At 56.6% G+C, this 229610-nt stretch carries 219 protein-coding genes, 2 tRNA genes, 1 pseudogene and 1 riboswitch (2 of these 223 running past the window's edge); of the genes and pseudogenes, 118 read left to right on the plus strand and 104 right to left on the minus strand.

The genetic code is table 11. The features are described 5' to 3' along the window. Together AACZ86_RS00820 and metW are read left to right on the plus strand one after the other, a co-directional pair. Positions 1 to 483, plus strand: partial view of a homoserine O-acetyltransferase gene (locus AACZ86_RS00820; RefSeq protein WP_339688702.1) — the end only. Its footprint begins 642 nt before the window's first position; 483 of the gene's 1125 nt are visible here — the last part of the coding sequence; its start codon lies off the left edge, out of view; the stop codon is at positions 481 to 483. A gap of 151 nt (positions 484 to 634) precedes the next feature. Further along, positions 635 to 1225: a methionine biosynthesis protein MetW gene (metW, locus tag AACZ86_RS00825; RefSeq protein ID WP_339688705.1), complete on the plus strand. Its 591-nt coding sequence runs from the start codon at positions 635 to 637 to the stop codon at positions 1223 to 1225. Here the strand turns inward: metW and AACZ86_RS00830 are convergent. From AACZ86_RS00830 to AACZ86_RS00885, 12 genes are all read right to left on the minus strand, one after another. Next, positions 1222 to 2022, minus strand: a complete 801-nt coding sequence (locus AACZ86_RS00830; RefSeq protein WP_339688707.1) for a hypothetical protein — start codon at positions 2020 to 2022, stop codon at positions 1222 to 1224. The genes metW and AACZ86_RS00830 overlap by 4 nt on opposite strands. After that, on the minus strand, positions 1988 to 3289 hold the full coding sequence (locus AACZ86_RS00835; protein WP_339688709.1) for an MFS transporter: 1302 nt from the start codon (positions 3287 to 3289) through the stop codon (positions 1988 to 1990). The genes AACZ86_RS00830 and AACZ86_RS00835 overlap by 35 nt, the downstream gene beginning before the upstream one ends. Positions 3290 to 3306: 17 nt before the next feature. Next, positions 3307 to 4869 carry a peptide chain release factor 3 gene (locus AACZ86_RS00840; protein WP_339688711.1) on the minus strand — a complete coding sequence of 521 codons (1563 nt, stop codon included), beginning with the start codon at positions 4867 to 4869 and terminating at the stop codon, positions 3307 to 3309. A 166-nt stretch (positions 4870 to 5035) separates the two neighbouring features. Continuing rightward, the gene (gene pheT, locus AACZ86_RS00845) at positions 5036 to 7402 is read right to left on the minus strand and encodes a phenylalanine--tRNA ligase subunit beta (RefSeq protein WP_339688713.1); all 2367 of its coding nucleotides are present in this window, start codon (positions 7400 to 7402) and stop codon (positions 5036 to 5038) included. Beyond that, positions 7399 to 8514 (minus strand): phenylalanine--tRNA ligase subunit alpha, encoded by a 1116-nt coding sequence (gene pheS / locus AACZ86_RS00850; protein ID WP_339688715.1) that lies wholly within the window; start codon positions 8512 to 8514, stop codon positions 7399 to 7401. Before pheS ends, pheT begins: the two co-directional genes overlap by 4 nt. A 111-nt stretch (positions 8515 to 8625) precedes the next feature. Next, positions 8626 to 8988, minus strand: a complete 363-nt coding sequence (gene rplT / locus AACZ86_RS00855) for a 50S ribosomal protein L20 (RefSeq protein ID WP_176280444.1) — start codon at positions 8986 to 8988, stop codon at positions 8626 to 8628. A 40-nt stretch (positions 8989 to 9028) separates the two neighbouring features. After that, positions 9029 to 9232, minus strand: coding sequence for a 50S ribosomal protein L35 (rpmI, locus tag AACZ86_RS00860; RefSeq protein WP_066741203.1), 204 nt, complete (start codon positions 9230 to 9232; stop codon positions 9029 to 9031). A gap of 129 nt (positions 9233 to 9361) precedes the next feature. Further along, the gene (gene hisN / locus AACZ86_RS00865) at positions 9362 to 10141 is read right to left on the minus strand and encodes a histidinol-phosphatase (RefSeq protein WP_339688716.1); all 780 of its coding nucleotides are present in this window, start codon (positions 10139 to 10141) and stop codon (positions 9362 to 9364) included. 16 nt (positions 10142 to 10157) lie between these two features. Continuing rightward, positions 10158 to 10631, minus strand: a complete 474-nt coding sequence (locus AACZ86_RS00870) for a DUF2269 domain-containing protein (RefSeq protein WP_339688718.1) — start codon at positions 10629 to 10631, stop codon at positions 10158 to 10160. Continuing rightward, complete coding sequence (locus AACZ86_RS00875) at positions 10628 to 11938, minus strand: SDR family oxidoreductase (protein ID WP_339688719.1); 1311 nt, start codon at positions 11936 to 11938, stop codon at positions 10628 to 10630. The genes AACZ86_RS00870 and AACZ86_RS00875 overlap by 4 nt, the downstream gene beginning before the upstream one ends. 75 nt (positions 11939 to 12013) lie before the next feature. Continuing rightward, the gene (locus AACZ86_RS00880; RefSeq protein WP_339688720.1) at positions 12014 to 12421 is read right to left on the minus strand and encodes a hypothetical protein; all 408 of its coding nucleotides are present in this window, start codon (positions 12419 to 12421) and stop codon (positions 12014 to 12016) included. Positions 12422 to 12455: 34 nt separating this feature from the next. Then, positions 12456 to 13391, minus strand: a complete 936-nt coding sequence (locus AACZ86_RS00885) for a ribose-phosphate pyrophosphokinase (RefSeq protein ID WP_339688721.1) — start codon at positions 13389 to 13391, stop codon at positions 12456 to 12458. A 153-nt stretch (positions 13392 to 13544) separates the two neighbouring features. Between AACZ86_RS00885 and AACZ86_RS00890 the strand changes: the two genes are divergently transcribed. The 6 genes from AACZ86_RS00890 (at position 13545) to AACZ86_RS00915 (ending at position 19480) form a co-directional block, all read left to right on the plus strand. After that, the gene (locus tag AACZ86_RS00890; protein ID WP_339688723.1) at positions 13545 to 15200 is read left to right on the plus strand and encodes an NAD+ synthase; all 1656 of its coding nucleotides are present in this window, start codon (positions 13545 to 13547) and stop codon (positions 15198 to 15200) included. Next, positions 15197 to 16534, plus strand: a complete 1338-nt coding sequence (gene gltX / locus AACZ86_RS00895; protein ID WP_339688724.1) for a glutamate--tRNA ligase — start codon at positions 15197 to 15199, stop codon at positions 16532 to 16534. The genes AACZ86_RS00890 and gltX overlap by 4 nt, the downstream gene beginning before the upstream one ends. 150 nt (positions 16535 to 16684) lie before the next feature. After that, positions 16685 to 17347, plus strand: a complete 663-nt coding sequence (locus tag AACZ86_RS00900) for a TonB family protein (RefSeq protein ID WP_339688725.1) — start codon at positions 16685 to 16687, stop codon at positions 17345 to 17347. 99 nt (positions 17348 to 17446) lie between these two features. Beyond that, the gene (locus tag AACZ86_RS00905; protein ID WP_339688726.1) at positions 17447 to 17851 is read left to right on the plus strand and encodes a hypothetical protein; all 405 of its coding nucleotides are present in this window, start codon (positions 17447 to 17449) and stop codon (positions 17849 to 17851) included. Positions 17852 to 17874: 23 nt separating this feature from the next. Then, the gene (ribD, locus tag AACZ86_RS00910) at positions 17875 to 18825 is read left to right on the plus strand and encodes a bifunctional diaminohydroxyphosphoribosylaminopyrimidine deaminase/5-amino-6-(5-phosphoribosylamino)uracil reductase RibD (RefSeq protein ID WP_339688728.1); all 951 of its coding nucleotides are present in this window, start codon (positions 17875 to 17877) and stop codon (positions 18823 to 18825) included. Between the two features lie 46 nt (positions 18826 to 18871). Beyond that, positions 18872 to 19480 carry a riboflavin synthase gene (locus AACZ86_RS00915; protein ID WP_339688729.1) on the plus strand — a complete coding sequence of 203 codons (609 nt, stop codon included), beginning with the start codon at positions 18872 to 18874 and terminating at the stop codon, positions 19478 to 19480. Between the two features lie 30 nt (positions 19481 to 19510). On the opposite strand, the gene AACZ86_RS00920 is transcribed toward AACZ86_RS00915, so the two are convergent. Beyond that, positions 19511 to 20278 carry a DUF1134 domain-containing protein gene (locus AACZ86_RS00920; protein ID WP_339689355.1) on the minus strand — a complete coding sequence of 256 codons (768 nt, stop codon included), beginning with the start codon at positions 20276 to 20278 and terminating at the stop codon, positions 19511 to 19513. Between the two features lie 235 nt (positions 20279 to 20513). Between AACZ86_RS00920 and AACZ86_RS00925 the strand changes: the two genes are divergently transcribed. Further along, positions 20514 to 20605: transfer RNA gene (locus tag AACZ86_RS00925), tRNA-Ser, on the plus strand. Positions 20606 to 21269: 664 nt separating this feature from the next. Here the strand turns inward: AACZ86_RS00925 and rfbA are convergent. From rfbA to AACZ86_RS00955, 6 genes are all read right to left on the minus strand, one after another. Next, positions 21270 to 22154, minus strand: a complete 885-nt coding sequence (gene rfbA / locus AACZ86_RS00930; protein ID WP_339688730.1) for a glucose-1-phosphate thymidylyltransferase RfbA — start codon at positions 22152 to 22154, stop codon at positions 21270 to 21272. Then, positions 22154 to 23107: a dTDP-4-dehydrorhamnose reductase gene (rfbD, locus tag AACZ86_RS00935; RefSeq protein ID WP_339688731.1), complete on the minus strand. Its 954-nt coding sequence runs from the start codon at positions 23105 to 23107 to the stop codon at positions 22154 to 22156. The genes rfbA and rfbD overlap by 1 nt, the downstream gene beginning before the upstream one ends. Next, a complete protein-coding gene (gene rfbB, locus AACZ86_RS00940; protein WP_339688732.1) occupies positions 23076 to 24128 on the minus strand; it encodes a dTDP-glucose 4,6-dehydratase in 1053 nt (350 codons plus the stop codon). The genes rfbD and rfbB overlap by 32 nt, the downstream gene beginning before the upstream one ends. Positions 24129 to 24144: 16 nt before the next feature. Then, the gene (gene rfbC / locus AACZ86_RS00945) at positions 24145 to 24711 is read right to left on the minus strand and encodes a dTDP-4-dehydrorhamnose 3,5-epimerase (RefSeq protein WP_339688733.1); all 567 of its coding nucleotides are present in this window, start codon (positions 24709 to 24711) and stop codon (positions 24145 to 24147) included. A 130-nt stretch (positions 24712 to 24841) separates the two neighbouring features. Then, the gene (locus tag AACZ86_RS00950) at positions 24842 to 25507 is read right to left on the minus strand and encodes a hypothetical protein (RefSeq protein ID WP_339688734.1); all 666 of its coding nucleotides are present in this window, start codon (positions 25505 to 25507) and stop codon (positions 24842 to 24844) included. Positions 25508 to 25518: 11 nt separating this feature from the next. Continuing rightward, on the minus strand, positions 25519 to 26121 hold the full coding sequence (locus AACZ86_RS00955; protein WP_339688735.1) for a class I SAM-dependent methyltransferase: 603 nt from the start codon (positions 26119 to 26121) through the stop codon (positions 25519 to 25521). A gap of 347 nt (positions 26122 to 26468) precedes the next feature. On the opposite strand from AACZ86_RS00955, the gene AACZ86_RS00960 reads away from it, so the two are divergent. The 9 genes from AACZ86_RS00960 (at position 26469) to AACZ86_RS01000 (ending at position 34929) form a co-directional block, all read left to right on the plus strand. After that, positions 26469 to 27380, plus strand: a complete 912-nt coding sequence (locus AACZ86_RS00960; RefSeq protein WP_339688737.1) for a glycosyltransferase — start codon at positions 26469 to 26471, stop codon at positions 27378 to 27380. A gap of 129 nt (positions 27381 to 27509) precedes the next feature. Further along, positions 27510 to 28385 (plus strand): glycosyltransferase, encoded by an 876-nt coding sequence (locus tag AACZ86_RS00965; RefSeq protein WP_339688739.1) that lies wholly within the window; start codon positions 27510 to 27512, stop codon positions 28383 to 28385. Positions 28386 to 28446: 61 nt separating this feature from the next. Further along, on the plus strand, positions 28447 to 29481 hold the full coding sequence (locus AACZ86_RS00970; RefSeq protein WP_339688740.1) for an EpsG family protein: 1035 nt from the start codon (positions 28447 to 28449) through the stop codon (positions 29479 to 29481). A 385-nt stretch (positions 29482 to 29866) separates the two neighbouring features. Then, on the plus strand, positions 29867 to 31048 hold the full coding sequence (locus tag AACZ86_RS00975) for a DegT/DnrJ/EryC1/StrS aminotransferase family protein (protein WP_339688741.1): 1182 nt from the start codon (positions 29867 to 29869) through the stop codon (positions 31046 to 31048). A gap of 135 nt (positions 31049 to 31183) precedes the next feature. Then, positions 31184 to 32179, plus strand: coding sequence for a ketoacyl-ACP synthase III (locus tag AACZ86_RS00980; protein WP_339688743.1), 996 nt, complete (start codon positions 31184 to 31186; stop codon positions 32177 to 32179). Positions 32180 to 32227: 48 nt separating this feature from the next. Then, positions 32228 to 32452, plus strand: a complete 225-nt coding sequence (locus tag AACZ86_RS00985; RefSeq protein WP_339688744.1) for an acyl carrier protein — start codon at positions 32228 to 32230, stop codon at positions 32450 to 32452. Positions 32453 to 32483: 31 nt separating this feature from the next. After that, positions 32484 to 33530 carry a ketoacyl-ACP synthase III gene (locus tag AACZ86_RS00990; protein WP_339688746.1) on the plus strand — a complete coding sequence of 349 codons (1047 nt, stop codon included), beginning with the start codon at positions 32484 to 32486 and terminating at the stop codon, positions 33528 to 33530. Next, complete coding sequence (locus AACZ86_RS00995) at positions 33527 to 34288, plus strand: SDR family oxidoreductase (RefSeq protein ID WP_339688747.1); 762 nt, start codon at positions 33527 to 33529, stop codon at positions 34286 to 34288. Before AACZ86_RS00990 ends, AACZ86_RS00995 begins: the two co-directional genes overlap by 4 nt. Further along, on the plus strand, positions 34285 to 34929 hold the full coding sequence (locus AACZ86_RS01000) for an acetyltransferase (protein WP_339688749.1): 645 nt from the start codon (positions 34285 to 34287) through the stop codon (positions 34927 to 34929). Before AACZ86_RS00995 ends, AACZ86_RS01000 begins: the two co-directional genes overlap by 4 nt. A gap of 200 nt (positions 34930 to 35129) precedes the next feature. Here AACZ86_RS01000 and AACZ86_RS01005 read toward each other — a convergent pair whose 3' ends face one another. The 5 genes from AACZ86_RS01005 to AACZ86_RS01025 all read right to left on the minus strand — a co-directional run bounded on the left by AACZ86_RS01005 (position 35130) and on the right by AACZ86_RS01025 (position 41409). Further along, entirely contained in the window at positions 35130 to 35720 is a 591-nt protein-coding gene (locus AACZ86_RS01005) for a sugar transferase (RefSeq protein ID WP_339688750.1), read from the minus strand. 13 nt (positions 35721 to 35733) lie between these two features. Next, on the minus strand, positions 35734 to 36906 hold the full coding sequence (locus tag AACZ86_RS01010; protein ID WP_339688751.1) for a hypothetical protein: 1173 nt from the start codon (positions 36904 to 36906) through the stop codon (positions 35734 to 35736). A 25-nt stretch (positions 36907 to 36931) separates the two neighbouring features. Beyond that, positions 36932 to 39124: a polysaccharide biosynthesis tyrosine autokinase gene (locus AACZ86_RS01015; RefSeq protein WP_339688752.1), complete on the minus strand. Its 2193-nt coding sequence runs from the start codon at positions 39122 to 39124 to the stop codon at positions 36932 to 36934. A gap of 23 nt (positions 39125 to 39147) precedes the next feature. Continuing rightward, the gene (locus AACZ86_RS01020) at positions 39148 to 39858 is read right to left on the minus strand and encodes a polysaccharide biosynthesis/export family protein (RefSeq protein WP_339688753.1); all 711 of its coding nucleotides are present in this window, start codon (positions 39856 to 39858) and stop codon (positions 39148 to 39150) included. A gap of 99 nt (positions 39859 to 39957) precedes the next feature. After that, positions 39958 to 41409 (minus strand): O-antigen ligase family protein, encoded by a 1452-nt coding sequence (locus tag AACZ86_RS01025; RefSeq protein ID WP_339688754.1) that lies wholly within the window; start codon positions 41407 to 41409, stop codon positions 39958 to 39960. 541 nt (positions 41410 to 41950) lie between these two features. Between AACZ86_RS01025 and AACZ86_RS01030 the strand changes: the two genes are divergently transcribed. The 6 genes from AACZ86_RS01030 to AACZ86_RS01055 are packed head-to-tail and all read left to right on the plus strand — an operon-like array spanning position 41951 to position 49074. Then, positions 41951 to 42562, plus strand: coding sequence for a TetR/AcrR family transcriptional regulator (locus AACZ86_RS01030; RefSeq protein WP_339688755.1), 612 nt, complete (start codon positions 41951 to 41953; stop codon positions 42560 to 42562). Positions 42563 to 42564: 2 nt separating this feature from the next. Then, positions 42565 to 43575: an HlyD family efflux transporter periplasmic adaptor subunit gene (locus AACZ86_RS01035; protein ID WP_339688757.1), complete on the plus strand. Its 1011-nt coding sequence runs from the start codon at positions 42565 to 42567 to the stop codon at positions 43573 to 43575. Continuing rightward, positions 43575 to 45356 carry an ATP-binding cassette domain-containing protein gene (locus AACZ86_RS01040; protein WP_339688759.1) on the plus strand — a complete coding sequence of 594 codons (1782 nt, stop codon included), beginning with the start codon at positions 43575 to 43577 and terminating at the stop codon, positions 45354 to 45356. The genes AACZ86_RS01035 and AACZ86_RS01040 overlap by 1 nt, the downstream gene beginning before the upstream one ends. A gap of 1 nt (position 45357) precedes the next feature. Then, entirely contained in the window at positions 45358 to 46488 is a 1131-nt protein-coding gene (locus AACZ86_RS01045) for an ABC transporter permease (protein ID WP_339688760.1), read from the plus strand. Next, positions 46488 to 47633 (plus strand): ABC transporter permease, encoded by a 1146-nt coding sequence (locus AACZ86_RS01050; protein ID WP_339688761.1) that lies wholly within the window; start codon positions 46488 to 46490, stop codon positions 47631 to 47633. The genes AACZ86_RS01045 and AACZ86_RS01050 overlap by 1 nt, the downstream gene beginning before the upstream one ends. 7 nt (positions 47634 to 47640) lie before the next feature. Beyond that, positions 47641 to 49074 (plus strand): TolC family protein, encoded by a 1434-nt coding sequence (locus tag AACZ86_RS01055; RefSeq protein WP_339688763.1) that lies wholly within the window; start codon positions 47641 to 47643, stop codon positions 49072 to 49074. 13 nt (positions 49075 to 49087) lie between these two features. Here the strand turns inward: AACZ86_RS01055 and AACZ86_RS01060 are convergent, their stop codons facing one another. Both AACZ86_RS01060 and AACZ86_RS01065 read right to left on the minus strand, forming a co-directional pair. After that, complete coding sequence (locus AACZ86_RS01060; RefSeq protein WP_339688764.1) at positions 49088 to 50212, minus strand: M14-type cytosolic carboxypeptidase; 1125 nt, start codon at positions 50210 to 50212, stop codon at positions 49088 to 49090. Further along, positions 50209 to 50838, minus strand: a complete 630-nt coding sequence (locus AACZ86_RS01065; protein WP_339688766.1) for a DUF4136 domain-containing protein — start codon at positions 50836 to 50838, stop codon at positions 50209 to 50211. Before AACZ86_RS01065 ends, AACZ86_RS01060 begins: the two co-directional genes overlap by 4 nt. 153 nt (positions 50839 to 50991) lie before the next feature. Between AACZ86_RS01065 and galE the strand changes: the two genes are divergently transcribed. The 3 genes from galE (at position 50992) to AACZ86_RS01080 (ending at position 52861) form a co-directional block, all read left to right on the plus strand. Next, positions 50992 to 51996, plus strand: coding sequence for a UDP-glucose 4-epimerase GalE (gene galE, locus AACZ86_RS01070; protein WP_339688767.1), 1005 nt, complete (start codon positions 50992 to 50994; stop codon positions 51994 to 51996). Between the two features lie 102 nt (positions 51997 to 52098). Continuing rightward, positions 52099 to 52224 carry a type B 50S ribosomal protein L36 gene (ykgO, locus tag AACZ86_RS01075; protein ID WP_011415100.1) on the plus strand — a complete coding sequence of 42 codons (126 nt, stop codon included), beginning with the start codon at positions 52099 to 52101 and terminating at the stop codon, positions 52222 to 52224. A gap of 10 nt (positions 52225 to 52234) precedes the next feature. Next, a complete protein-coding gene (locus AACZ86_RS01080; RefSeq protein ID WP_339688772.1) occupies positions 52235 to 52861 on the plus strand; it encodes an HAD family phosphatase in 627 nt (208 codons plus the stop codon). Here AACZ86_RS01080 and pyk read toward each other — a convergent pair. Continuing rightward, on the minus strand, positions 52858 to 54309 hold the full coding sequence (pyk, locus tag AACZ86_RS01085) for a pyruvate kinase (protein ID WP_339688773.1): 1452 nt from the start codon (positions 54307 to 54309) through the stop codon (positions 52858 to 52860). The genes AACZ86_RS01080 and pyk overlap by 4 nt on opposite strands. Positions 54310 to 54395: 86 nt before the next feature. Here pyk and AACZ86_RS01090 point away from each other — a divergent pair, with 86 nt between their 5' ends. The 7 genes from AACZ86_RS01090 to ruvA all read left to right on the plus strand — a co-directional run bounded on the left by AACZ86_RS01090 (position 54396) and on the right by ruvA (position 57793). Then, on the plus strand, positions 54396 to 54704 hold the full coding sequence (locus AACZ86_RS01090) for a DUF1244 domain-containing protein (RefSeq protein ID WP_339688774.1): 309 nt from the start codon (positions 54396 to 54398) through the stop codon (positions 54702 to 54704). A gap of 43 nt (positions 54705 to 54747) precedes the next feature. Beyond that, on the plus strand, positions 54748 to 54990 hold the full coding sequence (locus AACZ86_RS01095; protein ID WP_067197204.1) for a DUF2312 domain-containing protein: 243 nt from the start codon (positions 54748 to 54750) through the stop codon (positions 54988 to 54990). Positions 54991 to 55032: 42 nt separating this feature from the next. After that, a complete protein-coding gene (locus AACZ86_RS01100; protein WP_339688777.1) occupies positions 55033 to 55353 on the plus strand; it encodes a heavy metal-binding domain-containing protein in 321 nt (106 codons plus the stop codon). 22 nt (positions 55354 to 55375) lie between these two features. Next, positions 55376 to 56125, plus strand: coding sequence for a YebC/PmpR family DNA-binding transcriptional regulator (locus AACZ86_RS01105; protein ID WP_339688779.1), 750 nt, complete (start codon positions 55376 to 55378; stop codon positions 56123 to 56125). Next, entirely contained in the window at positions 56125 to 56475 is a 351-nt protein-coding gene (locus AACZ86_RS01110; RefSeq protein ID WP_339689356.1) for a DUF3147 family protein, read from the plus strand. The genes AACZ86_RS01105 and AACZ86_RS01110 overlap by 1 nt, the downstream gene beginning before the upstream one ends. A gap of 1 nt (position 56476) precedes the next feature. Continuing rightward, positions 56477 to 56947 carry a crossover junction endodeoxyribonuclease RuvC gene (gene ruvC / locus AACZ86_RS01115; RefSeq protein ID WP_339688781.1) on the plus strand — a complete coding sequence of 157 codons (471 nt, stop codon included), beginning with the start codon at positions 56477 to 56479 and terminating at the stop codon, positions 56945 to 56947. Between the two features lie 240 nt (positions 56948 to 57187). Further along, the gene (ruvA, locus tag AACZ86_RS01120; protein ID WP_339688782.1) at positions 57188 to 57793 is read left to right on the plus strand and encodes a Holliday junction branch migration protein RuvA; all 606 of its coding nucleotides are present in this window, start codon (positions 57188 to 57190) and stop codon (positions 57791 to 57793) included. Positions 57794 to 57936: 143 nt separating this feature from the next. On the opposite strand, the gene AACZ86_RS01125 is transcribed toward ruvA, so the two are convergent. Beyond that, positions 57937 to 58242, minus strand: coding sequence for a GIY-YIG nuclease family protein (locus tag AACZ86_RS01125; RefSeq protein ID WP_339688783.1), 306 nt, complete (start codon positions 58240 to 58242; stop codon positions 57937 to 57939). Positions 58243 to 58300: 58 nt separating this feature from the next. On the opposite strand from AACZ86_RS01125, the gene ruvB reads away from it, so the two are divergent. Next, positions 58301 to 59344, plus strand: a complete 1044-nt coding sequence (ruvB, locus tag AACZ86_RS01130; protein WP_339689358.1) for a Holliday junction branch migration DNA helicase RuvB — start codon at positions 58301 to 58303, stop codon at positions 59342 to 59344. Between the two features lie 90 nt (positions 59345 to 59434). Here ruvB and AACZ86_RS01135 read toward each other — a convergent pair whose 3' ends face one another. The 6 genes from AACZ86_RS01135 to AACZ86_RS01160 all read right to left on the minus strand — a co-directional run bounded on the left by AACZ86_RS01135 (position 59435) and on the right by AACZ86_RS01160 (position 65378). Further along, a complete protein-coding gene (locus AACZ86_RS01135; protein WP_339688784.1) occupies positions 59435 to 60892 on the minus strand; it encodes a carotenoid oxygenase family protein in 1458 nt (485 codons plus the stop codon). Next, the gene (gene dapD / locus AACZ86_RS01140) at positions 60892 to 61728 is read right to left on the minus strand and encodes a 2,3,4,5-tetrahydropyridine-2,6-dicarboxylate N-succinyltransferase (RefSeq protein ID WP_339688785.1); all 837 of its coding nucleotides are present in this window, start codon (positions 61726 to 61728) and stop codon (positions 60892 to 60894) included. Before dapD ends, AACZ86_RS01135 begins: the two co-directional genes overlap by 1 nt. Beyond that, positions 61725 to 62408, minus strand: coding sequence for a pyrimidine 5'-nucleotidase (locus AACZ86_RS01145; RefSeq protein ID WP_339688786.1), 684 nt, complete (start codon positions 62406 to 62408; stop codon positions 61725 to 61727). The genes dapD and AACZ86_RS01145 overlap by 4 nt, the downstream gene beginning before the upstream one ends. Positions 62409 to 62457: 49 nt before the next feature. After that, entirely contained in the window at positions 62458 to 64386 is a 1929-nt protein-coding gene (gene dxs, locus AACZ86_RS01150) for a 1-deoxy-D-xylulose-5-phosphate synthase (protein WP_339688788.1), read from the minus strand. A gap of 97 nt (positions 64387 to 64483) precedes the next feature. Then, positions 64484 to 64942 (minus strand): transcriptional repressor, encoded by a 459-nt coding sequence (locus tag AACZ86_RS01155; RefSeq protein ID WP_339688789.1) that lies wholly within the window; start codon positions 64940 to 64942, stop codon positions 64484 to 64486. 46 nt (positions 64943 to 64988) lie between these two features. Then, complete coding sequence (locus AACZ86_RS01160; protein ID WP_339688790.1) at positions 64989 to 65378, minus strand: MerC domain-containing protein; 390 nt, start codon at positions 65376 to 65378, stop codon at positions 64989 to 64991. 169 nt (positions 65379 to 65547) lie between these two features. On the opposite strand from AACZ86_RS01160, the gene AACZ86_RS01165 reads away from it, so the two are divergent. The 3 genes from AACZ86_RS01165 to rpsI all read left to right on the plus strand — a co-directional run bounded on the left by AACZ86_RS01165 (position 65548) and on the right by rpsI (position 67859). Continuing rightward, a complete protein-coding gene (locus tag AACZ86_RS01165) occupies positions 65548 to 66600 on the plus strand; it encodes a COX15/CtaA family protein (RefSeq protein ID WP_339688792.1) in 1053 nt (350 codons plus the stop codon). A gap of 240 nt (positions 66601 to 66840) precedes the next feature. Next, on the plus strand, positions 66841 to 67320 hold the full coding sequence (gene rplM, locus AACZ86_RS01170) for a 50S ribosomal protein L13 (RefSeq protein WP_339688794.1): 480 nt from the start codon (positions 66841 to 66843) through the stop codon (positions 67318 to 67320). Next, on the plus strand, positions 67320 to 67859 hold the full coding sequence (gene rpsI / locus AACZ86_RS01175; protein ID WP_339688795.1) for a 30S ribosomal protein S9: 540 nt from the start codon (positions 67320 to 67322) through the stop codon (positions 67857 to 67859). The genes rplM and rpsI overlap by 1 nt, the downstream gene beginning before the upstream one ends. Positions 67860 to 67907: 48 nt before the next feature. Here rpsI and AACZ86_RS01180 read toward each other — a convergent pair whose 3' ends face one another. Then, the gene (locus AACZ86_RS01180) at positions 67908 to 69269 is read right to left on the minus strand and encodes an oligosaccharide flippase family protein (RefSeq protein WP_339688797.1); all 1362 of its coding nucleotides are present in this window, start codon (positions 69267 to 69269) and stop codon (positions 67908 to 67910) included. Between the two features lie 116 nt (positions 69270 to 69385). Here AACZ86_RS01180 and AACZ86_RS01185 point away from each other — a divergent pair, with 116 nt between their 5' ends. The 5 genes from AACZ86_RS01185 (at position 69386) to zapE (ending at position 73681) form a co-directional block, all read left to right on the plus strand. Next, entirely contained in the window at positions 69386 to 70189 is an 804-nt protein-coding gene (locus AACZ86_RS01185) for an NTP transferase domain-containing protein (RefSeq protein ID WP_339688798.1), read from the plus strand. 92 nt (positions 70190 to 70281) lie between these two features. Further along, complete coding sequence (locus tag AACZ86_RS01190) at positions 70282 to 71166, plus strand: alpha/beta hydrolase (protein WP_339688799.1); 885 nt, start codon at positions 70282 to 70284, stop codon at positions 71164 to 71166. A gap of 104 nt (positions 71167 to 71270) precedes the next feature. Continuing rightward, a complete protein-coding gene (locus tag AACZ86_RS01195; protein ID WP_339688800.1) occupies positions 71271 to 72053 on the plus strand; it encodes a succinate dehydrogenase iron-sulfur subunit in 783 nt (260 codons plus the stop codon). A gap of 21 nt (positions 72054 to 72074) precedes the next feature. Beyond that, the gene (locus tag AACZ86_RS01200) at positions 72075 to 72569 is read left to right on the plus strand and encodes a PaaI family thioesterase (protein WP_339688801.1); all 495 of its coding nucleotides are present in this window, start codon (positions 72075 to 72077) and stop codon (positions 72567 to 72569) included. Beyond that, positions 72566 to 73681 (plus strand): cell division protein ZapE, encoded by a 1116-nt coding sequence (zapE, locus tag AACZ86_RS01205; RefSeq protein ID WP_339688802.1) that lies wholly within the window; start codon positions 72566 to 72568, stop codon positions 73679 to 73681. The genes AACZ86_RS01200 and zapE overlap by 4 nt, the downstream gene beginning before the upstream one ends. Here the strand turns inward: zapE and AACZ86_RS01210 are convergent. Then, positions 73678 to 74718, minus strand: coding sequence for a phosphotransferase (locus tag AACZ86_RS01210; protein WP_339688804.1), 1041 nt, complete (start codon positions 74716 to 74718; stop codon positions 73678 to 73680). The two genes, zapE and AACZ86_RS01210, sit on opposite strands and share 4 nt — an antisense overlap. Next, the gene (locus AACZ86_RS01215; protein WP_339688806.1) at positions 74715 to 75809 is read right to left on the minus strand and encodes a hypothetical protein; all 1095 of its coding nucleotides are present in this window, start codon (positions 75807 to 75809) and stop codon (positions 74715 to 74717) included. Before AACZ86_RS01215 ends, AACZ86_RS01210 begins: the two co-directional genes overlap by 4 nt. A gap of 340 nt (positions 75810 to 76149) precedes the next feature. Here AACZ86_RS01215 and mdh point away from each other — a divergent pair, with 340 nt between their 5' ends. From mdh to AACZ86_RS01255, 8 genes are all read left to right on the plus strand, one after another. Beyond that, positions 76150 to 77112: a malate dehydrogenase gene (gene mdh / locus AACZ86_RS01220; RefSeq protein ID WP_339688808.1), complete on the plus strand. Its 963-nt coding sequence runs from the start codon at positions 76150 to 76152 to the stop codon at positions 77110 to 77112. Positions 77113 to 77215: 103 nt separating this feature from the next. Further along, entirely contained in the window at positions 77216 to 78106 is an 891-nt protein-coding gene (sucD, locus tag AACZ86_RS01225; protein WP_339688809.1) for a succinate--CoA ligase subunit alpha, read from the plus strand. Between the two features lie 53 nt (positions 78107 to 78159). Next, a complete protein-coding gene (locus tag AACZ86_RS01230) occupies positions 78160 to 80943 on the plus strand; it encodes a 2-oxoglutarate dehydrogenase E1 component (protein ID WP_339688810.1) in 2784 nt (927 codons plus the stop codon). Between the two features lie 62 nt (positions 80944 to 81005). Next, positions 81006 to 82232 (plus strand): 2-oxoglutarate dehydrogenase complex dihydrolipoyllysine-residue succinyltransferase, encoded by a 1227-nt coding sequence (gene odhB, locus AACZ86_RS01235; RefSeq protein ID WP_339688811.1) that lies wholly within the window; start codon positions 81006 to 81008, stop codon positions 82230 to 82232. Between the two features lie 62 nt (positions 82233 to 82294). After that, complete coding sequence (gene lpdA / locus AACZ86_RS01240) at positions 82295 to 83701, plus strand: dihydrolipoyl dehydrogenase (RefSeq protein WP_339688813.1); 1407 nt, start codon at positions 82295 to 82297, stop codon at positions 83699 to 83701. A 4-nt stretch (positions 83702 to 83705) separates the two neighbouring features. Then, complete coding sequence (locus tag AACZ86_RS01245; protein WP_339688815.1) at positions 83706 to 84527, plus strand: hypothetical protein; 822 nt, start codon at positions 83706 to 83708, stop codon at positions 84525 to 84527. Then, positions 84524 to 85204: a PepSY domain-containing protein gene (locus tag AACZ86_RS01250; protein WP_339688816.1), complete on the plus strand. Its 681-nt coding sequence runs from the start codon at positions 84524 to 84526 to the stop codon at positions 85202 to 85204. The genes AACZ86_RS01245 and AACZ86_RS01250 overlap by 4 nt, the downstream gene beginning before the upstream one ends. Further along, positions 85201 to 85833 (plus strand): trimeric intracellular cation channel family protein, encoded by a 633-nt coding sequence (locus AACZ86_RS01255; protein ID WP_339688817.1) that lies wholly within the window; start codon positions 85201 to 85203, stop codon positions 85831 to 85833. Before AACZ86_RS01250 ends, AACZ86_RS01255 begins: the two co-directional genes overlap by 4 nt. Here the strand turns inward: AACZ86_RS01255 and sppA are convergent. Genes sppA through AACZ86_RS01290 form a run of 7 tightly spaced genes read right to left on the minus strand, consistent with a single transcriptional unit; the run spans position 85806 to position 91321 of the window. Then, a complete protein-coding gene (gene sppA / locus AACZ86_RS01260) occupies positions 85806 to 87695 on the minus strand; it encodes a signal peptide peptidase SppA (RefSeq protein WP_339688818.1) in 1890 nt (629 codons plus the stop codon). The two genes, AACZ86_RS01255 and sppA, sit on opposite strands and share 28 nt — an antisense overlap. Positions 87696 to 87752: 57 nt before the next feature. Continuing rightward, entirely contained in the window at positions 87753 to 88376 is a 624-nt protein-coding gene (locus tag AACZ86_RS01265; protein ID WP_339688819.1) for a DUF1109 domain-containing protein, read from the minus strand. Between the two features lie 31 nt (positions 88377 to 88407). Further along, positions 88408 to 88932: a sigma-70 family RNA polymerase sigma factor gene (locus tag AACZ86_RS01270; protein ID WP_339688821.1), complete on the minus strand. Its 525-nt coding sequence runs from the start codon at positions 88930 to 88932 to the stop codon at positions 88408 to 88410. 4 nt (positions 88933 to 88936) lie between these two features. Beyond that, complete coding sequence (locus AACZ86_RS01275) at positions 88937 to 89374, minus strand: DoxX family protein (RefSeq protein ID WP_339689360.1); 438 nt, start codon at positions 89372 to 89374, stop codon at positions 88937 to 88939. An 8-nt stretch (positions 89375 to 89382) separates the two neighbouring features. Then, on the minus strand, positions 89383 to 90111 hold the full coding sequence (locus AACZ86_RS01280; protein ID WP_339688822.1) for a putative DNA-binding domain-containing protein: 729 nt from the start codon (positions 90109 to 90111) through the stop codon (positions 89383 to 89385). Next, positions 90095 to 91009, minus strand: coding sequence for a DUF692 domain-containing protein (locus AACZ86_RS01285; RefSeq protein WP_339688823.1), 915 nt, complete (start codon positions 91007 to 91009; stop codon positions 90095 to 90097). Before AACZ86_RS01285 ends, AACZ86_RS01280 begins: the two co-directional genes overlap by 17 nt. 18 nt (positions 91010 to 91027) lie before the next feature. Next, the gene (locus AACZ86_RS01290) at positions 91028 to 91321 is read right to left on the minus strand and encodes a DUF2282 domain-containing protein (protein ID WP_339688825.1); all 294 of its coding nucleotides are present in this window, start codon (positions 91319 to 91321) and stop codon (positions 91028 to 91030) included. A 326-nt stretch (positions 91322 to 91647) separates the two neighbouring features. Here AACZ86_RS01290 and AACZ86_RS01295 point away from each other — a divergent pair, with 326 nt between their 5' ends. The 6 genes from AACZ86_RS01295 (at position 91648) to AACZ86_RS01320 (ending at position 99156) form a co-directional block, all read left to right on the plus strand. After that, a complete protein-coding gene (locus AACZ86_RS01295; protein ID WP_335653752.1) occupies positions 91648 to 91938 on the plus strand; it encodes a co-chaperone GroES in 291 nt (96 codons plus the stop codon). Positions 91939 to 91985: 47 nt separating this feature from the next. Continuing rightward, a complete protein-coding gene (gene groL / locus AACZ86_RS01300) occupies positions 91986 to 93638 on the plus strand; it encodes a chaperonin GroEL (protein WP_339688830.1) in 1653 nt (550 codons plus the stop codon). 149 nt (positions 93639 to 93787) lie between these two features. Next, positions 93788 to 95635 carry a DUF885 domain-containing protein gene (locus tag AACZ86_RS01305; protein WP_339688831.1) on the plus strand — a complete coding sequence of 616 codons (1848 nt, stop codon included), beginning with the start codon at positions 93788 to 93790 and terminating at the stop codon, positions 95633 to 95635. Positions 95636 to 95650: 15 nt separating this feature from the next. Continuing rightward, entirely contained in the window at positions 95651 to 97027 is a 1377-nt protein-coding gene (locus tag AACZ86_RS01310) for an L-serine ammonia-lyase (protein WP_339688832.1), read from the plus strand. Positions 97028 to 97048: 21 nt separating this feature from the next. Next, entirely contained in the window at positions 97049 to 98122 is a 1074-nt protein-coding gene (locus AACZ86_RS01315) for an MBL fold metallo-hydrolase (protein WP_339688833.1), read from the plus strand. A 29-nt stretch (positions 98123 to 98151) separates the two neighbouring features. Next, complete coding sequence (locus AACZ86_RS01320; RefSeq protein ID WP_339688835.1) at positions 98152 to 99156, plus strand: NADP-dependent oxidoreductase; 1005 nt, start codon at positions 98152 to 98154, stop codon at positions 99154 to 99156. On the opposite strand, the gene AACZ86_RS01325 is transcribed toward AACZ86_RS01320, so the two are convergent. Both AACZ86_RS01325 and AACZ86_RS01330 read right to left on the minus strand, forming a co-directional pair. Then, positions 99153 to 100367, minus strand: a complete 1215-nt coding sequence (locus AACZ86_RS01325; RefSeq protein WP_339688837.1) for an MFS transporter — start codon at positions 100365 to 100367, stop codon at positions 99153 to 99155. The genes AACZ86_RS01320 and AACZ86_RS01325 overlap by 4 nt on opposite strands. A gap of 52 nt (positions 100368 to 100419) precedes the next feature. Beyond that, the gene (locus tag AACZ86_RS01330; protein WP_339688838.1) at positions 100420 to 101103 is read right to left on the minus strand and encodes a DJ-1/PfpI family protein; all 684 of its coding nucleotides are present in this window, start codon (positions 101101 to 101103) and stop codon (positions 100420 to 100422) included. Positions 101104 to 101120: 17 nt separating this feature from the next. After that, positions 101121 to 101205: riboswitch (ZMP/ZTP riboswitch) on the minus strand. An 86-nt stretch (positions 101206 to 101291) separates the two neighbouring features. On the opposite strand from AACZ86_RS01330, the gene AACZ86_RS01335 reads away from it, so the two are divergent. Further along, positions 101292 to 102011: a TonB family protein gene (locus AACZ86_RS01335; RefSeq protein WP_339688839.1), complete on the plus strand. Its 720-nt coding sequence runs from the start codon at positions 101292 to 101294 to the stop codon at positions 102009 to 102011. 7 nt (positions 102012 to 102018) lie between these two features. Here AACZ86_RS01335 and AACZ86_RS01340 read toward each other — a convergent pair whose 3' ends face one another. After that, positions 102019 to 102534, minus strand: a complete 516-nt coding sequence (locus tag AACZ86_RS01340) for a DUF1993 domain-containing protein (protein WP_339688840.1) — start codon at positions 102532 to 102534, stop codon at positions 102019 to 102021. Positions 102535 to 102569: 35 nt separating this feature from the next. Further along, positions 102570 to 102986 (minus strand): MAPEG family protein, encoded by a 417-nt coding sequence (locus tag AACZ86_RS01345; RefSeq protein WP_339688841.1) that lies wholly within the window; start codon positions 102984 to 102986, stop codon positions 102570 to 102572. 286 nt (positions 102987 to 103272) lie between these two features. On the opposite strand from AACZ86_RS01345, the gene AACZ86_RS01350 reads away from it, so the two are divergent. Together AACZ86_RS01350 and polA are read left to right on the plus strand one after the other, a co-directional pair. After that, complete coding sequence (locus AACZ86_RS01350; RefSeq protein WP_339688842.1) at positions 103273 to 104133, plus strand: GGDEF domain-containing protein; 861 nt, start codon at positions 103273 to 103275, stop codon at positions 104131 to 104133. 38 nt (positions 104134 to 104171) lie between these two features. Continuing rightward, complete coding sequence (gene polA / locus AACZ86_RS01355; RefSeq protein ID WP_339688843.1) at positions 104172 to 106976, plus strand: DNA polymerase I; 2805 nt, start codon at positions 104172 to 104174, stop codon at positions 106974 to 106976. Positions 106977 to 107002: 26 nt separating this feature from the next. Here the strand turns inward: polA and AACZ86_RS01360 are convergent, their stop codons facing one another. The 8 genes and pseudogenes from AACZ86_RS01360 to AACZ86_RS01395 form a co-directional block, all read right to left on the minus strand. Continuing rightward, positions 107003 to 107152 carry a DUF2474 domain-containing protein gene (locus tag AACZ86_RS01360; RefSeq protein WP_339688844.1) on the minus strand — a complete coding sequence of 50 codons (150 nt, stop codon included), beginning with the start codon at positions 107150 to 107152 and terminating at the stop codon, positions 107003 to 107005. Continuing rightward, the gene (cydB, locus tag AACZ86_RS01365; protein WP_339688845.1) at positions 107152 to 108156 is read right to left on the minus strand and encodes a cytochrome d ubiquinol oxidase subunit II; all 1005 of its coding nucleotides are present in this window, start codon (positions 108154 to 108156) and stop codon (positions 107152 to 107154) included. Before cydB ends, AACZ86_RS01360 begins: the two co-directional genes overlap by 1 nt. Continuing rightward, positions 108153 to 109571: a cytochrome ubiquinol oxidase subunit I gene (locus tag AACZ86_RS01370; RefSeq protein WP_339689361.1), complete on the minus strand. Its 1419-nt coding sequence runs from the start codon at positions 109569 to 109571 to the stop codon at positions 108153 to 108155. Before AACZ86_RS01370 ends, cydB begins: the two co-directional genes overlap by 4 nt. Continuing rightward, positions 109571 to 111340 (minus strand): annotated as a pseudogene (gene sulP, locus AACZ86_RS01375) (sulfate permease); the annotation flags it as partial. The gene AACZ86_RS01370 and the pseudogene sulP, both read right to left, overlap by 1 nt. Before the next feature lie 9 nt (positions 111341 to 111349). After that, positions 111350 to 112945 (minus strand): TIGR01244 family sulfur transferase, encoded by a 1596-nt coding sequence (locus tag AACZ86_RS01380; RefSeq protein ID WP_339688846.1) that lies wholly within the window; start codon positions 112943 to 112945, stop codon positions 111350 to 111352. A 28-nt stretch (positions 112946 to 112973) separates the two neighbouring features. Further along, positions 112974 to 113381 (minus strand): DUF6691 family protein, encoded by a 408-nt coding sequence (locus AACZ86_RS01385; protein WP_339688848.1) that lies wholly within the window; start codon positions 113379 to 113381, stop codon positions 112974 to 112976. Next, the gene (locus AACZ86_RS01390; protein ID WP_339688850.1) at positions 113378 to 113818 is read right to left on the minus strand and encodes a YeeE/YedE thiosulfate transporter family protein; all 441 of its coding nucleotides are present in this window, start codon (positions 113816 to 113818) and stop codon (positions 113378 to 113380) included. Before AACZ86_RS01390 ends, AACZ86_RS01385 begins: the two co-directional genes overlap by 4 nt. Further along, positions 113818 to 114735 (minus strand): MBL fold metallo-hydrolase, encoded by a 918-nt coding sequence (locus AACZ86_RS01395; RefSeq protein ID WP_339688851.1) that lies wholly within the window; start codon positions 114733 to 114735, stop codon positions 113818 to 113820. Before AACZ86_RS01395 ends, AACZ86_RS01390 begins: the two co-directional genes overlap by 1 nt. A 100-nt stretch (positions 114736 to 114835) precedes the next feature. Here AACZ86_RS01395 and AACZ86_RS01400 point away from each other — a divergent pair, with 100 nt between their 5' ends. From AACZ86_RS01400 to AACZ86_RS01455, 12 genes are all read left to right on the plus strand, one after another. After that, entirely contained in the window at positions 114836 to 115468 is a 633-nt protein-coding gene (locus AACZ86_RS01400) for a peroxiredoxin (RefSeq protein ID WP_339688852.1), read from the plus strand. Then, positions 115465 to 115863: a metalloregulator ArsR/SmtB family transcription factor gene (locus AACZ86_RS01405; protein WP_339688853.1), complete on the plus strand. Its 399-nt coding sequence runs from the start codon at positions 115465 to 115467 to the stop codon at positions 115861 to 115863. Before AACZ86_RS01400 ends, AACZ86_RS01405 begins: the two co-directional genes overlap by 4 nt. 15 nt (positions 115864 to 115878) lie before the next feature. Continuing rightward, positions 115879 to 116754 carry a methyltransferase domain-containing protein gene (locus AACZ86_RS01410; RefSeq protein ID WP_339688854.1) on the plus strand — a complete coding sequence of 292 codons (876 nt, stop codon included), beginning with the start codon at positions 115879 to 115881 and terminating at the stop codon, positions 116752 to 116754. A 222-nt stretch (positions 116755 to 116976) separates the two neighbouring features. Further along, positions 116977 to 118155, plus strand: a complete 1179-nt coding sequence (locus AACZ86_RS01415; RefSeq protein ID WP_339688855.1) for a Yip1 family protein — start codon at positions 116977 to 116979, stop codon at positions 118153 to 118155. Continuing rightward, on the plus strand, positions 118152 to 118622 hold the full coding sequence (locus AACZ86_RS01420; protein WP_339688856.1) for a hypothetical protein: 471 nt from the start codon (positions 118152 to 118154) through the stop codon (positions 118620 to 118622). Before AACZ86_RS01415 ends, AACZ86_RS01420 begins: the two co-directional genes overlap by 4 nt. Positions 118623 to 118722: 100 nt before the next feature. Further along, positions 118723 to 119286 (plus strand): ECF-type sigma factor, encoded by a 564-nt coding sequence (locus AACZ86_RS01425; protein WP_339688857.1) that lies wholly within the window; start codon positions 118723 to 118725, stop codon positions 119284 to 119286. A 109-nt stretch (positions 119287 to 119395) separates the two neighbouring features. Then, positions 119396 to 121882: a serine/threonine-protein kinase gene (locus AACZ86_RS01430; RefSeq protein ID WP_339688858.1), complete on the plus strand. Its 2487-nt coding sequence runs from the start codon at positions 119396 to 119398 to the stop codon at positions 121880 to 121882. 116 nt (positions 121883 to 121998) lie between these two features. Beyond that, positions 121999 to 122607: an LCCL domain-containing protein gene (locus tag AACZ86_RS01435; RefSeq protein ID WP_339688859.1), complete on the plus strand. Its 609-nt coding sequence runs from the start codon at positions 121999 to 122001 to the stop codon at positions 122605 to 122607. Positions 122608 to 122945: 338 nt separating this feature from the next. Continuing rightward, on the plus strand, positions 122946 to 123404 hold the full coding sequence (locus AACZ86_RS01440; protein ID WP_339688860.1) for a hypothetical protein: 459 nt from the start codon (positions 122946 to 122948) through the stop codon (positions 123402 to 123404). Positions 123405 to 123485: 81 nt separating this feature from the next. Next, positions 123486 to 123917: a hypothetical protein gene (locus AACZ86_RS01445; protein WP_339688861.1), complete on the plus strand. Its 432-nt coding sequence runs from the start codon at positions 123486 to 123488 to the stop codon at positions 123915 to 123917. Positions 123918 to 124159: 242 nt separating this feature from the next. Further along, entirely contained in the window at positions 124160 to 125332 is a 1173-nt protein-coding gene (locus AACZ86_RS01450; RefSeq protein WP_339688863.1) for a thiolase family protein, read from the plus strand. A 49-nt stretch (positions 125333 to 125381) separates the two neighbouring features. After that, positions 125382 to 126311: an acyl-CoA thioesterase II gene (locus AACZ86_RS01455; RefSeq protein WP_339688864.1), complete on the plus strand. Its 930-nt coding sequence runs from the start codon at positions 125382 to 125384 to the stop codon at positions 126309 to 126311. Between the two features lie 3 nt (positions 126312 to 126314). Here AACZ86_RS01455 and AACZ86_RS01460 read toward each other — a convergent pair whose 3' ends face one another. From AACZ86_RS01460 to AACZ86_RS01490, 7 genes are all read right to left on the minus strand, one after another. Further along, positions 126315 to 128033, minus strand: a complete 1719-nt coding sequence (locus AACZ86_RS01460) for a class I adenylate-forming enzyme family protein (RefSeq protein WP_339689362.1) — start codon at positions 128031 to 128033, stop codon at positions 126315 to 126317. 54 nt (positions 128034 to 128087) lie between these two features. Next, entirely contained in the window at positions 128088 to 130124 is a 2037-nt protein-coding gene (locus AACZ86_RS01465; RefSeq protein WP_339688865.1) for a 3-hydroxyacyl-CoA dehydrogenase NAD-binding domain-containing protein, read from the minus strand. 257 nt (positions 130125 to 130381) lie between these two features. Next, positions 130382 to 131995 (minus strand): FMN-binding glutamate synthase family protein, encoded by a 1614-nt coding sequence (locus AACZ86_RS01470; RefSeq protein WP_339688866.1) that lies wholly within the window; start codon positions 131993 to 131995, stop codon positions 130382 to 130384. Positions 131996 to 132057: 62 nt separating this feature from the next. Beyond that, on the minus strand, positions 132058 to 132279 hold the full coding sequence (locus AACZ86_RS01475; RefSeq protein ID WP_339688867.1) for a hypothetical protein: 222 nt from the start codon (positions 132277 to 132279) through the stop codon (positions 132058 to 132060). A 4-nt stretch (positions 132280 to 132283) separates the two neighbouring features. After that, entirely contained in the window at positions 132284 to 132718 is a 435-nt protein-coding gene (rnk, locus tag AACZ86_RS01480) for a nucleoside diphosphate kinase regulator (protein ID WP_339688868.1), read from the minus strand. A 255-nt stretch (positions 132719 to 132973) separates the two neighbouring features. Beyond that, positions 132974 to 133888 (minus strand): rod shape-determining protein, encoded by a 915-nt coding sequence (locus AACZ86_RS01485; protein ID WP_339689363.1) that lies wholly within the window; start codon positions 133886 to 133888, stop codon positions 132974 to 132976. 215 nt (positions 133889 to 134103) lie between these two features. Next, positions 134104 to 135045, minus strand: coding sequence for a DMT family transporter (locus tag AACZ86_RS01490; protein ID WP_339688869.1), 942 nt, complete (start codon positions 135043 to 135045; stop codon positions 134104 to 134106). Positions 135046 to 135612: 567 nt separating this feature from the next. On the opposite strand from AACZ86_RS01490, the gene AACZ86_RS01495 reads away from it, so the two are divergent. Then, positions 135613 to 135939: a DUF423 domain-containing protein gene (locus AACZ86_RS01495; protein WP_339689365.1), complete on the plus strand. Its 327-nt coding sequence runs from the start codon at positions 135613 to 135615 to the stop codon at positions 135937 to 135939. A gap of 97 nt (positions 135940 to 136036) precedes the next feature. On the opposite strand, the gene AACZ86_RS01500 is transcribed toward AACZ86_RS01495, so the two are convergent. The 3 genes from AACZ86_RS01500 to AACZ86_RS01510 are packed head-to-tail and all read right to left on the minus strand — an operon-like array spanning position 136037 to position 139244. Then, on the minus strand, positions 136037 to 136465 hold the full coding sequence (locus tag AACZ86_RS01500; protein WP_339688870.1) for a helicase C-terminal domain-containing protein: 429 nt from the start codon (positions 136463 to 136465) through the stop codon (positions 136037 to 136039). Then, positions 136408 to 136863 (minus strand): (2Fe-2S)-binding protein, encoded by a 456-nt coding sequence (locus tag AACZ86_RS01505; protein ID WP_339688871.1) that lies wholly within the window; start codon positions 136861 to 136863, stop codon positions 136408 to 136410. Before AACZ86_RS01505 ends, AACZ86_RS01500 begins: the two co-directional genes overlap by 58 nt. A gap of 14 nt (positions 136864 to 136877) precedes the next feature. Further along, positions 136878 to 139244 carry a molybdopterin cofactor-binding domain-containing protein gene (locus AACZ86_RS01510; protein ID WP_339688872.1) on the minus strand — a complete coding sequence of 789 codons (2367 nt, stop codon included), beginning with the start codon at positions 139242 to 139244 and terminating at the stop codon, positions 136878 to 136880. Positions 139245 to 139522: 278 nt separating this feature from the next. Here AACZ86_RS01510 and AACZ86_RS01515 point away from each other — a divergent pair, with 278 nt between their 5' ends. Then, on the plus strand, positions 139523 to 141088 hold the full coding sequence (locus tag AACZ86_RS01515) for a sulfotransferase (RefSeq protein WP_339688873.1): 1566 nt from the start codon (positions 139523 to 139525) through the stop codon (positions 141086 to 141088). Between the two features lie 106 nt (positions 141089 to 141194). Here the strand turns inward: AACZ86_RS01515 and AACZ86_RS01520 are convergent, their stop codons facing one another. From AACZ86_RS01520 to AACZ86_RS01540, 5 genes are all read right to left on the minus strand, one after another. Then, positions 141195 to 143609, minus strand: coding sequence for a TonB-dependent receptor (locus AACZ86_RS01520; RefSeq protein ID WP_339688874.1), 2415 nt, complete (start codon positions 143607 to 143609; stop codon positions 141195 to 141197). Positions 143610 to 143800: 191 nt separating this feature from the next. Then, positions 143801 to 144790, minus strand: a complete 990-nt coding sequence (locus AACZ86_RS01525; protein WP_339688875.1) for a sterol desaturase family protein — start codon at positions 144788 to 144790, stop codon at positions 143801 to 143803. Between the two features lie 307 nt (positions 144791 to 145097). Continuing rightward, positions 145098 to 146054 (minus strand): YncE family protein, encoded by a 957-nt coding sequence (locus AACZ86_RS01530; protein ID WP_339688876.1) that lies wholly within the window; start codon positions 146052 to 146054, stop codon positions 145098 to 145100. 34 nt (positions 146055 to 146088) lie between these two features. After that, positions 146089 to 147099 carry an MBL fold metallo-hydrolase gene (locus AACZ86_RS01535; RefSeq protein WP_339688877.1) on the minus strand — a complete coding sequence of 337 codons (1011 nt, stop codon included), beginning with the start codon at positions 147097 to 147099 and terminating at the stop codon, positions 146089 to 146091. Between the two features lie 17 nt (positions 147100 to 147116). Next, positions 147117 to 148178 carry an MBL fold metallo-hydrolase gene (locus AACZ86_RS01540; RefSeq protein ID WP_339688878.1) on the minus strand — a complete coding sequence of 354 codons (1062 nt, stop codon included), beginning with the start codon at positions 148176 to 148178 and terminating at the stop codon, positions 147117 to 147119. A gap of 212 nt (positions 148179 to 148390) precedes the next feature. On the opposite strand from AACZ86_RS01540, the gene AACZ86_RS01545 reads away from it, so the two are divergent. The 10 genes from AACZ86_RS01545 (at position 148391) to AACZ86_RS01590 (ending at position 160482) form a co-directional block, all read left to right on the plus strand. Next, a complete protein-coding gene (locus tag AACZ86_RS01545) occupies positions 148391 to 149476 on the plus strand; it encodes a putative urea ABC transporter substrate-binding protein (protein WP_339688880.1) in 1086 nt (361 codons plus the stop codon). A gap of 42 nt (positions 149477 to 149518) precedes the next feature. Beyond that, entirely contained in the window at positions 149519 to 150334 is an 816-nt protein-coding gene (locus AACZ86_RS01550) for an ABC transporter permease subunit (protein ID WP_339688881.1), read from the plus strand. Next, positions 150331 to 151149 carry an ABC transporter ATP-binding protein gene (locus tag AACZ86_RS01555; RefSeq protein ID WP_339688883.1) on the plus strand — a complete coding sequence of 273 codons (819 nt, stop codon included), beginning with the start codon at positions 150331 to 150333 and terminating at the stop codon, positions 151147 to 151149. Before AACZ86_RS01550 ends, AACZ86_RS01555 begins: the two co-directional genes overlap by 4 nt. A 12-nt stretch (positions 151150 to 151161) precedes the next feature. Further along, on the plus strand, positions 151162 to 151650 hold the full coding sequence (locus AACZ86_RS01560) for a CopG family ribbon-helix-helix protein (protein ID WP_339688885.1): 489 nt from the start codon (positions 151162 to 151164) through the stop codon (positions 151648 to 151650). Beyond that, positions 151647 to 152471 carry an urea amidolyase associated protein UAAP1 gene (locus tag AACZ86_RS01565; protein WP_339688887.1) on the plus strand — a complete coding sequence of 275 codons (825 nt, stop codon included), beginning with the start codon at positions 151647 to 151649 and terminating at the stop codon, positions 152469 to 152471. Before AACZ86_RS01560 ends, AACZ86_RS01565 begins: the two co-directional genes overlap by 4 nt. A gap of 20 nt (positions 152472 to 152491) precedes the next feature. Continuing rightward, a complete protein-coding gene (locus AACZ86_RS01570; RefSeq protein ID WP_339688888.1) occupies positions 152492 to 153127 on the plus strand; it encodes an urea amidolyase associated protein UAAP2 in 636 nt (211 codons plus the stop codon). Then, entirely contained in the window at positions 153124 to 156726 is a 3603-nt protein-coding gene (uca, locus tag AACZ86_RS01575; protein ID WP_339688889.1) for an urea carboxylase, read from the plus strand. The genes AACZ86_RS01570 and uca overlap by 4 nt, the downstream gene beginning before the upstream one ends. Next, positions 156723 to 158489: an allophanate hydrolase gene (gene atzF, locus AACZ86_RS01580; protein WP_339688890.1), complete on the plus strand. Its 1767-nt coding sequence runs from the start codon at positions 156723 to 156725 to the stop codon at positions 158487 to 158489. The genes uca and atzF overlap by 4 nt, the downstream gene beginning before the upstream one ends. A gap of 209 nt (positions 158490 to 158698) precedes the next feature. After that, positions 158699 to 159691, plus strand: coding sequence for a sterol desaturase family protein (locus tag AACZ86_RS01585; RefSeq protein WP_339688892.1), 993 nt, complete (start codon positions 158699 to 158701; stop codon positions 159689 to 159691). A 116-nt stretch (positions 159692 to 159807) separates the two neighbouring features. Beyond that, on the plus strand, positions 159808 to 160482 hold the full coding sequence (locus tag AACZ86_RS01590) for a hypothetical protein (RefSeq protein ID WP_339688893.1): 675 nt from the start codon (positions 159808 to 159810) through the stop codon (positions 160480 to 160482). A 420-nt stretch (positions 160483 to 160902) separates the two neighbouring features. On the opposite strand, the gene AACZ86_RS01595 is transcribed toward AACZ86_RS01590, so the two are convergent. After that, positions 160903 to 160978, minus strand: a tRNA-Thr gene (locus tag AACZ86_RS01595). Positions 160979 to 161205: 227 nt separating this feature from the next. On the opposite strand from AACZ86_RS01595, the gene AACZ86_RS01600 reads away from it, so the two are divergent. After that, positions 161206 to 162543, plus strand: coding sequence for a hypothetical protein (locus AACZ86_RS01600; RefSeq protein WP_339688895.1), 1338 nt, complete (start codon positions 161206 to 161208; stop codon positions 162541 to 162543). Positions 162544 to 162739: 196 nt separating this feature from the next. Further along, a complete protein-coding gene (locus tag AACZ86_RS01605; RefSeq protein WP_339688897.1) occupies positions 162740 to 167416 on the plus strand; it encodes an NAD-glutamate dehydrogenase domain-containing protein in 4677 nt (1558 codons plus the stop codon). Here the strand turns inward: AACZ86_RS01605 and AACZ86_RS01610 are convergent. The 5 genes from AACZ86_RS01610 to AACZ86_RS01630 form a co-directional block, all read right to left on the minus strand. After that, a complete protein-coding gene (locus AACZ86_RS01610; protein ID WP_339688898.1) occupies positions 167413 to 168618 on the minus strand; it encodes a DUF445 domain-containing protein in 1206 nt (401 codons plus the stop codon). The two genes, AACZ86_RS01605 and AACZ86_RS01610, sit on opposite strands and share 4 nt — an antisense overlap. A 74-nt stretch (positions 168619 to 168692) precedes the next feature. Next, the gene (locus AACZ86_RS01615; protein WP_339688899.1) at positions 168693 to 172118 is read right to left on the minus strand and encodes an efflux RND transporter permease subunit; all 3426 of its coding nucleotides are present in this window, start codon (positions 172116 to 172118) and stop codon (positions 168693 to 168695) included. Between the two features lie 27 nt (positions 172119 to 172145). Beyond that, the gene (locus tag AACZ86_RS01620; RefSeq protein WP_339688900.1) at positions 172146 to 173324 is read right to left on the minus strand and encodes an efflux RND transporter periplasmic adaptor subunit; all 1179 of its coding nucleotides are present in this window, start codon (positions 173322 to 173324) and stop codon (positions 172146 to 172148) included. Positions 173325 to 173574: 250 nt separating this feature from the next. Then, positions 173575 to 173838 (minus strand): GlsB/YeaQ/YmgE family stress response membrane protein, encoded by a 264-nt coding sequence (locus tag AACZ86_RS01625; protein ID WP_339688901.1) that lies wholly within the window; start codon positions 173836 to 173838, stop codon positions 173575 to 173577. A gap of 148 nt (positions 173839 to 173986) precedes the next feature. Then, a complete protein-coding gene (locus AACZ86_RS01630; RefSeq protein ID WP_176280835.1) occupies positions 173987 to 174286 on the minus strand; it encodes a DUF1153 domain-containing protein in 300 nt (99 codons plus the stop codon). Between the two features lie 643 nt (positions 174287 to 174929). Here AACZ86_RS01630 and mnmA point away from each other — a divergent pair. Next, entirely contained in the window at positions 174930 to 176063 is a 1134-nt protein-coding gene (mnmA, locus tag AACZ86_RS01635; RefSeq protein ID WP_339688902.1) for a tRNA 2-thiouridine(34) synthase MnmA, read from the plus strand. 14 nt (positions 176064 to 176077) lie between these two features. Here the strand turns inward: mnmA and AACZ86_RS01640 are convergent, their stop codons facing one another. Beyond that, a complete protein-coding gene (locus AACZ86_RS01640; protein WP_339688903.1) occupies positions 176078 to 176404 on the minus strand; it encodes a hypothetical protein in 327 nt (108 codons plus the stop codon). 71 nt (positions 176405 to 176475) lie between these two features. Between AACZ86_RS01640 and AACZ86_RS01645 the strand changes: the two genes are divergently transcribed. Next, positions 176476 to 177618 (plus strand): serine hydrolase, encoded by a 1143-nt coding sequence (locus AACZ86_RS01645; RefSeq protein WP_339688904.1) that lies wholly within the window; start codon positions 176476 to 176478, stop codon positions 177616 to 177618. Positions 177619 to 177640: 22 nt separating this feature from the next. Here AACZ86_RS01645 and AACZ86_RS01650 read toward each other — a convergent pair whose 3' ends face one another. Next, the gene (locus tag AACZ86_RS01650) at positions 177641 to 178435 is read right to left on the minus strand and encodes a PhzF family phenazine biosynthesis protein (protein WP_339688905.1); all 795 of its coding nucleotides are present in this window, start codon (positions 178433 to 178435) and stop codon (positions 177641 to 177643) included. Then, entirely contained in the window at positions 178432 to 179007 is a 576-nt protein-coding gene (gene pdxH / locus AACZ86_RS01655) for a pyridoxamine 5'-phosphate oxidase (RefSeq protein WP_339688906.1), read from the minus strand. The genes AACZ86_RS01650 and pdxH overlap by 4 nt, the downstream gene beginning before the upstream one ends. 103 nt (positions 179008 to 179110) lie before the next feature. Here pdxH and AACZ86_RS01660 point away from each other — a divergent pair, with 103 nt between their 5' ends. The 8 genes from AACZ86_RS01660 (at position 179111) to AACZ86_RS01695 (ending at position 187215) form a co-directional block, all read left to right on the plus strand. Then, positions 179111 to 179569 carry an ABA4-like family protein gene (locus AACZ86_RS01660; RefSeq protein ID WP_339688907.1) on the plus strand — a complete coding sequence of 153 codons (459 nt, stop codon included), beginning with the start codon at positions 179111 to 179113 and terminating at the stop codon, positions 179567 to 179569. Between the two features lie 69 nt (positions 179570 to 179638). After that, entirely contained in the window at positions 179639 to 180553 is a 915-nt protein-coding gene (locus AACZ86_RS01665) for a DnaJ C-terminal domain-containing protein (RefSeq protein WP_339688908.1), read from the plus strand. 2 nt (positions 180554 to 180555) lie between these two features. After that, a complete protein-coding gene (locus AACZ86_RS01670) occupies positions 180556 to 181506 on the plus strand; it encodes a YihY/virulence factor BrkB family protein (RefSeq protein ID WP_339688909.1) in 951 nt (316 codons plus the stop codon). Between the two features lie 66 nt (positions 181507 to 181572). Further along, positions 181573 to 182376, plus strand: coding sequence for an enoyl-ACP reductase FabI (gene fabI / locus AACZ86_RS01675; RefSeq protein WP_339688910.1), 804 nt, complete (start codon positions 181573 to 181575; stop codon positions 182374 to 182376). A gap of 69 nt (positions 182377 to 182445) precedes the next feature. Further along, entirely contained in the window at positions 182446 to 183513 is a 1068-nt protein-coding gene (gene aroC, locus AACZ86_RS01680) for a chorismate synthase (RefSeq protein WP_339688911.1), read from the plus strand. Then, complete coding sequence (locus AACZ86_RS01685) at positions 183510 to 184103, plus strand: hypothetical protein (protein ID WP_339688912.1); 594 nt, start codon at positions 183510 to 183512, stop codon at positions 184101 to 184103. The genes aroC and AACZ86_RS01685 overlap by 4 nt, the downstream gene beginning before the upstream one ends. A 3-nt stretch (positions 184104 to 184106) precedes the next feature. Next, positions 184107 to 185906, plus strand: a complete 1800-nt coding sequence (locus AACZ86_RS01690) for an SLC13 family permease (protein ID WP_339688913.1) — start codon at positions 184107 to 184109, stop codon at positions 185904 to 185906. A gap of 70 nt (positions 185907 to 185976) precedes the next feature. Then, the gene (locus AACZ86_RS01695) at positions 185977 to 187215 is read left to right on the plus strand and encodes a dicarboxylate/amino acid:cation symporter (protein WP_339688914.1); all 1239 of its coding nucleotides are present in this window, start codon (positions 185977 to 185979) and stop codon (positions 187213 to 187215) included. A gap of 62 nt (positions 187216 to 187277) precedes the next feature. Here the strand turns inward: AACZ86_RS01695 and AACZ86_RS01700 are convergent, their stop codons facing one another. The 7 genes from AACZ86_RS01700 to AACZ86_RS01730 form a co-directional block, all read right to left on the minus strand. Next, positions 187278 to 188315 (minus strand): rod shape-determining protein, encoded by a 1038-nt coding sequence (locus AACZ86_RS01700; protein ID WP_339688915.1) that lies wholly within the window; start codon positions 188313 to 188315, stop codon positions 187278 to 187280. 208 nt (positions 188316 to 188523) lie between these two features. Beyond that, positions 188524 to 189813 (minus strand): adenylosuccinate synthase, encoded by a 1290-nt coding sequence (locus AACZ86_RS01705; protein ID WP_339688916.1) that lies wholly within the window; start codon positions 189811 to 189813, stop codon positions 188524 to 188526. Positions 189814 to 189825: 12 nt separating this feature from the next. Then, the gene (locus AACZ86_RS01710; protein ID WP_339688917.1) at positions 189826 to 190941 is read right to left on the minus strand and encodes an ATP phosphoribosyltransferase regulatory subunit; all 1116 of its coding nucleotides are present in this window, start codon (positions 190939 to 190941) and stop codon (positions 189826 to 189828) included. Between the two features lie 65 nt (positions 190942 to 191006). Beyond that, a complete protein-coding gene (serA, locus tag AACZ86_RS01715) occupies positions 191007 to 192590 on the minus strand; it encodes a phosphoglycerate dehydrogenase (RefSeq protein WP_339688918.1) in 1584 nt (527 codons plus the stop codon). A gap of 112 nt (positions 192591 to 192702) precedes the next feature. Then, entirely contained in the window at positions 192703 to 193875 is a 1173-nt protein-coding gene (locus AACZ86_RS01720) for a phosphoserine transaminase (protein ID WP_339688919.1), read from the minus strand. A 115-nt stretch (positions 193876 to 193990) separates the two neighbouring features. Continuing rightward, the gene (locus AACZ86_RS01725) at positions 193991 to 194302 is read right to left on the minus strand and encodes a PepSY domain-containing protein (protein WP_339688920.1); all 312 of its coding nucleotides are present in this window, start codon (positions 194300 to 194302) and stop codon (positions 193991 to 193993) included. Between the two features lies 1 nt (position 194303). Then, positions 194304 to 194936: a ferric reductase-like transmembrane domain-containing protein gene (locus AACZ86_RS01730; protein WP_339688921.1), complete on the minus strand. Its 633-nt coding sequence runs from the start codon at positions 194934 to 194936 to the stop codon at positions 194304 to 194306. A 198-nt stretch (positions 194937 to 195134) separates the two neighbouring features. Between AACZ86_RS01730 and AACZ86_RS01735 the strand changes: the two genes are divergently transcribed. Together AACZ86_RS01735 and AACZ86_RS01740 are read left to right on the plus strand one after the other, a co-directional pair. Next, positions 195135 to 195764: an extensin family protein gene (locus tag AACZ86_RS01735; RefSeq protein ID WP_339688922.1), complete on the plus strand. Its 630-nt coding sequence runs from the start codon at positions 195135 to 195137 to the stop codon at positions 195762 to 195764. A 49-nt stretch (positions 195765 to 195813) separates the two neighbouring features. Next, positions 195814 to 196683 carry an LOG family protein gene (locus AACZ86_RS01740; RefSeq protein WP_339688923.1) on the plus strand — a complete coding sequence of 290 codons (870 nt, stop codon included), beginning with the start codon at positions 195814 to 195816 and terminating at the stop codon, positions 196681 to 196683. A gap of 19 nt (positions 196684 to 196702) precedes the next feature. Here AACZ86_RS01740 and AACZ86_RS01745 read toward each other — a convergent pair whose 3' ends face one another. Continuing rightward, complete coding sequence (locus AACZ86_RS01745) at positions 196703 to 197335, minus strand: cytochrome c family protein (RefSeq protein ID WP_339688924.1); 633 nt, start codon at positions 197333 to 197335, stop codon at positions 196703 to 196705. Positions 197336 to 197546: 211 nt separating this feature from the next. Here AACZ86_RS01745 and AACZ86_RS01750 point away from each other — a divergent pair, with 211 nt between their 5' ends. Next, positions 197547 to 198437 carry a prephenate dehydratase gene (locus tag AACZ86_RS01750; RefSeq protein WP_339689366.1) on the plus strand — a complete coding sequence of 297 codons (891 nt, stop codon included), beginning with the start codon at positions 197547 to 197549 and terminating at the stop codon, positions 198435 to 198437. A gap of 15 nt (positions 198438 to 198452) precedes the next feature. Here the strand turns inward: AACZ86_RS01750 and AACZ86_RS01755 are convergent, their stop codons facing one another. Beyond that, positions 198453 to 199664, minus strand: a complete 1212-nt coding sequence (locus AACZ86_RS01755; protein ID WP_339688925.1) for a hypothetical protein — start codon at positions 199662 to 199664, stop codon at positions 198453 to 198455. 322 nt (positions 199665 to 199986) lie between these two features. Between AACZ86_RS01755 and AACZ86_RS01760 the strand changes: the two genes are divergently transcribed. After that, the gene (locus AACZ86_RS01760; protein WP_339688926.1) at positions 199987 to 200616 is read left to right on the plus strand and encodes a hypothetical protein; all 630 of its coding nucleotides are present in this window, start codon (positions 199987 to 199989) and stop codon (positions 200614 to 200616) included. Between the two features lie 212 nt (positions 200617 to 200828). On the opposite strand, the gene AACZ86_RS01765 is transcribed toward AACZ86_RS01760, so the two are convergent. After that, positions 200829 to 201578, minus strand: coding sequence for a LytTR family DNA-binding domain-containing protein (locus AACZ86_RS01765; protein WP_339688927.1), 750 nt, complete (start codon positions 201576 to 201578; stop codon positions 200829 to 200831). Next, a complete protein-coding gene (locus AACZ86_RS01770) occupies positions 201575 to 202708 on the minus strand; it encodes a histidine kinase (RefSeq protein ID WP_339688928.1) in 1134 nt (377 codons plus the stop codon). Before AACZ86_RS01770 ends, AACZ86_RS01765 begins: the two co-directional genes overlap by 4 nt. A gap of 235 nt (positions 202709 to 202943) precedes the next feature. Between AACZ86_RS01770 and AACZ86_RS01775 the strand changes: the two genes are divergently transcribed. Next, positions 202944 to 203495 carry a hypothetical protein gene (locus tag AACZ86_RS01775; RefSeq protein ID WP_339688929.1) on the plus strand — a complete coding sequence of 184 codons (552 nt, stop codon included), beginning with the start codon at positions 202944 to 202946 and terminating at the stop codon, positions 203493 to 203495. 23 nt (positions 203496 to 203518) lie between these two features. Here the strand turns inward: AACZ86_RS01775 and AACZ86_RS01780 are convergent, their stop codons facing one another. Then, positions 203519 to 204418, minus strand: a complete 900-nt coding sequence (locus tag AACZ86_RS01780; protein ID WP_339688930.1) for a metal-dependent hydrolase — start codon at positions 204416 to 204418, stop codon at positions 203519 to 203521. 66 nt (positions 204419 to 204484) lie between these two features. Between AACZ86_RS01780 and AACZ86_RS01785 the strand changes: the two genes are divergently transcribed. Then, positions 204485 to 205081 (plus strand): helix-turn-helix domain-containing protein, encoded by a 597-nt coding sequence (locus tag AACZ86_RS01785; protein WP_339688932.1) that lies wholly within the window; start codon positions 204485 to 204487, stop codon positions 205079 to 205081. Positions 205082 to 205094: 13 nt separating this feature from the next. Here the strand turns inward: AACZ86_RS01785 and AACZ86_RS01790 are convergent, their stop codons facing one another. Both AACZ86_RS01790 and AACZ86_RS01795 read right to left on the minus strand, forming a co-directional pair. Further along, complete coding sequence (locus AACZ86_RS01790; protein ID WP_339688933.1) at positions 205095 to 205535, minus strand: VOC family protein; 441 nt, start codon at positions 205533 to 205535, stop codon at positions 205095 to 205097. After that, a complete protein-coding gene (locus tag AACZ86_RS01795) occupies positions 205525 to 206214 on the minus strand; it encodes a hypothetical protein (RefSeq protein WP_339688934.1) in 690 nt (229 codons plus the stop codon). The genes AACZ86_RS01790 and AACZ86_RS01795 overlap by 11 nt, the downstream gene beginning before the upstream one ends. Before the next feature lie 96 nt (positions 206215 to 206310). Here AACZ86_RS01795 and lnt point away from each other — a divergent pair, with 96 nt between their 5' ends. From lnt to AACZ86_RS01815, 4 genes are all read left to right on the plus strand, one after another. Further along, positions 206311 to 207840: an apolipoprotein N-acyltransferase gene (gene lnt / locus AACZ86_RS01800; RefSeq protein WP_339689367.1), complete on the plus strand. Its 1530-nt coding sequence runs from the start codon at positions 206311 to 206313 to the stop codon at positions 207838 to 207840. 68 nt (positions 207841 to 207908) lie between these two features. Further along, positions 207909 to 209120 carry a methionine adenosyltransferase gene (gene metK / locus AACZ86_RS01805; RefSeq protein WP_339688936.1) on the plus strand — a complete coding sequence of 404 codons (1212 nt, stop codon included), beginning with the start codon at positions 207909 to 207911 and terminating at the stop codon, positions 209118 to 209120. Positions 209121 to 209151: 31 nt separating this feature from the next. Then, positions 209152 to 209847 (plus strand): tRNA (guanine(46)-N(7))-methyltransferase TrmB, encoded by a 696-nt coding sequence (locus tag AACZ86_RS01810; RefSeq protein WP_339688937.1) that lies wholly within the window; start codon positions 209152 to 209154, stop codon positions 209845 to 209847. A gap of 187 nt (positions 209848 to 210034) precedes the next feature. Next, complete coding sequence (locus AACZ86_RS01815; protein ID WP_339688938.1) at positions 210035 to 210997, plus strand: metal-dependent hydrolase; 963 nt, start codon at positions 210035 to 210037, stop codon at positions 210995 to 210997. An 8-nt stretch (positions 210998 to 211005) separates the two neighbouring features. Here the strand turns inward: AACZ86_RS01815 and AACZ86_RS01820 are convergent, their stop codons facing one another. From AACZ86_RS01820 to rplU, 3 genes are all read right to left on the minus strand, one after another. After that, positions 211006 to 211560, minus strand: coding sequence for a GNAT family N-acetyltransferase (locus tag AACZ86_RS01820; RefSeq protein ID WP_339688939.1), 555 nt, complete (start codon positions 211558 to 211560; stop codon positions 211006 to 211008). 197 nt (positions 211561 to 211757) lie between these two features. Next, the gene (rpmA, locus tag AACZ86_RS01825; protein ID WP_067197476.1) at positions 211758 to 212027 is read right to left on the minus strand and encodes a 50S ribosomal protein L27; all 270 of its coding nucleotides are present in this window, start codon (positions 212025 to 212027) and stop codon (positions 211758 to 211760) included. A 3-nt stretch (positions 212028 to 212030) separates the two neighbouring features. Further along, positions 212031 to 212546 carry a 50S ribosomal protein L21 gene (gene rplU / locus AACZ86_RS01830; RefSeq protein ID WP_339688940.1) on the minus strand — a complete coding sequence of 172 codons (516 nt, stop codon included), beginning with the start codon at positions 212544 to 212546 and terminating at the stop codon, positions 212031 to 212033. Between the two features lie 217 nt (positions 212547 to 212763). On the opposite strand from rplU, the gene AACZ86_RS01835 reads away from it, so the two are divergent. Then, entirely contained in the window at positions 212764 to 213279 is a 516-nt protein-coding gene (locus AACZ86_RS01835; RefSeq protein WP_339688941.1) for a hypothetical protein, read from the plus strand. Here AACZ86_RS01835 and AACZ86_RS01840 read toward each other — a convergent pair. The 4 genes from AACZ86_RS01840 to AACZ86_RS01855 form a co-directional block, all read right to left on the minus strand. Then, on the minus strand, positions 213276 to 213830 hold the full coding sequence (locus AACZ86_RS01840) for a gamma carbonic anhydrase family protein (protein WP_339688942.1): 555 nt from the start codon (positions 213828 to 213830) through the stop codon (positions 213276 to 213278). The two genes, AACZ86_RS01835 and AACZ86_RS01840, sit on opposite strands and share 4 nt — an antisense overlap. Next, complete coding sequence (locus AACZ86_RS01845; protein WP_339688943.1) at positions 213827 to 214396, minus strand: GNAT family N-acetyltransferase; 570 nt, start codon at positions 214394 to 214396, stop codon at positions 213827 to 213829. The genes AACZ86_RS01840 and AACZ86_RS01845 overlap by 4 nt, the downstream gene beginning before the upstream one ends. Further along, the gene (hemB, locus tag AACZ86_RS01850; RefSeq protein WP_339688945.1) at positions 214389 to 215390 is read right to left on the minus strand and encodes a porphobilinogen synthase; all 1002 of its coding nucleotides are present in this window, start codon (positions 215388 to 215390) and stop codon (positions 214389 to 214391) included. The genes AACZ86_RS01845 and hemB overlap by 8 nt, the downstream gene beginning before the upstream one ends. 71 nt (positions 215391 to 215461) lie before the next feature. Next, positions 215462 to 217030 carry a M23 family metallopeptidase gene (locus AACZ86_RS01855; protein WP_339688947.1) on the minus strand — a complete coding sequence of 523 codons (1569 nt, stop codon included), beginning with the start codon at positions 217028 to 217030 and terminating at the stop codon, positions 215462 to 215464. 205 nt (positions 217031 to 217235) lie between these two features. Between AACZ86_RS01855 and AACZ86_RS01860 the strand changes: the two genes are divergently transcribed. From AACZ86_RS01860 to AACZ86_RS01890, 7 genes are all read left to right on the plus strand, one after another. Then, positions 217236 to 220031 (plus strand): helicase-related protein, encoded by a 2796-nt coding sequence (locus AACZ86_RS01860; RefSeq protein WP_339688948.1) that lies wholly within the window; start codon positions 217236 to 217238, stop codon positions 220029 to 220031. Positions 220032 to 220040: 9 nt separating this feature from the next. Then, positions 220041 to 220343, plus strand: a complete 303-nt coding sequence (locus tag AACZ86_RS01865) for a S4 domain-containing protein (RefSeq protein WP_339688949.1) — start codon at positions 220041 to 220043, stop codon at positions 220341 to 220343. Positions 220344 to 220445: 102 nt separating this feature from the next. Next, the gene (fdxA, locus tag AACZ86_RS01870; protein WP_339689368.1) at positions 220446 to 220784 is read left to right on the plus strand and encodes a ferredoxin FdxA; all 339 of its coding nucleotides are present in this window, start codon (positions 220446 to 220448) and stop codon (positions 220782 to 220784) included. Positions 220785 to 221087: 303 nt separating this feature from the next. Then, a complete protein-coding gene (locus AACZ86_RS01875) occupies positions 221088 to 221618 on the plus strand; it encodes a CarD family transcriptional regulator (protein WP_335652704.1) in 531 nt (176 codons plus the stop codon). Positions 221619 to 221769: 151 nt separating this feature from the next. After that, positions 221770 to 222516, plus strand: coding sequence for a head GIN domain-containing protein (locus tag AACZ86_RS01880; RefSeq protein ID WP_339688951.1), 747 nt, complete (start codon positions 221770 to 221772; stop codon positions 222514 to 222516). Between the two features lie 63 nt (positions 222517 to 222579). Further along, positions 222580 to 223203 carry a class I SAM-dependent methyltransferase gene (locus AACZ86_RS01885; protein WP_339688952.1) on the plus strand — a complete coding sequence of 208 codons (624 nt, stop codon included), beginning with the start codon at positions 222580 to 222582 and terminating at the stop codon, positions 223201 to 223203. Then, a complete protein-coding gene (locus AACZ86_RS01890; protein ID WP_339688953.1) occupies positions 223200 to 223907 on the plus strand; it encodes a DUF2807 domain-containing protein in 708 nt (235 codons plus the stop codon). The genes AACZ86_RS01885 and AACZ86_RS01890 overlap by 4 nt, the downstream gene beginning before the upstream one ends. A 1-nt stretch (position 223908) precedes the next feature. Here AACZ86_RS01890 and AACZ86_RS01895 read toward each other — a convergent pair whose 3' ends face one another. Continuing rightward, a complete protein-coding gene (locus AACZ86_RS01895) occupies positions 223909 to 224118 on the minus strand; it encodes a hypothetical protein (protein WP_339688954.1) in 210 nt (69 codons plus the stop codon). Between the two features lie 163 nt (positions 224119 to 224281). On the opposite strand from AACZ86_RS01895, the gene AACZ86_RS01900 reads away from it, so the two are divergent. Both AACZ86_RS01900 and AACZ86_RS01905 read left to right on the plus strand, forming a co-directional pair. Next, entirely contained in the window at positions 224282 to 224491 is a 210-nt protein-coding gene (locus tag AACZ86_RS01900) for a hypothetical protein (protein ID WP_339688955.1), read from the plus strand. 45 nt (positions 224492 to 224536) lie between these two features. Then, positions 224537 to 225892: a sorbosone dehydrogenase family protein gene (locus tag AACZ86_RS01905; RefSeq protein WP_339688957.1), complete on the plus strand. Its 1356-nt coding sequence runs from the start codon at positions 224537 to 224539 to the stop codon at positions 225890 to 225892. Between the two features lies 1 nt (position 225893). Here the strand turns inward: AACZ86_RS01905 and AACZ86_RS01910 are convergent, their stop codons facing one another. Together AACZ86_RS01910 and AACZ86_RS01915 are read right to left on the minus strand one after the other, a co-directional pair. Then, positions 225894 to 226724 (minus strand): ATP-binding protein, encoded by an 831-nt coding sequence (locus AACZ86_RS01910; protein WP_339688958.1) that lies wholly within the window; start codon positions 226722 to 226724, stop codon positions 225894 to 225896. 2 nt (positions 226725 to 226726) lie between these two features. Continuing rightward, positions 226727 to 228478: an acyl-CoA dehydrogenase gene (locus AACZ86_RS01915; RefSeq protein WP_339688960.1), complete on the minus strand. Its 1752-nt coding sequence runs from the start codon at positions 228476 to 228478 to the stop codon at positions 226727 to 226729. A 52-nt stretch (positions 228479 to 228530) separates the two neighbouring features. Between AACZ86_RS01915 and AACZ86_RS01920 the strand changes: the two genes are divergently transcribed. Then, positions 228531 to 229490 (plus strand): L-threonylcarbamoyladenylate synthase, encoded by a 960-nt coding sequence (locus AACZ86_RS01920; RefSeq protein WP_339688962.1) that lies wholly within the window; start codon positions 228531 to 228533, stop codon positions 229488 to 229490. A gap of 116 nt (positions 229491 to 229606) precedes the next feature. Further along, positions 229607 to 229610, plus strand: partial view of an aquaporin Z gene (aqpZ, locus tag AACZ86_RS01925; RefSeq protein ID WP_339688963.1) — the beginning only. It continues 719 nt past the right edge of the window; only the first 4 of its 723 coding nucleotides appear in the window; its start codon is at positions 229607 to 229609; its stop codon lies beyond the right edge, outside the window.

Below are 229610 nucleotides of genomic sequence, written 5' to 3' on the forward strand. Positions count from 1 at the left end.
AGCGGTCTCGCGGTGGCGCGGATGGCGGCGCATATCACCTATTTGTCGGAAGAAGGCCTGACCGAGAAATTCGGCCGGCGGCTGCAGGACCGGGAGGCCAAGACCTTCGGCTTTGACGCAGATTTCCAGGTGGAATCCTATCTCCGGCATCAGGGGATCAGCTTTGTCGACCGCTTCGATGCCAACAGCTATCTCTACATAACCCGGGCGATGGACTATTTCGATCTCGCCGAGGCGCATGGCGGGGTGCTAGCCAATGCTTTTGCCGGTTCCAAAACCCGCTTTTGTTTGATCAGTTTCGATACCGACTGGCTCTATCCGACCAGCGAAAGCCGGACGATGGTCCACGCGCTCAACGCCGCGGGTGCCGAAGTCAGCTTCATGGAATTGTCGAGTCCGTTCGGACATGACAGTTTCTTGCTGGAGAACCCGGAGATGAACCGGATTGTTGACGGCTTCCTGAAGGCGGGAGAGGGGAAATGACCGCTGGTCCTATTTTCAAACTGTCGCTGCGCATTAGTGGACTCGCACAAAGCCACAAAGTCACAAAGAAGAAATCACCTGTTCTTCCCTTCGTGCCTTCGTGTCTTCGTGCGCAAAAAACTTCTGTCTTCCGTTTCAAAGAGCGCGCCGCATGACCAGACTCCGTCCCGATCTTCAGATCATTGCCGACAATATCGCGCCGGGCAGCCGGGTGCTTGATATCGGGTGCGGCGACGGCGCGCTGATGGCGGCGCTGCGCGATGAAAAAGGCTGCGATGCCCGCGGGCTGGAGATTGAGCCCACCAATGTCGCCAGCGCGGTCGCCAAGGGGCTGTCGGTGGTGCAGGGCGATGCCGATACCGATCTCGCCGCCTACCCCGATGGCAGTTTCGATTATGCGATACTCAGTCAGACGCTGCAAACCACCCACCGGCCTGATGTGATGCTCGAACAGCTGCTGCGCATCGGCCAGCAGGCTTTCGTCAGCTTCCCGAATTTTGCCCACTGGCGGGTGCGAAGCTCGCTGATGTTCGGCGGCCGGATGCCGGTCACCCGCCTGATTCCGCAAAGCTGGTATGACACGCCCAATATCCACCATGTCACCATCGACGATTTCCGCGCGCTGGTGCAGGATGGCAAATATGCGCAGGAAGGGCAGTGGTTCCTGAGCGGCGACAAGCAGACCGGGCGCGGCCTGGCGAATTTGCTAGCGGAACATGCGGTATTTTTGTTGCGAGGTTAGTGACCCTGCGCTGGTGGCGAGGCCGTCATCTCGGGCATATTCAGACAATAATCCCATTTTGGCGATTCCAGCAGGGAAAAAGCGACCGCGGAGCCAGGGTCACTTTTGCAAAAGTTGACCGTCATCGCTTGCTCTGAGCCTCTGGCATCGCCCTGCATCTGTACCCATAAAGTCGCCTTGGGTGCGCCTACCGTGACACTGGTGGTTTTGATCCCCAGGCTTTGAAGTTGGCCGTTGATTGACTCCGGCGCGTTTCGGGAATGATAATTGCCCGTCAATATGAAGGCATGTTTCGCAGAGCCGTCAAGAAGCATCGCAATACGCTTGGCTGCATCTGAATCAAAGCTACCCGGTCGTTTCTCGTCGTCCATGAAAAGCAATTTCAAATCACCGGTCGCCGCAAGCGGTTTCAGGGTACAGATTAATTCCGCCATCGCGAGGCTGGTTCTGCCATCCTGATAGTCATTCCGCCAATAAGGTGATAAATTGTCGGCGCCGACGAACGGGCAGTCTAGCATTCCCGCAGATGGCGGCAGTTCGACGGCCACTATCGGTTGTTTGCCCTCTGCAATATAGTCTTGAACCATTGCAAGGAACAGATCGGGCACTTCCCGGGACCCGTGAAGTTCTCCAAGCACTAGAGCACCACCAGATGGCGGTAAGGGCGGCTGCGGTGTTTCTGGAGCTGCAGCCATCACGGCAAAAGAAATGAATAGCGTCAACACCGTCTTTGAAATTACCTGCACAAGCCTCTCCCTTTTCTTATTTCCGTTGCACTTCTTCCAAACCCCAAGCAACCAATATAGCCAGCCCGCTCATCCCCGCCATGATCGACAGCACAATCTCCCCACCAAACCAGTTGGCGATTAAACTAAAGACCCCGCCGGCGAGCAGCAGCAAGCCGATGATCGTATTTGACAGCGCGGTATAGGCAGCGCGCGTGTATTTGCCCGCCATATCGACGAGATGGGTTGATCGTCCGAGGCGCACACCCTGATAGGCGATCATCAGACCGAATAGCAGCACAGGCAATATGACACCGCCGCCCAATGTCCCTGCGAACGCAAGCCAGCTTGTTATCGCCAAAATGACAGCGCCAACCATCGCCGAGAAAATCAGCACCTTGCGGCTGGAGCGGTCGGACAGGCGGCCCCAGACAAAGCTGCTGCACAGGCTGGCAAGAGCGGACGCGAGCACGAGAAAGCCGAGCTTGTCATAACCTTCTCCAGCCTCGCTCCCAACGGCGATCATGAACGGCGGGGCCAGCGCGGTCGCCGTCAACAGTCCCCGCGTCGCGATAAAGCGGCTGAGCTGGGGATCATCCCTTAGATAAGTGAAATTTTTCAGCGCTTCTTTGAACGCCGACTTTCCACCTTCGGTAGCGCCGGCCTCTTCGTTCAAGGTCGCGAACAACAGCGCGCTCAATATCCATGCTCCGCCAGCCAGAAACAGGCCGCCGGTGACCAGCATCATGCGGTCAACCAGATTGAAGGACAAGGAAAGCGCGAAGATAATGACGCCAACCGACGCAATTGAACCAGCCAATCCGGTCGCGGTGCCGCGCCGGGATTTGGCGATGGTTTTGCCGAGCACGTCCTTGTAGCACACCGAACAGACGCTTCGCGCCAGAGCCAATATTGCCAATGAGATGACAATGGCCCAACCTGCGGCGACACCGGTCATGGTCAGCGCGACAAACCCGATAGCCGCAGCCGCCAGACCCTGCACCAGCGACCCGCCGACCCAGGCCCATTTACGCCGGGGCAGTCTCCGCAAGAAGCCGGCGGTCAGAAGTTGTGGCAATAGAGCGCCAGCCTCCCTCACCGGGACGAGCAGGCCTACGAGGGCAATCGGTGCTCCGAGGGAGGTCATCAGCCAACTCAGCACCAGTTTCGGGTCAATCAGCCCGTCCGCAATCTTGGTGAGGGCTAGCGATCCGACATGAGTGAAAAAATTGCCCGGTTCCTGTTTGCAGGCGCTTTCCGGGATATCTGCGCAGGCGCGGCCTTCGTCATCGATGATGATCGACTGGAAGGCTTTTTCGGTCGTTGATCTGCTGGCCATGACCGGGCTTTACCGGATTAACGCTCCCGCGTCGTGCTGAACTTTAGGTCAGGATTGCGCTCTTCCTGATAGCCTACATCCCATGCGCTTCTTGCCAGAAATACGAGATTATTGTCGCGGTCCTTGGCGAGCGCGCTCTGGTTGATATTGGCAAAGGCATCGACCGTCGCCTCGTCGCCGCTGATCCAGCGGGCGGTTTCGAACGGGGCCTGTTCGAGATAGGCGTCGACCTTATATTCCGCTTCCAGCCGGGACACCAGAACCTCGAGCTGCAACTGCCCAACCACCCCGATGATCCAGTTGGCACCGATTTCAGGATAGAAAACCTGCACCACGCCTTCTTCGCTCAGATCGTCCAGCGCTTTGCGCAGCTGCTTGGTCTTGGTCGGATCGCGCAGGATGACGCGGCGGAGGATTTCAGGAGCGAAATTGGGCAGGCCCGTGATCCGCACCTGGTTCTTTTCCGACAAGGTGTCGCCGACCCGCAAGGTGCCGTGATTGGGGATCCCGATAATATCGCCCGGTTCCGCCGTATCCGCAATTTCGCGGTCCTGCGCAAAAAACAGGATCGGCGAGTGGATGGCAATAGGCTTGCCGAGACCCGAAGGTGTCAGCTTCATACCGCGTTTGAATTCGCCCGAGCAGAGTCGCATGAAGGCGATCCGGTCGCGGTGCTGCGGGTCCATATTGGCCTGAATCTTGAAAATGAAGCCGGTGACATCGCTGCTAGCCGGATCAATCGGAGCCGGATCAGCGGGTTGCGGGCGGGGCGATGGAGCATAGTCGGCAATCGCCTCGATCAGCTCTTCAACGCCGAACTGTTTGAGCGCAGAGCCGAAAAAGACCGGGGTCAGATCGCCGTTCTGATAAGCTTCGAGATCGAAGCCGCTATAGCCGCCCTGCGCCAGTTCGCCTTCGCTGGTTAGTCGCTCGAGCGCGCTTTCGCTGAGGACTTCGGCCAGCTTAGGGTCATCGAGACCGGAAAATTGCTGGGTCACGCCGTCATATTGTTTGCTGTCGCCGGTCGGCTGGTGGAGCTGGTTGTTGATCAGATCATAGACGCCTTCAAACTGTCCGCCCATGCCAGCGGGCCAGCTCATTGGGCAGACGTCGAGTGCCAATTTGTCGGCAACCTCGTCGAGCAGTTCGAACGGATCGCGGCCTTCGCGGTCGACCTTGTTGATGAAGGTGATGATCGGCACGTTGCGCATCCGGCAGACTTCGAAGAGCTTCAGCGTCTGCGCCTCGATCCCGCTCGCGGCGTCGATCACCATGATCGCGCTGTCGACGGCGGTCAGCGTGCGATAGGTATCCTCGGAAAAATCCTCATGGCCCGGCGTGTCGAGCAGGTTGAAGACGATACCGTTGCGCTCGAAGGTCATGACGCTGGAGGTGACCGAAATCCCGCGCTGCTGTTCGATCTTCATCCAGTCGGACCGAGCCCGCCGGTTGTCGCCCCGCGCTTTGACCTCGCCAGCCAAGTGGATAGCCCCGCCTTTCAGCAACAGCTTCTCGGTCAGCGTCGTTTTACCCGCATCGGGGTGAGAGATAATCGCGAATGTACGGCGTGGTTTGGTCATCAGTTTCTGTTTCTCGTTTCCGCGTCAGCGGAGCCATAATAAATTTATCACGCGAAGACGCGAAGGCGCCAAGATTTACCGGTTATCCCAACCTCTTCGTGTCTTCGCGACTTCGCGTGAAACCAAAAAGGTCGGGTGCAGCTATCGCTGCAGATGGTTGATAAAACTAGCCCCTCAATTCCGCGCCCAATTTCGCAGCGTTTGCCACCACTTTGTCCGACAATGCCTTCAGATCCTCTTCGGTCAAGGTTGCGTCAGTCGGTTGCAACGTCACTTCCACCGCCAGAGACTTCTTGCCCTCGCCCACGCTAGGTCCCTCAAACAGATCGAAAATCCGCGTATCGGTGATCAGTTTCTTGTCCGCGCCTTTGACTGCTCGTACAAGATCGTCCGCTGGCATGTCCGCATCGACGATGAAGGCGAAATCGCGAGTCACCGCCTGCAATGCCGGCGGGGCAAAGGCATCGCGCATATGGCCCGACTTCTTCTTCAGCGGAATCGCATCGAGGAATAGCTCGGCGGCAACGGCAGAGCCCTTGAAGCCCATCGCCTTGGTCGTCGAAGGGTGGAGTACGCCATAAGCCGCCAGTATCTTCTTCGGTCCCAGACGCAATGTGCCCGACTGGCCGGGATGATAATGATCGCCTGCTTCACCAAAATCCATCAGCTTGTCGGCCGGTGCGCCAGCGGCGTCCAATATCGCAAGCACTTCGGCTTTGGCGTCATAGGCATCGAATTTCGTCGCGGCGCCAGCCTGCCAGCTGCGGGCGCGGTTTTCACCGGCGAGCACCAGACCGATGGTCGGATGCTCGCTGCTTTCCAGATAGCGGCGGCCGACTTCGAACAGGCGGATAGAGGATGCGCCGCGCGCAGCATTGCGCTGGGCGGCCGCGATCAGGCCGGGCAGCAGCGATGGCCGCATGACCTTGAGATCTTCGCTGATCGGATTGGCCAGCGACCAGGTTCCGCCACCGAAAGGCGCAGCTTCCTTCTCGGAGATGAAGCTCCAGTTGACGACTTCGTTCAGCCCGCGTGCTGCCGCTGCCCGCCGTGCCTTGCGCTCGGCCAGCTGTTCCGGAGAGGCGGTGGGCTTGGCGACACCCGGCTTGCGGGGAAGCGGTGTCGATGGAACCTTGTCGAGCCCTTCCATCCGGATGACTTCCTCGACCAGATCCTGCCAGCCGGCGACGTCACGACGCCATGTTGGCACTGTGATCTGCCAATCGTCACCGATGACAAAGCCCAGCGCTTCCAAAATGCCGTGTTGTCGGTCTGGATCGACATCCAGCCCGCCGAGAGCGGCGCACTGGCGTGGGTGATAATCGATCACGCGCTGTTCCGTCGGCGCTTCGCCTGTGCGGGTTATCTCGCTGGCATTGCCGCCACAAAGGGCCTGCACCAGCGCCGTCGCGATCTGAACGCCTTCTTCCAGGAAAGCCGGATCAACGCCCCGCTCGAACCTTTGCCGCGCATCGCTGGTCAGCATCAGCTTCTGGCCGGTACGGGCGATATGGGCCGGGTCGAAATAGGCGCATTCGATCAGCACATCGGTGGTGTTCGCGTCCGTGCCATTAGCCGCGCCACCCATGATGCCTCCGATACCATGTGCGCCTGCTTGATCGGCGATCACAGTCATGGTCTCGTCGAGCGTATATTCCTTGTCGTTAAGCGCGACCAGTTTCTCGCCCTGGTGCGCCTTGCGCGCAACCAGTCCGCCGTTCAGCTTGGCCACGTCATAGACGTGCAGTGGGCGCCCCTGATCTAGGGTGACATAGTTGGTGATGTCGACCAGCGCCGAAATCGGCTTCTGGCCAGCGGATTTCAGCCGGGCCTGCATCCAGTCCGGTGACGCGCCATTGGTCACGCCGCTAACGGTGCAGCCGTAAAAAGCGGGACAGCCTTCTGGATCGTCAATCGCGATATCAGGACCTGCACCGTTGCGGGCGATGTTGGCGATGTCCATCGGCTTTAGCGTACCGAGACCGGCAGCGGCGAGATCGCGCGCTATCCCGCGGACGCCCATGCAATCCTGACGATTGGGGGTAATGGCGACGTCGATGACCGGATCATCAAGTTTTGCATAGTCAGCGTAGCTGGTGCCAACCGGCGCATCTGACGGCAATTCGATGATACCGTCATGATCCTCACCAAGTTCCAGCTCGCGCGCGCTGCACATCATGCCGAAACTCTCGACGTCCCGGATTTTTGCGGGTTTCAGCGTAAAATCGCTGCCCGGAATATAGGTACCCGGAGGGCCAAAGACGCCTACCATGTCTTTGCGCGCATTGGGTGCGCCGCAGACCACTTGCCATGGTTCAGCGGAGCCATCGTCAACCTTGAGCAGTTGCAGCTTGTCGGCATTGGGATGCGGCCCGGCTTCGATCACCTTGGCAACCCGGAATGGACGCAATGCGTCAGCAGGGTTTTCCAGCCCTTCCACTTCCAAACCAATATCGGTCAGCTTGTCGGTGATTTCGGTGAGGCTTGCGTTGGTATCGAGGTGGGCCTTGAGCCAGCTTAAAGAGAATTTCATGCGCCGACTCCTCCGCTCAATGTGGGGACGTCGAGGGCGTCAAAACCGTAATGATCGGCCCAGCGCAGATCGCCGTCGAAGAAAGCGCGCAGATCGTCCATGCCATATTTCAACATCGCCAGCCGGTCGATACCGCAGCCGAAGGCAAAGCCCTGCCAGACATCGGGGTCGAGCCCGCAATTGCGGATGACATTGGGATGGACCATGCCGGAACCGAGTATCTCCATCCAGCCGCCCTCGTTGCTTCGGGAATCGCCGCCGATGATCCGGCGGCCCTTTTCGACCGAGAAGCCGACATCGACTTCGGCGCTGGGTTCGGTGAACGGGAAATAGCTCGGGCGCAGGCGCAATTCGATATCGTCCCGCTCGAAGAAAGCGCGGACGAAGGTTTCGAGTGTCCATTTTAGATGGCCCATGTGGATGCCCTTGTCGATTACCAGACCTTCGACCTGATGGAACATCGGCGTGTGGGTGGCATCGCTGTCGCTGCGATAGGTGCGGCCCGGTGCAATGAGGTAGATTGGTTCGCCAGCGCCATCGGTCTGCTTGGCAACATCCATCATCGTGCGGATTTGCACCGGAGACGTATGGGTGCGCAGCAATTTGGCCATGCCGCTTTCATCGGTTTGCGGGAAATAGAATGTATCGTGCATCGCCCGCGCCGGGTGGGTTTCGGGAATATTGAGCGCGGTGAAATTATGCCAGTCGTCCTCGATTTCGGGACCGGTGGCGACCGAGAAGCCGAGATCGGCGAATATTTCGGCCAGTTCGTCCATCACTTGGCTGACCGGATGGATGCTGCCCTTTGGCGCACTAGGCGGCGGCAGGGTCATATCGAGTTTTTCGGTAGCGAGACGGGCGTTCAGTGCTTCGCTATCCATCGCGTCTTTCCGCGATGCGATCGCGTCGGCCACAGCTTGCCGCGCACCGTTGATTTTCGGTCCCTCGGCCTGCCGTTCTTCGGGAGTCATCTTGCCCAGAGTCTTGAGCAACAGCGAAATCTCGCCTTTCTTGCCGAGGGCGGCAACGCGAATGGCTTCGAGAGCATCGCCATCACCAGCCGCTGCTATCTGTCCGAGATATTTCTCTGCAATTTCTTCACTGGCACTCATGACTATACCCTATTTTCCCTGTCGACCGTCTAAAGCAGGCTGCGGCGAAAAACCCAATAAAAAAGCGCCGCGAGATTGCTCCCCGGCGCTTCTTTGAATTTCTGGAAATGCTTAAGCTTTCGCTAGAGCATCCTGCGCCTGTTTGATGATGCCGCTAAACATAGCAGGTTCATTCATCGCCAGATCGGCCATTACTTTACGGTCGAGTTCAATCCCGGCCAGCTTGGTGCCGTGGATGAACGTGCCATAGGTCATGCCTTCTGCGCGAACCGCAGCGTTGATACGCTGGATCCACAATGCGCGGAATGACCGTTTCTTGACCTTGCGGTCGCGATACGCATATTGGCCGGCTTTTTCGACAGCCTGCCGCGCGATGCGGATGGTATTCTTGCGACGGCCGTAATAGCCCTTCGCCTGTACCAATAATCTTTTATGTTTTGTACGAGTGGTCGTACCCCGTTTGACACGTGCCATAATCTATATCCTGTAAGTTTGAATGTCGCTGCGGCGGGAATTAACCCAGGCCGTATGGCGCCCATTTCTTGACTGTCCGAGCATCCGCATCACACAATTTCTTGGTGCCGCGGTTCTGGCGGATATATTTGCTGTTATGGCTCATCAAACGGTGGCGTTTGCCGGCTACGCCGTGCTTGACCTTACCGGTTGCGGTGATTTTGAAGCGTTTCTTCACACCACTTTTGGTCTTCAACTTGGGCATTTTGGTCTCCTCTAGAAGTTACCGTTACGGATACTTGTGGCAGCCCAACACTGGCCAGAGCATCACATAGGAAGGGGGTCTTTAGCGGGATTCGGCAGGAAAGCAAGTTTTATTGCGAGGTAAAGACCATCAATGATGGCAGGCGATAGCCTCGAGTATATCGTCCACCCGGGCGTGATCCCCGATCGCCAGCACGTGGCCGTCTGATTCCGCGTGAAGCGGTTCGCCGTTCCAGTCGCACATCATCCCGCCGGCGCCGTCGACGATCGGGGCAAGGGCGGCGAAATCGTGAAGTTTCAGGCCCGCCTCGCAGACCACATCGACATGGCCGCTGGCGACCAGGCCGTAATTATAGCAATCGCCACCATAGATGATCTTGCGCGGCGCGACCTTGCTGGCCAGTCCCATGAAATGTTCGGCATCATGTTCGTCAAACTGATGCGGTGTGGTGGTGGCGAGGACGGCGTCCTTGAGCTCCCGGCAGCGCGAGGATTTTGCCGGCTGGCCGTTGAAAATGGTCGGGCGACCGATAACCCCGACCCAGCGTTCTTTTGAAATCGGCTGGTCGATGATCCCGATCAACGGGAAGCCTTCCTGCATCAAGGCGATCAACGTGCCGAATATCGGCCGGCCGGCGATAAAGCTGGTGGTACCGTCGATCGGATCGAGTACCCATTGCCGCGACGCGCCTTCGTTGCGGGTGCCATATTCCTCGCCGATAATCCCGTCATCGGGCCGCTCGCGCTCGATGATCGTCCGCATGGCAGCTTCCGCCGCGCGATCCGCTTCGGTTACCGGCGATGAATCATCCTTGGTTTCCTGATCAAATTTGGCGCGGAAGAACGGACGAATAGCTTCGCCGGCGGCTTCAGCCAGTTTTTGCGCGAGATCGATGTCTTTAGGTGTCATTGGTCGTCCTATAATATCAGAAAAGGCTTTTAGCGAGCATCAACCAGACAATGACCAATATCGCTGAAAATGCTGGAATGCCAAGTGCAAACCATATTATGTAAAGCCGGTAATATTGCGCCGTCAAGGCGACCTGATTCCGGGCGGCATCCCTCGCCAGATTGCGTAAGCGGATTTGAATATATACTACCGGGAGCCAGCAGAGCCCAATGAAAACATAAAGAGCCAGGGACCAGAGAATCCACGGGGTCATAATCGGCCAGCCGAGCAGATGAGCGAGCCAGAAGCCGGTCACTGGCTGCACGATTACCGCCAGTGCCGTAAACAGAAAATCGGCGATCACTACCGTGTCGGCGACATGCGCAATCAGCTTTGCATCTCCGGTACGGTGGGCCATCAGCATGAAAAACGCTATGCCCGCCCCAGTTCCGATCAGAACCGTTGCTCCGATGATGTGGAGCCATTGGGCGAAGAGAATCGTGGCGCTCATCTCTTGTCCAATGCAATCAGGCAGGTGATGGACAGGCCCATGGCGGCGATAGCCTTGATCAACGGAGCCAACGGATCAAGCCAAAGACCGGGCGTCAGTACTGCTCCACCGAATAAATAGGCGAGTGTGACTATTATAGTTCCCGTCAGTGCCCAGCGCACGGTTTTACGGAACAGCAAGCCCAGGCCGAGAATGATGTCAGTCCAAGCGCCGCTGATTACCAGCAATTTTGCGGTGGCGGGGGAAAGTTGTTGTCCCAGCAGGGCGGCGGCCTCTTCAACCTTGAACAGTCCCAATATTCCGGAGCCCAGCCATAATATTACAAGTGCGCCGAGAAACAGGGGCATTGCCAGCATCAGCCGGGCGTGAATCCGATCTTGTTTGCCGGCAGGATATTCATTGAGAATCTCATTCAGGGCCTTGGCCGGGTGACCCAATATCGCATTGGTTTGACGAAAATCTCCTTGCACGCCTTCTATAAGCGAACGAACCGCGTTGGTCCGTAACGGGGAGCGCCATCCCAACCAACCCAGCCCGTCCGAAATGTTCGCAGCCAACTTCATCAAGAATGGACTAATCGGGATATGCCAACGTGCCGGAGCGAAATTCAGCCATTCGCGATGGCGTGCAATGATGTGGTTTAGCGACTGGGGCTCTTCCTCGACCAGGTCGTGAGAACCGGCAAATTCTGCTGGTGTTGTGACTGCGCGCGCCACCGCATCCGCGACTTCAGATAGGGATATTGTTTGCACTTGGCCCATCTTCGAGAGATGTGGTGTAAAATAAGGCATGGCGCCGATCATCCGGATAAGCTCGGTGCCGCCGTAGCTGTTGCGACCGATGACCAATCCAGGGCGGAATATGATTGCGTTCAATGATGATGCGAGCAAATATCGGTCAGCGCGCGCTTTGCTTTGCATAAAATCAACCGGAGCTTGATCGGACGCTCCGCACGCAGAAATCTGGATGAAGCAGGAAATGCCCGATGCTTCGCAGGCCGAACCCAGTGCGATAATCGCGTCGGCTTGCGTTACAGTCACGTCATTCCCGGGGCTCGACTGCAAAACGCCACTCGCATTGATAACGACATCGATATTTCGGAGTATGGGCGACCAACTTTGCGGGCAGCAATATTGGCTGAGATCACCCTGCCGCCACTCTATTTGAGGAAGAATGGACCGCCCGTAGGAGATGTCGCGCCCAAAGCCGGTGACTCGATGCCCAGCGGCTGAAAGCGCATTGGCAATGGCGCTGCCAATGAAACCATATGCGCCCAGTATCAGAATCGACTTTGGCGGTTCATCCATTCGATGTTCAATCCGGCAGTCTGCTTAACGAGCATCCGTCGGTGTGCCGCCTTGCAGAAGCAATACCTTCAGGAGTCATTGATCGTCGGTCTCCGCCAGGCTTGTTCGCCAGGCCCATAGATAAAGGATCAGCCCGGTGATAATGAACATGGCGCAGCCGGAGAGAACCCAGGCATTGGCCCACCAATAGTCGCCCCATGTAAACTCGCCGGACATGATCTTTTTCCAGCCATTGAAATGCTGCATCCCTGCAACGATCAGGCCCAATGCGGCTAGCGTTGATGCTATCCATCGGTTCAACCAGTGCTGGGGATTGGCAAGCAGGAGCAGGCCCAGCAGTCCGATGACGGTTCTTTGGGCCCGACAATAAGGGCAGACATAGACCCAGTCCGCCCATTCGGTAAACCAGGCGAACAGCGAGATGAAAATCGCCAATATCGCGATGTGAACGCGATATTTCAGCAGCAGTTCGAAACTAGGCATTGGCGTCTCCATATATTGGATATTCCGGGCGGGATTAATCCCACAAGCTGCTGACCGAGCTTTCATCCGCGATCCGCTTGATCGCCTCGCCGAGTAGCGGTGCGATCGGAAGGACTCGAATCTTATTGGAATCGAGCGCCGATTGCGGCGCACGGATGGTGTCGGTGATGATCAGCTTGCGGAGCTGGGAGGCGTTCACCCGTTCGACCGCCTTGCCGGACAATACGCCGTGGGTGATATAGGAAACGACGTCGGTTGCACCGGCTTCAATCAATGCATCCGCCGCATTACACAAGGTTCCGGCGCTGTCGGCAATATCGTCGATCATGATGCAGAACCGGCCTTTGACATCGCCGATGATGTTCATGACTTCGGAAACTCCGGCCTGCTCGCGACGTTTGTCGACGATGGCCAGAGGCGCGTTGTCTAGCCGCTTTGCCAATGCCCGGGCGCGAACCACGCCGCCGACATCAGGGGATACGACCATGATGTCCTTGTCGCTATGACGCTTGATGATATCTTCACTGATAACCGGCGCGCCGTAGAGGTTATCGGTGGGGATATCGAAAAAGCCCTGAATCTGACCGGCGTGAAGATCAACTGTCAGTACTCGGTCGGCACCCGCTTCGGTAATTAGGTTTGCTACTAGCTTGGCCGAAATCGGGGTGCGCGGTCCCGGCTTCCGATCCTGCCGTGCATAACCGAAATAGGGAATGACCGCCGTGATCCGCTTGGCCGAAGCGCGACGCAGGGCATCGATACTGATCAGCAGTTCCATCAGATTGTCATTGGCCGGATGACTGGTCGACTGGACGACAAAGACGTCTTCGCCGCGAACATTTTCGTGGATCTCGATGAAAATCTCGTCATCGGCAAAGCGCTTGACGCTCGCATCGGTGAGCGGAATATCCAGATATGCGGCAATTTCGGTAGCGAGTGGCAGATTACTATTGCCCGACATGAGTTTCATAGTTGCGTTCCCCGATCCAGCGGCCCGCAAGAATCTCCAACGGAACCTCATGTTAATTTTGCCACCCTGTTAGACAGGTGGCCATGAAATCAAAAGTCCGTATTTGCGTTTATTTCGATTGCCCAGCACTGTGGCCCTTTCTATCAGGGCGCGATGACCGAAAAGCTTATCATCACCATGGCGCAATTGACGCAGAGCGTAGGCGATTTGCGCGGCAATGCCGACGCAATGATCGCGGCGCACGGCGCGCGGCCGGATAGCGACTTGGTCGTGTTTCCCGAGCTGCAGCTGATCGGCTATCCGCCCGAAGATCTGGTGCTAAAGCCGGCTTTATGGGAGCGCGCTGAAGCGGAACTCAACCGGCTGGCCGCCGCGACCGCAGGGCCGGGGCCGGCAATGCTGGTAGGATCGGTGTTTCGCGAAGAGGATAAGCTCTATAATGGCATAGCGCTGCTGGCGGATGGCCATATCCAGGATATCCGCTACAAGGTCGAGCTGCCAAACTACGGTACATTTGACGAAAAGCGGCTCTTTGATTCCGGTTCGATGCCGGAACCGATTATATTCAAGGGCTGCAAGATCGGCTTGCCGATCTGCGAGGATGTCTGGTTTTCGACCGTTTGTAATCACTTGAAATCTCGGGGCACGCAATTGTTCGTGTCGGTTCACGGCAGCCCCTATGAGATCGAGAAGGACGATAAGCGCCTCGGCCAGGTGGCGACGCAGCGGGTAAGGGAAACCGGTATTCCCCTGTTGTTCCTGAACCGGGTTGGCGGACAGGATGAAATTGTCTTCGATGGCGCCAGTTTCGTGCTCAACGGTGACACCAGGGTGATGCATCAGCTGCCCGACTGGGACGAGGCAATCGTCGACACCCATTGGTCGCTGGAAGGCGGTAAGTGGACTTGCGCGCCGGGCGAGATTCATCAGCTCGATGATCATCCTGCCGATATTTACAATGCGATGATCGTTGGATTGCGCGATTATGTGAACCGCAACCGTTTTCCCGGAGTCCTGCTGGGACTTTCCGGCGGAATCGACAGCGCCTTGTCTGCGGCGGTCGCGGTCGACGCATTGGGTGCGGACCGGGTGTGGAACGTGATGATGCCATCGCGCTTCACGTCGCAGGAAAGTCTCGACGACGCCGAAGGCTGCGCGAAAATGCTGGGTACAAGGCTGGACACTATCCCGATCAGTCCGGCGATCGAAGGCTTTGATGCGATGCTCGAGGACAGTTTTGCCGACAGCAATGTCGATATCACTGAGGAAAACATCCAGTCACGGATTCGCGGAGTCACGCTGATGGCGCTCTCCAATAAATTCGGTCATATGCTGCTGACCACCGGCAACAAGAGCGAGATGAGCGTCGGCTATGCCACTATCTACGGCGATATGGCGGGCGGCTATTCGGTACTCAAAGACGCCTATAAGCTGACCGTTTTCAAACTTTCGGCATGGCGTAACCGCAACAAGCCAAGTCTGGGATTGGGCCCCGATGGTCCGGTGATGCCGGAGACGGTGATCACAAAGCCGCCGAGCGCAGAGCTCCGGGAGGATCAGAAAGACAGCGACAGCCTGCCGGATTACGAGATTCTCGATCCGCTGCTGCACGGCCTGATCGAGGAAGAATTATCGGTCAATGATCTGGTCGCGCGCGGCTTCGACCGCGAAACGGTGGTACGGATCGAGCGGCTGCTCTATATCGCCGAATATAAACGCCGACAGGCCCCGCCGGGCGTCAAGCTCGGCACCAGAAATTTCGGCCGCGACCGGCGCTATCCGATAACCAACGCATTTAGGACCGTATGACCTTAAAAACCCGCTTTGCTCCGTCTCCCACGGGCCACCTTCATGTCGGCAATATCCGCACCGCGCTCCACAACTGGATGTTCGCGAAGAAAGAGGGCGGTACATTTCTGCTGCGTCTCGATGATACCGATGCCGAGCGGTCGAAGGATGAATATGTCGACGCGATCCGGGCCGATCTGGCATGGCTCGGTCTGGCGGCCGACGAAGAACAACGGCAGTCGTCGCGCTTTGACCGCTATGAAGAACATCTGGCGAAGCTGAAGGCGGATGGACGGGTTTATCCCGCCTATGAAACCGCGCAGGAACTCGACCTCAAGCGCAAGATCCAGCTCGGTCGTGGAAAACCGCCGATTTATGATCGCGCGGCACTCGACCTGACCGCAGAGCAGGTTGCTGCCTATGAAGCCGAAGGGCGCAAGCCCCACTGGCGCTTCAAGCTGGATCACGGAACGCTGATCACCTGGACAGACCTGATCAGGGGCGACCAGAATTTCGATCCGGCGCTGCTGTCCGATCCCGTCATTCTCCGCGAAGACGGCAGCTGGCTCTATATGCTGCCCTCGGCAATCGACGATATCGAGATGGGGATTACTCATGTCGTGCGCGGCGAGGACCATGTTGCAAATACTGCGGTGCAGATCCAGATGTTCCATGCGCTTGGCGCAAAACCGCCGGAATTTGCCCATGAAGCATTGCTGGTCGGTACCGAGGGCAAGCTTTCCAAACGACTCGGCTCGCTTGGTGTCAGCAGTTTTCGCGAGAAGAATATCGAACCGCAGGCGATCGTTGCCTTGCTCGCCCGCATCGGAACCAGCGATCCGGTCGAGCCGATTGCCGATGTCGAGCAACTGATTGCCAGTTTCGACTTTGCCCGTTTCGGCCGCGCACCGGCACGCTTTGACGATGAAGAGCTGGCGCAGCTCAACCAGAAGATCGTGCATCTGCTGGATTATGACGATGTCAAAGGTCGCCTGCCCGAAGCGATGACTGCTGATGCCTGGGCTGTCATCCGTCCCAATCTGCACGATATGGGCGATGTCGGCCAATGGTGGCAGGTGGTAACGGGTCCTATATCCTTGCCCGAATTCTCGCCGGAAGACCGGGAGTTTTTGTCGATCGCCCATGATAAAATGGAAGATTTGGAAGCATCTTTTGACATCTGGAAAGACCTTACCGGAGCGCTCAAGGAAGAGACGGGGCGCAAGGGAAAGCCACTGTTCATGCCGCTGCGCCAGGCGCTGACCGGACTCGACCATGGTCCGGATATGAACGCCTTGCTCCCCTTGATCGGTCATGAGGGTGCACTCGCCAGACTGGCCAAAGCTACTACCTAACCAACTCTAAAATAATGATTTCTATCACTGGAGCAACTTGTTTGCAATAACTGATGTAATGGTATATCATTACAGTTGGCGATGGGGTCAGATAGTCAAACAGGCGCCGGCCGCTTCGCCATTTCTGAGGATGGTTGAGAGGATAGGATCATGAGCTATGTTTCCGTTTACGAGAACAAGACGCCCCGCTCCAAAGGCGTGGCGATGGCGGTTGGCGTTCACGCGCTGATCATTGCCGGCGCGATGGCGATGCCCGAAATAGTGGCGCCGGAGAAATTCAAGGGGACCATCATTGCCTTTCCGGTGAAGGTGCAGACGCCACCCGAACCGGTCATCGAAGACAAGAAGCCCGAAATCAAAATAGCCAGTCCAACAAGGCAAACGCTGCCTGAACGGTCGATCAATATCGATGTTCCTGATCCGTTTGTTCCGGTCAACAATTACGGCAATGTCGAAATCAAGGCCGGGTCTGGTGGCTTTGGCGACGCGATTCGCATCGATCCGATAAAAATTGCGCCGGATCCCGTGATCGTCGGCGCGAGCCTGAACAGGCGTTATGCCGGCGATTTCCAGCCTGCTTATCCGGTCGGGCAATTGCGCCGGGAAATCGAGGGCACAGTCAGTGTCCGGGTGCTGGTCGGCACCGACGGCCGGGTGAAGGACATCCAGTTGATCGAATCACCGCACGAGGATTTCTGGACCGCAACGCGCAAACAGGCGCTGGGAAAATGGCGTTTCACCGCTGCGACCAAGGACGGAAAGCCGGTGGAGAGCTGGATGACGCTGAAAGTCCGCTTTGAAATCAACGGTTGATAGCCACGCCGGGTGGCTGGTCCGAATCTTCCCGGAGCAAATTTGCGGGAAGGGCTGGTCATCCGGGTGCGTCCGCACTATTTGGAGCAAATGGGCCTGTTGAAAGATGTATCAGTGACCGGCGGCTTTGGCGACTTGGTCGCCGTTTTCCGCCAGAGTGAACCGGGGGAGCGCCTGCTTCCGGCGGTATTGGCGATTGCCTGCACGTCGATCATATTGTTCCTTTTCTGGCTCGATCCCAAGGTGAATACATATACTTATGTACCGCAGGAGGTCATTTATGTCGAAAACTGGACGACCGACCGGACCGATGAGGAAATCCTGAAAGACCGCTGGGAAATCCAGTGCCTGAAGGACAAGTTGGAAACAAAGCGGCGCGAAGCGGTGAAATCGCTGGGACGGATGTCCGGCATGGATGTCGACGAAATCGAACGCGAAGCGATCGCGGAACGTCTGGCGCGCGGCGAGGTAGAGGTGGAACGTCCCGCCGGCCTGCAATGCTAGACCCTGTTGGCGATGCACAATATATGGCAGTCGCGCTGGCTCTGTCGGAGCGCGGCCGTGGCCGCACCGGTGCCAATCCCAATGTCGGTTGCGTCATCGTCAAGCAAGGTGTGATCATCGGCCGTGGCTGGACCCAGCCGGGCGGACGACCGCATGCCGAGGAAATGGCGCTGGCTCAGGCGGGTGCTTCTGCCAAAGGCGCGGATATATATGTCACCATGGAGCCCTGTGCCCATGAAAGCAGCCGGGGCCCGACCTGCAGCAATTCGATCATCGATGCCAAACCCAAAAGAGTGATTGTCGCGACGCTTGATGCGGATGAACGGACCCGGCGCAGAGGCATTGACCGGCTGGGCGACGCAGGTATTCCTGTTTCGGTCGGCATCCGCGAACCGAAGGCGCGGCGCGCAATGGCCGGTTTCCTGTGTCGACTTGAAAATGCCCGACCCTTTGTCACCCTCAAACTGGCGATGTCGCTGGATGGCTGCATCGCCATGGCCGACGGGTCGAGCCAGTGGATCACCGGCGACCGGGCGCGGGCCCATGCCCATCTCGAGCGTGCGCGCAGCGATGCCATTTTGGTCGGAGCCGGAACGGCAAGAATCGACAAGCCGGGACTGGATGTCCGGCTTGACGGCTTGACTGACCGCTCGCCGCAGCCCGTCCTGCTGGGCAATGATCCGGATATGCCGGCGCATTGGCTGCAAATTTCCGAACCGGCGGCGATAGCGGATCTGGCCGATATCAACTGGCTGCTCGTCGAAGGTGGCGCCAAAACCGCGACATCGTTCCTGCAAGCGGGTCTGGTAGACCGGCTGTTGCTCTATCGCGCGCCAATCGTCATCGGCGGCGGCCTGCCCGGCATTGGTGATATCGGGCTGGAAAAGCTCGGCGACGCCCACGGTCAGTGGCGGCGTAGCGAACAGCACCAGCTGGGGCAGGATATGCTTGAGATATATGACCGTGCAGCCTAGGTTCCGCTCGGTTTACGGCAAATAGGCTCAGAAAATAGGATCGCCCATGTTCACAGGCATTGTTTCAGATATCGGCATGATTTCGTCGCTCGACCAGCGCGGCGACCTGCGCGTGCAGATCCAGTGCGGCTATGACATGGCCAGCGTCGATATGGGCGCGTCGATTGCCTGCTCGGGCGTTTGCCTGACGGTGGTCGACAAAGGGCCCGACTGGTTCGCGGTCGACGTTTCGGGCGAGACGCTTTCCTGCACGGCCCAGGGACTTTTTGCCGCCGGAGGGCGGCTCAATCTGGAACGGGCGCTGAAGGTCGGCGATGAACTGGGCGGTCATATCGTCACCGGTCATGTCGATGGCGTCGGCGAAGTGGTTTCCAGCAAGATTGCCGGTGATTCGAGAGAGATCATCATCCGGGTGTCAAAAGACCTGGCGCCTTTCATTGCCGCCAAGGGGTCGATCACGGTCGATGGAGTCTCGCTGACCGTGAACGCGATCACCGACGACGAAGAGGGCGCGCTGTTCACCCTAAACATCATTCCCCATACCGCGCAGGTCACCACATTGGGCGATCTGGACAGCGGTCGTGCGGTCAATCTCGAGATTGATATATTGGCGCGTTATCTGGCGCGGATGGAAAAGGTCCGTTCGCTGGCCTGACCCGAAAGCAGGAGGCGACCCATCAGTCCCTCAGAACGGCAGCCATTTCTGTTTCTTGCTGAACTTCATATAGCCGACATTCGCGCCGAGCCTGAGACCGGCGCCGAGCCGTACCGGGATCAGCACCTTGTCGCCGCTGCGCAAATAGCTGACGTGGAAGCCGCCGATGAAATAGGCCGCGCCTTCGCCAGCCGGGAAGCGCTGGTATAATTCTTCGCTATCATAGAGATTGTAGACCAGCACGAAGGTATTCGCCGCGTTGCCGCCGAAATCAAAGCCGATCGAAGGTCCGGTCCAGTAGACCGGGCGCTCGCCTTCTACCTTGTGGTAGAGCTTGCCCGAACCGTAGCGCAGTCCGACAACAAAAGCCCCGCTGGCTTCGCGTCCGGCGATATAGGCATTGGGGCGGCCCTGCTTTTTCAGAATATCTTCGATGACTTCGGCCAGGCCTTTCGCGCCCTTGCCGAATACGCCTTCCGCCGCTCCGATCAGATCATCGTCCTGATAGGTATTGCTGTCATCGGCGGGGGTGGTCATGGTGCTGCCGGTCTGGCCCGTGCTTGTCGCCGGGTCGTATGGAGCTACAATATCCGCGTTGATATCGCTGTCGATCGCAGCATCGTCGACCATGCTGGGTCCCGCGCTATCGGCCGAAAAATTTCCGTCATAGTCCGGCGTCGCCAGATCGGCATCGATCGCATCATTCGGATCGATATTCTGCACCTGGGCAAATGCCGGGGACAGACCAGGTGCAGTGGCGAGGGCCAAAACAGCAAATAGCCCCAAAAATTTCTTCATGCACAACGGTAACATGGGTAAACTCCTTCCCAATACCAGCCAGTCACGGCCCTCGGCTGTTGCGCATGACCGCGCAATGAACGGACGACGAAATGAGTCGATTCTGCGGCGGTTCGAGTCCTTTGGTCAAAATCGCACGGATAACCGCCTTTTCTGATCCGTTTTCACAAGGGTAACTTTACCCGTTGCAGCGAAGGCTGTGCATGGTTATAGCGCGTCCTCTAGCCAACTGCGCGGACACGTGGGTGAGCGGCTGAAACCACCTCCCTGCTAAGGAGGCAAGGGCCTCACGGTCCTTCGAGGGTTCGAATCCCTCCGTGTCCTCCACTGGCTTTTCCAGCCAAATCCTCTACCGTCCAGAAACGCTTGAAAATCTAAGTTTTTTCAGCGATTTCTTATAGATTCCGTCCAGCCCAATCCAAGCTCATCCAAAGCAAAGTGGGGGTATATTGGGGGGTACGGGTCTACCAGAAAGGGGGTAAAAAATGCTGACGGACAAAGCGGTAAGAGCTGCGGCTGCAAAGGAAAAACCGTATAAAATAAGCGATGGAAACAGCTTTTCCCTTCATGTTTCAAAAAAAGGGCGCAAGACGTGGCGATTCAAGTTCCGATTCGGGAACAAGGAGTAACTGCTGATCCTAGGAACCCACCCCGATATATCCTTGGCCGACGCCTGAGAAAGGCGCAAAGAAAAGAAGCGCGTAAATTGCTGAGCGCATGTCGTGATCCGCGACATGCGTTTATCCGTTCGCAACTGCTCGGCGATACGACCGGCTCCAAAAGCTTCGAGGTGCTGGCTCGTGAATCGTATGATCTCAGGCAGCCGCGATGGAAGCCTATCCACGCCAAAGATGTAATAACAAGACCCCTAGAGCGATCTGTGAATGAGGGTCGGGAATACAGTTGAGGGCTATTTGCCTTGTCGATGACGATTATAAAAAAAAATTTGGCCAGGCGCTTTCAGGCTCATGACTCCGTCACTTCCTTCCACTCAAGCTGACTTTCTGGCCACTGCGCGCAACACTGCCTTTCCATAAGCCGTTTTCGCAAACATTTCTCCGCGCAATTTCGCCTGCTCGGCAGAAATAAACCCTTTTTCAAACGCGATTTCTTCGAGGCAGGCAATTTGAATACCTTGGCGATGTTGTAAGGTGCGCACGAATTCACTCGCTTCCAAGAGACTATCATGAGTGCCTGTATCTAGCCAAGCATAGCCGCGCCCCATCTGCTCGACGTATAGGTCGCCAGCTTCCATATACAGGCGATTGAGATCAGTGATCTCAAGCTCACCACGGGCTGACGGCTTCAATTTACGAGCATATTCCACTACTTGACCATCGTAGAAATAAAGACCTGTCACTGCGTTGTTTGATTTTGGTTTATCTGGCTTTTCCTCTAGGCTTAAGGCACGCCCGCCTTCGCCCAGTTCGACTACGCCATATCGCTCGGGATCTTCAACCTGATAACTGAAAACTGTCGCACCGTCCGTGCGCGCAACCGCGCTTGCAAGGAGTTCAGTAAGATGTGCACCGAAAAAGATGTTGTCGCCTAACACTAGTGCGACGTGATCTTGATCCGTCAGAAAGCCCGCATCCGCACCGATAGTAAAAGCTTGCGCCAAGCCTTCAGGTCGAGGTTGTTCCGCGTAGGAAATAGTTAGGCCGATAGCGGAGCCATCCCCGAACAACTCCCTGTAATTGGAAAGATATTCCGGGCTAGAGATAATAAGTACATCACGTATCCCGGCAAGCATGAGAACGCTGAGAGGATAATATATCATTGGTTTGTCATAAACTGGAAGCAGCTGCTTATTGACCGCCAACGTAGCGGGATGCAAACGGGACCCAGTGCCGCCGGCGAGGATGATGCCTTTCATTAGAAAATCTCCTTGTTATTCGGCATTCCAATTAGTTCATCGAGAATGTCGCTTATTGCTTCTGCCCATGAACGCGGAATAATGCCATATTCTGCCTCAATAGCATCGTGGTTAAGTAAAGAATTGGTCGGCCGCACTGCAGCGGTAGGGTAGTCAGCTGATGTGATTGTTTCGACTTCAGCAGCGGGGCCACCGCGCAATCGCGACTGCCGGAAAATTTCCTCAGCAAACGCTGCCCAATTAGTAGCTCCCTTGTTACTAAAATGAAAAGTCCCCGAATGAATGGCATCATCTTCCGCCATGGCGACCGCGATTGTCTGCACAGCAGCAGCGAGGTCTGCAGCAGATGTGGGGCTACCTATTTGATCGCCGACGACGCGTATTCTGCTATGCTCCGTCGCAAGACGCAGCATAGTCTTCACAAAATTTGAACCATGGGCAGAGACAATCCATGCAGTACGGATAATTGCATAGCGGGAACCACTTGATCGTACGGCCAGCTCCCCACCCAACTTAGATGCGCCATACACATTCAAGGGATCAACTGGATCGTTCACGTTCCACGCATTAGCGGATGTACCTGAAAAAACGTAATCGGTCGAAAGCTGGATCATCGGCACGCCAGCATCCGCACAAACCTGGGCGAAAGCTGCAGGCGCCAGTGCATTTATCTTCCAAGCATCGACCTGTTCGCTTTCGGCTCGATCAACCGCAGTGTACGCTGCCCCATTCACAACGGCACCCCACGGATTGCCATCATGCCCATTAGTCACCGCGTTTGCTATTGCGTTGGTATCTTCCAAGTCTAACATGGAACGGTTCATTGCCACCGGCTCAAATGCACTAGTCCATTTCAACCGTTGGAGCTCAGTTCCGAGCTGCCCGCCAGCCCCTGTGATTAATATCGCTCGTGTCATGAGATTAATTCGTAATCCCGCGCCGTCTTGCTGCATTCGCCTTGACTAAGGGGCGCCACCAAGCTTCGTTTTCCAGATACCACTCAACCGTTTTTCGAATGCCACTTTCGAATGTTTCCTGAGGTGTCCAGTCTAACTCGGCTGCGATGCGCGACGCATCAATTGCATAGCGAAGATCATGCCCAGGACGATCTGCAACATGGGTAATCTGGGAATCATAGGAATTTCCATCGGATCGCGGGCGAAGAACATCAAGGATTGCGCAAAGCGTCCGGACTACCTCGATATTCTGTTTTTCGTTATGGCCCCCTATATTGTAGGTCCGTCCCGGCTCGCCATTTTCAAGAACAGCTTGCAAAGCACGTGCGTGATCTTCGACATAAAGCCAATCCCGCACCTGATCACCTTTACCATAAATAGGTAAATCTTCTCCATCCAAGGCTTTTGCAATAATCAACGGTATTAGTTTTTCGGGAAAGTGATAGGGGCCGTAATTGTTCGAACAATTTGTGATTAGCACCGGCAGTTGGAACGTGTGACCCCAAGCCGAGACTAGGTGGTCTGAGCCTGCTTTGCTAGCAGAATAGGGTGATCGTGGGTCGTAGGACGTGTCTTCTGTAAACAGCCCGTCCTTCCCTAAGGACCCGTATACCTCGTCGGTCGAAATGTGATGGAAACGGAAGGAGGCCTTCGCAACGTCTTTTAACTCTTGCCAGTATGCAAGAGTTTCGGCCAGCATGATGTATGTGCCAACCAAATTAGTCTGAATAAATGCGCCTGGCCCGTCGATTGAACGGTCGACATGGCTCTCTGCCGCAAGATGTGCGATAATATCTGGACGAAACTCGCCGATCGCGGATCTCACCGCGTCGCTGTCGCAAATATCTCCTTGCACGAATGTATATCGGGCGTTGTTCGCAACTGTGTCAACCGTAGTAAGCGAGCCGGCATAAGTGAGCTTATCGAAATTTAGTACGGAATGTTCTGTGTGCGCAATCAGATGTCGTATCAAGGCTGAGCCAATGAAGCCAGCGCCGCCGGTGACCATAATGCGCATTTGTAGAATCCCAATATTAAAAAAGCGGCTCTAAAGCTTGGCCATCAAAATTGAAAGGGCTTTCAAATTCAGCAAGTGATTGCAACTGTCGGTCTTTTGCCGACAATTCTGGCATGGTATTGAGCGGCAGAGGCCACTCGATACCAACGTCCGCGTCGTTCCAAATAATGCCACCATCATGTTGCGGAGCATAAAATCCCGAGCATTTATAGACAACCTCGCAACGCGGTTCGAGTGTCAAAAATCCATGGGCAAAACCGATGGGGACAAATAGCTGATGTCCATTATCTGCACTTAGTTCCGCTCCGACCCATTTACCATAAGTTGGAGAGCCAGCGCGGACGTCAACCGCAACATCAAAAATTCTTCCGCGGATGCACCGAACAAGTTTGTCTTGGCCGTGCGGAGGGATTTGAAAATGGAGTCCTCGAAGGGTGAACGCGGGAATCGAAAGCGAATGATTGTCTTGCAAGAATGAGCAGGCAATCCCGAGCTTTGAAAATGCTGTTTTATTATACGTCTCGGTGAACCAACCCCGTTCATCGTTGAAGCGCTTAGGTTGTATAAGTGTAACAGTGCTCATAATCTCGCCATACATTTATAAAAGGATCCAAAAAAATTTCATACCAAATTACGCGATATGCTCGAATGAAACAACGCTCAAGATTACTATATCTTAAAAGTTGGGGCTTCAAGAGTACCCCCAAACCAATTCAATTATGCTGCACTGCAATGAATATTAGAAAACATATAGCAGATGCTAAGCCGAGAGCTACGGCCCTCCCTAAACTATAACTTGGTAAATCATGTTGCAGCGTTCCCTCATCAAGAGATTTAAACAGGCGCTGATCGACCATAAAAAGCAATAATATAGTTCCAACAGCGTTTACGATTTGTCCCGCATAAGTTAAGGACATGCGATATTGCGGTATCATTACTGCCAAAAGAAGTGGTAATGTTATACCGATACTGAAACAGAAAGAAGCCGTGGCCGTGTGAACGACAATTTTCCGATCAAATTTTCGATGTGCGGAGGGTTGTAGATCGCCGCTAGGCAATCGAAGGGTTCGGCTAAGCAATCTAACCGTTATCTCTGTGGGTTTGCCACCAAGCAAAAGCAAGATGTGAGTGGAAAAAGCTGCCAAGAATCCGAGAGCAAGTATAAGTGAAACAAAATTCGCCTGAGATCCTTTTTCGATACTCAGCGCTATGAGGGCGCTATAGGCGAGAGTAAAAAACCTTCCGAAATAGAGATATATATTCGAACGGCTTACATAAAGACCAATCTTCCCTGTCGGGCAAGCTGCTTTGATCCACCATGATGAGGACTCTACTAAAAAAGACGCCATCATGGCGCCAACCGAAAAAAATGCAGTCAATTGGAAAAGGGTCATTTTCTGAATATGAATAGGTTTTGCAAAGCCAAGAATTCTGCAAAAATGGAATGTTTTAAAATGTTGGGAACTAAGCGACCTGATCCTTGCCAGTAATCTAAAGTGAAACCAGCCTGCTCCGCGACCAAAACTACATCGCTTTTGCAAAACCAGCGTAAATGGGTGCGATCAAACAGGCCGGCCTCGTCTCGAGGAAACGTGCCTCTTGCAAAAATGTGATATGCTGCACGTACTTGGCGAACATTAGGAACGGATAGCACCAACATCCCGCCTGTACCCAACATTCGGAAAAGAACTTCAAAAAATGCCTCAGTATTCTCTATATGTTCGATCACGTCATTTGCCACAATGAGGTCAAATTCGCCGGGCAACTTAGCAACTACATCAGGATCGGTGATTGACCCCAAAACGAAGTTGTCCAGCACTACGTCAGGCCGACGAATATCGACGCCCCATACGCTGGCTCCATGTGAGCTTTCTAAGACGCGCAATGTAGGGAAATTCCCACCACCGACCTCGAGTATGGATTCAAATCGCCCCGCAGGAATGATGCTGAGCACATCATATCTCGGATTATCATGATAGGAAGGCTGGGCCATTGATGCAATCCTAGTAGCTTTGTATGTCGGCATGGCTACATATAGCCAAACTAGGGCGCTGCTTAACTACGAAAAATACAGAAAGATAGGTATTTTTTGAAGTTCTGGTGGTCTTGGAGATTGTTTGTGACGTTTTACTGATTCGCGCTAATTTGAGCTGCTGAGGAACAAATTAATTACGCAGTATCGCTACCGAGATAGGCGATCGTGGGATACAAGATAGCAGCCTGAAGTCCTGTTAAATTGCTTGCGGAGCATCAAAATCCTTGTAATATGCCGTTTTTGGAGAGCTGCAATTTCTCGGCTCCAATAGCAACTGATCACTAATTTTACAAAAGGGCCGCATTATGCAGCTACCTGTTGTTGCGGTACTGCTCGCGACCTACAATGGATCGGCGCATTGCAGGGCACAGTTGGCGTCTATTTTGTGGCAACAAGGCGTTGATGTACATGTCTATGTTCGAGATGATGGCTCGCATGATGCTACCTTAGACATAATTGAGGAAGCAGTGAACCGTTACCCCGGGAAAATTACCATCATCGACAATGGGGGGGTATCAACAGGATCAGCCAACGGGAATTTTTTTGCGTTGCTGGAGGCCGTTGATTGCTCTGCGCATCCGTATATAGCGCTGGCCGACCAGGACGATGTCTGGACGCCGGATAAGCTGTTACGTGCCATAGGGCGCTTATCTGAGGCAGGGGCGGATGGGTATTCCTCCGATCTGATTGCTTTTGACGAAAACTCCAATAACGCATGGATGCTGCACAAAGCCGGCAGACAGGCTGAACTAGACTACCTTTTTCAAGGTGCTTCCGCGGGATGTACTTATGTCTTAACGCGCCACGCCGCCAGCGTGATCGCTAGGGTCATTAAAGCGGCGCCTCCATTTTGCGAAGCTGCTTCCCATGATTGGATAATTTATGCGATTTGCAGATCGCGTGGTATGGACTGGGTCCGAGATCCGGTTGCAGAAATTTTGTACCGTCAGCATGCAAATAATCAATATGGCGCGAAGCGGGGCTGGTACGATATTTCAGCAAAATTGAGTTCTGTGCGGTCTAAATGGTATCGAAATCATGTGTTGTGGCTGAAAAATATCGTCGTAGGCAGCCCGGTAGAGCTGCGAGTATTTCAAGCGGTGTCTCATAGGACAGCTGTCGATCGTTTGTGGTTGATAGGGAAGGCGGCTCGGTTTCGTCGAGCGTCTGCTGATGTTGTCAAATTACGTCTTGCAATTGCGCTGGGCATATTATGAGCCAGTCAATTTCATCACATTTTTCAAAGCGCATCAAGACTTGACCCTCAGTGTTGGTGGACAATTGGTTGCTTTCGTTTCATTGCATATCAAACTCATCGCCGCCAAACAGGCTTCGGAATAGAGCATATGGATTATTTAGAATCGAACCCCCAAATTTCCTTATGTGGCGCAGCGATTGTAGTCGTACTCTATCGTCCTTCAAACGGTGATCTAGCGCACCTCGCGGAGCTCGCGACGTGGGGCGTGAGTGTTCATGTCGTGGTGAACGATGCTGCTATTGAAGAACTTTTGCCCTTAATGGAAGGCCTGCGCTGGATCAAAAACTCGGAAAACGTGGGATTGGCCCGTGCGCTTAATCAAGGGATTGCCGCTGCAGTTGAGGCAGGCAGTCAGTATATTCTATTGCTAGACCAAGATAGTAGGCCCATCAAAAATATGCTTGCTGAACTCATCGCTGCAGCAAAGAAAATCGAGTCTGAGGGCCGCCTCCTAGCTTGCGTCGCACCCTCATTGTATGAGAGAAAGACCGCTGGCAATACGACAGCAGGTCATGAATTTGCGATAGGCGCTACTTTTGCAACGTCGGGCACTTTGCTTACAAAACAGGGCTGGCGTCAGATTGGGCCGATGTGGGAAGCGCTATTTATTGACGGGATAGATCATGAATGGTGTTTCCGGGCTCGTGCAAAAGGGTATGAAACCGTACTTGTTCAGAATGTTGAGATGGAACACGATATGGGAGAATCTTCAATAAAGATTCTAGGGCGAGTTCGTCCCATTCATCGTTCGCCCGTCCGCCATTATTTCATAGTGCGCAACACATTGTGGTTACAGAGAAAGTCCTATATCCCCATCTCATGGCGGCTAGCTGAGCTTTTTAAGCTGGTATACCGTATTCCCGCTTACATATTTAGCACGGACGATCGTAAAGGCACGCTGATCAACATTATGGCGGCGATAGTGGATGGTCTTACCGGCCGGGAAAAGCGGCAACCTGTATGACACGGCAATTAAACGAAACGCAGCCAGACGTTATAAAGGGCGATAACGGCGTGGAAATCGAATGAGCCAAGTATCGGTCAATCCGGATTTATTCCGCCAGAAAACACAAAATTTACCTTATTGGGTTGCCTATGCTTTTATTGCATCCGCGATATTGATAATAAATCTTTTAACTGATCCTTTGTATTATGCTGATATAGACACTTATATTCAATATACAAATGCTTTAGTTTACTTCCCACCTGACAGCTGGATGTATTTCGAGGTGTTCTCGAATATCTATTTGTTGACTACATACTGGCTGACGCAGTCGGATGTTTCTGGTACAATCTTAGCGCATTATCTTCTGTCCTTAGGCTTTCTCGTTGGGTTAAGATTAGTATTTCCGCCAGACAAATCTTCTTGGGCAGCACTTTTATTCACTTGCGCAATGATAGGTCCGCTTTTGGCCTTTGTTACCATTCGTGCCACTCCTGCGTACTTCCTTATTGCTATCGCTACGCATTTAGCCATAAATCGGCGACGCTCTACTTGGGTGTTTTTGGTTGTAGCAACAATGTTCCACATCTCTGCTCTGCTCGCGGCCGTGCCGTTGGCGCTATTATATTTTGATCAAAACTTGCCCAAATTATTTCGCGCTGGTCGATCACGGAAACTGTATTTCTTTATTATTCTGGTCGCCGCGATATTCGGAGCGGCCTTGCCGCAATTGTCCCTAAGCGTCGCGGACCTAGTTCGGACTATTCCCATTATTGCAAAGTACGTCGTTTATATCGTAGCAGCAACGGAAGAAACCAACATTGAGCACTATGTATTTTTTGCTTTCGTCGCCAGTATGGCAATCATATTTATGCTGGCTCAAACCGCTCAGTCGGCAAAACTAACTTCGTATGTTATGATCTCGTTCATCCTATATGCGATAATCTTCTTCACTGCTTCACCAATAGCTGCATTTCGGCAGACACCTTTCTGGATGATACCGATGATTTCTGTTCTGCCATGGGAAAAGATTGGGATGAATCGTGCAACCGCGCCTCTGTTTATTTTGCTTTGTGTGGGATTGTTCGCGTTCCAGTTTCAGCAAGTTTACGCATAGATCCTTGAGAGAGTCATTCGTGCATTCGAGTTGCGCAAAGCGTCGGTGAGATTTGGGTCGAAAATATGTTCGGAAATATATCGCAAAATGACGTGCAGTGCTTTTAGGAGCCATATAATCTGTAGCGCGCCGATCCATTTTGCTTAAGGCTGAAGAGCGAGATTCAGTGGCAATCGCTTCGGCGATTTGAAATTACAACCAGATCCTGCCCTGCTATATGATAGAATATTAAGGCGTTGATCGTAATAGTGTGGGGCGATTGAGTAAATTAGATATGTAGAATATAGTGCGCCTGTTTTTTGTATCTGAAGATAAGAAAATATGTAAGTTTTAGAAATTTAATTAGTAACCTTAGATATTATAAGTCCGTCGTTGGAAAATAGATATGTCCTCAACAAATATGCTGGAAATCTGGCCAAATTTTACTGAAGAAGAGGCGCGCGTAGTTCATGATATTATCCTTTCGAACAAGGTAAATTACTGGACGGGGCAAGTCGGGCGGCAATTCGAAAGCGAATTTGCGGACTGGATAGGTACTGGTTTTTCCATCGCTCTAGCTAACGGCACTTTAGCGCTCGACCTTGCGTTAAAAGGTTTGTGCATTAACCCTGGCGATGAGGTTATCGTAACTCCCCGCACTTTCATTGCATCTGTATCTTCCGTTGTGTCGGCCGGTGCAACGCCGATCTTTGCTGATATTGATCGGAATAGCGGAAACATTAGCCCAGAAACTATCAATGCGGTTCTGTCAGACAAAACCAGAGCCATTATCCCTGTCCATCTCGGAGGTTGGCCGTGTGATATGGAGGGAATTATGGCGCTGGCCCAACAACGTGATTTGTCTGTTATAGAAGACTGCGCACAGGCGCATGGCGCGAAAATTGGTGATGCCATGGCCGGTTCCATTGGTCATGTAGGCGCATGGTCTTTTTGTCAGGATAAAATCATGACCACTGGCGGCGAGGGCGGCATGGTAACGACCAACGATGAAGAATTATGGGGCCGGATGTGGTCCTACAAAGATCACGGAAAAAACTGGGATGCGGTATACAATCGTCAACATCCACCCGGTTTTCGCTGGGTGCACGAAAGTTTTGGAACGAACTGGCGTATGCTGGAGATGCAGGCGGCAATTGGACGAATCCAGCTCACACGAATGGAGGAGTGGACTGCTTTGCGCACACGAAACGCACATGCGTTGCAAGTTGTTTTACAGGCTTTCCCAGAGGCCATTCGGGTGCCTGACCCCGGTCCCGGTTTCACTCACGCCTATTATCGGCAATATGGGTATATTAAACCGAACGGACTAAAAGCAGGATGGACGAGAGATCGAATAATCGAGGATATAGTTGCCCACGGCTATCCTGCATTTCAAGGTAGTTGCAGTGAAGCTTATCTTGAAAAGGCTTTTGATGGGACTGGCTGGCGGCCGGAACCACGGCTACCTGTCGCGAAAGAGCTTGGTGAAACCAGTATGATGTTTTTGACCCACCCTTCTATCACTGAGGCGCAACTCGAAGGATATTGCAATGTGGTTCGGCAATCGTTTGAGAAAGCTGCGAGATGATGGCTAGTCACCTTGATGGTTGCGAAAATTGACCCCATTCCGCAAAAAGGGAAAGGCTTCCAATTTAGTCAAAATCGGTGAAAGGAGGATGCTTTTCTCTCGCTTACTCCCGCCAAATATTGTTAAGAGCTAATTATGAAGACAACGCGTATTTCCGCAACAAGCCTCGCTTTCCCGGAAGGGACGCTGAGCAATGAAGAGTTAGCCGACATTTTTGAGGGCTGGGATGCTTCGAAGATAGAGAAAAAGCTCGGTATCAAGTCTCGACATGTGCTTGCAGAGGATGAAATGCCATCCGATATAGCGGTGAAGGCCGCAGAAAACCTTTTTAACGAGCAAAAAATTGACCGTCAGCAGATAGATTATCTGATTTTCTGCACACAGGCTCCAGATTATTTACTTCCAACCACCGCTTGTATTATTCATGAACGAATCGGATTGCCGAAAAACTGCGGCGCTGTAGATATAAACCAAGGGTGTTCGGGTTATATCCACGGTCTTGTTTTGGCCAAAGGTTTGATTGAGTCGGGTTCTGCAAAGCAGGTTCTTTTGCTGACGGCCGATGCTTATTCAAAATATGTCGGCAAGGATGATGCCAGCGTTCGAACCCTGTTCGGGGACGGCGCATCAGCAACTTTGCTATCAGTCTTGGATTCTGAAGTGCCTGATACTCAACTAGATTCAGCGCTCGATAATTTTGTGTTTGGCACAGACGGTTCCGGTGCGGGCAATCTCATCCTTGCCAACAGCGCACTAAGGCAAGACGGTTCCGGCAAAGGAAGATCGCCTCTTTACATGAATGGTCCTGAAGTGCTCAATTTCACGTTGCGGGAAATACCGCCCCTGCAGGAAACTATACTCCAGCAAGCGCGACTCACGATGGAGGATCTGGATTTCGTTATCCTCCATCAAGCGAACAGCTTCATGCTTGCTCAGCTAGCGCGGAAACTCAAAATACCGGCAAACAAACTTCTTGTTGATATGGCTGATGTCGGTAACACCGTTTCCAGTACGATTCCTATCGTAATGCATCGCGCCGTCGTGGATGGACGAGTTAAGCGAGGTGATGTCGGTCTTTTGGCAGGCTTTGGAGTGGGACTATCTTGGGGCGGTTGTATTTTAAGATATTAGACTTATCACAGGTCCTGCAATTTTAATTTTAAACCAAATTAGGAATCCATGATGAATGACAAATTCAACGAAGAACTCGCCGACACAATGGAGATTGAGGTTAGCCAGTTAACCAAGGACTATGAACTCGAAGAATCAGAAAATTGGGATTCGATGACAATCGTTACGACAATCGCGCTTATCGACGAGCATTTTGGAAAATCGATTGACGGTGAGAAGTTAGCTGATTGTAAGACGCTCGGAGACATTTACGGTCTGATCGAAGCCAGTTGAGAAGTTACCCCGTTGAATGGAAGCTATGATCGTGAGCACACCATATAAATTTTCGCAGTTTTCAGGCGTGAAAATTGATGGCATTGCGAGTTGCGTGCCTGGGAAAATGATTTCCAATAGCGACCTCGAAAATATCTTTGGCGAAAAGGACATGCGGCGTTTCGGTAAGTCTACCGGGATTCTGGAACGGCGCGTGGTCACGGAGGAGACGGCACTGGATCTATGCATTACTGCAGCGCGCGAATTGGAAAAAAACGGTAGCGATTTCGAAACCATTGAAGCAGTAATTTTTGTGTCTCAGACACCCGATTACGTACTGCCAGCCTCTGCAATTATTGCCCAAGATAGGTTGGGTATTCCGCGCGGTGTACCAGCTTTTGATGTCGGTCTTGGTTGCTCCGGATATGTTTATGGTATGTGGTTGGCTGCCAGCCTGATCTCGTCCGGAGCAGTGCGTTCGGTCTTGCTCTTGGCGGGTGATACTATTTCCAAGAAAACGGATAGCGAAGATCGTTCGACACGTCCAATTTTTGGCGATGCGGGAACGGCGACGATCATTTCGGCATCAGAATCTAGTGAGTTCTGGTCCTTTGCGATGGGGTCAGATGGAGCAGGATTTGATAGCATCATCATACCTAATAGTGCGGCCCGCCAGCGAGAGTTAACCGAATATGGCCTCGATAAAAACCTGATCGACAACAAGCTTTACATGGATGGCCAAGCTGTTTTTAATTTCACGTCCGCGGTAATTCCGGAATTGATTAAAGAGTTGATGGAAAGAGTTGGCTGGGCTCCGGATGATTTAGGTGGATTATATTTGCATCAGGCAAACAAGTTAATTTTGAATACGATCGGAAGGAAGGCGGGAATCGCTGCAGAGAAAATTGCCAGTAATTTAGATCGTTTCGGAAATACCAGCTGCGCGTCTATCCCGTTGGCTCTCGTCACGTCTCCAGTAGAGAATGAGCCACACAAAGCAGTATTATGCGGTTTTGGCGTTGGCTTGTCTTGGGGAGCTTTGGCGTTGGAAATTGGTGAATTTCCCAAACTGATGACAGAGAGTAGTGCGGTAATATGATTTTCGACAACACGCTTTTGAGAGATCGAACTATTCTGGTTACGGGCGCTTCATCCGGCATAGGTAGGGAATATTGCATTCAAGCGGCCCAGCTTGGTGCGCGCATTTTATTGATTGGGCGGGACAAAGATCGTTTGGACGCTACGCTGGGATCATTAGAAGGCAAAGATCACCAAGCCTTCCAACTAGAATTGAATCTGATCGACGATTTCAAGAAGTCCTTACTAGATATTACAGAAATGAGTGGACCGCTGCATGGGGTTTTCCATGCGGCAGGCATCGAAACCGTGGATACATTGAAGCGAGCGAATGACGAAGTATTTGAGAGGTCTTTTGCAGCGAGCGTTCGGGGTAGCATTGCGATCCTAGCCGCTTGCTCGCGCAAAAAGGTTATGGTCGATAGTGGCGCAATAGTTCTAATGAGTTCGGTTGCTGGACATCGGGGTCAAATGGGAATGGCATTATATAGTGCAAGCAAGACTGCTATTGATAGTTTGACCAAAAGCGGTGCTATAGAATTAGCTGGCCGGAATATTAGAGTGAACTCGGTCGTGGCTGGTGCAGTGGACACCGCAATGCACCGTGTCATTTTGGAGAGAATGACGGCGGAGTCGACTGCGGCTTATGAGAACAAGCATTTACTCGGATTTGGTCTGCCATCTGACGTTGTCAACGCGGGTCTATTTTTAACGTCGGATGCAAGCCGATGGATTACGGGAACGAACATGATCGTGGACGGCGGATTCTTAGCAAAATGACTATATTATATATTATCGGCGCGGGCGGCTTCGGGTTTGAAGCCGCTCTAATTTGCGATGCGATGTTGGCTTCCAAGTCGGCTCCGTTCAACAGCTATGCATTTCTCGACGATGATCCGGAATATTTGAACAAGCGAGGCCAACAACAATTATTCGCCGGGAAGCTAAATAGTCACGAAGTTGATCCAAGTGCGCTTTACATCTGCGCGATCGGTGATCCAAATAGTCGAAAATCGAGCGTTCGAACATTGCAAGCAAAGCACGCCCAGTTCACCAATATAATTCACCCGACTGCGATCGTCGCTGATAGCGCTCAGATTGGTGAAGGCGTGATTATCTGTGCTTTTGCATTTATCTCAACCTTTACAAAAATCGGAAATCACGTTCACGTTAACGTGTCATCGTCGGTCGGACACGACAGTGTGCTTTCTGACTTTTGCAGTCTGAGTTCGCACGTGGACATAACCGGAAACGTATCTGTTGAGGAACGCGTCTTCTTTGGGACAGGCGCCGCCGTTTTACCGGGCTTCAAGATAGCCGCAGACTGCCGCATTGGTGCCAACGTCCATGTTATGCGTAATCTGAAGCCGGAAAGTATTATGTATAATGAGCCGGCAAAGTTCTTAAATAAAAAAAGCTAGGCGCTGATACGCATGTACGTAGTGAACAGTATGAGGGAATTGCGTTCCTACGTCTTCGCGGACGGATTCCTTCCAGCAGTATTTTGACGTATTTGCCGGAAACCGTATTTTCGATTGAAAGCCGCAAAAATCGACCAACTTAGAGATTGGATCAAGCTACGGGCGAACAAAATAGCGGTATAAAGGGTTGTTCTTACCTTCTATGACACTCCAGTGAACTTCGACATTGTAGCTTCACCGTCAGCGCTAACGCCGTCTTTTTTTAACACTTTGACAATTGTCGTGATCAGGATTTTGAAATCCAGTGTCATCGACTGGTTATTGACATACCAAAGGTCAGCAGCGAATTTTTCTTCCCAGCTTATTGCGTTGCGACCGTTTATTTGTGCCCAGCCAGTAATCCCCGGGCGAACATCATGGCGGCGAGCCTGTTCGGTCGTGTAAAGTGGGAGGTACTCCATTAACAGGGGGCGGGGCCCGACCAGCGACATCTCTCCTTTCACGACGTTCCAAAGGCCAGGTAACTCATCAAGACTCGTGCTACGGAGAAATTGTCCATAACGGGGCAATCGATCTACATCAGGCAAAGGTATGCCGTTCGCATCAAATGCATTTTTCATAGTTCGAAATTTGATCAGATAGAAGGGGCGTCCGTGTAGGCCGGGGCGCTCCTGAATAAAAAAAATTGGTTTGCCGAGATAGATGCGGGTGAGAAGGCTTATAAAAAGGATAACCGGCAATAACACCAACAGCGCGGATAGTGCGGCAATTAAGTCAATCGAGCGTTTCATAGTCGGCATAACCTTAGCGTAGCGAGATCGAATTAATGCCAATATCGAAGCCGTCTCCATTTTCCGAAGAGCGACCACTGATATCAAGCCAATAAAAGCTACACCCCGAATTTGTGTTGTCTATTTTGAGGTTTTCTATTTTTCTTTTCAACGGAATTCTGATTATCCGCGGTGGTTCTTTTATTGCTTGAGCACATGCTAATGTGACGAATATCTGGGCATCGTCACTAATAGGTGCATCAGGTTTCACTGCCATTACCAAGGTGCGCGGAGGCAGTTTGATTAACTGCCTGACAAAGATACCGCCCGCGTTCCGAATGGCGCTCAGTTCTAACTTGCCGTCATTAATGGCCGCGCCGAATTCTCCGGTAGAAATCAGCTCCCAGTCGATGGGTGAATAGGCAGGTTGAACTTCAAAAGTTCCATTTCCCACCAGTAAGCCCGTATTTTTTTGAACACTTAACAGACGGTATAAGCTGAAAGCTTGCTCAAATTGCTGATTGGTGATGAGTGCGCGGATAAGAGCTGCGTCCCTATACGTGCTGTCGCTCTCCCCTCGGTTGTGGAGTGCTTCCCGCAAAATGGCGGAATTCTCCAGCGAATCGGGTATGCTCACCACAGCACCCCAAAACTGAGCAGCCCAAGGAGGCTGTAACAGGAGCGTATTTTTAAATGGTTCGATAAAATCGCCATTAGCTAGCGCTCGGGCCAAAGTTGGAATAACTACGGGAGCCGCAGATGAACTCGTGCGCAGTAAAGTGTCGTAGTGGTCTAATACGGCAGGGATATTATTCCGTTCGCCACTATCAACAATCAACCATCCTGTGATGAGAGGCTGACGCCGCGAAAGTAAGTGCGCGAGGCTCATCAATTCGCGCTGGCGGTTCTCGCGTTCCCCGAGTGCGAGAACCGCAACAGCCTCAGGCGTGATAGGCTCTTCAACAAATGCTTTCCGCGCCATTCTTTTGGTAATAGATTCGATGCGGTCAGGAAACTCATTCCCGTTTTTGACGACAGAACCTCTTACAGATGCTGCAGCAAGACTTTCAGCAGCAAATCCGTTCATGGGGCTCAAAGTCACAGCAAGTGCCGGTGCTTTGTCTTTGGCTATTGCTCCCATGGCGGTCACTGCCGCAGTTACAGCAATGGCAAGGGCTAAGGTCCATAAGATGATATTCTTCAGCATCACTCAAAAATCAATTGTCCAGAGATTAGGCTGGTTCAGGTTTTTTGTTACCATAGCTATATTCATATGCGTACCCATAACCATAACCACTATGTTGGGTTTGCACCTTCGTGACAATACCCCCGAAAATATGAGCGCGGGAACTTCGGACACGCTGAATGGCCGCTTGAATGCCGCGTATTTTCACTCCGCCTGCTTCAATCGTATATATCACACCTTCTACAGAATCTGCCAATAACGGAATGTCTGCTAATCCCAACACGGGTGGGGCATCAACGATGACCGTGTCATATGCTTCGGTTAGCTTTGACAAAAGTTCGCTCATTCGTGTGCTACTGAGTAACTCTGCTGCGTTGGGCGGTATGGGGCCAGCAGACATCGCATCAAATCCATATATGCTATCACGGTGTATTAGCTGGTCTAAGTTGTCCTCTCCCGCCAGATAATTACTGAGGCCATTTATATTTTGACTGTCCAGCAGTTTATGCAAAGAAGGATTCCGCATATCGGCGTCAATTAGCAATATCCGCTTTTTAGTACTAGCAAGGACCGCCGCGAGTGCGAGTGCAGACGTGCTCTTTCCCTCATTTGGCCGCGTACTGGTCAGCAGAAATGATCGCGGAACTCCGTGATCCGTTAGAAACGCCAAACTTGTACGGATCGATAGATATGCCTCCCAAGCAACAGATTTTTTGTCATCAAGAGAGTGAAGAATGTCTTCTTTGCCTAGATCTGGTATTGAACCAAGTGGGGCGATCCCAAGCTTGAACTTGAGATCTGAGGGATCTTTCACGGTCTGATCAATTTGTTCCATGATGAATACATAGGCAGCGGCTAATCCGAGGCCCGCCATTAACGATAGGATAATATTTAGCAGGAGTTTCGGACTTGAAGGGTTCTCAGGCGGTTGTGCACGGTCAACTACTGATATATTGTTTGTGCCCACACCTGCCACCCCAATTTCTTTATAACGTTGGAGTAGCCCATCATAAAGTTCGCGGTTTGTGTCCACCTCGCGCTGGAATATATTATACTGAATTGAATCGCGCCGTTCACCGCTAAATTGATCTTTCAAGTTATTAACTTGAGCACGCAGTTGCTGTTCACGGTCCAAGGCCTCTTGATAGCGGGCGGTTGTGCCTGTGCGAGACCTGACTTCTTCTCCCGAAATGCTCCGGTCTAGGGCTCTGATTTGTGTCGCTAGTGCTTTAGCGGCTGGGTATTCAGGCTCAAACTGTACCATCAGCTTGGCATACTCTGCTTGAACTTTAGCGCGTTCCTCGCGAAGGTTATTCAGCGCGCCATTTATCAGGGCATTCTTGTTGCCTGGCCGCCCACTCGCCTCGCTTTCGGCGGCGATACGGTCGGCTATCGCCTCCGCTAAAGCAGCATTTAAAGCTTCCAAATTGGCTGAGGCAAGTGTTTTCTGTGACAGCGTTTTACCTGTCGATGTTTGTTCTGACGATAATGTGATTATCTGTTTATTATCTGCGTAGGCAGAGAGATTGCGCTCCGAGTCTTCCAGTTTCTGCCTGAGATCAGCCAATTGTTGTTCGAGGAACTTTCGGGCATCAGCGGTCGAGCTGAAACGCCTGTCAAGATTAGAAGCGATAAACTGTTCGACCCATGAGTTGGCAATCTGCGCGGAAAGAACCGGGTTCGGGCTTTCGAAATTAATCCCGACCAAGCTGGAATTGCGTATCGGCGCTATGCTAACATGTTCTTGCAGGATATCGGCGGCAAGTTTGAATCTGGCGTTGCGTTGAGCGGCAGATTGCGTTCTAGACTTTTCTGTTAGCATGCCACTGTTGTCTGGATCGACACTGAAATTTTCAAAAAAACTATCGTTAGTCGTGAGGTTTTGGGCACGGACTACGCGTTCCGCCAGAGAACGTGATTCCAGTAAAGAATATTGAGTTTGATAAAACTCGGTACTCTGCACGGCATTATCTGACGCTGTCACGCCCTCGACGTTTGTAACCTTGTCCTGCTCGCGGTTAATTTCGACAGTTGCGGTAGAAGTATAATATGGCGTCATTAATAGTGTCGTGATAATACCGAGAGCGATACAAGAAGCAATAATCAGGGCAATGCCGATCTTATGACGTAGTAAGGCTTGCCAATATTGAACCAGTACTGGTGTTTTATGGTCTAGATCGGCGTAAGGATCGGTATCAGAAAAGATGGTCTGGCTATCACTAGGTGAATAATTATTCATAGGTGAGCTTTGTTTTCTATTTATCATTGTCTGAACAAAATGATCAACGGCGTGGTGATCAGCGGGGATGCCTGAATTAAGTCGCGGAACAGACGGCGAGCCTGTGAATCTCCAACTACGATCACATCATTTGCAAAGACCTCGGGGTCGGAATACGCTCCTCTGCGTATGGCCTTGAGGTTATACAGTCCTGCCAGTTGATCGCCATTAACACTGCGGAAAATTACAACATCATTCAATTTCGCAAATTCTGCAGCACCGCCTGCGGTCGCTACGGCGCGCATCAAGGTCATGCGACCGATCACAGGGTAAAGTCCGGGCTTTGTGACTTGGCCATCAACCGTGATCACCTGACTGACGGTTTCTTCAAGATTTACTGTAACCTGAGGATCGCGTACGTAACGGCCTCGCAAACGTTTTTCCAGCTCATCGGCGAGTTCGCCTGGGGTCAAGCCAGAGGCTTCGACTACGCCAATCAGCGGAAACGAAAGGCGGCCACTGGCGTCAATCTGCATTTCTTTGCTAAGGTCCTCAACGCCAAAAACATCGATTTTAAGTTTATCAAATGGCCCGATAAGATACGGACGATTCGAGCTCAACTGGTCAAGCCGTGTCGGTTCCGGCAATCCGTCCGCAGAAACAACGGTAACGTCGGGACTACCGCCAAGGAGAGTCGGTCCACCACAGGCTGTCAACGCGAGGGCCAAAAATAAAATGAATAGGCGTTGCATCATCTTTAATATTTTCCATTGAATTCAAAATTCCGTTAAACGAAACTGTTTGGCGCGTAAACTGGTCATATACGAGGTGAGCCCAATAACAACATGAAGTGCTTATGGCGCAACTTTAACTGCATTGCGCTGAACATCATTCACATTGTCACTTAATGTACACGAAATTATCGCAAACAAGGCGATGAGCGAAGGGACGCGTAACGGATAATCGCCGATACTGCCCGCCAGAAAGATCAGAATGACCATTGCAGCCATTATCACAGCATATTTTGTATATCGGGAGTTTCGCCAAGCTTTGACCAAGCCTGAAAACTTAGAAAAGCTCCAAATTCCTGCGCCAGCAGCAATCGCTATCGCGGGGAGTCCACCCTCAATAGGAAACTGCAGCCAGTCATTATGTGCCTGATTCAAATAGGACGGATTCAAAAGTTCCTGAGGTTCGTATATCCGATATACATGCTCGAAACTTCCAAACCCGCTTCCCCAAGGCGAATAGTCGTTGATCATTTTTATGAGTATTGGAACAAGCTGTCTACGTAATTCTTCAACATCGCTGCTCTCAAAAAGTCGATCAAACGCGAGCGAGCGGGAAAAATACACGGATAGGCCAGCGATTATCAAGACTAACGCAATACTTGAGAATAATATAGCCTGCCGTGATGTAAATCTTTTCTTACCAGCCCTATTTCCATGTGTGAGCCGCTGACTTTCGATCGTGTAACGACCAAAATAAATCAATACCATTGTGGTGACTAGCGCGGGAGCCATAAGAATCAAGCCAGCCCGCGATCCTGTAATAAAGATCAGCGGAACCAGTACGAAAATTGCTGCAATGCTGCCATAAAATTTTAACGTCGCCATTTTCGTGTTTATGGGATGGGAGGCTGCATACCATCCCAACATTATTATCGTCGCTGCCAACAGAACCGCTTGGTGATTGCGATTGGCAAATAGACCAACAGCTGCGCCACTATTCGTAACATTGTAAAGATAGAGCGGCCCCCGCGGCGATCCGGTAAGCTGAAACGCAGCCCACAAGGCGCTTATCCCAGCTAGAGTGATAATAACCGCAACGGCTTGTTTCCGGCGTCGCTCATAGAGATTGAGATAGAGCATCATCGCGGAAATCGGGATGGCGAGCGAAAAAAGGCTGTTCAACGTGCGAGAAGGTGAGAGCGTTAACGGCCGCCAAGGCTGCTCAATGCCAGCTAAGTCAGCAATATCTGCGAAAATCTGTCGCTCGGGTAGCGCCGTCCAGATATGTGGCGGAAGAGGGATCAATTGGAATATCATCAACCCGGCGAGGGCCAACGCAATATAGAGAGGAAAGGTCCTGCCTTTCCATGCTTTTCGGTCCATGCATGTCAAGGCATAGGCGCCAAACAGAACGGCCAATGGACGAAGGAACACCAACGACTGGACATCATCACGCGAGCTACCGCCCATGAAAAATACGAGCGTCAGAAACGTCGAAAAGGCATAAAAGCGGGCATTATCTCCGCTTAATTGATTTCGAAGCTTACCGAATTTTCTTGTTACATTTCTGGCCATCTAATTTTCTTCTATAGCAAAAGACAATGTCAATCAGCCCATTCTGAAACATACATTCCCTGCCTCGGTAGACATCATGTAAATGATTGGCAACGATGTTTGATTGATAGCACATGTTTACAAAAGGCCTACGCAATGCTCAAAGCGTATTTATAACGTGTTCCAACGAACCGGTATCCGATACCGTTGAGCAATTCCGTATTATGGGCGCAAAGCGGGCGAATGCGCAGCCAATTGGAAGTGGGGGTATGTGTCGGGGTGGATTTTCCCTTTGTCGAATATATTATGTCATAATTTCAATGTCTAGTCATTTTAATTCCCATCCCTCCGTGTCCTCCATTTGCTTTCCCTCTCCATTCGCTGTTGATCGGATGAACATCAGCATCCGCGTCAAGGAAAAATAAAATGCGACAAGTAAAATGCGACAAGATGGTCGACGCAGACCTGCCCGTTGCGTTCTGGATTTTGATCGCCCAGTTCGTTTGACACCTCCCTCTATTTATATAATGACAGTCATTCTATTAATTAGCGGTTGAGTCGATTGTCCAAAACCACCAAGCCATTGCGCGGCAGGCCGCCGGGAGATGCTCGAGAGCGGATATTGCAGGCTGCCCGGCAATTGATCGGGAATGCGGGATATGACGCAACTTCGGTGCCGCAAATTGTTGAGGAAGCCGGAGTAGCCCAGGGTACTTTCTACCGATATTTCAAATCCAAAGCGGACCTGTCAAAGGCACTGGCGGAAATTTTCAACGAACAGATGAAATGCAAATTCGACGAGGCGTTCGAATCCCAATTGCCGATGTTCGAGATGATGCCGGCCATTATCGGAAAGCTGCTCGAATTTTTTCAGAGCTATCATGACATCATGCCGTTTCTGGAAGAGCATACAATGCCCTTCGGTACATCCGCCCATGCAGCGGAGCTGCGGGAAGAACATTATGCACGGATGGCGCTTGTCATCGCGCGGGACCAGAAGAAGGGACTCATCCGGGATGATATCGTGCCGGAATTGCTCGCGCGTATCGCCGGCGGTGTCTTAATGAATCTCGCGCGCATGGTCGCGCTGGAAGAGAGCGAACTCGAACCCAGTGAAATTTTCGTGAGCGGTAAAGCCTTTGTCATGGCCGCGCTCGCGCCGCAGGAGAATTAGACATGCCAAAACGCGTAATCATCATTGCGGCGGTCGCAATTGCAATCGCTCTGGCTGCGATTTTCACATCGGGCTTCGGACTGTGGTCCACGGAAGATGCACCTGCCGAATATTATGGCAATGTAGATATCAGGGAGGTGAACCTAGCCTTTGAACAATCGGGTCGCATCACCCGGATGAATTTTGAAGAAGGCCAGCGCGTTGAAAAAGGCGCTATCATGGCGGTCATCGACCAGCAGTCACTCAGTGACGATCTGAAGGCGGCTGAGGCGCGTCTGGCGAGTGCAAGGGCGCAGCTGGTCAGAAGCCGGAACGGCAACCGGCCGCAAGAAATCGGTGCGGCCGCGGCACAGCTCGACCAGGCACGCGCGCAGCTCAGGCAGGCCAAGTCGGAATATGAGCGGCGGTCCGGACTGGTCGCTAGCGGCGCTGTCTCCCGCGCTCAATTTGAACAATCGCGGGCCGCCTTCGAGGTCGCGCAAGCCGCCGTTAATACGGCCTCGCAGCAGTTGTCTCTCATTCGTGCGGGAAGCCGGCAAGAAGATATCGCGGCCAATGCCGCCGCCGTTGAACAGGCGCAGGCCGATGTCGCGCAGGCGCGGACGCGGCTTGGCGAAGGGCAGCTTGTCGCTCCCTCCGGCGGCATCATTCTTTCGCGTGTTCAGGAACCCGGCGCAATCGTGTCGCCTGGCGCGACCATATTCACGCTGACGATCGACAAGCCTGTCTATATCCGCGCTTATGCTCCGGAGTCTCAGCTCGGGTCGCTGGTGCCCGGAGCCAGAGTGCACGTGACTACCGACAGTAGCGAAAAAGTCTATATAGGCACAATCGGCTATGTATCGCCGAGCGCCGAGTTCACGCCGAAAACAGTACAGACCGAGGACTTGCGTGCAGATCTGGTTTATCGCTTTCGCATAGTCGTGGAAAATCCCGACAGCGGCCTTCGCCAGGGGCAACCGGTAACCGTCATATTGGCCCGGACCACAGCCCAGGAACAGGCACCGGATTGATGACCAGCGTCGTCGCCACTGCCAGCAATATCGTCAAGAGATTCTATGCTGAATCGGGCAAAAGCGAGGATGTGATAACCGCTCTGAATGGCGTTGACTTTGATGTTCGCGCCGGTGAGATAACCGGTCTGGTTGGCCCCGATGGTGCCGGGAAAACCACGCTGATCAGACTTCTGGCCGGATTGATGAAACCGGACGACGGCGACATTCTCGTCGACGGGATCGATGTCGTCGCAGACCCTGAATCCGTATATCAGCGGATCGGCTATATGCCGCAACGCTTTGGGCTTTACGAAGACCTGTCGGTTCAGGAAAATCTCGACCTCTACGCAGACCTGCGTGATCTGAAGAAGGAGGAACGGCAGGACACCTTCGCCCGTCTGCTCGATTTTACCGATCTTGATCGTTTCAAGGCCCGTCTCGCGGGCAATCTTTCGGGTGGCATGAAACAGAAGCTCGGCCTTGCCTGCGCGCTCATCAATACGCCCACGCTGCTTCTGCTCGACGAGCCCGGTGTCGGCGTCGATCCGGTCTCCCGCCGCGAGTTGTGGAAGATGGTGAAGGATCTGACAGGCGAGGGTATCGGCATCGTCTGGTCGACCGCTTATCTCGACGAGGCGGAAGCTTGCGATCATGTGCATCTGCTCAATCACGGACAGAAATTATTTGGCGGGAAGCCGCAAGACCTGACCGGATCGGTCAGGAATCGCGTGTTCAGGCTGGAAAATTTTTCGGGCAATAAGCGAGAGGTGCTGGCCAGCGCGCTCAACCGCTCGGGTGTGCGGGACGGCACGATCCAGGGAAGTGCTATCCGCCTGCTATTTGCCGAAAATGCGGTGCCAAATATCGAAGGACTCAGCGGCGCGGAAAAGGCTACGCTTGTCGCGGTCGAACCCCGTTTCGAAGATGCTTTCATCGACATACTCGGCGGCGGGCCTGATGGGCACAGCGCCTTGGCGAGCGACTATCGCGAGATCGAAGAGACCGACAGTCCACAGATTGTCGCGGACAGGATGACCAAGAGATTTGGCGATTTTACCGCTGCGCATGACATGCATTTTTCCGTCAAGCGCGGCGAAATCTTCGGGTTGCTTGGTCCGAACGGCGCAGGAAAATCGACGACCTTCAAGATGCTGTGCGGATTGCTCAGCCCGACCGAGGGCAACGGCAGCGTCGCCGGATATGATTTGCGGCATTCGCGCGCCGACGCCCGTGGGGCTCTGGGCTATATGGCGCAGAAATTCTCGCTCTATGGTGAATTGAGCGTGCGGCAGAATCTCGAATTTTTTGCCGGGATTTATGGCCTGTCCGGAAAAACCGCTGCGCATCGTATCGAGGCGATGATCGATACATTCGAGCTGCGCCCTTTTCTGAACAGCGATGCTGGCGGCATCCCTCTGGGCTTCAAGCAGCGCCTGGCGTTATGCTGTGCTGTGATGCACCAGCCGCCGGTGCTGTTTCTCGATGAGCCCACCTCCGGCGTGGACCCGACGACGAGGCGAGAATTCTGGCAGCATATCAACGGACTGGTCGAGAAAGGCGTCACGGTTCTGGTCACCACCCATTTCATGGAGGAAGCGGAATATTGTGACCGGATTGCTCTGATCTATCGCGCCGAGACGATTGCCTTCGGCACACCGGATGATCTTAAAAAGGATGCGGCGCAAATGGCCGGGGCAGCGGCCGATGAAAATTTTACCATGGAAGATGCCTTTATCGCGATGATCGAAAATGCCGATCTTGTCCGTGAAAATTCTGATCAGGCGAAGGCAGCAGCCTGATATGGCGGCCCGCTTCTCTTCCCGGCGGCTTCGCGCATTATTTATCAAGGAAGTGCTGCAAGTGCTGCGCGATCCGTCGACGATTCTCATCGCCGTGTTTCTCCCGATCATGCTGGTTTTCCTGTTTGGTTACGGTGTCTCGCTGGATACCTCGGCTGTCAAACTGGGACTGGTCCAGCAAAGCGGAGGCCCGGCAAGCCTCAGCCTGACGTCCGCTTATGTGAATTCGCCCTATTTTGACGTGAAGCAATCCAATGACAAGGATGCGCTGTTCGATGACCTGACCGCTGGCCGGATCCGGGGTATCGTGACGATACCGTCAGATTTTGACCGGCTCTATGCGGCAACCGGAAAGCCCGCACAGGTCCAGATCATCACCGATGGCAGCAATCCCAACACAGCCAATTTTGTCAGCGCCTATGCGCAAGGTGTTCATGCACAGTGGTTGCTATCCGAAAGCGCGCAGGATGACAGCGCGCGCAGTGGCGGAATCCAGATTCTACCACAATTCTGGTATAATACGGCGCTGACCAGCCGGAATTTTCTGGTGCCGGGTTCCTTTGCCGTGATCCTGACGATGATCGGAAGCCTGCTGACGGCTCTGGTTGTTGCCCGGGAATGGGAGCGCGGAACAATGGAGGCGCTGATCGCAACGCCGGTTACCATTCCGGAATTCATCATCACAAAAATGACCCCCTATTTCATTCTTGGCCTGATTGCGGCGACGATCTGTACATTAATGGCTGTCTATATATTCGACGTTCCCTTCCGAGGGTCGATATTGGCATTATACGCTCTATACGCGGCTTTTCTGATGCCGGCGCTTGGTCAGGGACTTCTGATATCCGCAGCCCTTAAAAACCAGTTTGTTGCCTCGCAGGTCGCACTGCTTACGGCTTTTCTGCCAGCCTTTCTGCTCTCCGGATTTATCTTCGAGATCAGTTCGATGCCCACGTGGATTCAGGCGATCACCTACGTCGTGCCGGCCCGCTACCTGATCCCGCCGCTGCAGAGCCTGTTTCTGACCGGCAATGTCTGGGCGCTGTTGCTTCCCAATATCGCGATATTGCTGGGATTTGGCGCGCTGTTCTTCATCCTGATATTCCGCGTTACGAAAAAGAAGCTCGACTGATGGCCGAACCAGCATTTGCAACATGGCCGGCCTGGGCACGGATGAAGGCGCTGGTGATCAAGGAATTGCTCGCAATGCTGCGCGACAAGAAGGGACGGATCATCCTTGTCGCGCCACCGGTTTTGCAGCTCGTCCTGTTCAGCTTTGCCTCGACGCTTGCGGTCGAAAATGTCGATATCGTATATGTCGACCGCGATGGCGGGACGGCTGCGGCCGAAATCATTCAGCGCATCCAGGGAAGCCCGAATTTCAGATCAGCGAGCCGCGTGGCTTCTGAAAAAGCGGTAGAAAAAGCCATTGACGAGCAACACGCGATCGCCGGAATTTATTTTCCGCAAGGGTTTAGTGCCGATTTGAAGACAGGGCATCCTGCCCCGCTCCAGATAGTCTATGATGGCCGCCGGTCCAATGCTTCGCAGATTGTGAACAGTTATCTTGGCCAAATTGCGGCCAGTCTCAACCTGTCCCTCGCGGCTGCCCGGCAGGGCAACGGCTTAAGGGCGCCGAGCGAGATCGTCCCGTCCAATGCATTCAACCCCAATCTGGAATATATGTGGTTCGTTCTTCCCAGTTTGATCGCGATGATCAGCGCCATTACAACTCTGGCCGTAACCGCCCAGTCTGTTGCGCGCGAGCGGGAACTGGGAACCTTTGATCAGCTGATGGTGACACCCCTGAGGGTTCATGAAATCCTGATCGGCAAATCGATTCCGCCTTTTCTGGTCGGGCTATTGAACTCGACAATCTTCATTGTCGCAGCGGTATTCATCTTCGACGTGCCGCTTCGGGGATCGCTCATTCTTCTTTTCGGTGCGATTATTTTTTATCTGCTTTCCGTCATCGGTGTCGGGCTTTTCATCTCCTCGCTTTCCAAAACGCAGCAACAGGCCTTTCTCGGTACCTTTATCTTCATCACGCCCGCGGTACTGTTGTCCGGCTATGCTTCGCCGATCGACAATATACCGTTCTGGCTGGAGCGGATTTCGCTCGCCAACCCGGTCCGGCATTTTATCGTGATCGTTCAGGGCGTATTTCTCAAAGCCATGCCGCTTATGGAAGTGCTGGCCAACACCGTTCCGCTCATCATCATATCCATCTTTACACTGTCCGCGGCAGCCTGGCTGTTCCGGCGCAGAATGGAGTAACCGCAATATGTCCCAATCACCCGGAATATTGGTCGCAAGCTTAGCGATATTTCTATCATCCTGTACCGCTGCTGGTTCTGAATATCCGCGCCCGGGTATTGCGCCGCCAGCACAATTTTCTTCGACAAGCGATCGCTCCGCCGTGGAAGAAAACTGGTGGCGGCAATTTCATGATCCGCTTTTGACCGCGCTTGTGCAGGAAACGGCCGCGCGCAATCTTGACGTCGCCGAAGCCGCGGCCCGGGTTCGCGAAGCGCGCGCGCTACTGGAGGCGGCGAGAGGCGGTCGTCTTCCGGAAGGCGCGCTGACCGGATCGGTCACCAGCAACCGGCTGAGCGAGGAAGGGCAGATACCTGTCGGTAATATTCCAGGCTTTGAACGCGACTTTACATTATTCGACGCCGGTTTCGATGCATCGTGGGAAATCGATCTGTGGGGCCGCGACAGCAACAATATCAAGGCACGCGCAAATGATCTTGCGGAAAAGCAGGAGCTGCAACGGTCCGTCCTGCTCAGCGCCATCGCCGAAACCGCCGCAGCCTATGTCGATTTGCGCAGCGCCGAGGCTTCGGCACACGCGATAGCTGGACAGGCCAAAGCCTTGCAGGAGAAATTGCGATTGTCCCGGCTCCGCAGCAGCAGCGGGGAAGCGCCGAAATCCGAAACTGTACAAATAGCGGTCCAGGCGGAGGACGCTGCGGCGCAGTTGCCGACAATATTGGCCAGCGCAAGGGTCGCGGCCTATCGTCTGGCGCTGTTGACCGGGCGTAATCCGGCAGACCTGCTGGAACGTGTCAATGACGCGGGAAGCCTGCCGGACCTGCCCACGACCGTATCGGCAGGCACACCGTCTGACGTCCTGCGCCGCCGTCCAGATATTCGTGCGGCGGAATATCGCCTCGCCGCTGCAACAAACCGGGTTGGCGCTGCAACCGCCGATCTTTTTCCCAGATTTTCATTGCTCGGCAGCGTTGGTCAGCAATCCCGCGATGGCGAGGGACTGTTTTCAGCCGGTTCGACACGCTTTGCCTTTGGACCTTCCCTGTCATGGCCGATCTTCCAGATGGGAACGATCCGGGCCCAGATACGGGCGGCAGATGCGCGCAGCGAGGCTGCGGCAATCCATTACGAGCGAACGGTCCTGACTGCGCTGAACGAGAGCGAAACGGCGCTCACTCGCTATGCCCGTGCGGTCGAGAGGGTACAAAGAACGGGCGCGGCGTTGGCCAACGCCGTGGAGAATGAAGCTTTGGCGCAAAAGCGCTACACGGCAGGCGAAGATAACAAGCTCGCGCTCATGGACGCTGTCGCGGCGACCGCCCGTTCGCGTTCGTCGCTTGTCGGTGCCAAGGCCGATGCGCTCCGGCAGGCCATTGCCGCTTACAAGTCACTGGGCGGCGGCTGGCAAGATTTCGAGCGAAGCGGTACCGAGCCGCAATAGCCGGTTGCGTCTGCTAGATTTCGTCGATCATCTCGGCCAGGGTGGCGAGGCATTCGCGGGCGAGTAAAATGCAGCGTTCGGGGGACCAGCCCTGTTCGTCATCGGGCAGTTCGTGATTATCCTTGAACGGCATTTCCAGAGTCATGGTGACCGCCCCGAACCGTTCGGCCAGCTGGTTGGTCGACATCGACAGATTGGCTTTGCCCTTGGCAGCGGTCGGATAGCCGAGCGTGGTCTGGAAATCCGGCGTCCGCTGCGCGAGACGGTTACGATAAGTGTGATATTTCTCCAGTTGCGCGTCGGTGATCGACGGAATGCCTTCAAAACCGGCGATAAAAACTGCGGGAATCGCTTCGTCTCCATGGACGTCCATGGCAAAATCAACGCCGCTTTCATCCATCGCGTTGCGGACGCAGAGGACTTCGGGCGATTTCTCGGCGCTCGGCTCATGCCATTCGCGATTGAGGTTTGTACCTGCGAAATTGGTTCGTAAATGGCCCATACGCGAACCATCCGGGTTCATATTGGGGATGATATGAAACCGGCATTGCTGCAACAACAGCCGTGCGTGGGGATCGGCGGGATCGGTGAGCATTTCCAGCGCGCCTTCCATCCACCATTCGGCCATGCTTTCACCCGGATGCTGGCGGGCATAAAGCCAGACCTGCTTGTCGCCGCTGCCCAGTTCGAGACAGTCAATCGGCTGGCCTTCGAGACTATGGCCCAGCGTTCGCACCGATATGCCCTCGAATCCCGCCGTTTCGGCGATCAGATCGTGATGGCGTTCCATGCTGTAGGGCGCGAAATAGGCGAACCAGATGATATTGCTGCTCGCGGTATAGCGTATCGACAGGGTACCGCTTGCTTCGTCGTAACTGCTAGCTGCGCGGCCCCAATATTCACGGTCTTCACTGACGCAGGCGTTATAATCGGGCCAGCCCTGCGGATAGGCCGATTCCTTCAGGCCGCCGATGTTGAGTTCCAGTTCGTCACCAATTTCGCAGGCCACCCGGAAATGGAACCATTGAAAAAACTCGCTGTCCTTGTCCTTGCGGATGGAGAGCTCTGCGGCGGTGCCTTTGATGGCATGAACTTCGATATTGCCGCTATCGAACGCGCTGGTGATTTTTATGGTCATGGTACCCTGATAGTGGTTCCGGACTCTCCGGGGAAGTCCTTGAATAAGGCTTCGGCCAATTTGGCGGCGGCCAGACCGGGCTGTGCTGCCGGCGAGCCGTCCTTTGCTTCGACCGACGCGCGGCCTTCCCAGACAATGTTGCCGCTTTCCTGTTTGGTCAGGCGCACGGAAAGCTCGGTGACGATCTTGTCTTTCGGCGGACCGCTGAGATCGATGCCAATGCCCAGGCCGACGCCGGAGCCACGACTGCCGGTGCTGCCGCCGACGCCGACCGAAATCGGGGATCGCGATCCGCTTGCGCCTATTTGTGCTCTTTCAATGGTATAGCGTGCGATATAGTCGGCATCTCCCAATCCATCTTCGCTTTTTCCCGAGCCGACTCTCGCCTCCGAAAAGCCGACCCGCTGCAATTCGCGAAGCAAGGCTGCGCTATAAGTCGCATATTCGATGCTGCGACTTTGCCCTTCATCCTCGACATAGGCATCGATCACCACGCTGCCCGGCACGATCGGCGCTGCTTGCACATTGTGAAAACGGGTGACATCCACCGGCGGGGTCATCGCCGTACAACCGGACAGAAGCGCTACCGCCAATGCCGTTGTTGCAAATGATTGGAAACCGGCCATGATACTCACTCCTTAAACTGCCTAGTTCTATATTAGCGCATAATCGCCGAGACTGCGGTAAAAAAATATATATGCAGGCGACCGTGGTTAACCGATTGGAGACGCCAGCGCGTTATACAGCCGATATAGGAAATATATAGGAACCTAAGATTAATGGCGAAACCGTTTACGATATTGGTCACCGGCGGAGCAGGCTATATTGGTAGCCACGCGGTGCTGGCGCTGCTGGATGCCGGATGGCCGGTCGCGGTGATTGACAATCTGACCACCGGTTTTCGCTGGGCCGTGCCGGAAGGCGTCGCCTTCTATGAAGGCGATATCGAGGATGACGCCCTGGTTGCGCGAATCATCAAGGAAGAGAATATCGGCGCAAACATGCATTTCGCCGGCTCGATCATTGTGCCGGAATCGGTGGAGAATCCGCTCAAATATTATCACAATAACAGCGCGAAGAGCCGTAGTCTGATCGAATCGGCAGTGACCGGCGGCGTCCATCATTTCATCTTCTCGTCGACCGCCGCAACCTACGGTATCCCGGAGGAAAGCCCGGTCAGCGAAAGCACGCCGCAACTGCCAATCAATCCTTACGGCATGTCCAAGTTGATGACCGAACATATGCTGCACGATGTGGCGGCGGCGCATGATCTGAATTTCTGCGCGTTGCGCTATTTCAACGTCGCCGGTGCCGACCCGCAAGGGCGTACCGGGCAATCGACAGCCGGTGCCACCCATTTGATCAAGGTCGCGGTAGAAGCGGCACTGGGCAAGCGCGACAGCGTCGCTGTCTTTGGCACCGACTATGATACGCCGGACGGCACTGGAGTCCGCGATTATATCCACGTTTCGGACCTTGCCGATGCCCATGTGCTGGCGCTCGAAGCTCTGATCGCGGAGCCGAATCGCAATCACCTGCTCAATTGTGGCTATGGTCGCGGCTTTTCGGTGCTCGAGGTGCTCGATGCCGTCGACCGGGTCACCAACCAGAAAATTGTCCGGGAACTCCAAGGTCGTCGCGCCGGCGATCCCGATTCGCTGATTTCAGACAATAATGCGATCATGCAGCGCTTCCCGTGGCAGCCAAAGCATGCCGATCTCGATGAAATTGTGGCTCATGTGCTGGCGTGGGAACGCAAACTGATCGGAATTCGCGGAGAATAGCGCTGGTCGCTTGACTTTAGCGGTTGTCGACCGTAATTGCCCTGCTTCAACGCAGCATGCGCTGCTTTCAAGAAATTCAGAAAATCAAGGCGTGGTACCAAAATGAAAGTCCGCAACTCACTGAAGTCGCTTAAAAACCGTCACCGGGATTGCCGCGTAATCCGTCGCCGTGGTCGCACCTATGTGATCAACAAGACGAATCGCCGGTTCAAAGCACGCCAGGGCTAATTGCCTGTTTATGGCAGAAGCATCTGCCATTTCCAAAATTGACACCGTCATCTTCGATATAGGCAATGTCCTGTATCGCTGGGATTTGCGTTGCCTATTTGCAAAATTGATTGATGATCCCGAAGAGCTGGACTGGTTCTTGGCCCATGTCGTGACGCCGGAATGGCATTTCCAGCATGATGCCGGACGGCCCTTTGCCGACATGGTCGCGGAGCGAAGCCGCGAATTCCCCGAATATAGTGATCATATCATCGCCTATTCCCGGCGATTCCCTGAAACCATTCCCGGGCCAGTCGATGCCATGCCCGACATCGTGCGCGCATTGGCGAATCGCGGCGTCCCTTTATTTGCGATCAGCAATTTCGGCGCCGAATCCTGGGCGCAATTTCGGCCATCGGCACCGATATTCGATCTATTTTCCGATATTGTCATTTCCGGGGAAGAAAAACTGATCAAGCCGGATGCAGCGATTTACGAACTGGCGCTGAAACGTTTTTCCCGCCGCGCTGACCAATGTCTGTTCATTGACGACCGGCTGGACAATATCGAGGCCGGTCAGGCGCTCGGGATCGCCGGCCATCATTTTCAGGATGCGACGACCCTCGAGCAGCAGCTGAAGGCCTTGCGCCTGCTCTAGTCGCGCTTGAGCTCGTCTCCGGAGAGACGCACGATATGCAGCAGGTTGGTCGAGCCTGGTGTGCCAAAGGGTACGCCGGCACAGACAATCAGTCGTGAACCCGCTTCGCCGAGCTTGTGGCGCAGCGCCATCCGCTTGGCCTTGGCGATCATTTCCTCAAAATCGGAAACGTCGCGGGTGACCACGGCATATGCCCCCCATAATAATCCGACGCGCCGGGCGGTGTGACGGTTTGGCGTCAGCACCATGAGCGGCACCGAAGGGCGTTCGCGTGCCATCCTGCGGGCGGTCGAGCCGGAAGCGGTATAGCAGACGATTGCCGAGGTCTCGATCGTGCGGGCGATATTGTAACTTGCGGCGGCCAACGCGTCCGCAGTCGTCTCGTCGGGCACGGTTTCGGTGAAATGGACCCGGTCTTCGTACGACGGATCATTTTCCACCTGGGCGGCGATCCGGTCCATCATTGTCGCCGCCTCGATCGGCCAGTCACCGACCGCCGATTCGGCCGACAGCATGATCGCGTCGGCGCCGTCATAAATCGCGGTTGCGACATCCGAGACCTCGGCGCGGGTTGGAGTGGGTGATTTGATCATCGATTCGAGCATCTGGGTGGCAACCACCACCGGCCGTCCGAGCGCGCGCGCCGCAGCGACGATTTTCTTCTGCAGCGGCGGTACCTGTTCGGGCAATAGTTCCACGCCGAGATCGCCGCGCGCGACCATCACGGCGTCCGACAGTTCGAGTATCTCGTCGAGCCGGTCGATCGCGGCGGGCTTCTCGATCTTTGCGAGCAAGGCTGCTTTTCCACCGATCAGCCGCCGTGCTTCGGCAACGTCCTCGGGGCGCTGGACAAAGCTGAGCGCGATCCAGTCGACATCCTGTGCCAGCGCAAAGGTCAGGTCTTTGCGATCCTTGTCGGTCAGCGAACTGACCGGCAGTACGACTTCGGGAACATTGACGCCCTTGCGGTCCGAAATTTCGCCGCCGACGATCACTTTGGTCACGACGCTCTTTCCGTCCGCCTCGGTCACTTCCAGCCGGATTTTCCCGTCATCCAGCAACAATGTATGGCCCGGCTGCAAGGTACCCAATATTTCCTTGTGCGGCAGGGTGACGCGCGTCGCGTCGCCCTTTTGCTTGAGCATGTCGAGGGTGAAGCGTGCGCCCTCTTTCAGCATCACCGGCGGCTTGGCAAAGGTGCCGATGCGCAGCTTTGGTCCCTGAAGATCGGCGAGAATGGTAATCGGGCGACCGATTTTCTTCTCCAGCGCCCGGATCGATTTGACATTGGCGGCATGGGCGGCATGCTCACCGTGGCTCATGTTCATCCGGAAGGCGTCGACCCCGGCCCGGTACATTTTCTCGATCATTTCCGGACTGCCACTCGATGGGCCGAGCGTAGCCAGCACTTTTACCTTGCGGTTGCGGGAGAAGATCGGCGTTGCCATGCGTAAATTCCTTAGTGGCGCTTTACCTGCGGATTGCTTATTCCCAATTCATGACAGGATAAAAACAAAAAACAACGGAAACGAACATGACCGATCAAATATCTGATGCCGCCGCCGCCGCTGCCTTTCGCCGGCTGGTCAACCATCTGCAGCACCGCCATGATGCGGAAAATATCGATTTGATGGGGCTGGCGGGTTTCTGCCGCAACTGTCTCGCCGACTGGGTGATGGAGGCGACGGTCGACGCCGGCGGTTCGATGACCAAGGACGAGGCCCGCGAAGCAATCCACGGCATGCCGGCGAATGAGTGGAAGAAAAAATACCAGACCGAAGCAACACCGGAACGGCTCAAAAAGATGAAGGAAAGCGTGGCCAAAAACGCCGACGCGTCTTAAAGGCAGGCTTCGAATCCGAATATAGTTTTAAAGGAATGAAAGAATGAGCGAAGGCAATGTTGCCGCAGACCAGCTGCGTCTGTTTATTGAACGTATCGAGCGGCTGGAAGAAGAGAAAAAGGGCATGGCGGACGATATTCGTGACGTTTATTCCGAAGCGAAATCGCAGGGCTATGATGCGAAAATCATGCGCCAGATCGTTCGCCTGCGGAAAATGGAAGCCCATGACCGTCAGGAAATGGAAGCCATTCTCGACACCTATAAAGCGGCGCTTGGCCTGGCCTGACCAATAGGCTAATAGCCAGTCTTTAACGGTGGGAAAGCAAAGATGATCGTCACCACGACACCCAGTATCGAGGGCCATGCGATTCGCGATTATCGCGGAATCGTGATTGGCGAGGTCATTGTCGGCGCGAACCTTTTCCGCGATCTCTTCGCCAGCATCACCGACATTGTTGGCGGCCGTTCTGGCAAATATGAAAATGTCCTGAAACGCGCGCGCGATGAAGCGCTGGCGGAGATGGAAGCCGAAGCAGTGAAGGTCGGCGCCAATGCGGTTGTCGGCGTCGATCTTGACTATGAGGTCGTTGGCGACAAAGGATCGATGTTGATGGTATCCGCATCGGGAACCGCGGTAATCGTGGAATAGCAAATCGGGAATTTGAGGTAAAATGGCAGGCCATAGTAAATTTAATAATATCAAGCATCGCAAGGGCGCTCAGGACAAAAAGCGTGCGGCGCAATTTTCGAAGCTCTCGCGCGAGATAACCGTGGCGGCCAAGTCCGGCATGCCGGATCCGGATTTCAATCCGCGCCTGCGCCTGGCGGTCAACAGCGCCAAAGCGGTGTCGATGCCGAAAGACAATATCACGCGCGCTATTGAAAAAGCGACGGCCAACGAAGGCGATGATTATAGCGAGATCCGCTATGAAGGCTTTGGCCCCGGTGGCGTGTCGCTGATCATCGAGACGCTGACCGACAATAATAACCGCACTTTTACCAATGTTCGCACGATCATGTCGCGAAATGGTGGCAATCTGGGCGAAAGCGGTTCGGTTTCGCACGGTTTTGACCGGGTCGGCTATATCCAGTATCCGGCCAGCGCCGGCGACGAGGAGACCGTTCTCGAAGCCGCGATGGAAGCCGGCGCCGAAGATATTTCTTCCGATGACGACGGTCATGAAATCTGGACCGCGATGGAAGATCTGCACGAAGTATCCACTGCCCTGGAAAAAGCCCTTGGTGAAGCGGCAAGCGTCAAGCTCGCCTGGCGGCCTTCGGTTCAGGTCGAAGTCGATCAGGAGCAGGCCGAGACCTTGCTCAACCTGATCGACATGCTGGAAGAAGATGACGACGTCCAGACCGTCTGGGGCAATTATGACGTGTCCGACGAGATCATGGAAAAACTGAACGCCGAGTGATGTGGGAATTTGCCGCCAAAGCTGCGCTCGCGGGAGTGATCGTGGCAATGGTGGCAACCATCGCGCAACGCCAGCCGAGCTTCGGGGCGCTGGTCGCCTCGCTGCCCCTGATATCGATCCTGGGCATGATCTTTCTCTGGCACGCCCGCCCTGACGCGGAGAATATGGCGCTGCATGCCGAAGCGACCTTCTGGTATGTGCTTCCATCTCTTCCAATGTTTCTGCTGATCCCGATGATGCTGCGCAATGGTATCAGCTTCTGGCTGGCGCTGGCGGCGGGATGCCTGCTGACGATCAGCCTCTATCTGGTCATGGCCTTTGTCGGCCGCCGTATCGGGCTCCCCATTTAAGATGATCATTCTCGGTCTCGACCCGGGTCTCGGTACCACCGGCTGGGGCGTGATCGTCGCGGACGGCAACCGCCTGTCCCATATCGCCAACGGCCAGATCAAGACCGATACCAAAATGTCCCTGGCCAGCCGCTTGCTCAAGCTTGATCTCGAACTGACCGACCTGCTGCTGGAATATAAGCCTGATGGCGCGGCGGTCGAGGAAGTCTATGTCAACAGCAACCCGCAAAGCACGTTGAAGCTCGGACAGGCGCGCGGCGTGGTGCTGCTTGGTGCTTCGCGGACGGGAATTGAAGTCGGTGAATATTCGGCGCGGACGGTGAAGAAATCCGTGGTCGGCGTCGGCAATGCCGACAAGGACCAAGTGCAGGCGATGCTGAAGATTCTGCTGCCCGGCGTGAAGCTGGCCGGCGCGGACGCCGCCGATGCGCTGGCGGTGGCGATCACCCACGCGCATCATCGGAAACGGTAGAGAGTTAAAGCACCGTTCGTCCTGAGCCTGTCGAAGGACCATGGAGCGCGCAAATTCGTACTTCGACAAGCTCAGCACGAACGGAGTTCTCGCACGAAGCCACAAAGGCACCAAGACAAGCCATTGGAACCATTCGCTTCGTGCCTTCGTGCGAGGCCATTTCGTCATGCCCGCTGGCGCAGCGAGAGAAAGAACAAAACAAAAACTCGACAGATTCGCCTGCGGCGCTAAAACACGTTCATGATCGCAAAACTCACCGGCACCATCGACGAAATCGGCACCGACAATATCGTGCTCGACGTAAATGGCGTCGGCTATCTGGTTTTCTGCTCGTCGCGCACCATCGGTGCAATTGGCGGCAAGGGCGATGGCGCGACCATCTATACCGAAATGCAGGTCAGCGAGACCGATATGCGGCTGATGGGCTTTGCCAGCGGTTCGGAGCGCGACTGGTTCCGGCTGCTGATCTCGGTACAGGGCGTTGGCGGCAAGGTTGCGCTGGCGATATTGTCGGCGCTGGAACCCGGAGAAATTTCGCGGGCCGTGGCAATGGGCGACAAGGCGATGGTCAGCCGCGCCAATGGCGTCGGGCCGAAACTGGCGCTGCGGATTGTCAACGAGCTGAAAGACAAGGTCGGCGGCATCGCGACCGATCCGATTATTGGAGCAGGCGGCGCGGTCCACGCACCCTCGAACAACAGCGCCGACGCGGTCAGCGCGCTGCAGAATCTCGGCTTCAAACCAGCGGATGCTAGTGCGGCAGTGGCTGCGGCGGATGCCGAAGCGGGGGATGGCGCGACACTGGATGCGCTGGTGCGGCTGGCGTTGAAGAAGGCGGCACGGTGATCAGTAAGGGTGCTCTGTTTTATTCTAGCAGGAAGATACGTCACCCTGAACTTGTTTCAGGGTCTATTTCTCCACGCTTACAGGCTGTGATTGAGGCGTGGTGGATGTTGAAACAAGTTCAGCATGACGGTGGTGGCGTGAAGTCAGTCGCTTATCGGTTCCAATCCCAGATTGACCGCCAGATCAACCCATTGCGGGTTTTCCGATTCAATCAGATTGATCTTCCATTGGCGCCGCCAGTTTTTCAGTTGCTTCTCTCGCGTGATCGCGCTGGTCATATCGTCAAACATTTCAAACCGGACAAGGCGATATACGGCATATTTCGACGTGTATCCGGGCGTCAGGCGGTTGCGATGCTGGTAAAGGCGCTGGATCAAGTTCGAGGTTACGCCGATGCACAGCGTGCCGTACGGCTGGCTGACGAGTATGTAGACGCAGGGTTGTTTCACTTCTCGCACGGGCGGTATATTGACGCACAATGGACCCTGAAACAAGTTCAGGGTGACGATCTCGGGGGTATTGGCCGTTACTGACAATCCGCATCTTACGCCGCAGCGGCAGCCTGAAGATATCGACGCGGCCCTGCGTCCGAAAACGCTCGACGAATTTATCGGACAGGAAGCGGCGCGCGGCAATTTGCGCGTGTTTATCGAGGCGGCCAAGGGGCGCAGCGAGGCGCTTGATCATGTACTGTTCTTTGGTCCTCCCGGTCTCGGCAAGACCACGCTGGCGCAGATCATTGCGCGGGAATTGGGGGTCGGCTTTCGCGCCACTTCCGGGCCGGTCATTGCCAAATCCGGCGATCTCGCGGCGCTGCTGACCAATCTGGAAGAAGGCGATGTCCTGTTTATCGACGAGATTCACCGGCTCAATCCGGTGGTCGAGGAAGTGCTTTATCCGGCGATGGAAGACCGCGCGCTCGATCTGATCATTGGCGAAGGGCCGTCGGCGCGCTCGGTCCGGATTGACTTGCCCGCCTTCACCTTGATCGGCGCTACTACACGCCAGGGCTTGCTCACCACGCCGCTGCGTGACCGTTTCGGCATACCGGTGCGGCTAAACTTCTATTCCACCGCAGAGCTCGAAAAAGTCGTCCACCGTGCCGCGCGGCTGCTCGATCTCGAAATAGCTCCCGATGGCGCCACCGAAGTAGCGCGCCGTGCCAGGGGCACGCCGCGGATCGCCGGTCGCCTGCTCCGTCGGGTCCGCGATTTCGCCAATGTCGCGGGCACGAGACTGGTCGACCGGAAGATTGCCGACGAATCTCTAACCCGGCTGGAGGTTGACAGCATTGGTCTCGACGCGATGGACCGGCGTTATCTCTTCATGATTGCGGACGTCTACAAAGGCGGTCCGGTTGGCGTGGAAACGCTCGCCGCAGGCCTGTCCGAACCGCGTGACACGGTGGAAGAAGTGATCGAACCCTATCTCATACAACTCGGCCTGATCGCGCGGACAGCGCGAGGCCGGACGCTCAATGATCGCGGGTGGCAGCATCTTGGATTGTCGCCGCCTGCCGGGAAGGAAGTGGATGGAGAGTTGTTTGACTGATCTGTCGCCCCGGCGAAGGCCGGGGTCTAAACCAAGCTTGGTTTGAACCGCGATATTGGGTTGGGTGCCAGCCTTCGCTGGCATGACGTGTTACCTTAATTGATCCGCCGACGCCCAGGTTGCATGGGTGCCGCTACTAATCCGGTGCGGCAAGATGATCGTGCAGACCGGCCCTGCCGCAATATTCTGCGCGTCAAAAATGATACATTCCGACCGGTCCAGAGCCATGTCGGTGATAAAGCTGATCAGATAACCGTCATCCTCGGACCGCGTATTTGCGCGCGGAATGAAGGGGGCTTCGGACCCGAAGCGCTGCTCGCCGAAAGCATAATGTTCCGCTTCGCCGGTTTCGAGATCATGTTTGGTCAGGCCGTTGAACAGGAACCAGCCGGGCTCGCCGGTGACGCTATAGACATAGCGATAGGGCTGTCCGGCGATCTGCTGGTTGATCATCCCGAATTCGACCGGATAGTCGTTGAACAAGGTCTCTTCGCTGGTTTCTCCGGTTTTCAGATTGAAACGCCAGCGGTGCAGTTCGGGTTTGAAGCTGTGCAGGTCGATGCTCGCGCCCATGCTTTCATAGCCCGCCGGGAAATCGGTCAGCGGCGGCGGCACCGGCTCATTCTGGAAATAGCCGTCGAGGATGATTTCATCGCCATCCTCATAAGCGTTGGACCAGTGGAGTACGTAGGTCGGCTTTGCGTTGAACCATTTTATGTCCTCCGGCTGCCCCATGCGCGGGATGATGCCGAAACGGGTCGGCTCGTCGGGATGATAGGCAGGAATATAGAGATTCCGTTCGATCAGTTCCGGCTTCCAGTAGAGCGGGCAGTCGTTGAAAATCGCGAAATTCTCGGTGAACGCCATATCATGCGGCAGGCGCGCGCCGGGCAGTTCGATGGGCACAAAATGCTTGAGCGCATTGTCCGGTCCGACGACGCCATAATGGAGATAGGGCGCCCTGGTCGAATAGTTGAAGAACAGCAATTCGCCGGTGGTCTCGTCTACCTTGGGGTGGGCGGAAATGCCGTCTTCCGGAACCCAGTCCGCTGTGCCCAGCGTTTCCAGTGTCTCAGGGTCGAGCCGATAGCCTTCACCGCATTGATAGAAGGTCGAGAGAATCGCGCCGGCATGGACCACCACATCGGTCGAGCTGCTGTCCTTGACGCTGCCATGCGCGCCCCAGCCGAGTCTTTTGCTATCGGACGGCTTGCCCATGATCCCGACCCACAAGGGGCCGCCTTCATTCTGCTCTGCCTCAAAACCCTCGGTGCGGACAAAGCGGTTGCGGTAGCTCGCCCTGCCATTTTGCAGGCGGATCGTGTGGATCATCCCGTCGCCGTCGAAGGGATGATAGCGGCCAAGGCTGTCGTGCACCGGATTCTCGGTGTTGCGGACGTAGAGCCCGTCAATGTCGGCTGGAATGGTCCCGATTATTTCGAGATCATCTATATCCAGTTCTTCGAATATCGGGGTCCAGGCACCGTTGCGATAGGGATGGTCATTCGGCTCCAGCGTAACCTTCACCTGATCCACCCCGGTCGCCATCAGTCGCGCAGCAATTCGTTGATACCGGTCTTGGACCGGGTTTGCGCATCGACCGTCTTGACGATCACGGCGCAATAGAGGCTTGGTCCGGGGACGCCGTCAACATTGACCTTCGGCGGCAGGGTACCCGGTACCACTACCGAATAAGGCGGCACTTCACCGATCCAGACCTTGCCGGTGACCCGGTCGACGATCTTGGTCGATGCGCCGAGATAGACACCCATGGAGAGCACGGCACCTTCGCCGACGCGGACGCCTTCGGCGACTTCGGCGCGGGCACCGATGAAAGCACCATCCTCGATGATCACCGGACCGGCCTGCAATGGTTCGAGCACGCCGCCAATGCCGGCACCGCCTGAAATATGGACATTCTTGCCGATTTGCGCGCAGCTTCCGACTGTCGCCCAGCCGTCGACCATCGTGCCTTCATCGACGAAGGCACCGATGTTGACAAAGCTAGGCATCAGCACGACGCCTTTGCCGATGAATGCGCCCTGCCGGACGATCGAGCCGGGAACCGAGCGGAAACCCGCCTCGCGAAACCGGTTCTCGCCCCATCCGGCAAATTTGCTTGGCACCTTGTCCCAGTGATTGGCGCCACCGGGGCCCTCGATCAGCATATTGTCATTGAGCCGGAAGGAAAGCAGCACCGCTTTCTTGAGCCACTGGTTGACCACCCACTGGCCATCTTTTTTCTCGGCGACCCGCGCGGTGCCGTTGTCGAGCATGGAGAGGGCCAGATTGACAGCATCGCGCTCCGGTCCCTGCGACGTGAGGCTCAAAGATTCGCGTTTGTCCCAGGCGGCGTCGATTACGGTCTGCAATGCTGCGGTCATGTTGATTGTTCTTCCTTTGCGCTATGGAGGCCGGTGACCCAGCTTTCCAGATCGGTGATTTCGTGATCAATATAGGCGGGATCATGTTCACGGCCAGCCCATTCTGCACCGGTGTTGATCCATATTGTTGTCATGCCCAATGTTTTCGCGGGACGCAAATTGCGCGCCATATCTTCGACAAACAGGGCACGTGTCGGGTCGATACCGGTGGTGGCGATCAGGCTCTCGTAAGCAGCTGTCTGCGGCTTGGGGACGAGGCCTGTATCCAAAATATCGTGCATTTGATGGAACAGCCCGCCGAATCCGCGCTTTTCCAGAACCCGTTCGGCATAAGGCCGGTCGGCATTGGTAAAGACGAGCTTCTCGCCCGGCAGCGCTTCAATGGCGGCGCGCACCAGCGGCGCGGGGGACAGGCGATCCATATCAATATCATGGACGAAGTCGAGAAAATCGGCGGGATCGGTGCCATGATGATGCATCAGGCCAGCCAGCGTGGTGCCATGATCGTGGAAAAATCCTTTCTGGATCTTCCGCGCCTCGACCAGATCGCAATCCAGCGCCCGGGCAATATATTCGCCCATCTTGATATCGATCAGCGCGAAGAGATCGCACTCCACAGGGTAGAGCACGTTATCGAGATCAAATATCCAGTGATCGATATGGGAAAATTCCGGTGGCATGGGCAATCGCCTAAAGGCCGTTTCCGCCAATCACAAGCGGCAATATAGGCTAGGCCCGTGTTCCGGTATTTTCGACGCTCGCGCTATTGTGCCGCAGTGCTTTCAGGACGGTTTCGACAATACCATCGGCGTCCAGCCCTGCTTCGGCATATTGCACGTCCGGCTTGTCCTGATCCTGGAATATATCGGGCAGGCGCATCGTCCGGATTTTCAGGCCGGCGTCGGTGAGGCCGTTGTCAGACGCATAGGTCAGGACGTGCGCGCCGAGGCCGCCGACCGAGGCTTCCTCGACCGTTACCGCGACTTCGTGAGTCGTCAGCAATTTGCGGATCAATTCTTCGTCGAGCGGTTTGGCAAAGCGGAGGTCGGCAACGGTTGTGCTGAGGCCCTTGGCTTCGAGCCGCTCTGCTGCCTTCTTGGCCTCTTCGAGCCGCGCGCCGAGCGACAGGATCGCCACCTTGGTGCCCTGTTTGACGATCCGGCCCTTGCCGATTTCCAGCTGTTCGAGCTTCTCCGGAATCGGCACGCCGGTGCCATTTCCGCGCGGGTAGCGAAAGGCGATCGGACCGCTGTCGTGCAAGGATGCGGTATAGGTCATATGCGCCAGCTCGGCTTCGTCGGCTGCGGCCATCACCACCATATTGGGCAATGTCGCCAGATAGGTGACATCGAAGCTGCCGGCGTGGGTGCTGCCGTCTGCACCGACCAGTCCGGCCCGGTCGATTGCAAAGCGCACCGGCAGATTCTGGATCGCCACGTCATGGACGACCTGATCATAGGCGCGTTGCAGGAATGTCGAATAGATCGCGCAAAAGGGCCGCATGCCTTGCGCGGCGAGGCCGGCGGCAAAGGTCACGCCATGCTGTTCGGCGATGCCGACATCAAAGGCTTTGTCCGGATGGGCCTTGGCAAATTTGTCAACGCCGGTGCCCGAAGGCATGGCCGCAGTGATCGCGCAGATTTTTGGATCGCTGTCGGCCAGCTTGGCGAGGGTTTCGCCAAAAACATTCTGATAAGCGGGTGGTCCGCCGCCGGGACCCTTGTTCTGCTTGCCGGACACCACGTCGAACTGGGCGACGCCGTGATATTTGTCATCGGCTTCCTCGGCGAATTTATAGCCTTTGCCCTTTTCGGTAACGACATGGATCAGGCAGGGACCTTCCGCCGCATCGCGCACATTTTCGAGCACGGGAATTAGATGTTCCAGATTATGGCCGTCGATCGGGCCGACATAATAGAAGCCCAGTTCCTCGAACAGGGTCCCGCCCATGGTCATGCCGCGGGCATATTCATCGGTCTTGCGCGCCGCGTCGTACAGGCCCTTGGGCAGTTTGCGGGCTATGCGCCGCGCCAGCTGGCGGACACCGAGAAATTCACGGGAGGATACGATTCGGGCGAGATAGGCCGAAAGCCCGCCCACCGGCGGCGCAATCGACATGTCATTGTCGTTGAGGATGACGACCAACCGGTTGCCGGCGGCCTCGGCATTGTTCATCGCTTCATAGGCCATGCCGGCGCTCATCGCGCCGTCACCGATAACGGCAATGCCGCGACCGGGCTTGTCGTTCAGCTTGTTGGCGATCGCAAAGCCGAGGGCAGCGCTGATCGAGGTCGAGCTATGGGCAGCGCCGAAGGGATCATATTCGCTTTCCGACCTTTTGGTGAAGCCGGATAGTCCGCCGCCCTGACGCAGGGTACGGATCCGGTCACGGCGGCCGGTGATGATCTTGTGCGGATAGCATTGGTGGCCGACATCCCAGATCAACCGGTCTTCGGGCGTGTTGAAGACATAATGTATCGCTGTCGTCAGCTCGACAACACCCAGACCGGCACCCAGATGGCCTCCGGTAGTGGAAACCGTGTCGATCACCTCCGCACGCAGTTCGTCGGCAAATTGGCGAAGCTGGGCTGGTTTCAATTTCCGCAAATCTGCTGGAAAGGAGACGTCATCCAGCAATGGTGTATTCGAAACTGGCATATTTACTCCCTGATTGGTCCCAGCTTTAACGGCATCGCGATGCTCTGTCGAACTTTCAGCAGCCCGTCGGTGAACCTTTGCTGACGCACCGAATCAATTAGCTGCATTTCTGGCAAATGCCGCGCACCTCGATCACCGGGCGAATGGAGCTAAAACCCTGGCTTTTTGCAACCGTGCGTACTTGCTGGGACAGGGGATCATCATCAATATGTGTTGCCTCTCCGCAGGTGTCGCAGACCAGAAAGATGCAATCATGCGCGCAGCCGGGGTGGCTATTGGCGAGATAGGCATTGGCGCTTTCGACCCGCATCGCGAGGTTATTCGCTACGAACAGGTCGAGAATCCGGTACACACTATTCGGTGCGACACGCTTGCCCCTTGCCGAAGATACCAGTTCGGCGATGTCATAGGCCGAAGCCGGACGAGAGAAGCCCGCCAGAGCTTCAAATATCGCCGCCCTTGTGTCGGTCCATTTCTCACCGGACTTTTCCAGATTGGCGCGTGCCGCGTCGGCTAAGGACTCGCCTTGATGCTCATGATGATTATGTTTTCCCATAGGGATAATTTAGGGATGTTTCGCCTCGAGGGCAATGGGGCGCAGTTTAATGGGTGGCGCGGTAGTTCAGATCATGGGCCAGCGCGAGAACGCCTACACCGAGCATGGTATAGATGACCTCAGCTCCGCTATGGCCGCTTTCGTGACCAAGGGAGATCGCTCCAATCATCATGCCCAGGCCCAAGCCGCCTATCGCCGCCGGCATCATATAGCCGTGGTCCAATACGCCCCGGCCCAGGGTAAACAGGCCTAGCGCGATTGCGATACCAAGGCCGATTTCATGAACCAGCGGATCGAGCAGCATGCCGCCCGCCGAAGAAAGGATAGCAACAATAGCGATGGTCGAGACGCAGTGGACAAGGCAGAGGCCGGACACGAGCACGGCCAGACGATCCCACAGGCCGTCCTTGATCAAAAGACCATTTTTGTTCCACAATTTTGCTGCCGTGAACACGACTCACTGTCTCACTTGTTGCTTACGTGGGGTGGATATAAGGAAAGGTGTGTTAAGATACAACATATCATTTCTGAAATTTCGGGCTTTTTGCGGGCGATGTCCGCGTTTCCAGTTGTCAGGCGCTGCTTTTGATCGCAAATAGCGGCCCATGACCGACACAAGCATATTGAGGCAGCAGGAAAACAACGCCAGCAATCGTCCGATCGCCATCGCCAACTGGCTGATTGGCGTTGCGATTCTGGTGTTCATAATGGTCGTCGTCGGCGGCATAACCCGGTTGACCGAATCGGGTCTGTCGATAACCGAATGGAAGCCGGTGACCGGTGCATTACCGCCGCTGAGTGAAGCGGACTGGTTGTCGGAATTTACCAAATACCAGCAGATCCCCGAATATCAGGAAATCAATGGTCCGGCGGGGATGACGCTGGCGGATTTCAAATTCATCTATTTCTGGGAGTGGGTGCACCGGTTGCTAGGGCGCCTGATCGGTGTGGCCTTTGCACTGCCGCTGCTCTGGTTTGCGGTGAAGCGGGCGATCCCGTCCGGCTATGGCTGGCGGTTGGTGGCTCTGCTTGCTCTCGGCGGCCTGCAGGGTACCATCGGATGGTGGATGGTCAGTTCGGGCCTGAGCGAACGGACGGATGTCAGTCATTTCCGGTTGGCGGTGCATTTGCTGACCGCTCTCTTCATCCTTGGTGGCCTTGTCTGGACGGCGCTTGACCTGCGCCAGCTTGCCGCCGGCCACCCGAGGCCGGCGCGGATGACGGGGCTTGGCATAACGGTCTTGGCGGTACTTTTTGTCCAGCTGCTGTTCGGCGCCTATACGGCGGGCCTGAATGCCGGCTATGTGTCCAGCACATGGCCGCTGATGAACGAATATCTCGTTCCCGGCGGGATCAACTGGGCTGGCGGTACGTGGGCCGCACTCAACTATGACCCCTATCTGATCCATTTCATCCATCGATGGTGGGCCTGGGTCGCCGTCGGTTTCCTTGTTCTATTGGCGCGGAAAGTGCGGCCGATAGATCGCAGGGCCTCGGTCGCGATCCACATTGCTTTCGGTAGCCAGATATTGCTTGGCATTGCCACCGTGATGACCGGGATCGATATTCATCTGGCGGTATTGCATCAGGCGGTGGGTGCTCTGGTCGTTGCTTCGTCCATATGGGGCGTGCATCTGATCGGCCGCCAGCCACGGTGACCAATAGTCTGTTTTCGAGATAGGCAATTTCGGAGGCCGGGTTGTCGGCTATCAAATGGTGAAAAATCGTCATTCGATCAGTTCCAAATAGCCCTTCGGTATTATTATACCCGTTGGCAAAGCCCCGCTTTCGCTTGACTTGCCGGAATAACATCGCCAATAGCGCCGCAGTCGGCCGGATCTTTGCGTCCGGCTTTTATCATTTTTGACTCAAATCATTCTCCAGAAGGAGCAAACCCCATGAAGGGTATCACCAAACAGACCCAGTCGGCGAAGCCTGCTGAAGTCGAAAAGAAATGGCATATCATTGATGCCGAAGATCTGGTCGTTGGCCGGGTTTCATCGATTATCGCCAATATCCTGCGCGGCAAGCATAAGCCAAGCTATACCCCGCATGTCGATTGCGGTGATCATGTCATCGTGATCAATGCCGAAAAGGTGAAGTTCACCGGCAACAAGACCAAGCAGAAAACCTATTACAAGCACTCCGGCTATCCCGGCGGCATCAGCGGCACCACTGCGGAAAAGATCCTCGAAGGTCGTTTCCCCGAGCGTATCATTGAAAAAGCTGTCGAGCGGATGATTCCTAAAGGCCCGCTTGGCTTCGCCCAGATGCGTGCGCTGCATGTTTTCGCTGGCACCGAGCATCCTTATGCTGGCCAGGCGCCAGTAGCGCTCGACGTCGCTTCGATGAACCGTAAGAATAAGGTGGGCTCATAATGTCTGATGTAAAAACCGATCTCGCTGATCTAAAAGATATCGCTGGCCCGGCTGTTGTGGATGCACCTGTTGCTGCAGACAGCGAAGCAGAAACCGTGGTTGCTGAACCGCCCGTTTCGACCATGCCTTTGCGCGAGCAAGAGCTGGACAAGTTCGGACGAGCTTATGCGACCGGTCGCCGTAAAGATGCGGTTGCCCGCGTATGGCTGAAGCCTGGCAAAGGCAAGATCACGGTCAATGGCCGCGATCAGGAAACCTATTTTGCACGCCCGACCCTGCGTCTGGTTCTCAATCAGGTTTTTGCGATCACCGAGCGCGAAGGTCAATATGATGTTGACGTGACCGTCAAAGGTGGCGGTCTTTCGGGACAGGCTGGTGCGGTCAAGCACGGCATTTCGCAAGCCCTGACGAAATATGAACCGGCCCTTCGGTCGGCAGTGAAAGCCGAAGGCTTTCTTACCCGTGACAGCCGTAAGGTTGAACGTAAGAAATATGGTAAGGCGAAAGCACGTAAGAGCTTCCAGTTCTCCAAGCGTTAAGCGGAACCCAATCGAAATTCGAAAAGGCGGCCTTCGGGTCGCCTTTTTTTATGGCGCTGGCGATTTGGGAAGGCGCTGCCGGGGCTGCCTGATCGCGGACCGGCTCGAGATGAATAATATGATGCTTGTCAGTATCGCGGAGATCAGCATCACCCAGGCAGCGCCCAATGTGCCAAAGCGTGGTAATAATACTGCCATAAGCAGGCCCAGTGCGACCAGTCCGGCAACCCGGGCGACGAGCGCATTTCGGGCTCTGCCGGCTGCCTGAAGCAGCGGTTCGAGGCCCAAGCCTGCCAGACTGATGATGGTCGCGGCACCCAGCAGCAGCAAAATCGGGAAGGCGGCGAGATAGTCCGGACCCGATATGAGGGAGATGATGTTCTTGCCCAGCAATAAAAGACCAAGGAAGAGCACGCCGCCGCTAATTGCCGAAACCCGCAGCGATCGCCAGAACAGGGTCCGCAATTCCTTTGTTTGACCGATGGCGAACAATCGGGATAGTTCCGCAAATAACGGACGGGCAAAAACTTCGGCAAGTCGATTGAGGCTGTTGGCGATCTGGTCGGCCAGACGGAACAGGCCAGCCGCTGCCGGACCGACGAAAAAGCCTACCATGACCACCACCAGCCGTTCGCGGATAACGCTGACCAGATAGGTGAGGTTGGTGAATAGCAGGAAGGCCAGAAACTCTTTTCGGCTTGGCGGTTCCGCAGGGGTAGCAGAGGCATTGCGCAGCGGATGATCGGTCTCTTTCCGTCGCCACACCATCAACCACATCACGACAAAACTGATAAATTCGGACAGGCCCCAGACGATCAGGAATCCCGTCATCGAAGGCAGGGTCGCGACCAGGACCAACGCTCCGGCAAAGCGGACGACGGGAATGATCGCATCGCCAAAAGCATTGCCGCCGAAGCGATCCTGCGCGCGCAATATGCCGATCGGAGTGGACCGGACCGAGAGGAACACAATCACGCCATAGCCCATGATCGCGTTGACGGTCGGATCGCTCCAGCCAAATTGCGACGCGCCGTAGGGGAGCATCAGCCATAACGCCGCACAGGCAGCGAGTCCGCCGAGAAATTCGATCCAGAAATTTTGCGCCGACAATTTCCGGAATGCCCGATGCTGGCCGGCCAGCAAAAAGGGCACGCCGAACTGCACGACGGCCTGCCATGTCTGCAGTTTCAGCACGGCTGTCAGCACCTGAACCGCGCCGACAATGACCATGAATTCGCCAAAGCCCGCTACGCCCAACGTCCGGGTCAATATAGCGAGATAGAAAATGCTCAGAATGGCGCCCAGACCTTTGGCCGAGAAAAGCCAGCTGCTGTTGCGGAAAACCCGAACGAGTGAATCCTCGCTGCGAGACCATCTGGTGAGTAAATTACGCGACACTGGTTTTGACATTTCCGATATATGATCCGGCGGTTGTGCTACTCTTTATCTCAAAATCCAGTTATTTCTATCTCTCTATTACCGAATTTCCTCTTGAAAAAATTTGATGTATTATTCAAAACTAAAAGATGATTGCCAAATTCGACGTAATATTGCTTGCGGCGCAACGAACGGGGGTTATCAATCCGCTCGCTCAAGCGCATGGCGTTAGCCACAAATGCCTGGTCCCCATTGTAGGCGAGGCACTGATTTCCCGTACATTGGCATCGGTCTCCTCCCATCCCGGTTGCCGAGCTATTTATATTTTGATCGAACCCGATGGTGAAAGCGCCGTGCGTCCGGTTGCCGAAACATTCGCGCGTAAAGATCTCCCGATCCACTTCGTCACTTCGGACCGGAATATTGCAGAGAGCGTTTTGCTGGGGTGCGCAAAGGGAACCGCGCCGTTCATCGTTACAACGGCTGACAATGTGCTGATCCGGCATGATAGCATTGACCGGGCGATAAAGGTGATGAACGAGGGAGCGGATGCGGTCGCTGCGCTCGCCAATAAAGACGATATCCGGGGCGTTCATCCTCAGGCCCAGCGGTCTTATTACGAATTCCGTGATCACGGCTATGCCAATTGTAATCTGTACGGGATCGCCGACAGGCAGGCGCTGAATGCTGTAGAAATATTTCGCGAAGGCGGGCAGTTCATGAACAACCCCCGGCGTCTGGTGACCGCGTTTGGGCTGCTCAATATCCTGATAATGCGCTCGGGTCTGATTGATGTTGACCAGGCCTTCCGTCGAATCTCAAAGCGTTTCGGAATCACCTTGCGGCGCGTGCCGCTTAGCGATGGCACACAAGCTGTCGACGTCGATAATGAGACCACCTATCGCGTAGTGGAGGCGATTCTGGAGAACCGTGTAGAAACGCTTGAAATCTGATTGCCTTACGACGCGACATTACAGATTGGCGCAACCGGATGACGACGGGAGCGCCATTGCCAGCGCATGAGGGGCTGGCTAAGTATCGATCCATGAAATGGCTTGTCATTATCGGTGTGTTGCTGCTGGCGTGCGGCGGCTTCGCGTTCTGGTTTTTTTCGCAGCCGGGTCCGAAGCAGCTGGATATGGTCAATAATGTCATGCCGTGCGACAGCGATGCCAGGCTGTTGGTGCAGGACAAAATTTACGACGAGGCGCTGGGTCTCGGACTCAATATCTGGGCACCAAAAACCGCTGCGACAGGGCCGCTTCCCGTCATTGTCTTCATCTATGGCGGTGGCTGGCGTGACGGAGCGAAGGATCAATATGCCTTCACCGGTCGCGCGCTGGCCAATCGTGGCTATATGGTGGTGCTGCCCGACTACCGGCTGTTCCCTGATACCCGCTTTCCCGGTTTTCTCGAAGACAGCGCCAAGGCGCTGGCCTGGGTAGATGATCATATCGGCGAACATGGCGGTGACGCGAACCGGATATTCCTGTCCGGGCAATCCGCCGGTGCCTATAATGCGATGATGCTGGCGCTCGACCGGCAATGGCTGGGGCGCGAAGGCAAGTCGCCGGACCTGATCAGAGGCGTGGCGGCGCTGGCCGGGCCTTATGATTTCTATCCGTTTGATTCTGAAACCACCAAGCAGAGCTTTGGCGACTATCATGCGCCCGAAATGACCCAGCCGGTCAATTTCGTCCGCTCAGATGCGCCGCCGCTGTGGCTATCCACCGGTACCAACGACACCCAGGTCAGGCCGCGAAACAGCAGGATCTTGCGCGACAAGATCCTCGAAGCGGGCGGCGATGCCGAATATGTCGAATATCCCGATGTCGACCATCTCGAGATCATGATGGCGCTGGCCAAGCCATTTCGGCACAAGGCTTCGGTGCTGGATGACATGGTCGCCTTTTTTGAACGGCATAAGTGATTGTACGATTTGATAGGGGAACCGCTGTTTTTGCAGTGCAAAACGGTTGAGATAGTGGCACTTCTTGGTTATGCGGTTCCGCAGAACAAGGGAATCCGATAGACATGGCTACTTTTACGCTCCCCAAGAATAGCAAGATCCGTAAAACCGGTGAGTTGCACAAGGCCCTGACCGGCGGGAAAAAGCGGCCGTTTAAAGTCTATCGCTATGATCCAGACAAGGGCGAGAATCCGCGCTACGACACATTTGAAATCGATACGGATGAATGCGGGCCGATGGTGCTCGACGCGCTGATCAAGATGAAGTCGGAGCAGGATGCTACGCTGACCTTCCGCCGCTCCTGCCGCGAAGGCATTTGCGGATCCTGCGCAATGAATATCAACGGCAAAAATGGTCTGGCCTGCACTACCGCGATCGAAGATTGCGGCAACAAGGTCACCATCACCCCGCTGCCGCATATGGAAGTGATCAAGGATCTGGTTCCTGATTTCACCCATTTTTACGCGCAATATGCCTCGATCGAACCCTGGCTGAAAACCGTGACACCGACGCCGTCAGGCAAGGAACGGCTGCAGTCGCCGGAAGACCGTGGCAAGCTGGACGGACTGTACGAGTGCATTCTCTGTGCTTGCTGCCAGACCAGCTGCCCGAGCTATTGGTGGAACAGCGACAAGTTCCTCGGTCCCGCCATCCTGTTGCAGGCCTATCGCTGGCTCGCCGACAGTCGCGATGAAATGACCGGTGAACGGCTCGACGAGCTGGAAGATCCGTTCCGGCTCTATCGTTGCCACACGATCATGAACTGCGCCAACGCCTGTCCCAAGGGTCTGTCCCCTGCCAAGGCGATTGCCGAGATCAAGAAGATGACCGCCTCGCGCGAAATCTGATTCGGACGCGAGCGCCAATTCATGACTGAAGCCGAGCGCAATTTTGACATCAGCGGTCCCGATCCCGAGCATCCGGGCTGGAATATATGGCAGCTGAACGATCCGGATTGCTATAATAGTTTCTTGGGGAAAATGGTCGTCCGCCGGGGTGGCGACGGAGTGGACGATAATATCGCCCGGGTGCGCATGTTCCCCGAGCGCAAACACCGCAATCTTGGCGATGCCGTCCATGGCGGGACGATGATGGGCTTTATCGACTGTTCGCTGTTCGCCGCGATGCGGGTGCTTCAACTCGGCCCGTCCGGTTATGCCGTAACGCTGGAATTGCAGACGCATTTCCTCGGTTCTGCGCGGATGGACGAGCCGCTCGAGGCACAAGTGGAGATTACCCGCGAAACCGGCCGCTTTCTGTTCATGCGCGGACTGGTTGTGCAGGGCGAAGACGGTCAGGATAATATGGCCTCGTTTACCGCCATCGTGAAAAAGGCGCCTCGCCAGAAAACAGATTTGCAATGAGCGCATTCTACCAGCGCTATCAGGCCCTGATTGCGCACGGCGAACTCCAGCATGATGCCGATCAGGATGATTGTGCAAAACAGCTTGCCCGGCTGCAAAAGGAACTGGAAGCTGTGCCGCCACGAGGCAGCATTTTATGGCGTGCCTTTGGCAAGAAACCTGCTGCGCCCAAGGGCATTTACATGTGGGGTGGCGTCGGACGCGGCAAGTCTATGCTGATGGACCTGTTTTACAATAATCTCGACATTCGCCGGAAGAAACGCGCCCATTTTCATGAGTTCATGCTCGACGTTCACGCCCGGCTCAATGTCGAACGCAAGAAGGAGCAAGGCGATCCGGTGATTCCGGTGGCCAAGGCACTGGCCGGCGAAGCGCGGTTCCTCGCCTTTGACGAAATGGTGGTGAACAACAGTGCCGATGCGATGATCATGTCGCGACTGTTTACCGGGCTGGTCGAAGCGGGGGTGACGATCGTCACCACGTCCAACCGGCCGCCCGATGATCTGTATAAGGATGGGCTCAACCGCGAGCATTTCCTGCCGTTTATCGAACTGCTCAAGACGAGGCTCGACGTGATTTCGCTCAATGGGCCGACCGATTACCGGCGCGAGCGGCTGGGGGACGTTGATCTCTGGCATGTGCCCAATGGCGAGGCTGCAACAAAGGCGCTGAGCGAAGCCTTTTTCCGCCTGACCGACTATCCGCCGGAGGATCGTGACCATGTTCCGTCGGCAGAGATAGAGGTACAGGGCGGCCGGATGCTGACCGTGCCGAAGTCTCTCAAGGGCGTCGGGGTGTTCTCGTTCAAACGGCTATGCGCGGAAGCGCGCGGCGCGCAGGATTATCTGGCGATCGCGCGCCATTATCATAGCGTTATCATCGTCGGCATTCCGGTGCTCTCCAAGGAAAATCGCAACGAGGCCGCGCGCTTTGTCACGCTGATCGACGCGCTCTACGAATATCGGGTGAAGCTGTTGGCCAGCGCCGATGCGGAACCCGATGCGCTATACCCGGCTGGTGACGGCAGTTTTGAATTTGAACGGACGGCATCTCGATTGATTGAAATGCAATCGGATGATTATCTTGCGTTGGGACATGGAGCCGCCGTCTAGAGCAGGCTTAAACTGTCCAGATCGATTGCCATTTGAGCCGGTCGTTCCGCCATCGCGGCGAACATCCGGTCGCCGCGTTCGGTTTGCTGGACGTGGAGCGACGCATTGATCGCCATGATGAATCCGGAAAAGGCGTGGCGGCGATAGTCGGTCCAGAATTGATCAAAATCAGGCCCATCGAATCGGAGAGCTAGATAGGCCCGAACCAGGCTTTCTTCATGCTCGCGCCGGACGGCCGGATCGGCAAAGCTGGTCCCGATGAGATAAGCGACGTCATTGGCCGGATTGCCAAGGGAGCAGGTTTGCCAGTCGACCAGAGCTGCTATCCGGCCACCATCGTGAAACAAAATATTGTCGAGCCGCATGTCGCCGTGGGTGATCGCCTGCTGCTTCGGGGGATGGGCGATATAGCTGCCGATCCGGTCGACCAGCCGCTGGCCGAGGTCCAGTATATCCGGTGACAGCAAAGCGGAGAACCGCTCGCGAAACAGCGGGTAACCGGCGGACAGACTATTCTCCAGAAACTGGGCATTGCCCTCGCCATGATGGAGCCATGGCAGATTTTCGAAGCCGGCTGCCGGCGTGAAACTGTGAAGCGCAGCGGCTTCGGCCAGTGATGATTCGACCTGAAGCAGCGATGCTCCTGCCAATTGATCACCCTGCGACGCGGGTGCCATGTCCTCGAGCAGGAGCACGAATTCCTGCTCATTTTCGGCAATGTCGGCGTGATAGGATTGGGGGCAGAGCGCGTTGCAATGGTCCGCTACATCCCGATACCAGCCGACCTCCATATCATAGAGATGGAAGATCGCAGCGGCGCCCCGGCTAACCGGATCGGCGCTGGGACATTTTGCGATGAAGGTCGTGGGGTGGCTGCCGCCTGACCAGTCGCAGGTAAAGCGGTAGCTGTCGCAGACCTGGCCGGTGCCGACCGGTTCGTGGGTAAGGGATGTGAGTGACCCGGAAGCCGCGCCGAACACTTGCTCGATGAATGCGGTTTCGAATTCTTCCGGTCGCACGGGGAAGCGGCCGCTCATGCTGCGGGGTCCATCAGGCCGGTCAGACCGCTGGTCGCGTGGGGGCCGATGAACAGTTGCTCGACCACGCCAACGCCGCGATGTTCCGCGGCATCGACGGTGAGCACGGTGTCGCTCAGTGCCTGGATATGGATGGTGGTCATGTCGATCGCGGGAGCGGGATCGAGGGTGATGACATCATGGGTGACTTCGAGATCGCCATGATCCATCCCGTGACCCCAGACCGGATGGAGATAGCCGAGACCGGACATATAGAATGTCCGGGCGGCATCGCCGGTGCGGGGTGTGATGGAGAGCGATCCGTTGCCGGTTTCGAGCCGGACCTGTTTGATCCGGCGGGAACCGCTGTGATAGCTGAGGTCGATGGTCTTCGGTTCGAACTCGGTTGCGCTGCCGGAGAACGCGTCGACCACGCCGCGCCGGTTCCACGGCAGGCCGTCGCCGTCGTCGTTGCTGTGGAAGAAGCAGGCATGGTCATCAAAATTGAGCGGAGTCCAGAGCCACCAGAATTGCGGGAAAGCCCCGGCTGGCGGCGGCTGTGACTCCGAGGCGCCAATCGGCCTGATCCCCCAGCTGCGGTCGCGGGTGCCGCGGCAATTGGCGATATCTATGTCCTGACCATCGACGCTGATGATGCCCGACCAGTCGCCGTTTTGCGTCATTCTGGTATAGTCCATCATCAGACGCGGGCCTTCGCGGCGGATGAAACGGGGTTCCTCGATCGGCTGGTGGCGGGCGGTGAAGCGGATGTCGGCGCTGATCGCGCTGTCGTTGCCGGTGACGGTCAGGCCGAGCTGCTGAAGCGGTTCGACGATGGTGACGGTGATCGGTCCGACGGTGAGGTCGAGTCGTTCGCTGGACATTCTCTTCGAGGCGCGCAGATTATGTTGCTTGCCGTCGATCGAGACACAGAAGGCGGCGTCCATGATATCGAGCTGCGGGTAGACACCGAGCGCGGCGGCGAAGAAGATATTGCCGTCGGGCGAATAGCCGTTGAAGAAATAGCGGTCGTAGAAATTGCGGTTGCCGCCCGATAGCGCCATCGGCTCCGGTGTCTGGTGCAGCGGATAGTCGTCGCCTTTTGTCAGCATGTTGCATCCTCTTTTTCTTTGCACCATGCCATTTCAATTTCGCTTTGCAACGCAAAAGATTGGAAGATTTGGAAGCATGTTTTCCGGTTCGTCGGCATGCCTGCGAAGGCTTGTACCCAAACCAATCTGTGGGGCGACTCTGCAGATTGGATCAGGCCCCTGCCTGCGCAGGGGCGACGGCATTTTTTCAGGAATCAAGCCGTCATTATTGCTACTGCGAACCAATTGCAAAGATAGAGGGTAAAATGCTGCTATATGCGGTTGAATTTGTCTTAATTGCGGCCTAATCCGGTCGTTAATATCCTTTTCCGACTCTATTCTATCAGGAGAATTTTCCAATATGGCCCGTAACAAGATTGCGCTGATCGGCGCAGGCATGATCGGCGGCACGCTCGCCCACCTCGCAGCTTCCAAGGAAATGGGCGATGTTGTCCTGTTTGATATCGCCGAAGGCATGCCAGCGGGCAAGGCGCTCGACCTCAGCCAGGCAGCTCCGGTCGACGGGTTCGACTCCAATCTCAAGGGCACCAACGACTATGCCGATATTGCCGGCGCCGATGTGATCATCGTGACCGCAGGTATCGCGCGCAAGCCCGGCATGAGCCGCGATGACCTGATCGGCATCAACCTGAAAGTGATGAAGGCGGTCGGCGAAGGCATTGCCGCCAATGCACCGGACGCTTTTGTTATCTGCATCACCAACCCGCTCGACGCGATGGTCTGGGCCTTGCGCGAATTTTCCGGACTGCCGCACAATATGGTAGTCGGCATGGCAGGCGTTTTGGACAGCGCCCGCTTCCGTCATTTCCTCGCTGACGAATTCAACGTTTCGGTTGAAGATGTCACCGCCTTCGTTCTCGGCGGTCACGGCGATACGATGGTTCCGGTTCCGGCTTATTCGACGGTTGCCGGTATCCCGATCCCCGATCTGATCAAAATGGGCTGGACCACACAGGAAAAAATCGACGCGATCGTCGACCGCACCCGCAAGGGCGGCGGAGAAATTGTCGGCCTGCTCGGTAATGGTTCGGCTTATTATGCGCCGGCAACCAGCGCGATCATGATGGCGGAAAGCTTCCTGAAAGATAAGCGCCGCGTGCTTCCTGCTGCTGCCCATCTGACTGGCCAATATGGCGTTGACGATCTTTATGTCGGCGTACCGGTCATCATCGGCAAAAACGGCGTCGAGAAGATCATCGAAATCGAACTGAGCGAAGAAGCACAGGGCAATTTCAACGTGTCGGTCGATGCGGTGAAGGAATTGCTGGCGGCTTGTAAGGCGTTGGATAGCTCACTGGCATAAGCGCAACCGTCATCCCGGCGAAACAATCGGGATTTCTTGCGACAACACAGCGCGCTGGGACAGGGTTTCCAGCTTTCGCTGGAATGACGAGGAACTAAGTTAAATGAGCATTTTAATCGACAAGAATACCAAGGTCATCACCCAGGGCATGACCGGCAATACCGGTACGTTCCACACGGAACAGGCTTTAGCTTATGGCACGCAGATGGTTGCCGGCGTTACGCCGGGCAAGGGCGGCACCACCCATATCGGTCTGCCCAATTATAACACCGTGGCCGAAGCGAAAGACGCAACTGGCGCGACTGCCAGCGTTGTTTATGTTCCACCGCCATTTGCAGCGGATTCGATCCTCGAAGCGATTGACGCCGAGATCGAACTGATCGTTGCGATTACCGAGGGCGTTCCCGTTCTCGACATGGTTCGCGTAAAACGCGCGCTGCAAGGCAGCAAGTCGCGCCTGATCGGTCCCAACTGCCCCGGCGTACTGACTCCCGGCGAATGCAAGATCGGCATCATGCCCGGCAGCATCTTCATGAAGGGTTCGGTCGGCGTGGTCTCGCGTTCCGGTACGCTCACCTATGAAGCCGTGCATCAGACCACAGCGGTAGGCCTCGGCCAGACCACGGCCGTCGGTATCGGCGGTGATCCGGTCAACGGCACCAACTTCATCGACGTGCTCGAACTGTTCCTTGCCGACGACGAAACCAAGTCGATCATCATGATCGGTGAAATCGGCGGCAGCGCGGAAGAAGAAGCGGCGCAATTCCTGGCGGATGAAGCGAAGAAGGGCCGTTCGAAGCCTACAGTGGGCTTCATCGCTGGCCTCACGGCTCCTCCGGGACGCCGCATGGGCCACGCTGGCGCGATTGTTTCCGGCGGCAAGGGCGGCGCGGAAGACAAGATCGCGGCGATGGAAGCGGCGGGTATCCGCGTGTCGCCTTCGCCAAGCGAACTGGGCACGACATTGGACGCGATGCTGAAAGAGCTGGTCTAGATTACTGGGCCCTCTGCCAGTGCAGAGGGCCACCCTCCCCCAAGGAAATGATCATGGGTTTTGAAGGTCAAGAGTTTCTCCAATCCGAAAAAGAAGCCGGCCCGAGCTGGCAGCGGAAGCACTGGCCGATTGATGATGCCGACGAGCTGAACAGCGCGCTCGATCCCACGCAAATGGGTGTCGAGATCAAGGCAGCCGCCGAGAAGTCCGGCAAGTCGATGTCTGACGCTGAAGTTGCGCGGGCGGCGGAAAATTCAATTCGGGCGATGATGTTGATCCGTACCTATCGGGTGCGCGGGCATCTGGGCGCCAATCTTGATCCTCTGGGCCTGTCCAAGCTTGAGGAACCGGCTGATCTGACTCCCGAATTTCACGGCTTTACCGCAGAATCGATGGACAAGCCGATTTTTCTGGGCGGCGTGCTCGGCTTCCAGACAGCGACCGTCCGCGAGATCGAAGCGGTGTTGCGGGCCAATTATTGTGGCCCGGTCGGCCTCGAATATATGCATATCGCCGATATCGAGGAACGGCGCTTCTTGCAGGACCGGATGGAAGGCAAGGATGCTGAAATCCACTTCACGCCGGAAGGCAAGAAGGCGATTCTCAACAAGGTCATCGAAGGCGAGGAATATGAAAATTTCCTCGGCAAGAAATATGTCGGGACCAAGCGTTTTGGTCTGGATGGCGGTGAATCGATGCTGCCGGCGCTGGAAAATGTCATCAAATATGGCGGCCAGTCCGGCGTCCGCGACATTGTCTATGGCATGGCCCATCGCGGCCGCCTGAACATTCTCGCCAATGTGATGGCCAAGCCCTATAAGGTTATCTTCCACGAATTCCACGGCGGCTCGGCCAATCCTGACGATGTCGGCGGCTCTGGCGATGTGAAATATCATCTCGGCACCAGCACCGACCGCGAATTTGACGGCATCAATGTCCATATGAGCCTGGTGCCCAATCCGTCGCATCTCGAAGCGGTGGATCCGGTGGTGCTTGGCAAGGTCCGCGCGCAACAGGTAGCGCGCGACGATCTTGAAAAACATGATCAGGTGTTGCCGGTGCTGATCCACGGCGACGCCGCCTTTGCCGGCCAGGGTATCGTCTGGGAATGCCTCGGCTTCTCCGGCATCCGCGGTTACAACACGGGCGGTTGCATCCATTTCGTGATCAACAACCAGATCGGCTTTACCACCAGCCCGCAATTCGCGCGCTCCTCGCCTTATCCTTCGGATGTCGCCAAGGGTGTTCAAGCACCGATATTCCACGTCAACGGCGACGATCCCGAAGCGGTGACCTTCGCCTGCAAGATCGCGATCGAATTCCGCCAGCGCTTTGGCCGGGATATCGTGATCGACATGTGGTGCTATCGCCGCTTTGGTCACAATGAAGGCGACGAACCGAGCTTTACCCAGCCAATTATGTATGCCGCGATCAAGAAACATCCCAAGGTCAGCAAGCTGTACGAAGAGCGGCTGGTTGCCGAAGGCGTGATCGACGCGAAATGGGCGGATGATACGCGTGGCGCCTTTGCCGATCATCTCGAAACCGAATTTCAGGCGGCGGCAACCTATAAAGCCGACAAGGCCGACTGGTTTGGCGGTCGCTGGCAGGGGCTGCATATTCCGGCCGATCCGGAAACCGCACGTCGCAATGTCGACACCGCGATTGACACAAAATTGTTCGACAGTCTGGGGCGGACACTGACTACGGTCCCCGAAGGCCTTCGGATCCACAAGACATTGGGCCGGGTGCTCGAAGCCAAGGCGACGATGTTCAAGAGCGGCGAGAATTTCGACTGGGCAACCGGCGAAGCGCTGGCTTATGGCGCGCTGGTCTCGGAAGGCTATAATGTCCGCCTGTCCGGCCAGGACAGCGGACGCGGGACATTTTCCCAGCGCCACGCCGTATGGGTCGATCAGGACACGGAAGAAAAATATGTGCCTCTGAGCACGGTTCGCCATGGCCGGTTTGAAGTGCTCGACAGTCCGCTTTCCGAATATGGCGTGCTCGGCTTCGAATATGGCTATGCCGGTGCCGATCCGAAAACACTGGTATTGTGGGAAGCGCAATTTGGCGATTTCGCCAATGGCGCGCAGATCATGATCGACCAGTTCATTGCCTCGGGCGAAGCCAAATGGCTGCGGGCCAACGGCTTGGTGATGCTGCTTCCCCATGGCTATGAAGGCCAGGGCCCGGAACATAGTTCGGCCCGGCTGGAACGGTTCCTGCAGCTTTGCGCGCAGGATAATATCCAGGTCGCCAATATCACCACCCCGGCCAATTATTTCCACGTGCTGCGCCGGCAAATGCTGCGGTCGTTCCGCAAACCTTTGATCATCATGACGCCGAAGTCGCTGTTGCGGCACAAGCTCGCGGTATCGAACGCCGAGGATTTCCAGGGCGACCATCATTTCATGCGAATATTGTCCGACACCAATCCGCCGGCCGACAAGGACGTGAAGCGTGTGGTGCTCTGCTCCGGCAAGGTTGCCTATGACCTGATCGAGGCGCGCGATGCGGCGGGTGACAAGAATACCGCGATCATCCGGATCGAACAGCTTTATCCGTTCCCGGGCGAACCTCTGGTGGTCCGCCTCAAGCGGATGAAGAATCTCGAGACGATGGTCTGGGCACAGGAAGAGCCGAAGAATAATGGCAGCTGGCATTTTGTCCGCCGTTATCTGGAGAAAGCTCTGGCGCTGGCGGATGTCGGGCCAAGCGAACCGGTCTATGCCGGACGCGCCGCTGCCGCCTCACCGGCAACCGGACTGGCAAGCCGCCACAAGCAGCAGCAGGCGCAGCTGATCGCCGAGGCACTGGGTCACGAAGTAGAATAGAATAAGCGCAGTTCTCCTGTCCTGGCAGGAACCTGACAAGCTACGAAAGCAGAGATGAAATTATGGCAATAGAAGTAAAAGTCCCGGTACTGGGCGAATCGATCACCGAAGCAACTTTGGGCGAATGGCTCAAGCAGCCCGGCGATGCGGTCGCCGCCGATGAGCCGATTGCCAGCCTGGAAACCGACAAGGTGGCGCTGGAAGTGCCCGCGCCGCAAGCCGGTGTGATGGGCGCGCATCAGGTTGCGGTTGGCGATACGGTCGAAGTCGGCGCGGTCATCGCGACGATCGAGGCAGGAAGCGGCGCGGCGATCGCTGCCAAATCTGCTCCGGCTCCGGCCAAGGCGGAAAGCAAGGCCGACGAGCCCGATGCCACGATCACCCTGTCACCGTCGGTCCGCCGGCTGGTGCTTGAACATGGTGTGGATCCCAGCCAGATCAGCGGCAGCGGCAAGGATGGCCGGCTGACCAAGGCGGATGTCGAACAATATGTGAAATCCGGTGCCCAGAGCAACCAGCAGGCCCCGCTGGCCGAAAAAGGCGAAGCCAAGGGCGCGCAGACGCCACCGGCGACCTCCTCGACCGGCAACCGCAACGAAGAGCGCGTCCGCATGACCCGCCTGCGCCAGACCGTCGCGCGGCGGCTGAAAGAGGCGCAGGATACGGCGGCTTTGCTGACCACGTTCAACGATGTCGACATGACTGCGGTGATCGAAACGCGCAGCAAATATAAAGAGCTGTTCGCCAAGAAACACGGCATCAAGCTCGGCTTCATGGGCTTTTTCGTCAAGGCGGCCTGCATGGCGCTGAAAGACGTGCCTTCGGTCAACGCGCAGATTGATGGCGAGGAAATCGTCTATCACGATTATGCCGATATTTCGGTCGCGGTCAGTGCGCCCAACGGTCTGGTCGTTCCGGTCATCCGTAACGCCGAAGCGATGAGCTTTGCCGATGTCGAGAATAGCATTGGTGATTTCGGCAAGCGCGCCAAGGACGGCACGTTGACGATGGCGGACATGCAGGGCGGTACCTTCACCATTTCCAATGGCGGCGTGTTCGGTTCCCTGATGTCGACGCCGATCATCAACCCGCCGCAGTCGGCGGTGCTCGGCCTGCACCGGATCGAGGATCGCGCTGTCGTCGTCGATGGGGAGATCGTCGTCCGTCCGATGATGTATCTGGCGCTCAGCTATGACCACCGTCTGATCGACGGCCGGGAAGCGGTGACCTTCCTGGTCCGGATGAAGGAAGCGATCGAGGATCCGGCGCGGCTTTTGATTGATTTGTAAGCAGACAACCCAATATCCGTCATGCTGACAGAGGTTGGCGATGACGGAGTGAGAGATAGAATATGACCGACAATTTCGACTATGATCTTCTGATAATCGGCTCCGGCCCAGGCGGCTATGTTGCTGCAATCCGTGCGGCGCAACTCGGTCTGAAGACCGGCTGTATCGAGAGCCGCGAGACGCTTGGCGGCACCTGCCTCAACGTCGGTTGCATCCCGTCCAAGGCAATGCTGCACGCGTCGGAACTTTATCACGAAGCCCATAGCGGCGCGCTGGAGAAATTCGGCGTCAAACTGACCGGCGCGAAGCTTGACCTGAAGCAGATGCTGGCCGAGAAATTGAAGGCGGTCGAGGAACTGACCGGCGGCATCGCCTTTCTGTTCAAGAAGAACAAGGTCGACTGGATCAAGGGGCGTGGCGCGTTTGAAGATGCGCACACGGTCAAGGTCGGTGACAAGAGCTACACGGCGAAAAATATCCTGATCGCGACCGGCTCTTCGGTTACCCCGTTGCCCGGTATTGAAGTCGACAATGACAAGCAGATCGTGGTCGACAGCACGGGCGCGCTCGAACTGTCGAAAGTGCCGGGCCATCTGGTCGTCATCGGTGGCGGCGTGATCGGGCTGGAACTCGGTTCGGTCTGGCTGCGGCTCGGCGCGAAAGTGACCGTTGTCGAATATCTCGACCAGATTCTCCCCGGCATGGATGGCGATATCCGCAAGGATGCGAATCGCATGTTCAAGAAACAGGGCTTTGATATCCGCACCGGCACCAAGGTCACCGGCTGCACGGTCAAGGGCAAGAAAGCCACGCTGACCATGGAACCGGCCAAGGGCGGTGACAGCGAAACGCTCGAAGCCGATGTCGTGCTCGTGGCAATCGGCCGCAAGCCGAATATTGACGGTCTGGCGCTGGAAAATTCCGGTGTCGAAACCAACGACCGCGGCCAGATCGAGGTCGGCCATGACTTCCAGACCAAGGTGTCCGGCGTCTATGCGATCGGTGATGTGACACCCGGCCCGATGCTCGCGCACAAGGCCGAGGACGAAGGCATTGCCGCCGCCGAATTTATCGCTGGACAGCAGGGCATCGTCAATCACGACCTGATCCCCGGCGTGGTCTATACCTATCCCGAAATTGCCAGCATCGGCAAAACCGAGGAAGAGGTGAAGGACAGCGGCGTCGAATATAAGGTCGGCAAATTCCTGTTCGCCGCCAACAGCCGCGCCAAGACCAACCGCGATACCGAGGGCTATGTGAAGATCATCGCGGACGCGAAAACCGATCGCGTGCTCGGCGCCCATATCATCTCGTCGCTCGCCGGCACGATGATCGCGCAGGTTACGCAGGCGATGGAATTCGGCGCAACCAGCGAGGATATCGCCTATACCTGCCACGCCCATCCGACCCATTCGGAAGCGATCAAGGAAGCGGCGATGGCGGTACAGGGCAAGCCGATTCATATGTAGTGTGATGGCCAGTCAGTTGATCCGTCTGTCAGGTTTGGCTTTCGCAGTCCTGATGGGCTGCATCTATATGCTGTCAGCCGGTGCACCGCGTGAGTTTTGGATCATCAACGGTGCGGCTCTTGCTTGCGCGATTGGTCTGTCTGTTTTTCTAAAACGGCTAGATCGAGGCTTCGGCGCAGTCGCTTTCACCGGTTTTGCGTTGGCGCTTTTTGCCGCAACGCTGTTCAGCGACGCGGAAATTGACGGGATCCATCGCTGGATTGCAGTTGGCCCGGTTAGATTGCATGTCGGTTTGCTTTTGCTGCCTGCGACAATTTCGCTCTTGCCAGACCTACGGAGAGAATTGGCGCTACTGACGGTCATTGCCATCAGCCTGATCGTTTCATTGCAGCCCGACAGAGCAAGCGCATTTGCGTTGCTCTCAGGCGTTTTGGTGCTTGCGATGGCAAAGCGCGACAAATGGTCTCTCGGGATGCTGGCGATTGGCGGGTTCAGTTTCTTATGGACATTGCGGAAAATTGACCCGTTACAGCCGGTTCGATTTGTGGAGTATGTGATCAGGGATGCTTGGGAATCCGATCCATTGTCCGCTGCTGTTATGGCAGTTTCTCTCATTCTGGCATTGGTCGTGCCTTTATTTGGTTTGAATTTCAGGAATCAAATCCCCCTCATCGCTTCGTTGGCGACTATCGGTGGTTTCGTCATTATCTCACTTTTTGGACCATATCCCACTCCGCTTATCGGATATGGTGCTACAGCCATTGTTGGATATGGTCTCGCATTGGGATTATCAGCGGTTCGTGAGACAGGAGTCAGACTGGCATGAACATGAAACATCATAAACTCATGCGCTGGCATGTCTGGCTGGGCTGGCTGATCGGGGTGCCGATTATCATCTGGACCGCCAGCGGACTGTTGATGGTGGCGCAGCCGATCGAGACCGTGCGCGGCAATCATCTGCGCAGCGAGATGCCGGCGCTGGCCGCGATAAAGCCGGTCGCGCCGTTGCTCGAAGGCCGTCAGACCAAGAGCCTGACCCTGCAGCAGAATGAAGCCGGCCCCTATTGGGTGATTGCCTATGCCGACGGTGGCAAGCGGCGGGCGGATGCCCTGACCGGCGCCTTGCTGCCACCAGTTTCCGCTGCCGAGGCCGATGCGCTGGCCCGTGCTGCCCGGTCCGACGCCGCGGCGATCCGTTCGGTCACACGATTTGATGCCGACAAGGCGCCGATGGATCAGCGCAGCGGACGGCCCGCGTGGCAGGTGGTGTTTGACGATGATGCGCGCTTCTATATCGATGCCGATACCGGCGAGCTTCTTTCGGTCCGCACCAAATTCTGGCGGGCGTTCGATTTCATGTGGGGCTTGCATATCATGGACCTGCAGACGCGCGAAGATACCAGCCACCCGATATTGATCGGATCGGCCATGCTTGCTCTGCTCGGTTCGATACTCGGTTTTGTCATGCTGTTCACCCGGCGCAGACGAAGGAAAGTGTCATGAATTCGGTCTTTCTCTATAGCGCGCTTGGCTGGCTCGACCTGTTCGGGATTGCGGTATTTGCGATTTCCGGTGCGCTGGTTGCAGCGCGCAACCGGCAGACCTTGGTCACCTTCGGCTTTTTCGCGCTCGTCACAGGTGTCGGCGGCGGTACCGTCCGCGATCTGTTGATCGGCGCGCCGGTCTTCTGGGTGCAGGACGCCCGCGTACCGATCCTGTGTTTGAGCATTGCCCTGCTGGTCTGGCTTACGCCGGTCAAATTCTGGCGCCCGGCAGCGGTCGACTGGTTCGACGCCATCGGTCTGGCCGCCTATTCGGTTTTCGGTGCGGCCAAGGCGATGCAACTGGGCATTGATCCGGTCCCCGCAGCGATCATGGGGATCATTACCGCGAGTGTCGGCGGGGTGATCCGCGATCTGATTTCCGGCGAACCCTCGATCATCATCCGGCCGGAACTTTATGTTACCGCCGGTGCGCTTGCTGCGTCGACCTTTGTTCTGCTGGTGCAGCTGGGGGTGCAGGGGTTTATCGCCGCACTGATCGCCTTTGCCGCCGGATTTGCATTGCGCGCGCTGGCGATCATCAAGGGTCTGTCCTTACCCGCCTATCGTGGCGCCGGAGAGAAGGAATAGCCGAACAGCCGGTTGATCCAGCCGGTGGACGCGCGCGTGTTCCGCTGGAATCCGGTTCCGCATTCCAGACATAATGCCTGGACGTCTTCGCGGACCAGCAAGCCCTGGGCAGTTGCCATGGCCTGACCGAAAATCGCCTTCTGGCGCTGTGCGGCCCAGCCGGTCACACCGGTGATCGGCGCGCTTTCCTGCCGGACGAACGGAATGCCGTCGAACGGGAGCCACGAGAGGCTGACCTGCGGATCAAGATATTGCGCGTGATAATCGCCTTCTGCCAGTCCGGCACGCTTGGCCGCCTCGGCGAGGGCTTCCGTCATGCCGCCAAAGCCGTCGACCAGACCCAGTTGGCGAGCGGTGCCGCCATCCCAGACCCGGCCTTGCCCGATTGTGTCGACCTCGGCCGGCGTTTTGCTTCGCGCGGCGGCGACCAGTTTGATGAAGTCGGCATAGCTGTTTTCAACGCCCGACTGAAGAATGGCATTGAGGTCTTCGCTGAAGCCGTCGACAAAATCGGGTTCGCCCGACAGCGGGGTGGTCTGGACGCCGTCGGCGGTGACCCCCCATTTGGCCAATGCTTTTTCAAAGCTGGGCAGAACCGCGAACACGCCGATCGAGCCGGTGATCGTATCGGGCTCGGCGAAAATATGATCCCCCGCCGTTGCGACCCAATAGCCGCCGCTCGCCGCGACGTCGCCCATTGAAACGACGATGGGCAGCTTCTTTTTCCTGGCTTCGAGCAGCGCGAGACGGATTTCCTCGCTGGCGAAGGCCGATCCGCCGGGCGAATCCACCCGGACCACCAGAGCCTTGATTTCTTCTTCATCCAGCGCTTTGTAAATCAGCTCGGCGATCCGTCCGCTGGCGGCCATGCCGGGGCCGGTATCGCCACCGACAATCTCGCCCGCAACGGTAATGACACCAATAGGGGAACCGTCGTTATCCAGAGGGTGCGCGGCCACAAAGTCGTCATAGTCGATGCTTTTGAAACTGTCCGGCGAGGGCTTTTCATCAGCGCCGACCTTTTCGGCGACAAAGCGTTCGAAGGCGGTCTTGTCGCCAAGCTTGTCGACCAGCTTCTGTTGTATCGCCACCGAGGCAATGTCGCCGCCTGCGGCGGTGATGAATGTGGCGGGGTCTTCGGCAAACGGCTTGATGATTGCCTGCGGCCGGGATTTTTTGACTTCGGTCTGCCAGCTGTCCCAGAGCACGCCGTAAAGCGCTTCCGAGGCTTCCCGCGATGCCGGTGACTGGTCGGCGCGCATATAGGGCTCGACCGCACTTTTATAGGTACCGACGCGATAGATATTGGCGGTTACACCGAGCCGGTCGATCAGGCCTTTGTAATAAAGCCGGTTGCCGCCGGGGCCGGCAAAGATGATGCCGCCCATCGGGTCCATCCAGATTTCTGTCGCATGGGCGGCAAGCTTGTAGCTGTCATCGCTGTAGAAACTGGCAAAGGCATAGATTGGCTTGCCCGCTTTCTTGGCTCGGTCAAGCGCCTCGCCGATATCGGTCAGGCTGGTCTGTCCGCCACCGACAAAACTGCTGAGATCAAGGACAATTGCTTTGACGCGGTCATCCTCGACCGTCGCATCAATGGCGTGCACGACATCGCGCAAGCGATATTCGCGCGGGCTGTCGCTACTGTTGCCGGCGAGAAAATCCTCGAAAGTCGGCGCAGCCGGTTCTTCGACAATCACGCCGTTGAGATCGAGCAGCAAGGCGCCGTTGCGGATCGCGCCGCTATTCGGTTGAGTCGACAGTAGGGCATAAAGCGCGCCGAAAAACAGCAGCATGGCGATCAGCACCATGCCATCCTTTATTGCGACCAGAAATCTCCACGCCGCTCGCGCAAATTGCATATTCATATCCCTGTTTTGACCGGATTGACCCCACCTATATGGGATCGGGACAGGATATTACCAGCGGATAAGACGGGGGACGATCAGCCGGCCGAGAATTGCGCAGATGGCTACCGCCAGCGAGTACCAGAGTCCGATATAGAATATGCTGTTGAACGGGCAGTGCAGGCTGTAGGCGGCCGCACCCAGAGCGCCGGAGGACATACCGATGAGCCAGCCTGCGCGGTCCAGTGCGACCGGTGCGCCACGGCGAAGCCAGAAAACCTGTGCTGCGGCTATGCCCGTACCCACGAATATGCTGATAGCGAGGCATTCGACGCCATAGCGCGGCACGAATATCGACATATTGTCCGGTGCGGCTATCATGGCCATGACGGCGGCCGTCGCAGGAAACAGCAAAGCGGCAAATAAGGCCCAGACCCAGCCTTTGAAACTGTTGCCGACAGCGGGCTGGCTCATCGCAATGACGGCGTAGCTGCTGGTCAGGCCGAGCAGGAGCAAGGCCCCGCCCCGCAGGAAGAACATCGGATCCGGAATACCCATCAATATATCACCGCGGATTCCGCCAAACACGGCAATCAGCGCGGCAAATGCCGCGGCGGTCATCAAGGTAAGCGCGAGCCCGTCCCGGGCTTTCAACGGTTTAACCGGCGTCAAGTCGTCGACGAGGCGATCTATCATCTTGTCTGACATCATTTACACTCTTCTATCATCATTCTGTTTCGACCATCGCAGAGAGCTTCTTCAGTCCGCGATGGATGTTCACTTTTACCAAAGATTCCGACTGGCCGGTCATCGCCGCCGCCTCGTTGATACTGAGGCCTTCAATCTTCACCAGGCCGATCACTTCGGCCTGTTTCGGCGGGATCATGCCGAGCAAGCGTTCAAGGCTGACCTTGGCGGTCACGTCCCCGTCCTGCGGATCGGCGACCATTTCTTCGTAGAGCTGGTCATGCTCGTGCCGGTAAATCTTGCGCAGACTGTCGATCCAGCGGTAACGGCCGATGGCGGCCAGCCATGGCAGAAACGCCCTCGCCGGATCATAGCTGGCCCGCTTGCGATGCAGCGAGATCAATGTCTCCTGCACCAGATCATCGATCGCCGACGGGTTGATCTTGCGGCTATAATAGCGACGCAGCCATTTTTCGCATTCGGTCAACAGGCTGGCATAGCATTGCTTGTCGCCGCCCTGAGCCTTGACCATCAACAGCCGCATGGTTTCTTCATTGGCGATCATCAGCTCAGCCGAACTTGTGGCCGAGCAAGCGGTCCAGCGAGAATATCCCGCCGCCCCGCACGATCAATATGCCGGCCAGCGCGACCCAGATGATATGGGTCTGCCACCATGCCTCGGGATAGACGAAAAGCTGGATGACCAGAGTCATGACCAGCAGGCCGGCGGCCCCGAGCCGCGTGAACAGGCCCATGACAATCAGTATCGGCAGAAAATGTTCGGCATAGGTCGCCAGCAGGCCGGTGACCTCCGGCCAGGGCATGCCATATTCTTCCTGAAACAGGAAAACCGTCGTGTCGCTCATCTGCAGCCAGCTGCCGTCTTCGACCTTGGTCCGGGCCGAGCGCCAGAATATGCCGGCCAGCGCAACCCGCGTGAACAGCAGGACCACGGCTTCGGGCAGCGAACCGCTGACCATTTGAACGAGCTTTCTGATCAATTTCATCATTTGCTTCAACCCCCGGACTTTGTCAGTACGCCTGCCTCAATCAACGTCACGATATGCTGCATGGCGGATGTTTCATCACCCAGTTCGAGCGCTGCGTCCAAAAGGTTACCCAGAGTTGTAATATCCGTTATTTTTCCGGCAATATCATATTCGGTTCCGGTCAGAGGATGGAATAATATCTGCGCTTCCGGGCGGGCTACCAGCAGAGCATGAGGCGTATCCGGGCCCAGTTCGGCGAGCTGCGGTGACAGTGCGCCGGTCAGGTCAATCAGCCGCATGGCAGGATGGGCTTCGATGGCAAAGCCGATCAGGCTCGCTTCGTCCAGCGTGGCGATATCGGCCAGCGCCAGGGGTTCCGCGTCCGCTGCATGATAGCTTTCTGTCCAGGCCCATTCTACGCGGGCAAGGTCTGTTTCGGTTCCGCCACATTTCCGGCCTTCCAGAAAATCGGCGAATCCGGCCGCGATCATGTTGAGATCGCAGGAGAGGATATGGTCCTGTTCGACATAGTCGCGTGACAGGCTGTGAAACCTGTCATGGCCCATATGTTCGTGCAACTTGGGAAACGCATTTTCGAGCGCGACCAGCCGGGCGTGGGAAATTGTATTGGCGTGCGCCTTGAGACCGAGCAGCGCGCGGGCTCTGTCCTCTGAAAACATATCATCGGGAAAATGGGCTGGCCCTTTTTGCAGGCAGGCGATGAAGCGCGACTGTTCTTCAGCGAGCGAGGGCATGGCGCGGCTCCTCCGACAGCGGATCGGCCAATATGGCATTCGCTTTTCCGACTTCCGCCATCAGCACATCATATTCGGGAATATCCGTGTCCCATTCGATCAAAGTGGCAATCGGGCCGACCCGCTCGATAAAGCGGCGATATAAAGCCCAGGTGACATCGCTGACGATCGAGCCATGATCGTCGATCAGCAGCGGGCCGCTGTCATGGCGTTCCGTCGCATGACCAGCGAGATGGATTTCGCCGACGATTCCCGGATCGATGGCGTCGATATAGGCGTTCATGTCGAGGCCGACATTGGTCGCGGTCACCTCGACATTGTTGATGTCGAACAGCAGGCCGCATCCGGATTCTTTGCATAGGGCCGAGATAAAGTCCGTCTCGCTCATCTCGTCCTGTCTATAGCTGAGATAGCGGGACGGGTTTTCGATCAGGATCGGGCGTTTCAGCCGGTCCTGCACTCTGGCAATCTGCGCCGAAAAATGATCGAGGCATTCGCGGGTATAGGGAATGGGCAGCAGATCGGGGTAGCGGTCATGGGCATTGCCGCTCCAGCTCAGATGGTCGGAAACCATCGACGGCTGATAGCGGTCACAGAGCGCGGCGATCTTTTCCAGATCGTGGCTGTTGAGTCCGTCTGCACTGCCCAGCGACAAGCCGACGCTGTGAAAGCTCAGGGGATAGACCCCGGCGATGGCAGTGAGCCAGCGGTGTGCCGGACCGCCATCGCCGAAGTAATTCTGTGGATGAACCTCGACCCAGCTTGGGCGTTTCGTCGCCGCATTGTCATCGAGTACATTGTTATAATGGACCGATTTCAAGCCTATGCCGCCCATGGGAGGGAGGGAGCGCGGCACAGGCAGGGCCGACGAAACGTGAGGATCAGGAATTGCGGGCATCCACGGAATTTAGCGCATTCAGCCCTTTTTGGGAACCGGTTTAGCATTGCCCTTGTGCGCGGTCAGCGTGCCGCCGATTTTGACACATTCGCCCTTGGCGACATAGTTCCAGGCATTGCCTTGATAGTTGGTGGTAGATGTTCCGGCACAGCTGGTGCCCGGTCCGGCCGCACAATCATTCTTGCCGGCGAGCGCGACGCCATAGCATTTTTCCTTGGCACCGGCTGCCTGTGCAGCGGTGGCGGATAGAGACAGGCTGGCAACGGCGGCGAGTGTTGCTGCTGCAGCGGTTGTTTTCATCAAAGCAGACATAATATTTCCTTCTTGAAATCGGGGGAACCAGTCCGAGCCTGCCGAAGCGGGCTCACACTGACATTCGCCCAGCCCCGTGATCCGGTTACACCGCGGCTGTCAAATAGCGCGGATCGGCAGTGAAGCGAATCGCAATGCCCAGGAAATCCAACAAAAATGCGCGGAAATATTTTCCGCCCTTTCCCTTGACGACGGATGAATAACTATTACATGGGGCCTGTTAGCACTCGGAAGTAGAGAGTGCTAATTCACTTATATTCTGCTCTTCCGGTCGGCGGCGAACCGTTGGCATGAAGAGATTTGGATGGGACAAGAAAGGGAAATCTATGAAATTTCGTCCATTACATGACCGTGTACTGGTGCGCCGCGTAGAAGCGGACGCAAAGACCGCGGGCGGCATCATCATTCCGGATAGCGTGCAAGAAAAGCCATCCGAAGGCAAAGTTGTTGCAGTAGGCACCGGCCTGAAAGACGATAACGGCAAGACCACAGCGCTTGACGTTAAAAAAGGCGACAAGATCCTGTTCGGCAAATGGTCCGGCACCGAAGTCACCGTCGACGGCGAAGAGCTGATCATCATGAAGGAAAGCGATATTCTCGGTATTATCGAGAAGTAAGCGCTTCCCCGATCATAATTTCAATCAACTAAGCAGAGGAAAATATCATGGCTGCTAAAGACGTAAAATTCGGCCGCGACGCCCGCGAACGCATCCTTAAAGGTGTGAACACGCTGGCTGACGCCGTTAAAGTAACCCTCGGCCCCAAAGGCCGTAATGTTGTGCTCGACAAGAGCTTTGGCGCACCGCGCATCACCAAGGACGGTGTTTCGGTTGCCAAGGAAATCGAACTGAAAGACAAGTTCGAAAATATGGGCGCACAGATGCTTCGTGAAGTCGCATCGAAAACCAATGATGTTGCTGGCGACGGCACCACCACTGCTACCGTATTGGCTCAGGCCATCGTCAAGGAAGGCATGAAATCCGTTTCGGCCGGCATGAACCCGATGGATCTGAAACGCGGTATCGACCAGGCTGTTCTGGCCGTGGTTGCAGATCTCAAGAAACGTTCGAAAGACGTCAAGGGCACCGAAGAAATTGCCCAGGTGGGCATTATCTCCGCCAATGGCGATCGCGAAGTTGGCGAGAAAATTGCTGAAGCAATGGAAAAAGTCGGCAAGGAAGGCGTGATCACGGTTGAAGAAGCCAAGGGTCTCGACTTTGAACTCGAAGTTGTTGAAGGCATGCAGTTTGACCGCGGTTATCTGTCGCCTTACTTCATCACCAACCCGGACAAGATGATTGCGGACCTCGAAAATCCATACATCCTGATCCACGAAAAGAAACTGACCAACCTGCAGCCATTGCTCCCGATTCTGGAAGCTGTTGTTCAGGCCGGCCGTCCGCTTCTGATCATTGCTGAAGACATTGAAGGCGAAGCGCTGGCTACCCTGGTAGTCAATAAATTGCGCGGCGGACTCAAGATCGCAGCGGTCAAGGCTCCTGGTTTCGGCGATCGTCGCAAAGCGATGCTCGAAGATATCGCGATCCTGACCAAGGGCGAAATGATCTCCGAAGATCTCGGCATCAAGCTGGAAAGCGTTACGCTGAACATGCTCGGTGAAGCCAAGAATGTCACGATCGACAAAGACAATACCACGATCGTCGACGGCGCTGGCAAGAAGAGCGACATCAAGGCGCGTGTTGAAGCGATCCGTAACCAGATCGAAAACACCACATCCGACTATGACAAAGAGAAGCTGCAAGAACGTCTGGCGAAACTCGCTGGCGGTGTTGCCGTGATCAAAGTTGGCGGCGCTTCTGAAGTTGAAGTGAAAGAGAAGAAAGACCGTGTCGACGACGCGCTGCACGCAACCCGTGCTGCCGTTGAAGAAGGCATTGTCCCAGGCGGCGGTGCTGCGCTTCTCTATGCTACTTCTGCTCTCAAAGGCCTTGAAGGCATCAACGACGACCAGACCCGCGGCATCGACATCGTGCGTAAAGCGCTGCAGGCTCCGGTTCGTCAGATCGCTGAAAATGCGGGCTTTGACGGGGCTGTTGTCGCTGGCAAGATGCTTGACCAGAAGAGCAAGGAATTCGGCTTCAACGCATCGACCGATGTTTATGAAGACCTTGTCAAAGCTGGCGTCATCGATCCGACCAAGGTTGTTCGTGCAGCATTGCAGGACGCTTCCTCGGTTGCTGGCCTGCTGATCACCACCGAAGCGGCTGTGGCAGAAACGCCATCAGACGACAAAGCCGGTGGCGGCATGCCCGACATGGGCGGCATGGGCGGCGGCATGGGCGGAATGGGCTTCTAAACCCAACCACCCGGCTACGGCTGAACCAAATAAGAGGGGCTGGAAGGAAACTTCCGGCCCTTTTTTTGTGGTCGCTAGATACGTTTCCAAATCCGGTCACTTGTGCAATGGAGTCCCCATTGAAAATCACAACGACAGGATGAATGACTATGCGGATCCGGTTTCTTCTTATCAGCACGGCGTTACTCAGCGGGCTGGCTGCTCTTCCGGTGATGCCGGCGTCAGCGGCAACCGAGCAAGTCGCAACCGAAGCGGCGAGCGAGACCGATCGCATCAACCAGTGGTTCGACGAAAAATATGAAGAAGAACTCGCGTTCAGTCCGATCGAACAGACGTTCATCGGTCGCAAGACCAGCTATGGTCTGATTGATGATTTCAGCGACGCCGGCGCGGATCGCGAACTCGCCTGGCGACGCGCCGCTGTTGCGGAGATGATAAGCCAATTCGACTATGAGAAGCTCTCGCAGGACGCCAAAATTTCTTATGATATCTGGGTCTATAATCTTGAGCAGGCCGAGGCCGGTCTGGCGTTCCGGACCAATCGCTATTCGCTGCACCAGCACAATGGCCTGCAGTCATTTTTTCCGACATTTCTGATCAATACGCACAAGGTCGATTCGGAAGCGGATATGATCGGATTCATCCAGCGCCTGTCCGGTGTCGCCACCGCGCTCGATCAACTATTGGCGCGGGCAAAAACCAACGGGGCGGCAGGGACACGTCCGCCGCGCTTTGCCTATGAAGGCGTAATCGACCAGTCACTCAAGATCATCAGCGGTGTGCCTTTTGGTGACGGAGAGCCTTCGGCAATCTGGACCGCGACTGAAGAGAAGTTGCAGGGACTGGTCGACAAGCAGATCATCGACGAGGCACGGGCCGAAGTTTTGCGCAATGAAGCGCGCACGGCCCTGACGAGCGCTTTTGCGCCAGCCTATCAGCGGATCATCGCCTGGTATGAAGCTGACCTGCCAAATACCGACGCTGCGCCGAAAGGGGCAGGCACTCTGGCGAACGGCAAGGCATTTTACGATTACCGCCTAGCCAACCAGACGACGACAAAACTGACCGCTGACGAAATCCACAATCTCGGTCTTTCGGAAGTGACACGGTTGCGGGCCGATATGGAAGCGGTCAAGGACGAGGTGGAATTTGACGGCGATCTGAAGGCTTTCTTCAAGTTCATCCGCGAGGATGACCGCTTCTATTTCTCCGACGATGATGCCGGTGCGGATCAATATATCGCGGCGGCGAAGGAACATATCGAGGCGCTGAAACTGAAATTGCCTGATTATTTCGGCATCCTTCCGAAGGCGGATCTGGAGGTCCGCCGGGTCGAATCTTTCCGCGAACGCGATGGCGCAGCGCAACATTATCGCAGTGGCACGCCGGACGGTTCGCGGCCCGGCATCTATTATGCCCATCTTTCCGACATGCGGGCGATGCCGATCCCGACGCTGGAGGTGATCGCCTATCACGAAGGTCTGCCCGGCCATCATATGCAGATTTCGATTGCCCAGGAGCTGACGGGCATCCCGACATTCCGCACTCAGGCGGGCTATACAGCTTACAGCGAAGGCTGGGGTCTCTATTCGGAGAAGCTCGCCAAGGAAATGGGCGGCTATGCCGATCCCTATTCCGAATTCGGGCGGCTCACCAGCGAGATCTGGCGGGCGATCCGGCTGGTGGTCGATACCGGATTGCACAGCAAGGGCTGGAGCGAGGAGCAGGCCGTGGCCTATTTCCTCGAGAATAGCTCGATTCCGGAAGCGGCGGTGCGTTCCGAAGTGCGCCGCTATCTGGTCAATCCGGGTCAGGCAACCAGCTACAAGATCGGGATGATCAAAATCCTCGAATTGCGGGCACGGGCGCAGGAGCAACTGGGCGACCGGTTTGATATCCGCAGTTTCCACGATGTCATTCTGGGAGGTGGCGCGCTGCCGCTCGGCATCCTGGAACAAAGGGTCGATCAGTGGATCGCCGAAACGCTCGGCTCGTAAAGATCAGGATAGGCTATGGTCTGCAGCACGTTTGAGCTTTTCAAGATCGGCGTCGGGCCGTCGAGTTCGCACACGATGGGACCGATGCTCGCCGCGGCGCAATTTGTCGAGCGCGTTGCTGATAGCGGCAGGCTGGGCGAGGTCACCCGGCTCGAGACATTGCTGTTCGGTTCGCTGGCGCTGACCGGCAGGGGCCATGCGACCGACCGGGCGATATTGCTCGGCCTCAGTGGCCAGCGACCCGAGCATATCGAGCCCGATGCAGCGGATCTGCTGATCGGGCAAATCCGGGGATCGAACCGGATTCGCCTGAACGATGTTCATGAAATTGTATTCGATGAAGCCATTGACCTGATCTTCGACCAGAAGAAACGGCTGGACTTCCATAGCAATGCGATGCGGTTCAATGCATTCAACGGCGAGGAACTTGTGGCGACGCGAGTCTATTATTCGGTCGGCGGCGGCGCGATTCTCGACGAGGACCAGATCGGCAGCAACAATCCCGAAAGCGGCCTGTGGGATGTGCCATATAGTTTTTGCTCGGGCGCAGACTTGCTTAAAATTACGGCAGACGAGAATATATCGATTGCCGATATCATGCGCGCCAACGAGCGCACCCGGCAGGCAGATGAACAGACCAGCGCCGGTATCCGCGCGATCGCTGACGCAATGTCGGCCTGTATCGATCGCGGTATATTGCAGGGCGGCATTCTTCCCGGCGGCCTGCGGGTCAAACGCCGGGCGCCACTGATCCACGCCCGCCTGATGGTGCGGCAGGAACGCGCCCTGTCCGATCCGCTCACTATTCTCGACTGGGTCAATCTCTGGGCGCTGGCGGTGAACGAGGAAAATGCGGCTGGTGGCAAGGTGGTGACGGCGCCGACCAACGGGGCTGCCGGGATCATCCCGTCGGTGTTGCGCTTCTATCAAAGATTCGCGCCCAAGGCCGATGAAGCGGGCGTGGAGACGTTCCTGCTGACCGCCGCCGCGATCGGGTCATTGTTCAAGGAGAACGCCTCGATTTCCGGCGCCGAAGTCGGCTGCCAGGGCGAAGTCGGTGTTGCCTGTTCGATGGCTGCAGCCGGTCTGACGGCTGCTTGGGGCGGAACCCCGCTGCAGGTAGAAAATGCGGCCGAGATCGGCATGGAGCATAATCTCGGCCTGACCTGCGATCCGGTTGGCGGCCTGGTCCAGGTACCCTGTATCGAACGCAACGCCGTTGGCGCGGTCAAGGCTATCGAAGCGGCGCGGCTGGCCATATTGGGCGATGGCACCCACCGGGTCAGTCTCGACGAAGTGATCGAGACCATGCGCAAGACGGGGCTCGATATGTCCGAGCGTTACAAGGAGACATCGCAAGGTGGACTTGCCGTCAATTTGGTGGAATGCTGAGCAAAAGGGGAGAGGATATTCATGAAGAAGCTCGGCATAGGGTTGTTGGTTCTGGCAATGCTCGGGATCGCCGCCGGCCTGCTGTTTCAGGAGCAGATCGGCAAGAGGCTTTTCGCCGCTGCCGTTGAAACAGCGGTGGCGCGCGACGTCATTGGCGACATGCCAGACGGCGTGCACGTAGCGCTTTGTGGTTCCGGTTCGCCGCTGCCGGACCCGACGCGGGCCGGCCCCTGTTCGGCGGTGATCATCGACGGCAAGATGTTCATTGTCGATATCGGCGGCGGTGCGGTGCGCAATCTGGGCCTGATGGGTCTCAATCCGGGCGCGACCGAAGCCTTGCTGCTGACCCATTTCCACAGCGATCATATCGACGGCATGGGTGAATTGATGCTGCAGCGCTGGGCTGGCGGAGGCCGGGACGCGCCGTTGCCGGTGATTGCGCCGGAGGGTGTGGAAGTGATCGTCGACGGGCTGAACGCCGCCTATGCCGCTGACGTGCAATATCGCATCGCCCACCATGGAGCAGCGACGATGTCGCTGACCGGTGCGGGCGGCGAAGCCCAGCCATTTTCCATGCCCGAGGGTCGGCAAGAGATGGTGGTCTACGAGAAGGACGGCATAAAGATCACCGCCTTTTCCGTGGACCATAAACCGATTGCGCCCGCGGTAGGCTATCGTTTCGATTACAAGGGCCGCTCGGTTGTGTTCAGTGGCGATACGGTCAAATTGCCGATTGTCGCGAAAATCTGCAACGGCTGTGATCTGCTGGTGCACGAAGTGTTGAATGCCGAGATGGTGGGCACGCTGGAAACCGCCCTTGAAAAAGTCGGTCGCAAGCGGCTGGTCAAGATAATGGCCGATATTCCGGACTATCACACGACGCCGGTCGAGGCGGCACAAACTGCCAGCGCGGCCGAGGCAAAGATGCTGGTCCTGTCGCATATCGTGCCGGCGCTGCCGCTCGACTATCTGGACGCCTATTTCATGCAGGGCGTGAACAGCGCTTATGATGGTCCGACAGTGCTGGGGAAAGACGGCATGCTGTTCAGCCTGCCCGCCAATAAGGATAGTATCGAACAGGGCGATTTGCTTTAATTCGGGGGTGATCCAAGGAGAAACCAGCCGTGACCACAAATCGATTCTGGCAATTGAACAGCCGTCCCGAAGCGCAGGATGTGTCGGGTTCGCTATCGCTGGAAAGCGAAGCGATGCCGGAACTCGCCGATGGCGAGGTGCTGGTCAAAGCGGCCTATCTGTCGATGGACGCGGGTACCCGCATGTGGATGACCGAGCGCGAGGACAGCTATCAGCCTCCCCTCGAGCTGGGCACAAAAATGGTCGGACTGGTGCTTGGCCATGTCGCCGCTTCGCGCCATGACGGATTTGCCGAGGGCGATCTGGTGCGCGGTTTCGGGCAATGGGCCGAATATAGCGTGCTGCAACCGGAGCTGGCCGGGCTGGTCAAGGTCGATGACGGTATCGCGGACATCAAGCAGCATTTCGGTGTGCTCGGCTTCAACGGCTGGACGGCGCTGTGGGGTATCAAGGAAACAGCCGCCGTGAAGGCCAGCGACAATGTGCTGGTCTCTGCCGCCGCCGGATCGACCGGCGTGCTGGCCTGCCAGGTCGCGAAGATATTGGGCGCCAATGTCTATGGTCTGGCTGGCGGCCCGGACAAATGCCGCTGGCTGGAGACAGAGCTCGGGATCACCAGGGCGATCGATTACAAGAATGATGATATTGCCGCCGAACTGGCGAAGGTCGACGGCGGCATCAACGCCTATTTTGACAATGTCGGCGGGCCTATACTGGATGCCGTCCTGCCCAATATGGCGCTTTATGGCCGGATCGCGCTTTGCGGTCTGCTCGCTCAATATGAAGGCGACGGGCGCGGTCGGGGACCGGAGCATTTCGACCAGATATTGATGAAGAGACTGCGCATCGAAGGCTTTTTCTCGCCCGATTTTGCCGATCAGGGTGAGCGGCTGACGGTGGAGCTGAAACAATGGCTCGACCAAGGCCTGATCGACACGCCATTCGATGTGACCGGCGGTATTGAAAATGTTCTCACCGCTTATGCAAAACTGTTCAGCGGCGGCAATATCGGCAAGGTGCTGGTAAAAATCTAGGCTCTGGCCTGCCGGAAGCGCAGTCCCCAGAGCGACAGCCCCATGATGGTCAGCGCATAGCATATCGCCATGACCGAAATTCCCGACCAGCCGGCATATTCATATGTTGCCGCGCCGAGCCAGCTCGATATGCCGCCGCCGATAAACATGATGACGATATAGATGGTCATCAGCCGAGTCCGGATTTCCGGGGCGCGGCTGAACAATATTGTGCGGCTGCAAATATCGACCGATGCGCCGCCGATGGTGTTGAAGATGACTGCAACGACCAAAATCCAGAGGTTATCGCCGGCAAACGGTAGCAGGCAAACCCCGACCAACTGCGCAAGACAGAAATAGATGCGCGCGCGTTCCGCTCCGATACGGTCTGCAAACCGGCCGGCGAAGGGTGAGCCCAGTACATTGATGATGGCGATGATCGCCAGATAGCCAACTGTATCGACGCCATAGCCATTGCGCGGCAAATGCAGGCCGATCGCCAGCCAGATAGCGAGAAAAAGTCCGAAGGAGAGTGCCTGTATCAGGCCGCCCAGCGGAACCTCCGGCAGAGATTTCATGATCGGCCAGAGCGAGCGGAGCAGTTCGCCATAACGCGGAGGCTCGACGCCGGAAGGTTTCTCGTCCCGCCTTCGCTCCATGATCAATGGCAGCAGAATTACCAGCAAGGCCATGCTCGCCACCCCCACCCAATAGGCCGAGCGCCAGCCGAAATAATGGCCGAGCAAACCGCCGCCGACCCGGCTGCCCAATATGCCCAGGGTAACACCGGCGGTCATGATCCCGGTAACCTGGCCGATGCGTCCGGGAGCAACCCGCCTGGTCACATAAGCGGGCAGCAGATAGGGCGCGATGGTGACAAAACCGAGCAGGGACGAAGCGGCAACAAATGTTGTGAAGCTTCCCGACAGCGCCATCGCCAGCATCGCCAGAAATTGCCCGGCGACAAATATCGTCACCAGCTTGCGGTTGTTGATCCGGTCCCCGAGCGGCAGCAGCAACAATATACCCAGCGCCAGAGCGATCTGGTTGAGCGCCGGAGCCAGTCCGACCGTTGCGCCGCTGACACCGAATTCTTCGGCAACCGGAGTGATCAGCGGATGAATATAATAGCCGTTGGCCACTACCGCCGCGGAGGATAGCGCGAAGAGGAACAGCTTGATCTCGCTGATGTGGGCGGGCGGGCTGCTTTCGATGGATCCGGGATTGTTCATTTCCATCTGCGCTTACGCGATAAGCGTAAAAGCGGAAAACAATATTCCCCTCCTATAGCCTATCAATAATATCGGCGAGATCGGATGCCTGCTTGTCATAAACGCGATCTCGCAGTGCCGCGAGCGTCTCGGGGTCGGCGACATCGGGATGGCCGCTGTTGAAAGGGGGATGCGGATCATATTCCAGACTGAGCTGGATGGCTTCGGCCACCTGTTGCCCGGCGATTTCCGCGACAACCGTCAAGGCAAAGTCGATGCCGGATGTAACGCCGCCCGCCGTGATGACATTACCGTCTTTGACCACGCGCGCTTTTTCATACGTGGCGCCGAATTCTTCCAGCAGACCGGTATAGGCCCAATGGCTGGTCGCGCGTTTGCCCTCGAGCAAGCCCGCCGCGCCGAGCGCCAGCGAACCCGTGCAAACCGACGTCACATATTTGGCTCCGCTGCCCTGATCGCGCAAAAATTGCAGCGAGGCTTCATCCTGAATTACATCTCTGGTACCAAAGCCCCCGGGGACGCAGAGCAGATCGGCTTGCGGGCAATCAGCGAAATCGGTCGAGGGGAGAATGGCGAAGCCACTATCGGTCTGTATCGGCTGGATTGCCTTCGCCGCTGTGTGGACCACGGCACCCGGGATCCGGCAAAGCACCTGCGCAGGACCGGTAAAATCCAGCTGGGTAATGCCGTCGAACAGCAGAAAGACAATGTGGAAGGGTTTTGGGCTATCGGTCACGGGGCTACTCCAGATTAGAGAGATGCCCAGGCGATCGGCTGTAAAAATATGTCCGCTCCCCGATGGTATCCCATCTTGTTCTCGCCAGTCACGGACAGATGCCAGTCTAATCCTGTTTATCTGCAAGATCAATCAGGACCTGCGTCCTTGCCAGCAAATATTCATCGGCTCGATGCTAGGGTCCGGACATGGAATATAGGACGGAAGATGGCTGGTCGGATCGCGCCAAATCACTTTTTGCGGTGGTCGTCATTCATGCCGCTATCGGCTATGCGCTGGTGAGCGGCCTGGGGACGGATATGGCGAAGACCGTATCCGCAGGTTTCAAAGTCATCAATATCAAAGCTCCGCCGCCACCGGAACCGGTCCCGGACGAGCAGCCGGTCAAAGCCGAGGAACAGCCCGCATCGCCGGAAAATCTGAAGGCTCAGGCGACCCAGATTGTCGCGCCTGAACCGGTGGTCAAACTGGACATTGTCTCACCGGTGGTTGCCGCGCCGATTGTGGGATTGGGAAATGATAATGACGCCGGTGCTTCCGACCGACCAGGTTCCGGCTTCGGCAGTGGCGGCCAGGGCGACGGTTTCGGAGGGGGAGGCATAGTCTCCGGTCCACGCCACCTGTCCGGCAGGATAGCCCGCAAGGACATCCCGCGCTCGGTCTGGAAATCGGGCAGTCGCGGCAATGTCGTGGCCCATTTCACGGTCGGGGTTGACGGCCGTGCAAGCGATTGTACCGTCCGGCAGTCGAGCGGCCATCCCGCACTCGACGCGACCACCTGCCGGTTGATCGAACAACGCTTCCGCTTTGAGCCGGCGCGGGATGCGCGCGGCCGGGCGGTGCCGCGTCCTTATGGCTGGCTGCAGGAATGGTGGCAGGATGGTCGCGGTCCGCAGCGGGCGGACTGACAGGGACTTACATCCCCATATAGTCGCGTTTGCCGACGGCTACGCCCTGCATGCGCAGCAGATTATAGGCGGTGGTAACGTGGAAAAACAGATTGGGCAGGAAGAAGCTAAGCACATAGGTCTCGCCGTCCAGCTCCATCGTCTTTCCCGGACCGACCGGCATAGAGATTTTCAAATCGGCATTGCCATCGATAGCGGCGTCGTCCGTGGCCGCGATTTTTTCTGCACATTCGGCGATACGGGCGATGAGCGCATCAAATGTTTCACCTTCCATCGGCATGTTGGGCAGATCGTCGGGGGCTGTGCCGCTCATCCGCGCCGCGCCGCGCACGGCAAATTCGGTGATCATCTGCACTTGCCATTTCAGGTCACTCATGTCCGGGAACAGGCGCGCGCCGAGATAGGCTTCGTCGGCGGTTCCGGCGGCTTCGGCTGTTGTCTTGGCCTTGGCGAGAATATTGGTCAGGCCGCGAAACGCCTGAGCGGCCGAGCCTTTGAGAATATGGGATAGAGATGTGGTCATATTGGTTCTTTCCAAATCGGGTTGAGCGTGAATATCTAGAATATGCCGGCGAGCAGATAGCCGCCCAGTGCGATGAAGCTGGCAAAGGTCGCAAAGGCGCCAATCGCCCGGAAGGCCTGAAAAATCTTGCCCTTTTCGGCGCCATGCGATCCTGCGACGGTCGACAGGGCGATTGCGTGCAAGATGCGGCTCGCGATGAATATGAGAGCGATGATCGCAACAATATCATTTGGTACCACGGTCATTTCCGCCAACGCCAGCACGACGATGAACAAGGCTGCATTTTCCGCCAGATTGCCGTGACGGCGGATTTTGCGTTCCAGCGCCGGATCGTCACCGGTACCCAGATTGATGCGGTTGCGGATGCGGTGCATGCCAACCAGGAGCATCAGTATCGCCTGCAGGATGATGAGCACGGCTCCGGCAACGGCCGCGATAATCGGTATGGTCATTCGGCAATCTCCCGGTTGCTTTTATCCTTGCGGACTTGCGGCAGTCCGGCAAGGAGCGCAAGATTATTAAGGGTTGGGGGAATTGCTCGGCAGCCCATATTCCTAACTCCGGCTGCGGTCATAAGCGGCTTTACGGGCCGGTTTTGTCGAACCGCGAATAGTAAGCACCGTTCGCGATTAATCCATATTGGTACCCAGTTTGGAATGAATTTTTCGACATATGGAAACCCGGCGTTAACCATGCGCTTGCACTGGCGCGCAACCTATTCCCCTTATTGGCGGTCTCATGAACGCAATCCTCCGTAATTTGTCACCGATCCGCCAGACAGCTATTATCTCGGCGATCGCAGTCCTGCTATCGTTCACGTTCACCGGATCGCTATATTTGCTATTCTTCGGGATGGATGACCGGTTCTGGAAAGCCTTGGGCATGTCGATAATCATCCCTTGGGGGATCACTATCCCGCTGGGCCTCTATACTTCCCGGCAGCGTTTCAAGCTTATCGAACTGGCCAACCGGCTCAAGGAAACGCAAAAAAAATTACGCAAGACCAACAAGGCGCTTGAACTGCGGGCCAATTTTGACGGCATGACCGGCCTGCTCAACCGCGATAGTTTTTTTGGCCGGGTCGATAAATTGCGGACGAATCAAAATAGCAATGTGCTGATGCTGATCGATGTTGACCATTTCAAGGACATCAACGACAATTTCGGTCATCCCGTAGGAGACCAGGCGCTGAAGATGCTCGGCAAGATATTTCGCAAGGTTCTGCGCAAAAATGATCTGATCGGCCGCATTGGCGGTGAGGAATTCGGCGTATTTCTGCCCGAGACAAGCATGCCAGAAGGACAAATTATCGGAGAAATGATCCGCTACGAGATCGAGAATATGATTTTCCAGCCCAGTCGCAATATGCGGCATGTGATCACGGTCAGCATTGGCGTGACCACAATCGATCCGCATCAGGCTCGTTCGGTCCTCATGGAAAATGCCGATGCGGCGCTGTTCGCTGCCAAACGGAGCGGGCGCAACCGGGTTGTCATGTTCGAACCGGGCATGCGTGCCAGCCCTGTCCCGGGCCGTGAAAAGCCGCGCGATTTAAACTTCATAATGTCGACATCAAATTTGCGACCACGCGGGATTTGAAATGACGAAGGCTGCTGGCGCTGCTAGTGCTGGCCGCTATGACGAACACTTCAGACAGCAAACCCAATCATCTCTATCTGGTTGACGGCTCGGCCTATATTTTCCGTGCCTATCACCGCCTGCCGCCGCTGACCAATATACGCGGCGAGCCGGTCGGCGCGGTCTATGGTTATACCACCATGTTGTGGAAGCTTGCCGACGAGCTCAACAAGGCCGACGGCCCGACTCATATGGCGGTAGTGCTGGACAAGGCGGGCACCAGCTTCCGCAATGATCTCTACGATCAATATAAGGCCAACCGACCGGAAGCGCCGGAAGACCTGAGACCGCAATTCCCTATGATCCGCGATGCCACGCGCGCTTTCTCGCTGCCGCTGATCGAGGAAGAGAATGTCGAGGCCGACGATATGATCGCCTCTTATACCAAGGCCGCTCTGGCAGAGGGCTGGAAGGTTACCATCGTATCGTCCGACAAGGATCTGATGCAGCTGATCGAGCCCAATGATGAAGGCCGTGTCGATATGCTCGACACGATGAAAAATGCCCGGATGAACCGAGCGACCGTCGAGGAGAAATTCGGCGTTGGGCCGGAAAAGCTCGGCGATGTGCTTGGCCTGATGGGCGACAGTTCGGACAATATTCCGGGGGTTCCCGGGATCGGGCCGAAGACCGCGTCGAAGCTGATCAACGAATTTGGCGACATCGAAAGCGTACTTGCCGCCGCGCCTGAGATGAAGAAATCGAAGATGCGCGACAATCTGATCGAATTTGCCGAGCAGGCACGACTGTCGCGGATATTGGTGACCCTGCGGGAAGATTGTCCGTTGCCGGACACGCTGGAAAGTTTCCTGATCCAGGATATTCCTGATGCGCCGCTGCGCGCATTTCTGGCCGATCACGGGTTTAACAGCCTGCTGAAGAAGCTAGGCGGGGACGGCCATGCCGAGCCGCAAAATCCCGATGTTGCCGACAATTCCTCGACTACCCCGGTTGCCAAAACTCCCGACGCCCCGGCGATTGACCGGTCAAAATATGAATGTGTGCAGACGATAGCGGCGCTCGACAAGTGGATCGCGCGCTCGACCGAACAGGGCGTCTGCGCGGTTGATCTGGAGACTGACAGTCTGGAGAGCGTGACGGCGCGCGTTGTCGGCGTTTGTCTGGCCACCGGCCCCAACGAGGCCTGCTATATTCCGCTCGGTCACGGCAGCGGTGACATGTTTGGCGAGACGCCGGAGCAGATCGGGCTTCAGGACGCGCTGGCCAGACTGAAGCCGCTGCTCGAGGATGACGCGGTGCTCAAAGTCGGGCAGAATCTGAAATATGACATGGGCGTGCTGGTCCAGCATGGCATTAAAATTGCGCCGTTTGACGATACATTGGTGATGAGCTTCAATCTCGACGCTGGTCTGCATGGCCATGGCATGGATGAACTCAGCAAGCTGCATCTCGGGCACGAGTGCATCAGCTTCAAAAGCCTGACCGGTATCGGCAAGAAGGCAATCGGCTTTGCCGAAGTGCCGCTGGATAAGGCGACTGAATATGGGGCCGAAGATGCCGATGTCACGCTCCGTCTGTGGGAAATCCTGCGCCTGCGGATGGTCCCGGAGAAGGCGACGCGCGTCTATCAGATGGTCGACCGTCCGCTGGTGCCGGTGATCGCCGGGATGGAAGCCACAGGCGTGCTGGTTGACCGTGAAGAACTGGCGCGGCTGTCCAAGACATTCGCCGAGGAAATGGCAAAGCTGGAACTGGAAATCCACGAACTCGCGGGTGAAGCTTTTTCCATCGGCAGCCCCAAACAGCTTGGCGAAATCCTGTTCGGCAAGCTTGGCCTGAAGGGTGGCAAGAAGGGCAAGTCGGGGCAATATTCAACCGATGTCACAGTGCTCGAACGGCTGGCCGGTGATGGCGAACCGATTGCCCAGAAGGTCGTCGACTGGCGTCAGCTGGCGAAGCTGAAATCCACTTACACCGACGCGCTGCAGGAACAGATCAACCCGAAGACCGGACGTGTTCACACATCTTATAGCCTGAGCGGCGCTCAGACGGGGCGGCTGTCCTCGACTGAGCCGAATCTGCAGAATATCCCGATCCGCACCGAAATCGGGCGGCAGATAAGGCAGGCCTTTGTTGCTGCGCCCGGCAATGTCATTCTCGCTGCCGATTATAGCCAGATCGAACTCCGGCTGGCCGCGCATATCGCCGATGTCGAGACATTGAAGGAAGCCTTCGCGAACGGCGAGGATATTCATAACCGCACCGCAAGAGAATTGTTTGGCGCCGAAGACCGCGACGCCCGCGCCCGTGCCAAGACGATCAATTTCGCGATTCTCTACGGTATCTCCCGCTGGGGTCTGGCCAAGCGGCTGGAGGTTGATCCGGATGAAGCGCAGGCGATGATCGACACTTATTTCGAGCGGTTCCCGGGCATCAACCAGTATATTTCGACCACCCTGCAGTCGGTCAGGGAAACCGGCTATACCGAGACCTTATTCGGTCGCAAGACATGGTTCGAGCGGATCAAGTCCCCCAATCAGGCCGAGCGTCAGGGCAGCGAACGCGCCGCGATCAATGCGCCGATCCAGGGCACCAGTGCCGACATCATCAAGCGCGCTATGGCAAGAATGCTGCCTGCGCTGGTTGAGGCGGGACTGGATAAGGTCCAGATGCTGATGCAGGTCCATGATGAACTGGTCTTCGAATTGCCCGAGGGTGATGTGGAAGCCGCCAGCGCGGTGATCCGTTCGGTGATGTCCGGTGCGGCGGAACCGGCTGTGAAACTATCGGTGCCGCTAGATGTGGATATCGGCACCGGCAAGAGCTGGGACGAAGCGCACTAGGCTGCTAACCGGACCCTGGCGAGGCGTCAGGTCTTGATCCAGAAGCGGATGAAATAGCCGACTGTGCCGACGACCGCCACGCCCATCGCCCAATAAGCCAGCATCCAGAGCAGGCGCTTGGGCAAGGGCGCGCCGTCGGCGCTTTTGCCTTTCGACGAGAGCGGATCAAAAGCCATTAGTGGTAGCCGTCCGATCCGACCTTGCCGCGGAACACCCAATAGGCCCATGCGGTATAAGCGAGGATGACCGGCACCATGATGCCCGCGCCGATCAGCATGAACATCTGGCTCTCGTAGGGTGCTGCCGCTTCCCAGATCGTGATCCGGCCGGGGATGACATCCGGCCACATCGAGACCGCAAGGCCGACCAGACACAGACCGAACAGGCCGAGCGCGTAGAAAAAGGGTGCGGCTTCCTGGCGTTTGGACAGGCTGCGGAAAAACAGCACCGAAATGACCAGAGTTGCGAGCGGAATCTGGGCCGTGGCGATGACGCCGGGATAGGCGAGCCAGCGGCTGTAATATTCTTCCTCGAGAAAGGGCGTTGCGATGCTGACAACAGCGATGGCGAGCAGCAGCAAGATACCGAGGCGGCCGGCATAGCTGTAGCACTGGCGCTGCAAGGGGCCTTCGGTTTTCCAGATCAGCCAGCAGCAGCCGAGCAAGGCGTAGCCGGCCAGCAAGGCAAAGCCGGTCAGCAGGCTGAACGGCGTCAACCATTCCCACCAGCCGCCGGCATAAGCGCGGCCTTCGACCGTGATGCCCTGCAGCAATGCGCCAAGCGTAATGCCTTGGGCAAAGGTCGCGATGACCGATCCGGCGGTAAAGGCGAAGTCCCAGCGCGCCCGGTGCGCCGGATCGCGCCAGCGGAACTCGAATGCGACGCCGCGCAGGACCAGCCCCAGCAACATGGCGATCAATGGTGCGTAGAGCGCGGGTAATATGATCGCATAAGCGAGCGGGAAAGCGGCCAGCAGGCCACCGCCACCCAGCACCAGCCAAGTCTCATTGCCGTCCCAGACCGGCGCGATGCTGTTCATCGCCGTGTCACGATCCTGGCCGACCTTGAAATTGGGAAATAATATCCCGATGCCGAGGTCAAAGCCGTCCATGATCACGTAAACGACGACAGCAAAGGCGATGATGCCTGCCCAGATGACGGTCAGTTCGGTGCCGCTCATGTCGCTGCTCCTTCTTCATGATCCCCTTCGAGCACCGCCGCTGCAGGGGTGATCCCTGCGGAGCGGATGGGCGCATCGTCCGGTGTCGGTTCATGCGCTTCGGGCGGTTTCGCGGCGAGCTTGAAGATATAGACGATGCCAGCGCCGAAGACGATGAAATAGACCACCACAAAGGCGAGCAGCGACGCGGCGACCGCTGGAGCGTCCAGTGGCGCTGCGCTTTCGCTTGTGCGCAGCAGGCCATAGATGGTGAACGGCTGGCGCCCGACCTCGGTCGTTACCCAGCCGGCCAGCACGGCAATGAAGCCGGATGGCCCCATCACCAGAGCCGCGCGGTGCAGCAGCGGCCAGTCATAGAGTTTCTTGCGCGAACGGGCGAACAGGCTCCACAGGCCGATGCCGAGCATCGCAAAGCCCAGACCGACCATGATCCGGAACGACCAGAAGACGATGCCAACCGGCGGTTCGTCTGCATCGGGGATGGTATCAAGCCCGGCGAGAGGCGCATTCAGATCATGTTTGAGGATCAGCGACGATGCCTTGGGTATTTCAATGGCATAGTCGACACGCTTTTCCTTGCTGTTGGGAATACCGAAAAGGATCAGCGGCGCGCCATCGGGATGGCTGTCATAATGGCCTTCCATCGCCATTACCTTGGCTGGTTGGTGCTCGAGCGTGTTGAGGCCGTGCAGGTCGCCCATGAATATCTGGGTCGGAGCGACCAGTGCCGCCATCCACATCGCCATCGAGAACATCTTGCGCGCGCCGGGGTTGGTCTTGTCTTTCAGCAGATGCCAGGCACCGACTGCGCCGACCGCAAAGGCGGTGGTCAGATAGGCGGCAAGCACCGTGTGCACCAGGCGATAGGGGAAGCTGGGATTCCAGACGATATCCCACCAGCCCGCTGCGGGCACGAACTGGCCGACGTCATTGATCGCATAGCCGACCGGCGTCTGCATCCAGCTGTTCACCGACAGAATCCAGAAAGCGGAGATGAATGTGCCGATGGCAACGGCCAGAGTCGCGACGAAATGCAGCTTGCGGCCGACCTTGTTGATGCCGAACAGCATCACGCCGAGGAATCCGGCCTCGAGGAAAAAGGCGGTCAGCACTTCATAGGCCATGAGCGGCCCGATAATCGGTCCCGCCTTGTCGGAAAATACTGACCAGTTGGTGCCGAACTGATAGGACATGACAATGCCGGAAACGACGCCCATTGCGAAAACCACCGCGAATATCTTTAGCCAATAGCGGTACAGGTTCGCGTAAACGCCATTATCGGTTTTCAGCCAGAGCCCTTCCAGCACCGCGAGATAGCTGGCGATGCCGATGGTGAAGGCGGGGAACAGGAAATGGAAGCTGACGGTGAAGGCAAATTGCGCCCTCGCCAGATTGATTGCGAGATCATTTTCCATCATATCAGGCCCCTTGCCTTCCAAATATCGATATCAGTGTCGGCGTTATCTTCGTTTTCCGCAATTGCAATAATCGCAGTATAAGCTTCGTTTTGCGAAAGAAAAACCTGCCCGGAGAGCTGCTCCAGAAAATGCGAGCGCTTCAGCGCGTCCATCACGGGTCCCTTGACCTCCGAAAGGTGCAGGGAGATGCCGGCATCCGCCAGACGGTGGTTGATCGCCTCGATGCTTTCCAGCGCCGACGCGTCGATCGCGTTGACCGCGGAGCACATCAGGATGACGTGGCGGACGCTTTTCTGCTCGGCGACTTGTTCGAGAATGAATTCCTCGAGCCAGCGCGCGTTGAGATAGGTCAGGCTCTCGTCGATCCGGATGGTCAGGATGCGGGGATCGGTGAAGACCTTGTGCCGGTTGACGTTGCGGAAATGCTCGGTTTCGGGGACCCGACCGACAATCGCCGCGTGGGGCCGCGAACTGCGCCACAGGAACAGGGCGAGACTGAGGCCAACACCCGCGATCACACCGGGCTCGACTCCAGCGAGCAGGGTCACACCAATGGTCGCTGCCATGGCGGCAAAGTCCATTTTCGAATAGCGCCAGATGGTTAGCGGCGTCTTCAGATCGACCAGACTCAGGACGGCGACGATGATGGTTGCGGCCAGAGTGGCGATGGGGAGCGATGCGAGCAATGGAGTGAGGAACAGCGCCGCCAGGGCGATGCCTACCGCCGTGAAGGCTCCGGCAGCCGGCGTCTCCGCGCCGGCATCGAAATTGACCACCGAACGGGCAAAGCCGCCGGTCACCGGATAGCCGCCGGAAAAAGCCGCCGAGATATTGGCTGCGCCAAGGCCGATCAGTTCCTGATCCGGGTCGATCCGCTGACGGCGCTTGGCCGCCAAGGTCTGGCCGACGGAGACAGATTCGACAAATCCGATAATGCTCAACAACAGAGCCGGTATCGCCAGTGTCTTCCAGAGCTCCAGATCGACCAGCGGAACCGAGAAGGGCGGCAGGCTTTGCGGGATATCACCGACCACGCTGACCCCCTTGGCCTCCAGATCGAACATTATCGTGGCGATGGTCGAAACGGCAACGGCGGCAATCGGTCCGGCCTTGGCCAGCAGTTCCGCCGGGCGTGCTGGAATTCCGATCCGCATCAGCAGCGGCTTCAGCCCCTTGCGGACCCAGAATAGAAAAACGGTCGCCGATACGCCGATGATCAAGGTCGGGATATTGGTGGTGCCGATTGTTGCGGCAATAGTGGAAACCAGTTCGGGCATGGCCGCGCCGCTCGCCTTGATCCCGAAAATCGACTTAAGCTGGCTGGTCGCGATGATGATGCCGCTGGCGGTGATGAAGCCCGATACCACCGGATGGGATAGCAGATTGGCGAGAAAGCCGAGCTTGAATATGCCGAGCAGCAGCAGGAACAGTCCGGAGAGCAGTGCCAATACCAACGCGGCGGCGATAAATTCGGCACTACCGGGCGCGGCAATGGCGCTCGCGGCAGTCAGGGTCATCAGCGACACCACCGCGACCGGACCGACCGCCAATGTCCGGCTGGTCCCAAATATCGCATAAGCAATCAGCGGCAGGATCGAGGCGTAAAGCCCTATCTCCGGCGGCAATCCCGCCAGCATCGCATAAGCCAGACTCTGCGGGATCAGCATGATCGTGACAATGATCGCGGCGACACCGTCGTTGGTCAGCGTGGTGCTGTTATAGCGACTGCCCCAATCAAGGATCGGCAAATAGCGGGAAATTTTCATCGGGCCGGCTTATTTCGCGCCGATACGATGCGGCTTGACCATCCATTCGCGGCCCTTGAGCATGCCGTGCCAGTAGACCGGCGGCAGGATCGTGTCCTTGAGCAGCCACGAGAGGCGCGATGGCCTTGTGCCGTCGATCAGCCAGTTCGGGAAGCTTGGCAGCAGCTTGCCGCCATAGCCGAATTCGGCGAGCACCACCTTGCCGCGCTCGACGGTCAGCGGGCAACTGCCATAACCGTCATAATCGGCCACCGCCGGCTTGCCTTCGAGGGCAGCGAGAGCGTTGACGGCAACGACCGGGGCCTGTTTGCGCACGGCTGCCATGGTCTTGGCATTGGGTGCGTTGCAGGCATCGCCGAGCGCGAATATATTGGCATATTTCGCGTGCCGCAGGGTGGCCGGATCGACATCGACGAAGCCGCTTTCCGCGGCCAGCGGGCTGGACCGGACAAAATCGGGAGCGACTTGCGGCGGGACAACATGGATCATGTCGAACTTTATCTCGACCCTTTTGATTTCCTCGCCATGTTTCTGTTCGAACGTGGCAATCTGCGCCGGACCGTCGACTGCAACCAGTTTCGATTCCAGCTTCAGATGGATGTCATAGCGCTCAACATATTCCATCAGGGCGGGCACATATTCCTTGATACCGAAGAGCACCGCGCCGGTGTTGTGAAACTGCACGTCGATATTGCCTAAAACGCCCTGCTTTTCCCACTTGCTGCAGGACAGATACATCGCTTTCTGCGGTGCCCCGGCACATTTGATCGGCATCGGCGGCTGGGTGAACAAGGCCGTCCCGCCGGCCATATGTTTGACCAGGTCGAATGTATAAGGCGCGAGATCGAAGCGGTAATTGGACGTGACACCATTTTTGCCCAGCGTCTCCGGCAGGCCGTCAATGGCTTCCCAGTCCAGCTTGATACCCGGGCAGACGATCAACACGTCATAGCCGATTTCCTGTCCCACGGCTGTCGCAACGGCGTTATTCTCCGGATCAAAAGAGCTGACTGCAGATTTGATCCATTGTGCGCGGGCAGGAATCAGGTCCTTTTCCTTGCGGTGGGTGAATTCGGGAGAAAAGGCACCGCCGCCAACCATCGTCCAGCCGGGCTGGTAATAATGGTCGTCGGCCGGGTCGATGATCGCCAGCGAGATATTCCTGTCGCGCTTCAACATGCTGGCGGCGGTCGCGATACCGGCGGAGCCGCCGCCGACGATGACGACGTTGAATTTTTTCGCGGCCGACGATGTATTGGCCGTTTTGGCCTGCGCCATCTCGGTCAGTTTTGTCGACCGGGCACCTGAGCGGCAATAAGCGAGAACCGGGGCCGGAAGGTCAGCCAGCGCGCCTGCCATTTTCTCGCCGTCCTGATCGGTGATCGCGCCTGACACTGCCGGGACATATGCGAACTTCAGGCCCGCTTGTTGTGCGGCCTCCGCCACGGCGGCAGAACGGGGATGGTCGCCTGCCTCGTCGTCGGGCCGGTTACAGATGATCGATTTGAAGCCGGCTTTTGCCAATGCCGTGACATCGCTGAGCTCCAATTGCGGCGATACGCTTACGGTGTCGCTCAACTTCGTGACTTCTGGCTTGCTCGTCATTGGACATCCTTCATTATCGTGTCTCTGCTTAACTTGTCGCCCGATGTGCGATCATGCCCGCCAGCAATGCGCCGACGAAGGCAAGGGCGGGCAGGGGATTGATCGCCAGGTCGGCCAGACCAGGCCCCGGGCAGAGGCCGCTAATGCCCCAACCGGCTCCGAAAAGGACCGCACCGATTGTCAGTTTGCGATCAATCAGCGTGGTGCCGGGCAACGAAAAATGCGCGTCGGCAAAAGGCTTTTCGAGCCGTCGCTGAATGATCCAGGCAATGGCCATCGGGATCATCGCGCCGCCCATGACAAAGGCGAGGGTCGGGTCCCAGTGACCGAAAAGATCGAGAAAGCCCTGCACCCTTGCAGGGTCGGCCATGCCCGAGAAGGCAAGGCCGGCGCCGAACAGGGAGCCGGCAAAAAGAGCGACCAATATCTGTCTCATAACAGGCCTCCCGCACGCATCAGCGCGACCGTGACAAAGCCGCTGGCCATGAAAATGGCCGTGGCAATCAACGAGCGCGGGGACAGGCGCGACATGCCGCAGACGCCGTGGCCGCTGGTGCAGCCCGAGCCAAGCCGCGTGCCATAGCCGACCAGCAGGCCGCCGATGACCAGCGAAATGACCGAGGGCGGAAAGCGGGTCTCGATCCCGCCGGTGATCGCGGAGATGACCAGCGCGCCCAGCGGCAGGCCGATAACGAAGGCGATGGCTATGCCGCGTGGCGCTCCGCTGTCGGCAATACCGGTGGCGCGCGCCGCCAGTCCGCTGACTCCGGCTATGCGGCCGAGGCCAAGCAGCATCACGGCGGCGGCAACACCGATCATCAGTCCGCCGATCAGGCCTTCCAGCGGCATGGCATGGGGAAATGCAGCGAGCATCAGACGCCGTTCAACGGGACTTTGAGGTAGCGCACGCCATTATCTTCCTCGGGCGGCAGATGGCCGGCCCGCATATTGACCTGGACCGACGGCAGGATCAGCCGCGGCATATCCAGCGTCTTGTCGCGCTCGGTCCGCATTTTGACAAATTCGTCCTCGGTCACGCCGTCATGCGCATGGATATTGTTCTTCCGCTGCTCGGCGGCGGTGGTTTCCCAGACATATTCGGTCCGGCCGGCAGGCAGATAGTCATGGCACATGAACAGGCGGGTGCTGTCGGGCAGCGACAACAGGCGCCGCATCGACTGGTAGAGCTTGCGTGCGTCACCGCCGGGGAAATCGGCCCGGGCCGTTCCGTAATCCGGCATGAACATCGTGTCGCCGACGAAGACCGCATCGCCGATGACATAGGCGATATCGGCCGGCGTATGGCCGGGGACGTGCATCACTGTTACATCGAGATTGCCGATCTTGAACGTATCGCCATCGGCGAACAGGCGATCGAAATCCGATCCGTCGCGCTGGAACTCGGTTCCGGCGTTGAACAATTTGCCGAATACATCCTGCACCGTCACGATATGCTCGCCAATGGCAATCTTGCCGCCAAGCTTTTCCTGCAGATAGGGTGCAGCCGACAGATGGTCGGCATGGGCGTGGGTTTCGAGCAGCCACTGGACCGTCAGACCCTGTTCCTTGACATAGGCAATCACCTCGTCGGCGGAATCAAAGGAGGTCCGGCCGGAAGCCGGGTCGAAATCGAACACGCTGTCGATGATGGCGGCGCATTTCGTCTCCTTGTCATGCACGACATAGGTTACCGTATAGGTCGGCTGATCGAAAAAAGCCTTGATAACGGGGATATGCTGCTGGGCGCGGGAGATTTGTTCCGTTGCATGAATCAGTGCCGAATCAGTCATAGATAATTCCTCAAATTCATATTTACATAAACTATGTAATACATTATATGTGTTGCGTCAATATGCTAACACTGCCAATTCTCGGGAGAGGTGAAAATTAATGTCAGATGCGTTGCAGGTAAAGTCAGGGTCATTGCGTATAGGGGAGGTCGCCCCGGACTTTGAGGCGCGCACGACCCGTGGACCGGTCAAGCTGTCCGACTATCGCGGACGGTGGCTGATCTTCTTCTCGCATCCCGCCGATTTTACCCCGGTCTGCACCACCGAATTTGTCGCTCTTGCGCGTCATCAGGACCAGTTCGAGGCGATGGACTGTGCGTTGCTCGGCCTCTCGGTGGACAGCCTCTATTCCCATCTCGCCTGGGCGCGGGCGATCGAGGAAAAGTTCGACGTCAAAATCCCCTTTCCGATCGTCGAGGATCCGAGCATGGCGGTCGGCCGTGCCTTTGGCATGATCGACGAAAATGCCGCCGATTCTGCGGCGATGCGGACCAGCTATTTTATCGATCCGGAGGGCCTGGTCCGCGCAACCACCTGCTATCCGCATAATGTCGGTCGGTCGGTTGACGAGATGATTCGCCTGCTGGCGGCGCTGCAACTTTCCGACAGGGCCGATGTCCTGATCCCGGAAGGGTGGCAGCCCGGTGACGATGTGCTTCAGATCCCGCCGCTCTCGGAGACGGATATCAGCCGGGAGGACGACTGGTTCTGCCACAAGGTGAAGGCCCCGTGACGGCGATTTACGAAAGCCGCGACCGCGCCGATACCGCGACCGAGAAGCTGAAAATCTTCGCCCAGCCGCAGCGGCTGATGATCTTGTCCTTTCTGCTCCGCGGCGAAAACAGCGTCAGCGAGATCGATGCCGCAACCGGTATCGGCCAGCCGGCGCTCAGCCAGCAGCTCGCGGCGCTGCGACAGGCGGATGTCGTGAAGACCCGCCGCGAAGGCAAGCAGATCTGGTATGACCTTGCCGATGATTCCTCGCGTCTCTGCGTCAGAACGATGGAAGCCTTGTTGACCGACAAGCCTGATCCGCAGCAGATCATGGAGGCAGCGACCAGAACGGTCTCGCCCGTGCGGAAACCGGTGACCGGAACAGGAACGGCCGGCTTCGCGAAAATATTATAGGATAGAGAAATCATCATGAGCAACGACAGCACCGATCAGGGCCAGCAACCGCAAGAACTGAAGCCGGAAGACTGGGCGGGTGATATGGGACTCAAATGGCTGGCCAGTCTCTCGTTGTTCGAAGAAATGATCGCCCCGATTGGCGAAGCCTTGCTGGCCCGGGCCGATTATCAGGATGGCGAGACAGTGATTGACCTGGGTTGCGGAGGCGGTGCTACAACGCTGGCTATCGCCGGTGCGGTCGCGCCTTCCGGCAAGGTCATGGGACTCGATATATCCCCCGACCTCGTGGCCGCCGCGCAGGAACGAGCGGCAAACAGGGGCATGACCAATATAGAGTTCACCAACGCCGATGCCGCCATCGCCCAATTGCCGGATGCGCCTTATGACCGGCTCTTCTCGCGCTTTGGCAGCATGTTTTTTGAAGACCCGGTCAACGCCTTTAAAAATCTCCACGGCCTCGTCCGGAAAGGCGCGCGCATCGATCTGGCGGTCTGGGGACCGCCGCGTGACAATCTCTGGATGATGGAAATGATGGGCGTCGTCAGAAATCACATCGAAATTCCGCCAGCGGTGCCACGCGCGCCGGGCCCGTTTGCGTTCGAAGATCTGGAATATCTGGGTGAAATACTGGACGGCAGCGGTTTCAGCGATGTTGATGTGGTCGCCTATGAAGCTCTGCAACCCGTTGGCGGGATTGGAGCCACGCCTGAGCAAGCCGTCGCTTTCGCCTTTGCCTCTCTTGCCGTCGGTCGGTTGCTGAATGAAAAGGGCGAGGCTGTCATTGCCGCCGCCAGCAAGGAACTGGCCGATCTATTTGCCCGCTATCATGTGCCCGGAAAAGGCGTGATGATGCAGGGAAAAGTCTGGCTGGTCTCGGCGATCGCCTAAGATTATGATTCTGCCCGATTGAGTCTTCGGGCTGAATTGTTGCCCAATATATATGGACGCAAGTCAGCCTTGCCGCCGGTTCGCGCCTTGAACGCAGTAAAATATTGGCGACGCGGATGTGCTCGCCCGAATAAGGCATGGAAATAACTACATTTACTTTGGCGGGTTTTTCGACAATCCTTCGTGTTGGGTTGTGACCACGTAAAATTTAGGGATGGGTAAATGAACAACGAACAATACGGAGCCTCGCTGTTGCAGCGGGTGAAAGCCATATTATTGCAACCACGTGCAGAATGGCCGGTCATCGAAACTGAAACGACCAGTATCGCTTCGCTCTACAAATCCTACATCTTGCCGCTGGCGGCGATCGGACCGGTTGCCGGGTTCATCCACGCCGTCGTCTTTGGCAACAGCTTTTTCGGAATCACGCACCGGCCGTCTTTCATGTCGGCCCTGTCGACCGCGGTGGTCAGCTATATATTCACGCTGATCGGCGTTTTTCTGATGGCGTTGGTGATCGACTTTCTGGCGCCCCGTTTCGGCGGCACTGCGAACCGGAATAATGCCTTCAAGCTGGCCGCATATAGCGCGACTGCGGCCTGGGTTGCCGGAGCCTTCCAGCTGATTCCGGGTCTGGGGATGCTCGCGATATTGGGGCTATATGGATTATATCTCCTTTTCGTCGGTATACCGGTGATGATGAAAGCACCGGAAGACAAGGCGCTTATCTATACAGGTGCGATCCTTGCCGTCGGCTTCGTCGCGGGAATCATCTTCAGCGTGATTCTGGCCCCTTTGATGATTTTGACCAGTTCGGTTCCGGAAGTCAGTGACGGCAGCCTGTCCGGTAGCGTCAACGTGCCCGGTGTCGGATCATTCGATTTGGGCGAGCTGGAAAAAGCCGGTGAGAAAATGGCGGCTGCCAACGAACGCGCGCAAAACGGCCAGGCCACGACATTGCCATCAAAGCAGCTGGCTGCAATGCTCCCGGCCAGTTTGCCGGGGGGGTTGGTCAAGACGAATACACATTCCAGCGGAACGTCGGTTGGCGGGGTTGGTGCCTCCAGCGCCGCCGCCAGCTACGGTGATGACGAGAAGAGCATCGATCTGATCATCACCGATCTCGGTATTGCCGGAAGTCTCGCCACGCTGGGCGGTGCGATGAATATGGAATCCGAAAGCCAGAACGGGACGGTGATCGAAAAAATGGGCAAGATTGACGGACGTCTCACGACAATCCGCTATGACAGCGCCAGCAAGGACGGCCGCTACGGGATGATTGTCGGTGACCGTTTCAACGTGCAAGCCGACGGATATGCCAATTCCATCGCGGACCTGCGCGCGGTGCTCAATCAGATCGATCTGGACGCATTGGAAGCGATCGCAAGATCGGGCGAGTGAAAATAATATCGCGAGGAGGCCGGCGCTTCGCCCTTGGCTGGGTGCTGGCCCCTTCGCTTTTTTCTCTGGCAAGCTGTGCAACGGCGGACAGTGGAGCAAAGGCCGCTTGCCCCGAGTCACAAGCGATGCAGGTAGAAAATTATCCATCGTGGAACCCGTTGCCGCAGGACGCTGTTATCGAGCAGCAAACCGCTGGTCATCCGCCGGAATATGCCAGTGACAATTATGCCATTGTCGCAAAGACAGCGGGGACGATTGAAGCTGTGTCAGCTTTTTATCGCTGCATGTTGCCGCGCCAGAATCTGACGATCATCAGCGAAGAGCAAGGCAATGTCCTGCTTATTCGCTTCGCGGGAGAGTCTGTTGATGATGGCTCGATCACGCTCAGGGGCGACGGTGAAGGGGACGAAACCCGCATCGAGATATTCGTCATTGAAAAGGAGAGGCCGGATATCCCCTTCCGCTAAAATCGCGGGAATGTAGAAAAAGCCTTGCTATACCAGCCACATGCACGAGAAGAGTATCTTCTTCCGGCGCACGGCCCGGAATTTTGCATGGGAACATTGAATGGGGAGCAATCGCCGTGAAAGTGAAGCTGAAAACCGCAAGCTAAACCTGTCCGAAGAACTGATCGCCGAGACCTATGACGCTTTGCGCCGGATAGCGTCGCGTCAGCTTAGCCGGCAGGCCACCGGTCCATCGCTCAACACCACCATGATCGTGCACGAAGCCTGGCTGAAATTATCTGCCTCCGAAGGATCGTCCTACACCGACCGCAACCATTATCTGGCCACGGCGTCCCGGGCCATGCGGCAGATATTGGTCGACCACGCCCGCCGCAAGACCGCGGGAAAACGGGGAGGCGGCGCTGCACATGTCCAGCTGGATGAAAATCTGGTGGCAGACACTGCCCCTTCGGATGCAATATTGACCATTGATGAGGCGCTTGCGGCGCTATCTGATCGCGTTCCGGAACTGGAAGCGGTGGTCGAATGCCGGTTCTTCGCCGGTCTGACCGTCGAGGAAACCGCACAGGCTCTGGATCGGTCCACGCGGACCGTTGAGCGGCAATGGACGCGGGCGCGGATTTATCTCGCGGAACATTTTGTGGCGGATGATGGCGCTGTTTGACGTTATCAGACCGACAAGGAAATTCATGGTCGCTTGTGAATTCTCATGGAAACAGGATCGCAAACCAGTCCTTCCAATCTAGCGGGTCGCATATGACAACGGACGCAATATGAAGCAGGATATCGGCAAGTCCGATTGGGAAAGGGTGGATTACGCTCTCGACCATGTCTTGTCACTGGCGTCCGGCAAGCGGGCTTCATGGATCAAGATGCATTTTGTCGCCGAACCCGCACTCGGTTTACGGACGAAAATATTGCTCGACAAGGCGGCCAATAGCGACGCGCTGTTCACGGTGCTGGAGCAAAAGCGCGACATGTTCCTCGATATGGTCGTGCCGGAATTCGCCCGCGATTCCGATGATCCGCGTGTCGGCTCTCATTATGGTCCGTGGAAGATCATCCGCCATATTGGATCGGGCGGGCTGGCCGAGGTCTATCACGTCGAGCGGGATGATGATCGCTACCGGCAAAAAGCGGCGCTGAAGATCATGCGGGCGTCTATCCTGAGCGATGATCTGGTCAAATTATTCCATCGCGAACGCAATGTGCTGGCTAGTCTGGATCATCACGGGCTGGTGAGAATCATAGACGGCGGCGAGACGGCAACAGGATCACCCTGGCTAGTCATGGAATATGTCGATGGCCTGCCGATTACAGAATATTGTGCGACAAATAGCCTGCCTCTGGCGGAGCGGCTCGCGCTCGTCGCACAAGCGTCGGACGCGTTGCAGGCCGCCCATAACCGGCTGGTCCTGCACGGCGATCTCAAGCCCGAACATGTCGTGGTTCAGGAAGACGGGGCGATCAAGCTGCTGGACTTCGGCATCGCCCAATTGCTCGATGAGGACGGGCTGGGAGGTCCGGCCATCGCCGTGTCTCCCGCTATCGCCTCGCCCGAACATCGTGCCGGAACAGCATTGACCATAAGTAGTGACATTTTCCAGCTGGGGCTGGTCGTCAAACAGTTGATATCCGATTTTGACCTTGATGCCGATCATATGGCTGTGGCGGAGATGGCAACGGCTTCCGATCCGGCTGCAAGATATCCGTCCGCTGCGCAATTCGCCATGGACCTGAGAAAGCTGATCGACGGTCAGGCAGTCATGGCGGCGCCGGATAGCAAAGCGGCAGGGCTTTGGCGCCTGATCAGGCGCAATCCATGGACAGCAGTCCTGGCGGCGGCCTTGTTACTGGGCTTTGCCGGCTGGGGATTGACCGCTTCGATCTATGCAAACCAGATTCGCGAACAGAGGAATATCGCGGTCGCGGCTCTGGACCGGGTCGAACGAGGCAAGGATATGCTGCTCAATCTGTTTCGGCGGTTCGATCCGCTGGAAATGGACGCGGCCGGCCCGCAATCGGCGACGACGCTCAGGATGCTGGAAGCTTCTCTGGCGGATGCACGCGAGAATCTGGCGGATGATCCGGCTTTGATTGCGGACTTGCTGGGCTGGACCGCGCGCGGCCACCAACGGGCCGATGATCTGCCTGCCGCGCAGAAACTGGCCGCAGAAGCAGTGGCATTGCTGGACAGAGCCAAGGCACCGCACAACAATGCCTATGCTGCTGCTCTTGCTTATCTTGGCTATCTGCAAAGCCTGGATGGAGACCGGAAAGCAGGTGAGGAGAAGCTGGACAGAGCGCTGGCCCTGCTTGGACGGAACAAGAGCGAAGATATTCATGCGCTCGACATATTGTTGTTGGCGGCCTGGAATCAGGAAGGGAACTGGTCGGAGCAGAAAGAGCTGTTCAAACGGGTGGAGACCCTGGCAGGGAAGCTCGATCAAATCCCCGCTGCTGTTGAAGCAGGTTCGGGGCTGGGCCGGTCTCTCGTCGGTCTGGGTGAGGGCACCGCCGCAGAAGCCCAGCTGGACAAGACCCTTGCTGTCGCCCGCAAATATTATGGCGACAATCACCCGCGGCTGTCGATCATCTATTCCGATCTCGGCCGGCTGGCAGCAACGCAAGGCAAACCGCAAGCAGCGATAGAATATCATCGCAAGGCTCTGAAATTGTCGATCGCCGCCTTTGGCCCCGATTATTCGTCCAACCTGTCACATCGCAACAATCTTGCTCTGGCTCTGGTCGAGGCAGGCAAGATCGAAGAGGCGATATCCCAGTTTCGGCAGGTCCTGGTGCAGACCCGATCCCAACATGGGAAGCGGTCTCTGGAAGCGGGAGAGGTGGAGCAGAATCTTGCTGCAGCCCTCGTCCAGACAGGGCAATTTACCCAAGCCGAAAGGGATTTGCGGGATGTCGACAATATTTTCGCGCGCCATCTTCCGGACGATCACCCGCGCCGTGCCTTTCCATCGCTAACCCGCGCCGAAATGCGTATAGCGCAAGGCCGTTTTGTCGAAGCGCAGGTTGACGCGCAGCGCGCATTCGACTTGCTCTCGCGGGTATTGCCTGCTGGCCATTTCGCGACCGAGGTGGCGCGGTGCCGGATCGGGATATCGATAATGGGACAGGGAAAGAAGAGGGAAGCGAAGCCGTTTATCCAGTCCGCCTATAGCGGCCTGAAGGCGTCGAAAATACCGCTGCCGGATCGGTATCTGCTTCCTTGCAAGGCAGCCGCAGCGAAATTCTCCAGCTAGTTTCTTCTGAAAACTGGCGGTGTTTTTCATTGCTTTGCGTTGGAGGGGTGATTGGCAATGATCTTGAGGATCATCCTGCCATTCATTCGATGTTTCAACGGCAAAGGATTGCTGAAATGCCAGTATCAAGCTTCAGATCGATGTTAACCGCCATCGCATTCGTGTCCGCTTCTCTGTCTTCGTCGGCAATGGCGGCGCCGGCCAGTCAACCCGGCCCGGGGCAGGACGCGCAGGATATCGGAATCTGTGCTGCTCCCACCAGCTGGGCGGGGACGGACAAGGTTCTGACCTGTACATGCCCGGCGAATTTTGACATTTCGACTTCGCTGTGGGGCACCGACATTTATACGGCGGATTCCTATATCTGTTCCACAGCACTCCATGCCTCGGTTCTGGATCGCAGCGGCGGACGCGTGACGATAGAAATGCTGCCCGGTCAGAATAGCTACACCGGTACGAAACGGCATGGCGTATCGACCCGGAGTTACGGGAAATATCGCGCCAGCTACCGCTTTGTTGATGCGGTCGAAGTCAATTCAAGCGGGGCATCGGCCGGAGATCGCAATCGGGTCAATGGCAATGGACGGAGATCCAGGTCCGGAAGTTCTTTTGAACGAGATGCCGCAGCCATATTGGGCAGTCTTGGTTTGGGCAATTTGGGTCAGGCGGAAAATCAACTGACCGCCGAAGATATCGGGGAATGCCGCGCGGCATCCAAATGGTGAGGAACCGGCAAAGCGCTGAGTTGCTCATGCCCTGCAAATATCTCGAACACGGGGTCGGTATGGGGAACCGACATTTACACGGATGATTCCTATATCTGCAAAGCAGCGCTCCATGCCGGACGGATCGACCGTTCCGGCGGGCAGGTGTCGATCCAGATGCTCCCGGGGCAATCCTCTTATGCAGGAACCAGACGCAATGGCGTCACCACAATGTCCTACCGCAGCTATGCAGGCAGCTACCGGTTCAATTGACGCGAGCCGGCGGGCCCCGACCAGGGCAAGAGGCCGGTCCCGCATCTATCAGATTAACATTTGGCATGGCGCAACGGAGAGAAGATATGAAAAATGGCAGAGTAATTTTGACGATGGCAGCGCCGATATTGCTGGTGGCCGGATGTTCCGATGATCCGAAGCCGCCAGAGGCTGTCGCCAATGGCCCGCTGGAGATCAGCAAGGTGGAGTCACCACCACCCGCCTTTCTGCCGAAGGATATGAGCTGGATGCCCAAGGATATCTGGCTGCCCGCCGACTTCGAACCGACGCAAAGCCAGAAGATGAATCCGATGGCCGAAACCTATCTCTTGCGCGGCAATACACAGACCAGCGCCGCTGACCTGCTGGCGGCCTATAATGATCGCATGATTGCAGCCGGCTATGAGCTGTTTCCCGTGGAAGAACCAAAGCCGGGGATGACATTATTTCGTGGAAACGGCCATGGAATGGTCATTATCGATATCAAAGATGAAGGCGTTAAACGGGTGCTGGTCGTCAGCGTTGAAAATGCGACCGGAAATTAACACCGGTTTCAATGTCCCGTGATGACGCGGCTACCCGTCATGGCTCCAATTATCTTTCTGTAACATTGTCAGGAAATACTCATGAAATTTCGCTCCGCTCTGCTGCTTCCTTTGCTCCTTTCCGCCTGTGGCCAGTCAGAAGATCAGGCGGCATCATCTACCGGGATATGGAACGGCGCAGGCGCTTCGGAGGTGGAGGTCGCTGGTCTGACCCCGGCCTATCTCGAAGGGCAATGGTGCTTTTCCCATCTCCTCATCGACGGAGAGCGGACCGATGAACAGATCAACTATATTTTCTCGCCTGACGGGACTTTGCTTTACCAGACCAATTCATCGACGGAGATCGAGGAACCCGGGACCTATGTCATCGAAGGTCGCCGTATAAAAATCAAACCCACTCTGGCTTTCATGGATATGCAACTCGAGAGTCTTTCTCAGGACCTGCTCATATTCAAAACTCCCTATGGACAGATGTTCTGGCCTCGCGGTGTCTGCGCGCCACAGACACAGTAAACTGCCGTTGATATTGCCTTACGCGCGATATTAAGACGGTCTTCCTGACAATATCATTTTTGCAGGAAAGGCCGGTATCGCTCCAGAATAGTCCTGTTCGCGGCCTATCCTGCTCTGGCAGTCGGAAAACTGTGCCGTTCGCCGTGGGACATCTTGACATGGTTCCAAATAATCTTAGGCCGTCACAAACAAATGTGATCCAGTCGGAAAACCTTCTGAGACAATCAAATGGAGATTATACAATGCGTGAAGCAGTCATCGTATCCTATGCTCGTACCGGGCTTGCCAAAGCTGGTCGCGGTGGCTTCAATATCACGCCCCCGATGACTATGGCTGCCCATGCCGTCAAACATGCGGTCGCCAAGTCGGGTGTTGAGGGTGATTTTGTCGATGATTGCATATTCGGTAATGTGGCGCACGCGGCTCCCAATATCGGACGCAACGCTGCGCTTCTCGCCGGTCTTCCAAAAACAACGGCCGGAGCAACGGTCAACCGCTTCTGTTCTTCGGGCATGCAGTCCATCGCAATGGCGGCAAACCATATCCGCGGTGACGGCGCAGATTGCGTGGTCGCGGGCGGTGTCGAAAGCATTTCGATGCAAGGGCCGCGGGCACCGGAAGGCAGCATCGACAATGAAATTCTGAAAATTGCTCCGGCGATCTTCATGCCGATGATCGAGACCGCCGATATCGTGGCAGAGCGTTATAATATCAGCCGCGAATATCAGGATGAATATTCCCTGCAATCGCAACAGCGGATCGCAGCAGCGCAGGAAGCCGGGCTTTTTGACGATGAAATCGTCCCCATGCAGACCAAGATGAAACTCGTTGATCGGGAAACCAAGGAAGAAACCATCGTCGACTACACCGTCGACCGCGACGAATGCAATCGCCCGACAACGACATTGGAAGGCCTGTCCAGTCTGAAGCCGATCATGGGCGAAGACAAATTTATCACGGCCGGCAACGCCAGCCAGCTGTCGGACGGAGCGGCCGCTCTCGTGCTGATGGAAGCCAAGGAAGCAGAGCGCCGCGGACTGAAGCCACTGGGCCGTTTTGTGTCCTGGGCGGTGGCCGGCTGCGAGCCTGATGAAATGGGCATTGGCCCTGTATTTGCGGTTCCCAAGCTGCTTGAACGGCAAGGGCTGACTGTTGACGATATCGACATCTGGGAATTGAACGAAGCCTTCGCCAGCCAGTGCCTTTACAGCCGCGACCGTCTGGGAATTGACCCGGCGAAATATAATGTCAACGGCGGCTCGATTTCGATCGGTCATCCGTTCGGCATGACCGGTGCGCGCTGTGCCGGCCATCTGTTGCAGGAAGGCCGTCGTCGTGGCGCGAAATGGGGCGTGGTCACCATGTGCATTGGCGGCGGTCAGGGCGGTGCCGGACTGTTCGAGATTTACCCCTGAACGCTGGCAATAGCCGTTGCTCGAAGCACTTTAAGGAATAGAAGCAGTTTTGGATCAGCTTACAGACGAACAAGTCGAACGCCGGTTATCGGATGCTTTGGCCAACCGCTCCTCCGTGTCTGCGGAGAAGCTGATAGCCGGATTGCTCCGCACTTTCAGCCTGTCTGCGGATGGTGAGGACGAATTTGTTTTTCCTGCGCTCAGCTCAACCGCGCGCGAGCGGATTTTCGGTGGCCAGGTTATCGCTCAGGCGATTGTAGCCGCGGATCGCACGGTTGATGCCGAGAAGAATATCCATTCGCTCCATTCCTATTTTCTCCGCGCCGGGGATGAGACCAAGCCGCTGCATTTCCGCGTCCATCGCGACTTTGACGGTCGCAGCATCTCCAACCGCAGGGTCGTTGTCCGGCAGAATGACAAGGTCATATTCAACCTGACCGCGTCTTTCCAGAAACCCGCCGAAGGGCTGGAGCATCAGATAGAGATGCCGGATGTTCTGCCGCCCGAGCAATGTATGAGCGCGATGGAACAGATCGCCCGCAACCCGCAGGTTTCGGACGAGCATATCGAGCGGATGAGCATGCCGCGCCCCTTTGATGTTCGCAGCTTTCGTCCGGAGGGCAAAACCCGGGATGCGAGGCAATATCAATGGCTCAAGACGGTCGCGCCGCTGCCGGATGATCCGCTCATACACCGGGCAACTTTGGCCTTTGCATCCGATATGGGACTATTGTCGACATCGATGATCCCGCACGGATTGCACTGGACCACGCCCGGCCTGTTCTCGACCAGTCTCGACCATGCGATGTGGTTCCATGATGATTTCAGAATCGACCAATGGATATGCTATGTCATGGACAGCGACTGGACTGGCCATACGCGCGGCCTCAATCGCGGCTCACTCTATACCCAGGACGGCATATTGATTGCTTCCGCGGTGCAGGAAGGCATGATCCGCCTGACGCCGAAAAGCGACTGAGCCTCAGAACAACGACTTAAGGTCCTTCTTCAGAATCTTGCCATTGGCATTGCGCGGCAGACTTTCGGTGCGGAACAGGATTTTTACCGGCACTTTGAAGTTGGCGAGCCGTTCGCGCACCCATGCCTGCAATTCCGCCTCGGTGGCCTGTTGTCCCGGAACCAGTTGCACAATGGCGGCCGGTTCTTCGCCCAGCATCTTGTGATCGATACCGACAAGAGCGGCGTCCATCACCGCAGGGTGATCGTAGAGGACATTCTCGACCTCGGATGAATAGATATTCTCGCCGCCGCGGATGATCATGTCTTTCGCACGGTCGACGATATAGCAGAAGCCTTCGTCATCCAGCCGCGCCAGATCACCGGTACGGACCCAGCCATCGACAAAGGTTTCGGCGGTTGCGTCGGGTCGTCTCCAATAGCCTTTGACGACCATCGGTCCGCGCGCCCAGAGTTCGCCGACCTCGCCGATCGGCATTTCCTCGCTGGCATCCTCGCTCATGACTTTCAGGTCGGCAGCCGCCACCGGCGGGCCGCAACTGGTCGGGCGATTGAGATAATCCTCGGCGCTATGGCCTGTAACCGTCGCCGTTGTTTCGGTCATGCCCCAGCCGTTGCCGGGCAGTGCGCCAAAGACTTCAAAGATCTTCCGGGCCAGTTCGGGAGCTGACGGTGCTCCGCCATAGCTGATCGAATCGATCGAGCTCAGATCATATTTCTCGCGGTCTGGATGTTCGATCAATTGCCACGCGATAAACGGCACACCGCCGGTCGCGTTGACCTTTTCCCGTTCGATGATCTCCATTGCCTTTACCGTGTCCCACTTGTGCAGGAATATCATCTTGTGACCGCCATGTACGGTGGGCATCATGGTTGCGGAACAGGCGGTACAATGAAACATGGGTATGACGGTCAAGCCAACCCGGACGGTAGGCTCGGGTAGTTCATTTCCCCGGCGCAAGGCTCCGACTGTTGCGGCATAGCCGGAGGAAATCGCGTTGGTTGTCAGGTTGCGATGGCTGCCGAGCGCGCCTTTGGGTTGTCCGGTCGTGCCACTGGTATAGAAAATCGTCGCCGCGTCATCCGGTGCAATATCGACCGCCGGCAGGTTCTGATCCGGCAGATTGCCATAATCATTGGGCCGGCCGATAATGGTTTCCAGCTGCCGGGCCGCCGGGGCCAATTCGCTTTGGCTGCGAGCCACTATGACATGTTTGAGGTCGGGCAGGTCCGCCAGATGGGGCGAAATCCGGTCCCATCTTTCGGCATCGCAGAGCAAGACGCTGGTCTGTGAATTTTCCAGACCGAAAACCAGTTCCTGATCCGTCCACCAGGCGTTGAGCGGCACAACAATGGCGCCGATAGAAGCGGCAGCAAAGAAGATCACCGGCCATTCCGGCAGGTTGCGCATTGCCAGCGATACCCGGTCACCCTTGGTGACGCCGATGTTCTGCAACTCCACGGCGAGGGCGGCGACGGCACGATACCAGTTGGCATAGGTGACGCGCTCGTCTTCGAATATCAGAAATTCGCTATCACCATGACCGCGGGCATGTTCGGCGAGAGCCGCCAGGCTGGGGTGCGCGTTTTTCCAGACGCGGGTGGCGACACCTTCAATATCGACCATCTCCATTTCAAATGGTTCACCCGGTGCGCATAACAAGGCTTTGATTTCATCACGCGACCGCAGCGGCCATCCATTGCTCGGCGTCCACTTTTCCAGCGGATCTATTGCTTGAGTTGCCAATTTATTCTCTCCTATTCGATAAACCTGAACCTACCCGTTGAACTTCTCGCCTTTGCTCGCCTTGTCCCGGAGCATATCGGCGACCGGCAGGTTGTGCTTCTCGAGTCCGGCAACGACCTTGTCGAGACCGACGGTATCGGCCCAGAACATCGGGCCACCGGTGTAAAGCGGCCAGCCATAGCCGTTGATCCAGACGACATCGATATCACTGGCCCGCTGCGCCATGCCTTCTTCGAGGATTTTGGCGCCTTCGTTGACCATTGGATAGAGCAGCCGCTCGCGAATCTCGTCCTTTGAAATGTCGCGCTGCTGCTTGCCCGCTTTGGCAGCAAATTCGGCAATGATCTGTTTGACTTCATCAGCGGGCGTCCGTTGACGCGCCTGGTCATAGTCGTAAAATCCCTTGCCGACTTTCTGGCCCCAGCGGCCGACGGCGCACAAGGCATCGCGCATGGTTTCGATGCGGGCCGGATCGCGATGCCATCCGATATCTATGCCGGCCAGATCGGACATCTGGAACGGTCCCATCGGGAATCCGAATTCGAGCAGGACGTCGTCGACTTCCCAGTAATTAGCTCCTTCCATAAGCATCGCATTGGCCTGTTCCTGACGCGGGCTGAGCATCCGGTTACCGATAAAACCGGGGCAGACTCCTGATACCGCCGCAACTTTGCCGATCTTCTTCGACAATTTCATCGCCGTCATCAGGACATCGTCTGCGGTCTTCTCGCCGCGAACGATCTCCAGCAATTTCATCACATTGGCTGGCGAGAAAAAGTGCAGACCCAGAACATATTCGGGGCGCTTGGTTACCGCCGCGATCTCGTCGATATTGAGGTAGCTGGTGTTGCTGGCGAGAATGGCGCCCTGTTTCACGATAGCATCAAGTTTGGTGAAGACCTCTTTTTTGACGTCCATATTTTCGAACACCGCTTCGATCACCAGATCGCAATCGGCGAGATCATCGTAGGACAGGCTGGGTGTCAAAATGCCCATTGCATCCTCGACCTGCTGCTCGGTCATGCGACCGCGCTTGGCGCTATTCTCGTAATTTTTGCGGATCACACCGACGCCGCGATCCAGCGCTTCCTCTTTCAGCTCGACGATGGTCACGGGGATACCGGCAGACAGAAAGTTCATGCCGATGCCGCCACCCATGGTGCCGGCGCCCAAAATCCCGACTTTCTTGATAGGTATCAGATCGATTTTCGGATCAATGCCGTCAATCTTGTTGGCTGCGCGTTCGGCAAAGAAATAATGTTGCATGGCCGCTGCCTGGGTGCCGGTCATCAATTTGGTGAACAGTTCGCGCTCTTTCGCCACACCGTCGGCATAAGACAATTCGCCCGCCGCTTTTACCGCCTGGATACCGGCTTCGGGCGCATCGAAGCCGCGGATCTTGCGACCGCTTTGCTGGCGGAATTCGTCGAATATGGCCGGGTTCTTGATGCCGTCTTCGTTGGCAGTTCCTTCCGAAGAGCGCGGCGGCGCTTTGCCAATCTGTTCGCGGGCAAAGCCTATCGCGTCGTCGGCCAGACTGTCTTCGCCGACGATCTTGTCGATCAGGCCGATGGCATGGGCTTTTTTCGCCGAAATCGGATTGCCGATCACGACCATCGGCAAGGCGGCCTCTGCGCCGACCACGCGCGGCAGGCGCTGGGTTCCGGCGGCGCCAGGAATCAGGCCCAATTTCACTTCCGGCAATCCCATTTTCGCAGACGGAACCGCGACCCGGTAGTGGCAGGCCAATGCAACTTCACAGCCGCCGCCTAGAGCGGTGCCGTGGATCGCCGCGACGACCGGCTTGCTGCTGGCCTCCAGCCGGTCAAGCGCCGCGCCGAGATCGGGGCCTTTCATCGGTTTGCCGAATTCCGTAATATCGGCCCCGGCGAAAAATGTCCGACCATCACAGCGGATAACCACGGCCTCGACCTCGTTGTCGGACAGAGCCTCGTCAATGCCGTCGACCAGTCCTTGGCGAACGGCCGCGCCGAGCGCATTGACCGGAGGATTGTTCGCGACAATGACCAGAATATTATCGTGTTTTTGAGTCGTTACGACGGACATTTTTTTCTCCTAAAGACCATGCTTTCGTGGCGAAGCATTGCGGTAAAGCGTGATAACCAACCGCGATTATCGGGCTGGCGGACCGAATATCACAAAGGCTGAGGATTTGAAAACAGGCTTTTGTCTCGGGGGAATTCAAAGCGATTATATTGATATAGGGCCCGTCGATTTCCGTCGGTTTCCCTAACGGATATCACGTCATGCAACGCCCGCAACTTTTTCGCCGGATTGGTCAGGCTGCGCGCAATGACGCGGTCTCAATTGTAACTGGTCTGGCGAATATCCGGCAGAGCCCTGAAACTCTCCGCCTGTGCCGCCGCCCAGAAACGGGCATAAGGCGTGGCTTCCGGTGTATCGACCAGCACATTGGCTTTGAGGAACGGATAGATACCGTCAATCGAACTGGATTTAACCGCGTTCAGGCGCTCGTGCAGATGGTGTGGCCGGATTTGCGAGGGATTTTCCAGACCCATGGAGACCACGATATCGCGCAGGGCCGCTGCGGTCTGCTTTTGAAACCGGTATACGCGCTCGGCTTTGTCTTCGACGACCAGACCGCGCTGCCTCGATAGGCTCTGGGTCGCGATACCGGTCGGGCACTTGCCGGTGTGGCATTGCAAGGACTGGACGCAGCCTAGCGAAAACATGAATCCACGCGCGGCGTTGGACCAGTCCGCGCCCAGTGCCGCGTTCATTGCGAGGCTGGCGCCGCTGATCACCTTGCCCGATGCCGCCAGCCGGACGTCGCCGCGCAGCCCGGCTCCGATCAGCGCATTATTGACGAGAATAAGGCCTTCGCGGAGCGGCATGCCGACGCGGTCGGACAGTTCAACCGGCGCGGCTCCGGTACCGCCTTCGCCTCCGTCCACCACAATGAAGTCGAGCTTGATGCCGGTTTGCAGCATGGCTTTCATCACCGCAAAAATCTCGTGCGGCTGGCCCACGCATAATTTTATGCCGACCGGTTTTCCGCCGGAGAGCGTCCGTAGCTGTTCGACAAAATCAAGCAATTCTAGCGGGGTGGTAAAGGCCGTATGAGCGGCGGGCGATATGCAGTCCTTACCTTCCGGAATACCGCGAGTTGCCGCGATTTCTGCGGTGACCTTCGCCCCGGGAAGCATGCCGCCCTGACCGGGCTTGGCACCCTGGCTCAGCTTGATCTCGATCATCTTTATCTGATCGAGCGCCGCGGTTCTGGCGAATTTTTCGGGGTCGAAATTACCATCGTCGGTACGACACCCGAAATAGCCGCTGCCGATTTCCCAGACAATATCGCCGCCATGTTTGGAATGATAAGGACTGAAACCGCCTTCGCCGGTGTCATGGTAGAAGCCGCCTTTTTGCGCGCCCAGATTCAGGGTTTCGATAGCTTTTGCGCTGAGCGAGCCAAAGCTCATCGCCGAAATATTCAGAATCGCGGCCGAATAGGGTTTCTTGCATTGGGGGCCGCCGACATTGACGCGGAATTCGCTGGCGGCCCGTTCATTGGGCATCATCGAATGGTTGAGCCAGTCATATTCATCCGAATAGACATTCAGTTCGGTGCCAAAGGGATGGTAGGAATTATCCCCCTTGGCGCGGGCATAGACCAGAGCGCGATCATTATGATTAAACGGCCTGCCGTCCAGATCGCTTTCCACGATATAGGAACGCAGATAGGGGCGCAGATCTTCAAAAAACCAGCGCATATGCGCGATGACCGGATAGTTGCGACGCAGCGTGTGGCTGGTCTGGATAATATCCCAAAGCGCGACACCGAGCAGAATGATGACGGGTGCCAATAGCCAAATCAGCCACGGATTTGCCGGAAGCAGAAAGCTGAGCACGGCTGCCGCTGCAACGAGCAATATCGGAACCACAAATTGTTTCATTTTTCACTCCGCATATTTCGTTTGCATATCTGCCGTCCAGCCACTGCCAACCATGATCAGGCTCAACCCTGCCGACGGACCAATTCACCTGTGTCGATAATTTCGAACGTCATCTTGTCGATATAACGCACAGATTCGTCATTTTCTGTCACCAGCCTCCGCGCGCCCGGATATTGCCGGACACCACTGTCCATATCGACGATCCTGAAATGCTGATATTCGATAATGTCGAGACAGGAGCCGTCATCGGTCATGCATCGATAGCGAACAAGTTCTTTCTCCATGATCTCAGTCCGGACTTGCGATAGGATCATCTGGCGGCGTGACGCTCACGATACGCAACATCCGTTCGGTTCCGCTCCGGTCCGGCCATGCAATGGTCTCTCCGGCGACCATTCCGATCAGGCCAGCGCCCATCGGGGTTAATATGGAAAGACAATCATTCTCGATATCCGCGTCCTTGGGATAGACCAGCTTCACCATTCGGCGCAGCCCACTTGTCTCGTCGACAAACTCGACTGTGCAGTTCATCGTCACGATATTGTCGGGCATATCGTCAGCGCTATGCAGCGTTGCGCGGCCAAGTTCTTGGTAAAGCATCTCCGCCACTTTCGGATTGCGGGATTCCAGCGCCATCGCGAATGCCTCGATCGCGTCGCTTTCATGGTCGATCATATGGATAACCGGACGCATCGCGCCCGGGCTGATATCTGCTTTTTTCATGATATTGATTCTTTTCAAAACTGGCCGGGAAGCAACGCGAAACGCGAAGTCCTTCTCTCAATATAGATTGTGAAATCCCGGACCCCGTTTTGTCACCCCGTTCTGTCGAGGCCAATAGCGTAGATCCGGGTCAGCTTCCTGCGGCGAGCTGTCCCGAAAGGTGGCGATATCGCCCGAGAGGAATGGTCATGGCCATCAGCAAGATATGGTGGAGCATGGCGATGTTGTCAATGCGATGCAATCGTGGCTCGGGCGCTAGTGGAGCAACGCACTGTGCAGCCCATAAGCAACACAGGATTTGGACTGATCCGCAACGGTGACGGGAACGCCGATCCTGTCGGTCAGCGTCTGGCCAATCAGATTGATTGCCGCACTGCCGCCGGTCAATATGATCCCGTTGGAATAGATGTCGTCGCATAGTTCGGGGGCCGTGTTGCCCAGAAGATTGGCTGACATATCGGCAATTGCATCGATATGCTTGTCGACCAGAACGGCCAGTTCCTGAACAGGAATGCTTCTGGTCTCGGGCAGACCGGTTGCCATATTCTGTCCTTTGACATCGATCGATCCGGCGCCAGCGAAATCCGTAACCATCTGCTCGACCAGTTCGAGTTTGGTTTGCTCCGCCATATTCTGACCGATCAGGAATTTATGCCTGAAATGGAGATGGTCCATGATCGACTGGTCCATACTGTCGCCACCCTTGCGGATAGCGACGCGACCGCATAGGCCGCCAAGCGACAGCACGACAGCTTCGGTGACGCCCGCGCCACATTCGACAACCATCGCGCCCGTCGGGCCGTCTATCTCGATACCGGCGCCCTGGGCTGCAGCGACGGTTTCATCGATCAATGTGACCGAAGATATGCCGGCATCTCGCGCCGCCGTCATCAAGGCATTGCGCTCGGCGCCGGTGGCGTCGGTCGGAACACCGATCGTGGCGGTCACGCCGCCTCTGGGTGGCTTGCCTATGCTGGAGCGAATGGCATATTCGAGGAATATCCGCGTGGCATCGATATCGTTCAGGACACCGTAGCTAAGCGGCCGGATAATCGTCAGGTCTGCCGAATCATGACCCCGCATTTTTCTGGCTTCAAGCCCGGCCGCGACCAGCTTCTTCCTGCCGATATCACCGGAGAAACAGCATAAGGACGGTTCGTCAAAAACGATCCCTCTGCCGCGGTCATGATGCGCGTGTTAGCCGTGCCGAGATCAATCGCGATATCCGGCTTATGTTTTCTGGTCAGGATTCTGTACATCAACGGATTTTAGACTGCATCAGCGAAGCTGTCAGCATTATTCGTGATAGCGGTATCGTGGTCAGGGAAAATGCGGATATGGCGGGGATCTGTCCGACGTTGCGGTCCTTCATCGGACCAATGAGCTCATCTCGCTTTGGTTGCCCCATGCGCTTTCCCGGCCACAAATATGCCAGCGAAAATAAGCGCGATGCCCACGACATGGAAAGCCTGTAGCTGTTCTCCGAGAAACAGCATGGCGAGACCTGCCCCCATGACCGGCAGAATATTCAGAAACTGCCCGGTGGAGGCCGCCCCGATCAGTTCGACTCCCCGGTTGAAAAAAAGATAGGCGAAGAAGGACGGAAAAATCGCGACATAGGCAATAGCGAACGCGCTGTTCCGTGAAGCTACAATCAGATGCCCCCGGACGATTTCCGCTGCGTAAAATGGCGCGATAATCATCACGCCGATCACCAGGGTTGCGGCGAGAAAACTCAGCGGGTGTACTGCCGGACGATAGCGGAGCGTCACCGTGTAAATCGACCAAAGCAATACGGCAAAGGCGATGATCGCATCGCCCCGGTCGAGATTGAAATTCGTCAGCGTGACCACGTTTCCCCGCGAGATAATTGCAAGCACGCCCGCCAGCGATATGATCACACCGGCAATTTGGCGGGCGCTGGTACGCTCTTTCATCAATATGGCGGCCGCGATCAGGATCAGCGCCGGCTGGGCTGCTTGCAGAAGCATCGCGTTGAGCGCGGTCGTGCTTTGGAGGCCGGTATAGAGCAGCGTGTTGAACGCGCCGATGCCCAGCGTCCCCAGGACAAGCATGATTTTCCAGTTTGCCTTCAATGTCGGCCAGTCCCGCTTCAGGTGCGGCCATGCTAGCGGGAGCAAAAACAATAATGCCAGACTCCAGCGCCAGAAGGACAGGGCTGCAGGAGGCGTGAGGTCCCGCGCCGCCCGCCCTACAATGCTGTTGCCCGCCCAGAATAATGCGGTGAACGAAAGCAGGATATAGGCATTGGACCATATCGCGGTGCCGGTTCTTCGAATCCGGGAGACTTGCGGCGAATTGGTCATGGAAGCTCTATATTATGGTTGCCGGTCCGGAATGGACCGAGTGCCATCCGGGCGGTTGAAGAGATATTTGCCGATGTCACGCTATTTCAGACATGACCCCTATTATGAAACCCGCTACGATAAGCAAGCCTCCGGCGGTTTGCCTTTGCCAGAATTGCGCACGCTCTGCAGAGAATGGCTTGTTTCTAGGGTGAGAGTGATGGTGCGCGACGCAGTCTGTAGCGAATGGGTCTGAAGTGTGATTTTCCTGATATTAGGGAATTAACAGGGAAATTTGCTGTTTTGAATACCAAAACAGTGCGCTTCACGCTGCTCAGACAAGCACAGCAGGATGTCGATTGCCGATGAACAGCGCTACTTCGTGTCCGAGGTCAGCGTTTAAGCGTTGATCTGATCCAAGAGTGTTCCAATGTCGATATTCCGGCTATATGGTTTAAGTCTGATATTTAAGGTGGTCCAAATATTAGTCACGAGCGCTTTGGCTCAATCAGGGTGCGACATATCAAACACGCGACGTGTGGACCAAGTCACGGTTCCATCGTTTGGGGAAGAGAAGGAGCAGATGTGCTGATCGGATTTTTTGCAGCTATTTCGGCAGCGGTGGCAGTTGCTGCCGGTGCTTTCGGGGCTCATGCTGCACCAGGACAACAGGAAGCGGAATGGTTGAGAACAGGCGGGCTTTATCAATTGCTCCATGCCGTTGCTGCATTGGCGATTATGGGCGTCGCTAGAGGTCCAGCGATCTTGCTTCTTCTCGGCTCTGCCGTTTTCGCAATTACATTATACGCGATGGCGTTTGGCGCACCACGGTGGCTAGGCGCTGTAACGCCAATTGGAGGGACCTTGCTGATTGGGGGGTGGCTATGGGCTGGTTGGATATATTACCGCGGTTAGGAAATATATTCATTTTCAGAACGATCCGATTTCGCAGTTCATTAACGCCGAACAAACTTAAGCTAACGATCGAAGGTGGTCGTCATAAGTAGTTTAATCATGTGTGCCGCGTTATTACGAAGTGCGGCCACATAGCTCTAAGCTCAGCTAGTTTGGATTGGCCGTCCGAACACTGTCGTGAACGAGACCCAGAGGCTGCACCGGTCGCTGGCACTCTATTCACCCTGATCGTCCCGAGGAAGGCCTCTTGCTCCGACACATTCATTCGTGTCGCGTGGTTCTTGAATCGATGAACACGTCCCTCGCGCTGCTCTAAGTCAATAGGGTTGTTAGGGAGATTCCGATCAACCAATCGATGCCAATAGAAATGAAAATCGAGACCTTCTTGACCGACAGATGTTGTAGCAAGAACGAGGGTAGAAATATTTGGCAGTGCCCGAAAAAGGCGCCTGACAAAAAGAATCTCGGTTAGAGCTTGCCCGCCGCCTGTTTGATCGCACGTCTGATGCTCATATATGTAGCGCATCGGCAGATATTGCCGCTCATTGCGGCATCGATATCGGCATCTGTCGGGTCGGGATTTTCGTCAAGCAAAGCGGTGGCTGCCAATATCTGGCCAGACTGGCAATAACCGCATTGGGGCACATCATTCTCCACCCATGTTTCGCGGATCACGTCGGCTGCGGATCCTGCCAATCCTTCGATGGTTGTGATTTTGGCGTTGTCGAGGCTGTCATGCGGCGTGATGCAAGCCCGGGTCGGAGCGCCATCCACATGGACGGTGCAAGCGCCGCATTGCGCAATACCGCAACCAAATTTGGTCCCGGTCATTTTGAGATGATCGCGTAGTACCCAGAGCAAAGGCGTACCTGCTGCCGCCTCGACTGTTTCATTTTTGCCATTTATGTTCAGTGTCGTCGCCATGAAATGCTCCTCAATCAACTTGTCGAGATTGCTGAAATATCCAGCTTGTCGCGATTTGCTCCCATCAGCGGCAGGGTCCTGAAACGCTGTCCGGTAGCATTGAAAATTGCATTGGCCAGTGCTGGCGCTGCAGGCGGCGTGGGCGGCTCGCCTACGCCCGCAGGCGGGCTGTTGGATGCAATGATTTCGACTTCGAAAATTTTCGGGGCCTCGCCCATGCGTATGACTCGCCAGCTCGGGAAATTATCCTGCACGACGGCGCCATTTTTCGCGGTGATCTCTCCGTAAAGCGCATTTGACAGGCCAAAAATCGTTCCGCCCTCCATTTGCGCCCTTGTGTGGCGCGGGTTGATCACTGTCCCGGCATCCACCGCGAGCCATATGCCCGGAATGGTCAGAGTTCCGTCCGCAGCAACCTTCACTTCGATCACGGTAGCAACATAGGTCAGAAAGGACCGGTGGACCGCGATGCCGAGGCCATGGCCATCGGGCAGCTTTCTCCCCCATTTGGCCATTTTGGCCGCTTGCTTGGCGACATGGGCCAGCCGCCCCGTATCGATTGGATATTCTTCGGGCGCGCCACCATAATTCTTGTAGCTTGCCTGTTCTGCATTGGGATCGATCAGTCTTGGTTCGCCGATCAGTTCGAGCAGATAGTCTTTCTGGTCCCGACCAGCGGCATGGGCGATTTCCGCGGCAAAGCTCTGGACCGCAAAGGCGTGGTAGATATTGGCAACGGACCGCAACCAGCCAATACGCAAATGGCCCTTGGCAGTGCCGGATTCGACCTGCAAATTGGGGATAGCAAACGGCACATCGGTTGCGCCTTGGCCCATTTCGCCGTCGGATGGCATGTCCATACCGGAGTCGAATGTGGAACCAATTGGCGGGAAAACAGAACGATGGCGATAGGCGGTACATTTGCCTTCACTGTCTAACCCCGCTTCAAGTCTTTGCGCGCTTGTAGAATGATAGAAACCATGGCGGATCTCGTCCTCCCTGGTCCATGTCACCTTGACCGGCTTGCCCATCTTCCTCGCCACCAGCGCGGCCTCGACAACGAAATCCGGTTTTGATTTTCGCCCGAATGCGCCACCCAGCCAGGTGGCGTTGACGGTTATATTTTCCTTGTCGATTTCCAGCAGATCGGCCAGCGTCTGCCGGGTTGCCTGCGGGTCCTGCACACAGGCCCAGCATTCCAGCCTGTCACCGGTCCAGCGAGCCGTAGCCGCCGGAGGCTCCATCGGCGATTGCGAGAGATGCGGCGTATAATATTCGGCGGTGATGGTTTTGTCAGCCTCGGCCAGCGCTGTACCAACATTGCCTCGACTGCGCCGCACGGTGCCCGGCTGCTTTGCCTTTTTCTCCATTGCCTTCCGAAAATTGTCCGAATCATAACCGGCATTGGGTCCGTCGAGCCATTCAACCTCCAGCGCATTGCGTCCCTGGATCGCGGCCCAGGTATCGACGCCCACAACGGCCACTCCGCCCAGCGGCTGAAACATTGCGGGCGGCTTCGCATCCGGCAGCTTCACTATTTGCAATACGCCGGGAATGGCGAGCGCCTTGGCATCGGCCACCGATCCGGTTCGACCAAAGACCTGGGGCGGCCGGGCAATGACGGCGTAGACCATGTCCGGTACGCTGACGTCAATGCCGTATGTCCCTTCCCCTCTGGTGATTTTCGGGACCGTCAGCGAAGAAACTTCCTTGTTTATGAAGCGCCAGTCCTTGGGCTCCTTCAAAGCGATCTCGGCTTCTGCCGGAACCTGCAGCCTGGCGGCCAGCTCGGCCAGATTGCCGTAGGAGAGGGTCTCGCCATTTTCGCTGTTCGAGACCTTGCCTGCTGCGGAGCTGCACCGGGAGGGATCCAGTTTCCAGTATAGCGCAGCGGCCGCGACGAGCATCTGTCGCATCGCCGCACCGGCGAGGCGCAGCCGGTGAAAATTATAACGAACCGAACGTGATCCGTCCGTATTCTGGTCGCCATAGCGTTCATGACCTTCCGCCTGAACGATCTCGACATTTTTCCAGTCAGCCTCCAGTTCATCGGCAATGATCTGCGCCATGGAGGTCCATACCTGCTGACCCATTTCCGAGCGATGGCAGGTAACCTTGACCGTCCCGTCTTTTTCGATCGCAATCCACAATGCAGGTGTCGCATCGCCACCTGCCACATCGGTAAGCGGGCTGGGACCTGCTTTGGGAACGTCCATCTTGTCAGCGTCGATAGAGGGTTCCGTGCTGGAACATCCGGCCAGTGTGACGGCGACGACGAAGAGACCGGTTCCAGCAACAAATCCGCGGCGCGTGAGGTTGACAATAGAAGGGGGCCGTTCGTCCCGTACCGGATTTTTTTCACGCGAGGGAATGATTCCCATATCTTCCAAGAACATTTCAAACCTCTTCAAATGGGGCAATAAAACCGGCGATTATCGGTTCGTGCGGCACGTAGAATCAACCTATCACAATTTATTACGAAAGGAAGATTATTTATTACCAAAGGCGAGCTTTCCCATATTTGATCCACCAGTTCGCTTTGACAGTGCCCGATTAGCGGCTAATAAGATAAGCCAATGGAATATTCCGCAAGCCAATCCTTATCACCACATCCCGAGCGATCGATGGTTAGCGAAAATCCGCAGATCGCGATGCCGTTTTGACCCTGGAAGCACAAACAAGGGAAGCGTTGAAGCGTGGCGATATACCGGCTGCGGCGGCTATCGCCAAAGCCATGATATCGGCGGACAAGGACCAGCCTGCAGGCTATTTCCTGCTGGGCATTGCTGCCGCCGAAGCCGGCCAGATCGCCAAAGCCATTCCCCTTGTCGAGGCTGCGGTAGAGCGCGGACCCGAAGCGGAACATCTGGCACAGCTGGCAAAACTGCTTATCCTGATGCGACGGGATGGCGAAGCCGCGGCTGCCGCTCGAAAGGCGATGGCCATGAAGCCCGGCGACGCCCGGACCTGCGATACTATCGGCTGCGTTTTTACCAGGCTTGGCGATCATGAAGGATCGGTAGAACCTTTCATCTCGGCGGTTGCAGCCGAACCGGACAATCTTGACTATCGTTATAATCTTGCCGCGGCGAGCAGCTTCACCGGCAGGGTCGACGAAGCCCGCGCGCATTACGAAGCAATAGTTGCCGCAGACCCCGGCAATGCACGCGCCCATTATGCCCTTGCCATTGCTTCCCGCCAGACAGCAGAATCCAACCATGTACCTAGGTTGAAAGCCGCTCTCTCCGAAGCACAGAAACCTGGCGACGGCCTGCGCATTCGCTATGCGCTGGCAAAGGAACTGGAAGACATCGGCGACCCTGAGGCCTTCACGCATCTTTCTGCCGCCAATGACGAACACAAGCGCTCGCTGCGATATGATTTCACGCAGGACGAGGCGATTTTCGACGCCATCGAGGCCTTGTTCACGCAGTCCGGGCAAACACATTTGCCCGGCGCAGGAAATCCCGACAAAGCGCCGATATTCATAGTCGGAATGCCCCGCACGGGAACGACGCTCGTCGATCGAATTCTCTCCTCGCATCCGGATGTGGAGTCGGCGGGAGAATTGCAGGCGATTCCGCTTGCGGTCAAGCGACTGGCGGCGACATCGTCCCGTAATGTCATCGATCCGGAAACGGTTATGACGAGTGGTGATATCGATCCGGCGAAAATTGGTGAGGTTTACCTCGCCCAAGCCAGCCATCATCGGCACCTGGGTACAGCCCGGTTCACCGACAAGTTGCCAGCCAATTTTCTCTATATCGGTCATATCGCGCGCGCGCTGCCCCATGCGAAAATCGTGTGTCTGCGCCGCAATCCGATGGATACGGTCTGGAGCAATTACAAAAATCTCTTCGCCAGCCAGTCCGCTTATTACGCCTATTCATATGATCTTCTGGACACCGCGCGTTACTATGCCCGCTTCGATAGGCTGATGGCCATGTGGGATAAATTATTCCCCGGGCTGGTGCTGCAACTGTCCTACGAACAACTGGTCGCGGATCAGGAAAAACAGACCCGACGCCTCCTGGAGCATTGCGGTCTCGACTGGGACGAAGCCTGCCTGACGTTTCACGAAAATAGTGCGGCCGTGGCTACGCCCAGCGCCGCACAGGTTCGCCGCCCGATCAATGCCGATGCGATAGGCAAATGGCGCACGCACGAAGCGGCGCTGCAGCCGGCACGCGCCTTTTTCGAGCAGCAGTCCATCCCGATCGATTAAAGCGATACTGCGCCGGTAGGCCACAGCGAAAGCCGCCGCCAATATGACAAGGGCACCTGTCATGTCCGACAGGTGCCCTCTCCTCTTCAATCGTGAACGCGGACGATCAGAACTTGAAGCGTCCTTCGAGGCCGACGGTCCGCGGATTGAGAACTGCCTGCCGGTAATAGCGCACAGTGACGCCGTCATTGACGCCAATTCGCGAGCGATCATTGGCGACCGACACCACTGCATATTTGTCGAAAACATTGTCGACGAACAGACCGACAGTGAATCGTTCGGTGTCATAGGAGATGGATGCGCGGTTCAGGATATAGCTTGGAATCTTATCCCCATAGGCGCGATCCCAACCGATCCGGGACACCACATTTCCGCGATAGGTTGCCGTCCAGTTCGCAACGATATCGCCATCCATGACCGGCGTGACGTAAGTTACACCGAGGCTGGCCGTGTTCTTGGCCGAGCCAGGCAAGCGATCTCCTGCCAGAGCGTCGAGTTGAAGGAACCGATTGGAATAATCCCCTGGCGTCTCGCGAATGGTGATGATGCCGGGAACATCCTCGGTCAATTTGGCGTCGGTATAGGAATATGTTCCCTGAATCGACAGTTCCGGGGTCGGCTTGAACTGGAACGAAGTCTCGAAACCCTTCGATTCCGCTGAACCGCCATTCACCGTAATACCGGTTGCACCGTAGAGCGTGGACGAATTGACCTGGATGCCTTGCCATTTGACCTGGAAGACATTGAAATTGAACGATAGCATGTTGTCGAACAATTGTGCCCGCATCCCAAGTTCAAGATTCTTGGTCGTGTCCGGTCCATATTGCAGTTCGTCGGGCAAGGCACAGATGATCTGCTGACCGGGTGCGATATTATCCGGGCAAGGCGCGACACGGTTCGGACCGCCGATACGATAACCCTTGCTGTAGGTGAAATAGGCCATCAGATTCGGGGTGAAATTATAGGAAGTGTTGAATTTCCACACCCAGCCGTCTTCCCCTGCATCGCCGCCATTCACGGGCAGATCGTAAGGGCTGAGCGGATCTCCCAGTACCGGCAGGGCTGCCGCGCCAGCGATCGTGGAGCTATATTTGAAGTAACGCGCTCCGGCAGTGACCTGCCATTCGGGCGTAACCTCGAAAGTACCTTCGCCGAAGATCGCCTTCTCGGTCACTTTAGAGCTAACATAGCTGACATATTCAAGCGCTTCGGGATTGGTCACCGGGTCTACCCACGGGTGGTTCGGAATACGCTCGGCATAATCGCTTTGATATTCATTCTCGTTATAGAATCCGCCAAGCACCCAGCTAAACGGGCCGCCGTGCCTTGAAACGAGGCGGATTTCGGCATTCTTCTGCTTGCGGGAGGTATCCGACTGGGTATATCCGGCGAAAGCGGGGAAAAGCTCGTAGTCGTAATCAAGATCGAGCAGCAGGTCGGTCACGTCACTCTGGCCGTGGTAATTGACCTTGGTATAGGCACCCGTGGCAACAATATCGAAGATATCCGCGACATTGGCGTTGATTTCTGCGCTGAACAGATGAGCATCGCGTTTGACCGGTTCCGTGAACCGGCTGGCATTCTCATAGCGGCCAGTCCCGAGCACGCCCGCACTGTTCGATTGCGCGCCACCAGTCTTGGTCTGCTGATAGGCGTAGGTCAGAATCAGCTTCAAATCTTCCGTGGTCTGGAACAGCAACTGGTTGCGGGTGGTGAATGTCCGTTCGTAGTTGAGATCCTTTTCTCTGGTGAGATTTGCAGCATAGCCCTCAGGAGTGATGCTGTCGGGACCATCCGGTTGCGGAAGCGATACGCCCGGCTCTTTGACTAATGTCGTATAATCGATGAAGCCGGGGTCGAAATAATAGCCCGTGGCAGAACGGAATGCGACGTGATCCTGCACGATTGGAATGTTGATCATGCCGTCAATCTGGACACCGAAGGAGTCGCTGTGAGACTTGGCGTAGACGCGACCGTGGGCCTCTCCTTCGACCTCGCTGGTATTGGGGCGGTTGGGAATATAACGGATCGCGCCGGCCAATGTGCCGAGGCCGTATAGCGTCCCTTGCGGTCCGAGCAGCGTCTCGACACGTTCGATATCGATAAGCTTGAAGTCATAATAAAGGGGGACTTCGCCCAGGTAGACGCCCAAAGCATCGTCGTAGGTCGCCCCGCCATCACCGGAGCCCGATGCATTGAGACCGCGCAGGACGATCGTACCTGTCGAGCCCGGGCCCGTGTCTGAAATTGTCAGCCCAGGTGTGAAATCGGCGAGATCGCGCACGTCGTCGATCCGATTGCGTTCGAGGTCCTCGGCACTGACAACCGAAATGTTGACGGGTGTTTCCATGAGTGTTGTCGCTCGCCGCGTCGCGGTTACGATGATCATATTGTCGGCACCGGCATCGTCAGCCGCCATATTCTCCGACATTTCCTGTGCGAGAACAGGTGTGGCAATCATAGTGCTGGTCAACATTGTTGCTGAAAGCAGGCCCAGCTTGAGTCTTGCGTCCTTTATCATTATTCTTATCCCTCATTTTAAATGCCCCCGCGGGCCAGACGTATGTCGTTCATCCTGCGACTTTGTCTTGAGGATCTTCCAGTTCGCCCGCTTACCGTTATTCGGCTTTCAAGCCGGCGCTTCTGAAATTGCGGTTATGATTCCGCCCGATTTTTGCGATCCCGAACTTACTTTTCTAAGCTATCTCCTTCTTAAATGTCGGCCGACGATATTTTGTCGCGCCTGGCCTTGAATTTGTTGATCAGTGGTTGAAACGGGAAGACGAACTGCTCGTAAATCGACAGTCGCTTGCGGTCGTCCTGGCCCACCTCTTTGGACTCCCCTTCGCGAAACGTGCCGAAAATCCGGTCGAGCAAAATAAGGGAATTGCCGTAATTGCACCGCGTATCTTCGTAGCTCAGCGCCGTGTGATGGAGACTGTGATGCCGAATGGTGGTGAAGACATAGGAATAGAATAGAGGCGGGTCGGAACGCACATTGGCGTGGGCGAAGGTGGACACCACGGTGAGCACATTGAAGCCGCAAAACAACGCCGCCGTGTCCAGATCGAAGATCGCAATGACGCTGAGACTGATCAGGAACAGCTCGATCGGATTGCCTACAGACCCTTTCATGGCATTGAGCTGGGTAATGTGGTGATGCGGCGCATGGGTCAGCCAGGCCGGGTACCAGTCGTGCATCAGACGGTGCATCCAGTACTGGCCGAACTCGTAAAGGAATATTACAAAGGCAACCTGCAACAGGAACGGCATCTGCATTGCCCATTCCGTGCTGATGCCAATTGATTCCTTGAACGAGGCCAGCGGTTTGTCGGCCAGCGTCTCGGTTGCCCAGCCGATCGCGGTATATTGGAGAGCGAGGTAGAAAAGATCTGTCGCAAATTCCTTGCGTGTCAGGCGCCAGCCTACGTGGCGCTCGAGCAGCTGTTCGAGACCGAGGACAAAAAAGCTTATGGCAAGGCCGGTGACAACGATGGACCAGGGGCTGTCGGTTATTGATGGGGGCGCAAACATCCAGAACAGGATGACAGCGATTATAGTTGCGGGAGGGATCAGGTTGACCAATGTCCGCTTGATTGGATTCTCGCTCTTGTCAGGAGCAGATATTGTGCAGGAGCGAACAGTAACGGCGCTGGCCGACCCGTCCTCTTTTACTGCTTCGCGATCTGAAGATCGACCCATAGAAAACCCCCTATCAGGCCGGAAATCGGCCTAATGCCTCAGGTTTTCTTCTCCCAATGGATGCCGTTCTCAATCGCGACATAACCTACGATATAGATATTACTTAACGCGTCAAGAGTAATAACCATGGTTTGTTAGCATGTGCACAATAAATTTTCCAAACGCCCGAAAACGCTGGTTTTTTTGGTGTTTGGCAGTCCTCTCTGGCGCGCTGGAGATGCCTGGCGGCCGCGTGGCTTTCCGCTTTTACCTAGCTTCAAAATAGGGAGAGCGAATCAGGACAGGCGGCTACAGTCAGACGCTTTCCTTATTCGGTTTCTGCCCCGGCGCTGCTCCACCAGGAAATAGAGTGTACGTCGTGAGCGCTCGTCCAGATGCCACTGGGTGTATAGCGTATGGCACCACTACCAGCGGCAGCACCCGGACGTGCGAGGATCTCCAGAGTTTCCGCATCAATTGCGACGAAGGTCTGATCGTCGGTTGTCCGCAGCCAGACTATGCCACCACCGGTGTCAATGTCACCATAAAGCAAGCTATCACCGACTTTGATGCGGCCAGTCACCGTGACAGTTTCGGGATCGATCCGCGCAACCGTGCCGTCTCCCTGTTCCTGTACCCAGACGCCGCCTTCACCGGCAGCGAGAAAACCGGGCTGTTTGCCGAGTTCGGCCGAACCGGTCACCTTGTTGGTCGCCGGATCGATACGCTCGATCGACCGTCCTTCGCTGCTCACTGCCCATAATGCGTCCAGGCCATAAGCGAGAAAAAAGGTTTGCGGGGCAACATCGATGGTTGCGATCACTTCATTTGTTTCCGGATCGATGCGTGCAATTTTCCCTTCCGCATCGCTCGGCACCCAGATCGATCCCGCGCCTGCGACCACATTTGTTTCACCTTTCGGATTGGCAATACCAGTGGCAATCATCGCTTCCACTTCCGCTGTCTCGAGGTTGATTCGATAGAGGTTCGCATCTTCGCAATTGGCTACCCATAGCGAATCAGCGAATATGGCCATCGTGCCGCATGGGCGCGGCATCTTGACCGACGCGAGCATGCCTTCGGTCGACCATTGTTCGACCCGGCCCCGATTGGTGGCCCACACCGTGTCACCGTCGACGGCGAGAAAATCCGCAAAATCGGGCACTTCAATTGCCTGTTCTAGCAAGTTTGCCGGTTGCAGCGCGGTTGGCAAATCAGTCGATTGCTGTTCAGTTGGAGAACAGGCCGCAGCAAAAAGCAGCATCAGGGTGATTGAACGTTTCATGTGAATACTCCTGCGAAGTGCCGGTATTGGCATATCAGTAACTATAAGGGTTGGTATCGATCGTCGTTGTACTGCGCGTCTGGTTGCAGAGAAAAACCGTGCCGGTGAAATAGATGCCCGGCTCGGTAATCGTCTGCGCATAGGCGAAGGCCTCGCGCAATTGCTTCACCGTCATCTGCACCGGCGCTTCGTCCGGTTGATGGGTGAGTCCGTAGGGATAGTCTTTGCCATCCTTGCTGATCTCGACGTGGCAACCCATGACGTGGGTTACAGGATGCGTGTCAACAAATTCGATCAGCCGCTTCATGCTGTCGAACCAGGGCTCCCAGTAAGTGATGTAGCAGCGCCCGCGATAGAACATGTCGCCGGTATAGAGAATCTGCGTATAATTGTCATAATAGGCAAATTCCGACACCACGTGGCCGGGTGAGCCCCAGATCTCGATCTCGCGTCCGCCCAGATCGAGCTTCACATGCTGTTCCGGATAATTGGTCATGCCCCAGAAACCGAGCATTTCTTCGTGGGTCAGGCCCATGTAGCGCGTGTTTGGACGGTCGGCGAACTGATTGACCGCAGCATAATGATCGGAGTGAAGATGGCTGAAAGCAACCAGTAGTTCCAGACTTGCAGGGTCCCGCCCGTTCCGGGCGCACCAGTCGTCGATACACTCGTCTACCACGCCGCGCAGGTCCCAGTCGTTGCGCAACTGGGTGAAGCCTTCGTCCAGCAGCAGGACGCGGTCGTTGCCGAAATAGAGCGGCGTGAAAGGTGCCTCGAAACTATAGGCCTTGTTCTGGCGGAGGATCGCGGTGTGCGCATTATACCAGTGGACCTGGACCGGCGGATCCGTGTTGTCCATGCAGGAAGCGGAACCGCAGATCCAGCGCTCGGGAAAGCCGCCCGGAGCGGGAACATTGCTCTTGAAATCTATTGGCGCCGGGCGCGTGGCGGCCATTGCCGAATTGCTGAATGTGGTGAGCGCATTACCGGCAACCGCAACCGTGGCGGCTGCGGCGTTATATGATATGAAAGTGCGACGATCCATGAAAGTCCTCTCTGATTTTAGAACGGCCGGGGCGGGTTGATCTGGGGCACGTCTTCTGGCCAGACCGGCGTCCGCTGGTCGGGGCTGACACCGTTGAAAAGCACAAAATCCGGCCGGATCAGCAGCATGTCCTTGCCCTGGATTTCACGCGCATATTGCAGCGCTTCATCGATCACTTCCGGTTCCAGCTGCAATATCCGTTCGTAAGGCTTATAGGTAGCAAAGCGCGGATAATATCTGCCGGGCGCAAACATCATCTCGACATGACCGCCAAGGATCCATTTGGGTGAACGGGCCGCCGCGAATGTCTTGAGCCGTTCCAGCGACGTTACGAAATCCCGATCATTGCTGATATTGATTTTGCCGGGATACAGGAAATCGCCGGTGAACAGGATGCGGCAATAGGGATCGTAAAATGTGACGCCGTCCTTGTGGGTGCCGGGCGTGGGGATGACCGTGATCACCCGGTCGCCTAGATCGATCGCACCCGTGCCCGAAGGCCAGCTGTTCCCGAATCCATAATGCTGTTTCATCAGTGCGAGCGGCGTTGGCACAATGACTGTATCCGGTCGTCCGGCAAATTGTACCAGACCCTGGTTTTGCGCAATGTCTTCACCGGACGTCAGCGCAATCGTCAGCGGCACCTTGCTGCGCCCTCTCGCCTGTCCCCAGCGGGTGATGATGGCATCCACTGTCTCGCGCAGCGGGTAATGCTTCGCGTTGGCAGTTGCGCCGCTGTCGATCAGCAGAGCCCCCTTGTTGCCAAATAGCAGATAGGTGAATGGCGCTTCCCAATGCACGCAGACATTTTGTCGCAGGACGAAACTATCCTCGTTATATTGCACCACCTGTACACGTGGGTCGCGGTTCTTCGCCGCCACGTTGGAGCCGTAGGTCCAGCGAAAGGCCAGCCTGCCCGGAGCCGGCCCGTCGCTGTTATAATTATGGGTTACTGGTTCTGCAGGGTGGAGTGGCACCGCTGAATCGGTGTTGCGGACACCGGGAGTATTATAGTCTAAATCGGGATTACCGTTGCCGGAAGCGGTGGGATTTAGAGCTGGTGTTGACGTCTGCGGCATCGAATACTCCTGACTGAGGTTCCAGTGCGGCGTGAACCGACTGCTTTCGATGCATACTCCCCCGAGACGCCGCGTTTCACCCGATTTCCGGATGATTCGGCAGGCATATTCAGCAAACATACGGATATTACTAAATATATCAATAGTAATAAATATAGATGGACAACGAGTCGTTTTGCCGCAATGCTGCAACTGCGAAAGGAAATCGAATCATGATCAAAGGGATACGCCGCGCAGGGGCATTGGCAATGCTGGCATGTGCATTCATTATAACGTCGTGCTCGCCAACGGCTGAGGAAACGGCAGCGCCGCGCACTGAATTCAATATCGGCTGGTCTATCTATGCGGGCTGGATGCCTTGGCCATATGCCGAACAAGCCGGCATTGTTAAGAAATGGGAAGATAAATACGGCATCAAGATCAATATCGTTCAGGTCAACGACTATGTCGAATCCGTGAACCAGTATACCGCTGGTCAACTTGACGGCGTTACCGTTGCCAATATGGATGCGCTCACCATCCCTGCTGCGGGCGGCAAGGACACCAGCGCAATCATTGTGGGCGACTATTCGAACGGCAATGATGGCGTACTTCTAAAAGGTGCCGAGGATCTTCACGCGATCAAGGGTCGGAAAATCAACCTCGTTGAACTTTCGGTTTCTCACTATCTGTTGGCGCGCGCGCTTGACGCCGTCGGCCTGTCGATGACCGATGTCAGCACCGTGAATACTTCGGATGCCGATATAGCCGGCGCCTTCTTGTCGAAGGATGTGACAGCCGCGGTTGCCTGGAACCCTCAATTATCCACAATGAAACAGGCACCGGGTGCAAAGCAAGTATTCAGTTCGGCCAACATTCCTGGCGAGATTCTCGACCTGTTGGTCGTCGATACTGCCACGCTCAAGGCCAACCCGAATCTTGGCAAGGCGCTCGCCGGAATCTGGTACGAGACGACCGCATTGATGCAAAAGCAGGATGAAGAAGGCAAGGCGGCGCGAGCGGCAATGGCTGCACTCGCCGGCACGACCCCCGAAATGTTCGAGGGGCAGCTTGCAACGACCTTCCTGTACGCGGATCCTAAGTCTGCCGTTGCTGCAACATCGGACAAATCACTGATCGAAACCATGACCCGCGTGCGCGACTTCAGCTTCGCTCAGGGATTGTTTGGTCAAGGCGCGAAGTCGGCGGATGCTGTGGGCATGGCATTCCCGGGTGGCAAAACGCTGGGTGACAAGAATAATATCACCTTGCGCTTCGACGAGACATATATGCAAATGGCGGTTGATGGGGCGCTATAGTCTGCTGATACTTGGAAACAGAGAGATCGGGATAGGAGTATCATGCGCTGGGTGAATCGTCGCATAAGTCGGAGCAACAACCTGCTCCTGGGCTCCATTCCGATCCTGTTACTGGTATTGATCTACCTGTTTGCGGCGGCCGAACGCCACTCGATCAATCCCAGCGACAAGCTGCTCCCTCTGCCTGGCGCCATGGTTCAGGCGATGTGGGGGCTGCTGTTTGAACCCGACCAGCTTACGGACCGGTTACTCTTCTGGGCGGACACGCTCGCCAGTCTCCAGCGTCTCGGGTTGGGTCTTGGTATTTCTACCCTGTCGGCACTGCTTGTGGGGCTATTGCTCGGTATTCTCCCGCCGGTGCGCGCTACCTTCGGCATGCTGGTGACCGGCATCGCGGTTATCCCGCCAATTGCCCTGCTGCCCATATTGTTCATCGCCTTCGGTCTTGGCGAGGCGTCCAAAGTGGCGCTGATCGTCATCGGTATCGCACCGTTCATGATCCGCGATATCGCTGCACATATTGGTGGTTTGCCCAGAGAGCAGATCGTCAAGGCGCAGACTCTGGGCGCAAGCACTTGGCAGCTGATATTGCGGGTCGCTCTGCCCCAGGCCATGCCCCGGCTGATTCAGGCGGTGCGCCTGTCGCTCGGACCGGCCTGGGTATTCCTGATCTCTGCGGAAGCGATCGCGTCCGATATTGGTCTCGGATATCGCGTTTTTCTCGTCCGTCGCTATCTCGCCATGGACGTTATTCTCCCTTATGTAGCGTGGATTGCGTTGATCGCGGTGGCGATGGACTTTCTTCTCGCCCGTTCCAGTCGCAGCCTGTTTCCATGGGCACATGGAACAAGCCGTTGAGTACGGTACTAAGCTTGCGAAACCTGTGGGTCGAATATGGCGACAAGGTGGTTCTGGAACGCATCAACCTCGAGATCAATGAAGGCTCGTTTGTTTCGATCATCGGACCTTCAGGGGCAGGCAAGAGCAGCCTGCTTCGGGTAATCTTGGGACAGGAAGCACCGACCTCCGGGGCAATCCTGCTCGACGATGTACCGCTGAATCCCGAATGCGGGCCAGACCGTGGCGTCGTGTTCCAGCGCTATTCCGTATTTTCTCATCTGACGGTCCTCGGCAATATATTGTTCGGCCTCGAATGTGCCCAGGCGCCGATAACGGCACGGCTATTCGGAGCGCGGCGGCGCGTAGCGGTTGCGGAAGCGGAAGAGATGCTGGCGGCGGTCGGTCTGAGTGACAGCCTGCATCTCTACCCGGCGCAGATGTCCGGCGGCATGCAACAACGTCTGGCGATCGCACAGGCGCTCATAAAGCGGCCACGTATCCTGTTACTCGACGAACCTTTCGGCGCGCTTGATCCGGGCATCCGGTCGGACATGCACGCGTTGATAACGCAGTTGTGGAGCGAATATTCCCTGACTATAATCATGGTTACCCATGATATCCGCGAAGCGTTCTCGCTTGGAACCAGAGTCCTGGCCTTGGACAAATTGCGCCAGGATCCGCACGCCCCGCACCGCTATGGTGCGTCCGTGGCCTACGATATTCCGATCGAGAAAAAGAACGTGCTACCGGAAGATATGGGCATCGACGTTGTGAGCAATAGCAGCGTCGAAATTGTCGGCAGTATTACTGTTGACACAACTAATAATAACTGAGAGGAGCAAATCATGATATCGGAACCCACAAAACTAGCCCGGCTCAGCATGAGCCTCCCTGCAGAATTATTGCTTCATCTCGACAATATGGTCGAAGAGCGGGGCCTGCCGTCACGGTCCCAGCTGATGTCAGAGTTGATCCGTCATGCTCTGGCAGAACACGAAGCGTTGACCCGTCCTGAAGAAATGCTCGCGGGGACCATCACGCTGGTGTATCGCGGCGACCACGCAGGCGTGCGCCAACAGCTCGCGACGACCCAGCTACATTATCTGAAAGAAGTCATCTCCTCGCAACATGTCTTCCTTGAGGATGACCAGTCACTTGAAGTGTTGCTGGTACAGGGACCGGCTGTGCGGCTGGAGGGTCTTTGCGATTCCTTGCGGCGCATTCGCGGGGTACATCAGCTGCGGCTTGTCACTACCACCGCCTTGCTTCCGCCGCTTCACGAGCAGGACGAACTGACTGAGAAGAGCAGAAAGACCACGAGCGCCGCGGCATGACCAGGCCACTGGCCGATCCCATGGCGGCGCGCGATCATGCGCGGGCAATGGCCGGCACGAAGGTAGACGCCATGCCGGTGTTGCCACCGGTCGCCGATGACCTGCCGGCTGATGTGGCTAGCGAAGATTTACTGTGGGAAGAGACGATAGCAGCCGGCGGATATGCCACCCGGAAGCTGGTGCGCGGTTCTCGCCTGCGCCTCATCGACCTTGAAGGTGACGCTTGCGCCTCAGTCCTGATGTTCAATGCGGAAATGCCATCCGAACGACTCAATATTGCCGACACGGTGAAGGTGCAGTGGAACGCCTATCTCGGCGCCGGCAAGTTGCTCCTCTCCGATATGGGCCGCGTAATGATGAGCATCCTGACGGACGGGGCCGGTACCCATGACGCCTTTTCCGGCGCGTCCAACGCCGCGACCAACACAGCCAAATATGGAGATGGTCGCAATAGCGGAGCCTTTCCCAACGGTCGGGACCGGCTGTTGCTGGGATCTGCGAAACACGGGTTACAAAGGCGCGACGTCCATCCCTGCATCAATTTTTTCAAAGGAACCAAAATTGAAGTGGACGGGACGGTTACTCCGCTTGTCGGCCCCTTTGATGCGGCGCGCGAACTGGTCCTGCGGGCCGAGATGGATGTGATTGTCGTCATCGCCAATTGCCCGCACATCCTCGATCCTCGCGAAACCTGGACGGTGACGCCGCTGCGTGTTTCCGCGTGGCGAGGAGAGGTTACTCCCGAAAATGACGATATCCGCAACGCCACGCCGGAAGGCTTGCGTGCCTTTCAAAATGTCGAAGATTATTTCCGTCGCTAGGAAGGAATACAGGTCCAACCATGACAGCCTCCCAAGGATTAGAAGGTCTTTCCGGAACGATCATTCACGACGAGATCGTGTCTGCTCGCGCACCATGGCTTCATCATGTTGCCGCTGGGCAGACTCTTCGTATTGTCGATCTGGAGGGCAATCAGGCGGTTGATTTCCTGCTCTATTCAACGGCCGATGATACGGAGCGCTATAGCGCGCAAGATACCGTCGCTGCGCAAGCCAATCTATTCCTTCGTACTGGTACCGTTTTGCGGTCGAACGAAGGGCGGGCGATGATGACCATTCTCGCTACTTCGGTCGATTATCATGACACGATCGGTGGTGCCTGTTCCTGCGAGTCCAATACATTGCGTTACGGCCATCACACCAAGAGCCAGCATGCCTGTGTCGAGAATTTCCTCGAGGCCAATCTGACCGAAGGGCGCGGCAAGCGCGATATTGTACCCAATATCAACTTTTTCATGAACGTGCCGGTCGAGGAAGACGGGGCGCTCGGGATCGTTGACGGCATTTCGGCCCCGGGCCTCATGGTCGACCTGCGGGCTGAAATGGACATAACCGTGGTGGTGTCAAACTGTCCGCAGATCAACAATCCGTGCAACGGGTTCAATCCAACCCCGGTACGGATGATCGTTACCGCATGAGCATTGATACAGTCCTCATTGCAAATCGCGGCGCAATAGCCACTAGAATTATTCGAACCGTACGCAGTATGGGGATGCGGTCGGTTGCGGTTTATTCCGAAGCCGATGCTGACTCCCTGCACGTATCACAGGCGGATGTGGCCGTTTGCATCGGCCCTGCCGCTGCGACGGAGAGTTATCTCGATATTGCGGCTATCCTTAAGGCCGCACGGGAGACCGGCGCAGGCTTCATCCATCCCGGATATGGCTTTCTGGCGGAGAATGCTGAATTTGCAGAAGCATGCGCTGCGGCTGACATTGTTTTTGTCGGACCGACACCGGAAAACATGCGAACATTTGGCCTGAAACACAGCGCCCGTGCGCTGGCAACCGAACATGGCCTGCCGCTCGCGCCCGGCACCGGCCTTCTTGAAGATGAAGACGATGCTGCAAGCGCTGCAAACGAAATCGGTTATCCGGTCATTCTGAAAGCCACGGCTGGCGGCGGCGGCATTGGCATGCATATTTGCGAGGACGAGGCGGCCGTGCGCAAGAACTGGGACAGCGTCGCTCGTCTCGGTGCCGGGAATTTCGGTGACGCCGGTGTATTCCTGGAGCGCTATATCGCCCGTGCGCGCCATATCGAGGTGCAGATATTCGGCGACGGGAACGGTCGGGTTATGCCGCTTGGCGAACGGGATTGTTCGCTGCAAAGACGGAACCAGAAGGTCGTCGAGGAATCTCCAGCGCCTGATCTCGACGACGATGTGCGGCGCGAACTGATTGCCGCAGCGGTCCGCCTCGGCACGGCTGCCGGGTACCTTTCCGCCGGTACGGTAGAGTTCCTGTTCGACGCCGAGCGCCAGGAATTTTTCTTCCTGGAAATGAACACCCGGCTACAGGTCGAACATGGCGTCACCGAAGAGGTGATGGGCATTGATCTTGTCGAATGGATGATCCGAGGAGCGGCGGGCGACTTCTCGTTCCTGGATCACAAGCCACCGGTATCAAAGGGCCATTCGGTGCAGGTCCGCCTTTACGCCGAGGACCCAGCGCTGGACTATCGCCCGACCAGCGGCACGATCACGGCCATAAATTTCCCTGAATCTATTCGTGCCGAAACATGGTGCACCGCCGGCAGCGCGGTCAGTGCCTGGTATGATCCGATGATCGCCAAGCTCATCGTGCACGCCGACACAAGAGAGGCAGCAATTGTGGCAATGCAGGCCGCGCTCGACGAAAGCCGCGTGGACGGTCTCGAGTCCAACCTCCGCTGGCTGCGCGCCGTCGTCCGCGATGATCGCTTCATTTCAGGCCAAGTCGCTACGAGATTGCTGGATACGATCATCTACACGCCGCGCAGTATCCGGGTGGTTTCCGGCGGCACAGCAACCACGGTTCAGGACTGGCCTGGCCGCGTCGGTCTCTGGTCGGTCGGCGTCCCACCCTCCGGCCCGATGGACGACCATTCCTTTCGTATCGGTAACCAGCGGCTTGGCAATCCAGAAGGAACGGCAGGGCTCGAGATTACCTTTACCGGTCCAACCCTGTATTTCAACGCAGCCGCGCGCATTTGTATCACGGGAGCCGATTTCGGTGCCCGGCTGGACGACGAGCCAGTTGAACGGGGCGTCCCGCTCGACATCGCTGCAGGCCAGACGCTCGCGCTCGGCCGCGTTAGCGGCGGCGGCATGCGCGGTTACATATTGATTGCCGGCGGGCTCGACATCCCGCCCTATCTCGGTAGCCGCAGTACGTTCGAGCTGGGCCAATTTGGCGGTCATGCGGCTCGAAAACTGGTGGCAGGTGACACGCTCCATCTTGCGGAAGCGGCTGTCAGCACACCCGCGCCTGTTGCCCAGGCAACGAATTTCGGGAACCACTGGACATTGCGTGTCCTATATGGCCCCCACGGCGCTCCGGACTTTTTCACCGATGAGGATATTCGCGCGACCCTCGATGCCGACTGGCGCGTCCATTACAACAGCAACCGCACCGGCGTTCGTCTGGTCGGACCAAAGCCGCAATGGGCCCGGGCCGACGGCGGCGAGGCGGGCCTGCATCCTTCCAATATCCACGACAATCCCTACGCCATCGGTGCCGTCGACTTTACCGGCGACATGCCGATCATCCTGGGTCCCGATGGACCATCGCTGGGCGGTTTCGTCTGCCCGTTCGTGGTGATCGCGGCGGATCAGTGGAAAATCGGGCAGCTGGCTCCCGGCGACCGCCTGCGCTTTGTTCCGGTCACCCTCGACGATGCGAAAGCCGCTGACCGCGCCCCGCTGGATTTGACGGCAAACCCGTCCTACGCGGGCGAGCCGAAGCGCGAGATCGCCCATCTCTCGCCGATCCTCGCTGAGACGCCTGCCCGGGGACTGCGCCCGCGCACGGTTTACCGCCAGCAGGGCGACCGCAACATATTGGTTGAATATGGTCCGATCGTCCTGGACATCGAGCTTCGCATTCGCGTTCATGCCTTGATGACGGAGCTCGAGAAACAGGCCTTGCCCGGCGTGATCGATATCGTGCCCGGCATCCGCTCCCTCCAGCTGCATTTCGATGACGACATTCTGGACCAGAGGGCCGCGCTTGCTGCTCTCATCGAAGCCGATAATCAACTCGGTGATCTGGAGGACTTTACGGTTCCTTCACGGATCGTGCATCTGCCACTCAGCTGGCGGGATCCGGCCACGCTGGAAACGATCGAAAAATATATGGCCGCCGTCCGTGACGATGCACCATGGTGCCCGGACAATATCGAGTTTATCCGGCGCATTAACGGCCAGCCGGACGCGGATGCTGTCGAGGACATTATTTTCGATGCAAGCTATCTCGTGATGGGGCTGGGCGACGTCTATCTCGGTGCGCCGGTGGCGACGCCGGTTGATCCCCGGCACCGGCTGGTCACTACCAAATATAATCCGGCCCGTACCTGGACCCCTCCCAATGTCGTGGGAATCGGCGGTGCCTATATGTGCATCTACGGCATGGAAGGCCCCGGCGGCTATCAGTTGTTCGGCCGCACCATTCAGGTTTGGAATACCTATCGGCAGACCGATGCCTTTGTCGACGGCAAGCCCTGGCTGCTGCGCTTCTTCGATCAGATTCGTTTTTTCAGCGTCAGCGCGGAAGAACTGGTTGAATGGAGAAGGGATTTTCCCAATGGCCGCCGTTCCATCCGGGTCGAGGAATCAGAATTCCGGCTTGCCGACCATCGTGCGTTCCTGGCCGAGAACGCAGAATCCATCGAGTCATTTGAAGCAACACGCCAGTCCGCTTTTGAGACCGAACGCGCCCAATGGCAGCAAAATGGCGAATTCGATCGTGTCACACAATTGACAGAGGACCCGGCAATCGGCGTTTCCGTTGCTCCCGCGATCGAACTGCCCGAGGGTACCGACCTGATCGAGGCTCCGTTCGGTGGAAGCGTTTGGAAACTCATGGTTGCGGAAGGTGACAAAGTAAAGGCCGGGGACGTTATTGCGGTGATCGAGGCAATGAAGATGGAAAGCCCGCTGGAAAGTCCCGATAACGGCACGATTGCCGCGCTCTATATCCACGAGCGACAGTCACTGGAGCCCGGTGCGCCAATGCTGGCGCTTAGGCGGCACCCATGACCTCGTTGGACCGGCAAAGCCCCGGGGCTATTGCAGCGGCCGTAAATAACGGCAAGACAAGCGCGCTGGCAGTGACGGAGGAAACGCTAGCCCGTCTTCAGGCTTATGACGCAGTTCAGCCGCAAATATGGATCAGCCGCGCTGCCACCGCCGACATGCTTGCTGCCGCCCGCAAGGTCGATGCCCGCATTTTGGCTGGAGAACGGCTTCCGCTTGCCGGCGTGCCTTTTGCGGTAAAGGACAATATCGATGTCGCCGGGTTTGAGACCACGGCAGGCTGTCCGGCCTTCGCCTATTCCCCCGCTGATTCTGCAACCGTGGCTGAAAAGCTGCTCGAGGCGGGCGCCATTTGTGTCGGTAAAACCAATCTTGACCAGTTCGCGACCGGCCTTGTCGGCACGCGCAGCCCTTATGGCATTCCGCGCAACGCCTATAATCTCGCCTATGTCAGCGGCGGTTCGAGTTCGGGATCGGCTGTCGCGGTCGCGGCGGGGCTTGTTGGCTTTGCGCTTGGCACCGATACGGCCGGTTCGGGCCGGGTACCTGCAGCGTTCAACCATCTTGTCGGTCTCAAGCCGACCAAGGGCCGCTGGAGCACAGAGGGCCTCGTGCCAGCCTGTCGCACCATCGACTGCATCACCGTGTTTACCGACAATCTGTCGGATGCACGGCTGGTCGATGATGTGCTGGCTGGCTTTGATGCCGCTGATCCTTATTCAAAACCGCTGGCCGACGTAGCATTGCGACCGAAACGCGTCGGCGTGCCGCGGCGTGACCAGCGGGCCTGGTTCGGCGATAGCCAGTCCGAATATCTTTATGATCAGGCGGTCGCGCGGCTCGCCGTCGATGCTGAGATCGTCGAACTCGATATATCGCCACTCAACGAAGCCGCGAGTCTCCTTTACAATGGTCCATGGGTCGCTGAACGAACGGCAGCCATCCAGGATCTGCTGGCCAGCAATCCCGATGCGATTCACGAGACGGTACGTCAGATTGTAGAACCCGGTCTGAGCAAGAGCGCTGTCGACGTGTTCAATGGCATGTACCGGCTAGCCGAACTCAAACGCCAGGCAGACGGACTATGGGGCGAGGTCGACATGCTCGCCTTTCCCACCACCGGCGCGACCTATCGCGTCGCGGAACTGTTGGTGGCGCCGGTCGCGCTGAACAGCAATCTCGGCTTCTACACCAATTTCGTGAATCTGCTCGACATGGCAGCCGTCGCTGTGCCTGCCGGAACCCGTTCGAACGGGACCGGCTTCGGCATCACCTTGATCGGCCCTGCCGACAGCGACCAGGCCCTGCTCGGCGCAGCTGAAAATTATCTGGCGGCAGCAGACTTGCCTGCTCCGCCCGCACTTGATCTGGAGGGAAAAATGGAAAGCGTGAAACTTGCCGTCGTCGGCGCCCATTTGAAAGACATGCCACTGCACTGGCAATTGACGTCTCGCAAGGCCGTGTTCGTCGGAGCCTTCGAAACCGCTCCCACCTATCGTCTTTACGCGATCGCTGACAGCGTTCCTCCGAAACCGGCGCTGGTACACAGCGAGGACGGGGCTGCCATCAAGGTTGAAGTCTATGAACTGGACGTCGCCGCTTTCGGTAGCTTTGTGGCAGAAGTTCCTGCCCCGCTCGCAATCGGGACTGTCACGTTGGCCGACGGCAGCAGTGTCAAAGGCTTTGTCGCCGAGTCACGGGCGACGACAGGCGCGCAGGATATCACCGATCTCGGCGGCTGGCGGGCCTTTATCGAAACGAAATAGCCCGCGTTTTACCCGCAAATCGGGAGAAAGCTGAACCACTAGGGACTTGGAAATATTACGCTTGACGTATTTGATAATATCAATACCATGGCACTCATAGCAAAAATAAAAAGTCGTTCACAGGAGAGACACTGCAATACCGGGCCGGTTTAGCGCTCGGGCAGTAGCTATTCCTGGGCCTTGGCCCTCAGATGAAAGAGGTAGGCGGTATGAACGGAGTTCGGGTAGGAAACAGGATTATTGGGGCTGACGCGCCCGTCACAGTCGGATGGGAAAACATCGGCAGGGTCGAAGGCGGTCCCGCCAAGCAGTTCATATTCACCTATTTTCAACCCACCGTGCTCTTCGCTGTTCTGGCCTTCTGGTATTACGCACCCAATTCCATTGCCGTCGCATCGACCGCCATCTGGCTCGGCATCTGTTTCAAGCTATTTCTGCTGGGACTCGAATGGGTCAACCCGCGCTACGAAAGCTGGCGTCTCACGTGGAAGGAATGTGCAACCGATCTGTTCTACGTCGGGCTCGGTTACACACTGCTCCGCATGGTCGACAATTATATCGGCGACGGAGTAATGATTGAAGCGATCCAGAACTCGTTTGACTGGGATAAATTCTCCTGGTTCACTGATCTGCCACTGCTGGTGCAGGCGCTCATGATCTCGCTGATTTTCGAATTTGGTCAATATTGGATGCATCGCGGCATGCACAATTGGCATCCCCTTTGGCTGACCCATGCTCCGCATCACTATATCACCCAACTGAACATCAACAAGGGCGCGGTCGGCAATCCTATCGAACTGTTCCTGATCGGCCTGGGTATCGGCGGCTTCTTCGATTTCATCCCGCGCGCCTTTCTGCTTGCAGGCGCAATCGGTCTGACTGTCGGCGTATACCAACATATCAATGTCCGTTTCAATTCGCCCCGCTGGTGGCGGTTCCTGTTCAACACCACCGAGCACCACAGCGTGCACCACTCACAAGATTATGAAGCTACACGCAGCAACTATGGTGCCAGCTGGATCATTTTTGACCGCCTCTTCGGAACCTGTGTCGATGGCGAGGCGGAATTACTCGGAATGGAAGGCGGACGACGGATGCCGATCAACGAGACCATGACCTTCCCGTTCACTGAAGGCTACAAGTCAATCAAGGCACGGATTCAGGCTCGCCGGGAGCCCCCAACCGCCATACCGGCCGAATAGTTGATCCTTTCGTCCTCGCCTGAAGCGATTTTCTCACGGCATGGCACATATTTGCCGCTGAGTGTTGCGAAGCGACAGGCTTTCTCCCTTCCCGGAACTTGCTGAAGGAATTGTAAGTGAAATTGCCTTTCATAGACCGCATCTGGCGTGTGAAGGGCTCGCTGCCCCTCGAGACCCGAATGTCCCCGGCAACTGCCTTCGACAAGCTTGATCCCCTATTCCAGACGAATGGGACAAGCTACGAGATCGCAGGCGACACACTGACATTTAACAAGCATAATCCCGCCGCGCAGGACAAGCTGGCGACGTTTACCCGCGGCACGCTGACGGTCGGCGAGCGGGAAGGGCGTTCGGTGCTCACATATAATGTGACCAGCCCGGCGTTGCTGGCCTGTTTTCTGGCGCCATTGCTGTTTCTGGCGTTGGGCCAGGTTAACGTAGCCATTGGAGAATATGAAAAGTCCAAAGCCGAGGCAGCAGACAAATCCGGAAAAGATACTGACAAATCGAAAAAGGACGAAGAAGCGGACAAGGAGGTGACGTTGCACTGGCTGGACGTGGCCTTGGGTGCACCCGCACCGGAAAAGCCGGATAAAAAGGAAAAAGAAAAAGAAAAATATAAAAAATACTCGCCCAAGACCGCTTATATTTTAGCGGCGATCTTCGCGACACTCTATGTCGTAGGACGCATTCTTGAGCCATGGCTAATGAAGTCGAGGTTTCGCAGGATATTGTCAGATATGCCGTCGGCTAATGACATAAATCCCGTCGAACGACTTAGTCGGGAATGATATTCGAACTTCATTCCCATCAATAGCTGCTGCACCCTTATCAATTTGCCGATTGAGAAGTTCGAGATATCAATGGGCCGAAATACCGCGAAGGCAAGCCTGAAACAGACTTTCGCCGCTCAGTACGGTGAATATATATAATAATAGGGACGTCTTTCTCAGCTTTGCGAAGGCGCAACCTTTCCAAGTGCTGACTGCACCTTGCTTTTCAACTTTTTCCGGGATCCGGAGTATTGTCAGTCTAATGATTTTTGCGATTTGGCTTTTTTGATCGCGTCAAATTTTTCACCGTTATCCATATTCCCAAAAAGGCTGGTTTCTTCACGCAAGTCCAGCAGCACCTTTTGAATTATTGCAGACAAGCGCGCCCACGATTGGGCAACTCCAGCAGCAAGCGCGATTTTACTAGGGTGAGAGTGATGGTGCCGCTTAGAGGATTCGAACCTCTGACCCCCGCATTACGAATGCGATGCTCTACCAACTGAGCTAAAGCGGCATCGCCGAAACGGATGGGCGTGGGCTCATGCGTTTTCATTGATCGCGCGCCATTACCAGCACAGCTTTGCCGTGACAAGTCCGCACAGTCGATAAATCGGGCGATGATGTGTGTTTGCGCGCTTATCATGCCAATCCTGCCCGAAGGTCATTATCGGGAAATTTACCATATATTTACCATGGGCAATGCATATCAGGGTGGAACCAATGGAATTGCAGTGGGGAAGCATGGAAAACCTACGAAATCACGGCGAACTTAACGATCAGGATTTGGCTTCGGCCCCTGACTATAACGTCTATGAAGAGGATGACGGCGCCGTCGAAGCGCCGCCTGCCATTGGTCAGGACGAGCGCCGCATGCATGTGCGCGCCTATAATTTTTGGGCCGGTCTTCTGGGCGAGCGACAATTTCCGAGCGTAGAAGATCTGGAGCCTGAATCCGATGACGATTTCGGACCGAATAGTGTTTTGCTCGACTTTACCGATGGTTTTGAAAATCCGACAATCCAGTTTCTCGGCCGGGCGCTGCGCGACGAATGCGAGATCGATGATTCGATCACGTCGATCGCCGACGTGCCTGCACGTTCGCTGCTGTCGCGGATCACCGACCATTATCTGCAGATTATCGCCAATCAGGCACCGATCGGTTTTGAAGCCGAATTCGTCAATCAACGCGGCATCACGATCATGTATCGCGGCATATTGCTGCCCTTCTCGACCGACGACGACACTATTGATTTCATCTACGGCGTGATCAACTGGAAAGAGGTCGCAGCCGACGCCGTCCGGCAGGAAATCGAGGATGAGGTGTCCGAAGCGATGCTGGCAGCACCGGCAAAGATTGCGGCAGGACCGGTCTGGGACGATGGACCGCATTCGACCTATCTGGACGAGTTCGAACTCACTTCGGAACTGGAGCTTGCGCTGGACGATAGCGCCAATGCAGTTGCCGAACCGCTCGATGAGGAGGCAAGTCTCGCGGACTGGTTGTGCGCCGCCCGGAACAGTGCCGACGATGCCGCTGATTGCGTAGAGCGCAGCCGTGTCGCGCTCTATTCTGCGATCAGTCAGGCCTATGATTTCTATCTGATGACCGAGCAATATCCGGACGATTACCGGATGCTGCTCGAAGATTCCGGTCTGACGGTCCAGGACCGTGCGCCGATGACACCGATTGTGAAGCTGGTATTTGGCGCTCAATATGACAAAACCAGGCTGACCGAATATGCGACAGCGCTCAAATATGCAGATCGCAATGCAATTGAAAAGGGCGCACTCGGTAATTTGCTCAGGCATCACGATGGTGGACTGAAGGCGATTGTCCATGCCGAGCGCGAAGCCAATAGGCCGACCGGTCTGCTGACGAAAGCTCGGGCTGTTGGCGAAGATCTGCTGGCGAAACTTCGCTCCGCACCTTCTCGGCAGTTGCAGGATATCGAAGCCGGAGATTCCGAATTTGTGGTGCTCGTCGCGCGCAAGGATGCGAACGGCGATCTGGCCATTGTCGGACCGGTACGCGGCAATGACAAGCTGACCGGACAGGCGCTCAAACATACGCAATTCTGATTGCCGCTCGCGGCGGGACCTTGCTTCTCGTTGCGCGGCTGATAGTAGCTTATGTAACCAAAATATCACTATTCCCAATAATCCCCAAATAGCATCCAAAAGGTCCGGCTAGCCTCTTGAGCGGCTTGGGGATTGGGCGCATAGCCTATGCCATGCTGACGGGTTTCCAACTCGTCTCGATCCATCTGGGGGAAACATGGCAGCCAGTCTCAAATCAAAATCCGGACAAACAGGCAAAACCGCTAACAGGCTCGAAACGGCGCTGATCGCCGCGTTCCGCGAAAGCGCCTTGCCGGGCGAGAATATCGGTTTTGATAAAAAGGCTTGTGAAGAAGCGGCGCGGTTCACCTTGCGATGTGCGCACGAACGGCAGGGCAGCGAAGCCAGCCTGTCGCTGGAAAGCGTCAGCGGCCAGCAAAATCACAGGCATTTGCGTCTCGCGATAGTCAATGACGACATGCCCTTCCTGGTCGACTCCGTTTGCGCAACGATTGCCGGTTTCGGTCTGACGGTGGAGCGGCTAATCCATCCGGTGGTCGCGGTACGGCGGGATGCCAAGGGTCATCTGACAGAGATAACCGAACAGGCGACAAGCGGCGAGAAACGCGAATCGATAATCTACATCGAGCTTGAACGGACCGACGCCCGTATCCGCCGGGAGCTGATCAAGACGCTACGTTCGAATCTCAAAGATATTGCCGCCGCCGTCACCGACTGGCTGAAGTTGCAAATCGTACTGGGTGAAAATGCCGATGCGCTTCCGGAAGGCGAGGGGGCGACCTTGCTGCGCTGGTTCCTCGACCGGAATCTCACCTTGCTCGGCCACGAGATCGTCAATAACGCCGGAGATCGCAAGCAGAAGCTCGGGCTGGCACGGATGCGACCGCAACCGATCCTGTCCGAAGAAAGCCGGCGCCGCGCTTTCGAATGGTTTGAAAATGGTGGCAAGGCACCGCTGATTATCAAATCCAATCAGCTGTCAACGGTCCATCGCCATGTCCTGATGGATCTGATCATCGTCCCGGTGAGGGAAAAGGGCAAGATTTCCGCCCTGTCGATCATTTCCGGCATGTGGACCAGCGCCGCGCTTGCTGCCGCGCCGGAAAATATTCCGGTATTGCGCACCCAGCTGACCCGGTTGTTCGACAAGTTCGAATTTTCCGAATCAGGTCATGCAGGAAAAAGCCTTACCCATGCGTTGACGGCGCTGCCGCATGATATGTTGATCACTTTCGCGCAGGATGATCTTGAAAAACTTGCGCTGATCTCGATGTCGCTGATCGATCGTCCGCGACCCAAGTTGCACAGTGTCATATCGCCACTGGCCCGCCATCTGTTTGCCTTCGTATGGCTCCCGCGCGAGCAGCTTTCGACCGAACGCCGGGAAAATGTCGAGAAAATGCTGACGGACGCGACCGGCGCGAAAATATTGAGCTGGTCCAATACTCTGGAAGAAGGCGGTGTGTCTTCCCTGCGCTACACGCTCGACATGGGCGTCGATGGCAAGGTTCCCGACCCTGATCTGCTTGATCAGGAACTGGAGAATATGGTCCGGGGATGGAAACCGGAAGTCGAACGGAATCTGAGAGAAGCCGGGCAGGAAAACCGCTCGGCAGTGCTGGCGCAGCGTTATGCAAATTGTTTCCCGGGCACCTATCAGTCCACCTATGGTGCAATGGAAGCCGCGAAGGACATCATGCGGCTGTTCAAGCTCGAACGAGGCGGCCAGCGGTCGACCCGGCTTTACCGGCTGGCCAGCGATGCCGAGCATTTGCTGCGGTTGAAAATCTATCATCTGGGTGGTGCTTTGCCACTGTCGGATGCTGTTCCGACGCTGGAGAATTTCGGTTTTACCGTGCTCGAATCGGTTCCGACTCCGCTGGATGATGGCCGGCTGGGCTATATTCACGATTTTCTGCTCGAACTGCGATCCAAGGAACGGTGTGACAGCCTGATTGCCCGCGCTGATGAAATAGAAGCGGCGATAACCAGCGTACTGGACGGTGAAGCCGAGAATGACGCCTTTAACCAGCTGATCACGACCGCGGGCATTGATGCCCGGTCGACAGTGTGGATGCGGGCCTGGTTCCGCTATTTGCGTCAAACCGGTCTGAGCTACGGCCTGATGACGGTTGTCGAGGCTTTGGCCGAGGCTCCGGATGTCACCGCGGCGATGATCAAACTTTTCCGTGCCCTGCATGATCCGGCGTTCGAAGGCGACCGGTCGCAGGCTGCGGGTCTCGCGACACGGGATATGGATGGGGCTCTGGTCAGCGTTCACGCGATTGACGATGATCGTATCCTGCGCCTGTTCCGTGCGGTTATCGAATCCATATTGCGCACCAATGCTTTCGCCTATCGGGCCGGTGAAGCGCTGGCGTTCAAGATAGAGAGCGCCAAAATTCCGGAACTTCCGGCTCCGGTGCCTTGGCGGGAAATATTTGTCTACAGTCCGCGCGTCGAGGGCATCCATTTGCGGGCAGGTCCCGTGGCTCGTGGCGGTTTGCGCTGGTCGGACCGGCGGGATGATTTCCGCACCGAGATATTGGGTTTGATGAAAGCCCAGCGGGTCAAGAATGCGGTGATTGTTCCGACGGGTGCGAAGGGCGGGTTCTTTGCCAAGCAACTGCCTTCGGGTGATGACCGCGACGCGTTTGTCGCCGAAGGGATCGAAGCCTATAAAATCTTCATCAGCGCGCTGCTGTCGGTGACCGACAATATTGTCGAAGGCAAAGTCGTTCCTCCTTCGCAGGTTGAGCGTCTTGACGAAGATGACCCCTATTTCGTTGTCGCAGCCGACAAGGGTACAGCCAGCTTTTCCGATATCGCCAACCAGATCGCAATCGAACGGGGTTTCTGGTTGGGTGATGCCTTCGCCAGTGGCGGCAGCAATGGCTATGATCACAAGGCGATGGGGATCACCGCGCGCGGTGCGTGGGTGTCCGTGCAGCGTCATTTTGCGGAAATGGGCGTTGATGTGCAGAGTGAACCCGTTACCGTCGTCGGTGTCGGCGACATGTCGGGTGACGTGTTCGGCAATGGCATGCTGCTGTCGAAGAGCTTGAAGATCGTTGCTGCCTTTGACCATCGTCATATTTTCATAGATCCGGATCCCGATGCTGCAAAAAGCTGGGTCGAGCGCAAAAGACTGTTTGAATTGCCGCGCTCCAGCTGGGATGATTATGACAAGAAGCTGATATCCAAAGGCGGAGCCGTATTCTCGCGCAGCTCGAAGACAATCAAAATCTCGAAGCAAATCGGCAGTCTGCTCGGTCTGCCCGACGACGCCGAGACGACGCCGTCCAAATTGATGAGGGCGATATTGGCCTGTAACGCCGATCTGCTGTGGTTTGGCGGCATCGGCACATATGTGAAGGCGGCTTCCGAGAACCACATCGAAGTGGGCGACCCGGCCAACGACAAGATTCGCCTCGATGCCGAGCAACTGCGGGTCAAGGTGATTGGCGAGGGTGCCAATCTCGGCATTACGCAGGCCGCACGTATCGCCTTCGCTGCCAAAGGCGGACGGCTCAATGCCGATTTTATCGACAATAGCGCCGGCGTCGATTGCTCGGACAATGAAGTCAACATCAAGATCGCGCTCAATGCGGAACTGGTCAGCGGCCAGTTGAAGCCGGATGCGCGAAATATTCTGCTTGAATCGATGACCGACGATGTCGGTGCGCTGGTTCTGGAAGACAACCGGCTGCAGGCCCTGGGTCTCTCGATCGCGGAAATGGGCGGCGCAAAGAACCTGCCGTCTTATGTTCGGCTGATCGATCAGTTTGAAGAACAAGGTCATTTGAACCGGGCCGTTGAAGGGCTGGCCAGCAATGAAGACCTGATCCGTCGGGGTCAGGACAACAAGGGGCTATACCGTCCCGAACTGGCCGTATTGATCTCGACCGCCAAGCTGGTGTTGCAGGATGCCATCGAAAATAGCGACCTGGGCGATGATCCCGGCCTGAACAGCGAACTGCTTCTGGCATTCCCGCTCGCGATGCAGGAAGGCCATGAATCGGCGGTCCTCCATCACCAGTTGCGCCGCGAAATCATTGCCACCAAGCTGGCAAACCGGATGATCAACCGGCTGGGACTGATTGACCCGTTTGAACTGGCCGAGGAAGAAGGCTGTTCGCTCGGAGAAGTGGCGCGCGCGTTCGTCATGGCGGAACGGCTGTTCCACGCAGACCGGCTGTGGCAGGCGCTGGAAGTAGCCGAGATCGGGGAAGATATCAGGATCGCCCTTTTCGATCGCCTGGCTTACGTCCTGCGCTCGCACATGGCGGATCTGATGCGGATCGGCGTGTCCGACGATCGTATCGACGATACCGTCAATATGCTGGCGCCGGGCGTGACTGCGCTCAACGAGAATGTAGAAAATCTGATAACCGCCGAAGGGCGCTTGCAGGCCGCAAAACAGACGAAATCGATGGTCGAGGCAGGGGCCACTCCGGAGATCGCTGCGAAAATCGCCGATATCTACAAGAATGACGGGGCCGCCGGCATCGCCTATCTTGCCCATAGCCGCGAAATTGATGCTTTGGACGTGGCCGCTGCCTTCACCGCGCTTGGCAGCCAGCTGGGACTCGACTGGGCGCAAATGACCGCGACCCGGATCAATCCGTCCGATCCCTGGGATCGTTTGCTGGTGGCTGGTCTGGCCCGCGATTTTCAGCAGATGCGTCTCGATTTCCTGCGCCGGACCCGGGGCAAGGATATGCCGCAATTTGTCGAAAGCTGGTCCGAACGCAATATCGATCGCGTCGCCCAGTTCAGAAAGATCATGGACCGGGCGCAGCAGTCGTCGAAACCCTCGATTGCGATGCTGGCACAAATTGCAGGGCAGGCGCGTCTGTTGCTGTCGCGCTAGATCCAATATCCCAGCGTATGAAGGGACAGGCCGACCAGACCGCCGACCAGCGTGCCGTTGACGCGGATGAACTGCAGGTCGCGACCAACGGCATTTTCGACCCGGTCGGTGATCGTCTGCGCATCCCAGTCGCGTATCGTCTCTGACACCAGCTTGACGATATTGTCGCCGTAGCTTGCGACAACGCCGATGACGGCGCGACGGCCAAACCGGTTGATCTGGCGGTTGAGCAATTTGTCCTGCTGCAGGCTGTTGCCCAGCTGGATCAGCGCGTCGCCAAATTGGCCCGCCAGCGCAGCGTCGGGGTCACGGGCCGCACGCAGCAGTGCCTCTCTGCCTTGCTCCCAGATTCCGTCAAGCCAGGACGCAATGGCCGGATTTTCAATCATCTCGAGCTTCCACTCGTTGACCTTCTCGCGAAGCTCCGGATCATGCTGCAATTCTGCGGCGAGTTGTTCGAGACTCTCTTCTGTTTTGGCCCGAACCGGATGATCGGGATCGGCCGCCATGTCGGCGAGCAACTTGTAGAGACCGTCGAGTACCTCGTTGGCGACCCGGTCGTCCAGGCCGGTCCAGCGCATCACTGCATTGGCGCGATCGGTCACGATATTGCAGATCACCGCTTCATTGGTGTCCAGCGTGCGATAGGCCCATCGGATAGAGGAATCGATCAATGGGCCATGGCGTTTTTCGGCCATGACCGCTGCCAGAATCTGTCCCATCGGTGTCGCGATGTCGAGGCCTACGGCCTGCTTCTTGACGGCGCCCTTGAACATGGTTCCGAGACGGTCCTTGTCGAGCGAGGCAATGGCATCACCAAGCAGCCGGGAGGCGCCGAATTTAAGTCGCCCTTCGCCGCCGCTGGGCGACTTCAGAAAACGACCGATGCCGCTGGCAAGATCGACATGTCTCATCCGCTGCGCAACCAGGCGCGAAATCAGGAAATTATCCTTGAGGAAATTGGCCAGCGTGTCGCCGATCCGGTCCTTGTTGCGCGGAATGATCGCTGTATGCGGGATCGGAATACCCATCGGGTGGCGGAACAGGGCGGTGACAGCGAACCAGTCTGCAAGCCCGCCGACCATCGCCGCCTCGGCGAAGGCACGAACAAAACCCAGTGCCGGATGCACCGCTTCGTAGCTTTTCGATGTGAAATATATGATCGCCATGACCACCAGCATGCCGGTGGCGATGATTTTCATATCCTGGCCAGCATTTTTGGTTGTCGTGACAGAGTTTACGCCGCCTCTGCTGCCTGTCTGGGAAGAAATTGGCTTCACTCGGCGGGCTGGACCTCCGCACCGGGTCGATCATGGTGATCATCGCCGGGCTCGTAGGTAAGCATTTTTTTGCGTAACCACGGGCCTGCGCGCCGTTCGAATCCGTCCGCCAGGCTAAATCCTGCGGGCACGATGACCAGAGTCAGCAAGGTCGAAACGATCAGGCCGCCGATTACGACAATGCCCATCGGTGCGCGCCAGGCGCCATCGCCAGACAGGGATAGGGCTGTCGGCACCATGCCTGCGGTCATCGCCACTGTGGTCATGACAATCGGCTGGGCACGCTTGTGTCCGGCATCCATGATTGCCTCGAACTTCGGAACGCCTTTCTGCATTTCCTCGATCGCAAAATCGATCAGCAGAATGGAGTTTTTACTGACGATACCAAGCAGCATAAGCACACCGATCAGCACCGGCATGGATAGTGATGTACCCGTAGCCCAGACCAGTAACATGCCGCCAAGCGGGGCCAGCGCGAGCGAGCCCATGTTGACCAGTGGCGACATCAACCGTTTGTAGAGTAGCACGAGCGTCGCGAAGACGAGCAATATGCCAGCGATCAAGGCGATCATGAAATTGACCGCCAGTTCCTGCTGCCACTCGTCTTCACCAAAGGCTTCGTTGGATACGCCGGTGGGCAGATTCTTCATGATGGGAAGCTCGAAGATCTTCTCCATGGCATCGCCTTTGACCACGTCCGGACCAAGATCCGCGCCGATAAACGTCCGGCGATTCTGGTTGTAGCGCTGAATCGATGTCGGCCCGGATCCAAAACTGACGGTGGCGACGCGGCTGAGCGGAACCGTTCCGCCGGTCGCAATCGGGATTGGCAGATTTTCGATAGTTGTCAGATCGGCCCGCGATGCGAGCGGCAACATGACACGGATCGGAATTTGCCGGTCCGACAGCGAAAATTTTGCAGCATTCTGATCAATTTCGCCCAATGTGGCGATCCGGATGATCTGGCTCAGCGAAGCAGTGGTTACGCCAAGCTGGGATGCGAGATCCATATGTGGAGTGATGATGATCTCTGGACGGCTGAGGTCGGATGCGATCCGCGGAGCGCGCACTTCACTAACCTCTTTCATCTGCTCCACCAATTGGGCAGCGGTGGAATCAAGCAGATCCGGATCCGAACCGGTCAGCATGATGGAAATATCGCGTCCGGTTCCGCCGCCGCCATTTTGTGACTGGAAGGAAATCCGGGCATCCGGAATTTTCTGAAGTTCCGGTGACAGGCTGCGCTCAAATTCCATCGAGGTCTTTTTGCGATCTTCCTTCAGGCTCACGAAGACTGTTGCGTTGGTTTCGCGAACCCGCGTCAGAGCGCGGTCAACTTCGGGCTGAGCATACATAAGGTCGGACACCCGGTCGGCAATTTTTTCGGTCTGTTCAAGCGTCGTTCCAGGCACAACCTCAATCTGAATACGACTATTGTCCTGATTTGTGGTCGGCTGAAATTCACTTGGTGTAATCGCGAACAATATGACCGTCAGGCCAAAGGCAAGGATACCGATTGCCATCATCCACATGCGATGATCATAGCCTCGCGCCCGAAAGCGACCGGAACGATAGGCATACCAGTCGGCAAAGCGGCTACCGAGAATACCGCTCGAAATTTTGATTATCCGTGCCAGCAAGGTTGCGCCTGCGAGACCAGCGGTTACGCCGACAATCAGACTCAAAAGGGCTCGTAAAAAGTCGCTCGGTATCAAAGTCGATAGTAATCCGTTGATAAACATCCCGAGAGAAAACGAGATGCCGACGAACGCTGCAACTATCAACGCAAACAATATGAAACCGACGAGATACTGCCACCATGAGGCTTTGGCAGGAACCAGCGTCTGCCGGACGCGGTCGGCAGATGATCGATCCAATACCCACTGCAGCAGGGCCATATATCGGTCCATCCAGACCCCTTCGCCATGTTCGGCCTGGCCGTGGGACTTCAGGAAATAGGCGGCAACCATTGGCGTTATCATACGCGCGACCGCAAGACTCATCAGCACCGACACAACCACAGTTATGCCGAAGTTTTTGAAGAACTGACCGGATATACCGGGCATCAGCCCAACCGGCAGGAAGACGGCGACAATACAGAATGACGTGGCGACAACCGCGAGACCGATCTCGTCGGCGGCATCAATCGATGCCTGATAGGCGGTTTTCCCCATGCGCATATGGCGCACGATATTCTCGATCTCGACAATGGCATCGTCGACCAGCACACCTGCAACCAGGCCCAGCGCCAGCAATGAAAGGAAGTTCAGATTGAATCCGAGCAGATCCATGAACCAGAATGTCGGTATCGCGGACAATGGTATGGCAATGGCAGAAATAACCGTTGCCCGCCAGTCGCGCAGAAAAATGAAAACCACGACAACGGCGAGGATCGCGCCTTCAATCATGGAGAGCATCGAACTTTTATACTGTGATTTGGTATAGGTAACGCTGTTGAAAAGCGGAATGAATTCAATCCCCGGAACTTCTGCCTTGATCTTGTCCATGACCTCGATTGCATTGTCATAAACCGTCACATCGGAAGCTCCGCGCGCTCGGGTCATCGAGAAATTGACGACCTCCACGCCCTTCACCTTGCTGATCGAACTGCGTTCGCCGAAGGAGTCGGTAACTTCTGCAACGTCACTCAACTTGATTGTCTGGCCGTTGCCCAGGGATATCTGCGTCTGGGACAAATCATAAGCATCGTCGGCGTTGCCCAGAACGCGGACGGACTGCCGGGTGCCGCCTACTTCTGCACGTCCACCAGCAGCATTGATGTTGATCTGGCGCAACGCACTGTTGATCTGGCTTGCGGTAACGCCAAGCGCCTGCATCCGTCCGGGTTGCAGGATGACCCTGATTTCCCGGTCAACTCCGCCAAAACGGTCGACCTCGGCCATTCCATCGACGGATAATAGCCGCTTGACCACTGTATCATCGACGAACCAGCTGAGCTGTTCGACCGTCATGTCGTCGGCTTTGACGGCAAAGAACGCGATCGGACCGCCCACGGCATCGACTTTCGACACTTGCGGTTCCAGGATACCATCTGGCAGGGATCCGCGAATCTGATCAACAGAATTTTTTACTTCATTAACGGCGTTGTTTACGTCCGCGCCAATTTCGAACTCGACAAATGTGCTGCTGCTGCCTTCGCTTGCGGTCGAGCTTATATTCTTGACGCCGCTGATCGAGCGAACCGCTGACTCCACCAGCTGGGTGATCTGGTTTTCGATCTCGGTCGGTGCTGCGCCTGGCTGGGAAATTCGTACGGAAACAGCCGGAAATTCGACATCCGGATTGTTTACGACATCCATCCGATTGAAGCTCAGCAAACCCGCAAAAAGTAACGCTGCGAAGAGCACGAGCGGGGCCACTGGATTGCGCGTGCTCCAGGCGGAAATATTACGAAGGTTCATCGATCAGGCCTCAAATTTGCGAACGACTCACGCGCCGCCTGCTTTCTTTTGGACTTTCGTCTGCACGGTCTCGCCGGGGCTCAGGAAGCCGCCTGCGCGAAGTACAACTTTTTCGTTTCCGGTTAATCCTGACGTGATGGAAAGTCCCGCGGGAGATACCGCGCCAATGACGACGTCGCGCCGCTCCGCCTTATTGTCCGGTCCGACAATATAGACAAAGCTTCCCTTGCTATCATTTTGCAAGGCAGATTCGGGCAATATAGCAACCTCGGAAGTCCCGCTCTCGATCAATGCGCTGGCGAACCCGCCTGGTCGCAAGGCGCTATCATAGCCGAGAGAAATTCTGGCGATACCCTGCCGGGATTGCGGATCAATGGTTGGAGAGATTTGCCACACCTGTCCGGTCAGAACCTTGGTGGTACCGACCGGGGTTACTTGGGTGGAAATGCCTACCGAAATATTGGCCAGATCGTTTTCGCCAAGCCGGGCCTGTAATTCCATTTCTCCATTTTGTGCGAGCACAAAGAGAATGCCACTTCCCTGGGTTACTGTCTGTCCGGGTTCGACATTGCGTTCCAATACGAAGCCGGCCTTGGGAGCCACGATATTCAGGCGGCTGTTGCGCGCCCGGGTTTCGTTCAACTGTGCCTGTGACAGGCGCAGACGGGCTGCGGCGGAATCGCGGGTTGCTGTCAACCGGTCGATATCTGCCTTGGAAATAAATCCCCGCTCGACCAGCTGTGCTGCACGATCCAGGTTGGACTGCGCCAGTTCAAGGTCGGCTCGGGAAACGCTGACCGACGCCTCGAGCCCCGCTGCTTGCTGGGATTGAACGGACCGGTCGATAGAGGCCATGATCTGGCCCTGCTTCACCCAGTCGCCAGCGTCGACATATACATTGGTTACCCGACCGCCTTCACCGACCACGCTAACCGGAATCTCCCGCCGTGCCGCCAATGTTCCTGTTGCGTTGATCGTTCGCGTTACCTGCTGCTTGCCGGGAGCCATGACCGTAACCATGGGTGCCTGACTGACAGCTTCGTCATCGCCCGGGGCGCCGAAGAAATAATGATAACCGATATACGCCAGCAGGAGCGCCAGAACCACAGCCGCTCCGATAATCAGGGGGCGGCGGTTGGCACTACGCTGCACAGGGTCGTCCATAATCGAGATTTCATTGCTGGGAATGGTGGACTCATAGTTCATATTTTTACTCTTCGGTCAGGCCCATATCGCATTTTTGAACGGCAATACACAAAAGAATCGCTGATTTTCCGGTCAATTCAGATTTTCATCGACTGTGTTATCCGAATATGGCACCGGCGGCAAGCTGGAACAGTATTCGGCCAGTTTTACAAGCCATGCTTCGACGAACAACCGACATCATCTTACGAAAGGGCCGGTCCGTAAACGAACCAGCCCCCCAAGTCTCTAATATTATACGGAAAAGCGGGTTTTAACGGACCCGGCCGCGCTGGATGAGATTCAGTATCAGCAATAGTACCACTGCACCGACAAAAGCGGTGAACAAGCCGATGATTGAAAATTCCTGAATGCTGCCGCCAAAACCGAAATAGCGGCCGACAAAATTGCCGATTACCGAGCCGATGATGCCGACGATGATGTTCCAGAAGACGCCCATGGAGGCATCACGGCCCATCACCATGCTGGCCAGCCAGCCCGCAATACCGCCGACGATCAATGCAATAATCCAACCCATATGTTCCTCCTGATTGTTTGCGAGCGTGCAATCCATACGCTCGCGAATACAGTCACATAGAGGATTTTACCGCAGACTTGAAGGAATAAAAGGAACGGTCGAGCCTGTCCGGGGCTTCGCGCAAGGCTTTATAGCGAACAAGCGTCCATCAATATTTCTGCTGACGCTCGTACAAGTCCCGATAATGCTGGATTCGCGTCACGCGCAGACCCGGCATACCAGAACGGTCGACAGCCCGTTGCCAGGACGCGAATTCTTCCAGGGAAAGGTCATAGCGGTCGCACACTTCATCAACCGTCAGCAGGCCACCGTTAACGGCTGCTACAACTTCCGCCTTCCGGCGAACCACCCAGCGAGTCGTACCAGGTTTCGGCAAATCACCAATGGTGAGTGGCTCACCCAGTGGACCGACAACTTGCGCTGGTTTTATTTTTTGGTTTTCAATCATACTACCCTCAAATTTTGCCTTTCGGCATTTGGCCCTGTTTTCTGTTCCGTCTGGTCTTCGTAACAGCAGAGCTTTGCGATTACCTGAATTGCCAAGGTAAACGTCGCGTTCATAAATTCGATTATTCATGCATGTCGTTGATTTTCCTTTGTACCAAGTCCGGGCGAAAACAGCCGGACTCAAATAACGCTGTTTCCATGCGACGGTTCCTGTCCGACCGAATCCGTCCGGCAAAAAAAGCCATCCGGTCGTCCATGAAGGTGGTTGGAGCCGCCGACTGAAGCCCCGGCCGTCCCTGACTCGCCGCAACATAATTCCGGGCTGACTGGCTAGTTGACTGCCGCTCTATGGCGTGAGCGAGCAATGCCCGATGATCCGCAACGCGTGCGGCACGAGTATTGCTTTTGTCTAAAGCCATCCGTTTCAGGGTCTTATGGGGAAAGTTCAAATCCATGGACGCTGGTCTAGCAGCGAAGGTATAAACTTGTGTAAAAGCGATGTTTACACCGCCTTAGGACTAGTTAAGGAAACCTTCCGCCTATCCATCGCTTTCGTGTCAAAATGGACCACATCCGGAGGCAAAACAGGATAAGCTCGCAGCACTGGCGCAAACGGCAGGACTTCTTTATGGGCTGCATTCATTATGACAGACAGAATCAACGGAAATTTCCAGCTCGGTGACGATCTGACGGGCAAGCGCATTGTCGTCGCCATGTCTGGCGGGGTCGATTCGAGCGTGGTCGCGGCCCTCGCAGCGCGAACTGGTGCAGAGACCATCGGGATTACCTTGCAGCTATATGACCATGGTAAAGCCGTGGGACGGGTCGGCAGCTGTTGTGCGGGGCAGGATATTCGCGACGCGCGTGCCGTGGCCGACCGGCTTGGCATTGCCCATTATGTTTTTGACCACGCCAGCCGGTTCAAGGATTCGGTCATGGATGTCTTCGCCGACGAATATATGGCTGGCCGAACACCGATTCCGTGCGTGCAGTGCAACATGGGCGTCAAATTCACCGATCTGCTGCAACTGTCGCGCGAACTGGGCGCCGATTGTCTGGCGACCGGTCATTATGTCCGTCGCGTCGAGACTCCCGATGGATCAGAATTGCATCGGGCACATGATCCGGCGCGTGACCAGAGCTACTTTCTGTTTGCAACGACACAGGACCAGCTGGATTATTTGCGTTTCCCGCTAGGCGATATGCCCAAAACACAGGTTCGCGAAATCGCCGAAGACATGGGACTGGCGGTGGCCTTCAAGCCCGACAGTCAGGATATCTGTTTCGTTCCCAATGGCGACTATGCCAGTGTCGTGCGCAAATTACGTCCGGACGCGGACGATGATGGCGAGATTGTCCATATCGACGGCACTCTTATGGGACGGCACAAGGGACTCATCCATTATACAGTCGGACAGCGCAAGGGACTGGAGATCGGCGGACAAGCCGAGCCGCTCTATGTGATTCGGCTGGAGCCGGAAGCCAAGCGCGTGATTGTCGGCCCGAAAGCCGCTCTAGCGGTTGCGTCAGCCTCTCTTCGCGACATCAACTGGATCGGCGGCGACTATGCCGGCCCGGTCGACGTCAAGGTTCGCTCGATGGCAAAACCGACGCTGGCCCGGCTGGAAGGACAAAAGCTGCAATTCCACAATCCGGAATTTGGCGTGTCTCCGGGACAAGCCGCTGTCTTCTATCACAAGGAGCGGGTGTTGGGCGGTGGCTGGATAGACTGCACCGACGCGGTCGAGCAGCAATGGCTGGCAGGGGTCGAAGTCTAGGTCCTGACTCTGGTCTATTCGGCCTGTATCTGTTCGTCGGTAAGCATCACACAACCCCAGCCTTCGCGAAACTCGGCGGTAGCGGTCTCCATCAGCAACGCCGAGGCCGTTACCCTTTTGCGCTCCTCGTCCAGCGTCAGGCTTATCACTTCCATGCCCGGTTCGAAGTCCTTGCCGCAATCCTCGATATCCCGTCCGCCGACAAAATGACAGGAACAGGCAACCCGCGCTCCATAACCGGTGCCGATGTCGAGCTGTCCCCTGATGCTGTTGTAATTATACACGAACAGGGCGATCAGGATGAGCAGGAACAGCGCAGCGACATATAGCGCGATCCGCATCCTGCTTCGGGGAGGTCGGGATGTGTCTTTTACAGTTGCCATAGCGGCTTCTATTGGTGCAACGACGCAATATGCACAAGATTAAACTCGCGTTGATACCGGCCCTGATGCTCGCCCTTTCCAGTTGCGGAGGGAATGGCGAAACCAAGGCAGCGCCTCAGAAAAGCGCCGCAGAACTAGCCTATATCTCGGATGACAGCCCGATCGCCAAGGCGCGTCTCGATGCGGCAATCGCACCCTTGTTCGAAGATCCGGCAATGGCGGAGACGCGCGCCTTTCTGGTCATGTATCAGGGGAAAATCATCGCCGAGCGCTATGGCGAGGGCTATGATGAAGATACAAGGTTCATCAGCTGGTCGATGGCAAAAAGCTTTACCGGTGCGCTGATCGGATTTCTGGTCGCGGACGGGCGGCTGGTGCTCGATGACCCTGCTCCCGTGCCGGCGTGGCAAAGACCTGGCGACCCGCGCGGCGACATAACCTTGCGCCATTTGCTCCACATGTCGTCCGGGCTTGATCATACGGAAGCGGCCGGAGAGGAAGGGAAGACCGTTTTCGAGGCAGATACCAACCGGATGCTGTTCATGGATGGCGCGCAAGATGCCGCCGCTTATGCCGAAGCGCGCCCGATGGAAGCCAAGCCGAGCGAGAAGTTCGAATATAGCAGCGCCACCAGCATCATCCTTTCCGATATCATCACCCGCACTTTGACCGAGAGCACGGACCCGCTGGTCCGGCGCGATGTCACCTTACGCTTCATCCGGGGTCGACTGCTCGAGCCGCTCGGAATGGATGGCACCTATCCCGAATTCGATCCGAATGGCACATTTCTGGGCGGCAGTTTCCTTCATGCCACCGCCCGGGATTATGCCACGTTCGGAGAATTCCTGCGCCACAACGGTGCCCGCAAAGGCGCACAGCATTTGCCGGTCAGCTGGGTGAAATTCATGAAAAAATCGTCGCCGAATGATCCGGCTTATGGCGGCCATATCTGGCTTAACAAGAAGCGTCCCGAGGGCCGTAATCAGATATTGTTTCCCGACAATGGCCCCGACACGATATTTGCCGCTCTTGGCCATCTGGGGCAGCAGATTGTTGTTTCGCCCGAACAACAGCTGACGGTGGTCCGGCTTGGCAAGACCCAGGACGATGTCCTCGCACCGATGAGCGCGCAGATCGGCCGGATCATGGCGCTGTTTCCGACAAAGGGCTAAACATCCGCTTTTTGCGGGTTGCCTACAGGCGGAATGCGCCTTCCACCACGGTCACGCATTTCCCGCCCAGCCAGGCGCGGTCGCCGTCGAGGCGGCAATTGACATAGCCCCCGCGCTGGCTCGCCTGATAGGCAGTAAAATTGTCGCGACCCAATTGTCTGGCCCAATAAGGCGTCAGGACGGCATGAGCCGATCCGGTCACGCTATCTTCGTCAACCCCGCCGCCAGGTACGAAAACCCGGCTGAGCACATCGGTATCCTTGCCGGGTGCGGTGCAGATAAATTGTGCATTGCCGAGTGCGGCGAGTGCTTTCAGGTCCGGTTTAAGCGCCAGAACATCGTCGGCATCGGCATAGCGAAGAATATGATAGCGACCCTCATGAAACTGCGTTTCGACCGGGCTGACGCCGACCAAAGCGACAATTTCCGGCATGGATTTCGGAGATGGGGCGTAAGCGGGAAGGTCCAGTGCATAGCCATCCCCCTCGCGCATCACCGTCAATATGCCAGCTTTCCGTGTCCGGAAAGTGACCTGTTGCAACCCGGGGTCTCGGGACAATATGACATGGCCGCTGGCCAGAGTCGCATGGCCGCAGAGCGCGATTTCCACCGTCGGAGTGAACCAGCGCAGCTCGTAATCTGCCGCGCCGCTCGCATCGGGAAGGTAAAAGGCGGTTTCGGCAAAATTATTTTCCTCGCCGATGGCCTGCAGGGCATGATCCTCCAGCCAGCTTTCGAGCGGCATCACCGCGGCCTGGTTGCCGGTAAAGGGGCGGTCGGCAAAAGCGTCGACATGATAATAAGGCAGATTCGTCATGGGTAGAGCAGTCCTTCCGTCCAGTCGTCACCGTCGCGGACAAAGGTCCGCCGTTCGTGCAGCCGGTGGGCCCGGTCCTGCCAGAATTCAAATCGCGCGGGGGTAAGGCAATAGCCCGACCAGTGCGGCGGACGGGGCACATCGCTGCCTTCAAACCGCTGTGTCATTTCCGCGAACCGGGCTTCGAAGGTGGCGCGATCAGCGAGCGGGCGGGACTGGTCCGAGGCCCAGGCCCCGAGCTGTGAATCCCTGCTGCGGGAAGCAAAATAAGCATCGGCCAGGCTATCGGCTACCGTCGAGATATGGCCTTCAATCCGGATCTGGCGGCGCAGACTTTTCCAGTGGAACAGGATTGCGGCCTTGGGGTTTTCACCGATATCGCCAGCCTTGCGGCTTTGCTGGTTGGTGTAGAAGATGAAGCCGTCGGGGCCATGGCCTTTCAGCAATACCATCCGCGCCGAAGGTTGTCCGTCGGCGTCGGCGGTAGCGATGGTCATGGCATTGCTGTCATTGATTTCGGTGGCGCGTGCTTCGGTGAACCACGTGTCGAACAGGGAAAATGGATCGGTCATGGATCATTCTGTAACATCCTGTCGACGACCCGCAAACAAACAAAATTTTGCCCGGCGACAAAACCGCATTTTCTGATAGGATCGCCGTGGATAGGGGGCTTTTATGAACTGGGATCTGGTTTTTACGATCACCAACAATTATGCGTTAGTGATGTGGCTCATCCTCGCATTCGCGCCGCGCCGAACCGTGATAATGACCGGTTTGTTCTACGGTGGCACAGGGTTGCTGGCAACCAGCTATGCAGTGATTGTCGTCCCTCTCATGACGGGTATGATCGATGGCGGAAGCGGCGGAATTCCTGATTTCTCGACGCTTGCCGGTGTCCAACAACTGCTTTCCAGTCCGGGCGGGGCGACCATAGGGTGGATTCATTATCTCGCCTTTGACCTGTTTGTCGGTCTATGGGTCGCACGCAATGCGGATAAATACGGGTTTGCACGCTGGCTGCAGATACCTATCTTGTTGTTTGTCCTGATGCTCGGGCCGTTGGGACTGGTTCTTTATCTGCTGCTGCGTTTCACGCGACATAACAAGGTTGCAGATGCCGTTATACCCGAATAAGACAGTAGAGTTGAAATTTGGCGGAAAATGCCAATCTCCGCATGGTAAGGATTTGAAAAAGGTTAAATAATGATAGATCCCTATCAAGCATTGGGTGTTGCCAAGGGTGCAAGCGACAAGGAGATTAAATCCGCTTATCGCAAGCTCGCCAAGGAACTGCACCCCGACAAGAACAAGGATAACCCCAAGGCGACGGAGCGGTTCTCCGACGTCACCAAGGCTTATGATCTGTTACTGGACAAGGATAAGCGCGGGCAATTTGATCGCGGAGAAATTGACGGTGAAGGCAATCCTACCGCGCCCTTCGGCTATGGCGGCGGGGGTGGATATCAGCGCGGTCCGGGCGGCCAGCAGCATGATTTCGGTAATGCCGGCGCGGATTTTGGTGATATTTTCGAAGGCCTTTTTGGCGGCGGTGGCGGAAGTTCGCCTTTCGGTAACCGTCAGCGCAGTGCACCGCCGGCCAAGGGCGCCAATGTCGCCTACCGGCTGAAGGTGGAATTCATCGCGGCGGCAACGCTGCAAAAACAGCGCATCACGCTGGAAGATGGCAAGACCATTGACCTCAGTCTGCCCAAGGGCGTCGAGGAAGGCACGCAAATGCGGCTCAGCGGCAAGGGCCGACCGGGGCCGGGCGGCAATGGTGATGCAATTGTCACCATACATATCAACGCCCATCCCTTTTATAAACGCGATGGCGACAATATCACGGTGGAGCTGCCGATTAATCTGAAAGAGGCGGTCGAGGGTGCCAAGATCAAGGTCCCGACCGTGGACGGGCCGGTGATGCTTTCGATCCCTGCCGGGTCGGATTCCGGCAAGACGCTGCGGCTGAAAAACAAGGGCTTTCATGGCAAATCGGGTGTCCGCGGCAATCAGCTGGTCACTTTGATGATAGTCCTGCCGGAAAAAGACGAAAAGCTCGCAGAATTTGTGAAAGACTGGAATCCGAAAGACAATCCGCGCGCCAGCATGGGTGTGTAGGCTTGAACCGGAATCCCCAGTCAGAGCTTTCTCCCGAGGCCCGGCGCCAGGACAGGAGAAAGTCTGGGTCACCGGAACATAGGGCCGGCGAAACGCTTGCGGACGAAAGCCTGGTTCGACGCGCCATCATCATCATCGAGCGCACCGCGGTCGGCGTCTATCATGACGGTTTTACCTTTGCCGGCAATTTTGCCTATATGTCGCTGCTCGCGGTATTTTCCTTTTTCATCGTCGCTGCGGCGATCGTCGGCGGCTTTGGCCAGACTGCTGTCGGTACCGATTTTGTCGAGGCTTTTTTGGTAACCGTTCCGCCTTCGGTTGCCAGCGCGCTGCATGACCCGATCAGAGATGCGATGACCGCGCGAACCGGGCCATTGCTATGGTTCAGCGCAATCGTCGGGCTATGGACCACAACCAGCCTGATCGAGACAATCCGCGAGATTCTCCATCGGGCCTATGGCGTCGAGGCGCAGCGTGCGTTCTGGGAATATCGCCTGACATCGATCCTGCTAATTCTCTTGTCGGTGTTTTTCGCGATGCTGGCGCTGAGCGCCCAATTTGTGGTGGCCGGTGTGACCGGGTTTCTCGGCACTTATTTCCCGGCGGTCGAGAGCGATGCGCTTTGGCTCTCGCTTTCCAATGCGGTACCGTTTTTCGTTCTTTTCGCGACGCTCTACTTTCTGTTCCGTCTTCTGACGCCCCGCCAATATCGCCCGCGCCAATATCCCAAATGGCCCGGAGCGGTATTCATCAGCGGCTGGTGGCTGATGATCACCGGACTGCTGCCGGTTTTTCTCAAATATGCCGCAAATTACCAGCTAACCTATGGCAGTCTCGCCGGGGTTATCATCACGCTGATCTTTTTTTACCTTGTCGGCCTCGGCATGGTAATCGGCGCGGAGATAAATGCTGCTTTGGCCGAACGCCCGGCCAGAAATGGATATAGCGAATGATCCGCTGGAAAATCATCTTGATAGCGTTTATCAGCGGCGATTATCTGATTTCAGGAGACCGGGGCGATGAGTGATTTAATGAAGGGCAAGCGCGGCTTGATCATGGGGCTTGCCAATAAAAAGTCACTGGCCTGGGGTATAGCCCAGCGTCTGGCTGCCGACGGTGCCGAACTGGCGATCAGCTATCAGGGCGAAGTGATGGCCAAGCGCGTCAAACCGCTGGCCGAACAGCTGGACTGCGATTTCCTGATCGATTGCGACGTCAGCGATATGGACCAGCTCGACGCGGCATTTGCCGAGATCGAGAAACGCTGGGGAAAGCTGGACTTTGTCGTCCATGCAATCGGCTTCACCAACAAGGAAGCGCTGCGCGGCAAATATTATGATGTGACCCTCGACGATTTCCTGATGACCATGAATATCAGCGTCTACAGCTTTACCGCTGTTGCCAAACGCGCAGCCGCCCTGATGAGCGCTGGCGGATCCATGCTCACCTTATCCTATTATGGTGCCGAAAAAGTGATCCCGCATTACAATGTTATGGGCGTCGCCAAGTCCGCGCTGGAAACCTCTGTCAAATATCTGGCGCATGACGTCGGACCTGATGGAATCCGGGTGAATGCAATCTCTGCCGGGCCGATCAAGACACTGGCCGCTTCGGGCATTGGCGATTTCCGTTATATTCTGAAATGGAACGAGCTGAATTCGCCGCTCCGGCGCAACGTCACCATCGATGATGTGGGCGCTTCGGCTCTCTATTTCCTGTCCGATCTTTCCGCTGGCGTCACCGGCGAAACCCATCATGTCGATGCCGGCTATCATACGGTCGGCATGAAGCAGGAAGACGCGCCGGATATCGCGCTGGATTGATGATCACGGTTTTTTCGTGAATGATCCTTTCGGAAACAGAATTGAATTTATCAACGCGGAGAGCGAGTTTTGAGTTTTAATATCTTTGGCCATGCTTTCCGCTTTTCCACCTGGGGAGAAAGCCACGGACCTGCGCTTGGCGCGCTGGTTGACGGTTGCCCTCCCGGACTGGAACTGAGCGAAGCGGACATCCAGCCGTTCCTCGATGCGCGCCGTCCCGGCCAGTCGAAATATACGACCCAGCGGCAGGAACCGGACCAGGTCAAAATTCTCTCCGGCATTTTCGAAGGCAAGACGACCGGCACGCCGATTTCGCTGATGATCGAGAATATCGATCAGCGGTCGAAGGATTATAGCGAAGTCGCCAAAGCCTATCGTCCCGGCCATGCCGATTATGCCTATGACCAGAAATACGGCTTTCGCGATTATCGCGGCGGTGGCCGGTCGAGCGCCCGCGAAACAGCCTCGCGGGTAGCCGCCGGTGCAGTTGCGCGGCTGGTGATTCCGGAAGTGACGATCCGGGCCTGGGTTGCGGAGATCGGCGGCGATGCCATCGATCCGGCGAATTTTGATGCCAATGAAATCGGCAACAATCCGTTTTTCTGCCCTGATGCTGAAGCCGCGAAGCGCTGGGAAGCGCTGGTCGATGGTGCCCGCAAGGATGGCAGCAGTATCGGCGCGATTATCGCCTGCGAAGCGACCGGCGTGCCCGCTGGATGGGGAGCACCGATCTATGCCAAGCTGGACAGCGAGATTGCCGCAGCGATGATGACGATCAACGCGACCAAGGGCGTCGAAATCGGTGACGGTTTTGCCGCCGCCCGTCTGCGCGGCGAAGAGAATGCCGACGCGATGCGGCCCGGAGACAATGGTCCCGAATTTCTCGCCAATCACAGCGGTGGCACGGCTGGCGGGATATCCACCGGCCAGCCGGTCTTCTGCCGGGTGGCGTTCAAACCGACCAGTTCCATATTGACGCCTGTGCCGACCATCACGCCGGAGGGGAAAGCCACTGAAATATCGACCAAGGGCCGTCATGATCCTTGCGTCGGGATCCGCGGCGTTCCGGTAGTCGAGGCGATGATGGCCGTGGTGCTGGCTGACCAGAAAATGATGCACAGGGCGCAATGCGGATGAAAGCTCTGTTTCGACCAGCAACCCTCCTGCTTGCTCCGCTCTTGTTGCTGGGGGCTACAGATGAAAAACCCCGCCTTACCTTCCAGGGGCTCGGCTCCATAGAGATCGGAACGAGCGAGGCGGTGCTTCAGAAACGGGGGTTTAGTGATCCCTACCGGTCGGCAGATTCGCAGGCCGACGAAGAATATACCGCTTGCCACTATCTTTCCAACGAGACCGAATATCCCGGTGTCCATTTCATGATCAATGACGGGCTGCTGGTCCGCATTGATATAGGTGCAAATGACGCCGCTATTGTGTGGAAGTCTCTATCCGGCGCCAGCATCGGAATGACCGAGACGGAAATCGTGTCGCTTTATGACGACTGGATAAAAATTGACCATCATCCCTATCTTGATGATGCCGGATCCTATTTAATTCTCGACTCCGGCGACGGCCTGTACAAGATGATATTCGAGACGGCGACTTCCGACGGCAGCGGTGAACAATTTTCGTCAAAGCCTTCCCGCGGGCCGAATGCAAATAAACGAGTCACCGATTTCCGCGCCGGACTGGCCGGACCGGTGAACTATATTGAAGGCTGTTCCTGATCCATGATCGACCTCATTCTTCACGTCATCAATGAATATATTCAGGCGAACAAGGCGATCATCGGTCTGGTGATCCTCGGCTTCCTGTTCGCCGGCTTCATCATGGAGCGCTTTCCCGCTGCCGTGGTCGCGGTGCTCGGAGCCTGTATGTTCCTGTTTCTCGGGATCATCGATTCCGACGGGCTCTTCTCGGTTTTCTCCAACACCGCGCCGATCACCATCGCTGCGATGTTCATCCTTTCGGGTGCGCTGCTGCGAACCGGCACGATCGACGCGATCGCCGGTTTCATTATCAAGCGTGCCAAACACCGCCCCAAGCTGGCGGTTGCCGAGATGTTTCTCGGCGCTTTCGTCGCGTCCGCCTTCATGAACAACACGCCGGTGGTGATCGTGCTGATTCCGATCATCCTGCGGCTGTCGCGGGCAACCGGATTCTCGTCCAAGAAATTACTGATTCCGCTCAGCTTCATCTGCATATTGGGCGGTACCACCACGCTGATCGGTACCTCGACCAACCTCATCGTCGATGCTGTTGCCCGGGAACAAGGTCTGGCCGGTTTCGGAATTTTCGAAATCACCCCTTATGGCTTGATTGCGGCGGTTGCCGGTACGGTGATGATGGTCCTGTTCAGCAGCTGGCTGCTTCCCGGTGGCAATGTCAAAGGGGAGTTTGACAGCAGCGATGAAAGCGCTTTTCTTACCGAACTGACTGTCCGCCGCAATGCATCGGTGATCGACAAGAAGCTTTACACCGTTCCCGAACTGCGCCGTGCGGGCCTCGAGGTCACGGCGGTCAAGCGGTTGAGCAGTTATATCCGCCATGATCTTGATTTTCATGAACTGCGGGCGGGCGACCGTATTGTCGTACAACTCGATCTGGCCGAGCTTATTTCTCTGCGAGAGTCAGAGGATTTCAAGGTCGGTATCGTTCGCAAAGGCGATGTCGGCGCATTGGGCGAGGAGCTGGTCGAGGCGACAGTCGCCCCCAGCCATCCTGCCATCGGTAGCCGACTATATGACATTCCCTTTCTGTCGCAGCTTAACGTGCGCGTGTTGGGGATGACCCGTTATCGCAACCTGCCTCGGTCTGACCTGACCAATGCGCGGATCCACGCGGCAGACCGGCTGCTGGTGACCGGTTCCAGCGAAGATATCCGTCGCATGTATCAAAATCCGAATTTATTCGGCGTCGGACAGACCAAAATTCGTGCTTTCCGCCGGGATCGTGCACCGATTGCCATTGGCGCGCTGGTTGCAGTGGTGGTTCTTGCCGCGCTCAACATCATTCCGCTGGCGGTTGCGGCCATATTGGCCGTTGGTGCGATCCTGCTTGCCCGCTGTATCGACGCGGAAGAAGCCTGGGGTTCGATCGACGGCAATGTTCTGGTCCTGATATTCGGTATGCTCGCGGTGGGTCTGGGGTTGCAGCAGGCGGGCAGCGTCGATCTTCTGGTTGCCGAACTGACTCCCTTTTTGCGGGAAGTACCGCCTTGGGGCCTTGTTTTCGCTATCTACGTCCTGTCGGTGATCATGACCGAGATCGTGACCAACAATGCGGTGGCCATTATCATCACCCCGATAGCCATCGCGCTGGGCAATGATCTGGGTGTCGATCCGCGCCCTCTGGTGATCGCGGTCATGTTCGCCGCCTCTGCCAGCTTTGCGACGCCGATCGGCTATCAAACCAACACGCTGGTTTACGCGGCCGGCAATTACCGGTTTACCGATTTCTTCAAGGCCGGCATCCCGCTGACCTTTGGCGTTGGGCTGTCGACCTGCCTGGCGATTAGCTTCTGGATGTAGGCCGAACCGAAACGCTTGCCGCGCTGTGCAGCTATCGATAGGCTTGGTTTAATAAAACGGGGAAGATAGCATGCTGGCATTCTGGTTCAAAATTCCGCTTTGGCAGCGCGTTATCGCGGCGCTTTTCCTCGGTGTCATCACCGGCCTGATCTGGGGACCCGAATCCGAAACCATCAAATGGATCGGCGATTTCTTCATCAAGGCGATCAAGATGCTCGTCGTGCCATTGATCTTCTTCTCGCTCGTTGCCGGTGTGGCGGCGCTGGGTGATCTGAAAAAACTGGGCAGCGTCGGCGGACGGGCGATGATATTGTTCGTGATCACCGGACAGATCGCCGCCTGGCTGGGTCTCGCCCTCGGCACGTTTTTTCAGCCCGGCAATGGCGTTGATACAAGCGCGATCGAAAAGGGTGATACGCCGGTACCCAATGACACCAGCGCGATTGACATGATCCTGTCGATTGTCCCCGACAGTCCGGTTCAGGTGATGGCCGACGTACGGGTGCTACCACTGATCGTCTTTGCGCTGCTGATCGGTATCGGCATCTTGATGGCCAAGGAAGATGGCAAGCCGCTGGCAAAAATCTTCGATAGCGGCGCTATTGTGATGCAGAAAGTCACGATGATCGTGATGGAACTGACGCCATTTGGTGTCTTTGCTCTGATGGCGTGGGTTGCCGGCACTCTCGGCATGGATGCGTTGCTCTCGCTCGCACAATTGGTCGGTCTCAACTATCTCGGCTGCCTGCTGATCATCGGCATCGTCTATTCGGGGATGATCAAATTTATTGCGAAGCTGCCGGTACTCGATTTCTTCCGCGGGATTATCGATGCGATGGCGGTCAGCTATTCCACGGCGTCATCCAACGCCACCCTGCCGGTCACCCTGCGCTGCGTCGAACGCAATCTCGGTGTCAGCAACTCGGTAGCCAGCTTCGTCGTCTCGCTTGGTGCCACGATCAACATGAACGGTACCGCGATGTATCTCGGGCTGGCCACATTGTTCGGCGCTCAGATATTCGGCGTCGACCTCAGCTTTGGTGACTATGTCCTGATCTCGATCACCTCGACGCTCGGTGCCATCGGTGCGGCGGGCATCCCGGGTGCGGGCCTGATCATGATGGCTTTGGTGTTCGGCAGCGTTGGCGTGCCGTTGGAAACCATCGCTTTTGTTGCCGGTGTCGACCGGATCATGGACATGATGCGGACCACGACCAATGTGTCGGGTGATGCCGCAGTTGCGGTGACGGTAGCGGTGATGACGGGCGAGATTGACCGTGAAGAAATGATCTCGGCGGATGATGTCTGAACCGGGCAAACCGTAGCTCGACCCAAGTGTTGTCGCCGTTTGGATGGACCGTGCTTCCTGTCCTAGGCGGGGATCAGTACATTGTGATAAAGCGGATCTTCCATTGCCCGGCCGGCGCCATTGGCGACGCAGGTCAGCGGGTCATCCGCAATGGTAACCGGCAGTCCGGTTTTGTCAGCGATAAATTCGTCAATTCGTCCCAATAATGCGCCGCCACCGGTCAGTACAATGCCCTGATCCATGATGTCTGCGGCCAATTCCGGCTTGGTATTCTCCAGTGCATTGAGCACGGATTCGGCTATCTGGCTCACCGGCTCGGCAATGGCTTGGGTAATTTCGGCTTCGGTGATGGCGATTTTTTTCGGCATGCCGCTGACCAGGTCGCGTCCCTTGATATGCATGGTCCGTCCCTTGCCGTCCTCCGGGCTGACCGCACTGGCGATGCCATGCTTGATCAGTTCCGTGGTCGATTCGCCGATCGCCAGATTATGCTTGCGGCGTATATGGGAAGAAATGGCATCATCAATCTTGTCGCCGCCCATTCGTCCGGAAGTGCTGTAAGCCAGCCCCTGCAAAGACAAGATAGCGACCTCGGTGGTTCCGCCGCCAATATCGACCACCATCGCGCCATTTGGTTCGGCGACCGGTATTCCTGCACCAATGGCGGCCGCCATCGGTTCTTCGACAAAATAGACGCCGGAGCCGCCGGCATTGGAAGCCGCATCGCGCAGCGCACGCCGCTGGACGTTTGTAGAGCCGGAAGGAATGCAGACCACAATATCGAAACGCCGGAATATCCCGGGCTTTTTCTCGTGCACTTTGTGGATGAAATGTTTGATCATCTGCTCCGCCACATCCAGATCGGCGATGACCCCGTCCTTGAGCGGCCGAATGACCGTGATGTTGCTGGGTGTCTTCCCCATCATCAGCTTGGCATCGCTGCCAACCGCACGGACCTTCGTTACGCCGTCATTGGTTTCGAGCGCTACCACGGAGGGTTCGTTGAGCATGATGCCGCGATCCCGAACATAGATAAGCGTGTTGGCCGTACCGAGATCGATCGCCAAGTCGAGTGACTGGAGTTTGAAAAAACTTTTCATAAAAAAGGAAATACTTCGATTAGAGCGACCACATTGCCAATGTGACAGGATTGCAGGAACTTGGTGACACTGAGCGAATGAACCGGCGATGTATAGTTAATTAGCGCTGGCAATTTGTAAAATTGCCAGACCATTCATGGCCATTGTGCAACGCTATAAAAGCCCGATATCGTCAACCCTCATGCCGCCGGTCGGGATACGCAGCCTCTCAATCCGCAAACGGATCTGTCACCAAAATCGTGTCGTCGCGTTCTGGCGATGTCGACACGAGTGCCACCGGACATTGGATCAGTTCCTCCACCCGCTTGATATATTTGATCGCCTGCGCCGGCAAGTCAGCCCAGCTGCGCGCACCGGCGGTGGTTTCGTTCCAGCCCGGCATCGTTTCATAAATCGGTTTGACCGCAGCCTGGTCCTGATGATGCGGCGGCAGATAATCATAGGTCATGCCGTTCAGGTCATAGCCGACGCAGATTTTCAGTTCCTCGAAGCCGTCGAGCACGTCTAACTTGGTCAGAGCAATGCCATGGACACCGGATACCGCCAGAGCCTGACGCACTAGCACGGCATCAAACCAGCCGCAGCGTCGTTGACGGCCAGTTACGGTGCCGAATTCATGGCCGCGCTCGCCCAGTCGCTGGCCGATTTCGTCGTCGAGTTCGGTCGGAAATGGTCCGGAGCCGACGCGCGTTGTGTAGGCCTTGGTTATACCAAGCACATAGCCGGTGCCGGACGGTCCGATACCCGACCCGCCGGCTGCGGTGCCGGAAATCGTGTTGGAACTGGTGACGAACGGATAGGTGCCGTGATCAACGTCGAGCAGCACGCCCTGCGCGCCTTCGAACAATATGCGCTTGCCGTCGCGACGGGCTTCGTTGAGGCGTTTCCACACCGGCTGGGCATATTGCAGCACGCTGTCGGCGATTTCCTTCAGGTCGTTGAGCAGCCGTTCCCGATCTACCGGCGGTTCGCCAAAGCCGGCGCGCAGGGCGTCATGATGAGCGCACAAACGGTCGAGTTGCGGGCCGAGATCGTCGAGATGGGCGAGATCGCATACGCGGATAGCGCGGCGACCGACCTTGTCTTCATAGGCCGGTCCAATACCGCGACGGGTCGTGCCAATCTTGCCTTTGCCGCTGGCATCTTCGCGCATGGCGTCGAGATCGCGGTGGATCGGCAGGATCAGAGGGCAGGTTTCGGCTATGCCGAAATTATCGGTATTGATCGCGACGCCCTGGCTTTCCAGCTTGGCGATTTCATCGCGCAAATGCCAGGGGTCGAGGACCACACCATTGCCGATGATCGACAAGGCGCCACGGACGATGCCCGAGGGTAGCAGGGAGAGCTTGTAGACCGCGCCATCGACAACCAGCGTGTGGCCGGCGTTATGTCCACCCTGAAAGCGGACCACGACATCGGCGCGTTCGGACAGCCAGTCGACAATCTTGCCTTTGCCCTCATCACCCCATTGTGCGCCGATTACCGTTACATTGGCCATGGATTCACTTTCTTATAATGGTTCCGGCTGATCGCCGTTCAAAATATGGGAACAACCAAGCGCCTCGGCCTGGTCCTTGTCTGAAAGGGCGGCGACGGTGCGCCAGCCTTTTCCTCTCAACCGCGCAGCTGCGGATTGATCATGTCCGAGCGGCAGGAAAACCTGCTCGCTGGTTTTTGCGCCAAAACCGGCATCGATCAGCGGATTGGGGTATAGCGAAAAGCCGACCGCCGCTTCGGATTCGCCGTCGGGACGGGCAATCTCATAGCTGCCGCCGCGTCCCAGCGCGCCGATAAAGCTTTCGGCATAAAGCGTGAAGCCGAACCAGTTCTGATATTCAAAGCCATGCCGTTCGGTCGGATCAAGCGTCAGGCTGGCTTTCCCCTTAATGCTCGCGGCGATCCGGGAAACGCCATCCAGTCGCGAATAGAGCAAACCGTCCGTATCAAATTCGCGCAATCTGGCCATCGCCTCGTCAAACGGGCCGGTCGCTTCGATCAGGGGCAGATAGCCCGTTGCGCCCATGGCGCTCAGGCCACCGGCATCCTTCATATCCAGTTCGCCGCGCACTTCGTCAATCTGGGCTTCGTTCAGAGGCAATGGTCCCGCCGCCAATATGTCGATCAGGTCGGGCATCGTGAAATCCACGGTGATCCCGGTTACGCCCGCGCGTTCCAGTGCCTCGATCGCGACCGAAACAATTTCGCTGGCGGCAATGACGCTGTCGCTGCCAATCAGCTCGGCGCCAATCTGCAAGCGGCTGCGTTCGGGCTGCAATTGCCCCGACCGCAGTTTCAAAACCTGTCCCGAATAGCTGAGCCGGAGCGGGCGCGGACGGTCAGCCAGACTTGTCTTGGCAATACGGCCGATCTGCATGGTCATATCCGGCCGCAGCGCCAACGTGCGTTGCGAGATCGGATCGACAAAGCGCATCAGGTCGCTTCTTGATGCGCCATGCATCTGCTGGGTCAGGCCATCTTCATATTCGGCAAGTGGCGGTGTCACCCGGGCATAGCCATGGCTGGCCAGCGTATCGAGGACATCGCGTTCCAGTCGCGATGCCGCCTCGGCATAAGGCGGCAGCGCGTCGTGGAACCCTTCGGGCAAGAGATTGGATGGCTTTTGCATGGCCCTGCTCCATAGCCCAAGCAACCGCTCAGGCCATCCTTTTTCTTTGCTACATTACTATAGTATTAAAACTTCAGCGCCTTGACTGTCTTCACGCCTTCCAGCTGGCAAACCGACCATAAGACCGGCTCTTCGACCGGCGAATCGATCGAAAGCAGCAAGACCGCTTCACCGCCCGGCGCATCGCTGCGACGGCCAAGGTGGAACGTGCCAATGTTGACGCCCGCTTCACCAAGTGTGGAACCGACGCGGCCGATAAAGCCGGGCTCGTCGCGGTTGACGATATAGAGCATGTCGCCTTCCATATCGGCTTCGACCTTGATGCCGAACATCTCGACCAGTCGTGGTCCGGAGGATCCGAACAGGGTGCCGGCAACCGATTTTTCGCCTTCGTCGGTGGTTACCGATACCCGGACCAGTGTGTGATAGTCACCTTCGCGCTCGTGACGGATCTCGCGGACATCGAGACCGCGTTCTTTCGCCAGATACGGCGCGTTGACCATATTCACGGTGTCGCTATAGGCCCGCATCAGTCCGGCCAGCACCGCTGCCGTAATCGGCTTCTGGTCCAGTTCGGCTGCTGCGCCTTCCACTTCGACGGCCACGCCCTTGATCTGGTCGGCCGCAAGCTGGCCGACGAGAGAACCGAGCTGGGTGGCAAGCGCCATATAAGGCCTCAGCTTCGGCGCCTGTTCAGCCGAGAGGCTTGGCATGTTGAGCGCATTTTCGACGCCGCCATTGACCAGATAATCGGCCATTTGCTCGGCGACCTGGATTGCGACATTCACCTGTGCTTCGCTGGTCGAAGCACCGAGATGCGGTGTGCAAATCAGGTTAGGTGTACCGAATAAGGCGTTTTCCTTCGCCGGTTCCTGCGCATAAACGTCGAGGGCAGCGCCAGCGACATGACCGGATTCCAGTGCTGCTTTCAAAGCAACCTCGTCGATCAGGCCACCGCGTGCGCAATTGATGATCCGGACGCCGGCTTTTGTTTTGGCAAGGGCTTCGGCTGACAGAATATTGCGCGTCTGGTCGGTGAGCGGCGTGTGCATGGTGATGAAATCAGCGCGGGCGAGCAGGTCGTCCAGGGAAACTTTCTCGACACCCATTTCAACCGCACGCTCTTCCGTCAGGAACGGATCATAAGCGACAACTTTCATCCGCAAACCGATGGCGCGCTCGGCTACAATCGAACCGATATTACCAGCACCGATCAGGCCAAGCGTCTTGCTGGTCAGCTCGACGCCCATGAATTTGGATTTCTCCCATTTGCCGGCCTGGGTAGAGGCATCGGCAGAAGGAAGCTGGCGGGCGAGAGCGAACATCAGCGCGATGGCATGTTCTGCTGTGGTGATGCTGTTGCCGAACGGCGTGTTCATGACCACGACACCCTTGGCGGAAGCGGCCGGAATATCGACATTGTCGACACCGATACCGGCGCGGCCGACCACTTTCAGATTGGTCGCGGCTTCCAGTATTTCGGGGGTGACCGTGGTCGACGAACGAATGGCGAGGCCATCATATTCGCCGATGATCTTCATCAGCTCTTCGGGGGTCTGGCCGGTGATTTCGTCGACTTCGCAACCGCGCTCGCGGAAAATCTGGGCGGCTTTCGGGTCCATTTTGTCGGAAATAAGTACTTTTGGCATTTTTTTATTCCTTCTTGGGATCGTCAGGCCAGCGCAGGGCGGCCTCCAAGCCAATGCCGGCATATCTCGGACATTGGCTTGGGCCCCGGCCTTGGCCGGGGCGACACATATATTAGGAAAGTTCGGCTTTCACATGAGCATAGGCCCATTCGATCCACAGTAGCAGACGGCGAAGGTCTTCTTGCTCGACGGTCGAACCGCACCAGATGCGCAGCGACGGCGGTGCATCGCGATAGCCGTTGAAATCATAGGCGATGTCCATTTTCTCGAGCATTGCTGCGATTTTCTTCGGCACGGAGGCCTTGGCATCGTCGTCGAGGCCTTCATACCAGTCGCCCTGGAACACCATGCAGACGCCGGTGTTGGTCCATTTGGCCGGATCGCTGACCATATTGCGCATCCACGGCGTGGCTTCGAGCCAGTCGTGAACGGTTTTGGCGTTGCGGTCAGCGCGGGCGTGCAGTTCGGACAAGCCACCGATCGACTGTGCCCATTCGAGCGCAGCGATATAATCTTCGGTTGCAAGCATCGAAGGCGTGTTGATCGTAGCCCCCTCAAAAATCGCGGTGTTGAGCTTGTCGCCCTTCTTCACGCGGAAGATTTTCGGCAGCGGCCAGGACGGGGTGTAGCTTTCAATCCGTTCGACGGCGCGCGGGCTGAGGATCAGCATGCCGTGAGCGGCTTCCGATCCCATGACCTTCTGCCAGCTAAACGTGGTCGCATCGAGCTTTGACCAGTCCATAGGCTGGGCAAAGACGGCGCTGGTCGCGTCGTTGATGGTGACGCCTTCACGGTCGGCGGCAATCCAGTCGGTATCGGGAATTCTTGCGCCCGAAGTCGTGCCGTTCCAGGTGAAGACAACATCATCACCCTTGTCGATCGTGGTCAGGTCGGGAATTTCGCCATAATCGGCTTCGAGGACGGTCAGATTGGCAGGCTTGAGCTGCTTGACAGCGTCCTGGATCCAGACGTTGCCGAAGCTTTCCCATGCAGCGACGGTGACCGGACGGGCGCCCAGCATATTCCACATCGCCAGCTCGACGGCTCCGGTATCGGAAGCCGGCACGATGCCGATCAGATAGTCGTCGGGGATGCCCAATAGCTCACGACTGAGGTCGATAGCATATTTCAGGCGGGCCTTGCCGGTCGCGGAACGATGCGAACGGCCCATGGCGATGGTGTTGATTTTGTCGAGGGACCAGCCGGGGAATTTGGCTGTCGGACCCGAAGAAAAATTCGGGCAGTCAGGACGCAATTCTGGCGTCGGTATATTAGTATCAGTCATTTAAACGCTTCTCCTTACAGAGAGCTCGCGCGGCGTTGGGACCGCGTGGCCCGGCGCCGCTTTGTCTTGTGCGGCGCAGCATGTCAAGCGCGTTCTTGGTTGCTAATGAAACCGGCTATTTCTTCCGGAACAGGATTTCTCCGCGGCGTGAAACCAGCAATTTTTCTAGCGATACCGGGTGAAAATACGCTTCGACCCGGTCTCCTTCTGGCGTGGTGCCATAGACTTCGTAGCAGCCGCCATCGACTTTCGACTTCTTGATCGTCCAGCCCTGTTTGACCAGACTGGCTTCCAGTTCTGCCCGCGTTTTCCAGCCGGACTGCGGTCCTGCTTCGCAGCTCATCTTGCCGGTAGCAAGGGCAGGGGCGGACAGGCCGGCGGTGGCAAGAAACGTGGCGGTTGCAACGGCTATTACAGAATATTTCATGTCATTTTCTCCAGACCTGTTCGGTTTGCAGCGAGTCTTGCTGCTTCATATCATTATTTCTTCTGGCATATATGATAATGCCTCGCAATAGCTCAAGTAGCAATAGCGGAATAAAGTGGGCGAGAGCCCCGCCGATGCCGTCATGTATCAACAGCCAATGCGCCAGCGTCAGCAAGGCAGCTGCATATGCCAGTCGCTGCAATCGTTTCCAGCCCTGCTTGAGCCATCGCATGGATGCGTTGTTGCTGGTAATCGCCAGCGGTACAAATAACATCAGCGCTGCCCATCCGGTCCAGATTCCCGGTGCCCAGAATTCTGCCAGAATCGGCTTCAGCGCCTCCATATCGATGACGTAGAAGACCAGATGCAGCATACCATATCCAAAGGCAGCAAGTCCGAAGGACCGGCGGCGCTTCATCAACCACCCGATCCAACGCCGGTTTCCGAATATCACCGAAAGCGGTGTAATGATCAGGGCGAGGATCATGAACCGGGCTGAAAATTCGCCCGTCGGATGCAGCATGTCCATCGCGATTATGTCGCCCGTCCAATATCCCCTGACCAGCAGAATGGCAGGAATGGACAGCACCAGCCAGAAGGCTGGCAGGCTGTTCAATTTTCGACCGATGGACATGATATTGTCATGGGATTCGCAGACCCGTTGGTCCAGCTTAAATTTGTCGCAACTTGTCGCACGCTCCGATTCGCTCGGTTGGTAATTATTTTTTAACCATGATCTTCAGCTTGGATTTAACCATCTTCTGTCATTAAACGTGGCATGGAAATGAAAATACAAATTACACGCCGCGGTCGGACTGCAGGACTTCTGGCCTTGGCTTCCCTATTGCTCAGCGCTTGCGGGGCGATACCGGCGGGCAACAGCGGTCAGTCGCAACGGCCACAGGCCTCCGCCGGGCTCGGTTCTTTTGACCCCACACCCGCCGCTCGGCAGTGTTTCACCGATCTCGGCAAAGCCAATGTCCGCTTCTCTCCCTTGCCCAACCGGCATTTCAGTGGCGGCTGCAGCCAGATCGACAGTATCAAGCTGCTTGATGTAGGCGCCGATGTAACCAACCTGGGGCCGGTAAAATGCGAGCTGGCCGGTAAATTTGCCGCCTGGACCGAATTTGCCGTGAAACGCGCGGCGCGCAAATATCTTGGCAGCGATCTGAAGCGCATTGAAACCATGGGTAGCTACAGCTGCCGCAATATTGCCGGATCGGGTAAATTGTCGGAACATGCGCATGCCAATGCGATCGACGTGTCGGCCTTTGTGCTGACCGACGGCCGGCGGATAACCGTGGAAAATAACTGGAAAAGCGGACGGCAGGAGATGCAGTTTCTTGCCGCCATCCACGACAGCGCCTGCAAGCGCTTCGGTACCGTTCTCAGCCCCAATTATAATGCGGCCCACCGGGACCATTTCCATCTCGACATGAGCGGCAACGGATATTGCCGCTAGAGCGCTAAGGTCACTGGTCAGCCATAAATCTTTGCTTTAGGGCGGACGCATGACCAACAAAGATCTCAAAGACAACCGTTTTCACCACGCCAAGCAGGAAGCTGAATTTGCCGAAAAGGCCGATATCAGCACGGCCCAGACGCGGGACCCTGCATACAGGCTGGCCTTTCAGGATACCGAGTTCCTGCTCCGTGAAGAATTGCGCCCCGTCCGCTTTCAGCTGGAATTGCTGAAGCCGGAGATGCTGCTCGATGAAGCCGGCATCGGCTCGACGTTGGTGATGTACGGATCCGCCCGTATCCCCGCGCCGGAACATGCCGACGCGCTGATCGAGGCGGCGACCGATGACGAATCCCTGAAGATCGCACAGCGGTTGAAAGAGAAAGCCAAATATTATGACGAGGCGCGCCATCTGGCCCGGCTCGCCAGCGCCTGCGGAATTTCCAGCGATGGCAAGCGCGACTTCGTAGTCTGTTCCGGCGGTGGTCCGTCGATCATGGAAGCGGCCAATCGCGGTGCTGCGGATGTGGGCAAAGAGTCGATCGGGCTCAATATTGTCCTGCCGCATGAACAGGCACCCAATGAATATGTCACACCGTCACTGAGCTTCCAGTTCCACTATTTCGCTCTGCGCAAGATGCACTTCCTCTTGCGGGCGAGAGCGGTGGCGGTATTTCCGGGCGGCTTCGGGACGCTGGACGAATTTCTCGAACTGGTCACGCTGGTGCAAACCGGCAAGATGGAAAAACTGCCAATATTGCTGTTCGGCAAGGATTTCTGGAGCCGCGTGATCAACTTCGATGCGCTGGCCGACGAGGGGACAATCAGCCGCAAGGATCTCGAACTGTTTCAATTTGTCGAAACCGGCGACGAAGCCTGGGCGATTATCCAGCAATTTTACGATCTGGATTGCAGCTAGGGCAATCCGGGCGGCGAGCCTATTCTGCCGCCGCCGCCGTGTCTGCTGCAACCGCTTCCGCAGCTTCGGCATCAGCGCCTGCTTCGGCAGCGGCTTCAGCCGTTTCTTCCGCAGGTGCTTCGACGACGGGAGCCGCCGGAAGAGGCAGGTTCGAACCCTGTGCGTTCAGATAGGCCATCAGATTGGCGCGGTCTTCAGCCTTGCCGAGTCCGGCAAAGGTCATCTTCGTGCCATTGGCATATTTGCGCGGCGAGGTCAGCCAGGCGTCCATGGCGGTCCAGTCCCAGTTGCCCGGAACGCTTTTCAGCGCGTCGCTATAGGCAAAGCCGGCGACATGGCCGTGCGGTTTGCCCATGGCTGCGTATAGATTCGGACCGATGCCATTGGCTCCGCCCTGGTTGATAGTGTGGCAGGCCGCACATTTGGCAAAGACCTTCTCGCCAGCGGCGATATCGGCGGTCTGCAACAATGTTTCGATCGCCGGCCCTGCGTCAGCGCCACCGGCGGTTTCCACTCCGTCGATTACATAGCCCATGACTTCGGGACGCTCGTGCTTGCCGGCGTGGAAATATTTGCCACTGACAATGGAGAAACCGAGAGCGGCGATGCCGCCGGCCAGTACCCAGCCTGCGATGGTGTTATTGTTGCTCATAAATTGTCTCAAACCCCTGAGTGAGCGGCGGCCATGGGCCTGCCAAATTTGTGCTGTCTGTAAAGAGGGCGAGGGACCAACGCAAGGCCTCAATTGCCGCAAAAGACGCAAATATAGTTACAAAATGTGATGGGTACCGGCAGAGAGGCCACTAATTTCTTGCCCCTCCATGTTCCGTTCGACTATCGCAACGCAGTAAAAGAGGGGCATGATGGACAGCTTTCCGAAAAACGCACTGGGTATGGTCAGGAAAATGACCGAAAAAGGCGCAGAAATGCCGGCAAAGGCGATTGCCTTTCAAGGGGCACCCGGCGCCAATTCGCATCTTGCTGCGCTCGACTATGCGCCGGAGGGCCTGCCGGTTCCCTGCTTTGCATTCGAGGATGCGATTGATGCCGTGAAAAACGGGGCGGCGGGATGTGCGATTATTCCGATCGAAAACTCGCTGCACGGCCGGGTCGCCGACATCCACTTTCTGCTCCCCGAATCGGGCCTGTATATTGTCGACGAATATTTCATGCAGATCGAGCATTGTCTGATGGCCAAATCGGCTGACGCCGATATCAAGACCGCGATGAGCCATCCGCAGGCGCTCGGCCAGTGCCGCCACTATCTGCGCAAGCGCGGTATCATTCCGGTAGCCTATGCCGATACCGCCGCCGCCGCTGCCTTTGTCGCCCAGCAGGATGATCCGCATGCTGCCGCAATCGCTCCGAAACTCGCCGCGCAAATTTATGGTCTGCAGCCGGTCGCCGACGCAATCGAGGACGCGCCGCACAATATCACGCGGTTTGTCGTCCTGGCACCCGAAGCGGCGAAGCCGGAAAGCGATGGCCCGCTAATGACGACCTTCATATTCCAGGTCAAAAATGTTCCCGCTGCGCTGTACAAGGCGATGGGTGGCTTTGCGACCAACGGCGTCAACATGACCAAGCTGGAAAGCTACCAGCAGGGTGGCAGTTTTGCCGCCACCGAATTCTATACCGATATCGAGGGTGCGCCCGGCGATCCGGCCGTCGACCGGGCGCTCGAGGAACTGAGCTTCTACTGCAACAACGTGCGGGTGCTGGGCACCTATCCGCAGGCGCGGCCAAGAGGATAACGACGTAACGAATGCCTAGGCGTTCGACGATTCGACATCATTGCCGAACAATATGATCATCGTCCCGAGCATGGCCAGCAGGATGAAACCGAATCCCTTGAGGCGGTTGCCTGGAATCAGGAAGGCCCGCCGTGCCGCGATCACCGATTGCAGCGTGTAATAAAGCGCAAAGGCGCGGCTGGCATAAGCGATGATCTGGAAAATATTGACGCTCCAGGTCAGGAACAGGCCGATCCCGACCAATATTGCATAGCCGGTTCGCGCTTTCACATGACCCTTGGTCAGTTCCTCGACCAGCCCGCCGGATCCGCTGGTATCGGCGATGGCCGCGCTGAACTGCGCCGCCAGCGCAGCGGCCACCAGCAGCAGCGGCAATATCGGTGTGATGATTCCCATCATGTCGATAATCGCGGTCTCGGTCAGGGCGAATTGCTCGCGCTCGAAACTATAGGCGAACAGGCCGATATAGATCATGTAGATCACCGCGCTGACGATCTGGGCGAGGCGCATCGACTTGATCCGGGTCGCAGCATCATAATTCCGGCCAAGATAGCGCGAGGTTTCAAAGCCCTGCACCGTGATGATCAGTCCGAAAGCGAGCGTGATCGCGGGCCAGCCGGAAAGCAACGGCGGATGGACAAAGAGCGTTGCTGCGCTCGCCTTCTGGTAGAAATACCAGGTCAGGCCAACCAGCAGGCCGACGATGATCGCCAGTTTCAGCGTCACGGCGCTATATTCCATCTTCTCCAGTGCCTTGAATCCTCGGGTCCAGCCGACGATCAGGATCAGGATATAGATGGCCGAGGTCAGCAGCTTGGCATTGGCAGTGCTGTCGAAGGGTGTCAGGCTGACCCCGAAGGCGCCGAACAGGTTGAGATAATAGCCGACCGAAATGGTGAAGGCGAAGACCAGCGCCCAGGATGCGGCGATTTCCAGCCGGTCGACGCCGTCATTCTGGACCGGTTTGCGGACATTGCGGTGGAAAATATTGAAGCGGATCGCCGCTCCGAACAGATAGGCCCCGAGACACAGGCCAGCCATGATCGCTGGCGCGATATAGCCGTAATCCGACACCAATATCGGCGCGAGTACGAGAAACCCGCTGCCGATGATCGAGGCCAGCGGCGTCACCGTCGCCCGCCAGACCTGCGATTTTGACAGCCGCGGCGCGAGCAGCAGCAGGCCGGTTGCGATCACAGACAGAATGATGAGAATATTCAGTGTCAACACGATGTCCGAAGGTCCCGGTTGGAGGAGGCACTGGATAGGCCTTTCACCGGTGTCTTGTCGAAGAGTTTTTCGCGGTCTGTCTGCCCCCCAATCGCTGCGACCATCATGTCATGCGCTCCATTTCGAAAACAGAGAAAGACGGAAACAACCTATTTTGCTGCTCATAGGAAAGCCGGATCTTTGCTTGCTATTGGCCCCTGGCGGACGTTGACAATAGTATAAGTCACAAGCGATACGAATATTTCTGAAAATGAACGGAGGATTGTTGATGATACCCGTCGATCCGGTTGACCTGTCCAATCCGGCTCCGTTCGATGCCTTGAGCTATTATGCGCATATTGCAATCGGGCTAGTCGGGCTGGTTGCCGCAATTATCGCGTTGTCGACCCGAAAGGGGAGCAACATACATGTTCTGGCTGGCAGAGTTTTTTCAACCTGTATTTTGATTGTCGCCATCAGTTCCTTGATTCTGCTATCCGTACGCATGGCACCTCCTCTTCTGGTCGCGGCGCTTACAGCGGTATATGCCGTCGGCACCGCCATCTTGGCCCTGAAGCCTGGTTCTACGACGACCAGGAGGATGGAGTATGGATTTTTCATATTCGAGATTATCGTCGTCGCCATATTTTTGGCGATGGCTATTCCTCAAATCATGGGTGGAAATATCCCGCTGATTGGTCCTTTGGTCATATTGGCCATTCCGATCATATTGCTCGCTGGAGATGTGCATTTCTTCCGCAACGCCCGGCAACGCGCTATGCTCAGAATAAGCCGTCATCTGGCCCGCATGATTTGGGCATTTATCATTGCCGTACGCGCGCCAGTGACTGAAATATATGCCGAGCTTGATTTGCCGGTCGCGCTAATATTATTTGGACCGCTCGTGATTGGCCCAGCAATGATAATGATCTTTCTGAGAAAATATGCGAGAACACCGAGGGCAATTTAGTCCTCGGCGAACGCCCGCTTTTACTACTGCTGCGGACATCGGCGCAATCGCTGCGACGTCTCTGGCGGCAGGTCTGGTTTCGACACGCAACAGAACCACATGATCATGCAGTGTCTTATGATGCTTGATGTGATGTAGAGGCTATATCCGGTCCACTCATTGCGAGATTCTGATGCTTGGGGGGCGGAAGCTCTCGATGGGGTTTGTCATTGCTACCGTCCCGCCAGCTTTTTCGCTTCTGCCAGATGGGTCCGGCCGATGCGGATTTCGGTGCCGCATTTCAGGCAGGCCATCCACACGCCGCCGCCGTCATGGCGCAGGCCGGCAATCCAGTCGCGCCGGACCAGATGCGAACGGTGCAGACGGATGAATTCGTCCGGGTCGAGCCGTTCCTCCAGGCCGGTGATGGTCTGGTGCAGCAGATAGCTGACCGCGCCGACATGCAGCCGCATATAGTCGCGTTCGGCCTCGACCCGGTCGATTTCCGACGAGACGATGCGGCGCAGCTCCGATTTATAGGGCACCCAGAATTCTTCCGCCCAGGGCGATTCTTCCACGCCGTCGCTGCGTGGTTCTGCCTTGCGTTCGCGAACGCGGGATATGGCCAGCGTCAGCCGCTCGTTCTCGACCGGTTTCAGCACATAGTCGATCGCCGCCACATCAAAGGCCTCGACGGCAAAGCGGTCAAAGGCGGTGACAAATATTATTGCCGGGGCATCGTCCTTGCCGGACAGGGCCCGCGCGACGTCCAGTCCGTCCTTGCCGGGCATGGCAATGTCGAGCAGCAGCAGGTCGGGTTTCAATTGCTCGGTAAGGCGCAGCGCGGCTTCGCCATCGCTGGCGGTCCCGATCAGGTCGATATCCGGCTGTCGCGCGCAGAGCAGCTGCAGGCGTTCGATTGCCAGTGGTTCGTCGTCGACGATCAGTGTTTTGAGCGGTTTGGCTTCGATGTCTTCAATCATGGATTATCCAGCATCAACGGTAAGGTAAGTTGGGCAATATAACCACCTTCTGCCGGACGTACAGTCTGAAGGCCGGCTTGGCGGCCAAAGCGGGTTTCCAGCCGGTCCCGGACATTGGCGAGGCCGATACCGCTGCTCGTGCCATCATCGTGCAGATCGACCGGACGCGGATCGCCGTCATCGGACACTGTCAGGATCAGGTTATCGCCATCAGAGCGGGCGCTGATCGTAATAGTCACCGGGCGTTTGCTGTGCGCGACGCTATGCTTGATCGCGTTCTCGACCAGCGGCTGCAGGATCAGGCCGGGCACGAGGACGCCAAGCAGATCGTCGGGGATATTCACCTTTGTCCGGAGCCGTTCGGGGAAACGGACGGCTTCGATATCCAGATAGAGATTTTGCAGATGCACTTCTTCCGACAAGGGCACATCCTCCAGCGGATCACCCGACAGGCTGGTGCGATAGAATTTCGAAAGATTGAGGATCATCTCCTCCGCTTCTTCCGGCTGGCTTCGCATCACCAGCGTGCTGAGGCTGTTGAGCGTGTTGAACAGGAAGTGCGGATTGACCTGATAGCGGAGCGAGCGCAGTTCCGCATCCTGCGCGGCCTGCGCGAAGCGGGCGGCCTTGCGTTCAATCTGCCGGACTTCTCCGGCATAGCTTAGGGTCAGATACAAGGACGTCCAGCTGACGATGAAGAAAAAGCGCGAAGTGGCATCTTCGAAAACAGCTTTGAATGCAAAATTGTCCTGCGACATATATTTGCGCATTTCCTCGACATGCGCCTCGTCCCACAGACTTTCCGGATAATAGACATTGAAGACATAATGGTTGAATGAAGCGATGATGATCGCGCAGGGAATGGCGGCGGCAAATGCCGTAATGATCCGTGTCGAAAGGGCCTTGCCCTCGAACTGCCGCAAAAGCAGATAGAGCAGATAGGTGATGCCGATGCCGAATATTGTCACGACAATACGGCGCATCGCCATTTCGCCCTGTGCGGGCCAGTCACCGACCGAGACACGCAGGGTCAGGATGATGACATAGAAAAGCCAGAAGCCGAGTATCGACAGGATTGCAACCTGATGTCCGACCGACGGCTTGTGGTTTCCCAGTTCAAATTTTCTCATATATATTCAATTCATGGTTTCGAGGCAGCTTAGGCCAATATGGTATCAATTGTCTCTAGTGGAATCGTGCCCGGTCGAAACAGGCTAGCGGTTGGTCGAAACGTTCCACGTCCGGCGCGCAATTTCCGGGATTTTTGATCTGTGCACGGAATAAAATCGCACATGTTTAACCAAATACTAACCATGTTCGGGTCAAATGGCTGAGTGGGATGAACCTACGAGGAGACGCGCGGACATGCCCAAGGAAATGCAAGCGGTTCCCGGCGCCATGACGCTGGCCGAGATGAAGGAATTCGCAGGCTTTAGCTCTGCGACCCAACGCTATATCCGGCGGTCGCTGGACGTCGGGCTTGTACGGTCCGACGCGATTGAAACATGGTCGCGCGACAAGGTCGAAGAGGCCGGGATCAAGGTGCAAATGTCCTTATACCGGCGTATCGATGAAATTCGCAAAGCCATTCCCGAAGATTGTGCGATCGACAGTATCGAGGCATTCATGCCGTCGCTGATTTCGCTGGCCGCCTTTGATCTGGGGCAGGGCCGTATCCACAGCTTTCCGGCGTTCCGTTTTCTGTATGAACGTCTGCTTGGTCCGGAATCGCGCCCGTGGCTGCCCGGCGCATTTTGTGCGGCGGCGTCGCTTCCCCATCTTCACCCGAAAACCCGCAAGGGTCTGCTGCAATCGATCAGCGAGGCCGCCGCGACCGCGCCGGGCTGGTCCAATCGCGAGCCCAGCTTTTTTCCGGAATGGATCGACAAGGTAGACGTCAGCAGAGCGGCGCATTGATTGCAGTGCTTTAGGACCCTGGCTTAGGCTGTCGCCGGTCGTCCCGTTATCGCTGCTTCATATTCGCTTTCGGCCCGTTGGATCAGATGCCGGTCGTCCTCGTTCCACGGATGAAATCCGGGTAGAAAAAATTTGCACCAGGGGATGATAATCGCCCGGGCGATACCCGGCTTGAAGAGCAGGAATTTTAGCAGCTTCATTTTTACACGCCATCCGGTGATGCCGTCCTGCGCCAGCAGGTCGAGCGTATCACGCCAGCGGTTTCCCCAGAAATTGCGGGTGATCAATATCATCATCACCGCCTTCACCTGCCAGCGTTTTCGCCGACTCCAGTCGCGCGTCGCATAGAGCCATGTGTCATAGGCGACACCCTTATGTTCAATCTCTTCCAGTGCATGCCAGCGCCATAGGTCGGCGGTTTCCTCGTCGGAATTTTCCCAATGCTGCGGATTGGCCAGAAATTGCTGTGCCATGATCGCGGTAAAATGCTCGAGGATCATGGTGGCCGCCAGATTGGTTATTTTCGGCCGGCCTTCGGTCATCGCCAGCGATTCGGTAATGCGCTGTTCTATCCGGCTGGCGTCATAGCCGTTTTCTTCGACCCGGCGGTTGAGCGCCAGATGTTCGCGGCTGTGGATCACTTCCTGTTTTACGAAGGCGCGAATTTCGTTTTGCAGCTTTTCGGGCGCATGGTCCCGGAATGCTTTTACGCTTTCAATGAAAAAAGCCTCGCCACGCGGAAAGGTGAGCGACAGGCAATTGTAGAAAGCTGTCGCAACGGGATCGCCATTTTGCCAGTATTTTCCGGGATTATAACCCTCTTCCCGCCCGAAACGACGGTCGCGCGGCGTAATTTCATGACCCGCCGGTGTTGGCGTCTGGATGGTTTCCGGTTCGGCATTGACGGAGCTAAGGATGTTCATCGGATGTTTCCATTTTGCGGAATGCGGCCTATAGTCAGGGTATTCACAATAAGGTTACTAACATAAATGTCAATAGCGAAGCGACGTCTGTCCCCCGAAGCAAGCCGTAACATGGCACTGGCCGCGGCCCGCGATTTGCTGATCGAAACAGGCCCGCAATCGGTTACATTAAAAGCGGTTGCCGCCCGTATCGGTCGCACCCACGCCAATCTATTGCACCATTTCGGTTCCGCGTCCGGCCTGCAAAAGGCGCTGGCAGCTTATTTGTCAGACGAGGTTTGCGGAATGATCGCGCAGGCGATCCTGAAATCCCGTACCGGCGAAGGGACAGTGCGCGATATTGTCGACCTGACGTTCGACGCTTTCGACAAGCAGGGCGGGGCGGCGCTCTGGTCGTGGATGATGCTGACCGGCAACGAGGACGCGCTCGACCCGATTGTCGATGCCATCCATGCGCTGGTCGATGATATTGGCGAAGGCGGGCACGAAGACCGGGAAAAGCATGATGATACGCTGGCTCTGGTTCTTATGGCCCTGGGCGATGCGCTGATCGGCGACCGTTTGTCCGGCTCGCTCGGTCTACCCCGCGATTCGGCCCGTGACATGGCAGAGCGGCAACTGGAAGATGCACTGGAACGCTGGAAATGCGAGCACGAAGCCTAGGCTTCCCTGATTTTCAATCCTTGGCGAACAGTTGATCGTCGCTGGCAAAGGCCTTGAACTCGAGTGCATTGCCGCTTGGATCCTGAAAAAACATCGTTGCCTGTTCGCCAGCCTGTCCCTTGAAGCGGATCGTCGGTGCGATGACAAAGGCGATGTCTGCTGCCGTTAGACGGTCAGCCAGCGCCTGCCATCCGGACATCGTCAACACCACGCCAAAATGGGGGACGGGCACCTGCTCGCCATCGACCGGGTTGATCAGTTGACGATTATCATGATGCGCGTCGAGATGGGTAACAATCTGATGGCCGTAGAGGCTGAAATCAATCCAGTGAGGGTCACTGCGGCCTTCTGCACAGCCAAGCAGGCCGCCGTAAAATTTCCGCGCTTCCTCGAGATCGCGCACCGGAAATGCGAGATGGAACGGACGTAAAGCATCCGACGGTTCAGTGTTCATATTTGCGGCCTTTGTCTTCGGGTGCGGCGAGAGTGAAACAATGGTCATAGTCGAGGTCGGAGCCCTGACCGAGCGCCTCCTTTTGTCTGGCGTCGGCCAGCATGGCTTCGCGTTCCTGGGTCAGCATGATATCGCTCTCCTGACCGCTGAGCCCTTCGGCGCGCATCTTGTCGCGTGCGCGGCTGTCGAGAACAGCGGCAAGAGTCTTGAGGTCCTGCGCCGTCTTGGAGAGGCCTTCGCGGTCATGGACTTCCTCATAGGCAAGCTGCAGCATCCCGGCGCACTGGTTGAGGTCGGGCTTGGGCTTGGGCGGTACTAGGGCATCAAGCAAGGGCAGGCATTTGGTCATTTCCGCTTTGACGACCTCGTCTGCCTCCGCGCCATTGCCGCCCTTGGCTTGTTGCGCCGCGACCGCTTCCAATATGTCTTGCCGTACCTCTTCCCTGGTTCGGCCGGTCTCACTCATGATCCGTTCCCCGACCAGACCGGCATAGATCGCGCCGCGTTCGGTGAGCAAAGGATAGTCAAGTGCACTGGTCACGCCGCGCTCCTGTTCCGACGCCATGATCGCGAGGACGGCTACACAGGAAAGATCACGGCCCTGTATTTCTGAGAGCGGTGCGGCTTGGCTCGTGGCCGGTTGCGACAGCGCGAACATCAGGAATGAGATCAGGTTCATAGGTATATGATAGCAATGAAATCCGTGGTCCGGCAATTAGCAATTGAATGGCAGCCCCGAACACGGCAAAAGCCGTCGGTGTCCAAACTTCAAGATATGATAGCCCGCCATCCTTACGGAATTTCGCTGCTTGCCGGCGGGATCAGCGCGACCGGCTTTGCGCCACTGAACCTCTGGCCGCTGACGCTGCTGATGCTGGCTCTGTGGATGGCAATATTGATGCAGGCCCAAAGCCGCAAAGCCGCTTTTCTGGCTGGCTGGCTGTTCGGCCTTGGCCATTTCATCATCGGCCTCAACTGGATTGCCAAGGCGTTTACCTTCCAGGCTGCGATGCCCGAATGGCTGGGATATGTCGCTGTGGTGCTGCTGTCGCTCTATCTGGCGATTTTCCCGGCATTGGCAGGACTGGGTGCGTGGTTGATCGGGAAAGCCAGGCCGCTGGCATTCATTTTCGCTCTTGCCGCATTCTGGATCATTGCCGAATGGCTGAGAAGCTGGGTGTTCAGCGGATTTATCTGGAATCCGTTGGGAGTGATTGCGCTGCCGCTTGGCCAGATGACCAGCCTCAGCATGTTTATCGGATCCTACGGCTTGTCGGCGCTGCTGTTTGTTGGAGCCGGTGGCCTGTGGTTGCTCTGCCAGAAGCGCTGGAAACCTGCCGTTCCGTTGATCGTTATTTTTGCGGGCCTTGCGTTGATACCGCATCAGCAGGCGCCGCAGATGTCACCGGAACAGCCGCTGATCACTGTGGTTCAGCCGAATATTGGCCAGCAGGACAAATGGAAAGCCGGCTATGAAGAGCAGAATCTGGCGAAGCTCGCCGAACTGACACTCCGGAAAGACGATAAGCCGCGCATCATCTTCTGGCCGGAAGCGGCGATACCCGATTATCTCGAGACCGGCTATCCGGCCCGCTATTATTATGGGCGCCCACCGGAATTTGTTCGTCAGCAACTTGGCGGAATGATGAAGCCGGGCGATATGCTGGTGCTGGGCGCGCTCAAGCTCGAATTTGACGAAGCGGAAGGCCACGCGATCGGCGCCCGCAACAGCGTTTTTGCGATGGATTCCGAGCATGAGTTGATCGGGCGATACGACAAGGCCCATCTCGTGCCTTATGGCGAATATCTGCCGATGCGGCCGCTTTTATCCGCTATCGGCCTGTCCCGTCTGGCACCCGGAGACTTTGATTTCTGGCCGGGTCCCGGAGCCCGATCTTTCGATCTCGGCAAGTTCGGCAAGGCTGGTCTTCAAGTCTGTTACGAGATCATCTTCTCGGGACAGGTTGTCGATCCCGATGATCGCCCGGATTTCATTTTCAATCCGTCCAATGATGCCTGGTTCGGCAGCTGGGGACCGCCGCAGCATCTGGCTCAGGCGCGCTTGCGGGCGATTGAAGAGGGACTGCCGGTGATCCGTTCCACGCCGACCGGCATTTCGGCGGTGATTGACGCGAACGGAATGGTCAGAGCCAGCATCCCGATGGGTCAGGCCGGCCGGATTGACAGCCGCCTGCCGCAGGCGAAGGCACCCACATTATTTGCACGGTACGGCAATCTGCTGTCGCTCGGTCTGGCGCTGCTTTTGCTGCTATCTGCCATTGCTATCCGCGTGCGCGGTCGTTAAAGCACATATAAACATTTCCTTATGTCCCTAAAGCTGATGTTGTTTCGGCTCAAAATCAGGATTTTGCCATGCGTTCAGAATTTATCTTCACCTCCGAATCGGTCTCTGAAGGCCATCCCGACAAAGTATCGGACCAGATTTCTGATGCCATCGTCGATCTGTTTCTTTCGAAGGATCCCGAAGCACGGGTCGCTTGCGAAACGATGACCACCACCGACCGGGTGATTCTTGCCGGAGAAGTGCGCGGTTCGGGCATGATCGATACGGACGGAAATTGGGCACCGGGTGCTCAGGAGGAAATCCAGACCGCTGTCCGCGAGACCGTTAAGAAAATCGGCTATGAGCAGGACGGGTTCCACTGGCAGAATCTGACATTTGAAAATTATCTGCACCCGCAATCGGCGCATATCGCACAGGGCGTGGACGAAAGCGGTAACAAGGACGAAGGCGCCGGCGACCAGGGCATCATGTTCGGCTATGCCAGCGACGAAACCCCCGATCTGATGCCGGCTACGTTGCAATATTCGCATGAAATATTGAAGCAGATGGCCGCCGATCGCCACAGCGGCAGGGCGCCGTTTCTGGAGCCGGACAGCAAGAGTCAGGTGACCCTGCGCTACGTCAATGAAGTGCCGGTAGAGGCTGTTGCTCTGGTGGTCTCGACGCAGCACGCACCGGGCTATTACAAGGACAGCGACAATCCTGCGCTTTACGAGGAATTGCGCGACTATGTGATGGGCGTGTTTCATAAGGTGCTGCCGGAAGGCTTCATCACCGACAAGACGGTGATTCACGTCAACCCGACCGGCCGGTTTGAAATTGGCGGCCCGGACGGCGACGCCGGTCTCACCGGGCGCAAGATCATCGTCGACACTTATGGTGGTGCCAGCCCTCATGGCGGCGGCGCTTTCTCCGGCAAGGATCCGACCAAGGTCGATCGCTCGGCAGCCTATATCACCCGTTATCTGGCGAAGAATATCGTGGCGGCCGGTCTCGCGAAGCGCTGCGCGATCCAGTTGTCTTATGCGATTGGCGTTGCAGAGCCATTGTCGATCAACGTCGACCTGCATGGCACCGGCAAGGTGAGCGAAGAGAAACTGGAAGAAATCCTGCCACAGCTGGTGCGGCTCACACCAAAGGGCATTCGTACCCATCTCGGCCTGAACAAGCCCATATATAGCCCGACCGCCGCTTATGGCCATTTCGGTCGCAAGGCAGACGGCGATTTCTTCACCTGGGAAAAAACTGATCTCGTAGATGCGCTGAAGGCCGCTATCTGAAAACGATCTTGCCAGTAGAAGTTTTCGAACGATGACCGTTTCAAATGAAGGTGACCCGACCACCATTCGCCAGCTATACGGGCGGCGGCAGGGCCATGCATTGCGTGATCAGCAGGTCGAACTGGTGGAAAAGCTGCTGCCGCAAATCGCGGTGCCGGTGGAGGGTCCTGTATCGGCCAAGTCGCTGTTTGGCGGCGACCGCCCGCTGCATTTCGAAATCGGCTTTGGCGCCGGTGAGCATCTTGCCGCGCGCGCCGACATGCTGCCCGATCACGGTTTTATCGGTTGCGAGCCCTATCTCAACGGCGTGGTTGGCGCGTTGCAGCATATCCGCGACGGCCATCTGGGCAATGTCCGCCTGCATATGGGCAATGCGCTCGATGTGCTCGAACGGATCCCCGACGGTTCGCTGAGCTTCGTCTACCTACTGCATCCCGATCCCTGGCCAAAGGCGCGCCATGCCAAGCGGCGCTTCATGAACCACGGGCCGGTGGACCTGATTGCCGCCAAGCTGAAACCGGGCGGGGAATTCCGTTTCGGCACCGATCATCCGGTCTATCTGGAATGGGCCTGCATGATCATGAACCAGCGTGACGAATTTGACTGGCTGTGTGAAAGCCCGAAAGACTGGATGGTCCGTCCCGGCGGCTGGCCGGAGACGCGCTACGAAGCCAAGGCACGCCGTCAGGGGCATGATGTCTGGTATTTCCGCTACCGGCGCAAATAAACCAGAATATTGTAATCACCAATTTGTGGAAAACCCGCAATTCCGCCGGTTTTCATCGTGATAACGAATTGTAAACCAAGCATTTTAAGTATGTTGCCACGCGTATCCTTAACCTTCCTTATCTAGAAAACGCTTAACCAAAAGCGGTCGCGTTGATGTTGATTTCCAGGAAGGTAGACGAAAAGATATGGGCAGGAAGCCACCCATCGCCGCAGCGGCGACCGAACCCGATCATGCACAGAAGAGCGCGACGCCTGACGATCTCCATATTAAATCCCGTAACCGGTATTTTGCCAGAGAATCGATCGAACGTCGCCGCTGGATCGGTGGTGATCCTTTTGCATCGGCCTTTTTCAACGCCTTGTCGGTGACCTTCCCGAAAGGCGAAACTTTTTTCATCGATTCGCTCAGGAAATTCCGCAACCAGGTGCCGCCAAAATTGCAGGGAGAAATCCGCGCCTTCATCCAGCAGGAGGCGACCCATAGTCGCGAGCATCATTGTTTTAACGAGCATTTGATCGACTGTGATCTGGATATTTCACGGCTGGAGCAAACCATCGCTGATGTCGTGAATGGTATCCGGGCCAGACCGGAAATCGCGCATCTGGTAGCGACCATGTGCATCGAGCATATCACCGCAATCCTGGCGGCTGAGGTAATTGCCAATCCGAAGCATTTTGAAAATGCCGACGAGCATCAGCGCAACCTCTGGCTATGGCATGCTTCGGAAGAGGTCGAGCATAAGGGTGTGGCTTATGATACCTGGCTATATGTCACCAGAGACTGGAATCCGCTCAAGCGCTGGTTTGTTCGCAGCCTGTTCATGGCCAAAATCACCCTCGGCTTTACAATCAACCGGACAAAAGGTGTGATCGACCTGCTGCGGCAAGATGGCATATCCGGGTTCCGCGCCTGGACCGGACTGGCCCGTTATGCGCTGGTTGGCCCGGCACCGTTCCGGCGGACGCTGTGGCCCTTGGTGCAATTTTTCAAGCCGGGCTTTCATCCCTGGGATATTGATGACCGCGACCTCATCCGGCTCGCCGAGAGCGAATATGAAGCCGCGATCATGGTTGCGGAGACCGATTCGGCTGAGCTCTCTACATTGGACGACCGGCGCAAACCGGAGCCTTTGAAGAAAGTTGCCTGAGCATCACATCACGCCGCGAGGTCTCGCATCACATCGTCCGCAGAATCATCTTCTGACAGCGAAAGTGTGAATTGCACGGCATCGGCTTCCTGGCCCCGTCCTTTTGAAAAACGCGGAGTGGTCCGGCCGGTCGGCCTGAAACCCAGTTTCCTCAGCACCTTTCCCGAAGCGGGGTTATCGGCAAAATGCTCGGCCTGCATTTCCGGATGGCCAAGCGTCCTGGCAATGTCGAGAACGGCGCAGCCAGCCTCGGTCGCATAGCCGCGGCCCCAGTGGTCCCGGGCGATCCAGTATCCCAGTTCGATATGTCCATAGCCATCGTCTCCGAAACCGATGCAGCCGAGAAGACGCGGTTCCTGGCCATCGCGACGAAAGATCAGGAAATTGGGCTGCAGCACAGGCCGGGGAGTGGCGAGAAATTGTGCGGCATCATCGCGCGTGTAGGGCCAGGGCGCGCGTGCCAGATTGCGGACAAGTGATTCATCATTGATCGCTGCGAACAGCGTATCGATATCCTCGGGCCAGCCGGGTCTTAACAGCAATCTTGGTGTTACAGAAAACATCGGGACTCTCCATCATCATGCACGTGACGCCCCTGCCTTGATGGATTAGCCCGCTAGCGGGTCACCGTTACAAGACCGTGACGTTATGACAGGGAGAGACAAAAAAAGGGAGAGGATGACCCTCTCCCTGAAATTGGTGGTTCCGTGGAACCTGCCGGGTCATCCTGCTGGAGGATAACCCTTTATCGATTATCCGGTTATTCTGCGGCTTCCGCCATGAGGTCGACGGACACATATTTGCGACCGAGCTTGCCCTTGTGGAATTCCACTTTGCCGTCAACGAGCGCAAACAGGGTATGATCCTTGCCCATACCGACATTGCGACCCGCATGGGTCTGGGTTCCGCGCTGGCGGATGATAATATTACCGGCGACAACAGCTTCGCTGCCGAATTTTTTTACGCCCAGACGACGACCTGCTGAGTCGCGTCCGTTGCGGGATGAACCACCTGCTTTTTTATGTGCCATGGTTTAGTCCTCTTTCTTCGCAGCCGGCTTTTTGGCTGCTGGCTTCTTCGCTGGAGCCTTCTTGGCTGCAGCTGGTTTTGTTTCGGTTTTCGCAGCAGCTTTTTTCGCTGGTGCTTTTTCGGCCGGACCCTTTTCAGCTGGAGCAGCCTTGGCTTTCGCGGCTGGTTTCTCGGCAGCTGGAGCAGCTTCCTTCTTCGGAGCAGCCTTTGCCGGAGCCTTTTCAGAACCGATCGCGCTGATCTTCAGCACTGTATGCTGCTGGCGATGGCCGTTTTTGCGGCGATAATTATGCCGGCGGCGTTTTTTGAAGATGATGACCTTCTCGCCTTTTTCCTGGGCGATAATTTCAGCCGCAACGGTCAGGCCCTTGAGGTCCTTCATGTCGCCACCGTCTCCGGCCAGCAAAACGTCGTCCAGAGTTATCGAATCACCAGCTTCGCCAGCTAGTTTTTCGACTGCGATAATATCTCCTGCGGCAACCCGATATTGTTTGCCGCCGGTGCGCACAATTGCGAACATGGCTATTTTTCCGTTTCAAATTTATGGTTCCAGCGCACAAGCACGTCAACGCGAGTCTTTCGGCCCACGCTGGAAAGAGTGGCCAGCTAACCGATGAGGCTGGTGCTGTCAACCGGCTTAAGGCGATTTTGGCTATTCACGAGACCCGGCAATGCTCCACTTCATCCGAGGATATTCGCCGTTGCAGACAGGATAAGCCTATCCTAAAGACTGAGCAATGAAAAAACTCCCCGCTTTGGTGGCGATTGTCACCGTTACGCTATCCGGTTGCGCGATGCAGCAGGGCGATTTTCCGTCGCTTCAGAAGCGCCCTTATGAAGACGTAGCGGCGGTGGACGAATCGGCGGTCCCCGCCCCGACAACGGTCTCTCTGTCTGCAGAGCTGCAAAGCAAGCTCAACGCAGCCGTGACGAGAAGCGGCACCGCGCATCGACAGTTCCAGACAAAACTTCCGGCGGTAAAAAAACGTGTGGATGCTGCGCGCAATGCAGCGATGTCCAGCGAATCATGGGTCGCCGCGCATGTGGAGCTGGCCGCGCTGGAAATGTTGCGCAGTCCTTCGGTCGAAGCATTGGCGGACATTGATGCGCTTTACCGGACCCAGCTCGAACGCGAATCGGCCAACGGCCAGACCGGCGGAACCGACATCATTGCTGAGCAGCGGAACGTCGTGCAGGCCCAAGTGGACCGTCAGCAGACCGAGATGGACGCGATGACAAGCCGGCTGCGCTAGTTCAGGGCGTCGATGGCCGCCTTGTGCGCCTTGGCATTCTCGACATAATGGGCAACACCCATGCGCATGCCCGCAATGGCCGGTTCGGTCAGGTCGCGCATATATTTCGCCGGTGACCCGGCCCAGAGCTGACCCGAGGGAATACGTTTATTGGGGGTCAGTGTGGCCCCCGCGGCGAGCATCGCGTCGCCCTCGATCACGCAACCGTCCATCACCGTCGTGCTCAGACCGACAAAGGCCCGGTCTTCCAGCGTCGCGCCGTGCAGCATCACCATATGGCCGATCAGTACATCGTCGCCGATGATCGTCGGATTGCCATTGGGTGTAGCCGGTGTGGCGCTGTCGCAATGGATGGTGGTGCCGTCCTGGATATTGCTGCGCGCGCCGATCCGGATGAAATTCACGTCGGCGCGAATCACGCAATTATACCAGACGCTCGATTCAGGACCGATTTCGACATCGCCGATGATCTTGCAGCCCGGCGCGATGAAGGCGCTGGGGTGGATTCTGGGTGTCTTGCCATTGAATGGCAGGATTAAGGGATTGGTCATGCTTTCGAGTTCCAGACATCAGCTTCGATTTTGTAAACAATGGTCGGATTGAGATCTTCGCCATAATTGGGATCGTGAAAATCCAGTTCGGGATGGTGGCGCATCCCGAGTCGTTTCATCAATCCCCAGCTCGGTTCATTGCCGGCGACGGTGAGGGCTACGACAAAGGGCGCATTCCAGCGGCTGAAGGCAGCATCCATACAGGCCGTCGCCGCTTCCTTGGCATAGCCCTTGCCCCAGGCGTCTTCGCGCAGGCGCCAGCCGATCTCGTGGGCGCCGGTCAATTTGGGTTGCGGCGCATTGACCCGCTTCAGCCCGCAAAATCCAAGAATTTCGCCATCGGACTTGCGCTCGATAATCCAGAAAGTGTGGCCGAAGTCCCGGTCATAGCCTTCCAGGCGTTTCATTGCCGCATCGAATGTTTCCCGATCCTGGACGCCGCCCAGCCAGCGCATCACATTGCGGGTATTGAGATGTTCCATAAACGGTTCGATATCGCTCTTCCGCCATTTGCGCAGCAGCAGCCGCTCGGTTTCCAGAACAATATCGGTGGCTTTGTCAGCCATGGAGCAAGCGCGCGGCATCGGCCGCAAAATAGGTGAGTATGCCCGAGCAACCGGCGCGTTTGAAGGCGATCAGCTTCTCCATCATCAGCGCGTCATGGTCGCCGACTCCCGCCGCCGCGCCGACCTTGACCAGCGCATATTCGCCGGACACCTGATAGGCGAATACCGGCACGTTGAATTCCGATTTGGCGCGATAGATGATATCGAGATAGGCAAGGCCCGGCTTGACCATGATGCTGTCGGCACCCTCGGCAATATCAAAGGCGATCTCGCGAATCGCTTCGTCGCTGTTGGCCGGATCCATCTGGTAGGTTTTCTTGTCGCCCTTCAACAGTCCTCCGGAACCGACGGCGTCGCGGAACGGACCGTAAAAGGCGCTGGCATATTTGGCGGAATAAGCCATGATCTGGATATTGTGATGGTGCGCCAGTTCGAGCACGTTACGGATCGCGCCGATCCGGCCATCCATCATATCGGACGGCGCGATGATATCGGCTCCGGCATTGGCCTGGTTCAGCGCCTGTTTGGTCAGGATATCGAGCGTGCGGTCATTCTCGACATAGCCCTTGTCGTCGATCAGCCCGTCCTGGCCATGGCTGGTATAGGGATCGAGCGCGACATCGGTCAAAATGCCGATATCATTGCCGAGCGCATCCTTCACCGCCTTGGTGGCGCGACACATCAGATTATCGGGATTGAGGGATTCTTTCCCGTCATCGCTGCGCTTCTCCGCCGGCGTGTTGGGAAACAGAGCAAGACAGGGGATGCCCAGATCACGCGCTTCGCGGGCGCGCTCGACGATGCCGTCGACCGACCAGCGGGAGACGCCGGGGAGGGCCGCGATCGGTTCTTCCACGCCTTTGCCTTCGGTGATGAACAGGGGCCAGATCAGATCGGATGGCGACAGATGCGTCTCCCGGACCATGGAGCGGCTCCAGCCATGGGTGCGCGTGCGGCGCAATCGGCTGTGCGGGAAAGAAGCTTGCTGTGACATGGGCGATGCTTAGCTTAGCCGGCAGCGCCGCTCAACTCTTCTGTGAAACTGTTTGCGGACTGAACTCCACCCTAGCTTGTTAGCGGCTTGTTGAGCCGGTTGATCTCGCGTTCGGGTTCCGCCTGTGCCGAGGTGCTTTTCAAACTGCCCAATGCTGCGCCCGGCACAACATGCTTCAGTTTCTGCAGCTCGCCCTTGAAGCGACGCAGTTCCTGCCCGCCCAGTTGCGCGCGTTCTACAAATTTGACCGAACTGGGGTTGATCGTGCGTCCGCCGCGATAGAGTTCGTAATGGAGATGCGGTCCGGTCGACAGGCCGGTCGATCCGATATAGCCGATGATCTGGCCCTTGCGCACGCGCCGTCCATTGCTTACCGCGATCCGGCTCATATGGCCATAGCCGGAAGCCAGCCCGCCGCCATGTTGAATCCGGACATAATTGCCAAAGCCGCCCTTGCGTCCGGCATGGATCACGGTCCCGTCGGTAACCGCATAAATGGGTGAGCCATAGCCGCCGCCGAAATCCATTCCGCTGTGCATGCGCTTGTAGCGCAGGATCGGATGGCGCCGCATGCCATAGCTGGATGTGATCCGTCCGTTGGTCGGCCGCGCCAGTTCGCCATTGGATTGGCCGACGCCCGATGCCTCAAACCAGTTGGTCCGGCCGCCGCTCTGCCATTTCAGCATCTGGGCCTTTGGTTTTCCGTCGCGTTCGAGTCCGGCATATATCAGATCGCCCACTTCAACCTCGCCGGTTTCGGCGCGGCGATAGGACAGGATGATATCAAATTCGTCGGTGCTGCGAATATCGCGCGAGACAGACATTTTCGAACCGATGATCTGCAGATATTTCTGAACGGCGTCGGATGGCGCGCCCGCAGCACGCGCGGACCGGTAAAGGCTCGAGCCGACAACGCCCTTGATCCGCAACGGGGTATCATCGACCAGAATCGGCTTCCGGTTGAGCTTCAGCCGGCTTCCGTCGCGCAGCACTTCAAGATTCAAGTCAAAGCGCGCGCGAAAGGCCAGCTGGTCCAGTGGTCGCGCCTGATTTTTCGCCGGCCGGCGACCGAGTATGACGTCGATCTTGGTGCCCGGCTTGATATCGCCCAGCGAAACCGCACCGCTGATCAGGTCATTTGCCTGCGCGGCTTCGTCGCTGGCCACGCCGGCGCGCTGCAGCACCCGCCGCAGACTGTCGCCGCGGCCCAGCGTCGCAACCAGTTCGATCGAGGGCCGTTCGGGGCTTTCCGCAAGCGGGCGAACCGCGTCGGTTGCCGCCATTCTTATGCCGGTGTCGGAACCATAAGCCAGTGGCGCAATCATTTGCGAACGGGCCTGGTCCGCGCGATAGCCGCTCAGCGCGTCGGCGCGATGTCCGGCAATCGGACCGAAATCGGGAAGGGCGCTGATCGCAAAGCCGCTCAACGCTACGAGCGTCACAAGACCGCGAAACCATGCCGGGCTGCCGATATCCACGCCCAGGTCCGGCACCCAGTCGACTTCGGCGAGAGATTCACGCCATTCGGCGATTTTTTCCCGGAAAGAATTCAATGGGGGCAATGACGATAGAAGAGGATTGGCTGCGATGGTCGCAGACCCCTGAACTTGCATGTCGATATCGTCGATACTCTTGAACAAACGAACCCCTTGGCGATACAATATAGCCTTGCATCATATATATGAGCAACCTCTGTGCAGGAACTTGGTTAAAGTCAAATTAACCCGCGGTGCAGGCGGTTTTCATGCGGCGAAACGTGTAAAATCACGGCTATCCGGTCCGCAGCTGATGCTTTTTGTTGCAAGCCCCTTGCAACTCTGCGCCTGATCGGCTGTTGTACGGGCAATGTCCCGGTTCTCCCAGTCGTCCCTTGTCGCCGTTCTCGGCCCGACCAATACCGGCAAAACCCATCTTGCCATAGAGCGCATGTGTGCCCATTCGAGCGGGATGATCGGGTTCCCGCTCCGGCTACTGGCAAGGGAAGTCTATGACCGAGTGGTCGCGCTAAAGGGCGCGAACCGGGTGGCGCTGGTTACCGGTGAAGAAAAGATCATCCCGAAAGATGCGCAATGGTATCTGTGCACGGCCGAAGCCATGCCGATGGATCGCGAATTTGCTTTTGTCGCGATCGACGAAGGGCAGATCGGTATCGATCCCGGGCGCGGCCATATATTCACCGACCGGATGCTCCACGCCCGTGGCCGCGAGGAAACCATGATCCTCGGATCGGAAAGCCTGCGACCGCTGATCGAAGCCTTGCTTCCCGACGCCGAGATTGTCACCCGCCCGCGCTTTTCCACTTTGAGCTATGCGGGGTCGCGCAAACTTTCCCGGCTGCCGCGCCGTTCGGCGATCGTCGCTTTCTCGCTTGAGGATGTTTACGCGATTGCCGAAATGCTCCGGCGTCAGCATGGCGGCGCTGCGATCGTCATGGGTTCGCTGTCGCCGCAAACCCGCAATGCGCAGGTCAAAATGTATCAGGATGGCGAGGTCGATTATCTGGTCGCCACTGATGCGATCGGCATGGGGCTCAATCTCGATGTAACCCACGTCGCCTTTGCCGCGCTACGGAAATTTGACGGTCGCCGCAGGCGGCGGCTGACGCTGGCGGAAATCGGGCAGATTGCCGGGCGCGCCGGACGCCATCAAAAGGACGGAAGCTTTGGCGTATTATCTGGGCTGGCCTCGTCCGACGAATTGCAGGCCGAAGATATCGAGCGTCTCGAATCGCATCGGTTCCCCAGGCTGGAATGGCTGTACTGGCGCAATGCCGAACCCACTTTTGGCTCGGTTGACGGACTGATCCGTTCGCTCGAGCAAAAGCCGCAACGCGAGCGACTGCACCCCGCGCCGGAAGCCGTCGATCTCGCTGTTTTGAAAAAGCTGGCGCAAGATCCGGCGATATCACGATATGCCGACTCGCCGGCCATGGTGCGCTTGCTCTGGGAGGCCGCCTGCATCCCCGATTTCCGCAAGGTCGGCGCGGATCATCAGGCGCGTTTTGTCGCTTCGCTCTGGCCGCATCTCGCGAGTGGATCGGGCAGAATACCCCATGCCCGGATGGCACAGGAAATCGCCAGGCTGGAAAATTTCCAGGGTGATATAGCGACACTGGGCGCACGCATCGCGGCGGCCCGCAGCTGGAGCTATATCGCGCAAAAATCCCGCTGGGTCGAGCAGCCGGAGGCGATGGTCGAGCGCACCCGCGCGCTGGAATCGCGCTTAAGCGACGCGATGCACAGCCAGTTGACCCAGCGTTTTGTTGACAAAAGAACGCGGATATTGATGCGCGGCCTGCTGAAAGATTCGCTGTCGCAGGATGTTGCGATCGATGATGATGGCATGGTGCTGGTCGAGGGACAGGAAATAGGAACACTCAAGGGCTTCCAATTTGTCGTACCTTCCGATAGCCGGAGTGAGGACCGCAAAATGCTGCTTGCGGCGGCAGAAAGATATTTGGGACGGATTATGACGGAAAATGCAGACGCTCTTGCCAAGGCACCTGACAGTGTGTTGACGCTGGTCCCCGACGCGGCGGGACAGCCCGCTATTCTCTGGGGCGATAGTCGCCTTGCGGTCTTTGCCAAGGGCAAGAATCTCTTGCAGCCGGAGATTAAATTCGACCGCTCGATCAAGGATATGGCGCCCGAAGCCAGCCAGAAGGTGATCGACCGTGTCAAACTCTGGGTCGATGCGATGAAGGACAAGCATCTGCAGGGGCTGGTGAAAATAGACGCGCTGGCCAACGAACCGGAAACCCCTGCGGCTGTCCGCGCCCTGTTCGCGCAGATTGTCGATGCTGGCGGGATATTGTCCCGGCGAGAAATCGACCAGGCGATTCGCGCGCTCGACAATGATATGCGCGGCCATGCCCGCCGGGCCGGTCTGGTGTTCGGCGCGCTGGATATTTTCCATCATGCGCTGATGAAACCCGGGGCCGTGCTCTGGCGGACGGCGTTGTTCGCTGCCTATGACGCCGAGCCGATGATCGAACAGGCGCCGGACAATGCGGTCCATCTCAAGCAGGGTACCTTTGCTTCTGCCGGGCACGCCGCGCGACTCGGCTTCCGCAAGATTGGCGAAGAATATGTCCGTGTCGACATGGTCGAACGGCTGATAAAACAAGCCCATGAGGCCCGGCAACAGGGCGATATCTTCGCTGTCGATCCGGCTTTGGCGACATCTCTGGGTCTGTCGAAAAACTGCCACGAGGCGTTGCTCGCTCTGGCAGGGTTCGTCAAAACCGCCGACAAGCCGGAGCCGGTTGCGCCACCCGTCACCGAAGCCGGTCCGGCACCGCAGGCCGACGAACCGGCCTCAGTGTCTGAAACAGCTGTCCTATCCGAAATGCCTATCACATTGGATAGCGCTGCAGAGGATAAAGCCACTGGCGCCGCCGGTGAAACCATTGGCGCCCCATCCGACAATATTCCCGTTCCGGAAACACCGGTGGTGGTCCCGCAATATTGGCGCTGGAAGGGCATGGCGCGGAAAAAGAACCAAAACCAGTTCAAGCCCCGCGACAAATCGAACAAACAGATCAGGGGTGCGCCGGCCAAGCGCAAGGCAGAACCCGTTCTGGCCACTGCCGGCGGCGCCTTTGCCGAGCTGGCCGCACTCCGGGACAGCATGAAAAAATAGGATGCGGGCTTGAGCGGCAGAGAAGCGGATCGCATTCCCGTAGCGCCTCCGGCGCTGCGGATCGACAAGTTGCTCTGGTTCCTGCATTTTGCCCATAACCGGATCATGGCGCGTAAACTTGCGGAACAAGGCCATGTCCGGTTGAACGGACGGCGGATCGAACGGGGGCATGTCAAGGTGCGGCAAAATGATATACTGACTGTACCGCAGGGCCGCGAAGTGTACGTGGTGCGCATATTATCGCTACCGGAACGGCGGGCTAATCTCGCGCTGGCGCAATCCTGCTATGAAAAATTGCAGACTGGCAATTGAATTAGCCGTCAAACCAACTGTTGACGTGCCAGAAATTGCACAATAGCAGGGTTGAATTATTGCCCTGAAATGGCGGACTGGTATTGGGGAGTTCACGACCAGATGACTTATGTTGTTACCGAAGCCTGCATCAAATGCAAATATATGGACTGCGTCGAAGTCTGTCCGGTGGATTGCTTTTACGAAGGCGATAATATGCTGGTCATCAACCCCAGCGAATGCATTGATTGTGGCGTTTGCGAACCCGAATGCCCGGCTGAAGCCATTCTTCCTGACACCGAGGACGGCCTTGAAAAATGGCTTGAGGTTAACACCAAATATTCCGAGGAATGGCCGAATATCACGGTCAGCCGCGAACCGCCCGCCGATGCCGACGAGTTCAAGGGCATGGAAGGCAAGTTCGAAGCTTTCTTCTCCGAGAAACCCGGCGAGGGCGATTAACTTCGGATTAGATCCCGCGGATTGCGCGGATATCCCGGTGCCAGCTGATATTTTCACGCCGAAGCGATGAAATCTCGATGATGAGCTGGCCTCATAACGTCGATTTCGGTCGTGATCCGTTGTGCAATGCAACGAAAAATTGCTTTTTTGATACGAATCTGCTACACAATAGCGATAATCGGCTGAACATCTGATGTGCGGATGGTGTTCAGTGGTTAATTATACGTACGAAAGGGTTGTTTCGTAATTACGAATTTGGAACGTGACCAGCGTTCTTTTCCATTGATTCAAGAAAGGCTTTTTATGGCTGCGAATGTGCTGTCCTTTGATGTGGGCGATTATGTTGTTTATCCGAAACATGGCGTTGGCCGGGTTGTCGAACTGCAAAATGAAGAAATTGCAGGCATGCAACTCGAACTATATGTTTTGCGCTTCGAAAAGGAACGGATGACCCTGCGGGTTCCGACCAACAAGGCAGAAGGCGTCGGAATGCGCAAATTGTCTTCCGACAAAACGCTCCGCGAAGCCCTGGAAACACTGAAAGCCAAGCCCAAGGTCAAGCGGTCGATGTGGTCGCGCCGGGCCCAGGAATATGAAGCGAAGATCAACTCGGGCGATCTGGTATCGATTGCCGAAGTGACCCGCGATCTGTTCCGTGCCGATGACCAGCCTGAACAAAGCTATTCCGAACGGCAGATTTTTGAAGCGGCATCGAGCCGTCTCGCCCGCGAACTGGCGGCGATGGAAGAAACCGATGAACCGACGGCCCTGACCAAGATTCTCGAGATTCTCAATATTGCTGCACCGCAATATTATGAAGTGAAAGAAGATTAATCGATAACGTTCCGGCGTTCGTCGAAATTCTCAAAGGGCTGCCACAGCAATGTGGCAGCCCTTTTTTTCATGTCCGGAAGAGACCAATTTTTCAGTTGATCCTTGCCGAATATAAGTGTATTAGTTAATTAATACAGTAATGGAGGCATGGATGAAAAGCATAATATTTCTGGTACCGCTATTGGCGCTCGCCGCTTGTGAGGGCTCGATCGCCGATGCTGTCGGCGAAGCGGCAACCGGCACCACGAGCAGTTTTTCTGATGGTAGTGCCATCGGGAGCAGCGCCAGCGACCCCGGCGCATTCGCGGGGGTTACGCTTGCCGGTCCCGACAATATTATATTTACCACCGGAGAAGAATATTCGATCCGGGCTGAAGGTGATTCCGAGGCGATCGAACAGTTGCGCTATAAAATATCCGGTGACGAGATCAAAATTGGCCGGGAAGGCAATGGCAAATCCTGGGGTGATAACGGCAAGGCCACCATCTATATCAGCGCGCCATCGTTGAGGAGTGCCAAGCTCGCCGGTTCGGGCAATATGGAAATCGATGCGATGACCACCGACTCGACCCAATTGAGTATCGCCGGGTCCGGAAATATCCGGGTAGCCAATATCGAAACGCCGTCGCTAAGCTCCAAAATTGCCGGTTCGGGTAATCTGACCCTCGCCGGTACAACCGAATCGCTCGACATATCGATTGCCGGTTCGGGCGATATCAGTGGCAAGGATCTGAAGGCCGCCAGCGCCAGCATATCGGTGGCGGGCAGCGGTGATGTCGAACTGTCGTCCGACGGTTCGGTTGACGCAAAGGTCATGGGTTCCGGTGACGTCCGCATTCACGGCAAAGCCAAGTGCAAGTCGCGGGCAATGGGGTCTGGCGATATTACCTGCGGCTAAGCCCTTAACCAACATGCTGAAATCACTTGGCGATCCGCCGCGCATGTGGCAGATTCGCCGGTGATGGCAAATCTCTGGGAAAAATACGCGGTTCCGAAACTGATCCGCACAGCATGTTCGCAACCTGCGGTGATGAAAGATCGCAGCCAGATCGTGCCGAAGGCCGATGGCGATGTGCTCGAACTCGGCTGTGGCGGCGGGATCAATCTGCAATTTTACGACCGCTCGAAGGTCACGAAACTGACCGGTCTCGATCCGTCGGCGGAATTGCTCGACTATACGCGAAAAGAAGCGCGCCAGCGCGGTTTCGAGATGGAAATACATGATGGCATCGGTGAAGCCATGCCTTTTGCTGATGCGAGTTTCGATACAGTGCTGACCACCTTCACGCTTTGCTCGGTGCAGGATGGCAAGCAGGTGCTTTCGGAAATGCGCCGGGTGCTGAAGCCCGGCGGGAAAATCCTGTTTCTCGAACATGGACGGGCACCCGACAAGGGACCGGAAAAATGGCAACGGCGGATCGAGCCGGTCTGGAAACATATTGCGGGCGGTTGCCATCTGCATCGACCTGTAGCAAAACTGATTGAAGCCAACGGCTATGCGCTGCTGGAGAATGGCGGTCATTATGCCCCCAAGACACCGCGCTGGCTCGGCTGGATGGAATTTGGCGAGGCCCGACCGTTATGAGAAAGATTTCAATCCTCTTATTGTCCGCAACATTGCTGCTTTCATCGGCAGCCCAGGCTGCGGAACGTAAATTTTCCATCTTCGGATTCGAAGACATCCGCATCGGCAATGGCGTCGATGTGGTGCTGACGTCGGGCAAAGGTGCCTCTGCCCGGGCGGAAGGGGAAACCAGAGAGGTTCTGGACCGGGTATCATTGCAGAGAAACGGCAAGCAGTTGACCGTGTCCGTACAGGCCAAATCGCTCAGCGGTGACAATTATGAAGCGGACGGGCCGGTCACTGTCTATCTCAGCAGTTATGCGATCAGCGATGTCTCGCACCTCGGGTCGGGGCGAGTGACGCTCGACAAATTGTCCGGTCGCACCCCTCGCATGCGTCTCGGCGGCTTTGGCACATTGCAGGTTGATGCGGTCGATGCCGATCAACTGGATGTTGCGATGACCGGCGGCGGTCAGGTAACGATCGCCGGCAAAGTGCGTGCGGCCCGGGTCGAGCTGCAAGGGGCCAGCATATTTGCAAGCCCGGATCTCACCGCCGAAAAGCTGACGCTGGTTCAGCGCGGACCATCCAGCAGCCATATGAAGGTCACGCGTGACGCCATCATCACCAATAATGGTACCGGCCGGATCGTGATCGACGGCAAACCCAATTGCACCATACGAACCGATGGCGCCGCCGAGATTGTCTGCGATCCCGACCGCTAGTTTAGTGGATGGTGCCAATCGATTGGTCGATGGAAAGTAAGATGCAGAGCCGTTCCACCTGTCTCCATTTGCAATAATGCAGATGATTTCCCAGTAAACGGCTTTTGTCCGCGCGATTGGCCGCCTCAAGCCCGGCTTCGTCGCCATAGTGAGAGATCAGCAATTCGGCATCGTTATAGTGAGTGGATTCTATAAATACGGGCAATTGCATCCCAAGCTCCTTAGTCGGGAAGCGACCCTGCCTCCGATTTGAACATCAAGTCCTACAATCGACCAGTGGAAATATCTTCAAAACCTAGGGTTAACAACAAACTGACTATAAGTTGGAGGAGAATCTCTGGTCATGGGACGGATCGTCGGTTAGGGCTTTTTCCATGAACCCTGAAACCTCGAAACATGCTTCCAAATCTTCCAATGATCGGTCGGCCAACAGGAACGGCGGTGGCGTCTTTATCGCAATTGGCGCCATGGTCGGCGTGTTTGTTGGCGGCTATATGGGGCAGCCTTCAGCCGGTTTGTTGGCCGGACTGGCGCTAGGCGCACTGGCGGCACTGGCAATCTGGTGGAGAGGTCGCGGCGCATAACAGACCGCGCTTGTCAGGACCTTTGACGCCATCTATTATCGCGTCATGTTGAAACATATAAGAAATGTCGCGATTCTGCTCATCATCCTTGGCGTGGGAGCAGGTTATTATTTCATGCGTGGCGATACCGCGCGCTTGCCACTGGATGCGACGACAGGGGTGGAGCCGACACTGACGGACGTCCGCTCGGAAAATTTTCCAACGATCAATATCGCGAAAGCCGAGCCATGGGGCGAAGGAGAAGGACCGATCGCAGCCGAGGGGTTCGTGGTTGAGCGCTTCGCCGAAGGTCTGGATCATCCGCGGAGCATGTTCCGCTTGCCCAATGGCGATCTCCTGGTTGCCGAAACCAATAGCCCGCCGCGGACGAACAAGGGTATCGAAGGCTGGGTCATGCGCAATCTGATGAGCAAGGCCGGCGCTGGAACCGAGTCGGCGAACCGGATCGTTCTGCTGCGCGACACTGACAAGGATGGTCAGGTTGACGAGAAATTCACCTTTCTCGAAAATCTCAACTCGCCGTTCGGAATCGAGCTGATCGATGACACGCTGTACATCGCCAATACCGATGCGGTTTACGCCTATCCCTATGCAGAAGGTGATACGGAAATTACGGCTGAGGGCCGCAAGGTTGCCAATCTGAATGCCAAGGAGCCCAATAACCACTGGACCCGTGGTCTGCTCGCGAGCCAGGACGGCAAATATCTCTACATCTCGGTCGGCTCGAACAGTAATATCGGCGAAAATGGCATGGAGACCGAAAAAGAGCGTGCCTCGATATTGCAGGTCGAACTCGCAACCAACAAGAAGTCGATTTACGCTGCCGGTATGCGCAATCCGGTCGGCATGGCCTATCTTCCGGGTACCGACAAATTCTACACCGTGGTCAACGAGCGCGATATGCTCGGCAGCGACATGGTCCCCGACTATCTCACCGAAGTCCGTTGGGGCGCGCATTATGGCTGGCCGTGGCATTTCTGGGGCGGTTATGTCGATCCGCGAGTGGAGAAAAATCTCGACCATCGTCAATATGAACGCCGCCCGGACTACGGACTAGGCGCGCATGTCGCGCCGCTGGGTCTCGCGTTTTCGCATGGTCAGGCGCTCGGCAAACCTTTTGCCACCGGTGCGGTGATCGCGCGCCACGGCTCGTGGAACCGCCAGCCACTGTCCGGCTATGACGTCGTCTATGTGAACTTCAACCAGCGCGGAGAGCCCGAGGGCAAGCCGGTCACGATCCTGAGCGGTTTTACCGATGAAGAGCAACTGGCACGCGGCCGTCCGGCAATGGTCGCCTTTGACCAGACCGGCGCGCTTCTGGTCAGCGACGATGTTGGCGGGATCATCTGGCGTGTTTCACGCAAGGGTGCTGCCAAAGCTGCAGTGGCGGCAGACGAATAGGCTAAGCCAGGAACTTGTTCGCGCGGCCGGCCAGTTCGACAATATATTGCCACGCTACCCGGCCCGAACGACTGCCGCGCTGTTTCGCCCATAGAAGCGCGTCCTCGCGATCATAGTCCAAGCCTCGGGCATGGGCATAGCGGGCGATGATCGCCAGATAGTCATCCTGCGACGCAGCATGAAAGCCGAGCCGCAAGCCGAAGCGGTCGGACAGCGCCAGCTGGTCATCGACCGCGTCGCGCGGGTTGACCGGATCATCCTGCTCGCTCATCTGGCGCGAAACGATGTGGCGGCGATTGGACGTGACGTAGAGGCGCACATTGGCGGGCCGCTGGCTCGCCCCGCCTTCCAGCATTGAGCGCAATATACGCGGTTCGCTGCTACCCTCGGAAAACCCGATATCGTCGATGAATATTATGAATCGGCGCTTGGTCGAAGCGAGTAGCCCGAATAGCGCCGGCAGCGTCTCCAGATGATCCGATGGCACCTCGATCAGAGCAATATCTTCGCCTTGCACCTGCAACGCCCGCACCACCGATTTGGCGAGTGCCGATTTGCCCATGCCGCGCGACCCCCAGAGCAGGACATCATGCGCAGCATGGCCTTTCGCATGGCGGCTGCTATTGTCCAGTACCCGCGACTTTTGCGAGTCAATACCGGTCAGCAGATCAATGTCGACCGGATCGAACGGCGCGATAATCTTTGGACTTTTCCCGTCCCAAAGGAAGGCGTCACCCGATGACAGATCGACCGCACTGGCGGCCGGCGGCGCGATCCGCTCGAGCGCTTCGGCTATCCGTTCCAATATGTGCCTGTCGCCACTGTCCGGCATGATCAGCCCGCCAGCTCGGCGCTGCTCAGGCTGTACAATATGTCCGCTCCGCCCATTGCCGCGGCCTTGAGGCCGAGCGCTTCGGGAACGATATGGTCGAGATAATAGCGGGTGGTGACCAGCTTGGACTTGAGGAATATATCATCGCCTCCGGCCAGTTCAGCGGATGCAATCCGGTGCTGTTTCTTCATCAACATACCGCATGTCGCGGTTGCCAGCATGGTCATGAATGCATAGCTGCCGGCCAGCCGGTCGTCGATCGACGCATCGCCGCTGGCCATCCACTGCCTGATATGTTCGCACGTGTCGGCAAGGGCCAACAGGCCCTCTTCTTCCTTCGCCTCGGCGCGGATTTCGGAGATAAGCGCTGTCATGGCCTCGCCGCCATCCAGACCCAGTTTCCGGCCCACCAGGTCGGCGGCCTGAATGCCGTTGGTACCTTCGTAGATAGGTGCGATACGGGCATCCCGGAAATGCTGGCCTGCGCCGGTTTCCTCGATGAAGCCCATACCGCCATGAACCTGCACGCCGAGCGAGGCGACTTCATTGCCGATATCGGTGCCATAGCCTTTGATCAGCGGTGTCAGGATTTCGGCGCGGGACTTGGCGCCCTCGATGCCCAAAGTCGCGCGGTCGACGCTCGACGTTGCATAATATAGCAAAGCGCGGGCGGCCTGTGTCAGAGCCTTGGACCGCAGCAGCATGCGGCGCACGTCCGGATGTTCGATAATCGCTACCGGTGTCTTGTCGCCGCTGCCGGCGCGGGCAGACTGGACCCGTTCTGTGGCAAATTGGCTGGCTTGCTGGGTCGCGCGTTCGGCGATTTGCACGCCTTGCGAGCCGACGTTGATACGGGCGTTGTTCATCATCGTGAACATCGCTTTCATGCCGCCATATTCGCCGCCGATCATCTCGCCGATACAGTCATTCTGTTCGCCATAAGCCATGACGCAGGTCGGTGAAGCGTGAATGCCGATCTTATGTTCGATCGATACGCAGGTCACATCATTAGGCGCGCCCGGATTGCCGTCGGCATCAAGGTGATATTTGGGCACAATGAACAGCGAAATTCCGCGGGTGCCTTCCGGAGCGTCCGGTGTCCGGGCGAGCACCAGATGGATGATATTGTCGGTCAGATCATGTTCGCCGAAGGTGATGAAGATTTTCTGTCCCTTGATCCGGTATTTCCCGGCATGTTCACCTTCGGTGATCGGTTCGGCGGTAGAACGCAGCGCGCCGACATCGGATCCCGCTTGCGGTTCGGTGAGGTTCATCGTGCCGGTCCATGCACCTGAAATCAGATTGGGCAGATATTGCGCTTTTTGCTCGTCGGTGCCGTGGACGTGGAGCGCTTCGATCGCGCCAAAGCTGAGCATCGGGCACAAGGTGAAGGCATAATTGGCAGCACCGCAGGTCTCGAGAATCAGCGCCGACAGTGAATAAGGCAGACCCTGACCGCCAAATTCTTCCGGTCCGTCAATCGATGCCCAGCCGCCTTCGACAAATTGCGCATAGGCCTGTTTGAACCCTTCGGGCATCGTGACCTTGCCGTCATTCCATTTTGCCCCGACGGTGTCGCCGATCCGGTTGATGGGTGCGAACTTGCCTGCGGCAAACTGGCCGATGCCTTCGACAATGGCCTCGACCATATCGTCGCTCGCTCCGGAAAAGCGATCATGCTCAGCCAGTTCGCCGATATCGGCGATATGTTTGAGGACAAAATTCTGTTCGCGACCGGGGGCTGTAAAACTCATGAAATTGCTATCCGTTGTTGCCTGATTTTCCGCAGCGCTATAGCGCAGGGTCATGTCCGGCTCAAATGATCATATTGGCGAGCAAGCGCGCCGCTACGGCACAGCGACGATCAGTGAAGCTGTGGCGCGGTTGCGCGATGGCGGGCTGGTCGCCGTGCCGACCGAAACCGTCTATGGTCTGGCCGCCGATTCGACCAATGCAAGCGCCGTTGCGGAGATATACCGGACCAAGGGCCGCCCTGACTTCAACCCGCTGATCGTCCATGTGCCTGATCTGGATGCAGCCAGAAAGCTCGGGAAATTTGACGATCTCGCGACCAAGTTCGCCGGGACGCTTTGGCCGGGGCCGTTGACACTCGTCGTTCCCAAGAGCGAGAATTGTCCTGTCGCTGCCGCGGTAACCGCGGGTCTGGACACGATCGCGCTGCGTTGCCCCGCCCATCCGGTGATGCGCGAATTGTTGAAGGAGTCGGGACTGTTTCTCGCTGCTCCTTCGGCCAATCGCAGTGGGGGTATCAGTCCAACCACGGCAGATCATGTCGCTCATAGCCTTGGCGAGGGTGCGCCGCTCATTCTGGATGGCGGACCGTGCGAACGCGGGATCGAGTCCACCATAATCGGCATTGATAATGGAAATTACCGGATATTGCGGCCGGGTCCGGTGACGCAGGCGCAACTGGAGAAAATTGCCGAGAGGTCGCCGACCGCCGCCGGTTCCGGCATAATCGAGGCACCGGGACAGCTGGCGTCCCATTATGCGCCATCGAAACCGCTCCGGCTCAACGTCCGGATTTCGGACCGGGACGAATATCATATCGGTTTTGGACAGGTTGACGGGGACCGGAACCTGTCTCCGCACGGAGATCTAGCGGAAGCCGCCAGCCTGTTGTTCGCCGCGCTTCACGATGCCGACGCGAGCGGCAAACCCAGAATCGCCGTGGCACCTATTCCCGAAAACGGTATCGGCCTTGCGTTGAATGATCGATTGGCCCGGGCTGCATCCGAAAAATAGCGTTCGCATACATGAGTTTACAAGGCTGAGCCTTGAGAATCTGCCGATTTCCCATAGAGTGTCCCGGTTCGGTGTTTGACCATGCTGCATATATTGGAGCCAACGGGAGGAAAATCATGA

Origin of the sequence: uncultured Parasphingorhabdus sp. (genome assembly GCF_963975735.1) — a bacterium.
Lineage (GTDB): Bacteria > Pseudomonadota > Alphaproteobacteria > Sphingomonadales > Sphingomonadaceae > Parasphingorhabdus.

Excerpts from the sequence above, each read along its gene's own strand:
- metW (WP_339688705.1), top strand. The coding sequence starts at position 635 with ATGACCAGACTCCGTCCCGATCTTCAGATCATTGCCGACAATATCGCG.
- AACZ86_RS00835 (WP_339688709.1), bottom strand. The coding sequence starts at position 3,289 with ATGGCCAGCAGATCAACGACCGAAAAAGCCTTCCAGTCGATCATCATC.
- AACZ86_RS00840 (WP_339688711.1), bottom strand. The coding sequence starts at position 4,869 with ATGACCAAACCACGCCGTACATTCGCGATTATCTCTCACCCCGATGCG.
- pheT (WP_339688713.1), bottom strand. The coding sequence starts at position 7,402 with ATGAAATTCTCTTTAAGCTGGCTCAAGGCCCACCTCGATACCAACGCA.
- pheS (WP_339688715.1), bottom strand. The coding sequence starts at position 8,514 with ATGAGTGCCAGTGAAGAAATTGCAGAGAAATATCTCGGACAGATAGCA.
- rplT (WP_176280444.1), bottom strand. The coding sequence starts at position 8,988 with ATGGCACGTGTCAAACGGGGTACGACCACTCGTACAAAACATAAAAGA.
- rpmI (WP_066741203.1), bottom strand. The coding sequence starts at position 9,232 with ATGCCCAAGTTGAAGACCAAAAGTGGTGTGAAGAAACGCTTCAAAATC.
- hisN (WP_339688716.1), bottom strand. The coding sequence starts at position 10,141 with ATGACACCTAAAGACATCGATCTCGCGCAAAAACTGGCTGAAGCCGCC.
- AACZ86_RS00870 (WP_339688718.1), bottom strand. The coding sequence starts at position 10,631 with ATGAGCGCCACGATTCTCTTCGCCCAATGGCTCCACATCATCGGAGCA.
- AACZ86_RS00875 (WP_339688719.1), bottom strand. The coding sequence starts at position 11,938 with ATGGATGAACCGCCAAAGTCGATTCTGATACTGGGCGCATATGGTTTC.
- AACZ86_RS00880 (WP_339688720.1), bottom strand. The coding sequence starts at position 12,421 with ATGCCTAGTTTCGAACTGCTGCTGAAATATCGCGTTCACATCGCGATA.
- AACZ86_RS00885 (WP_339688721.1), bottom strand. The coding sequence starts at position 13,391 with ATGAAACTCATGTCGGGCAATAGTAATCTGCCACTCGCTACCGAAATT.
- AACZ86_RS00890 (WP_339688723.1), top strand. The coding sequence starts at position 13,545 with ATGACCGAAAAGCTTATCATCACCATGGCGCAATTGACGCAGAGCGTA.
- gltX (WP_339688724.1), top strand. The coding sequence starts at position 15,197 with ATGACCTTAAAAACCCGCTTTGCTCCGTCTCCCACGGGCCACCTTCAT.
- AACZ86_RS00900 (WP_339688725.1), top strand. The coding sequence starts at position 16,685 with ATGAGCTATGTTTCCGTTTACGAGAACAAGACGCCCCGCTCCAAAGGC.
- ribD (WP_339688728.1), top strand. The coding sequence starts at position 17,875 with ATGGCAGTCGCGCTGGCTCTGTCGGAGCGCGGCCGTGGCCGCACCGGT.
- AACZ86_RS00915 (WP_339688729.1), top strand. The coding sequence starts at position 18,872 with ATGTTCACAGGCATTGTTTCAGATATCGGCATGATTTCGTCGCTCGAC.
- AACZ86_RS00920 (WP_339689355.1), bottom strand. The coding sequence starts at position 20,278 with ATGAAGAAATTTTTGGGGCTATTTGCTGTTTTGGCCCTCGCCACTGCA.
- rfbA (WP_339688730.1), bottom strand. The coding sequence starts at position 22,154 with ATGAAAGGCATCATCCTCGCCGGCGGCACTGGGTCCCGTTTGCATCCC.
- rfbD (WP_339688731.1), bottom strand. The coding sequence starts at position 23,107 with ATGCAGCAAGACGGCGCGGGATTACGAATTAATCTCATGACACGAGCG.
- rfbB (WP_339688732.1), bottom strand. The coding sequence starts at position 24,128 with ATGCGCATTATGGTCACCGGCGGCGCTGGCTTCATTGGCTCAGCCTTG.
- rfbC (WP_339688733.1), bottom strand. The coding sequence starts at position 24,711 with ATGAGCACTGTTACACTTATACAACCTAAGCGCTTCAACGATGAACGG.
- AACZ86_RS00955 (WP_339688735.1), bottom strand. The coding sequence starts at position 26,121 with ATGGCCCAGCCTTCCTATCATGATAATCCGAGATATGATGTGCTCAGC.
- AACZ86_RS00960 (WP_339688737.1), top strand. The coding sequence starts at position 26,469 with ATGCAGCTACCTGTTGTTGCGGTACTGCTCGCGACCTACAATGGATCG.
- AACZ86_RS00965 (WP_339688739.1), top strand. The coding sequence starts at position 27,510 with ATGGATTATTTAGAATCGAACCCCCAAATTTCCTTATGTGGCGCAGCG.
- AACZ86_RS00970 (WP_339688740.1), top strand. The coding sequence starts at position 28,447 with ATGAGCCAAGTATCGGTCAATCCGGATTTATTCCGCCAGAAAACACAA.
- AACZ86_RS00975 (WP_339688741.1), top strand. The coding sequence starts at position 29,867 with ATGTCCTCAACAAATATGCTGGAAATCTGGCCAAATTTTACTGAAGAA.
- AACZ86_RS00980 (WP_339688743.1), top strand. The coding sequence starts at position 31,184 with ATGAAGACAACGCGTATTTCCGCAACAAGCCTCGCTTTCCCGGAAGGG.
- AACZ86_RS00985 (WP_339688744.1), top strand. The coding sequence starts at position 32,228 with ATGATGAATGACAAATTCAACGAAGAACTCGCCGACACAATGGAGATT.
- AACZ86_RS00995 (WP_339688747.1), top strand. The coding sequence starts at position 33,527 with ATGATTTTCGACAACACGCTTTTGAGAGATCGAACTATTCTGGTTACG.
- AACZ86_RS01000 (WP_339688749.1), top strand. The coding sequence starts at position 34,285 with ATGACTATATTATATATTATCGGCGCGGGCGGCTTCGGGTTTGAAGCC.
- AACZ86_RS01005 (WP_339688750.1), bottom strand. The coding sequence starts at position 35,720 with ATGAAACGCTCGATTGACTTAATTGCCGCACTATCCGCGCTGTTGGTG.
- AACZ86_RS01010 (WP_339688751.1), bottom strand. The coding sequence starts at position 36,906 with ATGCTGAAGAATATCATCTTATGGACCTTAGCCCTTGCCATTGCTGTA.
- AACZ86_RS01015 (WP_339688752.1), bottom strand. The coding sequence starts at position 39,124 with ATGAATAATTATTCACCTAGTGATAGCCAGACCATCTTTTCTGATACC.
- AACZ86_RS01020 (WP_339688753.1), bottom strand. The coding sequence starts at position 39,858 with ATGATGCAACGCCTATTCATTTTATTTTTGGCCCTCGCGTTGACAGCC.
- AACZ86_RS01025 (WP_339688754.1), bottom strand. The coding sequence starts at position 41,409 with ATGGCCAGAAATGTAACAAGAAAATTCGGTAAGCTTCGAAATCAATTA.
- AACZ86_RS01035 (WP_339688757.1), top strand. The coding sequence starts at position 42,565 with ATGCCAAAACGCGTAATCATCATTGCGGCGGTCGCAATTGCAATCGCT.
- AACZ86_RS01040 (WP_339688759.1), top strand. The coding sequence starts at position 43,575 with ATGACCAGCGTCGTCGCCACTGCCAGCAATATCGTCAAGAGATTCTAT.
- AACZ86_RS01045 (WP_339688760.1), top strand. The coding sequence starts at position 45,358 with ATGGCGGCCCGCTTCTCTTCCCGGCGGCTTCGCGCATTATTTATCAAG.
- AACZ86_RS01050 (WP_339688761.1), top strand. The coding sequence starts at position 46,488 with ATGGCCGAACCAGCATTTGCAACATGGCCGGCCTGGGCACGGATGAAG.
- AACZ86_RS01055 (WP_339688763.1), top strand. The coding sequence starts at position 47,641 with ATGTCCCAATCACCCGGAATATTGGTCGCAAGCTTAGCGATATTTCTA.
- AACZ86_RS01060 (WP_339688764.1), bottom strand. The coding sequence starts at position 50,212 with ATGACCATAAAAATCACCAGCGCGTTCGATAGCGGCAATATCGAAGTT.
- AACZ86_RS01065 (WP_339688766.1), bottom strand. The coding sequence starts at position 50,838 with ATGGCCGGTTTCCAATCATTTGCAACAACGGCATTGGCGGTAGCGCTT.
- galE (WP_339688767.1), top strand. The coding sequence starts at position 50,992 with ATGGCGAAACCGTTTACGATATTGGTCACCGGCGGAGCAGGCTATATT.
- ykgO (WP_011415100.1), top strand. The coding sequence starts at position 52,099 with ATGAAAGTCCGCAACTCACTGAAGTCGCTTAAAAACCGTCACCGGGAT.
- AACZ86_RS01080 (WP_339688772.1), top strand. The coding sequence starts at position 52,235 with ATGGCAGAAGCATCTGCCATTTCCAAAATTGACACCGTCATCTTCGAT.
- pyk (WP_339688773.1), bottom strand. The coding sequence starts at position 54,309 with ATGGCAACGCCGATCTTCTCCCGCAACCGCAAGGTAAAAGTGCTGGCT.
- AACZ86_RS01090 (WP_339688774.1), top strand. The coding sequence starts at position 54,396 with ATGACCGATCAAATATCTGATGCCGCCGCCGCCGCTGCCTTTCGCCGG.
- AACZ86_RS01095 (WP_067197204.1), top strand. The coding sequence starts at position 54,748 with ATGAGCGAAGGCAATGTTGCCGCAGACCAGCTGCGTCTGTTTATTGAA.
- AACZ86_RS01100 (WP_339688777.1), top strand. The coding sequence starts at position 55,033 with ATGATCGTCACCACGACACCCAGTATCGAGGGCCATGCGATTCGCGAT.
- AACZ86_RS01105 (WP_339688779.1), top strand. The coding sequence starts at position 55,376 with ATGGCAGGCCATAGTAAATTTAATAATATCAAGCATCGCAAGGGCGCT.
- AACZ86_RS01110 (WP_339689356.1), top strand. The coding sequence starts at position 56,125 with ATGTGGGAATTTGCCGCCAAAGCTGCGCTCGCGGGAGTGATCGTGGCA.
- ruvC (WP_339688781.1), top strand. The coding sequence starts at position 56,477 with ATGATCATTCTCGGTCTCGACCCGGGTCTCGGTACCACCGGCTGGGGC.
- ruvA (WP_339688782.1), top strand. The coding sequence starts at position 57,188 with ATGATCGCAAAACTCACCGGCACCATCGACGAAATCGGCACCGACAAT.
- AACZ86_RS01135 (WP_339688784.1), bottom strand. The coding sequence starts at position 60,892 with ATGGCGACCGGGGTGGATCAGGTGAAGGTTACGCTGGAGCCGAATGAC.
- dapD (WP_339688785.1), bottom strand. The coding sequence starts at position 61,728 with ATGACCGCAGCATTGCAGACCGTAATCGACGCCGCCTGGGACAAACGC.
- AACZ86_RS01145 (WP_339688786.1), bottom strand. The coding sequence starts at position 62,408 with ATGCCACCGGAATTTTCCCATATCGATCACTGGATATTTGATCTCGAT.
- dxs (WP_339688788.1), bottom strand. The coding sequence starts at position 64,386 with ATGCCAGTTTCGAATACACCATTGCTGGATGACGTCTCCTTTCCAGCA.
- AACZ86_RS01155 (WP_339688789.1), bottom strand. The coding sequence starts at position 64,942 with ATGGGAAAACATAATCATCATGAGCATCAAGGCGAGTCCTTAGCCGAC.
- AACZ86_RS01165 (WP_339688792.1), top strand. The coding sequence starts at position 65,548 with ATGACCGACACAAGCATATTGAGGCAGCAGGAAAACAACGCCAGCAAT.
- rplM (WP_339688794.1), top strand. The coding sequence starts at position 66,841 with ATGAAGGGTATCACCAAACAGACCCAGTCGGCGAAGCCTGCTGAAGTC.
- rpsI (WP_339688795.1), top strand. The coding sequence starts at position 67,320 with ATGTCTGATGTAAAAACCGATCTCGCTGATCTAAAAGATATCGCTGGC.
- AACZ86_RS01180 (WP_339688797.1), bottom strand. The coding sequence starts at position 69,269 with ATGTCAAAACCAGTGTCGCGTAATTTACTCACCAGATGGTCTCGCAGC.
- AACZ86_RS01185 (WP_339688798.1), top strand. The coding sequence starts at position 69,386 with ATGATTGCCAAATTCGACGTAATATTGCTTGCGGCGCAACGAACGGGG.
- AACZ86_RS01190 (WP_339688799.1), top strand. The coding sequence starts at position 70,282 with ATGAAATGGCTTGTCATTATCGGTGTGTTGCTGCTGGCGTGCGGCGGC.
- AACZ86_RS01195 (WP_339688800.1), top strand. The coding sequence starts at position 71,271 with ATGGCTACTTTTACGCTCCCCAAGAATAGCAAGATCCGTAAAACCGGT.
- AACZ86_RS01200 (WP_339688801.1), top strand. The coding sequence starts at position 72,075 with ATGACTGAAGCCGAGCGCAATTTTGACATCAGCGGTCCCGATCCCGAG.
- zapE (WP_339688802.1), top strand. The coding sequence starts at position 72,566 with ATGAGCGCATTCTACCAGCGCTATCAGGCCCTGATTGCGCACGGCGAA.
- AACZ86_RS01210 (WP_339688804.1), bottom strand. The coding sequence starts at position 74,718 with ATGAGCGGCCGCTTCCCCGTGCGACCGGAAGAATTCGAAACCGCATTC.
- AACZ86_RS01215 (WP_339688806.1), bottom strand. The coding sequence starts at position 75,809 with ATGCTGACAAAAGGCGACGACTATCCGCTGCACCAGACACCGGAGCCG.
- mdh (WP_339688808.1), top strand. The coding sequence starts at position 76,150 with ATGGCCCGTAACAAGATTGCGCTGATCGGCGCAGGCATGATCGGCGGC.
- sucD (WP_339688809.1), top strand. The coding sequence starts at position 77,216 with ATGAGCATTTTAATCGACAAGAATACCAAGGTCATCACCCAGGGCATG.
- AACZ86_RS01230 (WP_339688810.1), top strand. The coding sequence starts at position 78,160 with ATGGGTTTTGAAGGTCAAGAGTTTCTCCAATCCGAAAAAGAAGCCGGC.
- odhB (WP_339688811.1), top strand. The coding sequence starts at position 81,006 with ATGGCAATAGAAGTAAAAGTCCCGGTACTGGGCGAATCGATCACCGAA.
- lpdA (WP_339688813.1), top strand. The coding sequence starts at position 82,295 with ATGACCGACAATTTCGACTATGATCTTCTGATAATCGGCTCCGGCCCA.
- AACZ86_RS01245 (WP_339688815.1), top strand. The coding sequence starts at position 83,706 with ATGGCCAGTCAGTTGATCCGTCTGTCAGGTTTGGCTTTCGCAGTCCTG.
- AACZ86_RS01250 (WP_339688816.1), top strand. The coding sequence starts at position 84,524 with ATGAACATGAAACATCATAAACTCATGCGCTGGCATGTCTGGCTGGGC.
- AACZ86_RS01255 (WP_339688817.1), top strand. The coding sequence starts at position 85,201 with ATGAATTCGGTCTTTCTCTATAGCGCGCTTGGCTGGCTCGACCTGTTC.
- sppA (WP_339688818.1), bottom strand. The coding sequence starts at position 87,695 with ATGCAATTTGCGCGAGCGGCGTGGAGATTTCTGGTCGCAATAAAGGAT.
- AACZ86_RS01265 (WP_339688819.1), bottom strand. The coding sequence starts at position 88,376 with ATGATAGATCGCCTCGTCGACGACTTGACGCCGGTTAAACCGTTGAAA.
- AACZ86_RS01270 (WP_339688821.1), bottom strand. The coding sequence starts at position 88,932 with ATGATCGCCAATGAAGAAACCATGCGGCTGTTGATGGTCAAGGCTCAG.
- AACZ86_RS01275 (WP_339689360.1), bottom strand. The coding sequence starts at position 89,374 with ATGAAATTGATCAGAAAGCTCGTTCAAATGGTCAGCGGTTCGCTGCCC.
- AACZ86_RS01280 (WP_339688822.1), bottom strand. The coding sequence starts at position 90,111 with ATGCCCTCGCTCGCTGAAGAACAGTCGCGCTTCATCGCCTGCCTGCAA.
- AACZ86_RS01285 (WP_339688823.1), bottom strand. The coding sequence starts at position 91,009 with ATGCCCGCAATTCCTGATCCTCACGTTTCGTCGGCCCTGCCTGTGCCG.
- AACZ86_RS01290 (WP_339688825.1), bottom strand. The coding sequence starts at position 91,321 with ATGTCTGCTTTGATGAAAACAACCGCTGCAGCAGCAACACTCGCCGCC.
- AACZ86_RS01295 (WP_335653752.1), top strand. The coding sequence starts at position 91,648 with ATGAAATTTCGTCCATTACATGACCGTGTACTGGTGCGCCGCGTAGAA.
- groL (WP_339688830.1), top strand. The coding sequence starts at position 91,986 with ATGGCTGCTAAAGACGTAAAATTCGGCCGCGACGCCCGCGAACGCATC.
- AACZ86_RS01305 (WP_339688831.1), top strand. The coding sequence starts at position 93,788 with ATGCGGATCCGGTTTCTTCTTATCAGCACGGCGTTACTCAGCGGGCTG.
- AACZ86_RS01310 (WP_339688832.1), top strand. The coding sequence starts at position 95,651 with ATGGTCTGCAGCACGTTTGAGCTTTTCAAGATCGGCGTCGGGCCGTCG.
- AACZ86_RS01315 (WP_339688833.1), top strand. The coding sequence starts at position 97,049 with ATGAAGAAGCTCGGCATAGGGTTGTTGGTTCTGGCAATGCTCGGGATC.
- AACZ86_RS01325 (WP_339688837.1), bottom strand. The coding sequence starts at position 100,367 with ATGAACAATCCCGGATCCATCGAAAGCAGCCCGCCCGCCCACATCAGC.
- AACZ86_RS01335 (WP_339688839.1), top strand. The coding sequence starts at position 101,292 with ATGGAATATAGGACGGAAGATGGCTGGTCGGATCGCGCCAAATCACTT.
- AACZ86_RS01340 (WP_339688840.1), bottom strand. The coding sequence starts at position 102,534 with ATGACCACATCTCTATCCCATATTCTCAAAGGCTCGGCCGCTCAGGCG.
- AACZ86_RS01345 (WP_339688841.1), bottom strand. The coding sequence starts at position 102,986 with ATGACCATACCGATTATCGCGGCCGTTGCCGGAGCCGTGCTCATCATC.
- AACZ86_RS01350 (WP_339688842.1), top strand. The coding sequence starts at position 103,273 with ATGAACGCAATCCTCCGTAATTTGTCACCGATCCGCCAGACAGCTATT.
- polA (WP_339688843.1), top strand. The coding sequence starts at position 104,172 with ATGACGAACACTTCAGACAGCAAACCCAATCATCTCTATCTGGTTGAC.
- AACZ86_RS01360 (WP_339688844.1), bottom strand. The coding sequence starts at position 107,152 with ATGGCTTTTGATCCGCTCTCGTCGAAAGGCAAAAGCGCCGACGGCGCG.
- cydB (WP_339688845.1), bottom strand. The coding sequence starts at position 108,156 with ATGAGCGGCACCGAACTGACCGTCATCTGGGCAGGCATCATCGCCTTT.
- AACZ86_RS01370 (WP_339689361.1), bottom strand. The coding sequence starts at position 109,571 with ATGGAAAATGATCTCGCAATCAATCTGGCGAGGGCGCAATTTGCCTTC.
- AACZ86_RS01380 (WP_339688846.1), bottom strand. The coding sequence starts at position 112,945 with ATGACGAGCAAGCCAGAAGTCACGAAGTTGAGCGACACCGTAAGCGTA.
- AACZ86_RS01385 (WP_339688848.1), bottom strand. The coding sequence starts at position 113,381 with ATGAGACAGATATTGGTCGCTCTTTTTGCCGGCTCCCTGTTCGGCGCC.
- AACZ86_RS01390 (WP_339688850.1), bottom strand. The coding sequence starts at position 113,818 with ATGCTCGCTGCATTTCCCCATGCCATGCCGCTGGAAGGCCTGATCGGC.
- AACZ86_RS01395 (WP_339688851.1), bottom strand. The coding sequence starts at position 114,735 with ATGACTGATTCGGCACTGATTCATGCAACGGAACAAATCTCCCGCGCC.
- AACZ86_RS01400 (WP_339688852.1), top strand. The coding sequence starts at position 114,836 with ATGTCAGATGCGTTGCAGGTAAAGTCAGGGTCATTGCGTATAGGGGAG.
- AACZ86_RS01410 (WP_339688854.1), top strand. The coding sequence starts at position 115,879 with ATGAGCAACGACAGCACCGATCAGGGCCAGCAACCGCAAGAACTGAAG.
- AACZ86_RS01415 (WP_339688855.1), top strand. The coding sequence starts at position 116,977 with ATGAACAACGAACAATACGGAGCCTCGCTGTTGCAGCGGGTGAAAGCC.
- AACZ86_RS01425 (WP_339688857.1), top strand. The coding sequence starts at position 118,723 with ATGGGGAGCAATCGCCGTGAAAGTGAAGCTGAAAACCGCAAGCTAAAC.
- AACZ86_RS01430 (WP_339688858.1), top strand. The coding sequence starts at position 119,396 with ATGAAGCAGGATATCGGCAAGTCCGATTGGGAAAGGGTGGATTACGCT.
- AACZ86_RS01435 (WP_339688859.1), top strand. The coding sequence starts at position 121,999 with ATGCCAGTATCAAGCTTCAGATCGATGTTAACCGCCATCGCATTCGTG.
- AACZ86_RS01440 (WP_339688860.1), top strand. The coding sequence starts at position 122,946 with ATGAAAAATGGCAGAGTAATTTTGACGATGGCAGCGCCGATATTGCTG.
- AACZ86_RS01445 (WP_339688861.1), top strand. The coding sequence starts at position 123,486 with ATGAAATTTCGCTCCGCTCTGCTGCTTCCTTTGCTCCTTTCCGCCTGT.
- AACZ86_RS01450 (WP_339688863.1), top strand. The coding sequence starts at position 124,160 with ATGCGTGAAGCAGTCATCGTATCCTATGCTCGTACCGGGCTTGCCAAA.
- AACZ86_RS01465 (WP_339688865.1), bottom strand. The coding sequence starts at position 130,124 with ATGTCCGTCGTAACGACTCAAAAACACGATAATATTCTGGTCATTGTC.
- AACZ86_RS01470 (WP_339688866.1), bottom strand. The coding sequence starts at position 131,995 with ATGAAACAATTTGTGGTTCCGATATTGCTCGTTGCAGCGGCAGCCGTG.
- AACZ86_RS01475 (WP_339688867.1), bottom strand. The coding sequence starts at position 132,279 with ATGGAGAAAGAACTTGTTCGCTATCGATGCATGACCGATGACGGCTCC.
- rnk (WP_339688868.1), bottom strand. The coding sequence starts at position 132,718 with ATGAAAAAAGCAGATATCAGCCCGGGCGCGATGCGTCCGGTTATCCAT.
- AACZ86_RS01490 (WP_339688869.1), bottom strand. The coding sequence starts at position 135,045 with ATGACCAATTCGCCGCAAGTCTCCCGGATTCGAAGAACCGGCACCGCG.
- AACZ86_RS01500 (WP_339688870.1), bottom strand. The coding sequence starts at position 136,465 with ATGCGCTACATATATGAGCATCAGACGTGCGATCAAACAGGCGGCGGG.
- AACZ86_RS01505 (WP_339688871.1), bottom strand. The coding sequence starts at position 136,863 with ATGGCGACGACACTGAACATAAATGGCAAAAATGAAACAGTCGAGGCG.
- AACZ86_RS01510 (WP_339688872.1), bottom strand. The coding sequence starts at position 139,244 with ATGGGAATCATTCCCTCGCGTGAAAAAAATCCGGTACGGGACGAACGG.
- AACZ86_RS01520 (WP_339688874.1), bottom strand. The coding sequence starts at position 143,609 with ATGATAAAGGACGCAAGACTCAAGCTGGGCCTGCTTTCAGCAACAATG.
- AACZ86_RS01525 (WP_339688875.1), bottom strand. The coding sequence starts at position 144,790 with ATGGGTCGATCTTCAGATCGCGAAGCAGTAAAAGAGGACGGGTCGGCC.
- AACZ86_RS01530 (WP_339688876.1), bottom strand. The coding sequence starts at position 146,054 with ATGAAACGTTCAATCACCCTGATGCTGCTTTTTGCTGCGGCCTGTTCT.
- AACZ86_RS01535 (WP_339688877.1), bottom strand. The coding sequence starts at position 147,099 with ATGGATCGTCGCACTTTCATATCATATAACGCCGCAGCCGCCACGGTT.
- AACZ86_RS01540 (WP_339688878.1), bottom strand. The coding sequence starts at position 148,178 with ATGCCGCAGACGTCAACACCAGCTCTAAATCCCACCGCTTCCGGCAAC.
- AACZ86_RS01545 (WP_339688880.1), top strand. The coding sequence starts at position 148,391 with ATGATCAAAGGGATACGCCGCGCAGGGGCATTGGCAATGCTGGCATGT.
- AACZ86_RS01550 (WP_339688881.1), top strand. The coding sequence starts at position 149,519 with ATGCGCTGGGTGAATCGTCGCATAAGTCGGAGCAACAACCTGCTCCTG.
- AACZ86_RS01560 (WP_339688885.1), top strand. The coding sequence starts at position 151,162 with ATGATATCGGAACCCACAAAACTAGCCCGGCTCAGCATGAGCCTCCCT.
- AACZ86_RS01565 (WP_339688887.1), top strand. The coding sequence starts at position 151,647 with ATGACCAGGCCACTGGCCGATCCCATGGCGGCGCGCGATCATGCGCGG.
- AACZ86_RS01570 (WP_339688888.1), top strand. The coding sequence starts at position 152,492 with ATGACAGCCTCCCAAGGATTAGAAGGTCTTTCCGGAACGATCATTCAC.
- uca (WP_339688889.1), top strand. The coding sequence starts at position 153,124 with ATGAGCATTGATACAGTCCTCATTGCAAATCGCGGCGCAATAGCCACT.
- atzF (WP_339688890.1), top strand. The coding sequence starts at position 156,723 with ATGACCTCGTTGGACCGGCAAAGCCCCGGGGCTATTGCAGCGGCCGTA.
- AACZ86_RS01585 (WP_339688892.1), top strand. The coding sequence starts at position 158,699 with ATGAACGGAGTTCGGGTAGGAAACAGGATTATTGGGGCTGACGCGCCC.
- AACZ86_RS01600 (WP_339688895.1), top strand. The coding sequence starts at position 161,206 with ATGGAAAACCTACGAAATCACGGCGAACTTAACGATCAGGATTTGGCT.
- AACZ86_RS01605 (WP_339688897.1), top strand. The coding sequence starts at position 162,740 with ATGGCAGCCAGTCTCAAATCAAAATCCGGACAAACAGGCAAAACCGCT.
- AACZ86_RS01610 (WP_339688898.1), bottom strand. The coding sequence starts at position 168,618 with ATGAAAATCATCGCCACCGGCATGCTGGTGGTCATGGCGATCATATAT.
- AACZ86_RS01615 (WP_339688899.1), bottom strand. The coding sequence starts at position 172,118 with ATGAACCTTCGTAATATTTCCGCCTGGAGCACGCGCAATCCAGTGGCC.
- AACZ86_RS01620 (WP_339688900.1), bottom strand. The coding sequence starts at position 173,324 with ATGAACTATGAGTCCACCATTCCCAGCAATGAAATCTCGATTATGGAC.
- AACZ86_RS01625 (WP_339688901.1), bottom strand. The coding sequence starts at position 173,838 with ATGGGTTGGATTATTGCATTGATCGTCGGCGGTATTGCGGGCTGGCTG.
- AACZ86_RS01630 (WP_176280835.1), bottom strand. The coding sequence starts at position 174,286 with ATGATTGAAAACCAAAAAATAAAACCAGCGCAAGTTGTCGGTCCACTG.
- mnmA (WP_339688902.1), top strand. The coding sequence starts at position 174,930 with ATGACAGACAGAATCAACGGAAATTTCCAGCTCGGTGACGATCTGACG.
- AACZ86_RS01640 (WP_339688903.1), bottom strand. The coding sequence starts at position 176,404 with ATGCGGATCGCGCTATATGTCGCTGCGCTGTTCCTGCTCATCCTGATC.
- AACZ86_RS01645 (WP_339688904.1), top strand. The coding sequence starts at position 176,476 with ATGCACAAGATTAAACTCGCGTTGATACCGGCCCTGATGCTCGCCCTT.
- AACZ86_RS01650 (WP_339688905.1), bottom strand. The coding sequence starts at position 178,435 with ATGACGAATCTGCCTTATTATCATGTCGACGCTTTTGCCGACCGCCCC.
- pdxH (WP_339688906.1), bottom strand. The coding sequence starts at position 179,007 with ATGACCGATCCATTTTCCCTGTTCGACACGTGGTTCACCGAAGCACGC.
- AACZ86_RS01660 (WP_339688907.1), top strand. The coding sequence starts at position 179,111 with ATGAACTGGGATCTGGTTTTTACGATCACCAACAATTATGCGTTAGTG.
- AACZ86_RS01665 (WP_339688908.1), top strand. The coding sequence starts at position 179,639 with ATGATAGATCCCTATCAAGCATTGGGTGTTGCCAAGGGTGCAAGCGAC.
- fabI (WP_339688910.1), top strand. The coding sequence starts at position 181,573 with ATGAGTGATTTAATGAAGGGCAAGCGCGGCTTGATCATGGGGCTTGCC.
- AACZ86_RS01685 (WP_339688912.1), top strand. The coding sequence starts at position 183,510 with ATGAAAGCTCTGTTTCGACCAGCAACCCTCCTGCTTGCTCCGCTCTTG.
- AACZ86_RS01690 (WP_339688913.1), top strand. The coding sequence starts at position 184,107 with ATGATCGACCTCATTCTTCACGTCATCAATGAATATATTCAGGCGAAC.
- AACZ86_RS01695 (WP_339688914.1), top strand. The coding sequence starts at position 185,977 with ATGCTGGCATTCTGGTTCAAAATTCCGCTTTGGCAGCGCGTTATCGCG.
- AACZ86_RS01700 (WP_339688915.1), bottom strand. The coding sequence starts at position 188,315 with ATGAAAAGTTTTTTCAAACTCCAGTCACTCGACTTGGCGATCGATCTC.
- AACZ86_RS01705 (WP_339688916.1), bottom strand. The coding sequence starts at position 189,813 with ATGGCCAATGTAACGGTAATCGGCGCACAATGGGGTGATGAGGGCAAA.
- AACZ86_RS01710 (WP_339688917.1), bottom strand. The coding sequence starts at position 190,941 with ATGCAAAAGCCATCCAATCTCTTGCCCGAAGGGTTCCACGACGCGCTG.
- serA (WP_339688918.1), bottom strand. The coding sequence starts at position 192,590 with ATGCCAAAAGTACTTATTTCCGACAAAATGGACCCGAAAGCCGCCCAG.
- AACZ86_RS01720 (WP_339688919.1), bottom strand. The coding sequence starts at position 193,875 with ATGACTGATACTAATATACCGACGCCAGAATTGCGTCCTGACTGCCCG.
- AACZ86_RS01725 (WP_339688920.1), bottom strand. The coding sequence starts at position 194,302 with ATGAAATATTCTGTAATAGCCGTTGCAACCGCCACGTTTCTTGCCACC.
- AACZ86_RS01730 (WP_339688921.1), bottom strand. The coding sequence starts at position 194,936 with ATGTCCATCGGTCGAAAATTGAACAGCCTGCCAGCCTTCTGGCTGGTG.
- AACZ86_RS01740 (WP_339688923.1), top strand. The coding sequence starts at position 195,814 with ATGACCAACAAAGATCTCAAAGACAACCGTTTTCACCACGCCAAGCAG.
- AACZ86_RS01745 (WP_339688924.1), bottom strand. The coding sequence starts at position 197,335 with ATGAGCAACAATAACACCATCGCAGGCTGGGTACTGGCCGGCGGCATC.
- AACZ86_RS01750 (WP_339689366.1), top strand. The coding sequence starts at position 197,547 with ATGGACAGCTTTCCGAAAAACGCACTGGGTATGGTCAGGAAAATGACC.
- AACZ86_RS01765 (WP_339688927.1), bottom strand. The coding sequence starts at position 201,578 with ATGATTGAAGACATCGAAGCCAAACCGCTCAAAACACTGATCGTCGAC.
- AACZ86_RS01770 (WP_339688928.1), bottom strand. The coding sequence starts at position 202,708 with ATGAGAAAATTTGAACTGGGAAACCACAAGCCGTCGGTCGGACATCAG.
- AACZ86_RS01775 (WP_339688929.1), top strand. The coding sequence starts at position 202,944 with ATGCCCAAGGAAATGCAAGCGGTTCCCGGCGCCATGACGCTGGCCGAG.
- AACZ86_RS01780 (WP_339688930.1), bottom strand. The coding sequence starts at position 204,418 with ATGAACATCCTTAGCTCCGTCAATGCCGAACCGGAAACCATCCAGACG.
- AACZ86_RS01785 (WP_339688932.1), top strand. The coding sequence starts at position 204,485 with ATGTCAATAGCGAAGCGACGTCTGTCCCCCGAAGCAAGCCGTAACATG.
- AACZ86_RS01790 (WP_339688933.1), bottom strand. The coding sequence starts at position 205,535 with ATGAACACTGAACCGTCGGATGCTTTACGTCCGTTCCATCTCGCATTT.
- AACZ86_RS01795 (WP_339688934.1), bottom strand. The coding sequence starts at position 206,214 with ATGAACCTGATCTCATTCCTGATGTTCGCGCTGTCGCAACCGGCCACG.
- lnt (WP_339689367.1), top strand. The coding sequence starts at position 206,311 with ATGATAGCCCGCCATCCTTACGGAATTTCGCTGCTTGCCGGCGGGATC.
- metK (WP_339688936.1), top strand. The coding sequence starts at position 207,909 with ATGCGTTCAGAATTTATCTTCACCTCCGAATCGGTCTCTGAAGGCCAT.
- AACZ86_RS01810 (WP_339688937.1), top strand. The coding sequence starts at position 209,152 with ATGACCGTTTCAAATGAAGGTGACCCGACCACCATTCGCCAGCTATAC.
- AACZ86_RS01815 (WP_339688938.1), top strand. The coding sequence starts at position 210,035 with ATGGGCAGGAAGCCACCCATCGCCGCAGCGGCGACCGAACCCGATCAT.
- AACZ86_RS01820 (WP_339688939.1), bottom strand. The coding sequence starts at position 211,560 with ATGTTTTCTGTAACACCAAGATTGCTGTTAAGACCCGGCTGGCCCGAG.
- rpmA (WP_067197476.1), bottom strand. The coding sequence starts at position 212,027 with ATGGCACATAAAAAAGCAGGTGGTTCATCCCGCAACGGACGCGACTCA.
- rplU (WP_339688940.1), bottom strand. The coding sequence starts at position 212,546 with ATGTTCGCAATTGTGCGCACCGGCGGCAAACAATATCGGGTTGCCGCA.
- AACZ86_RS01835 (WP_339688941.1), top strand. The coding sequence starts at position 212,764 with ATGAAAAAACTCCCCGCTTTGGTGGCGATTGTCACCGTTACGCTATCC.
- AACZ86_RS01840 (WP_339688942.1), bottom strand. The coding sequence starts at position 213,830 with ATGACCAATCCCTTAATCCTGCCATTCAATGGCAAGACACCCAGAATC.
- AACZ86_RS01845 (WP_339688943.1), bottom strand. The coding sequence starts at position 214,396 with ATGGCTGACAAAGCCACCGATATTGTTCTGGAAACCGAGCGGCTGCTG.
- hemB (WP_339688945.1), bottom strand. The coding sequence starts at position 215,390 with ATGTCACAGCAAGCTTCTTTCCCGCACAGCCGATTGCGCCGCACGCGC.
- AACZ86_RS01860 (WP_339688948.1), top strand. The coding sequence starts at position 217,236 with ATGTCCCGGTTCTCCCAGTCGTCCCTTGTCGCCGTTCTCGGCCCGACC.
- fdxA (WP_339689368.1), top strand. The coding sequence starts at position 220,446 with ATGACTTATGTTGTTACCGAAGCCTGCATCAAATGCAAATATATGGAC.
- AACZ86_RS01875 (WP_335652704.1), top strand. The coding sequence starts at position 221,088 with ATGGCTGCGAATGTGCTGTCCTTTGATGTGGGCGATTATGTTGTTTAT.
- AACZ86_RS01880 (WP_339688951.1), top strand. The coding sequence starts at position 221,770 with ATGAAAAGCATAATATTTCTGGTACCGCTATTGGCGCTCGCCGCTTGT.
- AACZ86_RS01885 (WP_339688952.1), top strand. The coding sequence starts at position 222,580 with ATGGCAAATCTCTGGGAAAAATACGCGGTTCCGAAACTGATCCGCACA.
- AACZ86_RS01890 (WP_339688953.1), top strand. The coding sequence starts at position 223,200 with ATGAGAAAGATTTCAATCCTCTTATTGTCCGCAACATTGCTGCTTTCA.
- AACZ86_RS01895 (WP_339688954.1), bottom strand. The coding sequence starts at position 224,118 with ATGCAATTGCCCGTATTTATAGAATCCACTCACTATAACGATGCCGAA.
- AACZ86_RS01900 (WP_339688955.1), top strand. The coding sequence starts at position 224,282 with ATGAACCCTGAAACCTCGAAACATGCTTCCAAATCTTCCAATGATCGG.
- AACZ86_RS01905 (WP_339688957.1), top strand. The coding sequence starts at position 224,537 with ATGTTGAAACATATAAGAAATGTCGCGATTCTGCTCATCATCCTTGGC.
- AACZ86_RS01910 (WP_339688958.1), bottom strand. The coding sequence starts at position 226,724 with ATGCCGGACAGTGGCGACAGGCACATATTGGAACGGATAGCCGAAGCG.
- AACZ86_RS01915 (WP_339688960.1), bottom strand. The coding sequence starts at position 228,478 with ATGAGTTTTACAGCCCCCGGTCGCGAACAGAATTTTGTCCTCAAACAT.
- AACZ86_RS01920 (WP_339688962.1), top strand. The coding sequence starts at position 228,531 with ATGTCCGGCTCAAATGATCATATTGGCGAGCAAGCGCGCCGCTACGGC.